We start from the raw sequence: 227241 nt of genomic DNA, 5'->3' as shown, positions 1-227241 counted from the left end.
ACGGCTCGCTCACGCGCGACACGATGGTTTGGACGGCTGGCCAAGACGGCTGGAAGAAAGCCGGCGATGTGGATGAGCTGGCGCAGCTCTTCACCGTCATGCCGCCCCCGCCTCCACCGCCTATGTAAATCACACAAAAAAGCCCCGGCGCATCCCAGCACCGGGGCTTTTTTCTGCGCCAAACACCGCTCGGCCTCTCCTGTTCAGGGCGTCCTATGCACACGAGAAACACCTTTGCGTTGTCCCTCATGTTGATCTGCCCAATCTCATACAGCGCCAAAACGCGCCCCCTTGCCCTTCGCCCCCATTCACCTTTTCGAAAATATCGCGGGGGTAAGCGGTCCCCTTAGGGGCCGCTAAGGGGGCAGCGCCCCCTTGCTACGCCGCCTTCCACGCCAATCGGCTGCGGTGGAGCACCGGCTCGGTATAACCACTGGGCTGGTCGCGCCCCTTCAACACCAGATCCAAGGCTGCCCCGTAGGCGATCCCGTTGAACCCCGGTGCCATCGGTTGATAGAGCGGATCGCCCGCGTTTTGCGCGTCCACCACCTCTGCCATGCGGCGGAACACCTCCACCACATCGGCCTCGGACACCACACCGTGGTGGAGCCAATTGGCGATGTGCTGCGCCGAAATCCGGCACGTTGCCCGGTCTTCCATCAAACCGACGCCGTTCAAATCCGGCACCTTGGAGCACCCAACCCCCTGATCGACCCAGCGCACGACGTAGCCTAGGATCCCTTGGGCGTTGTTCTCCACCTCTCGGATCACCTGGTCTCGGTTCCAGCGCCGGTAGGCGGCCAGCGGAATATCCAGAAGCGCCGTCACATAGGCCCGCTTGCCGCCCGCTTGCAGCTTCTCCTGCACCGCCGCCACATTTACCTTATGGTAATGCAACGCGTGCAAGGTCGCGGCGGTGGGCGATGGCACCCATGCGCAGTTCGCGCCCGCACGGGGATGCTCGATCTTCTGCTCCAGCAGGTCCGCCATATCATCGGGCTTGGCCCACATGCCTTTGCCGATCTGGGCCTTTCCGCGCAGTCCGCATTCCAGCCCGATATCGACGTTCTGGTTTTCATAGGCCGTGATCCAGCCCTTGCGCTTGATGAAGTCCTTACGCGAAAACGGTCCCGCCTCCATGGAAGTGTGGATTTCATCCCCCGTGCGATCCAGAAAGCCGGTATTGATGAACGCGACCCGGTGCTTGGCCGCGCGGATACATTCCTTCAGGTTCACCGAGGTTCGGCGCTCCTCATCCATAATGCCGAGCTTGACCGTATAGCGTTCCATCCCCAGAGCGGCCTCCACGCGGGTGAAAATCTCGTCCGCAAAGGCGACTTCTTCCGGCCCGTGCATCTTGGGCTTCACCACATAGACGCTTCCCGCGACCGAGTTTCCGCCCTCGCGGGCCAGATCATGCTTGGCGATCAGCATCGTCACCATCGCATCCATCAACCCTTCATAGACCTCTGCCCCGTCGCGGAGCAAAACAGCGGGGTTGGTCATCAGGTGGCCCACGTTGCGCACCAGCATCAGCGCGCGACCCTTCAGCACTTTCACCGCCCCGTCCGGGCCGGTGAATACACGGTCCTCAGCCAAAGCACGGGTAACGCTCTTGCCGCCCTTCTCGAAGGTCTCGGCCAGATCGCCTTTCATCAGGCCAAGCCAATTACCGTAGGCCAGAACCTTATCCTCGGCATCGACACAGGCGACACTGTCTTCGCAATCCATGATCGCGGAAACGGCGCTTTCGATCCGCACATCCGCCAGCCCCGCCTGATCGCGGGCGCCAATGTTATGGGCGCGGTCGAAGACCAGCTCCACATGCAAGCCATTGTTCACCAAAAGCACCGCATCAGGTGCCTTGGCGCGGCCGACGTAGCCCGCGAATTGTGCAGGGGTGGCCAGCGGCTTGTCATCCACCAGCAAAGCGCCCTTTTCCACGTGGTAGCGGCGGGCATCGGCGTGGGACGTGCCTTCGATCGGAAAGGCCTCATCCAGAAACACCCGGGCGCGCGCTACAACGCGGGCACCCCGACCTCGATCGTAGCCGCCCTTGGCAGGGAGCGATCCCATCGCGTCGGTGCCATAGAGCGCATCATAGAGGCTGCCCCACCGCGCATTGGCCGCGTTCAGAGCGAAACGCGCGTTGGTAATGGGCACCACCAACTGTGGGCCTGCGACCGTCGCGATTTCCGGGTCGATCTTCGTGGTATCAATCTCAAACGCGTCGCCCTCGGGCACCAAATAGCCGATATCCTTGAGGAATTCGTGATACGCATCGGGGTCATGGGCCTGATCGCGCCGGGCGATGTGCCATTGGTCAATCTTGCTTTGCAGCTCTTCTCGCCGTGCCAGTAGGGCCGTGTTCTTCGGGGCAAGGTCATGGGCAAGGTCCGAGAAGCCCTTCCAGAAATCATCGGACGTCACGCCACTACCGGGCAGCGCCTGATCCTCGATGAAATTCGCCAGTTCAGGGGCCACCTGTAGGCCATGTTTCTCGATCCGTTGTGTCACTGGAAATCCCTCCACCAAGTTCCCTAACGGTCTAAGCCATGGGTTAGGTTCCAGCAATAGATCAGCGCGACCAGAGGCGTCGCCCTTGATGGCGGCTGGCGGTATCGAATTGAAGCGTGCCATCCACCAAGGACACCGCAATCGCCCCGGTGTCGCGCAGCGTTCGGGGCGTCAGAAGCAAGCAACCTTCCGGCACGGGGGCGTCGGGGGTTGTCAGGTATCGCCGCGTCTCCCGCTCGGCCCGCTGCACCGCCGCGCCGGGGTCTTCGGGCGGCACGTTCACCACGATCAGATCGTGGGCCGCACAGGCCTGATCCACAAGCCTGGAGGCCGCGCGACCCGTCCCGTGCCAAAGGCTGAAGTCGCCAATCATCGCCAAAGCGCCGGGGTCCGTATCGGTCCAAGCCGGGCGGCTTGCAGCATCCGCTTGATTGGCCCGGTCGCCATCATTCTCCAGCCAGATGCCAGCCACGAAACCGTCGCCGCGCGGGCGGCTCAACGCGCGGCCCTGAGCCGAGAGGATACCCACAAGCCCCCCCGGCTCAGAGATCAACACATGCGGCCGCGTGCTGCCCTGCCACAGCACCAACCCTAGCGCGATGGGGGCCAGCGCCAGCCACCGGCCCCTGCCGTTCCATAGGCACAGGCCGATCCCGCCCACGGCGATCAGCAACAGCACAGCGGCGGGTGGATTAGCCACCATACGCACAGCCCCCGGCAAGCGGGCGACGTAATCTGCCACGCCCAAGATCCAGTCCAACGCGTATTCCATGATCCAGAAGGCAAACCCCGCCGCCCCGAAAGGCGCAAGGATCAGCGCAAGCACTGCCACCGGGATAACGACCGAGCCCATGACCGGCACCGTCAGCAGGTTCGCCCCCAACCCGTATACCGCCAAGCGGTTGAAATGCGCCGCCGCAAAGGGGGCCGTCGCGCCGCCCGCAATGATCGAAGAGGTCAACAACCCCCATGCGCCCTTCACCCACCCCGGCCAATTACGCATCCACTCCGCGCCTTGCAGCCCGGTGAAGGCGGCCACAAGGGCCGTGGTGGCGGCGAAAGACATCTGGAAGCCCGGCGACATCAGGGTTTCAGGTCGGTGAAGCAATACGATCATCGCCGCGATGGCGACGGAGCGCAAAGTGATGGCGCGGCGGTCCAGAAGCACGGCGGTGAACATCACGGCGATCTGGATGAAGGCCCGCTCCGTCGCGACATTGCCGCCGGACAGGGCAAGGTAGAACGCACCCGAAGCCAGTGCCGCCACCGCAGCCCATTTGCGGATCGGATAGCGCAGCGCTACGGGCGGGATCAGTGCCAGAAACACGCGCAGGGCGGCATAGACGAAACCCGACAACAGGCCCATGTGCAGGCCCGATATCGCCAACAAATGCGCGATATTGCTGTCGCGCATATCTTGGATGGAGGTCAACGACAGGCCCGAGCGGTCTCCGGTCAGCACCGCCGCGGCAAAGGCCCCCGCCTGTCCCGGTATCTGCGCTTGGATCGCCGCCGACATGCGCATCCGTAAGCTGAACAGCGGCGCCACCCCATCGGCGGGCGGCGACAACAACAACACCGGAGAGCGCGTGTAGCCAACCCCGCCGATGGATTGGAACCAAGCGTGCCGCTGAAAATCAAACCCTCCGGGTTCTGCCGCACCATTGGGGCCGGACAGATGGCCAGTGGTGAAAATGATGGCACCGGGCAGCGGCTCCATGAACCCCTGATCGCCGTGCAACGCGATACGCACCCGCCGGGGCGTATTGCGCACATCGTCCAGCCGCACGTGATCCAACGTCAGCCGCACCGCGTCGCTGGAGGATCGGTCAATCCCTACGATCCGCCCTTCAATCGCGCCGTAGTAGCGAAAATCTATCACCGGCCCCGCAACCCAATGAGCCCGTGCACCCGCAACGCAAAAACCCAAAGCCACCAGAACGGCGGTCATGGCCAAGGGCCCCCAAACTTCTCGACGACGCAGGCCCACGATGGCGCAGAGCACGCCACCACAGACCACAAGACCATAGGCCAAAGGCCCCGGCTCCACCCTCAGGGAAAAATAAAGCGCCACGCCAAGGCCCAGGGCAACAGCGGACCACGGCATCAACGAACCCCTCTGGCCCTGCTGGACCGCGTTCACCGCGCCTAAGATCAAATCATCCGCCTTCTCTTGCCCGGCCCTTGCCGGGATCAACCGCCCAAGATACCTAGCCTCAACGGTGCCAGAACATGGTTGCCAAAAGGTTAACGCGCGCGGCCCACCCGAGGGGCCGGAAAGGTTCTCTTCATGTCAGACGTTCAGCAAATCGTCACCCGTATCGCCCCCTCTCCCACCGGCTACATGCACATCGGCACCGCCCGCACGGCGTTGTTCAACTGGCTCTATGCCCGTGCGCGAGGCGGCAAGTTTGTGCTGCGTGTCGAAGACACTGACCGCGCCCGCTCCACCCCCGAGGCGACCCAAGCGATCCTTGATGGGTTGGCGTGGCTTGGCCTCGACTATGATGGCGAGGCGATCAGCCAGTTTGAACGCGCCGACCGTCACCGCGAAGTGGCCGAACAAATGCTGGCCGCGGGCCATGCCTACAAGTGTTTCTCGACCCAAGAAGAAATCGCGGCCTTCCGGGACGCCGCCAAGGCCGAGGGCCGCTCGACCCTGTTCCTTTCCCCTTGGCGCGACGCCACAGACCACCCCGACGCCCCCTATGTGATCCGCCTGAAAGCCCCGCGCGAAGGCACCACCGTGATCCGCGACGAAGTCCAAGGCGACGTGACAATCCAAAATGCGACGCTCGATGATATGATCTTGCTACGCTCGGACGGAACGCCCACCTACATGCATGCGGTCGTGGTGGACGATCACGACATGGGCATCACCCATGTGATCCGGGGTGATGACCACCTCAACAACGCCGCGCGGCAGGTGCAGATCTTCAAGGCGATGGATTGGCCCGAACCGGTTTGGGCCCATATTCCCCTGATCCACGGCGATGACGGCAAAAAATTATCCAAGCGCCATGGTGCCACGGGCGTAATGGAATACGCTGAAATGGGTATCCCCGCCGCCGCGATGCGCAATTACCTTGCGCGCCTTGGCTGGTCCCATGGCGATGATGAGTTGTTTACGGACGAACAGGCGCTGGAATGGTTCGATCTGGACGGCATCGGCAAATCGCCGTCACGTCTGGATATGAAAAAGCTGGCCAACGTCACCGGTTGGCACATCGCACGAACCGATGACGCGGATTTGGTGGCCCAGATCAACGATTTCTTAAAACTCACAGGCCAGTCTGAGCTTTCGCAGGCGCAGCATGATGGGCTGATCCGTGCGATGTATTGCCTCAAGGATCGGGCGAAATCTCTGCCTGATCTTCTCGATAAGGGGCGGTTTGTAATGGAGAATCGCCCATTTGAGTATGATGAAAAGGCCGTGAACGCCCTCGATCCGGTATCCCGTGGTATACTGCGGGAATTGACTGCGCAGTTGCAGAATGATAGCTGGACACGAGACACGCTAGAAGGCGTCCTGAACGCCGCCGCGCAATCCCACGGATTGAAATTCGGCAAACTGGCAGGCCCGCTCCGCGCGGCGCTTTCCGGGCGCACAGTATCGCCCAGTGTGTTTGATATGATGCTTGTCATCGGCCGGGACGAAACAATCGCCCGCCTTGACGAAGCCGCCTCCCTCTCCTGATCGCGGGGGGCTGCCTCTTTTGGGGATGCCGGACTTGCTCCGGTCGTCCCAACCGCCGTTTAGGAGGACTCTCTCCTAAGCCCCCAACTTCCCGCCGGCATCCCGCCGCGCGCGCCTTACGAAGGGACGACCATGGCCGACACCAGAACCGCCACTTTGACCATTGATGGACAGACCGTCGATCTGCCAATTCACACGCCAACGGCGGGCCCCGATGTCGTTGACATCGGCAAGCTCTATGGCAAAGCGGGCGTGTTCACACACGACCCGGGCTTCACCTCTACCTCGGCCTGCGAATCGTCGATCACCTTCATCGACGGCGACAAAGGTGAACTGCTGCACCGTGGCTACCCGATCGACCAACTGGCCGCTCAGTCCCACTACCTCGAAGTCTGCTTCCTGCTGCTCTACGGCTACCTGCCCTCCGAGGCCGAGCTGGAAAAGTTCGAGACGACCATCACCCACCACACGATGCTGCACGAGCAGATGGCCAACTTCTTCCGGGGCTTCCGCCGCGATGCGCACCCCATGGCCGTCATGGTTGGCGTCGTTGGCGCCATGTCCGCGTTCTACCACGACAGCACCGACATCAACGACGAACGCCAGCGTGAAATCGCTTCTCATCGTTTGATCGCCAAAATGCCGACGATCGCGGCTTGGGCCCATAAATACACGATCGGCCAACCCTTCGTGTATCCCCGCAACGACCTCAGCTATGCGGCGAACTTCCTGCGCATGTGCTTTGCGGTTCCGGCCGAAGAATATATCGTCGATCCCATCCTCGAACGCGCCATGGACCGTATCTTCACGCTCCACGCCGACCACGAACAAAACGCCTCCACCTCCACGGTGCGCCTGGCGTCGTCCTCCGGGGCAAACCCCTTCGCGTGCATCGCAGCTGGCATTGCCTGCCTCTGGGGCCCCGCTCACGGTGGTGCAAACCAAGCCTGCCTGGAAATGCTCAAGGAAATCGGCACCGTTGACCGCATTCCTGAATTCATTGCCCGCGCCAAGGACAAGAACGACAGCTACCGCCTGATGGGCTTCGGCCACCGCGTCTACAAAAACTTCGATCCCCGCGCCACGGTGATGAAGCAATCCGCGGATGAAGTTCTGGAACTGCTCGGCGTGGAGGATAACCCCCTCCTGCAAGTCGCCATGGAGCTGGAAAAGCAAGCCCTCGCAGATCCCTACTTCTCCGAGAAAAAGCTCTTCCCCAACGTGGATTTCTACTCCGGCATCATCCTCGAGGCGATGGGCTTCCCCACCTCGATGTTCACCCCGATCTTCGCCCTGTCGCGGACCGTGGGCTGGATTTCTCAGTGGAAAGAACAACTGGGCGACCCCGCCCTGAAGATCGGCCGCCCTCGCCAGCTCTACACCGGCGAAACGGCCCGCGATTACGTCGATATCAAAGACCGCTAATCACACCCCAAATTAAACAAAGGCCGCTCCCAACCGGGGCGGCCTTTTCCGTTCCTTCATCTCTCCAAGAAAGACCTCACCACGCCGGGTGCCACGCCTCCCCTTCATCTTGGCAAATACAACTCAATCCCGGCCCGTCAGCCCGCTCAGCCGCCCGCTTTTTCCGCTGCCAGCAGCCCAATACGCTCTACCATCGCCCGCACCCCGTTGGACCTCTGCGAGGACAGATGCTCGTCCAGCCCCAGCCGCGCCAGTTCGGCAGGTGCATCAACCTCCAAAACCTCTCGCACCGAAATTCCGCTGTATAGCGCGTGAAGCACCGCAATCAGCCCGCGCACGATAATCGCATCGCTGTCGCCCTGAAAATCGAACTTCTCCCCCTCGATCCGGGGCATGATCCACACCTGCGACGCACAGCCATCTACCTTGGTCGCCGGCACTTTTACCGCGTCATCCATCGCTGGCATTGCTTTGCCAAGCTCGATCACATGGCGATAGCGTTCTTCCCAATCGTCGAGGAATTCAAAGGTTTCGGCGATCTCTTCAAAGGCTTCGCTGGCCATTTCGCGGCTCCGGTAGGCTATTGTTCACCGCTCTGAGGTAGGGCGTTCCGGGCACGCCGTAAAGGGCCGCCGTCATCGCCCGGGTTTCCAACCCGCCTCGGATCGTTTACGCACAACCACAAGCTAATCTCAGAGGGTCCTTGCCATGTTGCGCGCCATCGTCGTTGTCTCTGCCATATTGTCCCTTACGGCCTGTGATAGCCGGATCAATCCGCTCAACTGGTTTGGCGGCGATCGCGAAGAACGCGTCACACTGGACCCCGATGCGGTGGGTGCAAATGCGATCATCGACGGGCGCAGCCTTGTGGCCGAGGTCACGCAGCTCTCGGTCGAGCAAACGACCTCGGGCGCCATTGTCCGCGCTCAGGGCATCATGCCTTCGCAAGGGCACTACGATGCTGAATTGGTGCTGGTTGAGGTGACGGACACGGTCATCGCTTATGAGTTCCGTACCGCGCCGCCCTTGGGTCAATCCATAGCGGGCCTGCAACAAATTGATGTAGCAGCTGAGCTCACCGTTGGTGAATTGGCGGGCATCCGCACGATCACTGTGATCTCGCAAAACAACCGCCGCTCGGTCGGGCGCCGCTAAGCCCTGCGTCGCGTCGCGGCACGTCAGGCCGCGACGATCTTGACCTTCTGGCCCTTGGCCGACAGCGCGATCTCTCCATTCAGAAGCCGCTGCGCATCGGCGCCAAAGACCTCTTGGCGCCACCCCGACGACCACGCCCCATCGGTATAGCCCGAGGCAATGTCGTCCAAATCGCTGGACGAGGCGATCAACTTCGTCGCCACACCAGCCTCTTCCGCCTTGGCTTTCAACAAGACCCGTAGCAAATCCGCCAATGCGGGGTTGAGGCTGGACCGATCCCGCCCCGCCGCGACCTTGGGCATATCGCTGTTGGGCACAGCCATGCCGCGTGCGACTGCGGCGACCAGCCCTTCGGCAATTGCGCCCTTGCGGGCATCGCGCAGTAGCAGCCGAGACTTGCTCAGGTCGGCAACCGACTTGGGCTTTGTGCCCGCCAGTTCCAGCAGCGCATCGTCCTTCAAGACCCGGTTACGCGGCACGTTCTTTTCTTGTGCATAGGTTTCGCGGAAGGCGGCAAGCTCTCGGGCGATTGCCACGGTGCGGCCGGAATTTGTACGCAGTTTCAGACGCTTCCACGCGTTTTCTGGATCGACCACGTAGTTATCCGCATTGGTCAGCTGCGCCAATTCCTCTTCCAGCCAATGGGTGCGCCCGGTCTTGGCCAGTTCTGCCGACAGATGCTCGTAAATCTGGCGCAGGTGGGTCACATCGCCCAACGCATAGGTCTTTTGCGCGTCGGACAAGGGCCGCCGGGACCAATCAGTAAAGCGAGAGGATTTATCGAGATCGGACTTCGCAATCCGCCGCACCAAGGTCTCGTATCCCACCTGATCGCCAAAGCCGCAGACCATCGCGGCGACCTGCGTGTCGAACAAGGGCGCGGGCACGAGGCCGCCTTCCACGAAGAAAATTTCCAAGTCCTGCCGCGCCGCGTGAAAAACCTTCACCACATCGGGGTTGCGGAACAAATCATAAAGCGGCTCAAGCGAGATCCCGTCGGCCAAAGGATCAATCAACACCGCGTCGCTATCGTCGGTTCCCGGAAGGGCCACCTGCACCAAGCAAAGCTGCGCGAAATATGTGCGCTCTCGCAAAAATTCAGTGTCTACAGTGACATAAGGCTGTGTTGCGGCGCGGGCGCAATAGTCGGCCAGGGCTTGGGTCGTCGTGATTGTATGCGGCACGTGAGGGTGTTCTTCATCCAGAAAAGGGGTCTCTTTGGTGTAGAGGAGTGGCGCACGGATGAAAAGGCGATGCGCTAAATTCGCACGGCAAGGCGTGGAATGCCTGTGATTTACCCCAGATGAATTGGCGTTCGCTCGCCGTTTGCAAAGCGCCGCAGTGCCGCGGGGTAGAGCTGATGCTCGAACGGCAGAATACGCGCGGCCAAGGTATCGGGCGTGTCATCCGGCGCGATATCCACGCGCGCTTGGCCCAGAATAGGGCCGTCATCAAGGGCGGCGGTGACCTCATGTACCGTGCATCCGGCCTGCGCATCGCCCGCCTCAATCGCGCGGGCATGGGTGTTGAGCCCCTTATAGAGCGGCAGCAAAGACGGGTGGATGTTCAGCATCTGCCCTTCCCACCCCGCCACAAAATCGGGCGTCAGAATGCGCATGAAACCCGCCAGGCAGATGATATCCGGCGCGTGGGCGTGCAATACGTCGTTCAACGCCTTCTCGAAGCTTTCGCGGTCCTTGCCAAACGGTTTGTGGTCCACGCAAGCCGTTGGAATCCCAAGCCCTTCCGCCTTCGCCAACCCGCCCGCACCGGGCACGTTGGACACCACAACACAGGGCCGCGCGGGGTGGTCGCCGGTCATGGATTGGACCAGCGACACCATGTTGGAGCCGCCGCCCGAAATCAGGATTGCGACCCGTTTGCTCAAAGAAGCGAACCCGAGTAGCGCACGCCCTCACCTGCCGTGACGGTGCCGATGCGGTGCACGCTTTCGCCTGCCTCTTGCAAGGTCCACGTCAGCCCATCCACCGCCTCGGCAGAGACGGCCAAGACCATGCCGAGGCCCGCGTTGAAGGTTTTCAGAAGCTCTGCCTCTTCCATCCCGCCTTCTTGCGCCAACCAGCCGAACACCGGCGGCAAGGGCCAAGCGCTCAAGTCGATATCAACGCCGAGACCTTTGGGAAGGACGCGGGGAATGTTCTCGGTCAGGCCACCGCCGGTGATATGGGCCAAAGCATGCACCCCGCCCGCGCGGATCGCGGCGAGCGCTGGTTTCACGTAAAGGCGCGTGGGGGCCAACAGCGCCTCCCCCAAGGGGGCGTCAGTGAAGGGCGCAGGTGCGTCCCATGCAAGGCCCGAGCGTTCCACAATGCGGCGTACCAGCGAATAGCCGTTGGAATGCACCCCGTCCGAGCTGAGGCCGAGCAGAACGTCGCCCTCCTCTACGCCGGCAGGCAGGGTTTGCCCCCGCTCCATCGCGCCCACGGAAAAGCCCGCAAGATCAAAGTCGCCGGGCGCATACATGCCGGGCATTTCAGCAGTTTCACCGCCGATCAACGCACAGCCCGAGGCCGAGCAGCCCGCCGCGATACCTTCCACAATGCGCGCGGCGTCATCGACGTCCAGCTTGCCCGTCGCGAAATAATCGAGGAAAAACAGCGGTTCCGCCCCTTGGCAGACCAAATCGTTCACGCACATCGCGACCAGATCAACACCGATCGTGTCGAAGTTTCCGGTATCAATGGCAATCTTCAGCTTGGTGCCGACACCGTCGGTGGCCGCGACCAGAACCGGGTCCGTGTAGCCCGCAGCCTTCAAGTCAAACAGAGCGCCAAAGCCGCCGAGACCAGCCATGACGCCGGGCCGTGTTGTGGCGGCGGCGGCGGGTTTGATCCGGTCAACCAGTGCATTCCCGGCATCGATATCAACGCCAGCTGCCGCATAGGTCAGCGCGTCCGTTTTCTTGTCGCTCATGTGATGGCCCCTTCTCGCAGACGCCGCTCAGTTATCAGCCTGTCGGCGCCCCGTCTATGGACATCCGCACCTTGGCAACCCTTGCACGGGCGCAACAATCCCACCGTTCTCGGTGGATTGTCCCTTCATCTGCCCAATTTTAGACAAAATAGCCTCATATCGGTTAAAAAAGACCACAAAAGACGAGGCACCCGGCATGAAACGTAACCCCTCCACAGAAGTATTTTTCATTGTCGATGGTGAAAGACTGGAGGCGCAGGCCACGTTGCTGGCCGCGACCCTGAAACGTCATCTGATGCCGCATCAACGCGCCGTGGCCTATGTGCGGGAAGACTACCGGGACAAGATGCAGGATTTCACCGTCAGCGTGTTGGACGCTAGCGATGTCGAAATCCGCCTGATCCCAGATACCAACGGCGGCCACGCCCCTTGGCTGGCCCCCTACCCCCAAGGCAACAAGATCCTCGCCGCAGCCACCCCGCGCGATTGCGACGTGTCAGTGTTCCTTGATACCGACACCGTGCTGACCGAGCCTGTGGAATTTGCCGATGAATTGGGCGACGGGCTGGTGGCGGCCTGTGTGTCTGATTACGCGTCCTCCACGGGAACGAAGGAAGATTGGGAAGACTATTACGCCGCGTTCAAGCTGCCCGTCCCCGAGGAGAGGGTGCAACTGAGCGGCGGGCGCAAGTTGATGTCGGTGCCCTACTTCAACGCTGGCGTTCTGGTGTTCCGCGAGCGAACCGATGACGGCGTGTCGCTGGAGTTCGGCCGTGATTGGCTTGGCGCTGCGATGCATTTTGAGCGTGAAGTCAAGCGCGACTATGCCCGCTCCAACATCGACCAATTCACCTTGCCTATCTTGGGCTACTTGCGCGGCCAGCCCGTCCAAATCATGGGCCAGCACATGAATTTCAACATCCAAGGCCACGGCAATGGTGAGGGGCAGGCCCAGAAAGTGGCCCATTATCACGCCATCGGTGCGCTGTGGAAACACAAGACCCATGGTCGCAGCGCCCTAGAGGCGATTGCCGAAGTCAAAGGGGAAGCCGCCCCAGAGCAGTTTCTAGAGGTCTATGGTATCCACGCTCGTCGCAAGAACATGAAGCATCATTTGCGGGCGATGGCCGCCGATCAAGCGGCGTAACAACCCGTTTCGGACGGTCCCGTACAGCGATTGCTTTGCAAGATTCACTCCCACACCCATTGCGGTGCCATTGGCCCTTCAAAGTGGCCAAAGGCTCTGCTAGTCCTGCGGCCATCGGGGGCCTGTAGCTCAATTGGTTAGAGCAGAGCGCTCATAACGCTTTGGTTGCGGGTTCAAGTCCTGCCGGGCCTACCAAACGCCCCGAATTTCTGTGGAAACGGCGCGCTGCAAAGCCGCGAGCCGAGCGAGCGTTAACGGTTCCGAATCCGCAAGGTCGTGAGGCAATAGCTGTTCCGATACGATCCCACCCAAATGTTATAGGTGCCGTCGCCCATAGCCGGCAGAGGAATCGCAGCATCAAGGCCCCGGCCGATTGCGCCATTGTCATCGTCAAAGGCGACTTGCCCGGTGGGCAGCTCGATCAGCAACGTGGGATCACAATCACTTTCGGCCACAACCTCAAAACCACGGGTAGAGGCGTTGGTGAGGTGGATCGTCAGGGTCGGAGCCACGTTCATATAGCCAACCATGTGGATAGCCTCGCAATCCCAAGCGTCAAATTGCGTCCCGGCGATCACCTCGGCGCTGACACCGCGATTCAAGGATGATCCGTCGATCTCTGCGACACTTCCGGTGGTGCCCAACGCGGGGCATTGTTGCGCCATCGCACTGACGCTGGACAAGAGTGTAACGGTGGCCGCCGTTGCGAGTATCTTCATCATCATATTGCCTGTTCCTATGTTTTGATCCGTCAAAGGTAGACCGCTAACACATTGGACCCAAACCCTAAGTTTTAGCTATGTGATTTAGGCACCACGCCCGCAACGCCTAGCGCGGCAGCGTCAGATCCACCCGCAACCCGCCCAAATAGGCGCTTTCCCCAAGCGCCAAAGACCCGCCGTGGCGGCGGGTGATGTCATGGGTAATGGCCAGCCCAAGCCCGACGCCGGACCCTTGGTTCTGGTTGCGTGCGGAATCGAGCCGAATGAACGGGCGCAACGCCTCCTCTCGCAACTCGGGGGGGATACCGGGGCCCGCATCCTCCACCGTGATGCGCAAGGTCCGCTCCATCACCGCGACAGATACCGCCGTGCGCCCACCGTAACGCAAAGCGTTAGAAACAAGGTTTGTCACAGCCCGCTGCACGGCGATGGGCCGAAGCAAAACAGCCTCCACCGCGTCGGGCATATCAAGGCTCACGTCTCCCCCTGCCCTTTGCGCGTTCTCCACGATCTTGCGCACCAGCGCGAGGGGATCGACCAGCTCTGGATCATCCAAAGCATCGCCGCGCACGAAATCAAGGAACGTCGCAACCAAGGTCTGCATCTCGTCCACGTCCTGGATCAACGCATCGCGGTCCGCGCCGTCGTCCATCATCCCCAGCGCCAGTCGCATCCGTGTCAGAGGCGTGCGCAGATCGTGCGATACGCCCGACAGCATCAAGGTGCGTTGTTCAAGGTAGCCCTCAATCCGGCCTCGCATATCCAGAAATGCCCGCCCGGCCGAGCGTACTTCTGTGGCCCCGGACGGGTAATACGGCGTGTTGCGCCCCTTGCCGAAATCTTCCGCCGCCCGTGCCAAGCGGCGGATCGGGCGCAATTGGTTGCGCAAAAACAGGTAGGCCACCAAGGTCATCAACACCCCCGTCGCGACCATGATCACCAGCAATTGGTGGGGTGCCGCAGCAGACGCACGACGCCGTGAGGTGCTGAGCCCGATGTCCGTGCCCGCCACCTCCACCACCGCAGAAACGAGCCGTTCATTGCTGCGCAGGTCCACCGCCATGACACCGGGCACCCGGTCCCGCAGCACCTCGATCACCACAACGCCCGAGAGATCGTAGAAATACCAATCGTCGGACATGACAGGGGGTGAGTTGGTAAACTCAATCTCCAAATCCAACGCCAGCGCCTCGGCGGCTTCGCGCCCCTCTTCCACCAGCGTGTCCAGCACGAGGTTAAAATCAAGGCTTAGCGCGTTGGTCAACTGTCGCGTCACATCCTCGAAATGGCGTTGCAGAAAGACCGAACTGACGACAAGTTGGATCGTGACCACAGGCACGATCAGGATCAGCGCCGCACGCCCGTAAAGGCTACGGGGCAAGAAGCGTTTGATCCAAGCCGAAGGTGTCATGGGATGTATCTAAGCGGGACAGGGCCGATCATGCAAAGCGAAACACTGGAGCCGGGCCTGCGCCGGGTGACGGCCAACAATCCGTCTCCGATGACCTACACCGGCACCCATACCTATATCGTTGGAGAGGGTGAGGTTGTCGTGATTGATCCCGGCCCTTCCGAGCCCGCGCATCTGGATGCCATCCTGGCCGCTTTGCGCCCCGGAGAACGTGTGGCAAGAATCCTCGTGACCCATTCCCATTTGGACCACTCCCCCCTCGCCCGCCCCTTGGCCGAGGCGAGTGGCGCGCGCATCTTCGCCGCCGGGCCTTCAGACTGGGGCAAAAGCCCGGTGATGGCCGCCTTGGGCGACGGTGTGGGCGGCGGTGAAGGGGTGGATGCGGATTTCACCCCCGACGAGCAAATATCCGAAGGCGACGTGATCGAGGGAATCACCGTGCTGGAAACCCCCGGCCACATGGCCAATCACCTTAGCTTCGCTTGGGGCGACGCGCTGTTCTCGGGCGATTTGGTCATGGGCTGGTCCACGTCGCTGGTGTCTCCGCCCGATGGCGACATGACCGCGTTCTTCTCCTCTGTCGCCCGACTGGCGGCTCGCACGGACCGCATCTACTACCCCGGCCACGGCGACCCGGTGACCGAGCCCCAAGCGCGCTGCACCGCCCTTATTGAACACCGCCGCACCCGTGAGGCGCAAATCCTTGAGACATTGCGCAGCATCGGTCCCGCGTGCGCCGAAAGCCTCGCCCGCCACATCTACACCGACGTGGCCCCCGCCCTGCTTCCAGCCGCCGCCCGCAACGTGCTGGCTCACCTCATCGACCTCCACACCCGCGCCCACATCACCACCCCCGGCCCAATCCGCGCCGACAGCCTTTTTCACCCTGATTGAAATTTTCCGGTTTCCCCCACTGGACGCCCCATAAGACCCTTGCTATATCGCCCTCAGTTCCGGCGTAGCTCAGCGGTAGAGCAGTTGACTGTTAATCAATTTGTCGTAGGTTCGATCCCTACCGCCGGAGCCAGTTTTTCACATTAAATCAATGCGTTACTGGCATATGAGCCTGTCGCATCGCAGGTGGTTAAATGTGATGGAAGCACTGCGGAAGCAGTAGCGCCGATGTTCCAGACGTGTTTCGCAAGCAACAGTTAAGAAAATCTCTCGCCTCTCGCCGTGTGCCAGAGCAGGCCGCACCTACCCTCGCTCCACTCGGCGCGTCTTACGCGCGGGATGTCGGCCCGCCTTCGCCCGGGTCGATTTGAGGCACCCCCGAGGGGACCATTCGCCATGGCCCCCTTCTCGATCCCCCTAGGCACTGCCCGATAGGGTGAGGGCACGCAGCGGCCCTAAGCTGCCGTTGATTTTGCTGTTTCTATGCTGCAGTCGCAGTCCGCATTCCGGTCATTCGCTGTAGTTTCGAAACCGGGAGATCATCGAACACGCTTGTGGCAGGCTGCAGAGACACTCCCTGCAACCTGTATTCTAGTGGTCGTTCCTCATTCGACCTCTTTGTCAGCCCGTTGGCTGGCGTAGGCGCTAAGCATCATTTCGGTGTACTCAACGGTGCTCTTAGTGTGCTCACCCAACCCTGGCCAAGCGAAGGGCAACTCCCGCAGACAAAGCTCTAGATCAACATTTATTCCGAGTTGAGCGGCAACTGCGAATGCTGAAACAGGTTCCTTATGTTCCGGCCAAAGGTCTTCATCAAAAGTAATGCATACATCGTTGTCGTCATGAACAAAGATATCGGCAAACAAAGCCCCCAACCGTTCGCTTACGTTCGAGGCATCCTCAACGAGAGCGCTTCGTATCAATAAAGTCACCTTTTCTGCATCGAGCTCCAGCTTCAGGCGTGTATCCAGAACATCTACGATTAGCTCAGGCCTCCCAAGTAGCTCGTTGTCAGCAATTGGCTCCGGTTTTCTATCTTGTCCTTCAAGCCACCAAGGACTGTTGAAGATATCAAGGGGAGAAGCATCGCAACGTGGGCAATGCCAAAGACTCTTGGCAATCTGTTCGCCGGTTATCGAAGCGTCACAATGCAAGCAGAACCACTTACTGGAATCATCGCCGTGTAGGGGATGACGGACCAGGCCGTCTTTGTCAGGCTTGGTGGAACGTCTTGGCCAATCTGATGCGATCCCCGCACGAACCTGTTCTGCACGCTTGACGGAGATGTTGAGCGCTTCTTGCTGAAATGCCGTTGCGTGGACTGGAGCCTCATGCTCAATCTGCTTTGCGATCTCTAGACGAGGTTCTCCATTTGGAGCTTCCGGCACATGAAGGCACCAACCTATCCCATGCATTTGTACGTCGCCCATTGAAGCTGAGATAGTGTATTCGTGCCCATCAATGGTACCGTATTGAACATCTGTCTCGAAGAGTGAGTTTGCAAAGAATGACCCAAATTCGGGTCCACCAGCTTCATCGCCCGGCAGCGCTTCGACGAGCAAGTTTTCAACGGCAGAGACATGCTCCTTTGTTGGGGTCCAACCGGCTCTATGTGCCTTAGTAACGTCGTTCCAGTGTGAAAAGCCTAGAACCTCGGCAACCGTATCACGGGCTTTGTGAAGAGGTACCTGTTTAGCTCGCGCGTAGCGTTTAGACAGTTCTTTCAGTTTCTTAAGGTAGTATGTCGGTTTCATGATCCATATCCGAACCGGATCCGAAAAGGTGCCCGCTGCTTATCGGACCCCGCCAGCGGCATGGTATCCAAAAAAAATAAGTCGCGTTGCTTTGCTTCGCATGGCGGGCACACCGGCCTACGCGTTAGGCCGACAACATGATTGCCCGTTCGACCCAAAAGGTCAAGCGGCCCAAACCGGACACTCGCCATGGTGCATTGTGCTGCGGTGCAGCTTTCACAAAACAGACTTTCATTTGCAACTCGCAGCACTCTGCTGCGAGCGCCTGCTCTATCGACAAGCCTAACTTCTGCACATTGCTCCAGAAAAACTCGTATTCCATTAATAAGTCGCTCGACCTCACTCTTAGGTTGCATATAGGCTGGAGAAAACTGGAGGTTGCGGTCGTTGCATATTCATTCCTACCGGCTTAAAAATTACAGACGATTAAGCGATGTCCGTGTCGATCTGGCATCCGATATTTCGATCTTTGTAGGTGCTAACAACAGCGGCAAAACATCAGCCACGCAGGCGATCATGACTTTCCTAACGGGGGAAAAAAATCGTTTCTCACTTTTCGACTTTAGCTCTCATACTTGGAGCGAACTGAACGCCCTCGAAGAGGCTGATGCAGCAGGCGATGTCAACGCGACGATACCGGCCATCGGCATGGACATCTGGTTTCAAGTTTCCGAGGCGGATCTCCATCTTGTAATTCCGCTTCTACCCAGTACCGCTTGGGCTGGAAGCATTGTCGGCATTCGAATTGAATTTGCTGCAAAAAGCCCTGCTGAATTGCTCCAAAGATACCGCCAGAAAAAAGAGGCTGCTCTAGCTCAAGCTGAGGCTCTTCCGGATGGTGGAGGTAATTATGTGCCGTGGCCGAAATCCCTAACTGACTATCTCGATAAAGAACTACAGACCGAATTCGAACTCCGTTACTCCGTCCTCGACCACGCTCAGTTTAACGACGATCTTGAGGCAGATGCGGGATATCAACCTGCGGCAATCGCTGGAGAACTCAACGGTGGAGCCGTCTTAAAGTCACTGGTTCGGGTTGACTGTTTGAATGCCCAGAGACATTTGGCCGACCCATCTGCTCGCTCTGAAGGTGGTGCGGGCCGTTCTGAGGATCTGTCTAGGCGACTAAGCCGTTTTTACCAACGAAACCTTGAGCAACGGGATGAAGATCATACAGCTTTGAGAGCATTGTTCGAGTCAGAGGTTGGTTTGAATGAGCACCTAACCGACGTGTTCGCCCCGACTCTCGACCGTATCGCAACCCTTGGCTATCCGGGGCTGCATAATCCAAGGCTTGAAATTAAGTCGGCATTGAATCCTGCATCGGTGATGAGCCAGGATGCACGCATCAACTACGTTTTGGGTGACGGCGAAGACGCTGCGCGCCTTCCCGATACCTACAATGGATTAGGCTTTAAGAACCTCATCTACATGGTCGTCGAAATCCTAGACCTGCAAGCAAAATGGGTTGACGAGGATGAGAGCCGCCCACCTTTACACTTGATTTTCATCGAGGAACCGGAAGCTCATCTGCATGCACAACTCCAACAGGTTTTCATTCGAAATGTTTTAAGTTTACTCGACCCGCCTGACGGCGAAGAAGGCGCTTTTGCCAGTCAGGTCGTTGTCACAACTCATTCACCTCACATACTCTACGAACGCGGTTTCACGCCTATTCGATATTTCAGGCGACACACAATCGATGGTGAACAGAACACCCAAGTATTGAACCTTTCGTCGTTTCAAGCTGGAGATGCTCCAAAAGACCGCGACTTCCTACAACGATACCTTAAACTGACTCATTGTGATCTGTTCTTTGCCGACGCAGCAGTCCTCGTTGAAGGCAACGTCGAACGCCTTTTAATACCGCTTATGATTGAGAAAGAGGCTGCGGCACTAAGGTCAGCTGCCCTTTGCATATTGGAAGTAGGGGGCGCTTTTGGTTACCGTTTCAAGGAATTGATCGAGTTTCTTGGTGTTTCAACACTTATAATCACAGATATCGATAGCGTCACAGGTTCGGACGATCCGCCGCCGATTGAAGATGAGAATGAAGATGAAGGTGTTGAGTTTGAAATTCCGACCGAAGGGGACGAACCTCCCAAAAAGCGGTATGGAAAGGCCTGCTTGCCCGCTGACAATCATGCGGAAACTTCAAACCAAACACTTATACAATGGCTACCAAAGAAGCGGCTTATCTCCGATCTTCTAACAACCGAACTCGACGACAAAGTAGCTGATCTAATCGGTTCGGAACCTGCGAAGGTACATGTTTCATATCAAATGGCGACGGACGTGACATGGGGAGGAAATACCGCTTCACTTTGCGGTCGAACCCTTGAGGAGTCATTTGGGCTGGAAAATGCAAGTTGGTGTCAGGAAAACGCCCAACGCAGTGTTGGATTGAAATTACGCACCGCACCCGCAGACGCGTCTGCACTCGCCAAAGGTCTCAACAAACGAGTTAGGAGCTCGAGCTTCGATAAGACCAAATTTGCCTTGCAAGTTCTTGCGGCAGACAAGGACGCTTGGGTCACCCCGACTTACATCCGCGACGGCCTTGTTTGGCTTGCCAACCAGATCGACCTTGAAGAAGTCGAGGAGGTCGAAGCTATCGTTGAGGCAGTGGGAGCCGTCGAATGAGTAGCAGTCGCGCAAACAAACCTGATACCCCGGCGGACTTAGAACTGCGCAGTTGCTTGACCGGCGCAGAGAAGCGCAACTTCACCATGGTTGCAGGAGCTGGTTCCGGCAAGACGACGTCATTAGTGAAAGCTCTAAATGCGACAATTGAGTCCCAAGGCACAACTTTAAAGCGCAAACGCCAGCGAATTGCTTGTATCACTTACACCGAGATCGCGGCTGGAGAGATTTGGGCGGATGTTGGAAATAACCCTGTCGTCCATGTTTCGACCATCCACAGTTTTCTTTGGTCAATTACTCGCTCTTTTCAATCCGACATAAAGATATGGGTGATCCGCAGGATTGGGGAGAAAATTGCCGATTTAGCTGCCGCTGCTGCTGGTTATGGACCGAGAGTTCAACAGAGAACGCGTGATAAGAACACGCGTGACATTTCGCGATACGAGGCCTCTCTCGCCGAAGTAGAGCTTATCAAGCGCTTCACCTATGGAACCGGAAGTGACTACCCAAACGGTTTCTTAGGCCACGACGACATCATCCGTATGGCGACTGATTTCTTACTTGAACGCCCACTTTTTCGAACAGTAGTCGCACAACAGTTTCCATTCATCTTTGTTGACGAAAGCCAAGACACTCAAGACGTCGTCGTAGCGGCTTTAAAAGCAGTTTCTGCCCAAGCGGGCGGCAGATTTTGTTTGGGATTTTTTGGCGACCCTATGCAACGCATCTTTCCTACCGGAATTGGTCCAATCGAACTTGAAGACGATTGGCTACCCATCGAGAAGGAAGAAAACTTCCGCTGTCCACAGGCTGTTCTTGCGGTGGCAAATGAAATTCGCAGTGGTGGAGATGGCTTGATTCAAACCGGTGGACGTATGCGTGACGTTGACGGGCTGAGTGTTCCAGTGGAAGGCACTGCGCGCATTTTTGTGCTTCCCGCCGATGATCGGCGCAACGAGCTGTTGGCAGCAGTTCGAAATTTGGTTGCCATAAAAAATGATGCCCCCGAATGGGCAGACGGACCCGATGCAGACTTCAAACTCCTTGTCATAGTCCACCGAATGGCGGCGACTAGGCTTGGCTTTGGGGACCTATATGCCGCAATGAACGATAGAGCACCAAGTTCTTTTCGTGACGGTTTTTTAGATGCTACTGCTTGGCCGATACGACCCTTTGATTCATTCGTCCTTCAAATCGTTGAAGCCATCGAAGCTGGCGACGAGTTTGGTGCTATGGCGCTCCTCCGGAAGCATTGCCCCCTCTTGGAGAAAGACGCGATCCCCAAGAATGGCGTAGCTGAACTACTTGCTACTCTAAGAAGCGGTGTGGCACAGCTTTGCACGATGTTAGCCGAAGGATCAGACGCTAGCGTGCGTGACGTCTTCACGCATCTACGCGACCTGCGCCTTTTCTCTCTTGATCCCCGAATTCTCAGATACCTTGATGACGTCCCAGTTCAGGGTGAAGTAGAAGTGAACGACACCGAAGATGAAGAAGAAACAACACGAGAGATTGCATCCATCGACGCCCTATTGAGGTGCTCTGCCCAACAGTTTCGCGGTTATCGAAATTATACTCAGCAACTCTCTCCGTTTTCGACCCACCAGGGGATCAAAGGTGCTGAGTTTGAGCGAGTATTGGTTGTCCTTGATGATGACGAAGGTACGCATGTTCAGTTTTCTTATGACAAGTTCTTCGGTGTAAAGGCACCTTCGCCCCGCGACCAAGCGAACATAAGAGATGGTAAAGAAACAGCCATTGAAAGAACGCGACGCCTTTTCTACGTGTGCTGCACTCGAGCGCTCACTGACTTGGTTGTTGTCTATTTCACTACAGACGCAGCTCTTGCAGAACGACAAGTTCGGGCAGCAGGGATTTTCCCCAATGAGAATGTACTAAATGAAATGGCGCTTATCGAATTTTTGTAGGTTGGCGTAACGCTAATATGACTGCTTTAGCTCATGTAGGCATAAGTCTCGCAAGTGCAGCGAATGACCGCTTTCCGCCATTCCTACTCTCCAACCAACGCTCCATATTTCTCCGCAGCTTCGCTCATCCGTTTCCCCAGATCACGCTTATGTTGCTCCAAGAAGTCTTCCACCCTCGACGGCAGTTCTTCTAGGAATTCGGGTACGTCGGCCACTTGAACGCCTTCAAGGTACGCCAAGGTCACGCTATGGGCAGCGATCGATCTAAGAAATTCAACCTGCTTCTGTTGAAGGTCGGCCGCGTGAACGAGCTCAGGTGCAACCTGCACGTCGTGTGCAAACAGCCCTGCTTCGACCACGGCGTTCGCGGTTTTCCAAAGGGGATGCAGCGGCCAACGTGAGCGGTTTGTATCCCCGATTGGAACATGCAGCGAGACATCGTGTGAAAGACGCGCCATCTCAGCTTCTAACTCTTCGTAGAACGAGACCCAGCCGCGAATGCTTGTTCGGTTGCGAAGGGCCGTCTTGCCAAGCCGTAGCTCGACACGCCAGATTTGGCTGGTCTCTCTTCGCGTCATATCGAGAGGTGATAGTTCGAGGCGAGTTGCGGCTTCCTGCCAGATCAGGGGCCATTCGTGTTTGTGCTCTTTCAGGACCTCTTCACGCTTGTCGTAAACAATCGCTTGGCGACCGGGCATCTTACCAATGGTCACGGAGGTGATGCGTCCTGAGTGGGATTGTGTAGCGCTGACCGCAAGATCCGTGTGTGTCTTGAGCATGGTCCGCGAATGCACAACGAAAGCGTTGGGGTCGAGCGAGAATGTTGGATCGAGGATATCAACGGCGAAATCTACTCGTCCGATGCTGATACCGTCAGGAGGAACGCGAAAGCCCAACTTCTCACACGTAGCCTCAAGATCGTGCCGAACTTTTTCCAAGCCGTACAGGGCCAGAGCGCGAGACCTAATCGAGACATGTACACCCCACGGGTCGGAGGCATTTGGTTTCTTGACCGCCCAAACCGCGCCCTCGGTCCCGGTATTAAAGGTGTAGGTGTAACCGCCCTTTCGCCCCGAGGAACTGATGTAGATTTTGACACCGTTGAAGATTGTGAAGGCTTCATGTTGACGTTCGGTGGCAAAGGTCTTGCCCGCTTCCAACTTTTCTACCAATTCAGGTGGGGCGTGAGCTTTGATCGCCAAATCGAGACCGTCGAAGCCAGAGTAGAGCACATGCATAGTGTTTTTCTTTCGATGTATTTCTAGGAGGGGGTGCTACAAAGACCCCCTTTAGGAACCTTCAAAGGCACGCTCGCCCACACACCGCGCCCGCCGCCTGACGGCGGCCATGCACGGTAGCGCGGTCGAGTTGAGCTTGGATTGCATTCGTCATTGGGACGTGTGCGCCTTCCGACGCGCATCAACCCAATTCAAGACGTCGCAAAGGCGATATCGCACAGAACGTCCGAGCTTGAAGTATTCGGGACCCTGCCCGGTCACGCGCCATTTCTGGATTGTGCGAACTGAGTGGCAGATCAAATCAGCCACAGCATGTTCATCGAGAAGACCTTGCTGGTCCAAATCAGTAGGTGAAACGGTGTTCCCATCCATGTAACGCTCCATTGCTCTTGCGATGGGACATTCCTAGTGGGTGCAATTTCGGAAATCGCTTGAATCCATAGACAGGATTATTTGGCCAAGTGGCCACTAAATATGTAAGTCTTTGTTTTTACGATCGTATTCTAGAAAGCTTCGCAACTTCTTGATGGTCTCTTCTTCCGTATGCCTGGTATCTAGAGGCCTAAAAGCTGCCCAGCAGAACCGCGCTGCGTCAGAGACCGCCTTACCCTCGATCACATCATACGTGAATTCTCGATCAAACGTTCCGCACCAAATTATCCGGATCTGGCGGACCCATTCGTTAAAAGCCGCGTCTCTCTTTGGGCCGCGCTGGCCAAACAAATGTCCGTCCATTTGTTCGACTACAAAAGCGCGTTCCGACAGTGCGTCCAGCATTGCAACGATCTCTAAAATACTGGCCCTGCTAGGACAATGCCTTGGGCCGATCTCGGCAGAGATCGTGACTTCACTGTATGCCTCGTCTTCAAGTCTCGCGCTATGCACCAGATAATCGTTTGGGGCATTATCAGGCTCTTGGGGCGCTTCACCAATATCGCGCCACACTTCATCTGGCATCGACCTCATCTTTTTGGTCGTGGCGCTTAGGCTCTTGCTCAGATCTTTAAGTGCTGCTCTCGTGTCACCAACATGGACTGGCTGACGTTCGCGACAGACAGACCATCTTCTTGCTGCACGCTCCAAATGCGTTGCGAACGGCTTCAACTGCTCCGATGGCACACCAAATTCGGCTGCAATTTCCTGAACTTGCTCATCCGTATAGAATGTTTTTTCGCTCGCCGCTTCTTCCGCACTGGCGGTCCTGTCTCGGTACTGTCCGATCATTGCACGACCCGCAGTTTAGTCATCGTAGACCGCCGTCCCAGTGCACCCGCCAGCTTACCCGCGACCGACCCTGCCGCCTGTTGCACGGCTTCATCCGCAAAGTGCGAGTATCTCAGCGTCGTCTGCAAATTCTTATGGCCCATGATTTCTTTAAGTAGGAACGGATCAATCCCACTCATAACCGCAACGCTGGCATAAGTGTGGCGCAGGTCGTGCATTCGAACGTCTTCTAGCCCTGCCAGTTTTCTGATGCGCAGCCACGGGCTGTTGAGGTTCACCAAATGCCCGTGATCCGTCACGCCGAGGATCACATAGGGGTTCCCAGCCCTACGCGGCAGCGATGTGATGATGTCATAGGCCTCGCGCGGCAGAGGGATGCGGCGACGCCCTGTCTTGCTGTCTGGCAGCTCGAGGTGCCGTGGTGTGACGTACTCCCACTTGAGGGACAGGATTTCGCCCAACCGGCAACCCGTAAGAACCAGCAGAGAAATAGCCGCCACCGCGTATTCCGTTTCTTGCCCCGTCGCCAATACATCTTCCAAGACCTGCCCCAACCGGGCTTGTTCGTCATCTGACAGATACCGCTTCTTTTCTTCCTCTCGGTACTTCTTGATCCGACGCGCCGGGTTTGAACCTTCGTTACGCAACCCCCAATCTTCCGCGAGGTTAAACATGCGCGAGAGCATCGCGACAGCCCGGTTCGCGGTATAAGGACGGTCGCGCAGGTCGTGATGGAAGGCGACCACATCGGCACGGGTCAGATCCCCAATCTTGCGGCTTCCCAAGCGGGGCCGAACGCAAGTTTCGATATAGGTGCTGTACCCGTTAAACGTCGAAGGCTTGCAGTGGAGAGACACATACTCGCTCAGAAACCGATCACATAACGAGGAAATCGTCGGCTCTCTAAGTCTGCGCTGGCGGTCCTCAGCTGGGTTTTCACCACGAGCTACATCACCCAACAGTTTACGTGCTTCAACCCGCGCTTGATCCACCGTTAAAGCACCGTGCTGGCCGATCGTCTTCCGCCGAGACCGCCCACCTGCCCTATACTGGACAAGATAAGACTTCCGCCCCGACGGCATCACGCGAACACCAAACCCTGAAAGCTCGCTGTCCCAAACAAAGTAATCTTTTTCCGAAATCGCAAGCTGATCGATAGATCGTTTCGTTAGCTTCACCATGCTCAAGACCTCCTCAAAACCGTCCATTTTCTGGAAGCACTGCGGCAGCACCAGAACCGAAAACATGGCGTAACTGGTGCAACAGCAGCGTAGAGAAGGTCAAAGAAAATCGTTTCGTTACATGCATTTACAGTAAACCTGCGCACTAGAGCGCAAACAGGAGAAATCGTTCCACCGCGGCTGTTAATCAATTTGTCGTAGGTTCGATCCCTACCGCCGGAGCCAGTTTTTCACATTAGACCAATGAGTTACTGGCGAACTGATTTTTGTCGGGTGGACCCGTTTGCGGGTCTGTGGGCCTTGTCTGCTTACTCGACACCGTCTGACAACCGTATTTGTGCCCGCGGAAATCCATGGGCCGATCGACTGTTTCTGCAAAAGCCTCGGCAGTCAGGGGGCGGACGAAAGCGGCGCTGAGGGGCGGCGGCTCAAGTGCCTATACCAGAACGCGCTGTGGCAGAGAGTGTACATCATGTAGGGTCACGATGGCGGGCTAACTCTACGGGGTATTGGGCGTGGTGCAGCGAAGATAAGATCATCTTTTGGTTAAGGCGGCATGCTTGCCGGCATCTCCGGGGCCCCGAAAGCGCGCGCGCCTAACGTGCCACCAATGCAGCCCCCGTCCGCAAGGACTGCGCCACGCCCGCCAATCGCGCCATGTGCCACGCCAGAACCAGATTGCTGGACAGCACCGGGACGTCCAATTCCGCCTCGGCCCCCGCGATGACGTCCAATGTGCGCAGGTTGGTGCACGACAGGAACACCGCGTCGCATGGGGCTTGGGCCGCCGTAGCCCTTGCCGCGTTGGCGATTGAGGGCGCGTCGATGCGCACAACGTTGGCCTCCTGCGCCTCGTTGAAGCTGGCGAAGGCCGAGATTGTGATCCCGGCCCCTTCCAACACGTCAACCAACCGGGCGGAGACCTCGGCCACATAGGGGCTGACAAGCGCGAGCCGCTTGATACCCAGGTGCTGACACGCCGCGATCAGGGCCGACACAGGCTCTGTCACCGTGGCCACATCGGCCCCAGCCCGCAGCAATTCCGCAATCCGCAAAGCTCCGATCTGGGCCGTGCCCGAGGTGCAGCCGAACCCAAGGGCGGCGAACCGGGCCCCGCGTGGCAACAATTCGGCGGCGGCAGTCAGATCCGCTTCCATCGCCGCGAGGCTTTGGCTTGAAACACGTGTGGCGGACGGGACGCGGGTGACCAACAGTTCCGTTTGCTCTGGCAAGAGGCGACGCAAATCATGCTCTAGGGTCTCGTCCGCTTGTAGCACGACGATGCCCAATTGCACCGGGCGATCGTCACAGAGATGATAGGCTAACACACTCATATGACGACCATTTCCGCCCCTTGAGGGCGCGTCAGATAGCGCGCGCCCTGGGCCTCGATCACGATGTTTTCTTCGTGCACCATGATTTTGCCGCCGGGCAAGGTGACGCCCGGTTCTAGGGTCAGGACCATGCCCTCCTCTAGCAAGGTGGTGTCGGCAGCGATGAGAGAGGGCCATTCCGTCAATTGCATCCCCAAGCCATGTCCCAGCCGCCCCGCGTCCGAGCCGCCAATTCCGGGGGCCACGATATCATTCATCGCGTGAAACACGTCGCACATCCGCGCGCCGGGTTTGGCGGCAGCGAAGCCGGCTTGCGTGGCCTCAATCAACTGCGCGTGGCCCTCTGCCACCGCGACCGAGGGCGGGCCGAGGCTGAAGTTACGGTCGAAATCGCAAAAGTAGCCATCCCAGATCAGGCCAGTGTCCAGCATCATCACATCACCTGCACGAAGCGGCGCATCATCAGCAGGAGAGATCACATCCCCGTAGCCCCCCGGTGCCGCGGCCCCCGCCAGATAAGGCACCCAATCGGCCCCTTCTTCCAGGCAGAGGCGCTGAAAATCGCGAAATACCTGCGACAGCGCCACGCCTACGCAGGCAATCTCGGGCACCCGGTCAAAGGCCCTTGTGCCAATGTTCACAGCATGGGTGATTTTGGCGATCTCTGCGGTCGATTTAACCTGCCGCAAACGGCGGGTGATGGTCGCGTCGCCCATGATCCGCCGCGCCCCAATGGATCGTTCCAAGCGGCGCAAATCGGCCATGGGCATACGCACATGGCTTTCCATCTGATCGGCAAGGCCAATGGTCCCATTTGCAGGCGTCAGCTCTTGCAATGTTGCGGCCAACTGGCCCACACCATCGTCGGCGTAATCGGGCGCTTGCCATGTGCGGATGTCTTGCACCCATGTCTGCCCCATCAAATGGGCGCCAATGCTGGGGATGACCGCCACAGGCTTGCCCTTGGCCGGAACGATCGCGAACCAAACTCGCGTCGGGCTTTCCCAAAATCGGGTAAGAAAGCCAGTGTAGTAGCGTATTTCCGGCTCGGTCGTCAGCAGTAGCGCGTCAATCCCGGCCTCGGCCATCAGGGATTGCGCGCGGGCGGTGCGGGCCTGATACTCAGCCTCTGGAAAGCCTCTGGGCGGCGGTGTCATTCCGGCCCCTCGCTGAGGATCACCAAGACGCGCGACGCGGTATCCAAACCAAAGCCCCCCTTGGCCGCCACCGCAAGGCCCGCGATTCCGGCCGCCCCCGAAGGGGTGGATGGCATTCCAGCCGCCTCGGCTATTGCGGCACCATCAGTGCCCTCCGCCTCAGAGATCACCATGAAATCAGAGGCATCCCGCGCCAACCCTTTGAGGGCGATCAACGACGGCTCCTTACAATCAAGTCGCCCCATGGCGCTGGCGGGGCCCTGCGTGACCTGTGCCGCCCCGGTTGCGACCGAGGCGAATAGGGCGGGTGCGGACTCGGGCTCTACCACCACGATGCGCGGGCCCTGCCCCCAGACCGTCCTTGCATAGGCCGCCACCGCGCCTGCCAATCCGCCGACGCCTGCTTGCAGGAAAATATGGGTGGGCGGCGCGGGCATCTGCGCGGCGGCCTCTTGAATCAGGACCAAATAGCCCTCCATCAACCGCCAGGGACGCTCCGTGTAGCCGGGCCACGAGCTGTCCGAGAGCAAAACCGCCCCTTCGGTTTCGGCGTCAGCCTTGGCCGCCGCCATGCTGTCTTCGTAAACCTTTCCGCGCCAGCGCACTTCGGCGCCCATCGCCTCGAGCCGGGCCGCGAAGGCTGTGGGCACTGTTGCAGCCAGATAGATCACTGCGCGGGCGCCGAATGCCTGCGCCCCCGCCGCGACAGACAACCCGTGGTTGCCTGCGCTGGCGGTAAAATACGCCTGCCCCCGCGCCTTGCCCTCTTGCGCATCGCAAGCAATCACATAGGCCGCGCCAAGGGCCTTGAAGCTGCCAAGCCCCATCCGCGCGCGTTCATCTTTGACATGGAGGGTGGCGATCCCAAAGCGCTCTGCCAGCGCAGGCAAGGACGTCAGGGGTGTTTGGGCGGCCTCGGGACAACGGGCCAGCAAGGCCGCCGGGGCCTGCGCATCGACCGATGGCGGCGGGATATCGGACAGGCCAGCCAACAAGGCGGCGGTTTGGGCGGGAGTGGGCATAAGATGGCGCATGACCAATGGGTAACACGGGCCATCTGTGTGCCAAGAAAAAACAGACAGAATCGAAAAGGGCGCCCCAGTGGAGCGCCCTCGGTCTAGGGAGAGACCTAAGAGTAGGGTCGATTGACCTTTGACTTATTCGGCGTCGAGACGCTCGAAGATTTCGGCGCCGTAGGCAGGTGTGCCGCCAACGACAGTTGCGCCATTCAGACCGGTCATGTCGCTAGGCGTGTCAGCGGAGCGGTTGAGGATCGCGAAGGTCTCGGCCAGAGGCGAAGTGCCTGTGGTGGAGACTTGAGTGAGGTTTGTGTCGCCGCTGTAGTTGATGACGTCGGAAGCGTGGTCAGCGGACTGGTTGAAGTGCGAGATTGCGAAGGCAGTCGAGGTGGACTGCGCAACAGCAGGAGCGGCAACAGTAGCAACAACAGCGGCGATAAGTGCGATATTTTTCATTGGGTTAGTCCTTTTCGTGTCTCGAGAGGTCGCGTTTATTCGCGGCCCCTTTGGTTAGGTTGTTTTAGGGAAGCGACCCGTTTTGTGTCGCTCCGATGACACTGATATGGACCCTCTCATTGGGTGTTTCCAGACACGAAATTACGAATTCGTTCGTATTTTGGTGCAAAAATGCACAGCATTTCTCCCCCCCCTGCACCAAGCGCACAGGGCCGTGATCTGGGCCAAAAAACCTGTAACAATCGGAAAAATTTTCGACGGAAACGCGGCCTCGTGCGTAGGCGGTTTCGGCCAGATCCGGCCACGGCACGGCGGTTTTGCAGCGCGAAATCTTCGCCACATTCTCGCCACACTTTTGTTCCGGTAATCGCCCGATTTCAAAAGCAGCATCGAGGAGGTCAACAATAAAAAAACGGAGCAGTCCTATGCCGACCCACAAACCAAAGCCCGCTAAAGGCCAATCCCCCGTGAAAGAGCACCCTACCCCGGTTCGGTTCTCGGATTGGGCCAGCATCTAAGCAGGACACGTCTTTTCGCTGGATGAAACTCTGATACAAATCGATCCTCAACCCGAGGACGATTATGACTGACGCGTTAGATGACGCCGCCCCCGTGACGGTAATCCGCAACATCGGCCCCGCCCAAGCCGAGGTTCTGGCCCGCGCCGGAATCCACACCGCCCGCGCCCTGCGCCACCTGGGTGCCCACGAGGCCTACCGCGCGATCCTGAAAACCGGCACCGCGCCCCACTTCATTATGTACTATGTTTTGCACATGGCGCTGCAACGCCGCCCTTGGAACGATTGCAAGGGCGCCGAGAAGGATGCCCTGCGGGTTCAATTCGACTCCCTCAAAGCGGGTGAGGCCGAGGCGGGCAATAACCCTGACCTAGAAAAGCTGCTAAACACGATCGGCACGGGGCTACGGCGCTAGGCACTTTATTCAATCAGAAACCGATTGTTTCCAATCATTCACCTTTATGCCCGGCCCAAGTTTCGCCACAATTGGCGAAACGGGGGATATTGATATGGTTGGTATTTTTGCACTTATGGCCCTTCTGGGCCTCGCGTTTGCCCTAAGCGGCGGCGATGACGACAGCTCGAGCGGGAGTGAACCACCCGTCGGCGGGCCGACACCGGAAATCGAAGGTACGAATGGCAATGACGTCATCTCGGGCACTGCACTGTCAGAGCTCATCTTTGGGCTTGATGGCGACGACGCCATTGATGCCGACGACGGCGACGATATCGTTGAAGGCGGCGCGGGCGAAGACAGCATTAACGCTGGCGCGGGGAACGATATGGTTAACGCGGGCGCGGACGATGATCGTGTCAACGCAGGCCCCGGCAATGACAGTGTCGAAGGCGGCACAGGCGATGACACCGTTCGGGGTGAAGGCGGTCGCGACCTGATCGGCGGTGGCGATGGTGACGATGTCCTGCGCGGCGGCCTGTGGAACGATACCCTTCTGGGTGAAGGCGGCATGGATAGCCTGTTCGGCGACGCCGGCGATGATGAGGTTTATGGCGGCGACGGCGCCGACAAAATTACTGGCGGCTATGGCAATGACGGCCTTTTCGGTGGCGCAGATAACGACACCCTGACCGGGGAGGACGGAAACGACTTCCTCTCGGGCGGTGCGGGCGATGACAACCTGCGTGGACAGTTCGATAACGACACGATCCTGGGCGGTCAGGGCAACGATCTTGCCTCGGGTGGCTCTGGCGATGATACCGTCGTGGGCGACTTGGGCGACGATACGGTTTACGGCGGCAACGGGGACGATTACCTCGATGGTGCCGCTGGCAACGATATCCTTGACGGCGGCGCAGGCAACGATCTTCTTGACGGTGGCGCAGGCAACGATCTTCTTGACGGCGGCGCAGGCAACGACACTGTGATCGACTTCATCGGCGAGAACACACTGTACGGCGGCGCGGGGCACGACCTTCTGGATGCCGTGGCCGAGCCTCTCTTCTCTGCGCCTGGTATTGCCAGCAGCCTATTCGGCGGTGACGGTGATGACCTTATCCGCGGCGATGACGGTGATGAGCTGACCGGCGGTGACGGCGCTGACCTTTTTGAGGTCTACACTAATGGTGACCTCGAAGCTGTCGAAGTCCTCGACCTCGATCTGTCGCTGGACGCCGTAAATATCTACGCCGATCTGCCTGCTGAGCTGATCGCGATGGGCGACCCCTACATTACCGTCGATGACGCCGCCGATGGCGATGGCAAGGCGCTGACCCTGCACACAGGTGACGGAGCCACCGAAGTTGTGGCGCTTCTGCGGGGCCTTTCGGGGGCGGTCAGCATCTCTGGCTCCTTGACGGTTCGTCCGACGTAATCTTCGGCGCCCGCTGTCGCTACCTCCACAGAAAAGGGCCGCACGATCACCGTGCGGCCCTTTCTATTAACAGCATTAGGACTTTGGCCTTAGCCGCTGGCCTTAGCCAACCAGTTCAAGACCGGAGAAGAAGAAAGCGATCTCTTCAGCAGCAGTCTCAGGCGCGTCAGAGCCGTGGACCGAGTTCTCACCGATGGACAGGGCGAATTCCTTACGGATCGTGCCTTCTGCCGCGTCGGCGGGGTTCGTGGCGCCCATGACTTCGCGGTTTTTCGCGATGGCATCTTCGCCTTCCAGAACCTGAACAACGATCGGCTCAGAGATCATGAATTCGCAAAGCTCGCCGAAGAAAGGACGCTCAGAATGCACACCGTAGAACTGCTGCGCTTGGGCCAGCGTCAGCTGGATGCGCTTGGTTGCGACGATGCGCAGGCCAGCTTCTTCGAACTTGGCGGCGATTTTGCCGGTCAAGTTGCGCTTGGTGGCGTCGGGTTTGATGATCGAGAATGTACGCTGGATGGCCATGGGGCTGCTCCGGTTTGACTTGGGTTAAGATTTCGCGGCGCAGCTACCATGGGCGCGCGGGTTTGGAAAGGCTTGTTGGTGCGGCACGGTTTACGCCCCTGCCCCCGCGATCTTCCCGTTACGCAAGACAGGCCCTAGCGGCGGCCCCAGACCTCTGCTAGGCCGCGCCCCATGTTACGCATGTCTGATATCGGTTATTCCGTCGCCGGCCGCACTCTGCTCGAGGGCGCCTCTGTCACCATTCCTGCGGGCCATAAGGTCGGTATCGTGGGCCGGAATGGCACGGGTAAAACCACGCTGTTTCGCATTATCCGGGGCGAGTTGGGCCTTGATACGGGCGACATCACCCTGCCCACCGGCACCAAGATCGGCGGCGTGGCGCAGGAAGTTCCCTCCTCTGACACCTCCCTGATCGACACGGTGCTCGAGGCCGATACCGAGCGCGCCGAGCTTCTGGCCGACACCAGCCAAGACCCCACCCGCATCGCCGAGGTGCAAGCCCGCCTTGCCGATATTGATGCTTGGGGCGCCGAGGCCCGTGCCGCCACCATCCTGCGCGGCCTAGGCTTCAGCCACGAAGACCAGCAACGCCCCTGCTCCGCCTATTCCGGCGGCTGGCGGATGCGTGTGGCGCTGGCGGGGGTTTTATTCTCTCAACCCGATGTGCTGTTGCTCGATGAACCGACCAACTATCTGGACCTTGAAGGCGCCCTTTGGCTAGAGGCCTATCTGGCCAAATACCCCCACACCGTGCTGATTATCTCTCACGATCGTGGCCTTCTGAACCGGGCCGTGGGCCATATCCTGCACCTCTCCGACAAAACGCTGACCTATTACACGGGCGGCTACGATACCTTCGCCAAGACCCGGGCCGAACGTCGCGCGGTGCAAGCGGCCGCCGCCAAGAAGCAAGACCTTCAGCGGGCCCACCTTCAATCCTTCGTGGACCGTTTCAAAGCCAAAGCCTCCAAAGCAAAACAGGCCCAATCCCGCGTGAAAATGCTGGAAAAGATGGAGACGATCCGCGCCCCCGAAGATGCCGCGCGCACCGTTTTCACCTTCCCCGAGCCCGAGGAACTCAGTCCCCCCATCGTCGCCATGGACAACGCCGCCGTGGGCTACGGCGACCGGGCAGTGCTCAAACGCCTGAACCTGCGTCTGGATCAAGACGACCGCATCGCCCTTCTGGGCCGCAACGGTCAGGGTAAATCCACCCTCTCCAAACTGCTCGCGGGCAAGTTGCAGACGATGGAGGGCCGGGTCACCTCCTCGTCAAAACTGCGCATCGGCTATTTTGCTCAGCATCAGGTGGACGAACTCCACCTTGACGAGACACCGCTCGACCACTTGCGCCGTGAACGCCCCGCCGACGCGCCCCCGAAACTCCGCGCCCGTCTTGCCGGCTTCGGCCTCGGCGCCGATCAGGCCGAAACGCTGGTGGCCAAACTCTCCGGCGGCCAAAAGGCCCGCCTCTCACTCCTTCTTGCCACGCTTGAGGCCCCTCACCTTCTGATCCTTGATGAGCCGACTAACCACCTCGACATCGAATCCCGTGAAGCTCTGGTCGAGGCACTGACCGCCTACACCGGTGCCGTCGTGCTCGTCTCTCACGATATGCACCTGCTCAGCCTCGTGGCCGACCGCCTCTGGCTGGTCAAAGACGGCCACGTCGCCCCCTATGCCCATGATCTGGAAACCTATCGCCAGTCCCTTCTGGGGACTGAGCCCAAGGCCCCGAAACCGGCCAAGCCCGCCAAGCCCAAGCAACTCACCCACGATCAAATCAAAGACCTCCGCGCCGAGGTCAAAAAGGCCGAAGCCCGCGTCGAGAAAATCGAAGAGATGCGCGAAAAACTGGCCAAGAAGCTGGCCGACCCTGCGCTCTACGAGGATGCCCGTGTGGGCGAACTCACCACTTGGCAAAAGAAATACGCCGAGGTCATGGAAGGTCTGGGCCGCGCCGAGGACCTCTGGGAAAAAGCCCAAGCCAAACTTGATGCGGCCAAATCGTAAGCGCCCCCTTCATCTTGGCAAATACACCTCCGGGGTAAGCGGCTTTTCCTTTGGGAAAGCCGTGCAGGGGCAGCGCCCCTCTCCCTTATAAAAACCATGCAGCTTCGCTGCACAATTTGCTTAAAGTACCCCCATGGATCTCAGCTTCTACATCCCCGCCTTCGTGACGCTCTTCGTCATCATCGACCCCATAGGCCTCGCGCCGCTGTTTGTGGCCCTGACCCAAGGCATGACCGAGCGCCAGCGCCGGTCCATCGCGATCCGCTCTTGCCTCGTGGCGGCGGGTCTCTTGACCCTCTTTGGCCTTGCGGGCGAAGCCGTGCTTGGCTTCCTCGGCATCTCCATGGCTGCTTTTCGCATGGCCGGTGGTATCCTTTTGTTCCTCACCGCCCTCGACATGTTGTTCGAGCGTCGCACCCAGCGCCGCCAAGGCACCGCCGATGCCGAGCCTGAGGGCGATGACCCCTCTGTCTTCCCCCTCGCCATCCCGCTGATCGCCGGCCCCGGATCCATCGCTACGATGATCCTGCTGACCGGCCAGAACGACACCACCGCCAATCTTATCGCGATCCATGCGGTGATGGCTCTGGTAATCGTCTTTGTCTTCATCCTCTTCCTTCTGGCGGCCCCGCTGGAACGCCTTTTGGGGCCCACGGGGATCAACGTGGTGACACGGCTCTTGGGGATGCTTCTGGCCGCGCTTTCCGTGCAATTCGTCATTGATGGCTTCCGCGATCTGCAAGTTTTCTGATCCGGCCCTATATCTCTCTAGATCGGAGCGCCCATGGACAGCCAAGACATCCCTCGCCTTATCTACCTGATCGCACTTCTGTGTGCGGTGGGCGGTTATTTTCTATGGGGGCAGCGGGATAAGATGGGGCAGATGATGAAATACCTCGCGGTTTGGGGCTTCATCTTCTTGGGGGCCCTCGTCGCGGTTGGCCTTTGGAGCGATATTTCCAGCTCTATCGCGCCGCGCCAATCGGTGATGCAGACCGGCGCGATTTCCGTGCCGCGCGCCTCGGATGGGCATTTCTACTTGGTGCTCGAGGTCAACGGCGTGCCCACGCGCTTTGTGGTCGACACCGGCGCCACCTCCATCGTGCTTAGCGAGCAAGACGCGGCCCGCGCCGGGGTTCCCATCGACAACCTGATTTTTTCCGGCCGCGCCAATACCGCCAATGGACGGGTGAATACGGCACCCACGCGCATCGCCACCCTCTCGCTTAGCGGGATCGTCGATGAAAACGTGCGGGCCGTAGTCAATGGGGGCGAAATGTCGGGCAGCCTTCTGGGCATGGCCTACCTCAATCGATTCTCGCGGCTGGAAATTGCCAATGGCACCCTTATTCTTGAGCGTTAATCCCGCTTACTTTCGGCTTTCATTTCCCATCGCCCCGATGCCTCGGACCAATATTTCGCCGCGCATCCCGCGGCGGTCAGGGCTTTCCATTGCTCTCTGGCGGTCTGCAACGCGCCCTCATCATGGCCATCAAACAGAACCATCACGCGGTCCATCTGCGTGACTTCCTCGGGCGCCACGGCTGCCCCTTCAACCGATACCAAACAGCTCGGATCATTGCCCGCGTCCCCCGTGGTCAGCAGCACCGGCTGCGCCGCATCGTGCGGGCCACCAGCGCGGCCGTGGGGCAAGAAGCTGTCGGGCGGTTGCATCCAAAGCGCTTCGTCCAACCGGTCCAACATCGCGTCCGAGCGCCCTCGGACCGCCACCCGCCATCCGGCTTGTAGCGACTTCCCCAGAAGCACCCGAAGCGCCACATCGGACGGCGACTGGGTGAGGTGATAGAAATACGCCTCACCCATGACTTACGCGCCATTCTTCATGTGATGAATTAGCTCTCATAGCCATCGCGCACCAAGCGATCGAGCGCCATCACGCCCCAGCCCGTCGCGCCCTTCGGGGCCAAGGCTGTCTCGGATTTCACGCTGGCCACGCCCGCGATGTCGAGGTGAATCCACGGCGTTTCATCCTTCACAAACCGCTGCAAGAACTGCGCCGCGGTGATCGAGCCTGCGGCCCGCCCGCCCACGTTCGCCATATCTGCAACGCGCGACTTCAACATCTTGTCGTAGGCATCGCCCAAAGGCATCCGCCATGCGCCCTCATTCTCGGCCCCTGCGGCCTTGAGGAAAGCGCCCGACAGCGCGTCAGAGTTAGAGAAGACGCCTGCATTCTCATGTCCCAGCCCGATGATGATCGCGCCTGTAAGCGTCGCCAGATCAATCATCCCCACCGGCTCAAACCGTTCTTGGGCGTACCACATGATATCGCACAGAACCAAACGCCCCTCGGCGTCGGTGTTGATAACCTCAACCGTGTCCCCCTTCATCGAGCGGATCACATCGCCGGGGCGCGTGGCGCGGCCATCGGGCATGTTCTCGACCAAGCCGACAACGCCCACGACGTTGGCTTTCGCCCCGCGCAGGGCCAGCGTTCGCATGACGCCGGAAACAACGCCCGCGCCGCCCATGTCCATGGTCATGTCTTCCATACCGCCCGCAGGCTTCAGGCTGATCCCGCCGGTATCGAACACAACGCCCTTCCCGATCAGCGCCAGCGGCTTCTCATCGCCGCCGCCGTTCCATTTCATCACCACGACCTTTGACGGGCTTTCCGAGCCTTCGCCGACCGACAGGAGCGTGCGCATTCCCAACTCGGCCAGTTCCGCCTCATCCAGCACCTCCACTTCCAGGCCGATGTCCTTCATCGCGGCCAAACGGTCGGCAAATTCCTGCGTTGTCAGGACGTTGGCGGGCTCATTGATCAGATCACGGGTGAAGAACACGCCCTCTGCAACGGCCATAGCGGTTGCGGCCTCGGGCTTCACCTCATCGGGCTTGGCGCAGTAGATCATTGCGCCCGCAACCTCAGGCTTTTCTTTGGTGAAGTGGTCGTCAAATCCGTAAGAGCGTAGCGCCAGTCCAAGGGCGATCTCCGCCGTGCGATTGAACGCGCCCGCACAAAGCACCAATGCGTCATTACCTTTAAACTTCGCCAACGATGCCCCCGCTTTGCGGGCCTCGGCTACGGTTGGGCGGCGGTCAAGCTTAACAACCAGAAGGGATTCTGCGACCAAGCCAGCCGGGAAACCCATGGTAAAGCCTTCACCTGCCTTCACTTTTTCCCAACGATCCGATTCCACCAAACGTGCTACGGCCTGTTTCGTCAGGCGGTTTACCCGGCGCCCGGCAGGGTCCAACTTGCCTTCGGGCGTAACAAGAATCGCCAGCTTGCCGGGCGCATCGGCCAAGGCATCAAGGTCAGTTTCAGCAAAATCAATGGAGATGAGGTCGGTCATCAAGGGCTCCTAATGGGCGAAAAGCGTGACATTCGCGCCAGACATTAGGGCGCTGTGCCGCCGATGGCCAGATCGCCCCTACGCAAGCCGGAAAAACTGCTCTAAAACATAGATGACGCGGTCGGGCTGCCACCCGGACACCGCATATGGGGGTACCCGGCTTGGGTCAATTCGACCGATATATCCTAAGACAGCTTGTGATGCTGTTCGGGTTCTTCAGCCTTGTGCTGGTGTCGGTCTATTGGGTCAATCAAGCCGCACGGCTGTTCGACACCCTGATTGCAGACGGCCAGAACATCAGCGTGTTTCTCGAGTTCTCGGCCCTGACCCTGCCGTGGATCGTGCAATTGATCCTGCCCGTGTCAGCCTTCGTGGCAACGCTTTACATCTTCAACCGCCTTATTAGCGATTCCGAGCTGGTCGTGTTGCAGACCGCTGGTCTGTCGGCGCTGCGCCTGTTGCGCCCGGTCTTTGTGTTTGGCTGCCTGATGGCCATTTTGGTGGCCCTGCTCAGCAATTTTCTGGCCCCCACTGCACGGGCGCAGTTCTTGCAGCGCCAAGCCGAGGTGCGCGACGATCTGACGGGCCGCTTCCTGCGCGCCGGAGAGTTCATTCACCCTGCCGCTGGTCTAACTGTCTACATTCGCGAAATCAGCGAGTTGGGCGAGTTTCGCGACCTGTTCCTGCAAGATACCTCCACCCCCGGGGTTGAGGTGACGTATACCGCCACCGACGCGCTTTTGGTGCGCTCGGACAGTGGGCCAAGGTTGGTGATGTTTGATGGGGTCGCCCAGACGCTGGACTTGGAAACCGGGCGCTTGGCGACGATTTCCTTCAACGATTTCACCTATTCCGTTGCCAGCCTGATGAACGACGGAGCCCTGCGGCGGGTGAATGTGCGGGAGCTTCCGACAGCATTTCTGCTTACGGCGGATGAGCGTTTGGCCACCCTTCTCGATATTCCCTTAGCCCATATGCTGTTTGAGGGGCATGACAGGCTGGCCCAATCCCTTTTCGTGATCTTCGTGCCGCTGATCGGGGCCGCGTCGCTGATGCTTGGCAGTTTCTCGCGCTTTGGGGTGTGGAAGCAAATCCTGATCGCGGTGGCGCTGGTTTTGCCGATGCAGATGGTGCGCAATGCCGGCGAATCCATCGTGCGCGCCGATGCGGACGCTTGGCCCATGGCCTATGCACAACCGGCGCTGGCGGCCAGTATCGCGGCGGCCATGGTGATCTTGGCAATGCGCAGGTCCACCCGGTGGTGGAGCATCCCGGCATGATCCTTCACCTTTATATCGCGCGGCGTTTCCTGGTTGCCTTTGGGATCGTGTTAGCGGTGTTCGTGGCCATTTTGCTGCCCATCGATATGGCCGACCAGTTGCGCCGCATTGGCGCCGATCAGGGTTTTTCCGCCGTGCTGCAATTGGCGTTGCTGAACCTGCCCCGCAGTCTGACCGGCCTGATGCCCTTGTTCGTGATGCTGGCCACGTTGGTGCTGTTCCTTGGTCTCGCGCGCACGTCGGAACTGGTGGTTGTCCGGGCGGCTGGACGCTCTGCCCTAAAGTCGGCGAGCGCGCCGGTCGTGGTTGCCCTGCTGATCGGGGCATTGTCCTTGCTGATCCTAAATCCGTTGGTTGCCACCACCGCCCGCCAATACGATCTGACGCTGGCGCGTCTGTCGGGGCTGGAAAGCCGCTCGGTCTCGGTGACCGGTGAGGGGTTGTGGCTGCGCCAGGGCGTCGAAAGCGAGCAGACAGTGATCCGCGCTTCGGCCACAAATTCGGACGGGACGCATCTGTTCGACGCCTCGTTCTTCACCTTCGATGTCGATGGCCTTTTGCTGGAACGACTGGACGCCCGCGAAGCCTTGCTGGAACGGGAGGCATGGACCCTAACGGACGTAAAGCGCTGGCCCCTTGCCGGATCTGCCAACGCCGAGGCCGATGCCGCTTATTTCGACACGCTGATCCTGCCCTCGACCCTTACGGCCGAGCAAATCCGCGATAGCTTCGGTGACCCGGAAACTGTACCGATATTCGAGCTTCCGGGCTTCATTCGCCAACTCAACGAGGCGGGCTTTGCAGCGTTGCAACACCGCACATGGTTCCAGATGCAGCTGTCCTCGCCGCTCTTGCTGGCCGCGATGGTGTTGATCGGCGCGGGCTTCACGATGCGCCATACCCGCTTTGGCAAAACCGGCGTGATGGTGCTGCTATCCATCCTGTTTGGCTTTGGCGTTGTGTTCATTCGCCGCTTCGCAGAAGTTCTTGGGGAAACCGGGCAAGTGGCCGCCCCTCTTGTCGCTTGGACACCGCCGATTGCTGCAATCCTCTTGGCGCTCGGCTTTTTATTGCATACGGAGGATGGGTGACCCGCCGCGTCGGACATATCGCTGCGGTCGTTTTGGCCGCTGTCGCCTGCCTCTCGTCTCCGGGGGCGGCGCAGGAATCGTCTGCGCCTGCCACGCTGATTGCTGACAACATCCGTTTTAACGGGTCCAGCACTGTCACGGCACGCGGCGCGGTAGAGGTGTTCTACGAAGGCACGCGGCTACGCGCCGAATCCATTACCTATGACGGCACCGCCGACAATTTGCGCGTGCAAGGCCCGCTGACGCTGGTAGACGCCGACGGCGGCACTGTCTTCGTCGCCGACTTCGCCGAATTGTCTGCGGATTTGCAAAACGGTGTGCTGCAATCGGCGCGGCTGGTTCTGGACCGCCAGTTGCAGGTCGCCGCCACCGAGATCACCCATTCAGAGGGCCGCTACACGCAGCTTTATCAAGCCGTCGCCTCGTCGTGTGAGGTCTGTTTCGACAACCCCACCCCGCTGTGGGAAATCCGCGCCCGCCGCATCATCCATGATGCCGAGGAACAGCAGCTTTATTTCGACAACGCGCAGTTCCGCGTTTTGGGCATACCGGTGTTCTTTCTGCCCCGCATGCGCCTACCCGACCCCACGCTGGAACGCGCGACAGGTTTCCTTGCCCCCTCCATCAGTGCCGATGATCTGACGGGTACGCAGATTCGGGTGCCCTATTTCATCGAATTGGGCGACCATGCCGACATCACGATTACACCTTGGATCGGCCTTGGCACCCAGACAGTGGAACTGCGCTACCGGCAAGCCTACCGCAACGGCGAGTTGGAAATTGACGGTGCCGTGTCTTGGGACGATCTGACAGACAACGACACCCGCGCCTATCTGTTCGGCGACGCAAGTTTCGAGCTTCCCCGCGACTACACCCTGGATGTACAAGTGCAGGCCGTCAGCGATCGGGGCTACCTGACAACTTATGGTTTCAACTCTCCCGACCTGTTGGAAAGCTACGCTCGCGTCAGCCGGGTGCAACGCGATGAGTATATCGAGGCCTCGGCCACCCTATACGAGTCTTTGCGCGAAGGCGTCGATAACGAGACCCTGCCGACCCGTGTCGCCCATGCCGAAATCACCCGCCGGATCGAGCCGCCCGTGATCGGCGGCACCTTGACCGCAGAATTGGAAGGCACCGGGTTCTATCGCTACTCCAGTGTCGATGGCGATGACGGGCGTGATGTGTTCCGCGTCACCGGCGCATTGGACTGGCAACGCTCGGAAACCTTTGGCGGGCTGTTGACCACGTTTCAGGGCGCTTTGCATGGGGGCGTTTACAACACCCTGCAAGACAGTGCCTTTGACACGACAGTGCAGCGTCTGACCCCCTATGCCGCCGTGGAATTGCGCTATCCGTTTCAAGCGATCAGCGAAACTGGCGTTAGCCATGTGATCGAGCCGATTGCGCAGGTTGTGTGGTCCGATTCCTATGGAAACGCCCCGCCCAATGAAGACAGCTTCATTGTGGAGTTTGACGAGGCGAACCTGTTCTCCCTCGACCGGCTGCCCGGCTCTGACCGGCGCGAAATCGGGGCGCGGGCCAACCTTGGCCTGACCTATAGCCGCGTCGCGCCGGGCGGGCTGACCCTTGGTCTGGGCGGCGGTGTCGTCCTGCGGTCCGAGGATGAAGGACAGTTCACCGACGGCTCGGGGCTGGATGGGATGCAATCCGACTACTTGCTGGCCGCCCATGTCAGCTTCAATGACACGTTCAGCTTCATCAACCGGTCCCTTTTCGACACGTCCTTCGACTTCACCTCCAGCGAGTTTGCCTTGTACTGGAGCGGGGACCGCCACGAGATCGTTTCGACTTATACGTTCCTGGAGGCCGACAGCGGCGAACAGCGCGATGATCCTCTGGCAGAACTGGCCTTCGACGGCGAGTATATGCTGAATAGCGGCTGGGACGCGGGGCTGGATTTCCGCTATGACTTCTTTGGCAATGAAGCCACCCGCGCAGCCGTGACTTTGGGCTATACGAATGAATGTCTGGATATGGAGTTTTCGGTCGCGCGCCGATATACGACTACCAGCGCCGTTGAACCGGCCACAACCTTTGGCCTGACGGTATCGTTGGCCGGGTTTGGGGCCGGGCGCGAAGGCCGCTCGGTGGCGCGTAGTTGCCGCGGCTAGGGCTCGAATTGGGTCCGGGATTGAATGACGCCCCGCAACAGCGTGGGCAGAGAAGAATGAACAGGGGTTCACTTATGAACGGCATGGTCTTGGCAGCACTTCGTTTGCGGCAGATGACACAGCAAGTGGCGGCATTGTTGGTGCTGTGCCTTGGGGTAGCGATTGCCGCCCCCGCTGCGGCGCAAAACCCCTTCTCTGTCGCGATTGAAGTCGATGATAGCGTCGTCACGAACTACGAGATTTCCCAACGGATGTTGTTCCTTCAGGCGCTGAATGCGCAAGGCGACCTGCGCCAACAGGCGATCGAGGCGCTGGTGAACGAGCGTTTGCAAGTGAACGCAGGGTTGGCCGTTGGGGCCGAAGCCTCTCCCGATGCGATTGAGGCGGGCTTGGGCGAATTTGCCGCCCGTGCCAACCTTGGGCCCGAGCAATTCCTGCGCCAGATGGGTCAGGCGGGCGTTGCCCCCGAAACCGTGCGTGACTTTGTGGCCAACGGCATCACATGGCGCAATGTCGTGCGCGCCCGCTTCGCGCCGCTGGTAGAAATCACCGACGAAGATGTAGAACGGGCGTTGGAACTGGGAACCGTTCTGGGCGGCGGTATCGAGATCGCGCTGGCCGAGATCATTATTCCTGTCACCCCGGAAAACCAATCGAATTTGCAGTCTGAACTGGGCCGCCTTGGCAGCCAGATCAACGGCGACGTTGAACAATTCTCGGAAGCCGCCCGCCGCTTCTCTGCCGCGCCCACCCGTGAGGCCGGAGGCGTCACCGGATGGCGCCCCCTGAACCAACTGCCCGAAGGCCTGCGAGAAATGTTCATGAACATGGGCTACGGTCAGGTCAGCCAGCCCGTGCCCTTGGGCGGAGGCCAGGCCTATGCTCTGTTCCAATTCCGTGGCCAGCGCGAGGTTACCTCTCCGCGTCTGCCGATCACCGCGATTGACTATGTCACCGTTGCGATCCCCGGCGGCCGCTCTGCCGAGGCGCTGGCCGAAGCCGCGCGCCTGAACAGCGCCGTCGATGTTTGCAACGACTTCAACGGCGTGATCCCCCATGCCTTTGAACGCCACAACGTGCCGCCAAGCCAAGTCCCCGACGATATCGCCCTTGCCCTGCGCACTTTGGACAACCACGAGATGACCACCGCTGTCACCCGCAACAACGGCACCGTGCTTCTGGCCGTGATGTTGTGTGACCGCGTTTCAGCCGAGCCGGAAGCGGGCGTCGATGGCATCCGAGAGCAGCTTTTCGGTCAGCAAATGCAACGCTTGTCGGCGAATTATCTGGAACAGCTGCGTGGCGAAGCCCGCATCAACTACGTCAACTAAATGACCCTCCAGCAGACGGCCCCTATCGCCCTGTCCGTGGGCGAGCCTGCGGGCGTTGGTCCGGAAATAGCTGCCCGTGCTTGGGCGGCCTTGGGCGCGGATCTGCCGTTTTTCGTGATCGGTGACCCGGCGCATTTGGCGGGCCATGGCGCGGCGGTAGTTGAAATCACGTCCCCGGCCGAGGCGCTTATGGCCAGCCGCAGCGGCTTGCCGGTTTTGCCTCATCCCTTCGCCGCCCCCGCCGTTCCGGGCCAACCGGACCCGGCCAATGCCCAAGGGGTCATTGATGTGATCGCACGGGGCGTGGATCTGGTAATGCGCGGCGAGGCCTCGGCGCTGACAACCGGGCCGATCCACAAGAAGGCCCTTAAAGACGGCGCGGGTTTCGCCTTCCCCGGCCATACCGAATACCTCGCCCACTTGGCGGGTGTGGACCGTGTCGTAATGATGCTCGCCTGCCGTGAGTTGCGCGTGGTGCCGGTGACGATCCACATTGCCATTGATGCGGTCCCCGCAGCCCTCAGCCCTGACCTGTTGCGCGACACGATCCGCATCACCGAAACTGCCCTGCGCCAAGATTTCGGCATAAGCGCCCCAAGGATCGCTGTGGCGGGCCTGAACCCCCATGCGGGCGAAGGGGGCGCGATGGGCCATGAGGAAATCGACATGATCGCCCCCGTACTGGACGCATTGCGCGCGGAAGGGATGACGATCACCGGGCCCGCTTCCGCCGACACGATGTTCCACGCCAGCGCCCGCGCCCGCTATGACGCGGCGGTGGCGATGTACCACGACCAGGCGCTGATCCCGATCAAGACCATCGACTTTGCCGGCGGCGTGAACGTGACCCTCGGGTTGCCGTTCATTCGCACCTCTCCCGATCATGGCACCGCCTTTGATATCGCCGGAAAAGGTGTGGCTGATGCGACCTCGTTAATTGCCGCGCTGAACATGGCCCGTGATATGGCCGAAGCGCGGGCTCTTGCACGGGCCGCGCCCCAATGACCCGGTGTTTCGCCCCTTGCCTTCGGGCGTGCTCGGGCCCCAATGGGCCCCTGCGCCCCGCAAGCGACGTGGCAAATTGCACAGCGCCTTTGGCGCCGCACAATCTGAGGGCGCGCTCCATCAGAAAGGACGCGCCATGAGCGGCATCGACGATCTACCCCCTCTGCGAGAGGTCATCGCCACCCATGAGTTGTCTGCCCGCAAGGCACTGGGGCAGAACTTCCTGCTGGACCTGAACCTGACCGCCAAGATTGCCCGTCTGGCCGGCGACCTTTCCGGCGCGGATATTCTAGAGGTCGGCCCCGGCCCCGGCGGTCTGACGCGGGGGCTTCTGGCGGAAGGGGCCCGCCGGGTCGTGGCCGTGGAAAAAGACCCCCGCTGCCTGCCCGTTCTGGCCGAGATCGAGGCCGCCTATCCCGGCAAGTTGAAGGTTCTGAACGCCGACGCGCTGGAGCTGGATTGGGAGACAGAGCTGCAAGCGCCGCGCAAGATCGTGGCCAACCTGCCCTATAACGTGGGCACCGAATTGCTGGTGCGCTGGCTGACCCCCGCCTCTTGGCCCCCCCCTTGGGAAAGCCTGACGCTGATGTTTCAGCGCGAAGTGGCGGAACGGATCGTCGCCAAACCCGGCTCCAAAACCTACGGGCGATTGGCGATCCTGTCTCAATGGCGCTCGGACCCTCGGATCGTGATGAGCCTCCCGCCTGAGGCCTTTTCCCCGCCGCCCAAGGTGCATTCCGCTGTGGTTCATTTCACCGCCCTCCCCGCCCCCCGCTTCGAAGCTGACGCCCGCGTGCTATCGCGCGTTGTCGCCACCGCCTTCGGGCAACGGCGCAAGATGCTGCGGGCGGCCCTGAAGGGCCTTGCCCCGGATATCGAAGATCGCCTGCTGGCCGCCGGGCTGAAGCCCACGGACCGGGCCGAGCAAGTGCCGCTGGAAGGGTTCTGCGCCCTGGCCCGAGCGATGGAAGACGTGATTACCCCACGCGGCTAAACGGACGCCCGCGCACCGGTGCGTTTCTCCCAATTAAAAAAGGGGCCCGCGAAGGCCCCTTTTTCGTATCGCTTATTCCGCTGCTTCTTGCGGAGGCTTACCGTCTCCGCCGTCGTTGCCCGCTGGGGCTTCCGGCGCGGGTGCTTCCGCCGCAGGCGCATCGCTTGGGGCGTCCTTAGGCGTATCCGCCTTGCGCCGCCGGGTCCGGGGCCGCTTGGGCTTCGGCGCGCTTTCAGGCGTTTCTACCAGACCGCTATCACCGTTGGCTGGATCGATGACGGCGTCAAAAGAGCCCTGTTGAGCTTCCACGACGGGCTGATCGGTCTTGCCCTGATCGTGCTGCTTTTGGTCCGCCTGTTGGCCGCCCTGCTGCTGGTGATCCTGGCCGCCACCACGGTTGCGGCGGTTGCCGCCCTTATGGTCGCCTTGATTGTTGTTACCCGGATTGCCGCCCTGCTGGTCGTTGCCGCCCTGCTGGTTGCCGCCGCCACCTTGGTTATTTTGCTGGTTGGCCTGATGTTGGGCCTGCTTGGCATCTTGCTCGCGCTGCGCTTGGGCCAACATGCGGGTGTAATGCTCCGCATGCTGCTGAAAGCTCTCAGCGGCCACGCGGTCGTTGGACAACTGCGCGTCACGGGTCAGCTGGTTATACTTATCGACAATCTGCTGCGGCGTGCCGCGCACTTTGCCTTCGGGGCCCGACGAGTCGAATACCCGATTAACAATATTCCCAACCGAGCCATTGCGGTTGCGGTTACCTTTGGACCGCGAGCGGTTCTTCGAAGATCTCATGTGTGTACTAATCCAGTGGTCCTGGTTGGCGGCCACATCGCAACTTTGGCGGGGCCCGGGAAGTCTCAGTCTGCGCGTGGTTGTGCCGGGTCCTGGCACTGCGCGATCTGGCGAGAAAAGCGCGGCGGGCTTGGAAAGCCTCGGTTCGCGCTTGAAAGTGATTACACATGTGCGCCGCGTTGAGTCTAGCACAAATTAGCGAATAACAGTGTTTTCCGCACGAAATCGCGCTGTTTACCGCCGAAAGCCCCGCACAACGCGGGATTTTCCGTTAAGGTCCGTTAACACCTTGATATCGGACAGGTCCGCGCCCGCGAAAAGAGCCGCCACAGCCGCCCCCTGATCATAGCCGATTTCAACCATCAACGCGCCGCCGGGGCGCAGGTGGGCGGGCGCTTGGGCGGCAATGATGCGGTAGGCATCCAACCCGTCACCGCCGGGGGTCAGGGCGATCTCCGGCTCCCACTGGGTGATCTCGGGCTGCAACGTGGCGTAGGTTTCCGCGTCTACATAGGGCGGGTTGGACACAATCAGGTCGAAGCTGCCCTCGATCGCGGTCAGCCAATCGCTTTGCACCAAAGTGACGCGGTCGGCGACGCCAAGGCTCTCGGCATTCTCAGCCGCCACCGCCAACGCCGCCGCCGATATGTCGCTGGCCACCGCTTCCGCCTCCGGCAGTTCCGCCAATAACGTCAGCGCCACGGTGCCAGGCCCGGTGCCCAAATCCAAGAAGCGGCGAGGAGAGGCCGCCAAAGCGGCATCGAGGAGCCGTTCGGTATCGGCACGCGGAGACAGCACATCGGGCGTGACTCGGAACAGGCGGTCGCGAAACGCCGCAAAGCCAAGGATCTGCGCCAAGGGCTGGCGGCTGCGTCGTGCGGCAATAATCGCGTCCAATTGCGCGGGATCGCCCTCAAACACATCGCCACCGCTGACGCTTTGCTGAACCCGGCTCAGTCCCGTCAGATGCGAGATAACAAGGCTCGCCTCCCGGCCCGCCTCATAGCTGCCAGCGAAATCCTTAACGGCGTTAACGTAAGCGATATGGAGATCGCGCAGGCGCGGCTTACTCACCCGTTCATCTCGGCCAGTTTCATCGCCTGATCCTCGGCCGTCAGGGCATCCACGATCTCGTCCAGATCGCCCTGCATCACCGCGTCCAGCTTATAAAGCGTCAGGTTAATCCGGTGGTCGGTCATCCGCCCTTGGGGGAAATTATAGGTCCTGATCCGTTCAGATCGGTCGCCCGAGCCAATCTGCGCCTTGCGGTCCGCGGCCATGGCATCATCGGCCTTCTGGCGTTCCAGATCATAGAGCCGCGTGCGCAGGGTTTGCATCGCGATTTCACGGTTGCGATGCTGCGACTTCTCGGAGCTGACCACTACGATCCCCGACGGCACATGGGTAATGCGCACGGCGGAATCGGTGGTGTTCACATGCTGCCCGCCTGCCCCGCTGGCACGCATCGTGTCGATGCGGATATCCGTGGCGGGGATGTCGATATCCACGTCCTCGGCCTCGGGCAGAACGGCGACAGTAGCGGCAGAGGTATGGATACGCCCGCCAGATTCTGTTTCCGGCACCCGTTGCACCCGGTGCACGCCGGATTCGAACTTCAGGCGCGCAAAGACGTTTTCGCCTTCCACCCGCGCCGTGCATTCCTTGATCCCGCCCAGATCGCTTTCCTGCAAATCAACCAGCTCAATCCGCCAGCCCCGCGCCTCGGCATAGCGCGTATACATGCGCAGCAGATCACCGGCGAAAAGCGCCGCTTCGTCGCCGCCGGTGCCGGGGCGGATCTCGATCATCGCGGGGCGCGCGTCGGCGGCATCCTTGGGCAAAAGCGCCAGTTGCAGGCTTTGCTCGGCTTCGGGGAGCGCGGCCTCCAGGCGCGGCAGTTCCTCCAGCGCCAGCGGCTTCATGTCGGGGTCTTCCAACATCGCTTGGGCTTCTTCCAGATCCGCCAAAAGCTGCTCGTAGGCGGCAATCTCGGTCACAACGGGCTTCAGCTCGGCATATTCCCGGCTGATCTTCGCAATTTCCGAGGCGTCCGGCCCACCATTCAACTGAGCCTCAAGAAACTCGAACCGATCCGTGATTTGGCGCAAACGGTCGCGCGGAAGGCTACTGGCCACCATTATGCGTCACCCAATTCGCCACGGGCCGCCGTCAGCCAGCGGTGGACGCGCACCGTGTTCACCCCAAGGTCGCTATACCCGTAGCGCGACCGAGAGAAGATGTGCATCCGCGTCGTGTCCCCTTCCGGCACCAACCGAATGGAGATGAAATCGGGGTATCCCATGACCCGCGAGCGCACGACATAGGTGACAAAGCCTTCGCCCAACGACCCGGCCAGAACCCTTGCGCCTTCGGCCTCGGCGATCTCTTGCAGGCGTCCGGCAACGGCCAATGCGGGCGCGTCAATCGACGTGGCCCCGCCACCCGCGATCAAAGAGTAGTTCGGCGTCGTGGGCGGCGTTACCGTTTCAGGGTCCACATGCCAACGGGCCACGTCGATGGGAGCGAGGCGAACGAAAACCGCAGCCGCAAGGATCAGGGCCACAAGGGCCGCGATGATATAAAGCAAAATACGCATGGGAAGGGAGATGCGCCGCATCGGCCCGCCCGTCAAGTCAGACACGACATTCGGGCGCATATTCGCCCTCGCGTAAACCGAGGCGTTATCGCCGCTGCGCCACCTTGCATCCCCCGCCCCGCTGCACTTTTATGCCCACGACCTCAGGAGGCCCCATGGCACGTAAAATCATCATCGACACTGACCCCGGCCAAGACGACGCAGTCGCCATCTTGTTGGCGCTGGCCTCTCCGGAGGTTGAGGTTCTGGGCCTTACCGCCGTGGCAGGCAACGTACCGCTGGAATTGACCGCCAAGAACACAAGGATCGTGTGCGAATTGGCGGGCCGCCCGGATGTGCCGGTGTTTGCCGGTTGTGATCGCCCGATGAAACAGCCCCTTGTGACGGCGGAACATGTCCACGGGAAAACCGGCCTCGACGGGCCTGTGATGCCCGATCCAACCATGGCGCTGCGCGATCGGCACGGGGTGGACTTCATCATCGACACCCTGCGGGCAGAACCGTCGGGCAGCGTCACGCTTTGCCCCTTGGGTCCGCTGACGAACATTGCCACGGCCTTTGAACGTGCCCCCGATATCGTTGAAAAGGTGCAGGAAATCGTACTGATGGGCGGCGCGTATTTTGAGGTGGGCAACATCACCCCCGCCGCCGAATTCAACATCTATGTGGACCCCGAAGCGGCGCAAGTTGTCTTTGCCTCCGGTCGTCCGATCACCGTGATGCCGCTGGACGTGACCCATAAGGCGCTGACCACCGCCCCGCGCGTGCGGGCGTTCCGGGACATGAAGACCAAGCCCGGCACCATGGTTGCGGAATGGACGGACTTCTTTGAGAGGTTCGACAAGGAGAAATACGGCAGCGCCGGTGCGCCGCTCCATGATCCCTGCGTGATCGCCTATCTGATCCGGCCCGAGCTGTTCTCGGGGCGGCTCGTCAACGTCGAGATCGAGGTCCAATCCCCCCTGACCCGAGGCATGACCGTCGCCGATTGGTGGGGCGTCACAGACCGAAAGAAAAACGCGATGTTCATGGGGGATATCGACGCCGATGGCTTCTTTGATTTGCTGATAGAGCGGATCGGCCGTTTGTAAGGGACGCACCGACAAAGCGGTAGGACCGTCGCGCCCATTGGACCCGAGCCCCAAAGCCCTTACATGGGGTGTCTCACCATGAAAGCCCGCCGCCATGACCGCCTTTCCCTTCGACAATTCCTATGCCGCCCTGCCGGATCGCTTCTTTACCCGTCAAGCCCCTACCCCGGTCGCTGATCCGGGGCTGATTGCCCTGAACCGCCCTCTGGCGGACCGTCTTGGCATAGACCTTGATGGCTCTGACGCCGACCTCGCACAGGTCTTTGCCGGGAACGTGGTGCCGAAGGGCGCAGAGCCCTTGGCACAAGTCTATGCGGGGCACCAATTTGGCGGTTGGTCCCCGCAATTGGGCGACGGGCGCGCGGTGCTGTTGGGAGAGGTCTTGGCCCCCAGTGGGGCGCGGTTTGATGTGCAGCTAAAGGGGGCTGGCCCCACCCCCTATTCGCGACGCGGCGATGGGCGCGCGTGGCTTGGCCCGGTGATCCGGGAATACATCGTGTCCGAGGCGATGGCCGCCCTTGGCATCCCCACCACCCGCGCCTTGGCCGCGGTGACAACCGGCGAAACGGTAGTGCGCGAAGGCCCGATGCCCGGCGGGGTGCTGACCCGCGTGGCGGCCTCTCATATCCGGGTGGGAACGTTCCAGTATTTTGCCGCCCGCCAGGACACAGAGGCGCTGCAAGCGCTGCTGGATCACACCATCGCCCGCCACTATCCCGATGCGGAAGGCCCCCTTGGGCTGCTGAACGCCGTGTTGCAGGCCCAAGCCGAATTGGTCGCGAGTTGGATGGGCGTAGGCTTTATTCACGGGGTGATGAACACCGACAACATGACGCTATCGGGCGAAACCATCGATTACGGCCCTTGCGCCTTCATGGATACCTATGAGGCGGGAAAGGTCTTTTCCTCGATCGACCAGTTCGGCCGCTACGCCTACGCACAACAGCCGCAAATCGCGGCGTGGAACCTGGCACAATTGGCCACGGCGTTGCTGCCCCTGATGCCTGACAGAGACGGCGCAATCGAGACGTTCACCGAGGCCGTCAACGGCTTCGCCGCCCGGTTCGATGCTGCATGGCACAACGTGTTGCGGGGGAAGCTGGGGTTAAGGGGCCAAGGCGATGACGATGCCGCCTTGGCCTTCGATCTGCTGCAACGGATGGAGCAAGGCGGGGCCGATTTCACCCAAACGTTCCGCGCCTTGTCCGGCCCGGAGCCTGAACGAGCCGCCGAGGCATGGGCTGCCCCCGCCCCTTTCGGGGCGTGGTTGGAAAACTGGAAGGCCCGGCTGGCGCAGGATGGCGTGTCAGAGGCCGAACGAATTACGCGGATGCAGGCAGTGAACCCCGCGTTGATCCCGCGCAATCACCGGGTGGAGGAGGCGATTGGTGCCGCTGTGGCCGGAGACTTTGGACCGTTCCAGCGGTTGCAGGGCGCATTGGCGGATCCGTTCACGGATCGCGCGGGGATTGTAGATTTGCAGGCCGCTCCTGCGCCCTCAGAGGCCGTGTTGCGCACTTTTTGCGGAACCTGAGCGCGGGGGTAAGGGAGGCGGTGTTGAGGGGCCAGCCCCTCAAACTCCCCGCGATATTTTTGAAAAGATGAAGGGGCGAAGTGAGGAGAGCCTAGCGCCGGCGCGGGGGGCGGTTGATGAGGATCAGGCCCAAGCAGACCAGAACAAGTGCTGCCATCAAGCCCAAGCCCACAGGCTCATCCAGCAGGAGCCAGCCAAGCGCCACACCGAAGACCGGGGACAGGAAAGAGAACGCCGCGACCGAGCCGGCCGGATAGATGGTCAGCAGCCAGAGCCAGAACAGGAAGCCCGCAGAGACAATAATGAGGATTTGCGCCCCGAGACCGATCCAGTGGATCAGTTCCGGTTCACGCAGGAACGGGCCGAAGAACACGGCAGCCAGCAGAAGCACGGGGGCGGAGATGGAGAGTTGCCAGAGCAATTGCATTTCTGGGCGGACCTCTTTGAGGGAGGTGGCCCGGGCGCAAAGGGCAATCGCGGCCCAGGTGATGGCCCCGAGCAGCGCAAGGAAGTCGCCAAGCAAGGAGGCCTCTCCCCCCGTTTCGCCGCGTAGGGTCAGGGCGATGACCACGCCCACAAAGGCGATGAAGAGGCCAGTGGATTTCATCGGCGTAAGGCGCTCGCCGGGGATTAGAAAGTGCGCGCCGAGCGCGAGCCACATGGGCATCGTATAGAAGATTACCGACGTGCGGGTGACGCTGGTGAGGTCAAGTGCCCAGAACAGGCAGATGAACTCTACCGCGAAGACCACGCCAATGAGCAGGCCCGCAGGTATCGTGCCGGGTTTGATCGCCACGGAGAGCCCACGATATTTCATCCAAGCGAAGATGACCAAGGCCCCCCCTAAGGAGCGAAGGCCCGCGAAGAACACCGGCTGGAGCCCCTCGTTCACCTGTTTGATCATCACCTGATTGAACGCGAGCAGCAGCGCAAAGCCGGTGAGGGAAATCGCGCCAAAGGCGTCAATCTGCGGTTTACGGTCCATGAAATACGCCCCCTTGCAACCTACACGGCAGTGCCGGGGGGCGAGGAGAGTGTCAAGAAAGGACGGGGGCTTTTTCTGGCTTCCGATGTGGGTGGCGCAGTTCAGGCTTTGCCGTTTGGGGCTGCTCTGCCATGGTGGCAGGCGTATTTTAGCAAAGGAATTCGATATGAGCCTATTGAGAACTTTAGCGACGGTTGCCGTTGGTGTAGCGGCCGCAAGGGGCGCGCGCAGCCTGGCAAACCGAGGCAGCCGCCGCGAGGAAGCGCGCGATCAGGGTGGTCTGCTCGATAGCCTAAGGGGGCACGATAACAGCGGCGGCGGACTTGGCGCATTATTGGGCGGAGGTGGTGCTGCAAGCGGCGGCGGGCTTGGCGAATTGTTGGAAGAATTCGGCGGCTCTGGCGCCTTGGGCGGATTGGGCGGCATGCTTGGTGGCGGGGCCGCGGGCGGCGCTTTGGGCGGGCTGCTCGGGGGCGGCAACCGAGGCGGAGCCGCGGGCTTTGGACGGCGGTTGAACCAGTCTCTGGCCAGCGGTGGAGAGCCGGAAGACGCCCCCACCGACGATGAAGAGGCCATGGCGGCGCTGATGATCCGGGCGATGATAATGGCGGCCAAATCCGACGGTCGCATTGACGGGGAAGAACGCGCGATGCTGACGGACCGTCTGGGCGATCTGAGCGCGCAGGAACGGCGCTTTGTAGAAGAAGAGTTGAACGCAAGGATCGACGTGCGGGATTTTGCCCGAGATGTGCCGGATCATCCGGGCTTGAAGGCGCAGATCTTCGCGGCGGCCATGTCGGCCATTGATGTCGATAGCCCCAGAGAGCGCGAGTTTGCAGAGGACCTCGCGGCGGCCTTGGGGTTGGAGGAAAAGGCCAGAGGCCATGTTCAGCGGCGCATGTCGGGCGGTTACGGTCAGCAGCCCGACGGTCCGTGGCAAAAGCAGGACATTGACCGGGCCTATTCGCAACCCATTCAGGCACCAAGCAGCGCCGGAGGACCGGTGCGCGGCACCAAGGGCATGCAAGGCAACGCTGGGATGGGCGATGGAACGGGACGGCCGTACCGAAAGTAGGCGCCAATCTGCCCGTGCGGGCTTTATCCGCACGGGCAAATCCCCTAGACCCCGCCCAGAAATGCCCCAATCCGTGACACGTGTTTCCGCGCGAGGACCTGCCATGACTGACACCATCGAGGATCGTTGCGCCGCCAAAGGCCTGCGTATGACCGAGCAGCGCCGCGTGATTGCGCGTGTGTTGCAACGCTCGGACGATCACCCGGATGTGGAGGAGCTCTATGGGCGTGCGGTGGCAGTGGACCCCAAGATCTCGATCGCGACGGTGTATCGGACGGTGAAACTGTTTGAGGAGGCAGGTATCCTCGACAAGTTGGAATTCGGCGATGGGCGCGCGCGTTATGAAGATGCGGAGCGGGATCATCATGACCACCTGATCGACATGAACTCGGGCGAAGTGATTGAGTTTCTGGACCCCGAGATTGAGGCGTTGCAGGAACGGATTGCACAAAAGCTGGGGTATCGGCTCAAGGGGCATCGGTTGGAACTTTACGGGGTTCCGATCAAGAAAGGCTGAATGGGATGAGTTGGGGTTCTTAAGCGTGAGAACCCGGGTATGCCCTTGTTTTTTTTTACCTTTGTGATTTTCGTTAACCATTAGGGGGCCGGCACCTCATCCGGGCCGGGTCCCGTCTTCGGCGTTGCGGCGGCTTGTGCTCCATGGGCGACGGCGGCGCCCGTGGCGGCGTTGGGATTGAGTTGTATTTGCCAAGGTGAAGGGGGCGCGTTTGCGCTGTCATCCGGGCGGGGGACGGCGTATGGCCGGGGGCAGGCAAAAGGGAGCGGGCATGGACAACCTCAAAGGTATGGGCTGGATGACTTTAGCGATGTTGGGATTCGCCTTGGCGGATACTTTCATCAAGCTGACCCTGGGCGCGTTACCTGTAGGCCAAGTCATTGCTGTCTTCGGCTTTGGCGGCGCGGTGATCTTTGGAGTTTGGGCCGTGTTGAAGGGGGACAAGTTCTTCGATTGGAGCCTGTTTACTAAGCCTTTCGTGTTTCGTTTGGTGTCCGAAGTCGTGGGGACGATGTGTTTCATCATCGCCCTAGCCTCCATCGAGTTGTCATTATTGTCGGCCATCATTCAGGCTAATCCATTGTTGGTGACCCTTGGCGCGGCGGTGTTCTTGGGCGCCAATGTCGGCTGGCGGCGGTGGGTGGCAATCCTGATCGGTTTGATCGGCGTATTGATTATCGTGCGCCCCGGTGTGGCCGGGTTTGACGCCAACAGCCTATGGGCCTTGGGGGCCGCGATTGGATTGACTGGGCGCGACCTGACCACGCGGGCGATCCCAAGGGATGTCTCGACCCTGTTATTGGCAGCCTGGGGATTTGTGGCGGCCGGCCTTTCGGGCGTGATTTTGTTGTCGGTGACCGGGGGCGCCGCCCTGCCCGATGGGCTGTTGACGTTGCAGCTAACGGGGGCGCTGATCTTCGCGCTGGTGGCCTATTACGCCGTGACTGCCGCCATGCGGATCGGCGATATCCCCACCGTTACGCCGTTTCGCTACACGCGGCTGGTCTTTGCCCTGATCCTTGCCTTCTTCGTCTTCCACGAGCGCCCGGATATGTGGACACTGATCGGGGCGGCTATTGTGATTGCGACCGGCCTCTACACCCTTTGGCGCGAAAGGCTTGTGGCGGCTTGAATGCGGCATGTTACCGCTAACAGAGCGCTTCGCCCTGACACAAACCTCTGCTATAGCGCCCGTAACGTCACTTAGGAGAGACCCATGAGCGTTATTATCGACATCCATGCCCGCGAGATCCTCGACAGCCGGGGCAACCCGACGGTGGAGGTTGATGTAACCTTGGAAGACGGCACCATGGGCCGCGCCGCGGTGCCCTCGGGCGCGTCCACTGGCGCTTATGAAGCCGTAGAGAAACGCGACGGCGACAAGAGCCGTTACAAAGGCAAGGGCGTTCTGGCCGCCGTTGAGGCCGTGAACGGAGAGATCGCCGACACGCTGGTAGGCTTTGACGCGACCGAGCAAGTCGCCATCGACCAAACAATGTGTGAGCTGGACGGCACCGACAACAAGGGTCGTTTGGGCGCCAACGCGATCCTTGGCGTATCGCTGGCCACCGCGAAGGCCGCCGCTGACTTCACCGCGCAGCCGTTGTATCGCTACGTGGGTGGCACCATGGCCCATGTTCTACCGGTGCCGATGATGAACATCATCAACGGCGGCGAGCATGCCGATAACCCCATCGACATCCAAGAATTCATGATTATGCCCGTGTCGGCCACATCCATCGCGGAAGCCGTGCGCATGGGTTCGGAAGTGTTCCACACCTTGAAGGGAGAGCTGTCCGCCGCAGGTCTATCCACGGGTATCGGTGATGAGGGCGGCTTTGCCCCCAACCTTTCCAGCACCCGTGACGCTTTGGACTTCGTCCTGAAATCCATCGAGAAGGCTGGCTACAAGCCTGGCGACGACATGGTTCTGGCGCTCGATTGTGCGGCGACGGAATACTACCGCGATGGCAAATATGAGCTGTCTGGCGAAGGCAAATCCCTCAGCAGCGAAGAAAACGTGAAGTATCTGGCGGCGCTGGTTGCTGATTATCCGATCTTCTCCATCGAAGACGGCATGGGCGAGGATGACTGGGACGGTTGGATCGCCCTGACCGAAGCCCTTGGCGACAAGGTGCAACTGGTCGGCGACGATCTTTTCGTGACCAACCCTGCCCGCCTGAGCGACGGGATCGACCGCAAGGCGGCGAACTCGTTGCTGGTGAAGGTGAACCAGATCGGCACGTTGACCGAAACACTGGCCGCCGTGAACATGGCGACGCGGGCGGGCTTCACCTCGGTCATGTCGCACCGCTCGGGCGAGACCGAGGACGCAACCATCGCAGACCTCGCCGTGGCAACGAACTGCGGGCAGATCAAAACCGGTTCTTTGGCACGGTCTGACCGGCTGGCGAAATACAATCAACTGATCCGTATTGAGGAACAGCTGGAAGAAACCGCCGTGTTTGCGGGCCGTACAATCCTGCGCGGATAATCATCTAAGTCAGGAGAAAACCTGACTAAAAACAGATGCTGACAGGTGTCACCATCCAAGGGTATGGTTTTTTTGCCCCACCCTTGGATAGGTGATCCTTCATGAAGCAGGCGACAATTTTCCAGCCTGAGATTGACCATTGTTCATCGGTCACGGACTTAGATCTACTTTGGCAGTCTCAGTTCGGCTCCCGTACTGAGGTATGGATTCGCTGTGTCTGCATTGCCCTCGCCGGGTTGTTGTTTTGGGCCTATGAAGGTGCCCTCATAGGGCCGATCTGGTCGGCGATCTATCTACTGGGGCTTTGGTCTCACTTCGTCCTTCTGCGCCCCAGAACCGATGGCAGCGCCCGGAACCGGTTCCTGTGTATCGCCAACTTTGGTTTCCTGTCGTGCCTCTATCTGGCGATGCCGGTCTACCTGATGATTGGTGGCCACCCTTTCCTGTCCTTCTGCGCCGCCTTGGCGGTCATCGCTTTTGCGGTGTTCACCCTGTTTCGATCCGAGCCGCCCGGCTACGTGGTTGCCTTTGAGGTGACCTTGATCTGGGGCTTGGTGGTGACAGCAGCCTATGCATTCATGCCCATCGGCGCGACCCCGCTCGAACACGGCCTGATCGCCGCCATGTGCATCGTGTTGGGCCTTTATTACACCATGGCCGTCGCCGCGACGCGAAAGGACCGGAAAGAACTGCGCCTTGCATTGCGGCGCAATCTTGAGGCCCAGAAGATGGAGGCGATTGGCCGCCTGTCCGGCGGGGTCGCCCATGATTTCAACAATATCCTCTCCGTCGTGCAGGGCAGTCTGGAACTGTATTATGAGGTGACGGATGAAGAGGAAAAGAACGCCCTCGTCGCCGATGCCAGCGCCGCAACCGCGCGCGCCTCGGGGCTGGTGGCGCAACTATTGGCCTTCGCCCGCCGCGCCCCTCTAGAGGCTCACCCCCACGACGCGCAAGCGCTCGTGAAAGGCCTGTGCACCTTGGCCGGACGCGTCTTACCCGCCAGTATCACGTTAGAGCATCAATTACCTGAAAAACAGGTGTTCGTGTTGGCCGATGCCACAAGGTTGCATGCGGCGCTGTTGAACCTGATCCTGAACGCCAGCGATGCGATGGAGGGGCACGGCAAAATCACCCTTGCCGTAGCACTAAAGGACGGCCCTGCCGACGCCGCGGGCACCCGGCCCGCAGAAAGCCCGCAGAACGCACATGTTTGCTTTCGGGTCGCAGACAATGGCCCTGGCATGACCCCCGAAGTTTCCCGACGCGCTGTCGAGCCATTTTTCACGACGAAATCAGTGGGTAAAGGGTCGGGTCTGGGCCTATCTATGACCATGGGATTTGCCGAACAATCGGGCGGCGCGATGCGGATCAAGACAAGCGCGGCGGGCACTACTGTGTTGCTGCATCTGCCCCTCTCCCTCTCAGCCGAAGTTTCCTCTGCGCCGCGCCGCTAGGCCAAGGCGGCCCCACCGGGACGCGAGCGCCGTCCGCCCCCCACGGGCGCAGCGACGCCAGTGGTTGAAGGGGCAGAGGTCGGCAAGCCCCGCGCCACGCGCACCGCGAGATAGGCGAAGGCCTGCGCCTCTAGCGCGTCACCGTCCAGCCCCACGTCTTCAACCGAAAGAACCTCTGTGCCGATGGCCTCGGCCAGCATCGCCATAAGCGTCTGGTTCAATCGGCCGCCGCCAGTGACCAGCACCTGTTTCGGACGCGTGGGCAGATGCGGCATCCCGCGCGCCACAGCCCCGGCTGATACGGCTGTTAGCGTCGCCACCGCATCCTTGTCGCTCAGATGCGCCACCGCGGCCCCCACCTGCGCAAAGGCATCGCGGTCCAAAGACTTGGGCGGAGCGACATCGAACCAAGGGTTTTGCAGAGCCGTTTCCAGCACGTTCATATCGATCTGCCCCTGCGCGGCCAACGCGCCACCGGCGTCAAAGCTGCCAAGGCCGCGCAGCGCCATCAGGTCATCAATCGGCGCATTTGCGGGTCCGGTATCAAATGCCACGCAGGCCCCCGGCATCTCGGGCGCGGCGACGGTGGGATCAACCCAAGTGATGTTGCCCACGCCGCCCAAATTGAGAAACGCCACCGGCCCCTTGGCCCCGATCCAGCGGGCGCAGGCCCAATGATAGAAGGGCGCAAGCGGCGCGCCCTGCCCGCCCATGCCCATGTCTGCGCTGCGAAAACCCCAGATCACCTCGACCCCAAGGGCCGTGGCAAGACGGGCCCCATCGCCCACCTGATGGGTGCGCCCGCCCTCAGGATCATGGGCAAGGGTTTGGCCGTGAAAGCCCAACATCTCAACCGGCGGAAAATCCACCATGGCGGCGATATGAGCAGCCTCGGTCACCCGCGCCGCCGCGTCAGCCCGCGCTTCGCCGGGCCATGCGCCCATGGCCGCGCGCAATACGGCGCGGTCGGCGTCAGAATAGGCCGCAGACCGGGCTTCTCCGATATCGGTTATCTCGATGCCATCGGTGCGCAGAATCGCCACATCTACTCCGTCAAAAGACGTGCCCGACATCGCCCCCGCTGCCCAAACAGGCGTGTATTGGGCACCATGATGCCCGGCCCTCTTTTCCTTACCCATCATTCCCGCTAGACCTCATCCGCGCCGCATCCCGGCCATGCGTTTACTCTGGACCTATCCCACCATGACCTACCAGCCCAAATCCGATTTCCTGCACACCATTATCGAGCGCGGCTTTCTCGCCGATTGCACCGATTTGCAGAGCCTTGACGAAGCGCTATTGGAAGGGCCGCTGACCGCCTATATCGGCTATGATGCCACGGCAAAATCGCTGCATGTGGGGCATTTGCTTAACGTGATGCTGCTGCGCTGGTGGCAGAAGACGGGCAACCGCCCGCTGACCTTGATGGGCGGCGGCACCACGAAAGTAGGCGACCCCAGCTTCCGCGCCGATGAGCGCCCTTTGCTAGGGCCAGAACAGATCGACGCCAATATCGAGGGCATGGGCCGCGTGTTCGCCCGCTACCTTGATTACGGCGATGGCAAAGCGATGATGCTCAACAACGCGGAATGGCTGGACGAGCTGAACTACCTCGACTTCCTGCGCGACATCGGGCGGCACTTCAGCGTCAACCGGATGCTCAGCTTTGAATCGGTGAAGTCGCGGCTGGATCGGGAGCAATCGCTCAGCTTCCTCGAATTCAACTACATGATCCTGCAAGCCTATGATTTTCTTGAGCTTAGCCGTCGCCATGACTGCCTGTTGCAGATGGGCGGCAGCGACCAATGGGGCAATATCGTTAACGGTATCGACCTGACGCGCCGGGTCATCGACAAAGAGATTTTCGGCCTGACGACGCCGCTTTTGACGACGTCAGACGGGCGCAAGATGGGCAAGTCCCAAGGCGGCGCGATCTGGCTGAACGGTGACATGTTGAGCCCCTACGAGTTCTGGCAATTCTGGCGCAACACGACCGATGCTGATGTGGGCCGTTTCCTGAAGCTCTACACCGAATTGCCGGTGGCTGAATGCGACCGTCTGGGCGCCCTTGAAGGGGCCGAGATTAACGCCGCGAAGGTGATCCTCGCCAATGAAGTCACGACCCTGCTGCATGGTGCCGAGGCCGCGCAGGCCGCTGAGGCGACCTCTAAGGAGGTGTTTGAGAAGGGCGGCACGGGCGACGATCTGCCAACGCTGACGCTGAGCGCAGCTGATCTGGGCGACGGTATTTCCATCGCACAGCTTATCACCCGCTCGGGCCTTGCGAAATCCGGCAAGGACGCCAAACGCCTGATCGCCGAAGGCGGCGCGCGGATGAATGACGCCGCCGTTACCGACGCGGGCCTGATGATCGCGGCCAGCGATTTGGCGGAACCGATCAAGCTGAGCGCGGGCAAAAAGCGCCACGCGTTGGTGGTCTTGGAGGGCTAAGGCCCATCTGAAATGATGCGGGGCGGGAAATTGGGCGGCGTTAACCAATAGTTTAGGGAATCATCGCAAATGTTCTCCCTATGTTCGACGCACAACCAGAGATCTCGCCTTTCGCCTCGCCCCCGATCAGGGGTGAATTTGTCCCCTTGCAGCAGAGCCCGATTTGGCTCGCGGCCACGCGGCTGTTGGGCAGCGACGCGGAGATGGCTGAACTGGGCAATTGCCGGGCGCTGATCCTGCGGCGACGGCTGCGGCTTGTGGGGGATATCGCCCTGTTATCGCGGGCAAATTTGCAAATTACTCAGGCCGAAGCGGTAAAGTTGCGCGACCGGGTGAAGGCCAAGCACCTGGTTGTGAATGCCGAAACCGCCCAGGACGCCCGCGCGCTTTCTGCCGCCGGGTTCCACCGCATTTTTGCCCCACGGGTGATTGCTAACCTGCCGCTTGATCCCTCGGCCGACGTGATGGCAGCGCGGCTGAACCAGAAGTGGCGAAACAGGTTGCGCCATGGGCAATCTCAAGGCCTCGTCATCCGCCGCCGCCCCATGCCGCCGGACAAGAACTTTTGGCTGTTCAAGGCAGAGGCGGTGCAATCCCTGCGCAAGTGGTATCAACCCCTCGCGCCGGAAATGGTCGCCGCAATGGCCGCGTGCAAACCCGGCGCGGCGCAGGTGTTTACGGCCTACCACATGGGCCGCCGCGTCGCCGCCATGCTGTTTTTGCGCCATTGCTCTGCTGCTACCTATCAAATTGGGTGGAGCAACGCCGATGGGCGAAAGATGTCCGCAGGCCCCGCGCTGATGTGGCGGGCAATGGTCGAATTGCAGGCCATGGGGACGGAACAAATTGATCTGGGCGCGGCTGACAAAAGCCTGGCCCCCGGCTTGGCGCACTTCAAACGCGGCACGGGGGCCGAGTTGCGCGAACTAGGCGGCACCTGGCTCGATACCGCTTGGACAAGGCGCAAACCCCGCGCCCTGCCCACGCCCGCCCTCATGGCACGCTAGGCGGCCAGCACCCCGCGCCCTACCCCGCCAACTTGCGCAGCAAACGCGCGCGCGCTGGCGGCACCGCGCTAATCTCCAGCCCCGTGAACACATGAAGCGTATCCATATGCCGATCAATCACCGCATGGTCGCTGACCCACCCCCCCATCAGAAGATAGGTGCGCAGAAGCGGTGGCATGGCGGCTTGCGCCGCGCGAAGGTCCGGCTTGCGCCGCAACCGAGAGGCAAACTTGAAGACCGAGGGCGCTTTCACCCGGGGCAGCCACCGCTTTGGGGCCAAGTGCCTGTCACGCAATAGGGCAAAGGCATCGTAATAATCCCGCGCCTGTGTGCCGTGGAAAGAGGAACAGCCAAACAACATCTCCACCCCCTGGGCATCGACATAGGCGGTCATAGCCCCCCAGGCGACGCGCAGGATGTCGGGATCAAGACGATCGGGGTCGATGCAAAACCGGCCCATCTCCACCATCGGGCCGGTGAAATTGGCCAAGGCGGAGAGCTCGTAGAATTGGGCCGAATAGCTGCGCTCGATCTCGGCGCCGCTGTCCAGATGCAGAAGCCGGAAGCAACACACCACTGCCCCGTCGCGAAGATCTTCGACCAGCATATGGGCGCAGGTGGCATCAAACGGATCAACAGTATCGGCCCGGAACGCCCGCTCGCGCAATGCCCGCGCGGCGGCATAATCGGCGTCACCGTCGGCCATACGCGCGACATAGCGCCCGTTGCGAAGTGTCTGCATCGGCTCGCTCCTGAACCCAACATCACGAGAGACTGCCAAAGGCGCGCCCGCGAACCGCCGTCATGCGGCGCTCGTTTCCACGATGATGTGCAGACCCGCGCCGCAGCGCAAGGGGGTTAACCGCCGATGTCGCCCAGATTGATTCTGCCGAAGTTCGACAAGATCGACCGCAGGAACGAGATATCGCGCACCGAGCTTTCGGTCACGCGGCGCGACAGCTGCACCAACTGGCCATCTTCCAGCCCGAAGCGCTCAATATTCGTGACCCGGCCTGCATCGCTAAAGGAAATCGCCACGATGTCACGCTCGATCACTTCGGGGGCGTTATAGGTGTAATTGCGCACACGGTATTGGGTGTAGAACCACGCCTCATCGCGCATCACGCCGCCGGTGCCGGGGGAACCAGCGATTTCGGCCACCTGCTCACGGGAGGTGCCAATGCCGATTTCCGACAGCACGTCGGGCGGCGGCACATAGCCGTGGTTGGTAAACGTGGCCGAACACGCGGCCAAACCGCCTGCAAGGGCCAAGCCGAAGCCAGCGCGTCTGATCGCGGGGCCGAAGGCGGAGAAGAAAGACTGACGCATCACGAATGGTCCTGCCTGAACATGCTCTGTGGCCCCATCGGGGGCTCTCGTTGGGCCCGGAATGCACACGGCAAACTGGACGGAGACACCGTACACGACTTGCGAACGCACACGAAGCTGAATATCGGCTTAACGCAGGGGCGCGCTTGGGGCAAGCAAAGCCCCCTCACCTTCTGTCCCCGCCCCAAGGAATTTGAAGCCGGAGGCCCTTATCATGTCCGAAGTTCTGGCCCTCGCGCGGTTGGGCCGCGCCAGCGACACCACATTTACGTTGGAACCCGACGCCGACGCGCGCAAGCGCATCGCGGACGATCTGTCCCTTCTTGGACTGCGGAAAGTGCGCCTGACAGGCACCGCAACGCCCGTTGGCAAAAACGACTGGCACCTGAAAGCCACCCTGGGCGCGACCGCCGTGCAGGAATGCGTCGTCACGCTGGCACCGGTCACCACCCGCATCGACACTGAAGTGGTGCGCAATTACGTCGCCGATATGCCGGTGCCCACCGAGGAAGATTTCGAGATCCCCGAAGACGACACGGTCGAACCTTTGCCGCAAAGAGTCGTCCTTGAAGACCTGTTAATCGAGGCTTTGGCCCTTGCTTTGCCTGATTATCCCCGTGCCGAGGGCGTCGAATTGGGGGAGGCACTTTTCGCCGCCCCCGGCGTGCAACCGATGACCGATCAGGACGCCAAGCCCCTTGCGGGCCTCGCCGCACTCCGCGATAAGCTGGAGAAGGGTGAAAACGACCCTGAAAAAGAAGACTAAATGCAGGTCACCCATTGCTCTGAGCGGCATTGGGGAATAGGGCTTGCATGGCTGCGGAATCAGAGTATGTTCCCGGCCTCATTCGCACCCCGGTTTTGATGTCGCCTGGGCCTTGCCGCGAACCATCGCGCAAGACTTAGATCCGGCACCGAAGATATCGGAACGCGAGCCGAATTTAGATAGAGACGCAAGGCCCACCATGGGCGGCGCGGTCCCAAACCCGAGGTTGTGACATGGCTGTCCCCAAGAGTAAGATCACGCGCTCCAAGCGCGGAATGCGTCGCGCACATGATGCGTTGGTAGCGGCAAACCCTAACGAATGCCCTTCCTGCGGCGAGCTGAAGCGCCCGCATCACGTTTGCCCATCGTGCGGCGTGTACAACGAGCGTGACGTTGTCGTTCAAGACGAAGTCGATCTCGACGAAGACGCGGCCTAACTGCCGCCTGACCTAAGGCGGGCCGGATTACATGAGCGATGGTGCAGCGTTAACGGAAGGTGCGGTGGGTCACACCGTTTTGTCCATTGACGCTATGGGGGGCGATCTAGGCCCTAGCGCTGTCGTTTCCGGCCTGTCTCAAGCTGCCGCTCAAAGCCCGCAGTTGCGCTTCATCGTGCACGGCGACGGGCCCGAGCTTGAGCGCCTGATCGCCAAAAAGCGCGGATTATCCGACATTTGCGAGATCCGGCACGCCAAAGGCGTGGTCACTATGGACGCCAAGCCGTCCCATGTGATGCGCAATGGCAAAGACACCTCCATGTGGTCAACGATCGAAGCCGTGCGCGCGGGCGAAGCCTCGGTCGCGGTGTCGTGTGGCAACACGGGCGCGTTGATGGCGATTTCAATGATCCGGCTGCGCAAGCTGGAAGGCGTGAACCGTCCCGCGATTGCCTGCCTCTGGCCCTCGCGCAACCCCTCTGGGTTCAATGTGATGCTGGATGTGGGCGCCGATATTCGCGCCGATGCCGAAGATTTGCTGCAATACGCGCTGATGGGCGCCAGCTATGCCCGCAACGGATTGGACCTTGTGCGCCCCCGGATCGGCTTGCTGAATGTGGGCACCGAAGAGCATAAGGGCCGGGCCGAATTGAAGGTCGCAGCCGAGCTGATTGACCGTGTCGCCCCGGCAGCGGATTTCGAATTTGTGGGTTTTGTGGAAGGGGGCGACCTGCCCTCGGACCGAGTTGATGTCATCGTAACCGACGGCTTTACCGGCAACGTCGCCCTGAAAACCGGCGAAGGCACCGCCCGCCTGATCCGAGAGCTTTTGACAGAAGCCTTCAAGAAAACGCCCTTTTCGCGCATCGCCGCGCTGTTGGCCTACACTTCCCTGCGCCGCTTGGTGAAGCGAATCGACCCCCGCCGGGTGAACGGCGGCGTATTTCTGGGCCTGAACGGCACCGTAGTGAAATCCCACGGCTCCGCCGACCCAACCGGCGTGGCAGCGGCGATTTTGCTGGCCGCGCAGCTTTCCGCTACCGGTTTCCACAAACGTCTGGCCGCGCGCATCGCCCAATCCGAGGCCGCCGCCACCCAAGCCATCCAACAAGAGGGGTCCTCCGAATGACAATCCGCGCGGTTCCCGTTGGCATTGGCCACTACCTGCCTGAACGCGTTGTTCCCAACGCCGAATTTGAGGCGATGGAAGGCTTGGAAACCACGGACGAGTGGATCAAATCCCGCTCGGGGATCGAGCGGCGTCATTTCGCGGCCGAAGGTGAAACGACCAGCCAGATGGCCGTCGCCGCAGCCCAAAACGCCCTGCGTCACGCGGGGTTGGAGGCCGATGACATCGACGCAATCGTCGTGGCCACCTCGACCCCTGACCTCACCTTTCCGTCCGTCGCCACCATGGTGCAGGCGGGTTTGGGCATGACGGGGGGATTCGCCTTCGATGTGCAGGCCGTCTGCGCCGGATTTGTCTATGCGCTGGCAAATGCCAATGCGCTGGTGGTCTCGGGCCAAGCCAAGCGCGTTTTGGTGATCGGCGCCGAAACCTTCAGCCGAATCATGGACTGGACGGACCGCACCACCTGCGTACTGTTCGGCGACGGCGCAGGCGCACTAATCTTGGAGGCACGCGAAGAAGCAGGCACTTCCGACGATCATGGCGTGCTCGCCACGGACTTGAACTCCGACGGTTCCTACCGCGATCTGCTCTACGTGGATGGCGGCGTGTCCAGTACCGGCACCACCGGCGTGCTGAAGATGCAGGGCAAGGAAGTTTTCCGCCATGCCGTTGAAAAGCTTACGAAAACCGCCGGATCAGCGTTGGAAAAAGCAGGCGTGAGCTTGGATGATGTGGATTGGGTTGTGCCCCATCAGGCCAACATTCGCATCATCTCGGGCACCATGAAGAAGTTCGGCCTGCCGATGGAGCAATGCATCGTCACGGTGCAAGACCACGGCAACACCTCGGCCGCGTCGATTCCCTTGGCGATGTCTGTGGGTGTCCATGACGGACGCATCAAGCCCGGCGATCTGCTGGTGACAGAGGCCATCGGCGGCGGCCTTGCTTGGGGTTCTGTCGTGCTTCGTTGGTAGGCGCCCAGGCGCCGGTGAAACGACGCCGTGCAACACACTGGATTGACTAAATAAACCGCATAATTCATCCTGCCCCTCAAACAGGGGGACAGAAGTATGTCGGCAAAGACTTTGACGCGCATGGACCTGAGCGAAGCGGTGTTTCGCGAAGTGGGTTTGTCGCGCAACGAAAGCGCACAATTGGTGGAACGTGTATTGGAGATGATGTCCGATGCGCTGGTGGATGGCGAACAGGTAAAGATCTCGTCGTTCGGGACTTTTTCGGTCCGCTCCAAAACGGCCCGCGTCGGCCGCAACCCAAAGACAGGTGAAGAAGTGCCGATCAGCCCGCGCCGCGTGCTGACATTCCGGCCTTCGCACCTGATGAAAGATCGCGTCGCCGCGGGCAACCGCAGCTAAAGCGACCCATGCCGCGCATTGCCTCGTCAGAGGGCAAGCAGGCAGCAGAGGCACAGAAATGCAGCGCCCCACCCACGGCGGGAAGGGGCGTTGGAGCAGAGGACATGAGACATGGCCAAATCCGCCCAAGCCTTCCGCACGATCCGCGAAGTCGCTGATTGGCTCGATGTGGCTGCCCACGTCCTGCGCTTTTGGGAATCGAAGTTTCCACAAATCAAACCTGTGAAACGTGCCGGGGGGCGGCGCTACTACCGCCCTGCCGATATGGAACTTGTGGGCGGCATCAAGGTGCTTCTCCACGACCGTGGCCTGACGATCCGGGGCGTTCAGAAAATGATCTCTGACGAAGGTCTGGCTGCCGTCACGGCGCTGTCGCCCTCCGTGGACACGTTCATTTCCGAGGGCGACTTGGTCGAGCAAAGCGCCAGCGACGCTTGGGCCGAAGATGCCACCGCCGAGGCCAATACCCCGGCGGAAACAGCCCCCGAAGCGCCCGCTTCCGAAGAGCTGGCCACAGCCGAGATCACAGCCCCCCCGCAAGACGAAGCGCCAGCACAAGACGAAGAACCAGCACAAGAAGGCGACGCTCAAGAAGACGGCGCGCAGGAAGCCCCCACACCAGACGAAGATGCGCCGGAAGTTATTGATTTTCCAAAACAAACACCTGCAAACAGCCCCGCACCATCGGATACCACAGGCTCACCCGCCTTCCCCGAACAGGATCGCCCGTCCCCGCCGCCCTCTGCCGCCATACCGCAATCAGACCCCACCGAAGGCCCCCTCGGCACCTTGGCAAGCCTGTCGCGCCTTTCCCCGGACCAAGTCGCCCGCTTCGCCCCGCAAATCGCCGCGTTGGCGCAACTGCGCGACCGCATGGCGCAGCCTGCCGACGCAAGTTAACAGGCAACTGCGAACAGCCCCTTGCGCCGCCCCCAGAAATCCTTAGAAGGACCGTCAGTCGGGCTATGGCGCAGCCTGGTAGCGCGTCCGTCTGGGGGACGGAAGGTCGCAGGTTCGAGTCCTGCTAGCCCGACCATTTAAACCGCTCTACCTCCCTGCCATCTCTTTGAATTGCTGTACGGCGCCCCTGCGCGTAGAAGCGTCGGCATTATGACTGATTCCCCCTCTTCCAGCGCCCAGGGCGTCCTCCCCGATCACGCGATCTCCGCGATGATCGCCAGCGGTGCCATCACCGCCTCCCCCGCAATCCCGGCCGAGCAGATCCAGCCTGCCAGCCTTGACCTGCGGCTCGGGACGAAAGCCTACCGCGTGCGCGCCTCCTTCCTGACCGGCGTAGGCAAAACCGTGGCCGCCCGCCTGCCCGAATTTACCATGCACGAAATGGACCTTCGCCCCGGCGCCGTGCTGGAAAAAGGCTGCGTCTATGTCGTGCCGTTGATGGAGGGGCTCTCCCTCCCCGCCGACATCACCGCCGTGTGTAACGCCAAATCCTCCACCGGACGCGTCGATTGCTTGACCCGTGTGATCGCCGACGGTGGTGTCGAGTTTGACCGTATTCCCGCCGGCTACACCGGCCCGCTCTATGCGGAAATCTGCCCCCGCTCCTTCTCCGTCAAGATCGAGCCCGGCCTGCGCCTCAACCAAATCCGCTTCCGCCGTGGCCAAGCCGTCCTTACCGACCCCGCCCTCCAGGCGCGCCACGCCCAAACGCCACTGGTCGATCAAACGCCCCTGATCGATGATGGTTTGGGCTTCTCCGTCGATCTCTCCCCCACCGACACAACCCTTGTCGGCTACCGGGCCAAACCCCACGCGGGCGTCATCGACCTCACCCAAATCGGCACCCATAAAACCGCCGACTTCTGGGAGGAAATCCACAGCGACAACGGCCAAATCATCCTCGACCCCGGCGCGTTCTACATCCTCGTGAGCCGTGAAGCCGTGACGATTCCCCCCGATTGCGCTGCCGAAATGGCGCCCTATCTGGCCATGGTCGGTGAATTTCGCGTCCACTACGCAGGCTTCTTCGACCCCGGCTTCGGTCACGGCATTCCCGCCCGCGGCGTCCTTGAAGTGCGCTGCCACGAAGCCCCCTTCGTCCTAGAACACGGCCAGACCGTGGGCCGCCTTGTCTACGAGACCATGGCAAGCGCCCCCGCCCAACTCTATGGCACCGACATCGCCTCCAACTACCAAGGCCAGGGCCTGAAACTCTCCAAACACTTCAAATCCTGAAGCGCGCTCCCCTGTTCATCTTGGCCAATACACCTCTGGGGAGTCTGCGCCCCCGGGGCGCAGACGGGGCAAAGCCCCCCTTTTCGCGCTTCAGCGCATAGAATAACTGCTCGCGCAGCCGCATTGTCTCCCCCTGCCAATGTCCATTTCCGACCCCTTCACGCCGCGAATTGACACGCGCGCGCCCCTCCCCCCGCGCCACGCTAGGCAGTGAAGGGAGCGTACAATGACCCAAGCCTACCGCCGCGAGGTCCGCAAAATCGACCCAACCAAGGGCGCCATGCTACCCGATGGCACCGCCAACGATCACGATCGGATCGAGATCGGCCCCACCGCCCTCGCCTACGCAGAGTGGGAAGCCGCCGGCCTCACCCTCCCCAACCTGCAAAACCTGCGCGAATATCGCCTGTCGCGCCTTGTCGCCCAGTTACACGAACGCGACCTCGCAGGCGTGCTGATGACCGATCCCCTCAACATCCGCTACGCGACTGACGCCACCAACATGCAGCTTTGGAACACCCATAACCCATTCCGCGCCTGCCTTGTCTGCGCCGACGGCCACATGGTGCTTTGGGAATACAAGAACGCGCCGTTTCTGGCCGATCACAACCCCTTGGTGCGCGAAGTTCGCTCGGGCGCGTCGATGTTCTACTTCTCTACCGGGGACCGGGGCGAACAGGTGGCAGAGACCTTCAGCGCCGAAGTGGCCGAGCTTCTGCAAACCCACGCTGGCGCAAATAACCGCCTCGCCGTTGATAAAATCATGCTCCACGGTGCAAAGGCGCTCGAGTCGCGCGGCCTCGTCCTGTCCGACGGGGAACTCGTCACCGAACACGCCCGCAAGATCAAATGCGCCGACGAAATCCTCGCCATGCGCTGCGCAGTTGATGCGTGCCAAAAGTCCCTGCAAGCGATGGAAAACGCCATCGCGCCGGGAAAATCCGAGGATGAGATTTGGGCGGTTCTTCATGCAGAGAACATCAAACGCGGCGGGGAATGGATTGAAACGCGCCTTTTCTCCAGCGGCCCGCGCACTAATCCCTGGTTTCAGGAATGCGGCCCCCGCACCTTACTTCCTAATGAAATCAGCGCTTTGGATACGGACCTGATTGGGTGCTACGGGCTTTGCGTGGACATTTCGCGCACGTGGTGGACCGGCCCCGGCAAGCCCCGCCCCGATATGATCGAGGCGATGCAGCACGCCCATGAACACATTATGGAGAACATGGAACGGCTTAAACCCGGCCGCTCGATCAATGATCTCGTCCATAACAGTCACAAGCTGGCCGACAAGTATTGGGCGCGGAAATACTCCTGCCAGATGCACGGCGTGGGCCTGTGTGATGAATGGCCCCATGTGGGCTACCCCGACCACCACCACGACGATGCGTTCGATTACGAGCTGGAACCCGGCATGATGCTTTGCGTGGAAGCGTTGGTGGGCGAAGATGACGGCGATTTCTGCATCAAGTTGGAAGATCAGGTGCTTATCACCGACGACGGGTTTGAGAACCTGACCACCTACCCCTTCGACGCGGCCCTGATGGGCCAAACCTAGGGCGGGCCGTTCCAACTGCGGGGATCACGCCATTAGCACACCATAGCACAGACCCGTGAGCGTTCTGACACATGGCTTGCGGCACAAGGGCCCAAACCCACATGTTCGTCATGACAGAAGGGACATGACGACAATGCAAACGGAACGCTTCACTTTTCCCGGCCACGCCGGTGATCTTCTTGCCGCACGGCTCGACCTGCCCGATGGCCCGCATCTGGCCACCGCGCTGCTGGCCCATTGCTTTACCTGTGGCAAAGACATCGCCGCCGCGCGTCGGATTGCAGCGCGTCTGGCAGAACAGGGCATTGCCGTTTTGCGCTTTGATTTCACCGGACTTGGCCATTCCAAGGGCGAGTTCGAGAACACGTCGTTCACATCAAACGCCGCCGATCTTGTGGCCGCAGCCAATGCCTTGGCAGACCGGGACATGGCCCCGGCACTTCTGATCGGTCATTCCCTTGGCGGAGCAGCGGTGTTGCGGGCGGCGCGCGATATCCCCTCGGCCCAAGCGGTTGTCACCATTGGTGCGCCGTTTGACCCCGGCCATGTCACCCACAACTTCGGCGATGCCTTAGACGAGATTGCCCGCGACGGCGTGGGCGAAGTGGACCTTGGCGGGCGGCCTGTACGCATCGGCAGCGGATTCGTGGAAGACGTGAAGGCCGCCAACCTAGAAGCTGATATCGCTTCTCTCGGGAAGGCGCTTTTGGTGCTCCATGCGCCGCGCGACACCATCGTAGGCGTTGAAAACGCCACACAAATCTTTGTCGCAGCCAAGCATCCCAAAAGCTTCGTGACCCTTGATGACGCCGATCATCTGGTCTCGGATCCATGTGATGCGGAATATGCAGCCGATGTCATCGCCTCTTGGGCCGGGCGATACCTGACCCTGCGCTACCCTGCCCCGCCCATCGGTGCGCCCGAAGGTGTGACGCGCACTTCCGAGGTCGATCCCGACGGCTTTTTGCAAGACGTGATGGCCGGGCCGAAACACCATGTTTTCGCGGACGAACCTGCAAGCTACGGCGGCACAGACAAAGGGTTAACGCCTTACCAGTTCCTTGCGGCGGGCCTTGGGGCCTGCACCTCGATGACGATCCGCATGTATGCGCGGCGCAAGAAATGGCCGCTGAATCATGTGGCCGTGGACGTGACCCACAACCGTGTTCACGCCCAAGATGCAGGCGTGGAAATCGGGCCACTGGACCAATTCACCCGCGCGATCACGCTGACCGGTTCGCTGGATGAGGCGCAGCGCAAGCGGTTGTTGGAAATCGCCGACAAATGCCCCGTGCACCGGTCCCTGGAGGCCGGAGCGACTATCAAGACGGAACTGTTGCCAGAGGTAGCAGCGGCGTCGATTTGATCTCTTCCATGCTCAGAAGTGCGGTGACGTTGTAGATCCGCACTTCCGAGATCAACGCCTGATAGAATTCGTCGTAGGCGCGGGCATTGGCGACGCGCACTTTCAGGATGTAGTCGATGTCGCCGGCAAGGCGATGCGCCTCCATCACCTCGGCCCTCTCACGTAGGGTCTTGAGGAACTTGTTTTGCCAATCCGCCTCATGCTCGGACGTGCGAATTAGCACGAAGAAACAAGCCTCTAGCCCCAGTGCCTCTGCATCCAGAAGCACTGTTTGCTGGCCAATGATCCCCGCCTCTTTCATCTTCCGAATCCGGGACCACACAGGCGTCTTGGAGGACCCCACATGTTTGGCAATTTCCTCGAGCGACCGGCTGGCATCTTCCTGCAAAGCGATGAGGATTTTCCGGTCGAGGGCATCAATCTGAACAGACATTCGGGTGTCCTTCGCATTTCCAAACAGGGGTTCTGATCTGGCATGGATACAGAACAAACATCCTTACCAGCAAGCGCATACTGCCATTTTTCGGGAAAATGTCCTATCTAGAGAGGGAATTCAGCCAATGAGGTTCCTGCAATGCGCCACTTTCCGATCTTCCTAGACCTGCGCGGCCGTCGTGTCGTTCTGGCGGGCGGTGGAGAGGCCGCGCTGGCCAAGCTGCGTCTGATCCTGAAATCTGAAGCCAACGTCACCGTTTTCGCCGCTGATCCCGCGCCAGAGATTGTCGCTTGGGATGCCGAACGCAAGCTGCGCCTTGTGAAACGCGCCTTCGCGCCGGGCGATGCGCTTTGCGCTTCGCTCGCCTATGCAGCGTCAGAGGATGACGCCGAGGATTCCCGTGTTGCAGATCTTGCCCGCGCCGATGGGGCCTTGGTTAATATCGTAGACAATCTGGAAGGCTCCGCCTTCATCACCCCCGCCATTGTGGATCGGGACCCGGTCACCATCGCGATCGGCACCGAAGGCGCCGCCCCGGTTCTGGCCCGCAAGATCAAAGCCGATCTCGAGGCCAGCCTGCCCGCGTCGTTGGGGCTTCTGGCGCGGATCGGCCAAGGCTTCCGCGCGGCGGCCAATGCGCTGCCCATGGGCCGGAAGCGCCGGGAGTTTTGGTCTGACTTCTACTTCAAGAAGGGGCCCGATGCCCTTGGGAAAGAAGGTAAAGCCGGGGCAGAGCTTGCTTTGGGCGACCTGCTGATCGACCACCTCCATGGCACGCAAACCAAAGGCCGCGTTGACCTTGTGGGCGCGGGCCCCGGTGACCCGGACCTGCTGACGCTGAAGGCGCGCAAGCTTCTCGATCAAGCGGATGTGGTGATTTACGACCGCCTCGTGTCGCGCGAAATTCTGGAACTCGCCCGCCGTGAAGCCCAAATGGTTAACGTTGGTAAGAAAGGCTTCGGCCCGTCCACCAAGCAAGAAGACATCGGCGCGGCTATGGTCAAGCACGCCCGTGACGGGGCCCATGTGGTGCGCCTGAAATCTGGCGATCCCGGTGTTTACGGTCGCCTGGACGAAGAAATCGACGCGCTGGACGCGGCGGGCGTGGAATGGGGCATCGTCCCCGGCATCACCGCCGCCAATGCCGCCGCCGCCCAAATCGGCCAAAGCCTGACCAAGCGCGGGCGCAACGGTGCGATGCGGTTCCTGACCGGCCACGACGTGAAAGGCTTTGCCGAGCAGGATTGGACCAGCCTTGCCAAGCCCGGCCAAGTAGCTGCCATCTATATGGGCACCAAGGGCGCACGGTTCCTGCAAGGCCGCCTGATGATGCATGGCATCGCCCCCGACACGCCCATCACCGCGATCGAGAACGTCTCGCGGGCCGATACCCGGCTGATCGCTTCAACCATTTCTCGGCTGCCCGCCGATCTTGATGCCGCGCGGCCCGACGGCCCCGTGATCTTGATGCTTGGCCTCGCGCCACGGGCCGCTGCCGCTCAACTCCCTGCTTTGCAAGAGGAATTCGCCTGATGGCCCGCACCTTTACCCCCAAAGTCGTCACCGCAAATGCGCTTCTGGAAGGCGATGTCGTCTATTTGACAGCCCAAGGTGACTGGACCCGTATCCACGCCGAGGCCGATCTCGTCGAAGATCAAGCCACCGCAGATATCCGCCTGTTGGAAGCGCAAGCCCAAGCGCATCTGGTCGTTGGCCCCTACCTTGCCGACGCCGTCGCGGGCGACAATGGCCCCGAGCCTGTCCATTTCCGAGAGGCATTCCGCACCCGCGGCCCCTCCAACTATGTCCACGGTAAGCAAGCGGACCTTGTGTCCAGCAGCCAGCAGAAAGCCTGAACCATGTACGCCTATTCCGATTTTGACCGCGATTTCCTTGCCGAGCGTAACGCCCAGTTCCGCGCCCAAGTGGAACGTCGCATCGACGGCTCCCTGACCGAAGACGAGTTCAAGCCCCTGCGCCTCATGAACGGCCTCTACCTGCAATTGCACGCCTATATGCTACGCGTCGCCATCCCCTATGGCACCCTGAACGGTGGCCAAATGCGGCAGTTGGCGATGATCGCGGACCGGTGGGACAAGGGCTACGGCCACTTCACCACGCGCCAGAACATCCAGTACAACTGGCCCGCCCTGAAGGACGTGCCCGATATGCTGGACGCCTTGGGTGAGGTCGGGATGCACGCGATCCAGACAAGCGGCAACACGATCCGCAACGTAACAGCGGACCATTTCGCAGGCGCCGCCGCCGAAGAGGTGGCCGACCCCCGCCCCGTGGCCGAATTGATCCGCCAGTGGTCCACCGACCACCCCGAATTCCAAGCTCTGCCGCGCAAATTCAAGGTAGCGGTGACGGGCTCGGACCAGGACCGCGCGGTCACGGCAGCCCACGACATCGGCCTGCGGCTGGTGGAGCGGGACGGCGTCATCGGCGCGACGGTCCTGGTCGGTGGTGGCCTGGGACGGACACCGATGATTGGTAAGGTTCTGGCAGATTTCGTCACCTTCGACGATCTGCTGCCCTACCTGGAGGCCACCGTCGCCGTCTATAACCTGTTGGGACGCCGCGATAATAAATACAAAGCGCGGATCAAGATCACGGTCCACGAAAACGGGATCAACGAAATCCGTCGCCTTGTGGACGCGGAGTTTATCTCTCGCAAAGCCGCCTTCAACGGGGCCGACATGGCGCTGTTGCAGAAGATCAATGCCGATTTCGCCGCCCCCGAGTTCACCGAGGGCGCAGGTGATTTTGCCGACCACTACGCCGACGATCCGGTGTTCCGCAGCTTCGTGGACACCAACGCCGCCGCACATCGGCACCCGGATTACACGATCCTGACGGTCTCTCTCAAAGCCCATGGGGCCACGCCCGGTGACGCAACCAGCGACCAGATGCGGGTTCTGGCGGGCCTTGCCGAGACCTTCGCCCATGATGAGCTGCGCATCAGCCACGAGCAGAACGTGATCCTGCCCCATATGCCCAAACGCCACCTGCGGGCGGTCTTTGATGCGCTGGCCGAAGTGGGCCTTGCGACGGCGAACATCGGGCTTGCGTCCGACATCATCGCCTGCCCCGGCATGGACTACTGCGCGCTGGCCACGGCCCGCTCCATCCCCGTGGCGCAGCAAATTGCGACCCGCTTCGAAGAGCTGAAGCTGGAACACGAAGTCGGCCCCCTGAAGATCAAGATCTCGGGCTGCATCAACGCATGCGGACACCACCATGTGGGTCACATCGGCATCCTTGGCCTCGACCGGGCGGGGGTGGAGAACTACCAGATCACCCTTGGCGGTGACGGTGGCCCCGATGCCGTGATCGGCGAGCGCGCCGGACCGGGCTTTGCCTATGACCAAGTGGTGGACGCCATCGAACGGCTGGTCCGCGCCTATCTGGCAAAGCGTGAAAGCGCCGATGAAACCTTCCTGGACACTTACAAGCGCCTTGGCGCTGCCCCGTTCAAAGCCGCTCTTTACCCAGAGGTACAAGCCAATGCCGCTTAAGGAACTTGCCGAACGCCGCACCCTGCTGCACCGCGAAAGCGATGCGCAAACCGTGCTGGCCCATGCCCTTGATGATCAAGCCATCGGCCCCGTCGCCATGGTCAGCAGCTTCGGCGCCGATAGCGTCGTGCTGCTGCATATGTTGAGCGAAATCGACAAATCGGCCCCCGTGCTGTTTGTCGATACGGAATTTCTGTTCCCCGCGACCTTGACGTATCAGCGCGACGTGGCTGAACAGTTGGGCCTAAGCGATATTCGCGTCATCAAGCCTTCCCGTGAGTCGCTGCTGGAGCGCGACGTGGACGGCATCTTGCACCATTTCGACACTGACGCCTGCTGTGCCCTGCGCAAGACAGAGCCCTTGAACAAGGCCTTGGAGGGGTTTGGCGGCTGGATCACCGGCCGCAAGCGTATCCATGGCGGGGCGCGTCAATCGCTGCCGCTGTTTGAAAAGAACGGCCGTCACATCAAGGTGAACCCCTTGGCGAATTGGACGCAACCGATGGTCGCGGACTACATCACGAAGCACGACCTGCCGCGCCACCCGATGGTGGCGCAGGGTTTCCCCTCGATCGGGTGCCAGCCTTGCACAACCGCTGCGAAAGAGGGGGAAGATCCCCGCGCAGGCCGGTGGCGCGGGCAGGCCAAGACCGAATGCGGCATTCATTTCATTGACGGCGTGATGCAACGACGCGCCTCCTGATAGCTTTTGGAAAGGGCCGGATATGGGCCAGACGATTGTAACCGACGCGGGCTTCGCCCCCGACGATTGGAACGGCCACGCGGTGGCCTTGGCCGAGGGCGTTCCCGCCAATGCGACAGCGGTGGATGTCGCGCCCTCGGATGATGTGGCGGCATTGGCGGATGCGTTAACGCGGTTAACCATGATCCGCGTGGGCTTCCCGTCTTCCCACGATGGGCGCGGCTTCACGCTGGCCAAACGCCTCCGGGCGATGGGCTACACGGGCCGTCTGCGGGCCGATGGCCATGTTCTGGCGGACCAATACGCCATGGCGCGCCGGTCCGGCTTTGACGAGGTCGCCATTGACGACGCCCTTGCCGCCCGCCAACCACAGGACCAATGGTTGGCCCGTGCCAACTGGCAGGCCCACGACTATCAGGCCCGCCTGCGCGGACGCGTCGCCTAAGCGGCCTTTCCCTGATCCAGATCAACGACTATTGCTAAGGAGCGGGTTCACAAAGTGCCCGAACAATGATGACCGAGCAAACACCCGTGACCAAAATCGACGCCGCGCCTGTTAAGGCGACCCCCACTCTTCCCGACGCCCAAACCGTTACCGAGGTTAAGCATTACACCGACCGCCTGTTCAGCTTCCGCTGCACCCGGCCCGCGTCGATGCGCTTCCGCTCGGGCGAATTTGTGATGATTGGACTTATGGGCGAGCCTCACCCCGAAACCGGCAAGCAAAAACCGCTGCTGCGCGCCTATTCCATCGCCTCCCCCAGCTGGGACGAGGAGTTGGAGTTCTACTCGATCAAAGTGCAAGATGGCCCGCTGACCTCTCGGCTTCAGCACATTCAGGTGGGCGAGCAGATCATCCTGCGCCCCAAGCCCGTCGGCACGCTGGTCCATGACGCGTTGCTTCCCGGCAAACGCCTGTGGTTCTTCGCCACCGGCACCGGCTTTGCGCCCTTCGCAAGTCTCCTGCGCGAACCGCAGACCTATGAAGACTACGACGAGATCATCATCACCCACACCTGCCGCGAAGTCGGAGAGCTGACTTACGGCCACGACTTGATCGAGGCGCTGAAATCCGACGAATTGCTGAACGAGGTGATTGGCGAAGGGTTCTGGAAGAAGATCAAATACTATCCTACCACGACCCGTGAGCAGAGCCCGAAGATGGGCCGGATCACCGACTTGATGCGCTCGGGCGAGGCGTTTAGCGACTTGAGCGTACCGCCGCTGAACCCCGACACCGACCGCGCGATGATCTGCGGCAACCTCGCCTTCAACCTGGAACTGAAAGAAATGTTCGAGGAATATGGCCTGGAGGAAGGCGCCAATTCCAAGCCCGCCCACTACGTGGTCGAGAAGGCTTTCCTGGATTAAAGCATCACATTAACGTCGCCTTCCAGCGACCTGCGCCAAAAGAAAAACCCCCGCTGGATCAGCGGGGGTTTCTTTGTCGTGGCAGCTGTTAGGCTGGCTTAGTTCAGGCCAAGCGCCGAACGGGCTGTCTCAAGCGCGGTGCCCAGAAGCTCTGGGTTGTCACGAGCCTGCTCCAGCGCCGTGGTCACAGCCAGACGAACCGGAGCGGAAAGCTCTGCGTTCTCAACTGCGGCCAGCGCGGCGTCGGCGTCGAAGCCTTCTGCGGTGAACAGATCAGCAAGACCGGCGGTCTCCACAGCGGCGTCAGTGGCAGCTTCGGTGGCTTCAGCAGCCGCCTCGGTTGCTTCTTCTGCGGCTTCGGTTGCTTCTTCCGCAGCACCTTCAGCAGCTTCAACGGCCTCTGCGGCAGCTTCTTCAGTTGCTTCAGCGGCAGCAGCGGCTTCGGCCTCAACGGCGGCAGCAGCCTCAGCAGCTTCGGCTTCCGCAGCAGCGGCAGCTTCGGCGGCTTCTGCTTCAGCGGCGGCAGCAGCTTCTTCCGCGGCAGCGGCAGCAGCGGCGGCTTCTGCTTCGGCAGCGGCGGCGGCTTCGGCAGCTTCAGCCTCGGCAGCAGCGGCGGCCTCTTCTGCGGCAGCAGCAGCTTCTTCGGCAGCGGCAGCGGCCTCTGCTTCAGCGGCAGCAGCGGCTTCGGCAGCAGCTTCGGTTGCCTCATCGGCGGCGCCGGTCACTTCTTCTACGGCACCTTCTGCGGCCTCAACAGCCCCTTCTACAGCGCCTTCGACGGCGTCGGCAGCACCCTCGGCCATGTCACCAGCGGCTTCCGCTGCATCACCCGCGGCTTCGCCCACGGCCTCTACAGCCTCTTCCACCGAAGGTACTTCGCCTTGGGTCAGAAAGTAGCCACCCACACCAAGGGCGGCGAGAATCACGATAATTATAAGAGCACGGCTCATGTCAGTTCCCCACTGGGTCAGTCAAAAATTACGCTTTTCGCTTACCTTGCGGGCCCGCGCCGCGCAATGGCGCAAATGTGATATCATTCCCCTTAACCCTGATTTGGGCCGTTATCTGCCTTGAAGAAATGGGGCGGAATGGATATCTTTAGCCATCGACATGAAGGCTACAAAAGGACAATCGCCATAGCCCGCAGACCCCATAACGCGCCGCCACAACGTGATACCGGCCCGCGCGTAAACGACCGCATCCGCTCTGACTCCGTTCGCCTGATCGGCGCTGAAGGTGAAAACCTTGGCGTTGTGACCCCGGCGCGCGCAATGGATTTGGCCGCCGACGCTGATCTGGATCTTGTAGAGATCTCTCCGAACGCTGATCCGCCTGTGTGTAAGATCATGGACTTCGGTAAATTCAAATACGAGACGCAGAAGCGCGAAGCCGAAGCCCGTAAGAAGCAAAAGACCATTGAGATTAAAGAAGTGAAGATGCGTCCGGGCACGGACGATCACGACTTTATGCGCAAGGTCAAAGACGCGGTTAAGTTTCTGGAGAACGGCGATAAGGTGAAAGTCACCCTGCGTTTCCGGGGCCGTGAAATGGCGCACCAGAACCTGGGCCGTGAAATGCTGGAGAAGGTCGTCGATAATATCGAAGGCATCGGCAAGATCGAATCCATGCCCCGCATGGAAGGCCGGCAGATGGTGATGATGATTAACCCGGTTAAGACTGGTTGATTCTGTCTTAAGCCTGAAAGCCCTACCCAAGGCGCGCCCCCAACCGGGCGCGCCTTTTGTGTCAGCCCCGCTCGCGCGCCGGATTGCCCATCACCCGCGCGCCCGCCGGCACATCGCGGGTCACCACGGACCCGGCCCCCACAATCGCGCCATCGCCAATGGACACGTCGGGCAACACAATCGCACCACCCCCGATCCAAACATCTTCGCCAATGGTCACCGGCAAGGCCCGCTCGATCCCGGCAGAGCGCTGCGCCACGTCGCGGTGATGGTCTGCGCAATAAAGATGCACCCCCGGCCCCAACATGCTCCGCGCCCCGATCCGGACCGGGGCCGTGTCCAAGACCACGCAACCCGCATTCAGGTACACCGCCTCGCCCAAGCTGATGTTATGGCCGTAGGCGCAATGAAACGGCGCCTCCAACAGGGCGTCATCTCCGACATTTGCAAATAAGTCCGCCAGCAAGGGCGCCATGGCACCCCGCTCCTGCGGTGGCATCGTGCTGTGCTCAAAACACGCGGCGCGCGCAATGTCTCGCAGCGCCTCAAGCTCGGGATCGAGACAGCAATACCACGCGCCCCGATCCCGCTTCTCTCTCTCGCTCAAGGCCAAGCCTTAGGCGGCGGCGGTCACCGCACGCCCCGTCAAAACCTTAACCAAATGCGCCCGGTACTCCGCCGTGCCGTGCAAGTCCGCGATCATATCGCCGCCGGGAACCGCCAAATCGTCCAAGGCAGATGCCGAGAAATCCACGCTCAACGCGGCTTCAGCTTCCGCCCACCGGAATACCCCGTCAGACGATGCCCCGGTCACGGCAACCCGAACCCCGTCAGCGAACTTCGCCACAAAGACCCCCACCAACGCAAAGCGCGAGGCCGGTTGCACAAACTTCTGATAGTTCGACACCTCAGGCACAGGGAACCGCACCTCGGTGATGATCTCTCCCTCGTCCAAGGCTGTCTCGAACATCCCCTGAAAGTAATCATCCGCCGCGATTTCGCGCGCGTTCGTCACAATCACAGCACCCGAGGCCAAGGCCGCCGCCGGATAGCAGGCCGACGGATCGTTATTCGCCAATGATCCGCCAATCGTCCCCCGGTTGCGTACCGCCGGGTCGCCAATGCGCCCCGCCAATGACGCCAACCCCGGATACGTCCCGTCCGCCGCAACCGCGCCGTGGGGCGTCGCGCCGCCAATACAAACCTGCCCGCCCTCATTGCGAATGCCGACCATCTCACTGATCCCATTCAGACTGACCAACGTTTCGGTCTGCGCCAACCTCGCCTTCATGGTGGGGAGCAGCGTCTGCCCCCCACCCAGCGCCTGCGCCTCCTCCTGCGCTAGCGCTGATACCGCCTCGGCAATCGTGCCGGGTTTTACGAACTCGAAATTATACATTCCGTCTCCTTTCGGAACGCGCCGCCGCGCTCCTTCATCTTGGCAAATACAACTCAATCCCGGCGTCGATACCAGATCAAACGCCCGTAAACATTATCCCTGCATCGCCGCCCAAACCCGTGCGGGCGTCAGCGGCATGTCAATATGGGTCACCCCCGTATGGCCGCCGCGCTGCAATGCATCCACAACCGCATTCACCACCGATGGCGGCGATCCAATCGCCCCCGCCTCGCCGCACCCCTTCACCCCCAAGGGGTTGTGCGTACACGGCGTCTGGCTGGAATGATCCACCTGGAACATCGGCATGTCGTCGGCCCTTGGCATCGTATAATCCATGTAGGACGCGCTCAGAAGCTGGCCGTTTTCGTCATAAGTCACATTTTCCAGCAACGCCTGCCCAATCCCCTGGGCAAGACCTCCGTGAACCTGACCCTCCACGATCATCGGGTTAACCACATTGCCAAAATCATCGGCCGCGGCGAAGGAACAGACCGTCACCTTGCCCGTGTCGGGGTCCACTTCCACCTCGCAGGCATAAGCGCCAGACGGATAGGTGAAGTTGTTAGGGTCGTAGAACGCGGTCTCTTCCAGGCCCGGTTCAATCTCTTCCAACGGATAATTGTGCGGCACATAAGCTGCCAAAGTCACATCACCCCAAGCCACCGACTTGTCCGTGCCCGCCACGCTGAACGCGCCGTCCTTCAGCTCGATATCGCCCTCGCCTGCTTCCAGCAAATGCGCGGCAATTTTCTTGGCCTTGGCGATGATCTTCTCCGTCGCCCGCACCATGGCCGAGCCGCCCACCGCCAGCGACCGAGACCCGTAAGTCCCCATCCCCATCGGCGTATTCGCTGTATCCCCGTGGACAATCTCAACCTGATCCTCCGGGATACCGATCATATCGGCCACAACCTGCGCAAAGGATGTCTCGTGCCCCTGCCCGTGGCTGTGAGAACCCGTCATCACGACCAAACCGCCGGTGGCATTCACCCGCACTGTCGCACTTTCATAGAGGCCCGCACGCGCGCCCAATTGGCCCACCAAGGCCGAGGGCGCAATGCCGCAAGCCTCGATATAGCAGTTCACCCCAAGGCCGCGCAGCTTGCCATTGGCCGCGCTTTCCGCCCGACGTGCCTCAAACCCGTCGCGGTCGATCATCTCCAGCAACTTCGTCATCGTGCCTTCGTAATCGCCCGTGTCATATTCCACCGCCACAGGGGTGGCATAGGGGAACTGAGTGATGAAATTCTGCCGCCGCAACGCGATCGGATCGACGCCCAATTCGCGCGCCGCTTTGTCGATCACCCGCTCCAACTGATACGTCGCCTCAGGGCGCCCGGCCCCGCGGTACGCATCCACCGGCACCGTGTTGGTGAAAACCGCTTTCACGTTCACATAGATGTTGGGCGTCTTGTAGTTCCCCGCCATCAAGGTGCCGTGTAGCCATGTGGGCACGCTCGGCGCAAACGTCGAAAGATACGCGCCCATATTGGCGTAAGTATCCGTGCGCACGGCGGTAAAGTTGTTGTCCGCATCCAATGCCAGTTGGATCTTGGTAACGTGATCGCGCCCATGGGCGTCGGTAATGAACGCCTCGGACCGCGACGAGGTCCACTTCACCGGACGACGACACGCCTTGGCCGCAAAAGTGCAAAACGCCTCCTCCGCGTAGTGGAAGATCTTGGAGCCAAAGCCCCCGCCCACATCCGGTGCCACCACTCGCAATTTATGCTCTGGAATGCCCAACACAAACGCGCCCATCAAAAGGCGGATCACATGGGGGTTCTGAGAGGTCGTATAAAGCGTGCTATCGTCCGTACCGGGGTTATAATCCCCCACCGCAACGCGCGGCTCCATCGGGTTGGGCGACAGGCGGTTGTTGACCAATTCTAGCGTTGTCACATGGGCCGCAGCTTCAAACGCCGCATCGACCTGAGGCTTATTCTCCTCAACAAAACCCCAATCATAGCAGAGGTTCGAGGTCAGATCGTCATGGACCTTCGTGGCGCCCTCTTTCACCGCCTCTTTCATATCCACGACCGCTGGCAGCTCTTCAATGTCCAGCTCAATCGCCTCTGCCGCATTGCGCGCCTGATCGGCGGTTTCCGCCACCACCGCTGCAATCGCATCGCCCACGTAGCGCACTTTGCCTTGCGCCAGCACCGGATGCGCCGGCTCTTGCATCGGTTCCCCGTGCTTGTCGGTGACCTGCCAGCCGCAAGGCACGCCGCCGACGCCCTCAAAATCCGCTCCGGTAAAGATTCGCACGACGCCGGGCATTGCTGCTGCCGCGGCCGTGTCCACGCCCTTCAATATCCCGTGGGCCACGTCCGAGCGCAAGAAATGCACATAGGCCTGCCCATGAAGGTTAAGATCGTCCGTATAGCGCCCCTGCCCGGTCAGAAACCGAATATCCTCGCGCCGCTTTGAACTTGCACCGATGCCGTGATCTTTGGGCATGTCAGCCCTCCCTGTTTCTCAACTCCCGCCGCTCACCACCATGGGGAGCTGGCCTTGGCTGACAGGGCCTCCCGCCCTGTCCTCTGTCTTACAATGCTTTCATCGCAGCCCTCCCAGACCGCGATCAGCGCCTTACTCTGCCGCTACCGCAGCCACGTCCTGACCAGACGCGGCCATGATCGCTTTAACGATGTTGTGGTATCCGGTGCATCGGCAGATATTGCCTTCAAGGTACTCGCGCACCTCTGCCTCAGAGGGTTTGGGGTTGTCCTTCAACAACGCCGCCGCCGACATCACCATGCCCGGCGTGCAGAAGCCGCATTGGAGCCCGTGATGATCTTGGAAAGCCTGCTGGATCACGCCAAGCGATCCATCGGCATTGGCCATGCTCTCGATGGTGTTGACCTCGGCGCCTTCGATATCCAACGCCAAAGTGGTGCAGCTTTTGACCGCTTCGCCATTCACATGGACCACACAGGCACCGCATTGGCTGGTGTCGCAGCCCACATGGGTTCCCGTTAACCGCTGGCCTTCCCGTAAGAACTCGCTCAGCAGCGTCCGCCCTTCAACGTCCCCGGAGACGGACTTGCCGTTCACCGTCATCGTTACCTGGGTCATGCATTCCTCCCTTGGTGATTTATGCCATCCAAGCACGAAATCCGGGAATTACAAACCCCAAGTTTTGTAAAAATACGCCTCGATCTCACCCGGGATCATGCTGCACGTGCAGCATTTTCTTCAAGCTTTCCAGTTGCCTGTGCAAACATCCCCCTAAATCCGAGGGGCCAACGCCCGCCTCACCCCTGTCGCAACACCTGCGTGACCTGCGCCATGATGGAAACCGCGATTTCCCCCGGCCCCCGTCCGCCGATCGCCAAGCCGACCGGCCCATGAATACGCCCGATCTCCGCCGCGCTGAACCCTTTGGCCTGCAACCTATCGACCCTCATGGCGTGGGTCCGCTTTGATCCCAAACACCCAAGGTAAAACACCCCCGACCGCAAGGCCCGCTCAATCGCCGGATCATCCAGCTTCGGATCATGGGTCAACGTCACCACACAAGTCCTCGCATCCAGCCCAAGACGATCCAGCGCCTCGTCGGGCCAATCCTCGGCAATCACCTCTCCAGGAAACCGCGCCTGCGCCCCAAACGCGGGCCGAGGGTCCACAATCACCGGATCATAGCCCGCCAACCGCGCCATCGGCACGAGCGCCTGCGCGATATGCACAGCCCCCACAACGATCATTCGCAACGGTGGGTTGTGGATGTGCACGAACACATCCCCCTCCATCCCCGATTGATCGGCCCGGAACCTTGCCTCGAACCCTTCCCTCACCAACTCCCGCGCACCCGTCTCCACGTTTACGCAATAGGCCACCGCTTCCCTTGAAGCCCGCGCCGCCACCAGATCCTCTAGCAAGCCCCCCATGGCGGCGACCGGTTCCACCCAAACCTTGATCCGCCCGCCGCAGGCCAGACCCGCCGCAAAAGCCTCATCATCGGAGACGCCAAACTCCAACATCCGCCCCGCACCCGCGCCGACCATCTCCATGGCCTCCACAACCACCGCGCCCTCAACGCAGCCGCCCGAAACGGACCCCTCCATTTCTCCCGCGCCCGACACCACTAGCTGCGCCCCCACGGACCTCGGCGCCGAGCCCCATGTCTCCACCACCGTCGCCAAAACCGCGCCGCGGCCTTCCCGGTGCCACTCCAGCGCCCGCTCAGGCATCTGCTCCAGATCATCCATGATATAAGCCCCCTTCCCCGCAGCCTATCGCCGCCGGCCCCGTGCGCAAGGCTGATTACGGGGGCGCCCAATTACCAAAACACCCCGGCGGGAGGCGCCGGGGTGCTAAGGTCGTGTCAATTGCCGCGCGACGGATCAGTTGGCCTGTGCCGTCTGCAACAGAGGTGTCACCCGTCGCACAACCACGCGGCGGTTTGCGCGCTCGTCCTCCAGCGTCGGCACGCGCAAATCAGTCTCTCCATAGCCTTGCAAGACCATGTTGGCGGCCGGCACGCCGAAGAACTCCGACAGCGCCAGTGCGACACTTTCCGCGCGGCGATCCGAGAGGGTGAGGTTGGAAACCGCAGAGCCCACCGCATCGGTGTGGCCTTCAATCAGGAACACCTCTTGCGGGTTTTCCTCGATCAATTCAGCCATCAGCGTACCAAGATCCAGCAAGGACTGCACCTGACTTTGCTGAACAGCGGCAGAGCCGGTGGCGAAGGTGATGTTGTCGATCTCGATTGCGGGCGCAAGGTAGCGCACCCGCTCGATCTCGCGCACCTGTGCCAGGGAGAAACTGCGCTCTACACTATTGGCCCGCTGCAACGCGGCCCGCAAGGCGGCCATATCGGTTTGCTGCGCCCCAGTCAGCGCCGTGCGTTCGGGTTCAGGCAAAGTGCTGACATCCACAGCCGCGAAGCTTTGGGTATCGTCGAAGAGCACGATTTCACGTCCATCGGTGCCGATGATCGACCGGCGCAGAACCCGCAAATCTGACGATTGGATCGTGACGATACGGCTTCCATCGGGCTGCAGCACCACGGTGCGGGAAGAGCCATCTTCAAACCGCTGTGTCGTTACTTCGGACCCGGGCTGGCGCAGGGTGGCGCCATCGTCGCGCAGCACCTGCAGGTTGCCGCTGGGGTCACGGACCACCACACGGTCTGGCGCACTGCTGACAATTTCGCGGTCGCCGTTGAGAAGCGCACCTACAACGAACCCACCGGCAGCGCCCAGAAGGGCTGCCTCAAGGTTGGTCAACCCGCCGGAGGACGCGCTGACGTTGCCGGTGGCCTGTGCTTCGGCGGTCGTCTCGAATTCCTCGTCAGAACGGCGGCTCGTTTCTTCCGTCACAACCTCAGTTACTTCTTCCACGGGCGTGCCCGCGTCCTCGTCGCTTCCGGCCATGGTTTCAGCAGCTTCACCACTGGCGGCCTGCGTTGCAGCGACAGAGGCCGCTTCCGGGGTCTCTGGGTTCGCCTCAGGGGCTTCAACCACCTCAGCGGGCGCAGTACCGCCGTCTGCGGCGGGGGTTGCGTCTGCTTCGGTTTCTGCTTCTACCTCGGGTTCTGCTTCTGCTGCCGCTTCGACCTCGATAGGCGCAGCGGCGTCAGCATCGTCGACCACCTCGGCGGCAGCGTCGTCCGCTCCCTCTTCAACGACAATCTCTGCTTCTGTCTCGGTTTCGACCTCAGCTTCGACGTCAGCTTCAACCGGCGCCGCCTCTTCGATGCCCCCCTCTGCGGGCGCATCAGCGGCTTCATCAGCATCTGCCGCGCCGATGGCGGGCACGTCTTCGACCGGTGCGACTTCAGCGGGTGTTTCTACCTCCGGTGCGACTTCAGCCGGGGTCTCCACCTCGGCGTTGACCTCTGCTGCCGGAGCGACCTCTTCTACAGGGGTTTCAACGACTTCATCGATGACGGGTTCCTGCACGACGTCCCCGTCGATTGCCCCCTCTGCCTGAAGAGCCGCGCAAACTTCTGCGACGGTATCAGCGGGGCATTCGACCGTAGCGGCGTCATCGTCCTGAGCGATGACGGGGAACGGAAGCACCAGCGACAGGCTGGCGACAAGGGCGGTGGTAGTTGCAAGTGAACGGCGCATGGAATCCTCCAAGGAATTGAACTTGGGAGGTTAACGCCGGCCAGAACCGGAGGTTCCATCGCCAAATCTTTCCTCGGCGCTTTGTTGCTGAGATCTTCGCTACAGCGACGCCATCAGTCGCGCCTTCTCTCCCGGATCATCGGGCCGCGCCACCGCCTCCGCCAGCCCCTGCAACGCCGCAATATTATGCCCCGCGCGGAAACTGCTCACATGGGGCAACATGGCCCTGATCCCTGCCGCTTTCGGCGCGAACCCGTCCCACCTTAGCAGCGGGTTCACCCAAATCACCCGGCGGGACGACAGCGACAACCGCTCCATCGCCGCTCCCAAACGCTCCGGCTCGTCCCGGTCCAACCCGTCGGTAATCAACAACACTACCGCCCCCTGCCCCAAGACCCGGCGCGACCAATCGCGATTGAAGTCTTCCAGACACGCCCCAATGCGCGTGCCGCCTTCCCAATCCTGCGCCTCTGCGCCCGCTGCCGCCAAGGCCGCATCCACATCCCTTGCGCCCATGTGGCGGGTGATGTTCGTCAGCCTTGTGCCAAAGGTGAACGCATGGACATCCGCCCACCCCGCCCCCTTCTGATTGGCCACCGCATGGAGGAAATGCAGCACCGCCCGGCTGTAGGACGCCATCGACCCCGAGATATCACAAAGCGCCACAAGCGACGGCCAGCGTTGCCGCCGATCTTTTCGGGCAAAGTCCATCACATCGCCGCCGTGACGCATCGCGCCGCGCATCGTGCGCCGCCAATCGGGTTGTGCGCCCCTGGACGAGGCCAATGTGCGCCGCGACAAAAGCGGCGGCACCGCAAGGGTCATCTGTGCAATGATCCGTTTCGCCTGCGCCATCTCGGCCACGGACATCTGCTCAAAGTCGAGGGTCTTCAGCCTCTCTTCCCGCGACATCGTCAGGGTCGCGTCCACCTCGATTTCCGAGGCCTCATCGCCGCCCGCAAGGTCCGGCGTGTCACGCTCTACCCCTTGCAACAAGGCCTCAGCGGCGCGTTTCTCGGCGGGTTTTGCTTGCCGCTCCTCTGCCGCGCCGCGCACAGCAGGCAGAAGCATCGACATCATGTGGTCCAAATACCGCGGGTCCCGCCAATACAGGCGAAACACCTGATCGAAGATCACCCGATGTTCGGGGCGCGCGGTGAAACAGGCCCGCAAGGTATAGTAAAATTCTGCCTTCTCACTGAAACCAACCGCCGCCACGGCAGCGATTGCGTCAGCCACCCGCCCCGGCCCCGCAGGCAACCCCGCCACGCGCAAAGCGCGGGCGAAATGCGTAATATTGCGGGTCAGTTGTGGCGTTTCAGGAAGCTCTAGCGGCGCATATTCCATTCGTCCCCGCGCCCCTCCAAGGGCTTAGAAGTGGTAAGTGACCCCGATCTGAACAGATTTGTTCTGGAAATCCGCTCGCGTTTGCTCTGGGTTAGGTGGCAGCAGGTAGATGGTATAATCATCTTCATAGATCCTGTGATTAACCTCGGCCCGAATGCCCCAATTGGCGTCAAGCATCCGTTCGTACCCGACGCCCAAGGTCAGTCCTGTCAGCGTCCCCTCTTGCCGCCGCCCGAACCGTCTTGAGCCCGGCGTTCCCCGTGCCCCCCTTGGACAGCGATAAAATACGGTTAAACCAATCCTTATTGATCTTTACGATCAATGAAAACAATTCATCAGGGTCCGCAACGCCGTAGCCCGCAACCTGTGTCCGAAATAGCTTGCGCGCGGCCTCCACCCCAGTCGGTGCCTTTAGCAAAAGCCGATCGATCGTCAGCACCCGCCCTTCGGCCCGTATCTGCGTATCCTGCGAGCCTGTGACTTGCCGCATTTCCGGCACCACCTTGATCTGCCAGCGCCCCGGTTCCCGGACCTCGACGCCCAAGGAATAGAGCCTGTCTGACGGGGCCACAAACCCCCATCGAAGATAGATCCCCCAAGGGTCACTCAGGTGGTACCGCACCAAGACTTCATCGCGGAAACGTCCCGCAATTTCGACCCCTCCATTTTGGGTGTTAAACCCAGCGGCAGAGGCCTCATGGTTCGTCAGTTCTACCAGCGGCATTAACTTGCGCTGCCCTTCGATCTCGATGGCCCGGGTGTCGAAGAACCATGCCAGCAGAGCGCTGTCATCAAAGGGCGGGAAGCGTTCCAATCCCTTGCGGTTGCCCTTCAAAGTCATGTCTTGCAGCGGCCCCGGCAGTTGGTGCAGCCCGGAAATCGCGCGGCGGGCATCGCGCGACAGCGGTTGCGAGAAACCTAGGCTCGCATAATAATCATCAAACAATGCCCTCGCTTCAGGTGTTACCTCAGCGTCTGCTTTTATCCTGAGTGTCGCGTCGCACAACTCAACCGCCTCGACAGGGATCAACAGCGGCGCGGGCAGCGCGATGGCGGCCGGGGCGGCGCGATCTTCCACGAACAGACCCCGCCCCCGGCTGCCTTGACCAAGACGCAAATTCTCGACCCGACCGCCCGCATCCCGCACCCGTTGTGCGATACGCGCCCAAGCGTTTCGGTCATCTCGCTCAGCCATGGCATCCTCCTGAAGGTCGGCGAAAAACGCTTTCCCTCCCTCTTTAGGGGCAGAAGCGCGGGCGCACTATTTGGGCAAAACTCCGCAGGTTTCGTGCCTATTCAGCGACGCGCCGAGCCGTTGAATACAGGGCCATCTGCCCTGCTCATAAGGCGCGCCGCGCCTCAGACCCAAGCACCCCATTCACCCCAAAGCATCGCCGCGCAGATCGTCAAGGATGCGCTGCGCTTCCGAGCCCTGCACCTTCGCGATGTCGTCTTGATACTTCAGGATCGCTCCCAACGTATCGGCGATCACCTCGGGGCTGAGTTCAATCACATCGAGCGCCAGCAAACACTTCGCCCAATCCAAAGTCTCCGCCACGCCGGGGCGCTTGAACAGATCTTCGGTTCTCAGGCGCTGTACAAAGGCCACGATCTCTCGGCTCAGGGTCGCGTCTGCCTCCGGCACGCGAGCGCGCAGGATATCCATCTCTCGGTCCAGATCGGGGTAATCCACCCAATGATACAAACAGCGCCGTTTCAGCGCGTCATGCACTTCGCGCGTGCGGTTCGAGGTCAGAATCACAATCGGTGGCTCCGGCGCCTTGACCACGCCGAGTTCCGGGATCGTGACCTGAAAATCCGACAGAGCCTCTAGCAAGAACGCCTCAAACGGGGCGTCGGTGCGGTCAATCTCGTCGATCAACAGGACTGGGGCCCCATCGGCATCACCACGCATGGCCTGCAACAGCGGCCGCTCGATCAGGTAGTCAGGGCCGAATAATTCCTGCGTTAACGCGGATTTGTCCGCCCCCCCGCCCGCCTCGGAGGAGCGAATGGCGATCATCTGCGCCGCGAAATTCCATTCATAGACGGCGCTGGCCGCGTCCAATCCCTCATAGCATTGCAGCCGGATCAGCCGCCGCCCCATGGCCGCCGATATCGCCTTGGCGATCTCGGTCTTGCCGGTGCCGGCCTCCCCCTCAAGGAAAAGGGGCCGCTTCAGCGTCAACGCCAGAAACACCACCGTCGCCAGCGCCCGCCCGCAAACATAGCCTTCCGCCGCCAAAGCGCCTTGCACATCCTCAATTGACTGAAACACTTTTGCCGCTCTCCCTGCTTTTGCAACACAATGCCCTGTGGCGGCCTCGGGTCAAGCCATCCCTACCCCGTCTTCGCTATCGCAAGGGTTAACGCCGCTCACGGTCGGTTAACCAAAAGTTCACCAAAACGCACCGAATTGCCCGCCTCCCATCGCATCCTTGCCACAGTCTTTCCCGATACCGATCTTCGTGGCAAAAGCGCTACGCAAGACCCCTTAACCCGTTGCCAGAGTTTGTACCCCAATGCCCGACACTCAAGCCCCCCTTTCCCCTCGCCAAACCTGGTTGAATCACATGGCCCGCATCGGCGAGGCCCACGGTTTCTTCACCCGAATTTCGACCCGTCACATGGCGCTGTTCGTAGATGAAGGTGAGACGCTCGTGCTCAGCTTTGACCGGGCAGATCGGACGTGGCACCAAGGCGATGCCGGGCTTCCCTTGGGGTTCGACTGCCTTCGCGCGCTGGAATTTTCACTGCTGTCGATCCTGTCCGTTGGCCGCACCTGGTTCCGCGATACGTCGGTCGAAGAGATGCTTCAAAACTTGGCCCAGGAAAGCTTTTTCTCCAGCTATAAGGAGGTGCTAATCCTCGCCAGCGGTCCCGATTGCGGCCACGCCGCCGCCCGTGCCGCCCGCTTTGTGCCCGGCGCAAAGGTTCTTCTCAGCCGTCCAGCCGCCGCAATCTCTGCCCAAGATGCGCCGTTTGAAACCCGCTTCACCGCCGACCGCCGCATAGATCCCGACACCCCTCCGCCACTGGGCCCCGAAGCCCTGCGCCACGCGGAATCCACCACGATCCTGTTTGATCCAACCAATGTACCAGAGGCCGCCCAAGCCGCGCTTTTCACGGCCCCTAACACGGCCCGCATAGCCCTTCCCCATACCGGGGCCGCCCTCGATCGGACTTTCGCTAAAGGCGAGGTCATCGTGCCACTGTCCCAGCACCTGCATATGGGCACGCTCACGCCGCAAAAGGCGCGCGAAATCCTGCGCCCGTCCCTGCGCCGTGACCCCGGCTATCTTGCCCGCCTCAGCGCAAACGCCGCCAGCTCCGGCCGCCCCGCCCGCGCCGCAACAGTCACGCGCAACAGCCGCCCCTAAGCGCCCCTAATTCCTCGTTCTTTAAATATCCCGGGGAGTGTGAGGGGCTGGCCCCTCACTCCCTCCCTCTCTCCAGACGCCTACGCCTGAAATTCAGCGTCCACCGGCACCTGCAACCCGGTCACCAAGCCGTTGGTCTGCATCGCCATGCCAATGACTGCCAGCATCTCTGCATACATCTGGTCCGACATCCCCTTTGCCTTCGCGCTGTCCGTATGGGAATGCACACAATACGAACATCCATTGGCCGTGCTCACCGCCACATAAAGCATCTCCTTCACCAAAGGGTCCAAGGCGCCCGGCGCCATGACATCCTTCAACCGCTCCCAGGTCGCCTTCAAAAGCGCCGGATCATGGGCCAGCGCCCGCCAGAAATTGTTGATGAAATCCGTGCCGCGAACGGCTCGTATATCGTTGAAGACGGCCAGCGCCTCGGCGCTGACCTCCTCGTCGCTCAAAAGCGCGACTGTTCCCATCTCAGCGCCCCCTCAAACCATCGCGAAGATGCGTGCTGGCCCGCCGGTGCCGCCCGCATGTTTGGGCGCACCAATGATGATCGTGGCCCCCGATGCTGGCACCTGATCCAACCCCGCAAGGCACTCAATCCCGAAACGCCCCTCGGGGAGCCAAGCGTAATGGGTCGCAAAATCAGAAGAAATCCCGTGATCCAGCGACAGCGTATCAACCGCAATAGACCGTGCCCCTGTTTCCAGAAGCATCTGTACCGCCTCCACGTGAAAGCCCGGATAATGCTGCGCGCTGCCGTCGAACCCTCGGAAGGCATCGCTGCCCATCTTGCCGGCCCAGCCTGAGTTCATCGCAACGCAAGCCCCATCGGGGATCTCTCCGTTGGCGGCAACCCACGCGGCAATATCGTCAGGGGTCACGCTTGTGTCCGCATCCCCTTCGGCCCGGGCGGCAATATCAATCACACACAGCGGGGCCACCAGATCGCCCACCGGGATTTCATCCACCGACGTCCCATCGGCGCTAAAGTGCAAAGGGGCATCAATATGGGTGCCCGTATGTTCGTTGACAGTCAGATTGAACAGGTTGAACCCATTGTCAGCAAAGTTGAACAATTGCTCGCGCGAAAACTGGCTGTCACCAAAGTATGTGGGAAAATCCTCGTGCAGCGTATGGGTCATGTCGAAAAACGCGCTGTGTCCGTCCGCCATGGCAGGCGTCGTCTGCCCCATCGTGGCGGCCGCTGCCCCTGCGGCTACCGCCGCGCCCCCCTTAAAGAATGAGCGCCGCGACAGCATCCGCTCCTTGACCGAGTTCATTACGCAAATATCACACATAACCTAGTCTCCTTTGGTTGGTTTCCCTGCAATCTCAGGTCTTTATCGTCTCAAGTATGTCTCCAGATCGCGGGCACGGCGCTCGGTCAGGCGGGCCAGACAGCCCAGCCTCAACATCGCCTCGCCCGAGCCTCCGCCCAGGGCGGCCGCCTCCATTTCACAAGTGGCATCGCGGTAGATGATCCACGCCCTTTGGGCCACGCGCAGACGTTCTTCTTCCTCGCCATGGCGCTCTGCGATAACTTGTTGGTAAGCGTTGTTGAGCAAGCTGTCCCAAAAGCCGTGCTGCTCTCCCAGACAATGATTGATGCCTTGCTGCGGCAAGCTATCAATGGCGTCGCAATCCCACTCCTGCGCCATCACAGGGTCGCTTAACGGCCCCATCACAAACGCCAGTACCGCGCCCAAACATCCGTATCTTTTGACGCTCATGTCACCCCATGTCAGTGGTTCTGCCGCCACCGTGGAACATCTCGGCGATTCCGTCCATGGTTCTTGGCAACAGCCTCTCCATCATCTTCTTGTCCCTCCCCATGCGCCGCCTTGCCCCTTTGCACCCGCTTGCCCCTTCGTGTAGCGGGTATGGCGATGACACAGACACTCACAATCCGCCGCCCCGACGACTGGCACCTTCATCTGCGCGACGGCGCCATGATGCGTGCTGTCCTTCCCGAAACCGCCCGTGATTTTGCGCGCGCCATCATCATGCCGAACCTTGTGCCTCCCGTGGTCACAGCCAGCGATGCCATAGCCTACCGCGATCGCATCCTGCAGGCCCTCCCCCCGGGCGCGGATTTCACCCCCCTGATGACCCTCTACCTGACAGAGCAAACCGACCCCGATGATGTCGAGGCCGCATTTGCCGATGGCCTGATCCACGCGGTCAAACTCTACCCCGCTGGCGCCACCACCAATTCCCAATCTGGCGTCAGCACCCTCAAAAACGTCTATCCGGTGCTGGAGCGTATGGCCAAAATTGGCCTGCCCCTGTGTATCCATGGTGAGGTCACAACCCCCGAGGTCGATATCTTCGACCGCGAAGAGGCGTTTTTGAACAATGTCCTCATCCCGCTTCGCGCCGACATCCCCGGCCTCAAGATTACCCTTGAACATATCACCACCGCCCAAGGCATCGACTATGTCTCTGAAGCCGATGGTGACATCGCCGGCACGATCACGACCCACCACCTGATGATTAACCGCAACCATATGCTCGTGGGCGGCATCCGCCCCCACTACTATTGCTTGCCCATCGTCAAACGCGCCTCTCATCAACAAGCGCTTCGGGCCGCAGCCACGTCCGGCAACCCGCGCTTTTTCCTTGGCACCGATTCCGCCCCTCATCTGGATGGCGCAAAAGAAACCGCCTGTGGCTGCGCCGGCGTCTTTTCTGCCACCAACACGATGTCCTGCCTCGCCCATGTCTTCGAGGAAGAAGGCGCCCTCGACAATCTCGAAGCCTTCGCCTCTCTCAACGGCCCCGCCCGCTACGGCCTGCCCCCGAACGAGACGACACTCACCCTCGAGAAGCGCGCCACCCCCTGCACCTATCCCGCCAAGTTTGACACCGAAGATGGCCCCCTCACCCTCTTCGATCCCGCCACGCCGCTCCATTGGCACGTGACCTAAGCGCCGCTCCTTCCTTCATCTTGGCAAATACAACTCAATTCATCCCTCGCCCCACCCCCTGTTGCTAGAGATTCCCATGATCCCCTCCTCCTATCCTTCCGACGCCACCATGGCCGCCATGACCGCGCGTATGCTGCTCGATATCCGCGCCGTGCATTTCAACACCAAAGACCTCTTCACCCATGCCTCCGGCAAACAGGCACCGACCTATATCGACTGCCGCAAACTGATCTCTCACCCCCGTATCCGCTCCACGGCGATGGATTTTCTCACCTGCAAAGTCATGCGTGATGCAGGGCTCGAAGCCTTCGACAATATCGCCGGTGGCGAGACCGCGGGCATCCCCTTCGCCGCCTTTGTGGCCGAGCGTATGGCCCTGCCCATGTCCTACGTGCGCAAAAAGCCCAAAGGCTACGGTCGCGCCGCCCAGATTGAAGGTGAAATGCCCGAGGGCGCCCGCGTCCTTCTGGTAGAAGATCTTACCACCGACGGCGGCTCGAAGCTGAAGTTCGTGGATGCCATCCGTGCCGCCGGGGCCACTTGCGCCCATACCGCCGTGGTCTTCTCTTATGGCAACCTCCCCGATACCGAGGCAAATCTGGCCGCCCATGGCCTGACGCTGCATTCGCTGACCACTTGGGCCGATGTGATTGCCGAAGCGCGGCGCGGCGGAGATTTCGACGACGCCACCCTGTCCGAGGTCGAGCGATTCCTCGACGATCCCGAAAGCTGGCGCACCGCCCGTGGCCTGACCTAGGGGCTCCCAAAGTTTATTAATATTTGGCGTGGCCTTTGGGCCACGTCCGCCGCGTCGCGACCACACATCTTGACGCATTAATACCAATCCTCACATGATATAGCGTATCTTTGGCAATCGGTGCCTTGGGCGAGTTACTCACAGACTTACCAAAGTTGACGAGCCCGCAGGCCATTAAGATATACGAGCCGAACAAAGATCACGGCGTCAGAATCGCGCCCGGCCTGCCAGCCGCGGATCTTTAAGCCAACCAGCAGCCGGGGGACCACATGAACGAAATTACTACATTGAATCCGTCTCTTCCCACCGGCGTTTCCCCCGATTCCGACGCGGTGGAAACCGCCCCCGTCCTCCCCCATAATATCGAGGCAGAGCAACAACTTCTGGGCGCAATCCTGACGTCAAACGACGTGCTCGATCGTGTCGATGATCTGGTCAAACCCGACCACTTTCACGACCCAGTTCACGCTGAAATCTTCACTATGGCCGCCGCGCGCATCGCCAAAGGTCTGCAAACCGACGCGACAACCCTGAAAACCTTCGCCTCGGATATTCCCGGCCTCAAGGAATTGGGCGGCGCTGAATATCTGGTGAAGCTGCAACTTTCCGCCATCGCTACCTCGGCCGCGCGCGACTATGCGCAACTGATCCACGACCTTGCTGTGCGCCGTGAACTGATCGAGCTTGGCAACCGCGTCACCGACCGCGCCCGCGCCATGCGCGATGACGTGGCCCCGGACGACCAGATCGTCGAGGCAGAAAGCGAGCTCTTTGCGCTTGCCTCTACCGGGTCCACGAACAAGGGCTTCCAAAGCTTCCTGCACGCCCTCCATGACGCGGTGCACATGGCGAACGAGGCTTACAACCGCCAAGGCGGCCTTGCGGGCGTTTCGACAGGGCTGACGGACCTCGACCGTATGCTTGGGGGCTTGCACCGCTCTGACCTTCTGATCCTTGCCGGACGTCCATCCATGGGGAAGACCTCGCTGGCAACGAACGTGGCGTTCAACGTCGCAAAGGCGTTCCGCGAAGGGGTTAAGGAAGATGGCAGCCAAGGCACCGTGGATGGCGGCGTGGTTGGTTTCTTCTCATTGGAGATGTCCTCCGCCCAGTTGGCGCAACGGATTTTGTCGGAGGCCGCAGAGGTGCCTTCGGAACTTATCCGCAAAGGTGACCTGAACGAGCAAGAATTCCAGCGCTACCTGAAAGCCGCAGGCGATCTGGAACGCTGCCCGCTATTCATTGACGACACCCCCGCCTTGCCCATCGCCCAGGTCGCGGCACGCGCCCGCCGCCTGAAACGGTCCCCCAAGGGGCTCGACCTGTTGATCATTGACTATTTGCAGCTTCTGAAAGGCTCCGGCAAATCCGACAACCGGGTGAACGAGGTCTCGGAAATCACCCAAGGCTTGAAGGCCATCGCAAAAGAATTGGACATCCCCGTCATCGCCCTGTCCCAGCTGTCGCGTCAGGTGGAAAGCCGCGAAGATAAACGCCCGCAGCTCTCGGACCTGCGTGAATCCGGCTCGATTGAACAGGATGCGGATGTGGTTATGTTCGTATATCGCGGCGAATACTACAAAGAGCGCGAAAAACCCGGTGAGGATAACCTGGAAGCCATGACCAAGTGGCAACAGGATATGGAGCATCTGCACGGCAAAGCCGAAGTCATCATCGGCAAGCAACGCCACGGCCCCGTCGGCTCGGTCGAACTGGCCTTCGAGGGGCGCTTTACCCGCTTCGGCAACCTTGCCCAAGACCGCCACGGATCGCCTGAAGGATACTGACGCGCTTGAAAACTCTTGCAAGAGTTTTCCCCAAGGTCTTCCAAGACCTTGCGCCAATTCCTTGCAAGGAATTGCCAAGGCTCTTGCAAGAGCCTTGACGCGCCCCGCGTTTGATCGCACCACCCCTACATGGCTGTTGGAACCCTTACGATTGATCTCGGCGCCTTGGTCGCCAATTACCGCGCCCTGTCGCGCCTTACCTCGGCCGAGGCTGCTGCCGTGGTCAAAGCCGATGGCTATGGCCTGGGCGCCGCTCCAGTTAGCACAGCTCTCGCCAAATCAGGCGTAAACCGTTTCTTCGTGGCCACCGCCGAAGAGGGCGCCACTCTCCGCCAAACCATTGGAAACGCGCCTGAAATTAACGTCTTCTCCGGTCACATGGCAGACGACACCGCTCTGATCCGTGACGCAATCCTAACGCCTATGCTGAACGCGCCCGAGCAGCTACAGCGCCACCTTGCCTTGCCCGACCACCCCTATGGCATCCAGTTGAACTCCGGCATGAATCGCCTTGGGTTCCAGCCTGAGGATTGGGCCGCCAACCGCGACCAAGCCCAAGACGCCACTCTGATCATGTCGCACCTGGCCTGCGCCGATGAGCCGGACCACCCCCAAAACGCCGCGCAACTGTCGCAGTTCCGCGCATTGACCGACGGCATCAAGACGCCGAAATCCTTGGCTGCAACCGGCGGCACGCTCCTCGGGGACGACTACCATTTCGACCTGATTCGCCCCGGCGTGGGTCTCTACGGTGGCCTACCTTTCGCGCAAGCCCAGCCCGTCGTCCGTCTCTCCCTGCCCGTCATCCAAATTCGAACCGTTCAACCGTCCGAGACTGTCGGCTACGCCGCCTCCTACACGGCCCAATCCCCCCGCCAAGTCGCGACCGTTTCAGCAGGTTACGCCGACGGCCTGATCCGCGCCATGTCCTCCACTGCCACGCTTTGGCACGGCGACACTCCCTGCCCGCTCATCGGTCGTGTCTCCATGGACCTGCTCACCGTCGATGTGACCGATTGTGCCCAGCCGCCCGAGGCGCTCGACATCCTCGGCCCCCATCAAACCGTTGATGACCTCGCCGCCGCCGCCGGCACCATCGGCTACGAAATCCTCACCTCGCTCGGCCCCCGCTACAAACGCGTGGTCCTCCCATGAGCCTCGCCACCGCCCCCTTCGGCGCCATCGGCCGCACCCTACTCACCCTTCTTTCCAGTATCGGCCAAGTCGCACTTTTCGCCTTGTCCGCCCTGCGCCACCTCGCCACTCCGCGCTATTACCTTCGTGAAACCGCCCAGCAGTTTCTCACCATCGGCTGGCTCAGCCTCCCCGTTGTCGGCCTCACGGCGCTGTTCACCGGTGGCGCCCTGGCCCTGCAAATCTACGCCGGCGGTGCCCGCTTCAATGCCGAGGCCGTCGTGCCCCAAATCGTCGCCATCGGCATTGCCCGAGAACTTGGTCCCGTCCTTGGCGGCCTCATGGTCGCAGGACGCGTGGCCTCTGCGATTGCAGCAGAAATCGCCACCATGAAGGTAACGGAGCAAATCGACGCCCTGCGCACCCTCTCCACCCATCCGATGAAATACCTCACCGCCCCGCGCCTGATCGCCGCCACCCTCACACTGCCGCTGCTCGTGGCTGTGGGCGATAGCATCGGCATCTTCGGTGGCTACCTCGTCTCCACCACGCGCCTAGGCTTTAACGAGGCCGCCTACCTCTCCAACACCTCCGACTTTCTGCAAACTTGGGATGTCACCTCCGGCCTTCTGAAAGGCGCGGCCTTCGGCTTCATTGTGGCGCTCATGGGCTGCTATCACGGCATGAACTCTGGCCGTGGCGCGCGCGGCGTGGGGCGCGCCACCACCTCTGCCGTCGTCTCCGCCTCCATCCTGATCCTCGCGGCCAACTACCTGCTGACCGAGGCGTTCTTCTCCGCATGACACAGGCCCTCTCCCCATCACGCCAACGTGGCTCCTTCATCTTGGCCATACACCTCCGGGGGTATGGGGGCTGGCCCCCATTTGCGCGCCACAGGCCCCCCTCATGACGCCAAAAATCTCCCTCACCGGCCTCAGCAAATCCTTCGGCCCCAAACACATCCTTCAAGACATCAGGCTGGATGTGGCCACGGGCGAAAGCCTCGTGGTGATTGGCGGCTCGGGCACGGGGAAGTCCGTGCTGCTCAAATGCATCCTCGGCCTCCTCACGCCCGATGCTGGAACGATCCGGATTGATGGCAAACCCACAGCCTCGACCCCCGCTTTCCTCGACCGCTTCGGGATGCTTTTCCAAGGGGCCGCACTATTTGATTCCATGCCGATCTGGCAGAATGTGGCCTTCCGGCTCCTGCAAGGTCGCACCTCCCGGCAAGAGGCCCGTGACATCGCGATCGAGAAACTGCGCCGCGTAGGCCTTACCCCCGAAACCGCGGATCTCTTCCCCTCCGAACTCTCAGGCGGGATGCAGAAACGCGCGGGCCTCGCGCGGGCCATAGCTGCCGACCCCGAAATCATCTTCTTCGATGAGCCGACAACCGGCCTCGACCCGATCATGTCCGGCGTCATCAATGACCTGATCCATGAAATCGTGTCCGAGATGGGTGCCACCACCATCACCATCACCCATGACATGAGCTCCGTTCGGGCCATCGCCACCAGCGTTGCCATGCTCCACGATGGCAAGATCCGCTGGCGCGGCCCGGTGGGTGACATGGACAGCGCCGATGATCCGTACCTGCGCCAATTCATCGGCGGGCACCCTAACGGCCCGATCGAGACCTTGCGCTAAAGCCTTCCCGTGCCTTTACCCTGAAACCAAGGCCAAGACCCGAACCATGCTTGACGATCCCCTTCCCACCGCCGCCGATTTTGGCATGTCCTTCTCGGACCCCGCTTTCGCGTTGATCCTTATCGGTGCGGCGCTGCTACGGCTGATCCCAGTGCTGATCGTCATCTCTGCGGTGATTAAGCTGCGCCGTTACCCTGCGCTACGCCCCCTTCACTTGCTGCTGCTAATCTCGACCCTCCTCGTGATCTTTCTGGGTGGGATCGAAGCCCTCGCTCCCGCTCTTATCCCCACGCCCTGGCGCGCATCGGGCGTTTGGTCCTTCGTCTGGATCTTCGCGGTGGCATGGATGGCGGTGGGCTGGACACGCTCCGCCTTCAAGACCGGCCTGCGGCCCCGTGGCTTGGACATCCCCACACTCGTCGCCGCCGCAGGCCTTGTCGCGGCCCTTTTCATCCCTATCGCAGTGACTTGGTGAATGCTCGTTATCCTCGCGCTCATTGCATATATCTTTGGGCAATATGCCAGCATTGGCGCATTGTTTTTGGCCGCGCTTTTTGCGGCTCTGTCCCGGCACCCCGTCGCGATTGTTCCTCTTTCGCTCGCAGGGCTTTGGGTTTTCGGAATTGTCGATTTCAGTAGTTATGCCGACGGGCCCATGCGCATCGACGCAGACCTGAACCTTGTGGGCATCGGCACAGGCGTGCCCGCTGTGCTGAGCAACGGAAGTGACGGCCCGGCTTGGTGGATTGCGGCGCTCTCTGCTCTGACCTTCGCGGCGTTTGTATTTTGGCCGAAGCTGCCTCACCTCCGCACAGCCGCCGTCATCGGCCTTATCAGCCTGATCATTACCTATTCCGGTTTTGCCGCCTTGGGCGTGATGTACTAGAAGCGCCGCCCTACGCCGCCACCAAGAAAGACGCCTACCGCCATGCCCAAAGCCCTGATCGCTGCCAATCTTCTTTTGCTAATCGCTTTTCCGGTCTCCTGGATGGCGCCGCTAATGCGGGCCGGGCTTCTGCCGCTGTTTGGCCTGTCGGAAATCTCAATCCTCTCGGGCCTTTCTGCCCTTTGGGGCGACGGGGAATACGCCCTGACCGCGCTTGTGGCCCTTCTGGCGCTGGTGGCGCCCATGGCGAAAACCATCTGCCTTACGCTGATCCACCTGTCCCGCGCCCCCGCCCGCCTGCTCCCCGCGTTGGAAATCGCAGGGAAACTGGCCATGGCCGACGTCTTCCTGATCGCGGTCTATGTAACACTGGCCAAGGGGCTTTCCGTGGGCCGCGTTGAAACCGCTTGGGGCCTGTGGCTGTTCACGGCCTGTGTCTTGGCGTCGCTGGCGATTTCGATGTTAACGGCCCGCGCGGCCAAGGCGCGTGGCTGAACGCGGGCTATTCCCCTCTTCGGCGTCCTCGTCTAAAGGCTGTGCATGGCAAAACCGGTCACACAATTCACCTGCTCCAACTGCGGCACAACCCATAAGAAATGGTCCGGCCGCTGTGATGATTGCGGCGAGTGGAACACCATCCGCGAAGAAACACCCCTTGGCACCGGGCCGGGCAAAGCGGCCCTTGGCTCGGCCAAGGGAAAGAAAATGATCCTGAAGGATCTGCGCACCAAGGAAACCCCGCCGCCGCGGCAATCGGCCGGCGTGGCCGAGTTGGACCGTGTCTTGGGCGGCGGCCTTGTGCCCGCCTCGGCCACGCTGGTGGGCGGCGATCCGGGTATCGGGAAATCCACCCTCTTGCTGCAAGCCGCTGCCGCCTTTGCGCGTCAGGGGCTGAAGGTTGTCTATGTCTCGGGCGAGGAAGCGACAGCGCAGGTCCGTATGCGCGCCGAACGCCTTGGCCTGTCGGAAAGCGCCGTGATGTTGGCCTCAGAAACCAACCTGCGCGATATTCTGACTACGCTGGAAGCCGAAGCTCCTGACCTTGCCATCATCGACTCGATCCAGACCATGTGGCTCGACACCGTGGACAGCGCCCCCGGCTCGGTTAGCCAGGTCCGCGCGTCCAGCCACGAGCTGACAACATTCGCCAAGCGGCGTGGCACATCGGTGATGCTGGTGGGCCATGTCACCAAAGAGGGTCAGATCGCAGGCCCCCGCGTGGTGGAACACATGGTCGACACGGTCCTGTATTTTGAAGGCGAGCGCGGACATCAGTTCCGCATTCTGCGCTCCGTCAAGAACCGCTTTGGCCCCGCCGACGAGATTGGCGTGTTCGAGATGACGGGCCGGGGCTTGGCCGAGGTCTCTAACCCGTCGGCCCTGTTCCTGAGCGACCGCGAACAACCCGCGCCCGGATCGGTGGTTTTTGCTGGCATTGAGGGCACGCGCCCGGTTCTGGTGGAGTTCCAGGCCCTTGTGGCGCCGTCCAACCTATCGCAACCGCGCCGCGCCGTTGTGGGGTGGGACGGCTCGCGCCTGTCGATGATCCTTGCGGTGCTGGAAGCGCGCGCGGGCATCTCGTTCCAGGGGCTCGACGTCTATCTAAACATCGCAGGCGGGATGCGCATATCTGAACCCGCCGCCGATCTTGCCGTTGCGGCCGCCCTTTTGTCGGCCCGTGAAGACAGCGCCCTGCCCCGCGAAACCGTGGTTTTTGGGGAACTTTCCCTATCAGGAGCGCTCCGTCCGGTGTCTCAGGCGGAAAATCGGTTGAAAGAAGCGGTGAAACTTGGTTTTTCGACAGCAATTGCACCGACAGGTTGTCGGATTGCTGATAATGCAGGCGTGAATGTCAAATCCTTTACGGATCTCCCCACTTTCGTGGGCGATATCTTTGGGGCAGGCTGACAGGCGCGACTTGCGCAAAAAAGACCCCCAAGGCGGGGGACGAGCGATAAGAGGGCGGACATGGACGGATTTACTATTTTTGACGGGGTCGTCGGTGGCGTGATCGTCATTTCGGCCATTCTGGCCTACGCCCGCGGGTTCATTCGCGAGGTGATGTCAATCGCAGGATGGGTTGCCGCCGCGGTTGTTGCCTTCATCTTCGCGCCCAATGCCCTGCCCCTGATCTCGGAAATTCCTGTGTTGGGCGATTTCATTGGCGAAAGCCGTGAGTTGGGGATTCTGGCCGCCTTTGCCATCGTGTTCGTCGTGGCCCTTGTAGTCGTGTCGATCTTCACGCCGCTGTTTTCGACCGTCGTGCAACGCTCGGCCCTTGGCGGGTTGGATGCGGGCCTTGGGTTCTTGTTTGGCGTGGCGCGTGGCGTGCTGTTGGTCGTTGTGGCCCTCATCGCCTATGATCGCATCGTGGGGGATGAGCCTATTCCCGCCATCTCGGAAAGCCGGTCAGCGGCGGTGTTTGCCAATATGCAATCGAAGATCGAGGCGCAGATCCCCACCGATGTACCGGGCTGGATTTTGGAGCGCTACGAGACTTTGATCGACGGTACCGACGAAGACGCCGCCCCTGCTGCCACTGAATAAGACGCGGGCTGCATAACGGCGGGGTTGCATCCCCGCCGCTTGAATACCCTAGCGCCGCCCGAAGGTGGCGATCATTCCGGCCAGCAGCAAGACAGCGGCACCGCCCGTGTACATCCAAAACCCGGCCCGGATGAAATTGCCCAAAAGGTCATAGACTTGGCCCAAATCCTGGAAATTGACCGAGAACGGCAGCCCGAAGTCTGCCCGCACGTCCTCGGCGCGCAGATAATAGTGAACGCACAACACCAGCGGAGAAGCGCCTGCAAGAAAGGCGAACAATCCCGCCCCCCGCCCCAGCAGCGATAGAAGTGCCGCAAGGCCTGCCAAGGCAAAGCCGCCCAGAAACACCCAAGCCTGCCACGGCCCCTCGGTGATAAGCCCTTGTAAACGGTCACCAATCAGAACCGAGGGAGAGATTTCCTGCCCCGCAAATGGCGGTTCTACCCACGTAACGAGGTAGCTGGCGGCCATGGCGGCCCCCGCGAGAAAGATGAAGAAACGCATGTGCCTGCTCCGCGTGCTTTTGCCTGTCATTGTGCGGCATCCTATCGCAATCGGGCAGTTCGGTCCATTGAAGGGCAGATCAATCATGATCGTTTGGTGACACCGGGGCCGCAGCGTCTTATGTGTCTCCCACGCACAGGACCAAGGATTCGCCCGATGGACGAGACAGCCTTCCCCCAGCATCCCTTCGATGCCCGCGATGATGACAAATTGCGCGAGGAATGTGGCGTGTTTGGCGTCATTGGTGTCGCCGACGCTGCCAACTTCGTGGCGCTCGGCCTACACGCCTTGCAGCATCGCGGCCAAGAAGCGGGCGGCATCGTCACCCATGACCCGGAAGCGGGCTTCAGCTCGGCCCGGCGTTTTGGCTACGTCCGCGATACCTTCACCTCGCAAAAGGTGATGGAGACACTGCCCGGTTCCATCGGGATCGGCCACGTGCGCTATTCCACCGCCGGGTCCAAGGGCGCCACGCAAATCCGCGATGTGCAGCCCTTCTTTGGCGAATTCGCCATGGGCGGCGCGGCGATTGCCCACAACGGCAACATCGTGAACGCCGATGAGCTGCGCAAGGAACTGATCGAGCGTGGCTCGATCTTCCAGTCTTCCTCGGACAGCGAATGCATTATTCATCTGATGGCACGCTCGTTGCAGAAGAACATCCCCGAGCGGATGAAAGACGCCCTGCGCCGCGTTGAAGGCGCGTTTTCCGTTGTGGCAATGACCCGCACCAAGCTGATCGGTTGTCGCGACGCCTTGGGCGTGCGCCCGCTGGTGATCGGCAAATTGGGCGACGGTTTTGTGCTGTCGTCCGAAACCTGCGCCCTCGACATCATCGGCGCGGAACTGATCCGCGAAGTTGAGCCCGGCGAAATGGTGGTCATCACCGAGGCGGGCATCGAATCGTCCAAGCCGTTCAACCAGAAACGTTCGCGGTTCTGTATCTTTGAACACGTCTATTTCTCGCGCCCCGATAGCATTATCGGCGGTCGCTCTGTCTATGAAACACGCCGTCAGATCGGTGTGGAGCTGGCGAAAGAAGCCCCCGTCGAGGCCGATCTCGTCTGCCCCGTGCCCGACAGCGGCACGCCAGCGGCGATTGGCTTCAGCCAGCAATCGGGCATCCCCTACGCGATGGGTATCATCCGCAACCAATACATGGGCCGCACGTTCATCGAGCCGTCTGAACAGATCCGCAACATGGGCGTACGCCTGAAGTTGAACGTGAACCGCGCGTTGATCCGCGGCAAACGGGTGATCCTGGTCGATGACAGCGTGGTGCGCGGCACGACCTCTCGCAAGATTAAGGAGATGATCCTTGATGCCGGTGCGGCCGAGGTACATTTCCGCATCGCCTCTCCGCCCACCGCATGGCCATGCTTCTACGGCGTCGATACGCCCCAGCGCGAAAAGCTGCTGGCCGCGACGATGTCGGAAGAAGAAATGCGCCAACATCTGGCCGTCGATAGCCTCAAGTTCATCTCGCTCGATGGGTTGTACCGCGCCGTGGGCGAGGCCGAAGGCCGCGATCCCGCCAAGCCCGCTTATTGCGACGCCTGCTTCTCGGGCGAATACCCCGTGGCCCCCACCGATCAGATCGCGAAAGGGTTTGAACTGGTGGAGGCGGCAGAATGATCCGTCTGTTCCGCCGGACAAAAGCCCCCAAAATGATCCCTGAGGCCGAATTGGCCCGGCGGCTGGTGGACCCCGATTACACCTGCGCGTGCTGCGGCAAGGTGCTTGGCGCAGCCAAGTGTTTGCGCCCCGAGGCCCCCTTTAGCTGGAAAAACCCACCCGAGCCTGCGGAAGACGATAGTTTTGAGGCTGGCGGGGTAGAGATTTTCACCCACAATTACGCCCGCCGCGACGGTGACAACTTGCTTCGTGCCTATCTTCCGGTTCCGGTGAAGGGTACCGAAGGCTCGGTTTTTCTGGGGGTCTGGTGCAGCCTAAAGGCTGGGAACCACGCCCGTTTCCGGGCCGCGCAGGCCCGTGGCGATGCCGATAAACTGGGCGATCTGCATTCTTGGCTATATACGCAATTACCTCGCCTGACCGGGCCGCTACTGACCGAAGGCGTCTTGGTCCCTTATTCCGAGGGGCGCAAACCGCTCTATTGGATCACCAATGAACGCCACCCCTTCTACGCCGCGCAGCAAGACGGGTTGAGCGCCTCGGAAATTCTCGAGGTCTATGAAAGCTTTGGCCACGACGACGTGGTAAGCTGCCTCAAGGCATGAGCGTGCCGCCGATCCGCCTGCGGCCCCATCACATCCTGTGTTCGCTTGGGTTTGAAGGCCACGGCTATTCCGACACCTTCACCGCGAATATGGAAGCCATCGTTGTGGGCCGGCTCCGCGCGGCGGCGGGCGATGCCACAATGGTCGAGATTACCGCCACCGCCGATGCCATCTGCGCCCCCTGCCCCCGCAAACGCGGCGAGGGATGCGAGGTGCAGTCCGAGATCGACGCCCTCGACAAGGCCCACGGCGCGGCTCTGGGGGTGTCTCCGGGTGATCGTCTGACGTGGGGCGAGGCGCAGGACCGTGTCCGCGCTCGCATCCTGCCCGATGATCTGGACACGATTTGTGCGGGCTGTCGCTGGCTGGACCTTGGCCTGTGCAAATCCGCCGTAGCGCGGTTGCAGGAATAGGCGACCGGCCAACCCAATCCCGTTTCGCAAATGAAAACGCCGCCCTCCCAGAAGGAGAGCGGCGCCAAATCTGTAAGCAAGTAGAAGGCTTAGCCCGCTTTACGCGCAGACAATGCCGCCCAACCGCCGGTGACGACCAAAGCCGCCAGAACCGCTTTTACCGCGTCGCCGATCAAGAAGGCCGATACGAAATGGGTCCAGTAGAAGCCCAAGCCTTGGCCCGCCCATCCGGCTTCCATGCCGAAGGTGCCTGCAACGGCCATCGGCCATGCCAGACCGGGAACGTAAAGCAGTGCAGAGATCACCAGCGCGGACGCTGCCGTGCCGAAGAAGCCTGTGGCGAGGCCGCGTTCAGCCGCCCAACCTGCGGCCCATGCCATCGCAACGAAACCGATCAAGAAACCAGCGGTCGGGCCTGCGAAGGCCAAGCCGTTCATGCCATTGGCGAATACGGGAAGACCCATCGCGCCTTCGGCCAGATAGGCCAGCAGCGTCGCCGCGCCAAGGCGCGAACCGAAAGTGAAGCCCACGGTCAAGATCGCCAGCGTTTGCAGCGTCATTGGAACCGGAATCATCGGCACCGAGATCTGCGCGGCCAGCGCGATGAAGATCGTGCCGCCGACGACCAGCAGCGCCTTGCGCAGAAGGCCCTCTTGTCCCAGCGTCGCGGAAAGAAGTGTTGCGTTGTGGCCCATCAGATCAGGCTCCCTTTTCTGTATCCCGTAAGAGTGAGGGTGCTTTGCCCCCTTGCCGTTAGGGTATACCCCTTGCGCTTGGGCGTGCAAGCGGGCAACACGCGCGCCATGACAGGAAATGACGCTCAAAAACCGCTCGCTGGCAAAATCGCTCTGGTCACGGGGGCTTCTCGGGGTCTTGGGGCCGCTTCGGCCCTATGGTTGGCCGAGCAAGGTGCCCATGTTGTTGCCGTTGCTCGCACCATTGGCGGGCTGGAAGACTTGGATGATCGGATCAAGGCCGTCGGCGGGCAAGCCACCCTTGCGCCGATGGATATCACCGATGAGGGGGCGATAGCCAACCTCTGCCGCTCCATCCACGACCGATGGGGCAAGGCCGATATCTGGGTCCACGCCGCCGTTCATGCCAGCGTGCTGACCCCGGCGCCCCACGTGCAGGTCAAAGACCTTGATAAGGTGATCGCCACCAACATTCGCGGCCTGTCGCGTCTGATCGCCAATATCGAGCCGCTGATCCTGCCTTCTGATGCCCCCAACGCCGTGTTCTTCGACGACACATGGGACGCGAAGTTTGCGGGCGCCTATGCCATGTCGAAGGCCGCGCAACGCGCCTTGGTGCAAAGCTGGCAGGCCGAGACAGCGAAAGCCCCTTTGTCGGTTCATCTGGTGACGCCCAAACCGATGCCCACGGCGATCCGGGCACGGTTCTACCCCGGCGAGGACCGCGCACCATTGGCCGATCCTGCGCAAGAGGCCGCACGCCTTCTGGCCCCGCTTTTCACTGCCTGAACGGAAAACGCCCGCCCCATTTCCGGGCCGGGCGTGAGTGTGCCAATACTGACTGCAAGGTTTACCCTTCGCCTGCGGTTTCCATCGCTTCTGCCATCGCTTCGGCCCGTGCGGCCAAATCGGCAAAGCCTGCGCTGATCTCTTCGGGGATCGCCACCGCCGCGCCGCTGCTGGCGCCCGCTTCTTGCAGTTCCGAGATCTTCCGCCCCCGGTCCGCCAAGCGTTCCTCGGCCGAGCGCAGCGCCCGGTCCTGGGTCGCGATCTTGTCCTGCATCTCTCGCAGGTCATCTTCCATGGCCGCCGTTTTATCGGCCAGCATCAAACCCGCCATCAGCAGCATCCGTTCAGGCGGCATCCGCCCGATCTGCCCCAGAACGACGGCGGCTTCCGTATCCAGCATTTTCGCGGCAGAGCGCAGGTAGTCTTCTTCGCCATCCTGACAGGCGACGCTGAACACCCGCGTCCCGATTTCAATTTCCACCTCAGGCATCTTGGCCTCCTTCGGCGCGGTCTAGCCCGGCCTGCATTTCTTGAACGATCCGGTCCAATTCCGCCGCATCGGTATCACGCAACTGGCGCAGGGTCTCGACCTCGGCCAGCAACCCCTGATCGAGGGTTGCGCTATCCACATCGGCCCCGCTTTGCAGCAAAGACACCTGAGCCGCCAAATCCTCGGCCCGTGTGCGCATCAGGCGCAATTGCCGCCGCAGTTCCAGAATGCGGTCGTCCACACTGGCCCCGGTAGCCTCTTGTAGCTCTTCCAGCGCGTCGGTGGCCGCGTCACATGCGGTGCGGGCCGCGTCGCGTTCTTCTCGGGCGCGTTCCGCCCGACGCCCCAATACGGCAAGGGCTTTCTCCATATCCTCAGGCTCGGCTCCGGCCTCACCGGTCGCCTCTGGCTGCACCGCTTGTGCTGCCTCTAAGGCCGCCTGCATTTCGGCCAGCGCCGCGACTTTTTCGGCCAACTCGGCGCTGCGTGCCTCCAATTCTGCGCTACGGGCGTCCAGTTCGGACTGCGCCGCCCCACGAGAGGCCTCTGCCGCTGCCAGTTTCTCTTCCATCGCCGCCAGCGTCGCCGCATCGGTGCCTGGCGTTTGGGCTGCGTGAGCGATGGCTGTTTCAGCCTCAGCCCGAGCCGCCTCGGCCTCGGCACGGGCCGAGGTGACATCGTTTTGGGCATCGGCCAGCGCGTCTTGGGTTTCGGCCAGACGTTCTTCCAACGCGCTTACGCGGTCGGTGGCCTCTGTGGCGCGGGCCTCTGCATCTTGGCGAGCGGCCTCAGACTCTGCGGCTTGGGACGCGGCCTCAGCCGCGGCTGCAACCGCTGCCTCTGCGGCGCCATCGTCGGTTGGCCCGTTCCTGCTTGCAGCAACCCCTGCCGCGATACGGTCCAAGGCCTGCGACAGGCGCAGTTCCAGCGTTTTTAGGTGTTCAATATCGGCGGTGTCGCTCATGACAGCCGGTGCCCCCTCGTCATCCCGCATAGGCGCGGTGTTTAGATTTCTATGCATCCGGTTCCGGCAGGCTTTGCGCCCGTTCCGTCGCAGATGTCGTGTATACTGCCTCTAACGTACCCCTATTTGGGGGTCAAACCGCATCACTTTGCAAGGTTTTCTGCACCTCAAAGGGCGTTTTAGGCCGGAAATGGCCCTTCAAAGACCCCGAAAGCCTCTTGTGCGGCTTGCACTTCATCGGGCCTTTGATATCACGCCTGCAACCAAAGCCATTGCTGCCACAAAGGATCCATCCATGGACATCAAAGCCCTTGCAAGCGCCAACCCCGAACATTGGGCCCGCGCTGCCTGCATCCGCACCCTGACGCTGGACGCCGTGGCTGCCGCCAATTCCGGCCACTCCGGCATGCCCATGGGCATGGCCGACGTGGCCACGGTGCTGTTTGACAAGCACCTCAGCTTTGATGCCGCCAACCCCGATTGGCCCAACCGCGACCGCTTCATTCTGTCGGCGGGCCACGGCTCTATGCTGATCTACTCGCTGCTGCACCTGACAGGCTACAAAGACATGACGCTGGAGCAGATCAAGAACTTCCGCCAGTTGGGCGCGATCACCGCAGGCCACCCCGAATACGGCCATGTGAAGGGCGTTGAAACCACAACTGGCCCCCTTGGCCAAGGTATCGCCAACGCTGTGGGTTTCGCCATGGCGGAAGAGCATCTGCGCGCCACCTGGGGCAAGAAGATCATCGACCATTACACCTATTGCATCGCTGGCGACGGCTGCTTGATGGAGGGCATCAGCCAGGAGGCGCTGGCGCTCGCCGGTCGCCAAGAGCTGTCCCGCCTGATCGTGTTGTGGGATGACAACGGCATCACCATCGACGGCAACGTGTCGATGTCTGACTGCACCGACCAGAAGGCACGCTTTGCGGCGTCGGGGTGGGACGTGTTCAGTTGCGATGGCCACGACCCCGCCGATATCGACCGCGCGCTGACCGAGGCCAAAGCCTCTCCCCGCCCCGCGATGATCGCGTGCAAAACCCACATCGCCATCGGCTCCAGCGCGCAAGACACCGCCAAAGGCCACGGCGCGCTGACTGATCCACAATTGGTTGCCGACACCAAGGCCGCCTACGGCTGGACCCATGCGCCCTTCGAGATCCCCGCCGACCTGAAACAATGGTGGGAGGCCGTAGGCCGCCGCGGCGAGGAGCAAAGCGCAGCGTGGGAGGAGCGGTTCAATGCCCTTTCCGCAGGAAAGCAGGCCGAGTTCACCCGTGCCTTCGCGGGCGAAATGCCCAAGAAGCTGTCGGCCACGATCAAAGCCTTCAAAAAGCAGCTCTCCGATGAGCAGCCCAAGGTCGCGACCCGCAAAGCCAGCCAAATGGCGCTTGAGGTTATCAACACCATCGTCCCCGAAACCCTTGGCGGTTCTGCCGATCTGACCGGATCGAACCTGACCAACACGGGCGGGCTTGGCATCTTCTCTCCCGAAGATCGCAAGGGCCGTCACGTCCACTACGGTATTCGTGAACACGCCATGGCAGCGGCGATGAACGGCATGGCGCTACATGGCGGCATCAAGCCCTACGGCGGCACGTTCTTTACCTTCACCGACTACGCCCGCCCCTCCATGCGCCTGTCCGCGCTGATGGGCATCGCGCCGGTCTATGTGATGACCCACGACAGCATCGGTGTCGGCGAAGATGGCCCGACGCACCAGCCCGTGGAACACCTTGCCATGTTGCGCGCCACGCCCAATATGAACGTCTTCCGCCCCGCCGACGCCGTGGAAACCGCCGAGGCTTGGGAACTGGCGCTGAGCACCAGCAAGACCCCGTCTACGCTGGCCCTGTCTCGCCAGGGTCTGCCGACGGTGCGGACCGAGCACAAGACCAAGAACCTCACCGCTCAGGGTGCCTACGTTCTGGCCGACGCCGAGGGCAAACGCCAAGCGATCCTCATGGCCACCGGCTCGGAAGTTGCCATCGCCATGGAGGCCCGTGACCTGCTGCAAGCCGAAGGCATCGGCACGCGCGTTGTGTCCATGCCCTGCTGGGAACTGTTCGAGCAGCAGGAAGAAAGCTACCGCAAGCGTGTTCTGCCTGGCGGCCCTGTCCGTGTAGCCGTTGAAGCCGCCGTTGACTTCGGTTGGGACCGCTGGCTGTTCGGAGAGCGTGGCAAACGCGACAAGGGCGGTTTCGTGGGCATGCCCGGCTTCGGCGCCTCCGCCCCTGCCGGGGACTTGTACGCCCACTTCGGCATCACTGCTGAAGGCGTCGCCGCCAAGGTGAAAGAGCTGCTGTAAGCTCTGTCTCAGGGCTTACCGGTCCAGCGACACACATCGCCCGCCTGCGCCTCCTGCGTTGGCGGGCTTTTTCTGAGATGCTTTGCAACGGCATCCAACGGTGCAACAGCGGTCCCCCCCGGCGGGGTCCAGACCACCGAGGGTTCCTCTTAAACGGGTCAGAAGCGATGCTGCGTCCTGACCACGGGGCATTGGTTAACAGGTGATGATGAAGATATGGTTAACGCCGCGCGAGAAAACCACGCGGCGTATCAGTCTTGGCGCTTTCTTGGCGCTTCGCCACACTGACAGAGACACCAACGCGGATCATCTTAGTGGCTCGCCTCGCCGGCCAAACCGACCGCCCGCATGATGGGACCAATCACGAAGGTCACAATGGGGATCAGGATCATCCCCAGGATCACGCCCAGGACGCCATCAATCGCCGCTGTCACGGTCCAGATAATCGCGCCGTTCTCGCCACCGACCGAATGAGCAATGCCCTCAATCCAATGCTCCGGCCCGTGCCAGCCCATCTCGGCCAAGGCGTGCACGATGATCGACCCGCCGACCCACAACATCGCCGCCGTGCCCACAAAGGTCAGCGCCTTCAGGAAACCGGGCATGCCGCGCACGATCAGCTCTCCGATCTTCTGGGTCGCGCCAAGACGCCCGTTGGACGCCATGTGCAGCCCCACATCATCGGCCTTCACGATCAGCGCTACAGCACCGTAGACCAGCACCGTGATCCCCACGGCCACAACCGCCAACGCCCCCGCCTGGAACCAGATGTTATCGGTCTCTAGTGCCGCCAAAGCGATGGTCATAATCTCGGCCGACAGGATGAAGTCGGTCTTGATCGCGCCCTTTACCTTCTGCTCTTCCAGATGCGCCGTATCCTCGCCCGATGCTTTCACGGCGGCAGCCTCGTCTACATCGTCGTGGCGGGAGGACAGCCAGTGGTAGATCTTCTCCGCCCCCTCAAAACACAAGTAAGCGCCGCCCAACATCAACAGCGGCGGGATCATCCACGGTGCGAAAGCCGATAGCAACAAAGCCACCGGCAGCAGGATCACCAGTTTGTTGAAGATCGAGGCACGCGCGATTTTCCACACGATCGGCAGCTCTCGCTTGGCCTCGAACCCGTGGACATACTTGGGCGTCACGGCGGCATCATCAATCACCGCGCCCGCCGCCTTTGCGCCGGCCTTGGCGGCCTGCCCGATCACATCATCCACCGAGGCCGCAGCCACCTTCGCAATCGCTGCCACGTCATCCAGAAGGGCCAGTAGTCCGCTCATGGTATATCCTTAAAATTCGCACTCGCTTTGTAACATACGTCACTGGCGCCCCACGTCCACCGCAGAACGCCCGACAATTGTTAGCGCAACCACCCGATGTTTGCGCCACCGTTTCCGCTAACATACGGAAATCGCGTCTCTTTCGGGTTCACAGACGGGGTTTTGCCCCCTAACCAGAACCCAAGCGATGATAGGAGCTGCACCATGACCATCACCCTCGGCATCAACGGTTTCGGCCGCATCGGACGCGCCACGCTGGCCTATATCGCCGAAAGCGCGCGCAACGACGTGCAGGTGGTCAAAATCAACGCAACGGGCCCGGTGGAAACCTCGGCCCACCTGCTGCGGTTCGACAGTGTCCATGGTCGCTTCCCCGGAGAGGTCCGGGTCGATGGCGACACGATGGATCTGGGGCGTGGCCCGATGCAGATGTTCTCCACCTACGATCCGGCCGAGCTGGATTGGGACGGCTGCGACGTGGTGCTGGAATGCACGGGCAAGTTCAACGATGGCCTGAAATCCAGCGTGCATCTAAAGCGTGGCGCAAAGAAAGTGCTGATCTCGGCACCCGCGAAAAACGTAGACCGCACCGTGGTTTACGGCGTTAACCACCGCGACATGCTGGCGGATGAGCGGATGATCTCCAACGGGTCGTGCACCACCAACTGCCTCGCGCCGCTGGTCAAAGTGCTCAATGAAGCCATCGGGATTGAGCGCGGGATCATGACCACGATCCACTCCTACACCGGCGATCAACCGACGCTGGACCGCCGCCACAATGACCTTTACCGCGCCCGCGCCGCCGCCATGGCGATGATCCCCACTTCCACCGGGGCCGCGAAAGCCTTGGCCGAGGTTCTGCCCGAGATGGAAGGCAAACTGGACGGCACCGCCCTGCGCGTGCCCACCCCCAATGTCTCTGCCGTAGACCTGACGTTTGAGGCCGCTCGCGATGTCACGGTTAACGACGTTAACGAAGTGATGGCCGAGGCCGCCAATGGCCACATGGGCGCGGTTCTGTCCTATGATCCCGCCCCCAAGGTCTCCATCGATTTCAACCACACGACGCCGTCTTCGATCTTTGCCCCGGACCAAACCAAGGTCGTCGGCGGACGGACCGTGCGCGTGTTGGCATGGTACGACAACGAATGGGGCTTCTCTGCCCGCATGGCCGACGTAGCCGGCGCCATGGGTCGACTGATGCATTAGATGCTGGCGCTACCGCCCTTCGGGCTACTTGAGCAGTTTCTTTCTATGCGCTACCGCCCTTCGGGCTACTTGAGCGCGGATTCCTTCTATGCGCTACCGCGCGTCGCGCTACTTGAGCGCGGGCCCGGGCCGCGTCCCAAAATGTCAGCTCAACTGACATAACCTTTTCCATTCTCTCTTTACCCAAACCAAGCCCTCCCCCACTCTGGCCCGTAACCAGACCGCAGGAGGGCACCCCATGACCGATACCTATATACTCAAAGCCGCCGACATCGCCGCGATGGAAGGGCTAGCCAAGGTCCACTTCCTGAACCCCGACGCCAAGCGCGTGAACAAATCCTTGGGCGATGCAACCGGCCTCACCGGTCTCGGCATCCATTTGATCGAGGTCGCCCCCGGCGACGAGACCACCGAATACCACGTCCATCATTTTGAGGATGAGGCGGTCTATATCCTGTCGGGCACCGGCACTGCGACGATCGGAGAGGAGGACCACCCCATCGCCCCGGGCGACTTCATCGGCTACCGCAAGATGGGCCTCGCCCACACCATCGTGAACTCTGGGACCGAGACGCTGCGCATCCTCGTGATCGGGCAACGCCTTGCCCACGACGTGGGCGATTATCCCCGCAAGGCGCAACGGATTTACCGAAACGAGGGCCTGCCTTGGGACCTTGTCCCCCATGACGCATTGGCGCACCCCCAGGCGGGGGCCAAGAAATAGCCTTCCGCCCGCGCCCGCCCCGTGGCAGGGTCCAAGCCCATGACCAATACGCTCGCCATCTGGATCATCATCGTTATCGCCGCCTTTCTGGCGGTGGATGCCGTTATGTTTGACTGGAGCCTGTCGCTCTTTCTGGGCCGCAAGTTCGCGGACCTGCTTTGGTGGATGGCCTTCTGGCGGTAGGACACTCCGCCCCTTCCCAAAGGGCAACGCACGCGCTAAGACGCGGATGTTATCGCTAACAAAGCTCTCGTATCGCGCGATGAGCCCCCCGTCGCCGCCCGCGCGGCACATACCATTAGGAGTCTTCCCATGGCCGTCAAAGTCGCCATCAACGGATTTGGTCGCATCGGACGTAACGTGCTGCGCGCCATCATTGAATCGGGTCGTACCGATATTGAAGTCGTGGCCATCAACGATCTGGGTCCGGTCGAGACCAACGCCCACCTGCTGCGCTACGACTCAGTCCACGGACGCTTCCCCGCCACAGTCACCACGACAGATACGACCATCGACGTGGGCCGCGGCCCGATGGAGGTGACCGCAATCCGCAACCCCGCCGACCTGCCTTGGGCACACGTGGATGTGGTTCTGGAATGTACCGGCATCTTCACCTCGAAAGAGGCTTGCCAAGCACATCTTGAGAACGGCTCGTCTCGGGTCCTGATATCTGCGCCCGGCAAAAACGCCGACAAGACGATCGTATTCGGCGTGAACGACGACCAGCTGACCGCGGACGATATCGTTGTGTCGAATGCCTCTTGCACGACAAACTGCCTGTCCCCGGTCGCCCATGTGCTGCATTCGGAAATCGGCATCGTCAAAGGCTTCATGACAACGATCCATTCCTACACCGGCGACCAGCCGACACTGGACACGATGCATTCCGACCTCTATCGCGCCCGCGCCGCGGCCTTGTCGATGATCCCGACCTCCACCGGTGCCGCCAAGGCTGTGGGCCTCGTTTTGCCGGAACTGGCGGGTAAACTTGACGGCGTGGCAATCCGCGTACCGACTCCAAATGTCTCCGTTGTTGATCTGACGTTTGAGGCCGCGCGCGAAACGACAGTTGAAGAAATCAACGCCGCCATCGCCAAAGCCGCCAATGGCCCGCTGAAAGGCATCTTGGGCGTCACAGACGAGAAACTGGTGTCGATGGATTTCAACCACGACCCCCATTCCTCGATCTTTGCGACGGATCAGACCAAAGTCATGGAAGGCACCATGTGCCGCATCCTGACGTGGTACGACAATGAATGGGGCTTTTCGAACCGCATGAGCGACACCGCCGTCGCGATGGGCAAGTTTCTCTGACCCCGCACAAATGTCCGACGCCACCGATTGCGGCGGCGTCGGATTCGATATTTGGAAAAAGATGAAGAGGGGCGAGAGTCTCACGCGCGCCGCCCCCCTTCATCTTTTCAAAAATATCGCCGCCGGAGGCATCTAAACTCTTTCGGTGCGCCCTCGCCTCATGCGAGACATAAATCGACTGGCACCGCAGGAGGATACCATGCGCTTTAACACCCTCGACGACATGGACCTGTCAGGCAAACTTGTGCTGACCCGCGTGGACATCAACGTGCCCGTGGAGGATGGGAAGGTGACGGACGCCACCCGCATCACGCGCATCGTGCCGACGATCAAAGATATCCTCGCCAAAGGCGGGCGCCCGGTGATGTTGGCGCACTTCGGTCGCCCCAAGGGCGAATACGTGCCCGAGATGAGCCTTCGGGTGACGGTCCCCGCGCTGGAAGAGGCCCTTGGACAGCCAGTGCACTTTGTCGAACGCCCCGATCGCGAGAGCCTCGACGCCCTGCCTGAGGGCACCGTGACCTTGATCGAAAACACACGGTTTGCGGCCATGGAAGAGGCCAACGACCCGAAGATGGCGGGCTTTCTGGCCTCTTTGGGCGATGTTTATTGCAATGACGCCTTCTCGGCGGCGCATCGGGCCCATGCCTCGACCGAGGGGGTGGCGCGATTGCTGCCCGCTTGTGCCGGGCGCTTGATGGCGGAAGAGCTGAATGCGCTGGACCGCGCGCTTGGCTCTCCTGCCCACCCGGTCACGGCGGTTGTAGGCGGAGCCAAGGTCTCGTCCAAATTGGATCTGCTCAGCAACCTGATCGAAAAGGTGGATCATCTGGTGATCGGCGGCGGCATGGCTAACACCTTCCTTGCGGCGCAGGGCCTGACCGTTGGCACATCGCTGTGTGAGCACGATCTGGCCGACACGGCGCGGGAGATCATGGACAAGGCCGCCGAGACAGGCTGCGTCATTCACCTTCCCATCGACATTGTCGTGGCCCGTGAATTCAAGGCCCACGCCCCTTCCGAGACACTCCCCGCCGATGCCTGCCCCGATGACGCGATGATCCTTGATGCGGGCCCGGCAACGGTTGATGCGTTCGACGCACTGTTGCAGGAAACCGAAACCTTGATCTGGAACGGCCCCCTTGGTGCCTTCGAGATGGAACCCTTTGACGCCGCCACCGTACGTGCCGCCAAACTTGCCGCCATCGCCACCACCGCCAAGGACCTGATCTCGGTCGCTGGGGGCGGCGACACGGTCGCGGCCCTGAACAAGGCGGGCGTGGCGGATGATTTCTCCTACATCTCCACCGCCGGCGGTGCGTTTTTGGAATGGATGGAGGGCAAGACCCTGCCCGGTGTTGCCGCATTGGAAGCCGCAAAAACCTAACCTTTGCCAATGGTAGCGCAACCATGATGGACGCCCCCGTTTCTGCCCCTTAGACCCCGGTTAACGGAACCGAAGGAGCATCCCATGGGCAACGTCGAGCAGATCGCACAAATGCAAAAGGGCGCGGGCTTTATCGCCGCGTTGGACCAATCTGGCGGCTCGACGCCCAAAGCGTTGAAGCAATACGGCGTCGATGAAACCGCCTATGGCTCGGACGCCGAGATGTTCGACTTGATCCATGCCATGCGTGCCCGCATCGCCACCGCCCCCGCCTTCACCGGCAAGAAGGTTATCGGCGCGATCTTGTTCGAGATGACGATGGACCGCGAGATCGACGGCACCCCCGCCGCCGAATACCTGTGGTCGCAACGCCAGGTGGTGCCCTTCCTGAAGATCGACAAGGGGTTGGAGGCCGCAGGCGACGGCGTGCAGATGCTCAAGCCTATGCCTGATCTGGACGCGACGCTGGAACGCGCTGCCGCAAAGGGCATCTTCGGCACCAAGGCGCGGTCGGTTATTGCCGAGCCGAACGCTCAAGGCATCGCCGCCAATGTGGCGCAGCAATTCAAGGTTGGTGCGCAGGTGTTGAACCACGGCATGGTGCCTATTCTGGAGCCTGAAGTCTCAATCACCGCGCCCGCTAAAGCCGAGGTTGAAGCCGTGTTGCGTGATGCGATCTTGGCCGAATTGGACGGGATGTCTGGCGACCAACAGATCATGTTGAAGCTGACCCTCCCTGAAGAGGCCGATTTCTACGCCCCGCTGATTGCCCACCCCAAAGTGATGCGCGTCGTGGCCCTTTCGGGCGGCTACACACGGGACGAAGCAAATGGCAGATTGTCCGCCAACCACGGCATGATCGCCAGCTTCAGCCGCGCCCTGACCGAGGGACTTTCGGCACAACAGGACCAAGCCGCCTTCAACGCCAAGCTGGACGACGCGATAGGCGCGATCCACGCGGCCTCGATCACCTAGGCCACGGCACTTTTTGCCCCACAACATGTGGGGGATTCACAAAGCCTTAAAATTATGCGAATCTGTCTAGGACGGGCCCGGTAGAGGCCCGCACTAAATGGCTTGTGCAAGCCAAGAGGCAGAACCATGTTGCGGACCCTTTCCCTGACCCGAGCCATCGTACCGGGCATCCTGTTCCTTGTGGGATTTTACTTCACCTTCACCGCGGTGCAGGGGAACAACGGCCTGTTTCAACGTATTCAGGTCGAGGCAGAGCGGGACCGTTTGACCGAAGAACTCGCCGCCTTGCAAATGCAGACCCAAAGGATGGAAATCCTGACCCGACGCCTCTCGGACGATTATCTGGACATTGACCTTCTGGATGAACGCGCCCGCAGCGTTTTGGGGTACGTGCGCCCGGACGAAGTGATCCTACCCTAGGCCGGTTTCGCCGCAGCGCGGGCCGACATTTTTCACCTGCACCGATTATTTCACCCGAAATCCGCCTCTAATTTCCTGTAATCAAAGGCATTCCCTGCGCACATGGCAGGTCTGTGCCCCTGCGTCAGCATTACCGGAAGACTCCCGGCGAAACCTCTGATAAGAATTGGTTCAACGTTAAACTATTCCCGGCTCGAAGAGGAGTGGCGCGCGATGGCTGCACGCAAGACGACCGAAAAGACAGGCTCTAAGGCCAATGTCTCCGCCGAGGATCTCAAAAAATACTACCGTGAGATGCTCTTGATCCGCCGCTTTGAAGAAAAAGCGGGCCAACTGTACGGCATGGGCCTGATTGGTGGCTTCTGTCACCTCTATATCGGTCAGGAAGCGGTTGTTGTCGGGTTGGAAGCCGCAGCCGAGGAAGGCGACAAGCGCGTCACCTCTTACCGCGATCACGGCCACATGCTGGCGTGTGGTATGGATGCCAAGGGCGTCATGGCCGAGCTGACAGGCCGCGAGGGGGGCTATTCCAAGGGCAAAGGCGGCTCCATGCATATGTTCTCCAAGGAGAAGCATTTCTACGGTGGCCACGGCATTGTGGCGGCTCAGGTGCCAATTGGCGCGGGCCTTGCCTTCGCCGATAAATATCTGGGTAATGACCGCGTAACCTTCACCTATTTTGGCGACGGTGCGGCCAACCAGGGCCAGGTCTACGAGGCCTACAACATGGCTGAGCTGTGGGAACTGCCCTGCATTTTTGTCATTGAAAACAACCAATACGCCATGGGCACCTCTACCCAACGCTCCACCAAGTCGCCTTCCTACTGGGAACGTGGCGTCGCCTACGGCATCCCCGGCGAAGAAGTGGACGGCATGGACGTTCTGGCCGTGAAGGCCGCTGGCGAAAAGGCCGTGGCCCACTGCCGTGCGGGCAAAGGCCCCTACATTTTGGAAATCAAAACCTACCGCTATCGCGGCCACTCCATGTCTGATCCGGCCAAATACCGGACCCGTGAAGAAGTGCAGGAAATGCGCGAAAAGCGCGACGCGATCGAACATGTGCGCCAGATGCTGCTGACCGGGGGCCATGCCTCAGAAGAGGATCTGAAAGCCATCGACAAAGAGATCAAGGAAATCGTCAACGAATCCGCCGAGTTCGCGAAAACCTCGCCCGAGCCCGCGCTGGAGGAGCTTTGGACCGACATTTACGCCGAAGAGGCACCGCAAGGGGAGGCTATGTAAATGGCTGTAGAAATTCTGATGCCCGCCCTCTCCCCCACGATGGAAGAAGGGACTTTGGCCAAATGGATGGTCAAGGAAGGCGACACAGTACAATCCGGCGATATCTTGGCCGAGATTGAAACCGACAAAGCCACGATGGAATTCGAGGCGGTCGATGAAGGCGTGATTGGCAAGATCCTGATCGAAGAAGGCACCGAAGGCGTGAAAGTGAACACCGCCATCGCCATCATCGGTGAGGAAGGCGAAGACATGTCTTCTGCTTCTGCCGCGCCAGCGCCAAGCGCCGAGGAAGCCGCGCCAGCGGCTGAGCAGGCGGCCCCCGTTGCAGCAGCCGCCCCCGCCGCGCCGAAGACAGACACCTCGCCCGACTGGCCTGAGGGCACGGCGATGAAAACGCAAACGGTGCGCGAAGCGCTCCGCGATGCGATGTCGGAAGAAATGCGCGCCGACGAAACCGTTTTCGTGATGGGTGAGGAAGTCGCCGAGTATAACGGTGCCTACAAGATCACCCAAGGCATGTTGGACGAATTTGGCGCCAAGCGCGTCATCGACACGCCAATCACCGAGCATGGTTTCGCCGGTATCGGTGTCGGTGCCTCTTTCGGCGGTCTCAAGCCGATTGTGGAGTTCATGACCTTCAACTTCGCCATGCAGGCGATTGACCATATCATCAACTCCGCCGCCAAGACGCTCTATATGTCCGGTGGCCAAATGGGCGCACCCATGGTGTTCCGCGGCGCCAACGGTGCCGCCGCCCGTGTGGGCGCGCAGCATTCGCACGATTACGCCGCATGGTACGCTCAGGTGCCCGGCCTCAAGGTTGTGATGCCCTACTCGGCCGCCGACGCCAAAGGCCTGCTGAAAACCGCCATTCGCGACCCCAACCCGGTGATTTTCCTCGAAAACGAGATCCTCTATGGCCGCTCGTTCGAGGTGCCGGACTTGGATGATTTCACCATCCCCTTCGGCAAAGCCAAGATTTGGCGCGAAGGTACGGACCTGACCATCGTGTCCTTCGGCATCGGCATGACCTACGCGCTGGAAGCGGCCGAGAAACTGGCCGAAGAAGGCATCTCTGCCGAAGTCATCGACCTGCGCACCCTGCGTCCGCTGGACTATGACACCTTGCTCGCCTCGGTGATGAAGACCAACCGCTGCGTCACCGTAGAGGAAGGCTTCCCCGTCGCCTCTATCGGCAACCACCTCAGCGCCTATTTGATGGAAAACGCCTTCGATTACCTCGATGCGCCTGTCATCAACTGCACCGGCAAAGACGTGCCCATGCCCTATGCGGCCAATCTGGAACGCCACGCGCTCATCACCACCGATGAAGTCGTGGCCGCGTGTAAACAGGTGACCTACCGCTGATGCAAATCCTTGGTAAAAATGCTTCTGCTGATGCCTACCGTGTCTCCGTCGATCTGGGCGGGGATGCGGTGGTTGCTCTGATCCCGGACGCCTTGCTGTCTCAGCAATATGGCACCGGCAACGCTGTCAGCCACGATCAGGCTTACGAATGGATCGCCACGCAGCAGCACGACCTGACAGACGCCGTCAAAGCCCTCAAGAAAGGCGCCGCCCCGCGTGCGCCCTTCACTCACATCACGCTCGAATAAGCGACACCCCCTCCAAGGGAGAAACCCATGCCTATTGAACTTCTCATGCCCGCCCTCTCCCCCACGATGGAGGAAGGCACCCTTGCCAAATGGCTCGTCAAAGAAGGTGACACCGTCCAATCTGGCGACCTTCTGGCCGAGATTGAGACCGACAAAGCCACGATGGAATTTGAAGCCGTCGATGAAGGCATTATCGGCAAGATCCTTGTCGCCGAAGGCACCGAGGGCGTGAAGGTCAACACCGCCATCGCCCTGATCGGCGAAGAGGGCGAAGATTTCTCTGCCGCGCCAACCGCGCCCGCCGCAGATTCCGGCGCCGTGGAAGCCTCGTCCGACGCCGAGCAGGCGGACGCCAAGCCTGCCGCGACAGCGGCCACCCCTGCCCCCGCAGCCCCTTCCTCGGCCAGCGGCGAGCGCATCTTCGCGTCCCCCCTCGCGCGGCGCATTGCTGCGGATAAGGGCATTGACCTTGCCTCGATCACCGGCTCTGGTCCCCATGGCCGCATCGTGAAGGCGGATGTGGAAGGCGCATCTGCCGCCCCCAAAGCCGCTTCTGCCCCGGCCGAAGCCCCCAAAGCCGCCGCCTCCGCTGCGGGTGGGTCCATGCCCACGGGGCCAAGCGCAGAGCAAGTCCTCAAGATGTACGAAGGCCGCGAGTTCGAAGAGGTCAAACTCAACGGCATGCGCAAGACCGTCGCCGCCCGCCTCACCGAGGCCAAGCAGACGATCCCGCACTTCTACCTGCGCCGCGATATCCAACTGGATGCGCTGCTCAAGTTCCGCTCTCAGCTCAACAAACAGCTGGAAGGCCGCGGCGTGAAACTGTCGGTCAACGACTTTGTCATCAAGGCCTGCGCCCTTGCCCTGCAACAGGTGCCCGACGCCAACGCCGTTTGGGCCGGCGACCGGATGATCAAGCTGAAGCCTTCCGACGTCGCGGTTGCGGTTGCTGTGGATGGCGGTCTGTTCACCCCGGTGTTGCAGGACAGCGATACGAAATCGCTTTCGGCGCTGTCTGCCGAGATGAAGGACCTTGCAGGCCGAGCCCGCGATGGCAAATTGCAGCCCCATGAATATGTGGGCGGATCTTTCGCGATCTCGAACCTCGGGATGATGGGGATCGAGAATTTTGACGCCGTCATCAATCCGCCCCATGGCGCGATCCTGGCGGTCGGTGCAGGCGTCAAGAAGCCCGTCGTCGGCGCGGATGGAGAGCTGACCGTTGCCACCGTCATGTCCACCACGCTTTCTGTCGATCACCGTGTGATTGATGGCGCCTTGGGGGCCGAGCTTCTGGCCGCGATCAAGGACAACCTTGAAAACCCAATGGTTATGCTGGCGTGAGATTACTCAAAGCCCTGGGCCTTATGGCCCTCGGCAGCCTTCTCACCATGGTGGTTTTGATTGCCACCCGGGCCGACCCTGTCGGCCCTTTCGTGTTCCCGGCTTATATGGGTGGTGGCGACCTAGGATTTGTCGCGCCCTATTGGCCTCCGGTCAGTGAATTGGACCGCTTCGCCATCGACTATTCCGCCGCTATGCGGTGCGAAATGATCAACATGTCCCTTCTATCGGTCGAGGTGACGCCGCCCCGCGGCCTCCTGCCCGGCTGGATCGAGATCACCTGTAGCGCCTAGACTACAGCTCTCGCCATTCTCCGGGCGCTAACTCTCTGATATCATGGGGCCCGATAGAGAACCGCACCAGCCGGATCACAGGGAAACCAACGCTCGCGCACATGCGGCGCACTTGGCGGTTTTTACCCTCCGTCAGGGTTAACCGCACCCATGTATCGGTAATGCTCTTGCGGATGCGCACCGGGGGGTCACGGTCCCAAATCCAATCGGGCGTGTCCACGGCCTCGGCCTCGCATGGCGCGGTCTTGCCGTCTTTCAGAACGACGCCCGTGCGCAGTTTGGCCAAGGCAGCGTCATCGGGCACCCCTTCCACCAGCGCAAAATAAACCTTGGGTGACTTGTACTTAGGTGAAGATATCCGCGCCTGTAGCCCGCCATCGTCCGTCAGCAGAAGCAGCCCTTCGCTATCGCGGTCCAACCGCCCGGCGGCATAAACACCCTTGGGCAATCCAAGCGCGTCCAGCGCGGGCCAGCCCCCTTCCGAGGTGAATTGCGACAGCATGTTCATCGGCTTGTTCACCGCGATAAGCATCAGCGCAGGCCCTCTGGCGTCCGTCTACGAACCTGCATTTCTTTGCCCATTTGCATTTCCTTGCGAAACCCGAACGCGCCGACCCAGAACACGCCGCCAAAAATCGCCCCCACGATCGGGCTTGCGACGGCCATCACCAAACCCACGAGGAATTCCCCATCCGCTAGCGTGCTAAGAAACGTCAAACCAAAGAAGACCCCCGCGCAAATGCCCATTGCGTGTCGATAGGTCACAAGCGTTTGTTTCTTAGCGAAAATTCCCCAAATGACGAAGACAACAGTCTGGAGCGGGATCAGCGCAAAAAGCCCAAAGAACGCCACAAGCCATATTGCCCCGGGCGCTTCACCGCCGTCAATCAGGGTCGGGATAGCGACGAGCAAAACGCCAAAGACATAGGCCACCAGCGTGCCGCGTAACACATAGAGCCACTGCATCTTAGACCTCCCCCGCGTCGTATTTCGCCAACCACCGCTTGGGCGCGTTATCTCGCCAACTGCGCTGCAACCGTGCCTCGGCCCAAGCGCGGTCAATCCGTCCTGCGGCGACCAAAATGAGCCCCGTTTTGGCATAGTGATCGTGCATCACGAATGTCTCGGGCTCAGCCGCCATCAACATCTCTCGCTCCTCGGCCGTGCCCTTGAAAATCGCTGCATCAACGTATGGTGACCACCAACACCACATCTTGCCGTGGGCTTTCAAGTTAGGGTTTCCCCAACTGACCGCGTCCTCCACCTTGGGTAGGTTGAGCGATATCGCGAAGGCGCGCAGCTCGGGCCAATTATGGATCGGGTCGGTCATTCTTGCGCCTTGCGTTTCGGTGGCCGCGCTTAATGCGCCTCGGCCCAGTTCGCGCCTTGGCCTGCGTCCACCGTGATGGGCACCGACAGATGCACGGCGGGATCAGCCGCACCTTCCATCACCTCTTTCGCCGTCGAAATCAGGGCATCCGTGGCGTCTTCGTCCACTTCAAACACCAATTCATCGTGGACTTGCAGCAGCATCGTGGCGGGAATGTCTTGGATTGCGTCCTCCATCCGCACCATGGCGCGCCGAATAATATCGGCGGCGGTGCCTTGGATCGGCGCGTTGATCGCGGCCCGGCCCGCGAAACCTGCACCGGGGCCCTTGGCGTTGATCTCGGGCGTGTGAATTTTGCGGCCGAACAGGGTCTCTACATAGAGGTGGTCCTTGGCGAATTTCTTCGTGTCGTCCATGTAGGTGCGGATGCCGGGGAAGCGTTCAAAATAGCGGTCGATGAAGCCCTGAGCCTCGGCCCGTGGGATGCGCAGATTACGCGCCAACCCGAAGCCCGAAATGCCGTAAATCACCCCAAAGTTAATCGCCTTGGCCTGCCGGCGCACGTCCGGCGTCATGTCTTCGAGGGGCACGTTGAACATCTCGGACGCCGTTGCCGCGTGAATATCCTGTCCTTCCTTGAAGGCTTGTTTCAGCGCGTCGATGCCCGCGATATGGGCCAGAATGCGCAGCTCAATCTGGGAATAATCAAGCGCCACCAAAACCTTACCGGGTTCTGCTACGAAAGCCTCGCGGATGCGGCGGCCTTCCTCGGACCGGATCGGAATATTCTGCAAATTCGGATCGGTGGAGGCCAAACGCCCCGTGTTCGCGCCCGCAATCGAATAGCTGGTGTGGACGCGGCCCGTATCGGGGTTGATGTGATCTTGCAGCGCGTCGGTATAGGTGGATTTCAGCTTCGACAGCTGCCGCCAATCCAACACCCGGCCCGGCAGGTCATGTTCCGTAGCCAGATCTTCTAGAATATCTGCGCCGGTGGAATACTTCCCGGTTTTACCCTTTTTACCGCCTTGCAACCCCATCTTATCAAACAGGATTTCACCCAATTGCGCGGGGGAGCCTACATTGAAGCTCTCGCCCGCAAGCTCATGGATTTCCGCCTCAAGACCCGCCATCTTCTGGGCGAAAGCATTGGACATGCGGCTGAGAACTTCACGGTCCACTTTGATGCCGGATCGCTCCATTCGAGCCAGAACGGGCACCAGCGGACGCTCTAACTTCTCGTACACTTTTGTGACGCCGGCCGTGTGCAGTTTCGGCTTGAACAGCTTGTGAAACCGCAACGTGATATCGGCGTCTTCTGCCGCATAGGGGGCGGCATCGGCGATGGGAACACGGTCAAAGGTGATTTGAGATTTTCCGCTTCCGATCAGGGACTTAATCGGTAAAGGCGTGTGTCCAAGGTAGCGTTCCGACAGGCTGTCCATACCGTGGTTATGCAAGCCGCCATGAAGCGCGTAAGACAGCAACATCGTGTCGTCGATGGGCGCGACGGTCACGCCGTAATTGGCCAGCACCTTCACGTCGTATTTGGCGTTCTGCGCGACTTTCAGGACGCTTTCGTCCTCTAGCATCGGCTTCAACACGGCCAGCGCGTCCTCAAAGGGGATTTGCCCTTCGGCCAGAGCGGTATCGGCAAACAGGTCGTCGCCGCCGCCCCGGTGCAACAATGGGATGTAGCAAGCTTTTCCCGGCTCGATGCAGAGCGAAACGCCGACCAATTCCGCCACCATTTCGTTAAGCGAGGTCGTTTCCGTATCAAACGCCACGGTGCCCCGGGCCGAGGCCCGGTCTACCCAGTCCTGCAAGGTCTTAACGTCATTAACCACCTCGTACCCCGCATGGTCGATGGGGGGCATTTCGGGGGCATCTTGGGCGGCGGGGGCCGCAGGCTCTGCAATGGCGGGCGCCTCCATGCCTGCCCGATCCGCAATGCGTTTGGTTAACGTGCGGAACTCCATCTCGGCAAGGAAACCCAGTAGCACTTCGGGATCTGGCTCACGCACTTCCAGCTCATCCAACGACTCGGGGATTTGCACCTGATCATCCAGCAGAACCAACTGCCGAGACAGGCGAATTTGCGCCTCGTTGTCGATCAGGGTTTGGCGGCGTTTGGGTTGCTTGATTTCCGCCGCCCGCTCCAATAGCGCATCCAAGTCCCCGTATTCATTGATCAAAAGGGCCGCCGTCTTGATCCCGATCCCCGGCGCGCCGGGCACGTTGTCCACGCTATCCCCGGCCAAGGCCTGCACATCCACCACACGCTCGGGCCCAACACCGAACTTGGCCTCCACCCCCTCTCGGTCGATGCGGGTGTTCTTCATGGCGTCGAACATCTCCACGCCGCCGCCGACCAATTGCATCATGTCCTTGTCCGAGGAAATGATCGTGCAACGCCCCCCGGCCTCGCGCGCTTGGCGGGCGTAGGTGGCGATAATGTCGTCGGCCTCAAACCCCTCCATCTCGATGCAGGCGAGGTTAAACGCCCGCGTCGCGTCCCGGGTCAGCGGCATCTGCGGGCGCAAATCCTCGGGCATCGCCTCGCGGTTGGCTTTGTACTGGTCGTAAAGGTCGTTGCGGAAGGTGTGGCTACCTTTGTCAAAGATAACAGCAGCATGGGTGGGGGCGTCGGGGCCTGTGTTGGCCTCGATCATGCGGTGCAGCATGTTGCAGAACCCGGCGACGGCCCCGATCGGCAGACCATCAGATTTTCGCGTCAGCGGTGGCAGCGCGTGGTAGGCGCGAAAGATGAAGGCCGAGCCATCCACCAGATGTAGATGATGCCCTTTTCCGAATGCCATGTGCGCCCCTCCTAATGGTTGGCTTCGTTCTACCGTGCCAATTGGGCGGGCGCGACTGGGATTTTTACCAATCTCAGGGAATCCCTTAACGGCGTTAACTTAATCCCGCCCGCCACAGGGACAGGCGCACGGCATAGGGGGTCGGCGTCCATGCACCCATGGGCACCCCGGCCCCGCGCAACACGCGCCCGACCCATGTGTTGCAAGTCCGCAGGATGTGAAACCGCCCCCGCGCCTCCACGAAACCAGATGTGGGGCGGTGGCCCGGTGCCTCCACCCCGATCGCGTCCGGCGTGGCCGTCGCGGTGATCTCGGCCAAAAGCGCCGTGTATTGATCGGCGGAAAGCGACAGGCGGGGCAATTGGTCGAAGGCGATGTTTGGCTGCACCACGTCTACCCGCAGGACCGAGGCATCGCCGGTGATCGCCCGCAGCGTCGCCCTCGCGCTCAGGTCTGCCCATTGCGGTGTCGTGGTGTAGAAGTCCCGCGCGCCCCAGCCGACGATGAAATAGCCCACGCCCGCGTCATCCACCCAAACCCCGCCAGCGCGCGCAAATTGCAGCGCCTCTCGGGTCTGCGCCGTGGCGGGTAGCAGAAAATCGACGTGGATCGGCCCGAACAACAGTGCAATTTCAACATCATCGCCTGCTGGAATATCGGCAGAGCGGCCGGGGATCAGCCCGCCCACCACCGCCCCAAAAAGATAGAGCGCGACAACGAAAAAGGCCGCCCCAAAAAGGCGGCCCAAACCCTTGCCGAAGCGGCGGATCACTCTGCGGCGTCCGCGAAATCCTTGTGGATGAACTTCTTGTCGCAATAACCGCACTCCACGAAGCCGCTGTCGGGGTCGATCATCAACCACACGCGCGGATGGCCCAAGGCGCCCTCTCCACCATCGCAGGCAACGCGGGTCGCGGTCACAATCTCGATCTCGGGGGCGTCAATGCTCATCATGGGGCTCCATTCACTGTGGCTGCTTTTGGATATGGCAGAGGTCTTGCGACCGGGCAAGGGTGGAGCACGCCGCACCGGCCCCGTGGCCGCGCGACCTGTCAACGCATCCGCGGCAGCGCGTGGGGCCGAGCGGCTCTGGCCCAACCTTTTGGGCCGGGGCTTGAGGCCGCGCGCGCCCCATATCAGGCCTTCGCCAACATCCGCCCCAAGGGACGCCCGCCCAAAACATGCATGTGGTAATGCGGCACCTCTTGCACCCCATCATCGCCCGCGTTGGAGATCGTGCGGAATCCCGCCCCACCGTTTCCGGGTGACACCTGCGCACAGACCTGTGCCGCAACCCGGTGAAAGTCTGCGATTTCCGCATCGGATGCTTCGGCGGCAAAGTGGTCAAAACACACATATGGTCCCTTGGGGATCACCAAGACATGTACGGGCGCTTGCGGGTACAGGTCGGCGAAGGCCAACGTATGCTCGCTTTCGGCCACGGTTTTGTTTGGAATCTCCCCGCGTAAGATCTTCGCGAAAATGTTCTGGTCGTCGTAAGAATAGGCCATCAAAGCCCCCTTTTAATCTGCAAACAGGTGTTGGGTCTGGGCTAACTCTCGACCAACGTCTTGGTCTATTCCGAAGAAGTCCGCCAGCACGGCGCCGTTTTCTTCGGCCGATTTACCCTCTTTCAAACGCCAGTGCTGTTTGAACTCCGCCTCTCGGATTTCCATCTGCTCGTCCAGAAACTCATGGCGCAGGGTGGGTAGCATCCGTTGCAAAACCTCGCCCGGCGTGTCGTCCGTTGCCAGCCCAACACGGTGCGCGTGGCCCACCAGATATTGGTCATCAAAGGTACATTGCAATTCGAGGATTCGCGCGTTCGCCCGATCGGACATGAAATCACGCATCAGGTCTAGGTTGGCCGGATCAAGGCAGATCACCAACTGTTCGGTGCCGTAGTAATCAAACAGCATCCGCACCAGCGCACGGCGGTGGCGGTTGCGCTTTTCCATTGTGCGTTCAATCCCGCCCAGATGCGGGACGCGGCAGCCCTCTTCATCAAAAAGATACTCGATCCCGCGCACATCCAACTTCTCGGACGAGGCTTTGAGAAGCCGCTTGGCGACGTGCCATTTCTTGCACACCAACATATAGAGGTCGCGGTCCGCCCCAAGGGTGCTTTCGCGTTCCCAAAACCTTGTGCCAAAGCGTTTGCCCACCCGGCCTCGCCCGGTCAGGAAGGCGTGTAGTTTCGGCCCCTCCTTCGAGGTGGCGAAATCCTTGCGGTCCGAATTCCACAAGGCGCCAAGGCGGTCCTTCAGCAAGGTGGCCTCGGCAGAAATCTTGCGGGCGAACAGATAATCCTGCGAAATCAACAGGTCATACTGATCGTTGTAGAAAGTAACCGGCATGCCGTAGTCGCTGAACATCTTGAACGTCAGGGTCCGGCTTTCAATCTCGCGCGACGGCACGAGGTGGCGCACGAGGGTTTGGAAGAATGTCTCATCCGGAATCCAGGTCGTCTTGAAGAAGCGGATCACATCGGGGCGTTCGCGGCAGAAATCCAAGATCGCCTCGATCGTGCTGCGCCGCAGGCACCACCATTGCGAACCGATCATCACCTGAATGTCGTCGGGGATCTTGCGCTCCAGCCGAAGTTTGCGCTGCAAATGGAACGAGGCATAGAACAGCTTCTTATGGTTCCGCTCGTTAAAGAAGTGGCGGTAGAACAGGCGCTCACCCTTGAAGCCCGTCTTGATCCAGTCCGAGTTGAAGAAATCGAAGCTTTCGACATAATCCATGTCGCGGTCATCAAGGAACTTATGGGCGTAGTCAGCCGACTTTACCGCCGCGCAATCCCCCGACAGCATGTAGAAATGCGACGCCTTGGGAAACGCCTCGACCGCCGCTTCAATCGCGTGCAGCGTCGCTTGGCACAGCGACCACTCCCCCCAACCGCATTTGATGCGCTTTTTGGCAAAGGTGACGCCCGCGTTGTCCTTCAGGGCCTCTTGAAGTGCTGAAAAATCCGCCGGTTTCGCGTTTGCGTCAAAATGAATCGACACATAATCGCCCGTCGCCGTCAAACGCTCAGCCTGACGGATGATGCTTGGCGCATCCTTGTGACACAGGAGAATAAAGGCGATTTTTGCCATTCTGGAAACGATTGCCCCGGACTTACGCGCATTGTTGCGCCTTGTTGTTAACGTATTAATACCTGAGAGAGATTGAAGCGACACCAATTCTTTGCAATTTATGTCTTAAGACCGGGTGAACACAGCACCGGGCATCACGTGAGGTACGAACATATGGGATTTCCGGGCACCTGGATGACGACAAGCGAAAGCATGGTGTATCGTGTGGTACCCAAATGCGCCTGCTCGACCATCGGTCAGATCATGTACTACGCCGACAATGGCGAATACTTTGATGGCGACATCCACGATGCCACCGGCGGCATGCATAAATGGGCGTTTGACGATAGCCAGCCCGTTATCACCAGCAACGTTCAGGCCCACAAAAGCTATGCCTTTACCTGTGTGCGCAATCCCTACACCCGCATCCTATCCAGCTTCTTCGATAAAATCTGCGGCATTCAACGCAATGGCCGCCGCTATCGCGGCAATATGGTGCCACTACTGATTCAGAAATACGGGATCGAAGTGGGCGGCGATGATGGCAAGGGGGAGTTCGACCAGATCGCCAGCTTCCGCCGGTTCTTGCTGTTTACCCGCGACACCATTCGTTGGCGCAAGCCGATGGACCCGGATATTCATTGGTCCGCGATGTCGGGCCATGTTTCCACGTTCATCGTGAACGGCGGGCGCTACGATAAGATTTTCTGGACCGAAAGCTTCAACGACGGCATGCAAAGCGTGCTGGATGCGACCGATAACGCCCATCCGATCAAGCTAAAGGATGTGCCGCGCTTCAACGAATCTGAGGGCCACGGCCCCAAGCGCCTGCACCCGGTTGAGGATTATTTCGACGATCTCTCGATGCATCTGGTCAAGGAAATCTATCACCGCGATTTCGATCTGTTCAAATATGACTTCGACAATCCCGGCAACAAGATGCCCATCGGTGAGATTGATCTGGACGAGGTTCACGCAAAACTGGGCGGATAATAAGACTGGGCTGGTAATATCGCCGCCCTCCCGCGCCCTCGCCCCGTGACCGTTGCCGCAATGCCGCATGGGCCGCGTACTCATCAGGCGGTTTTGCGCTGTTCATTGTACAAAGTGCCCATGCCCCGTATGGTTTCGCTATTCGTTCGACTCCCTTTCTCTCTCTTTTTGTGAGGCCCGATAATGTTCCGAGCCCCCCTTCTGGCAACCATCGCCACGCTCTCGCTGATCTCCACGCCGCTTGCGGCGCAAAACGCGGGCGATGACGCACAGCGCCAAGCCATTTTCCAGCAGATGCTGACCGACCCAAGCAACCGACAGCTGATGCGCGATTACGCGCGCCTGTCTGTCCAAGCCCGTGATTTTGAGGCCGCAGCCGCGACCTTGGAACGCCTTGTTGACCTAGAGCCCAACAACTCTGCGGCCCGTGTAGAGCTGGCGATTGCCTACTTTGCCTTGGGCTCCTACGCGGTGGCCGAGTATCACCTTGCCGCGGCCCAATCCTCGGGCACCTTGACGCCTGCGCAATTGACCCAAGTGGCCCGCTACCGGGAAGAAGCGCAGGACCGCGATGACCGCTCCGACTACCGGGGCCGCCTTGCTGTGGGCTACGCCTATGCCGACACCAGCGGCGAACAGGGCGCCTTCGTGACCGGCTCGGTGGATTGGCGTATCGACATGGGCGACTCCGATGTCACCCAATGGATCACCGAATTCGCCTTCTCCAGCTATGAGCCCGGCGACAGCTCGATCAACAGCCGCAGCTCCGGGCGCTTGCGCACCGGCCCGCAATGGCGCCTGAGCCGCGACGCCTACGGCCCGCGCCTGCAAGCCTATGCCGAGCTTGGCTGGTTCCAAAACGATTCCACCTTGTCGGGCGATTACACCTCTTGGGGGGTGGGCCTTTCCTACGCCAACCCGATTGACGAACGCTTCACCGTCTACGCCGACGCAACAACGGGCCGAGAGATCGCCCACGCGTCCACCGACTCCGATTACGACTTCTACGATTTCGATCTGGGCGTAACTTACCGCCCCTCTCGTGACACACGGTTCCGGCTATCGGGCACCGTGGGCGGGCGTCAGGAAGTGGATGACCCCACACCCGTAGAAATCACCGAAGCCTCTGTCCGACTGGCCGCGCAACACGCCTTTGACGTGGGTTGGGAACATCTGCCAAACCGCTGGATCGCGGGCGCATGGGCCGAAGCGGGCCAAGCAGAACGGATCGACGGCGGCACCACCACGGACATTGATGAAGAAAGCTACGGGGTCTGGCTACGGGCCTTCGTATTGGAAGACATCTATATTGAAACCACCGCAGCACAGGTCTTTGAGGATTCTGTGACCAGCGGTGTGACGACTTCACGCGAAGAATTAATTTACACATTCCAAGTCGGTTGGGAGTTTTAAGTATGCCCTTCAAGACCATCACAATGGCCGCCGTTGCGGCCCTGACATTCGCCGCGCCCTTGGCGGCGCAAAACATCGGCACTGTCGCCTCAAGCGAGCCGACGCTGCGCGGCACCCCACCCGGTGCAGGCACGCGGACGTTGGATTTGGGCGCGGGCGTTGTCCAGAACGAGACCATTGCCTCGTCCGGTTCAGGCCGGGGGCAGCTCCTGTTTATCGATCAAACAACGCTGTCGATGGCGCCAAACACGACAATCGTGTTGGATGAATTCGTTTTCAACCCCAATGGCTCCGGCCAGATGGGCTTGCAAATGACCCAAGGCGCGCTGCGCTTTATCGGCGGCGCGCTGTCGCAGGGACAGGAAGCAACGGTCACGACCCCCACGGCCACCATCGGCATTCGTGGGTCCAGCGCTTTGATCATTTACCAAAACGGCGAGACGATTACGGTGTTTCTGGCCGGTGAGCGGCTCTGCATCACGTCGACCGAAAGCGGACAACGGGCCTGCACCAGCCGTCGCGGCGGTGTGTTGACCGAAAATGGCTACCAAGGCCGTGTAAACCCCGCGTTCCTCGCGCAAGTGCTGGAACTGATCGACGGCGCGCCGGGTGGCGGTGGCGGCTCGACCCTTGGCTCGGGCGTGGATAACCCCAACCCGTCGGATCGTGGGCCCGTGTCCACCACCGGGGAAGAGTTCGATCCCGAGATTTTCGACGAGGATTTCCGCTTCGATGACCTGTTTGAAGGTCTGCCAGAGGGCCTTCCCGAAGCTCCCGAAGATGACTGCTTTTATTACCCGGGCAATGGGCGGACGCTACGAAAAGTCGAATACGACTGCTAAGAGGTCTAGGCACAAGGGACGAAACAACCCTTACCTCTTTGATTGCGCTACAAATTCCCCCTGCCAGCCCGCTGGCGGGGGGCTTTCTTTATAGGCCTCGATCCGATCCAGATAGGCCTTCGCCAGAAGCGCCGTGTTGCACGTCGGCACCTTGATCTTGGCCACCCGCATCATCGCCTCTTCTGCCCCTGCCCAATCCTGGGCGATAAAGGTGGCACGCGCCTCGGCCAAGGCCGTCGCAAAGGCCACAAGCCCCGGTGTCATGCGCGGCAATACCGTGGACACCTCTACCGCGTTGGCAAAGCCCTTCACCGCGATCAAATCCAACGTCACGGCCTGCAAATGCGGCGGGCATTCGGCGACTGTGTTCGGCCCCACGCAGTTGCGCGTGCCATAAATGCGGGTCAGCCCCTCTAGCCGCGCGGCAAGGGTCACGCTGTCGCCGATGCAGGTGTACGACAGCCTGTCGCGCGATCCCATCAACCCCACCGACGCGGGCCCGGTGTTCAGCCCGACCCCCAGATTAACCCTCGGCAATCCTTGCGAGGTCAGCAGAAAATTCGCCTGTTCCGCCGCTTCATTCACCGCATGAAGGGCACCAAGGGCGGCGCTAGCGTGGTCGGCCCGCTCAATCGGCGCGTTCCAAAACGCCATCACCGCGTCGCCCATGAATTTGTCGATCGTGGCCCCGTGATCTACCAAAGCCTCGGCCACGGCGCTGAGGAAAGTGTTAACGAGGGTAACGACGCGGTCCGGTGGCATCCCTTCGGTCACGGTAGAGAAGCCGCGCATATCCACGAACATCACCGTCAAGTCCCGCTCCGCCCCTTCAGGCGTCAGGGCCGCCGTTGGGTTCTTTTCGATCTCGGCAATCAGAGGCGGCGGCAGGAAGCGGGCAAAGCGTTCGCGGATCGACCGGCGGGCGCGTTCCTTCGCCAGATAGCCAAGGGTCGTGCCGGGAAGATAGACAAGCACCGCCGTCAGCACCGCCGTCACCGGATTGAACAATACCCCCCACATAGAGAACGCCATCACCCCACCCACCACAGAGCCGCCGCCAAAGAACAGCGCCGCACTAAGGCCAAGCAAGGGCCGCTCCAGCCGGATGAAGATGGTTAACAAGATACCCGACAGCGCGACGATCAAAATCTCTAGCCCGCGCATCCAATCGGCCCGCATCAAAAACGCGCCTGACACGATTTGCTCAATAATTTCAGCGTGTAGCGTGACGCCAGCGATCTGCCCATCCAAAGGTGTCGTGCGAATATCGAACAGGCCTTGCGCCGACGATCCCACCAAAACGATCCGCCCCGCCAACCGGTTTTGCAGCTCTGGGTTAATCCCTTCGGCCTCAAACAACGCGCCCACTGGCGTCACCCTCTCTGGCTGGTAGCCCGCGTAGTAAAGGCGAAAGCGCCCGTCTGCCTCCAACGGAAAAGACAGCGCGCCGACCTGCATCGCCGTGGCCGCAACGGTTCCGCCCGACATTTCGCCGGACGCTTCCGAGGTGCGCAAAACATGCCCCCCCGCCCCCTGCGCCACCCGCAATAGCTCGGCCGACAGCGACGGGATCAACACCCCGCCGAAGTCCGAGACCATGGGAACGCTGCGCGTAATTCCATCGGTGTTGCGCCCCAAAGAGATCGTGCCAATCCCGCTGGCCGCCGCCGTTAACTCTGGCAGATTGCTGATCGCGCCGGGATAAGTCGTTAACGTGCTCGGCGTGGCGCCGGTCACGGCAAATCCCGCCACGGCCTCGGGCATGGAGCCCTCTAACCCGCCCGCGACCGACAAAACCACCGCGCGGCCCCGCATCGCATCGGCAAAGCGCGTGTCATGGGGGGCAATGCCAAGGTCTGGCAAGATGGGCGCCGCGCCGTCGGTGAACCGGGCCCAGGAGTCGACGATCAATTCAGGAGAGGTCCGGTCCGGCTCGGGAAACAAAACATCGAACCCCACTGCCGCTGCACCATGGTCAAACAAGCGATCCGTCAGTTCCGCCAAATAGCTGCGCGGCCAAGGCCACTGACCATAAGCGTCCAAAGCGGCCTCATCAATGTCGATGATATGGACCGGCGCTGTCGGGTCGTAGGGCCGTGGCATCGTGCGTTGGTAGCCATCAAAGACCGCATCACGGGCGCGTTCAAAAATCGGCGGGGGGAAGGCCGTCAGCCCGACCATCACGGCCGTCACCACCAGCCCCAAGATGACTGTTATCCGTGACATTGCCGCCCCTCTTCGTGGTTTTCCATTGCCCCCCTTGCCCGCAAAGGGTCCCTTGCAGCACGGATCGTGGCGGATTTTCCGTGTCGTCGCAAACCCTTCCGGCATCGACGCGGGATTTGACAGGCCGGTGTGTCGCAGTCCACCCTGTTGGGCGACGCGGGCTTTCTCTTGCTGCAAGGACAAGACAGCCATGGAATTTTCGATCTGGTCGGCCTCCGGCCTGTTGGGGGTTGCCCTATACCTGTCGGCTTACGGCGGCCTGCAACTGGGCCTTCTGCGCGGCAGCTCTCTCACCTACACGGTGATGAATTTGCTTGCCGCCTCAGCCGTATTGATCAGCCTAAACGAGGCGTTCAATCTGTCTTCGGCTTTGATTCAGATCTTCTGGATCGTTCTTTCACTGGTCGGCTTGGCGCGGTTGGCGTGGCACCACAGCCAAGCCCGTTTCACGCCCGACGAACAGGCGTTTCTTGCCGCCCATTTCAGCACCCTTCCGCCCCATCTGGCCCGCAAATTCCTGCGATTGGGGCGCTGGCAAACCGTCAGCCCCGGCACCATTATGTCGCGGCAGGGCGCAGTTGTGCATGAGCTAATCTACATCGGATCAGGCCACGCCGATGTCCGTGCCCATGGCGCGACGGTCGCCACCCTTGGCCCCGGTGCATTGATCGGAGAGTTAACGATTCAACATGGTGGCGAGGCCACCGCCGATGTCGAAATAACGACCGAGGCCCACATTTTCACCCTGCCCCGCGCCGCCCTGATCCGAGAGTTAGAGGCAGACCATTCCTTCGCCCTCGCCGTTTCCGGTGCCTTGCAAATCGAGGCGCAGCGCAAGATCGATGCCGCCAACCGCGAGAGGGTCGTCGTAGAGCCCTAATCTAAGATGGGTTAACGTCGTTAACCTTCTCTGTCCCGACGTCCGGGACAATCGGCACTGACTCCGCCACCTTGCGCGCCAACTCTGCGCCGAATAGTGCGATCATTGCGTTCTTGAACCCGGGCGAGCGCGCCATTTGTCTGCGTAAATCCGTGCTATCCACGCGCAAAACCGTGCCGCCATCGGGCAAGGTCACATCAGCGCTGGAGACGTTACCTGTCAAAAATGCAATCTCACCCACGAAAGCCGGGCCTCGTGTGGGAAAGCTCTCTCCGCCCTTGGTGATGGTGATGGTGGGGGCAAAGACCAACATCAGGTCCGCGACCGGCACGCCCTCTTGGGTCAGCACGGCACCGGCATCGGCGAGTTCTGCCTTAACCATTTTTCTCAGGCGGCGGAACTGGCCCGGGGTGAGAGTCGGGAAATGGCTGAATGTCTGCCGATCATCCGCGGACATACGCCACGTTGTCCGCTCGGACACGATCGCGACGATCAGCACCACGTTAATGCTGAGCAGCGCAATGTTCGAGAAGACCGAAGGCAAGATCGGCTCGGCGCGGAAGAAGTAATACGCGGCGTCGCAGATGAAGCCGCAAACCACCAGAACCCGCAGCCACATTTCATCGCGAACGGCGAACCCGGCAAGTTTGAACACCAGCCCGACCAGCAAAATCGCAATGCTGCCCGTGCCCATGTTCAACTGTGCAATAAGGTCCGCCATGTGCCCGCCTTAACCTCAGATCAAACCTTGCTCGGCAAAAACCTCACGCAGGGGGCGTTTGGGGCGGGGGCCCACATGGGCGATAACTTCTGCTGCCGCCGCGACGCCCATTTTGCCTGCGACCTCAAGGGTTTGTCCGGTGGCGACCCCGTAAAGGAAACCCGCTGCAAACTGATCACCTGCGCCTGTGGCATCCACCGGCGTGACGCGCGTGACCGGCACTTCGACACGCTCGCCGTCGCGGATCAAGATCACCGGATCGCCCGAGCGGGTGCAAACCACTGTCTCACAATCGGCTGCAGCTTTGGCCAGCGCGGCGTCGATATCGTCCACCTGGTATAGCGATAGCCACTCTTCTTCATTGCCCAGGGTGAAGTCCATTTCCTCGGCGATCAAGCGCCGGAAATCGTCGCGGTGGCGATCCACGCAGAAGGGATCGGACAGTGAAATTCCCGCCTTGCCGCCGCCCTTGTGGCAGGCCTGCGCGGCGGCTGTGAAGGCGCGCTTTCCCTCGTCCTTATCGTAGAGGTAGCCCTCCAGAAACAGGTAGCGCGTGTCGCCCGCAACACCTGCATCCACATCGCCTTCGTCAAAATCAGCGCCCGCGCCCAGATAGGTATTCATCGAGCGTTCACCATCGGGCGAGACGAAAATCATCGACCGGGACGTGGGCGGCACATCGCCGTCTACGGGCAGGTTGGGAAAGTCGATTCCGTCCGACGACATGCCATCTGCGTAGAATTTGCCCAACGCGTCGGCTTTCACTTTTCCAAGGAACGCTGCTTTCAGGCCCAGTGTCCCAGCCCCCGCAACCGTGTTCGCCACCGATCCGCCGGGCGCTTGCACGCGGTCGGTCATCGCGCCGTACAGGATCTCGGCGCGTTCCCGTTCGATCAGCTGCATAATACCTTTCTGGATACCCATATTGTCCAGAAAGCTTTCATCCCCATGAGAGATCACGTCAACAATCGCGTTGCCGATGCCGACAAGGTCGTATTTCTGGGCCATGGGTTCTAGTCCTTTAGAATGGCGTCGAGTTCGATCTCGACCAACCAGTCGGGATCAACAAATGCGGAGACTGCCATCACCGTGGTGACGGGGCGAATGTCGGTGAACACCTCGGCGTGGGCGCGGGCCGCGTCCTTGAAGGTCTTGATATCCGTCAGAATTATGCGGGTACGGATGACGTCGGACGCACAGCCGCCTGCATCCGTTAACGCCGTTAACGCAATCTCCAGGCAGCGCTTGGTCTGGCCATAAACGTCGCCGATACAATCGGTGCCGCCGCCCGCTGCAATCGGGGCGGTGCCGCCGACGGCTACCATATTGCCGATGCGCACCGCCCGCGAAAACCCGATCTGAGGCTCCAGGTATGATCCAGAGGAAACATTCTGACGGCTCATCTTTTGGCCTTTCCGGGCAAGGGATCAGGTGTTTTGTCTTCAAAAACACAGAGGTCGCGGATCAGACAAGCGCCGCATTTGGGTTTGCGCGCCACGCAGATGTAGCGCCCATGGAGGATCAGCCAGTGGTGGGCGTGCAGTTGGAATTCGGCGGGGATGTTGTCCTCCACCGCGCGTTCCACCACGTCCACGTCTTTGCCCGGCGCAATCAGGGTCCGGTTGCCGACGCGGAAAATATGGGTATCCACCGCCTGTGCGGGCATCCCCCACCACATGTTCAGCACCACATTCGCGGTCTTGCGCCCCACCCCCGGCAGAGATTGCAGCGCCGTGCGCGACGAGGGCACCTCGCCCCCGTATTCATCCACCAGTATCTGGCTTAACTTGATGACATTCTTGGCTTTATTTCGGTAGAGGCCGATGGTTTTGATATGCTCTGTCACCGCCTCCAACCCAAGGTCGAGCATCTTTTGCGGCGTGTCGGCGATCTTGAACAGCTCGGCCGTGGCCCGGTTCACGCCCGCGTCCGTCGCCTGCGCCGACAGCGCCACGGCCACCACCAGCGTATAGACATTGACGTGGTGCAATTCGCCCTTGGGTTCGGCCTCGGCATCGCGGAACCGCGTGAAGATCTCGTGAATCGTATGATATGGAAGCGCTTTTGCCATAGCGTCCCTTTTGGCGCGACACGGGCGGGCGGGCAAGCCCCCCACCCTTCCCGCAAGAAGCGGGTCGCGAAACGGCGGCGCTCTGCGATAGGTTAATGCCGTTAACGGAGATTTGCGCCATGCCCCAAGACCAAGACCCATCCGGCAGCTACCACTTCAACGTCATGCGCCGAGCGTTGGACCTGATTGACGCTAACCCACACCAATCGCTTGATGATTTAGCGAAGGCCCTCGGCATGAGCCCGGCCCATTTCCAGCGCACCTTCAGCGGGTGGGTCGGCGTCAGCCCCAAGCGATACCAGCAGTATCTCACGCTGGATCACGCGCGCCGCCTGCTGGCGGACCGCTTTACTGTGCTCGACACGGTGGGGGAAACCGGGCTGACCAGCGGCGGGCGCTTGCACGACCTGTTCCTGAGGTGGGAAGCGATGAGCCCCGGCACCTATGCCAGCGGCGGCAAGGGCCTGACGATCCGTTGGGGGTGGTTTGACAGCCCCTTCGGCCCCGCCCTGGTGATGGCCACCGAAAAGGGCATCTGCGGCATCGGTTTCGCCGCAGAGACCGGGCCAGAAGCGGCGATGGAGGACCTCCGCTCGCGCTGGCCCAATGCCGATTATGTGGAAGACGCCGCCTCTCTCAGGCCCATGGCCGAGGCCGCATTCAATGGCACGGGCGACTTACATCTGTCGCTGATCGGCGCCCCGTTCCAGATCAAAGTGTGGGAAGCATTGCTGTCGATCCCCACGGGCCACGTCACAACCTATTCCGAGATTGCAGGTGCCATTGGCAAGCCCCGTGCCGTGCGCGCCGTGGGCACAGCGGTGGGGCGCAACCCGATCTCGTGGTTGATCCCATGCCACCGCGCGTTGCGCAAATCCGGCGGCTTGGGCGGCTATCATTGGGGCCTTCCGGTGAAACGCGCCATGCTGGCTTGGGAAGCCGCCACAACGGAAGACGGCGCGGCCTGAAAGATGCGGCGATGACGGGCCCCGCCCGGAGGAGCCGTCTGAAAAGTCGCCAAAATCGGCCAAGGCCCGCCCGTGGCTCCCCCAGCCCCACTTTCCCCCTGTGCCAACCGTCACAGCCTGATATAATGGCCGCAATGACTCCCGCGGGAAACGGGACAACAGGCAAAAGGCTTCACTCATGGCAAGACATATCAAACCCCTCATTCTGGCCACTGCCAGCGCATTGGCCCTAACGGCTTGCGTCGGCAACACCGTGGCACCAACCACGGCCAACGGCCAAAACCGCACCCGTGACGGTGCCGTCATCGGTGGCCTTTTGGGCGGCTTCATCGGCGCAACGGCCAGCGGCGAAAACCAGGGCCGCAACGCGGTGCTTGGCGCGGCAGCCGGTGCCGCCGCAGGCGGGCTGATCGGCAACGCGCTGGACCGTCAGGCACAAGACCTGCGCGGGGCGCTCTCCAACGACCGCATCCTGATCGAGAATACCGGGTCGGAGCTTGTCGTCACCATGCCAGAAGGCATCTTGTTCGACATCGATAGCGCCGCCATCCGCGCCGGTCTGCAATCGGACCTGCGGGCATTGGCCAACAACCTGAACCAATATCCCAACACCGATGTGCAGGTGGTGGGCCACACCGACAACACCGGGTCTGCGGGCTATAACCAAGACCTCTCTACCCGACGCGCCCAAGGCGTGGCTGGCGTCTTGCTCGAGGCGGGAGTCGCCCCATCGCGTGTGCAGTCTTCCGGTCGCGGCGAAAGTGAGCCGCTTGCCACCAACCTCACCCCTGAGGGGCGCCAGCAGAACCGTCGGGTCGAAGTCATTATTCGGCCCCGCTAAGCGCGGCCTCTCACGCACGCACAACGTCATCGGCCTGCCCTTTGGGCGGGCCGCTTTCGTATCGGGCCCCTTGATCGCGGGTAGACAGACCCCGGCTGTGGTCATATCCTTTGACCAATTCCGCCAAGGCTGAGGGAGGCAGAGGGCCCATGCCATTTCAACGTGTCGAAGCGGAAAAGCTCTCTCGCTCGGTCGTCAAGCAAATCGAACAGTTGATCCTGCGCGGCATTCTGCGCCCCGGGGAACGCTTGCCCTCGGAACGAGAGTTGAGCGAACGCCTTGGCGTGTCCCGCCCCAGCCTGCGCGAGGCCGTGTCCGAGTTGCAGGAAAAGGGTCTTCTGGCCACCCGCGCGGGCGCGGGGATCTATGTGGCCGATGTCCTTGGCTCCGCCTTTTCGCCCGCGTTGATTGCCCTTCTGTCGGCCCATGAAGAAGCGGTTTTTGACTACATTTCGTTTCGCCAGGACCTTGAAGGTATCGCCGCCGAACGCGCGGCGGTGCATGGCTCGGATACGGACCTGAAGGTGATCGGGGCAATCTTACAGAAGATGGAAGCAGCCCACCGCAAACGCAATCCCGCCGATGAGGCCGCCTTGGATGCGGAGTTCCATCTGGCGATCATCGAGGCCAGCCACAATGTCGTGCTGCTGCATATGATGCGCGCCAGTTTTGATCTGCTACGCCAAGGGGTGTTCTTCAACCGCCAGCAATTGTTCAAGAACCGCGCCACCCGCGATATCCTTCTGGATCAGCACCGCGCCATGAACAGCGCGATCCAAGAGCGCGATCCAGAGGCCGCGAAAGCTGCCGTCATCCACCATCTGGATTACGTGAAAGAGCAGATGACCGCGCTGAAAGCCTCGGAGAAGAACGAGGAAATCGCGCAGTTGCGATATGCCCAAGAGGTGGAGCGTTAGGCGGGGACGGTCCCGGGCCGAGGCCCGGTCTACGGGGGGGCGACACACCGCGCGGTGCCCCGAAGTATCCGCGTCGGGCGTAGACCGGGCCTCGGCCCGGGGGCCTCACCCGATCTAATCCACCGCACCGCCACCAAAGGCATTGCCGTTTTGCCAATCACAGGGCGCTTCCTGCATCTCTAGATGCAAACGATCGCCCGTATAGAGGTTCGCAAGGGCCACATCATCGTTCAGCGTGATCCCAAGACCGGGGCGGTCCGGGGCCGCGACAAAACCGTTCTCGACCCGGGGCCGCCCGGTAACGAGCGCATCGTGGAACGGCGTCTCGATCGCCTCCACCATCAAAAGGTTAGGACAGCTGACACCCAGATGAACATTCGCGGCCCATTCCACCGGACCAGCATAAAGATGCGGCGCAAGTTGCGCACCAACGGCGGCGGCGAGGGTGGCGATTTTCTTGCCCTCCCATATCCCACCTGCACGACCCAGGGCGGGCTGCAAGATCCGCGCCCCGTGGTGCAGTGCTTGGGCAAACTCCCCCGCCGTGGTGAGCCGTTCGCCGGTGGCCACGGGGATCGGGGTATGGGCGGCGATTTCTGCCAGTCCGATAAGGTTATCAGGCGGAATAGGTTCCTCAAACCAGAGCGGATCATGGGGCTCGATCGCCTTAGCCAGTCGGATTGCCCCCGAAGGAGAGAATTGCCCATGGGTGCCGAACAGCAGGTCGGCACGGGTGCCCACAACATCACGGATCGCAGCGCAAAAGCGGGCCGAGAGGTCAATATCGCTGAGCGCGGGCATATGGCCGCCCCGGATCGTATAGGGGCCGGCGGGGTCGAATTTGACCGCCGTGTAGCCCTCGTTTACGCGGGCCAACGCGCTTTCGGCGGCCATCTCGGGCGAAGTCCAGAAGGCCACGGGATCATGGTGAGGCTCGGGATAGAGGTAGGTATAGGCGCGGATCTGGGCGTTCATCTTGCCGCCCAGAAGCGCGTAGACGGGGCAGTCACGGGCTTTGCCTAGGATGTCCCAACAGGCGATTTCGAGGCCGGAGAACGCGCCGAACACGGTGGGATCGGGGCGTTGGGTAAAGCCAGAGGAATGGGCGCGGCGCGACATCAGCTCGATATTGGCAGGATCCTCGCCGCGCATGTGGCGAGAGAAGACATCTTCGATGACGGCCTGCATGGCTTTGGGGCCGACGCCTGCGGCGTAGACCTCTCCGAGGCCGGTGATGCCGGTATCGGTGGTGAGGCGGACGATCAGCCAATAGCGCCCCCCCCAGCCGGGGGGCGGAGGAGCTATGGCGAAAATTTCGAGTGTGTCGAGTTTCATGTCTGTTGCGTGATTGGGGGACTAGTCCCCCAAACCCCCTAGAGGTGTACGGCCAAGGTGAATGGAGGAGCGGCGCGCACGATCAGAAGGTGATGACGTTGCGGCGGGCTTGGCCTGTGTTGGTGTCGGAGATCGCCTCGTTTATCTGATCGAGGGACCAGCGGGCGGAGATGAGTTCATCGAGTTTCAGGCGGCCTTGGCTATAGAGGTCGACCATCCAGGGGATATCGCGTTTGAGGACCACTTCGCCGAGGAAGGAGCCACGGATGCCCTGGCCGGTGGCGGCGAAGATGACCGGCTCGTAGGGGGTGGTTTCGCCATTATGGGTCATGCCGACGGCATAGGCGGTGCCACGGGGGGCGAGCAGGCGCAGGGCGGACTCGTAGGCGGGAATGGCGCCCACGGAGACAAAGACGTGATCGGCCAGGGTACCGCCGAGCAGCTTGGAGAGGGCCTTCCAGGGCTTGTCGGTTTGGGCGGGAAGCGTATCGGTGGCGCCAAACTCCATGGCGTCTTCGAGCTTCTTTTCTTCGAGATCCATCGCTACGATCCGGGCAGCACCCGCAATACGCGCGCCCTGGATGGCGTTGAGGCCGACGCCCCCTGCCCCGATCACCACCACCTTATCGCCGGGTTTGACCTTGGCTGTGTTGATCGCCGCGCCGACCCCTGTGGGCACGCCACAGGCCAGAAGGCAGGCCACGTCCGAGGGGATATCATCGCCGATGGGCGCGGTCTGGCTGGCGTCCACCACGACGGCCTCGGCGAAGGCGCCGCAGTTCATGGCTTTCACCACGGGGGCGCCGTCAGGGGTTGTAATCACCTGAGCCTCGGGGGTGTTGCCGCCGCAATACATCGGTTGCGCCGAGGCGCAGGACGGGCATTGGCCGCAGGATTTGGCCAGGGTGACGATCACCCGGTCGCCCTCTTTCAGGGCGACGCCCGCGCCCACGGCGGTGACTTTGCCTGCCGCCTCATGGCCATAGATCGCGGGCAAATCGCCGCCCCATGCGCCTTCCATATAGGAGATATCGGAGTGGCAGATCGCCACCGCTTCCAGAGTGACTTCGACCTCTCCGGGGCCGGGGTCGCGCAGGGTGACGGTTTCTATGCTGAGCGGCGCGCCATGGCTGTGGCAGACGGCGGCGCGGATGGTCTTGGGCATGGGGCTCTCCGGTCCTGTGGTGCCTTACCATTGCGGGTGATACGCGCAATTGCGAGACAAAACGCGCCATTAGAGAGGTAAGTTGCGACTTGGCCGCAGCGTAATCGGCTTGCGGAAAGTGGCGGGATTGAGGGACAAGGTGCCATGGATGTTTTGAATTTCGATGATGTGTCCCTGCATGTGCAGGTGGATGGGCCCGAGGATGGGCCGACGGTGGTGTTTGGCAATTCGCTGGGGACGGACCTTCGGTTGTGGGACCCGGTGTTGCCATTGTTGCCCAAGGGCTTGCGACTGATCCGCTATGACAAGCGCGGCCACGGGCTATCAACCTGCCCGCCCGCCCCCTACGGCATGGGCACATTGGTGCGCGATGCCGAGAGGGTGATGGACGCCTTGCAGGTGCGCGATGCGGTGTTCGTCGGCCTCTCGATCGGGGGGCTGATCGCGCAGGGGCTGGCAGCGAAGCGCATGGACTTGGTGCGCGCTGTGGTTTTGTCCAATACCGCCGCCAAAATCGGCACCCGCGCCATGTGGGAGGACCGGATTGCCGCCATCAACGCGGGTGGTCTGGCCCCCATGGCCCCCGCGATCATGGAGCGCTGGTTCTCGCGCGCGTTCCGCGAAAGCCCTGCCGTGGCACCCTGGCAGCGGATGGTCGAGACCTGCCCCGTGGAAGGCTACACCGGCTGTTGCGCGGCCATCGCGGGCAGCGATTTCTACAGCACAACGGCGGCGCTGCGCCTGCCGGCGCTGGTCATTGCGGGCGACCAAGACGGGGCGACGCCGCCGGACTTGGTCCGTGAACTAGCCGAGCTGATCCCCGGGTCCAAGTTCGAACTGATGCGCGGCGCGGGACACCTTCCTTGCGTGGAAGACCCCCAGACCTACGCCAAACACCTCAGCACATTCCTTAGCGAAATCGGGCACTTGCCATGAGCACTTCTGTCTTCGACAGCATTCTTCACCGTGATCTTTTTGGCGACGCCGAGGTGGCGCGCCTGCTGTCTGACAGCGCCGAAGTGCGCGCCATGATGTTGGTGCTTGGCGCTTTGGCGAAGGTCCAAGGGGCGGCAGGGGTGATCCCCGAAGTCTCGGGCGTGTTCCTCCACCGAGCCACGATGGAGATCCAGATCGATCCGATGGGGCTTGCGGGGATGAATGGCGTGGTGGTGCCGGGTCTGATTGGCGCGATGCGCACCGCACTGGAGGCCCCGGAACACGCGCAGTTCCTCCACTGGGGGGCGACGTCGCAAGATATCCAGGACACCGCCCAAAGTCTGCGTTTGCGGCAAGTTCTGGTGCTGATGGAGACGCGCCTGCGCGATTTGTTAACGGTGTTAACCGAAATGGCCGACGCTCACGCCGAAACCCCACAGGCCGCGCGCACCTATGGGCAAGTAGCCGTCCCAAGTAGCTTTGGCGCGTTGGTGGCCACATGGGGCTATCCCGTCATTCGCCTGCTGGAGCGGTTGCCAGACCTGCGCCGCCACGCGCTTTGCGTATCCCTGTCCGGCGCGGCGGGCACGGCCAGCCAATTGGGCCCGGACCCTGCGGCCCTGCGCTCTGCCTTGGCCGAGGCCTTAGGCCTGAGCGATCCGCAGCAGTCTTGGCACGCCGACAGGGGGCGTATTATCGAAATAGCACAATGGCTTAGTGCCGTGAGCACCACGATGGGGAAGATCGGCGAAGATGTCTTGCGGCTCAGCCGATCCGACGTGGGGGAAGTGCAGCTAGGGGGCGCGGGGGCGTCCTCGACCATGCCGCAGAAACAGAACCCCGTGGCAGCCTCGGCGCTTGTGGCCCTGGCGCGGATGGCGCCTGCGCAGCTCTCGGCCCTGTCCGTCCCCCATGGAGAAGCCCGCGACGGGGCCGCTTGGTTCACCGAGTGGTTAACGCTGCCGCCGCTGATTTCCGCCGCCGCCCGCGCCAGCGCCTTGGCAGGCGATGTGGCCCGCAGCCTGTCGCCTAATGCCTCCGCCATGGCCGCGCGCCTGACCGATCCGCTGGGGCTGATCCGGGCCGAGGCGCTGTCCTTCGCGCTGACCGCAACCCTGCGCCGCCCCGACGCCCAAGCCGAGGTGAAACGGCTCACAAAAGAGGCGATTGAAACGGGCCGCCCCCTGCCCGATTTGGTGGCCGAGGCGCACCCCGACGCACCGATGCCGCCGCTGAGGTCTCCGGCAGATTTGGGCCAAGCCCCAAAGGACGCGCGCGCTTTCGCCGCCGCCGCCCGCAAGGTGCTATCGACGGATTAATCCGCGCCCGGTTCCGCCAGAATTTGCGCGAAAAGCGCCGGGTCCACATTGCCGCCCGACAGCGTCGCAATGACCGGACCGGGCGCGAGGGTATCGCCGTGAAACAGCGCCGCCGCCAAGGCGACCGCGCCGCCGGGTTCCACCACCAGCTTCAGGCGCACCGCCGCAAGGCGCATCGCCGCTTTGACCTGCGCGTCCGTCACCACGATCCCCGGCCCGCAAAGGCGCATCATCAACGGGAACGTCAGCGCCCCCGGCGCAGGCGTCAGTACGGCGTCGCACAATCCGACCTCCGGGCCCTCGTTGGACAGGATTTCACCAGCCACAAGCGACCGCGCGGCATCGTCAAAGCCCTCAGGCTCCACCGGGCGCACCGTTAATCCGGGCGCTTTCGCCTCCAGCGCCGTCGCGATGCCCGAGGTCAACCCGCCCCCGCCGCAGCAGGTCAGAACCGTGCCCTCTGTCACGCCTGCCTCTGCGGCCTGCTCCGCGATTTCCAACCCGCAAGTGCCCTGCCCCGCCATCACACTCGGGTCGTCGTAAGGCTTTACCAGGGTCAGGCCCCGTTCCTCGCTTATGGCGGCACCAATGGCGCCGCGATCCTCACCACCGGCGCGATCATAGAGCACCACCTCAGCGCCCATGGCGCGGGTGTTGGCGATCTTCAGCGCGGGCGCATTGTCCGGCATCAGGATCGTCGCAGGCACACCCAAAATCTGCGCCGCTCGCGCCACCCCTTGGGCATGGTTCCCCGATGAATAGGCGATCACGCCCCGCGCACGCTGGTCATCGGTTAACGCAGTTAACGCCGACCAACCGCCGCGAAACTTGAACGATCCCGTGTGTTGCAACACCTCGGCCTTCAGGTAGACCTCGCGCCCGGCGATCTCATCCAGGAAGGGCGACGATAGCAGGGGCGTGCGCCGCACGACCCCTTCCGCCCGCTTTGCCGAAGCCTCAATATCGCTGATCGTGATCATGCACTTTTCTCCAAAACACTGTCGATAACGGCCCGTGATCCCGGCTCGTCCAGAAACGGCACATGGCCCCGGTCACCCAATTCCACAAAGGCCATGTCTGGCCTGCGGCGGCGCATCTCGGTGGCTGTCTCCGCCGATAGAATGTCAGATTGCGCCCCCCGGATCAGGCCGAGGGGCACGCCGTCCAGCGCGTCAAACAAGGGCCAAAGATCTGGCGCTTCAAAACCGGGCGCAAAGGCAGGCGCGACCGCATCGCGCAACTTCGGATCATAGCGCAAGTGCAACGCGCCGCCCTCCTCTCGCCACACACGGCGCGCGAACGCGGCCCACGTGGCGGCAGGCACGTTGCGAAACGCACCCGCGTAGATGCCCGGCAAAGCCGCTGCCGCCTCCGCAAGCGATCTATAAGACGGCGGCTTGCCGATATAATCCATGATGTTGGCCAAACCCTCGGCCATGATCTCGGGGCCGATGTCGTTAAAAATAACGCCGCTCAGCCGTTCCCGCGCCATGACGGCCATCATCAACGCCACCAAACCGCCCCGCGACGTGCCCAGAACGCAAGCCTTCTCCAGCCTCAAATGATCGAGCAATGCGACCACATCCTGGGCCTCCTGCATCGGCGTGTAGGTGGCGAAATCCGCGTAGTCCGAGGCCCCGCGCCCGCGAAAATCCACCCGGATCACCCGCGCGCGGCCCCGGTAATGTTCCAACACCGGCTCAAAATCATCCATGTTGCGCGTCAGCCCCGGCAGACACAGCAAAGGCACCCCCTCGCCTTGGTCGTCATAGGCAATCCGCACCCTATCAGGCGCCGTCACAAAACCCATCAAGCGGCCCCCACAAGCGCCGCCACGCCGGTCAAATCCGCCGCCTCGCGCCCCGGCTTCCCGCTCAACCGATCCATCGGCTCCCCGGCGCGGTTCACCCATAGGGTATCAAACCCGTAAGCCGCCGCAAAAGACGCGTCCCACCCGTTGGAGGACACAAACAACACCTCCTCCGGCGCGCAACCAAAGCGCTTCCCCACAAGATCATAGACCCTCACATCCGGTTTGAAGACGCCCACATCCTCCACGCTCAAGACCGCGTCCAACATCTCTCCGATGACCGCGCTTTCCACCGCGCCCGACAGCATATCGGGCGATCCATTGGACAAAATGCCCGTCTGCAGTCCCGCGGCCTTCAAGCGCGCCAACATCTCAGGCACCTCAGGATAGGCGTCCAACTCCCAGTAAAGGCCCAACAAATCCTCTCGCAACTGCGCTTCATCCAAACCCGCCTTCGCCAAGGCCCAATCCAACCCGTCGCCCGTCACCTGCCAAAAATCGCAATGATCCCGCGCCACCGCGCGCAGCCACGAATACTGCAACTGCTTCAAGCGCCAATCATTGGCCACCTGCATCCACACCTCGGCGAACGCCTCTCTCCCCGGTTGCCCCGCCAAAGCGCGTGCCGCCGCTGCGACATCAAACAGCGTGCCATATGCATCGAAAATACATGTGGTGATCTTGGCCATGGAACCTCTCCCCAATAGTTCCTTCAAATCGTGACACGCAAAAAAGGGGGCCGCAACGCCCCCCTTCCTCGTTCTTCAAATATTCCCGGGGTTTGGGGCAGCGCCCCAAGGCGCAACGCCTGGGCCAATCGCGCCGTTAAAGGTTCTCGGGCTGTGCCATGCCAAGCACGTGGAAACCGCCGTCCACTGTCACGATTTCGCCCGTGGTGCAGGCACCGTAATCAGACGCCAGATACACCGCCGTGCCGCCCACGGCTTCCAACGTCGCATTCGCGCGCATCGGTGCATTCGCCTCCGTGGTCTTGAACGTCTTGCGGGCCCCGCCAATGGCCGCCCCTGCCAGCGTCTTCATCGGCCCCGGCGAAATCGCGTTCACCCGGATACCCTGCGGGCCCAAATCGTTCGCCAGATAGCGGACCGAAGACTCCAACGCCGCCTTCGCCACACCCATCACGTTATAGAACGGCGTCACGCGGTTGCTGCCCTGATAGGTTAACGTCAGTAACGTTCCGCCCTCGGGCATCAGTTCCGAGGCCCGCTTGGCCACGTCGATAAACGAATAACAGCTGATCGTGAGAGAGTTCTTGAAGTTCGCCCGCGTCGTGTTGATGAACCGGCCCGCCAGCTCATTCTTGTCGGAGTACGCAATCGCGTGGACGACGAAATCCAGCGACCCCCACTCGGACTTCAACGTGTCAAAACACGCGTCCATCGAGGCGTCGTCGTTTACGTCCACATCCACCGTTAACGTGCTGCCAAGGCTTTCTGCCAGCGGAGCCAAGCGCTTGCCGAAGGCCTCTCCCTGATAGGAGAACGCCAGTTCCGCGCCTTCCCCATGCAGCGCCTTGGCGATGCCCCACGCGATCGAGCGTTCATTGGCGACGCCCATCACAAGGCCCCGCTTGCCCTTCATCAAATCAGCCATGCTCTCTCTTCTCACTTCTCAAAACGGCTCAGCAACATCGAGCCATTCGTGCCGCCAAAACCAAACGAATTCGTCATAACTGTATCAAGACCCGCATCGGCCTTGAACGCCGTCGCAATCTCGGACGGGTCCAGCGCCGGGTCCAGCGTTTCGACGTTGATCGACGGGGTGATGAAATCTCCGTCAAGCATCAGCAAGCAGAACGTCGCCTCCAACGCCCCTGCGCCGCCTTGTGCGTGGCCTGTCATTGATTTTGTTGAGGAAATCACCGGCGTGTTACCCTGGCCAAAGACCCGGCGCACGGCTTCAACCTCACCCACATCGCCCACGGGGGTCGATGTGCCGTGGGCGTTGATATAGCCCACTTTGCGGCCTTCGGGCAGCGTTTGCATGGCCAGACGCATCGCCCGCTCGCCGCCTTCACCGCTTGGCGCGACCATATCGTGGCCGTCCGAGGTAGCGGCAAAACCGGTCACTTCCGCGTAGATTTTTGCGCCGCGGGCCACCGCGCGCTCCATCTCTTCCAGCACCAAGATCGCGCCGCCGCCGCCGATCACAAACCCGTCGCGGTCCGCGTCAAACGCCCGGCTCGCCCGTTCTGGCGTGTCGTTGTATTTCGAGGACATCGCGCCCATCGCATCGAACAGGCAGCTCAGCGTCCAGTCCAATTCTTCCGCGCCGCCCGCAAACATAACGTCCTGTTTGCCCATCATGATCTGCTCAGCCGCCGAGCCGATGCAATGCAGGCTGGTGGAGCAGGCGCTGGTGATCGAATAGTTAATGCCCTTAATCTTATAGGCCGTGGACAGGTTGGCCGAGATCGTGGATGACATGCACTTGGGCACCGCAAAGGGCCCGATCCGCTTGGGAGAGCCCTTTTCCAGAACCGTTTGATGGGCCGTAAACATCGCGCTGGTCGATGGCCCGCCCGAGCCCGCAATCAAGCCGGTCCGCTCATTAATCACGTCGGCTTCTTCCAGCCCCGCATCGGCAATCGCTTGCCCCATCGCGATATGGGCGTAAGCCGCCCCCGGCCCCATGAACCGCAGCGCGCGTTTGTCCACATGCTCGGCCACGTCGATTTTCAACGTACCAGCCACTTGGCTGCGGAACCCATGCTCCGCCATTTCAGGCGATGCTTCGATCCCGGACCGCCCCGCCTTAAGGCTTTCTGTTACCTCAGCGGCATTATTTCCGATGGGGGATACGATGCCCAATCCAGTCACGACGACGCGGCGCATGGCGTTCTCCTCTTGCTGCCTCTTACCTGTATCTAGGCGTTCGGCCCCTCATGGCGCAACCCGTTAGCGGCCAAAGGAAATGTTGCTATCGCGCCCAAGGCCCTTTCTCAGGCACCAGAAGATTACCGCGAAACTGATAATCAGCCACAATACGCCCCACATCATCGTGGTGCCGCCGATCTCTTCCGCCAGCATTCTTGCGTCCGACCGCAGCGAGGCGCGGCGCAGGGTGTCGTCGAATATGTCGTAGGGGACGTAGATCATGCTGCTCAGCCCGATGATCCGCAGGATCAAATCGCATATGGATGCAGACAAAAACCGCCCCGCCGCGATCAACGCAGCGCCCGTGGCACCACAGATGACAACCGCCGCAAGATCACGCACATAAAGCACCAAGACGACCAGCATCAGCGCGCCGAGCCCCATCAAAACTCTGCGATCCGCTCGACCTTTCAAGGCCGCCATCAGCAGTCCGACCCCGATCAGAAGCGACCCCAGATAGCCTGCCGTCAGCGTCAAAAAGCGTGAGCCGCCGCGCGTCCAGGCCTCTCCCCCCTGTTGGAAGTTCACCGAAATCGACTCGATCGAGCCGCCTGTCAGCACGGCCGCGACCCCGTGCGACAACTCGTGGAAAAACACCACAAGCAGCTTCAAAGGCATCACGACAGGCGTGGACCATAGGGCGAAAGCCGCAATGGTTAACGCGATTAACTGCCAATGGCCGCGCAAATAACTTGCCATGGGGATCCCTCCTGTTTGGGACGGGTTCTAGGCAGGCCGCCCCCCGCAGGCAAGGCCAGTGCCGATACGGTCAGGACCCTAAGGCGCGCGCTGCCGTTCTTGTGCCCCGAGGGCTGCGGGATGCCCCTTCCCCCAGACCCGCTGCACATCGCGCGCAATAAGCTTGCGCTGGATGCGGTCCAGTTCCCGCAACGCCTGATCCGGGCATCCCGTGGATCGCAGCGCCTTGGCAAAGGCCCGCTCCACTGATTTGGCGCGCCACGGCAAAACCGCCTGCGTCGTCCAGGCCCGCAACTTCGGGGGAAGTTTATCAAAGTCCCGCATCGGCGTGCCAGACCGCTTGCGGGCCCGAAGGCTCGTGGCCCCGCGATTGCTTCTCATGGGTGATCCATTGGCTAGGTTCAGTCGCAAACACAATATGTTATCACATAACATACGCAACACGAAAAAAATGCGCCCTTGAGCAATCCCCAAGGGCGCCGCGCCTTAGCTTTCGCTCAAGGCCACCTTCATGTCTTTCACCACGTAAATCACCTCACCATCGGCTTCGACCCGGCCATCGGCCACGCCCATCGTCAGGCGGCGGGTTTGGATCGCCTTGGTGAAATCCACGTAATAGGTCAGCATCTTACGGTCCGGCCGCACCATGCCCGTCAGCTTCACTTCGCCCACGCCCAACGCATAACCGCGACCCTGCCAGCCGCGCCAGCCAAGGTTGAAGCCCGTCAATTGCCACAGACCATCAAGGCCCAAGCACCCCGGCATGATCGGGTTTCCGGGGAAATGGCAGTCGAAAAACCAAGCGTCTGGCTTGATGTCAAACTCGGCCACGACATGACCTTTGCCATGCTCACCGCCATCGCCCGAGATATCGGTGATGCGGTCCATCATCAGCATTGGCGGCTCTGGCAGTTGGGCATTGCCCTCGCCAAACAGCTCTCCGCGCGCGCAGCGCAGAAGTTCATCGCGGTCAAAGCTCGTTGGATAATTGGACATAGGGGCCCCTGCTCTTCGTGTTTCTTGCCGCTTGCGGCTTACACAACACCTATCACTGCGCCTAATTCCGGCGCAAGTGCGCCCTATTTTGCATGATAATGCACAGGATGTATTGGCATTTGCAAAGCGCTCGCAATAGGCCATATATGTGGGGAACACCTAATAGAAAGCCACGGGCACCATGACCCCCGAAGCTCTTGAACGCTCTCAGACCTGGCTCGGCCAGGCCGAACTCCGCCCCACTCGCCAACGCCTTGCGCTGGCGTCCTTGCTGGTGGGCGATGGCCAAGATCGCCACGTTACGGCGGAAGGCCTGCACGAGGCAGTCCTTGGCACTGGCGACAAGGTGTCCTTGGCAACTGTCTACAACACGCTGCGCGCCTTCTGCGATGCGGGCTTGATGCAAGAAGTGACCGTGGACGGAAACCGCAGCTACTTTGATACCCGTGTGGATGACCACCCACACTTCTACCTAGAAGGCTGTGGCTCGCTCAAAGACGCGCCAGCGGCTGAATTGGAGATCAAAAGCCTTCCCGATGTTCCCGAAGGGTTCGAGGTTGCGAAAGTCGATGTCGTCATTCGCCTCCGTCGCAAAAACTGTTCCTGACATGGCGCCGTTGATCGACCCGGCAGCAGCCAAGGGTTACGTAGCATCGCCGCACCCCCAAAACGATCGCCGCGTCGCGGCCCTGCACGCCTATGACATCCTCGATACCGAGCGCGAGGCCGAATATGATTCCGTGGTCGAGCTGATCGCTCGGATTTGCGATGTGCCCTTTGCGGTCATCAACTTTATCGATCAAGACAGGCAGTGGTTTAAAGCCGAAGTGGGCCTTGGCACCCGAGAATTGGCGTTGGACGAATCCATTTGCGCCCATGCCCTGCTGTTGGACGACTTCATGGAAATCCCCGACACGCTGTCCGATGATCGGCTGTGCGGTAACCCGCTTTGTATGGACGAGCCGAACCTGCGGTTTTACGCCGGCGCTCTGCTGAAAACGGCTGATGGCCTGCCCCTTGGGACGCTCTGCGTGCTTGACCAAAAGCCCCGCACCTTGACCGATTTGCAGCGCGACACCCTGAAGGTCATGGCCGAACAGGTAATGCGTCAGTTGGAACTGCGCCTTGCCCTGCGCCGCGAAGAAATGTTGCGGCTAGAGGTGGACCACCGGGTGAAAAACTCGCTTCAATCCGTGTCTGCGATGGCCCGGATTCAGGCGCGGGTTATGACCGATGAAGGCGCGCGCCACGCCCTGACCCTGATGCAGCAGCGCATCGAGATCATCGCCGCCCTGCACACGGCGCTGTACAAAACCAACGCAGGCGAACGGATTGATATCGCGGAATATTTGACCTCGGTCGTGGAGCTGATTAGCGGCGCTCTTTCGCCGAACCTGACATTGACGCTCGACACGACGTGCAAGGATGCCACGATGACGTCTCAGGAAGCCGCGGCTTTGGGGCTGATCGTGGCAGAGCTGTCGGCCAACTCGCAAAAGCACGGCTTCGCCGATGGCCGCGCTGGTGAAATAACGCTGAAACTAACGCAGACGCCCGATGGTGAGCTGGTTCTGGCCTACGACGATAACGGCCAAGGCAGTGCCGCAGCCAGCACCGACGAGAATGCGGATAGTAGCGGCGGCATGGGCACGTCGATCATCGAAATGCTTGCAGATCAGTTGGGCGGCACCTTTTCTGCCGACATCAACGCGGACGGCTATCACAGCGTTCTGCGCTTCCGCGCCGCGGCGTGACTTCCCCTTTTTCGCTAGCCATCGACGCGAAAAACCCCTAAGCGCCCCCCAAAGCCCTACAGCAACACTTCTTTAGTTAAAGGCCATCGTAATGGACCTCCGTAATATCGCGATCATCGCGCACGTTGACCACGGCAAGACCACATTGGTGGACGAGCTACTGAAACAATCCGGCGCTTTCCGGGAAAATCAGGCCGTCGCCGAACGCGCCATGGACAGCAACGACCTTGAGCGCGAGCGCGGGATCACCATTTTCGCCAAGCCCACTTCGCTGGAATGGAAGGGCACGCGGATCAACATCGTTGATACCCCCGGCCACGCCGATTTCGGTGGCGAGGTAGAGCGTATCTTGTCGATGGTAGACGGCGTCGTGCTGCTGGTGGACGCGGCCGAAGGCCCGATGCCTCAGACCAAATTCGTGACCTCCAAGGCGCTTGCCCTTGGCCTGCGCCCGATCGTGGTTCTGAACAAAGTGGACAAACCCGACGCAGAGCCTGACCGCGCGCTGGACGAGGTGTTTGACCTCTTCTCCTCGCTGGACGCCGACGAAGACCAGCTGGACTTCCCGCATATGTACGCCTCGGGCCGCTCCGGTTGGGCCGATCACGAACTCGACGGGCCGCGCAAAGACCTGCACGCGCTGTTCAACCTGATCGTGAACCACGTCCCCACGCCCAAGCAGATCAACCATCAAGACGATGACTTCCGCATGTTGGCGACCACCCTTGGCGCGGACCCTTTCGTGGGCCGCCTGTTGACGGGTCGTGTGGAATCCGGCCGCCTCAAAGTTGGCCAAACGGTTCAGACCCTTTCGCGCCTTGGTGAGAAAATCGAACAGTTCCGCGTCACCCGCATCCAAGCCTTCCGGGGCCTTGCGCAACAAGACATCGACGAAGCGCTGGCAGGGGACATCGTGTCCCTCGCGGGGATGACGAAATCCACCGTTGCCGACACCATCTGCGCCCTGGCTGTGGATGAGCCGCTGGAAGCTCAACCCATTGATCCGCCTACCATTACCGTGACTTTCGGCATCAACGATTCGCCACTTGCGGGACGTGACGGGAAGAAGGTGCAATCGCGCGTTATCCGTGAGCGTCTGATGAAAGAGGCGGAATCAAACGTCGCCATCAAGATTTCGGACACGCCGGGCGGCGAAGCCTTTGAGGTCGCCGGACGTGGCGAACTTCAGATGGGCGTTCTGATCGAAAACATGCGCCGCGAAGGGTTCGAGCTGTCGATCTCTCGCCCGCAGGTGCTGTTCCGCGAAATCGACGGTGTGCGCCATGAGCCCATCGAAGAAGTCACCATCGACGTGGATGACGAATACTCCGGCGCGGTGATCGAAAAGCTGACGGGCGGACGCCGGGGCGAGCTGGCCGAGATGAAACAAGCGGGCGCGGGCAAAACCCGCATCATCGCCCATGTTCCGTCCCGTGGCCTGATCGGCTACCACGGCGAATTTCTGACCGACACGCGCGGCACCGGCGTTCTGAACCGTGTGTTCCACGAATGGGCACCGTACAAAGGCGCGATCCCCGGTCGCCGCCAAGGTGTTCTTATCTCTATGGAAAATGGCTCTTCGGTAGCGTTTGCCCTGTGGAACCTGGAAGATCGTGGCAAGATGTTCATCGGCGCTCAGGCTCCGGTCTATACCGGTATGATCATTGGCGAGCATTCCCGCGACAACGATCTGGAAGTGAACCCGTTGAAGGGCAAAAAGCTGACCAACGTGCGCGCCTCCGGCACCGACGAGGCGGTCAAACTGACCACGCCCGTCACCATGACGCTGGAGCAAGCCATCGCCTATATCGACGATGACGAATTGGTCGAAGTGACGCCAAACGCGGTTCGCCTGCGCAAGCGTCACCTTGACCCGCATGAGCGCAAGCGCGCCTCTCGCGCGGGCTAAGACGCTGGCATAGAACGCAAAAAGCCCCCGCATGGTGATCCATGCGGGGGCTTTCTTTTGTCATCTCAGAATCTAAAGCGCGCTAGCTGGCCCGCCAAACAGGTGATCCATCGTCATGGAGGGCTGATCGCACCCGGCCTCTCCCACGATCTTCGCAGGCACCCCTGCCACGGTCTTCATCGGCGGTACGGCGGACAACACCACCGAGCCCGCCGCGATGCGCGAGCAATGGCCGATCTCGATATTGCCAAGCACTTTCGCACCGGCCCCGATCAACACGCCATTGCCAATTTTTGGGTGGCGATCCTCTTCCTCTTTACCGGTGCCGCCCAAGGTGACGGAGTGCAGCATTGAGACATTGTCGCCCACCACCGCGGTTTCACCGATCACAATGGAATGCGCGTGGTCGATCATGATCCCTTGCCCCACGCGCGCCGCCGGATGGATATCCACGCCAAAGACTTCGCTCACCCGCATCTGGATGAAATAAGACAGGTCGCGACGCCCCTGACGCCACAGCCAATGGCCGACACGGTAGGCGGTGATCGCTTGGAAGCCCTTGAAAAACAACAAAGGTTGCAGGAACCGATGGCAGGCGGGATCGCGGTCGAAGACCGCCACAATATCCGCACGCGCCTGCGCCCCAAGGCTGGCGTCCGAGGCAAAAGCCTCATCCGCAATCTCGCGCAGCAGCTGCTCGGACATCTCAGAGGACGCGAGCTTTTGCGCCACGCGATACGCGAGGGCCTTCTCAAGAGAGGGATGGTGGAGGACGCAAGCATGGACCAACCCGCCGAGCAATGGCTCAGAGGCGATGGCGGTCGTGGCTTCCTCGGTGATCCTTGTCCAAACGGGATCAACTTCCGAGATATGGGTCCGGTCGTTGGGTTGAGTGCGCGCCATGGGCCGCCTCCTTTGCGATACGTTGAAACCAGAATAGGCGAGCGCACCGCAAAGGTCCATAAAACGATAACGTGTAGACTGTTAGGTGAAGTTACAGTTTTACACAGGATCGGGCAGCGACAATTCCGCGTAGTGGGCGATTAATCGGATCGTTCCGCCCGCGAAATTGCCCCCCTGGGCGGTAATTTCCAGCGCCGTGGGGGACCAATAGACCTGTGGCGCGCCGGGGCCGCTGACCCAAGAATTCAGGGCCGTGCCAAGGCCCGATCCATAGCGCTGCAAATCGCCCGAGACCCCGATATCCCATGTTGTCGCGGCCCCCGTGATGGCCGAAATGACCCGCCCCGTGATGCCGTAAGCAATTGACCTAGCAGGGAAAACAACGGGCGTTGTGACGCTTGCGCTGGCGGTTAGAGGCACGTCGAACTCTGCGCTCGTCAACCCGACCGAGGCGCCGCCCGGCGTCAACGTCTGCGCGCCCACGCGCCACGTGGCCCCGTCAAAAATCGCCAGCGATCCCGCGTCCAGCACCACCGCGCGCCAGCCCCGTTGCGCCGGCACGAAAATCCAGCCGCCGCCAGACGCGATGGCCACCGCCCCCTCCTGCCCGGCCCAGGCATTCACCGCGCCCGACGGCACGGCGTAGGTAAGCCCGTCAGACGCCGCCGGGGGCGTGGTTTCCGAGATCGATTGCAAGCGCAACTGCGCCAGTCCATCCAAGCGCATCAGCGCCTCGTTCACAGTGACATGCTTTTGCGCTTGAGCCGGTGCCAATAACGGCAGCGCCAGTTCTGGAGTGTCAGTCATTGATCTGAATCCTTGCAATTGGCCCCGCCCCGAACCGTTCGGAGACTTGAGCGACCTCGATGGAGTAGTCCGTGAGCGTGCCATCGCTGGCACGCATCGCGTCGGTGTAGGTGAAGGCGGGCGCGCTCAGCACCTCTTCCCGGCGGATCGTTTGAGCGTCCGATATCCGTAGAATGTACTGCTCGGACGCCTCGCCAAGGGGCACATCAGTGCCATCCCAACTATCCGCATCAATCCGTGACCGTCGGATCCAGGTGATGTCACGCGCCGTTCCGCTATGGCTGCTACGCAGGTGAGCGGGGCTATAAGGGCGCAGGCCAATACCTTGGAACGCAACGACTCTTTCCACGTAACTCGGATCATCCACGGACCTGCGCGACGGGCCGACGCGCCAATAGCGCTCTAACCCGCGGGCAGAACTGGCCAGATCGACCTGCCCCACCGCCCCGTCCAGAAGCACGAACAGACTGCCCTCTGGCCAAACGTCGGGGATCACCGCATCGGTGCCTTGCTGGCCCCGCAGGCGCATCGCGATCTCCCATGTATCGGGGCCCACAAGCGTTGCCTCGGCAAACTGCATGACCTCCCAAATGTCATCTTCGCCCGAGCCAATCGCCGCCGCGTTACCGCCCGCAAGAACGGCTGACAGTTCCGCCGAAGACAGGCCCCCGGTCTCCAGCCGTATTTGCACCGCGCCTGCCCGGTCCCAAATCCCCGGCTCTTGGCGATGCAGCGGTTGCAACAGCGTACCCACGACGGCGGGGCGTTCCACCAGCCGGTTCAGGGCAAACCCATCGGGGCCCGCCGCGGAATAGACCGCCGCCGATCCGGGCCAAGGGTCTGCGGCAACGGCCAAATGCGGTGCATGTTCAACCTCGTCCCCCGTCAACAGCGGCAGATCGAGGAACACCGGCGTGACCGGCAGCGGCGGCACGAAGGCGGCAAAACTGGCCGCTTCTTCCACCTCATCCGATGGGAAAGAGGTCGAGGGTTCGACCCGGACCGCCTCTAGCTGACGAAAGCCCCGATCTTCTACACGATCGACGCGCCACGTATGGCCGTCCTCAGTTGCGATCAAGGCCCCGGCCCCCAAGGCGCGCTCCGACGGGGGCAGCGCAAAGCGCAGCGTATCTTGGGCCACCCGCCCCTCGGCCAACCATCGCTCGGCCATGCCCTGCCCTTCAACAGAGGTCAGCGCCAGCGGAAGATCAACGTCGTTTACCTGATCGGCTCCGTCACCGGGATAGACCGCTTCTGCCACCTTTTCTTCATAGCTGCCCTCGGCCTCGGTATAGCCAATGCGCAAGCGTCCAACGGTTTCCGCTTCGGGCGCGCGGGCATGGGTGAATCCGCCCTCCCCATCGTCATCGCGCGCCGTCAGTGGGGCCTCGATCACTTTTTCTGGCTCTTGCGGGACTGGTAAAAACACCAGCTTTCCGTCGCGCTCAACCGCGTGGAAACCATAGGCGAGCATCAACGGCTGTAACCGCGCCCGCGCACTTTGCGTCTGCGCCGAGACATGGCCCCGCACCAATCCAAAAAGCTTCGAAACATCATAATCACGGATGCCCGCCTCTTCGCAGATTTCCGACACCACCAGGTCCAGCGGCTGCGCATCCAACCGTCCCGTTAACCAATGCCCCTTCGCCCAATTCTCCCCATCGCTCCACCGTTCTCTGTCGTTGGGAAAGGCAGGCCACACCCGTGCGTCCCAGGCCCAAGCGTGGGCCCGCCCCATATCAAGCATCGGCCCATCATATTGATCGGACAGAGGATTTCGCCCTTCTTCCGCCCAATAGCCCATGGTGGCGCGCAGGTACTGCGCTTGGATCAGATCATCGCGCCGACCATTGGAGTATTTGGGAATGCCGCTTTCCGCCGATTTCGGATCAAGGAAGCGGTTGGGCTGGTTCGTGCCCTTATCAATGGCCGCGCAGCCGAACTCCGTAAACCAGATCGGCTTGGATTTCGGCACCCATAGCGACTGCCCGGAAAGAGACTCTACGGAGACCTGCGACACCTGCTGAACCACGCCCGCAAGAGTGTTAATTGAGTGCCCGTTGAACCCGACCGAGATGCGCCATCCCTTGAGCCCCGACTGCATCGGGCCTGTGCCGATCAAATCCTCCGGCACCACGTCTATCTGATAGTCTACCCACCCATCCGCGACCTTCAGCCCGTCTATCGTCGCCAAGATACTGTAGCCGCCATACCCGCCGTCATCTCGGATGCCCAATGCGAACACCATAAAGCGATGCGACTGGCCACTGGCGAGGGGCGCCGTCAACCGCGTCCGCACCGTCAACCGGACCCGTTGACCCGGAATAAACGGGCGATAGCCACGTTCACTCATGATGCGATATGTGTCGCGAACCTCAAGCACCTTACCTTCGCCTGCCACGGTTTCGACCGTCGCCTCGGCATAGGCCGCCGTAAACCCGACTTGGCTATCAAGAGAGCTTTCTCCAAAGGGATAGCTTGCGGCCCAATAATCATCGTCGTTGCTGAACGCCCCATCGAACGGCAGTGTCGAGGTGAGGGGCGTCGTGGCCAGTTGATAACCGTCGCGGCGGTCCAAGTGCGGGTTGGTCCACCAATTGCGCAAATCCTTGAAACGGTAGATCCAATCCTGCCCAAAGGCGCCGTCTTCGATCACATCACGGCGCTGCGCCGCTTCGGCCTCGGGACCGGAGTAATACCAGTCGTACCCCTCCCCGCCCTCAATATTGGATTTCAGGTAATCGAGCGAATGGATCGGGCCCTTCTCGTAATCCAGATGCGCGTTTCCCTCGCGCCAATCGCTCATCGGCATGTAATTGTCGATAGCGACCATATCGATGTTTTCATCGGCCCAAAGCGCATCGAGGTGGTAGTAGACATCGCCTGATCCGTCTTGGGGATGATAACCGAAATACTCCGTCCAATCAGCCGCATAGGTGATCTTCGCCTCAGGCAGTAGCGCGCGCACTTCGGCGGCGAGCGCGATGTAGGCATCCACCGCAGGAAACCCCTCATCGTCGCGCATTTGCGTCAACCCGCGCATTTCAGAGCCGATGCAGAACGCCTCCACCCCGCCCGCCTGTGCACACAGCGCGGCGCAATGCAGAATGAAGCGGCTGTAGCTCCATTCCGCCGGACCAGAATAGCCGACGCCCGCATACCCGGTGCTAAAGTCCGTGGCTTTCGCGGTGCCAAAAAACGCCTCGATGGCCGTGCGATTTGCTGCGGTTTTATCGGTGGTGCCAGGCAAGCCAGCTGCTACATCTCCGGTTATCCGGCCCCTCCAAGGCAACGCGGGCTGTTCATCGGCGCCGTAAGGGTCGGGCAAACCGTTGCCTTCCAACACTTCCATCAGCAAGAACGGATAAAATGTGACCTCTTGGCCGCCCTCATGGATCGCCTCAATCGCCTCCAGGATCGAGGCATCGGCAGGCGTGCCGCCATAAATCGCGCGCCCATCAACCTGCGCAATCTCCTCGGCCATTTGCCGGATAATCCCGCCCGCGCGCCATGGCATTTCCAATCCGTCATAGTCGCCCTGCTCCACCTTCGGGCGCACCTCGCAATGGCCCGCTCGCAGGTCATCGCCGAACCACGAATAGATCAACGAGACCGACTCGAGATTGGGCAAAGAGCCCCGCAAATGTTCCAGGGATTGAGAAAAATCCGTCACCCCGCCTTCCGCACTCACATTGGTGGAGGACCCTCTGGCAAGGCCAAAGCGGCGGCTCACCGGGGTGGTGGCCAGCGCGTATTCTCCTGTGCCGGGCATCAGCGCGACGGCGCGGATCGCCTCTGCTGCACTGGGCACATGGGGGGCTTTGGGCTGAGCCGGTCGCACCACTTCAAAGGCGAATTGCGGCACGCGGTTACCATAGGGCGTCAGGTCGAGATCTTCGAAAACGATATAGGCGGTGCCGCGATAGGCGGGCACAGCGCCGTCCCCCTCGACCGCCTCAAGCAGCGGATCGGGCATCTGATCTTCGGTTCCCTTGTAAAGCCGCCAAGTGACAGCTTCGCGGTCAATTTCCACCCCGTCCGCCCAGATCCTGCCAATCCGCGCGATCTTCCCCTCACACAAAGCCACTGCAAGGCTGATGCTGTAGGAATAGGTCGTGGTCTGCGGCTGCGGTGGCGCGCCCTTGCCGCTGCCGCCGCTAGTGTTCGCATGCTCTTGGAACTGCGTGGCCCAGATCACGTGGCCACCCAACCGCATCCGCCCATAAAGCTGCACAATCGGCGCCCCTTCCCCCGCGCCGGTGATCCGAAGGCGATCAGTCTGTCCAACCTCGATCGGCTCCGAGCCGCTCCCCAAAAGTCGTTGGTCAATCACCCGACCAATGGTCGCGCCAACGGCACGGCCAAGCACGGCACCGGTCATGCCAAGAATGGGGGCTTGAATGAGCCCCCCAGCCGCCGCACCGGCGGCGGAAAGGAGAAGGGTAGCCATATCAGTTATTCCTTTCGGGGAAGGCGAAACGCGCCGCAACGCGCCGTGCCCAAGGGGGCGTCAAAGCGCCCTCGGTGACGCCGCGCCCGGAATAGGCATGTATGAATCGGGGCTCGGTATCGGCCTGCGTTTGCAAACCCACATGCTTCGCGACCGCACCATTGCGCATTCGGAAAATCAGAACGTCGCCAGCCGCGGCCTCTCTTAAAGGCTTTTTGATCAAATGCTTACGCGCCGATTGCAGTAACCGTTCCTCGTGTGAGGTTTCGGACCAGTCATTGGTGTAGGCTGGCACTGGCGCAGGCAAATCTCCGTAAAGCTCGCGCCACACCCCCAGCAAAAGGCCAAGGCAGTCACATCCCGCGCCTTTGCAGGCGGCCTGATGCACATATGGCGTTCCCAGCCAGGCCCTCGCCGCGCTGACCACGTCATTCATCGGAGCGATCCACCATTTCGCGACGAAAGCCGTGTCGGATGCGCGGCCTGCCAATCGTCACCCGGAATGTCAGGGAAGCCTTGGAAGTTAACGAGGTTAACGAACTTCAGCCGACAGGTTTCCATGCGCTTGTCGCACCCTGCCGTCAGCCGAACGCTATCACCCGGTGCAATCGGCAGGCGTAGACTGTCCCACAGCTCGACCTTGCGAACGCCCTCCTCCACGCGGTCCAACTTCACCGCGCCGGACAGGCCCGCTGCGGCCCCGGTCAGCACTTGCAAGCGCCCGCGCTCAAACCACCGCGGCTCAAACGCCACCAATCCGTCAAAGGTGAACATGCGCCCGTCGGTCATGCTCACCGTCGCCTCTGTCACGTAGCCCGCTGTTTCTAGGTCGAACCCGCATTTCCTGTCCCCCAATACGGCCTGACAATTGCGCTGAAAAACGCGGCCTGTCGGCACGTTCATCCGCTCCGCGAGGCCGCGCAGCTCGGCCGAAAAGGCGCCATTGGCCCGCGTGATCTCTCCAATGGTGCCGCGAAATTGCAGAACCCGGTTTTCGGGGGCAGCCCATTGCACCAGCCACGCCTCAACCTCGGCGCTATCAAAGCGCCCGGCGAAGATGTCATCTTCGGTGATGGCCCCGTCCGAAAGCGCTCCCACGGCCTCTGTGTTATCGACCGACAGCCCGGTGGTTTGGGTGAGCGCGGCGGCACTAAGCCCCGTGCCTGCACGAAAGGTTGTGCCGTCGAAAGACAGGTCACAATCGTGGTCTGTAAACCCGTACTGGGTGCCATCAACTCGGGTCACCCGCCAGCATCTCGACACGCCTGTTGCGCCGGTTTTCAGGTGAATATCAAGCTCTTGAACACTCATATTCTGATCTCCACAACGGGAACATTGGGCACTTCACCGGCCTGAAATGACGCAACAGACGTTTGGATTACATCCGTGTCGAATCGCACCGGGACGTCGAATTCAAAGCCCGCCGTGACCTCTACATTCTGGGGCGGCGCATCCACGAAAGTGATCTCTCCGCTGGTGTAATTGATGGTGAAATGCACGTCCGCGACCAGTTCATCCACCGACACGCCCGCCAGCACTGTCCCTTTCACCGGTTTCGTTAACGGCCGCGCATAAGAGTTAATGCCCGATTGGTAGGTCTTGCTCAGTTGGAACGTTCTAGTTTCTCCATCGCCGGTCCCAATACGCTGATCCCGGAACGTAGGATCGGCTGAAGGGAGGCAGGATTTAAAGTCAGACCAATCCTTCCACCGAAACCCATAAAGCTGGCCGCGACGGGCCTCGAAGAAGTCGATCATCAGCGCGATATCATCGAGTGAGCGCATTGAGACGCCCGCATCATAGCGCCTGCGTGAATGCGCCCACGGCGTGTTGCGTTCTTCGAACCCGTTGGTCAGCGCAACCACCTCTGTGCGACGCTCGGGCCCGCCGACGGAACCGAAGCTCAAATTTGCAGGAAAGCGAACCTCATGAAATCCCATGGCTTTTCTCCCCTATCGGTTGCGTTGACCACGTGCCAAAGCACGTTGCATCTGTGCGGCCACCTGGCTGGAAGACCGCTGGAAACCAGCCACATCGGGCGAGGTAATATTCATCGTGACATGCACTGGCCCACCGCCGCCGCCCGCCGCCGCGACCCCCAGCTTGCCGTCGGGTCCGCGTCGCAAGGGCATGATCGCCTCCGGCCCCGCTTCGCCCATCAGCCCCGTGCCGCCACGCATGGGGAAAGTCATCGGTCCGCTCACCACGCCGCCCCGTGCAAACGGCATGACCCGTCCCTGGCTGATCGCGCCGCCTTTCTCGAAAGGCAAAATCCCGCTGAGCAAATTGTTAACGCCGTCGCCCAAAACCGACCCGACGGCGTTTTGAACCGGGCGCATCGCGGTGTTGTAGGCTGCGTCGACCATGCTCGTGGCCACGTTTCGCAAGGCATCAGACAAGCGCATTCCGTCGAACACCACGCCGTCAAAAGCCCGCCGCAACCCGCCGCCAATGGCCCGGCTCATCGAGCTGACCTCGCGCCCGGTATAGAGCATGGCGCCCTGCATTTCCCGCAGTTCCCCTTGGAACGCCGCCGCCATCGACGTCGCCCCCGCAAGGCTCGTTTCCAGCTCTGCAATCTCGGTATCAAAGCGGCTGAGAGTGTCATCCATCTCTGTCATATCCGTCCTCATTTCTTGTGTCTGGGAACCTCGAAAGAAGCGCTTCAAACGCATCTCTTCGCAAAGGGGCCGCGCCGTTTTCGGGGCCAAGTAGGATCAAGAACTCTACCGGCGTCATCACCCAGAAATCCGCAGGCGACAGGCCAAGCCCCTGAAAAGCCACGCGCATTAGGGCAGGCCAATCGAAACCGACGGGGGGGCTGCTCATGAGGGCACCGGGCGAAAGGCCAGGATCAGAAGCCGCGCTGCAATCTTTGCCGCCTCTAGAATGCCGCCCTCAATCTCGGCCTCCAGCAGGTCTTCCATCTGGCCCCGCCAGCCGCCGCCGCGCAGGCCGGCGCAAACCAACGCAAGCACATCCGCAGACTTCAACCCGTCCCCCTCGAACCGGGCGACCATCTGGCTCAGAGATCCCGCCCCCAGCCATTCTTCCAGCTCCGCCAACGCCCCTAGCGTCAGCTTTGCGGTTTGCCGTTCCCCGTTTAAGGTTAACGCCACTTCGCCTGTCCAAGGGTTCGCCATGGCTCAGATCGCCGTAAAGGTTAACGCGCCCGCCGACGCCATGGAGATTTCGTAGGTCGCCTCGCCGTCGTGGGTGCCCGCGTATTCGATGGAGCTGATCTGAAACGCCCCCTCCACGATGCCGAAATCGGGGATCACGACCTGGAAATCGGGCATCCCGCCCTCAAAGAAAATGTCCCGCGCCCGTTCGTCCGTGGAGGCGTCCCGAAAGATGCCAGAGCCGCTGATCGAGGCTGATTTCACCCCCGCCCCACGCAGCAATTCCCGCCACCCGCCGGTGCTTTCCAGGCTGGTTACATCCACGCTTTCGCTGTTGAACGACAGACGCGAGGCACGCAGCCCTGCCATCGTCTCGAACACGCCGTTGCCGTCCATGTCTACCTTCACCAGAAGGTCTTTTCCGTTCTGTGCCGTCATGGGATTTCTCCATCATTGTCAATTTGTTAGCTGGAAACGCCTAGGCGTCACTGGAATCGATCATGGCGCGGAACCAGACTTCGATTTCGCGGCCATCCCCTACCCGCCGGGCGCGGGCGCGAAGAAAGTTCAGACCCGTCAAACTGCCCCGCGCAAGGGTCAGATCAGCCCCTATCAGGGCGTCGGACACGGCGGCGGCGATGGTCTTGGCGGCGTGAAAACCCGCCGCGTCGCAGACCACGGTGACGGGGAAATCATGCACGGCCCCGTCCCCCACCACGTCCGAGGCATCGCGCACCCGCTCCGGCCCAAGGCTGACGTAGACCGACGGCACAGGCCCCGGCGGCAACGCGTCGTAGATCGCGTCGTCGGTCAGCATCGAAACCGCTGAATCCATGGTTAACGCAGTAAAGACCGCCTCTTGCAGGGCGGCTGTGGCGGCATAGCTCATGCGCCCACCTCCTCTTTGGCAAAGCACACCAGATAGCGCCCGGCGGCATCGGCTTCCGTCACCGCGTCGATGCGGTACACTCGGGCACCGTCTCGAAACCGCATCGCCGCCGTAGGCCGCGACGGGGCCCCTTGCGGAGCTGCCCTTATCGTGACCTTTAAATTCAGCTCCGATGCCTCCGTCTCACGGCCAGCCCCACGGGGCAAAACCTCCCCCCAGATGCAGCCAAGAGCTTGCCAAACCTCAGAAAAGCCGCCCGCGCCATCACTGGAGCGTACCGGGGCCTCGAGGGTCAGTTTTCGGTTCAGATGCGGCTCTTTCATATCGCGCCCCCCCGCAATCGGATCTGGCGGTAGGGTTCGATCAAAGCCATCACATGGCCCGGAATTGGCGGCGAAATCGCCCCGCCCGAGCTGTAGAACTCACTTGCCAACGCCAACAATGCGCGTTGCAGATCGGCAGGAATGTCCTCCCAATCCGGCCCGTAACCCGCTGTTACCGTGACTTCCACTGTGCCGCCCCCGGGCGGTGCCGGCAGGGCCCCGGTAACAGTCTCGATACTCGGGCGATGCGCATCCGCACGCAGCACGTAGCGGTCTTCATTCACGATGGTCTCAGCGCCGTTTCGCGCGATTAGCTTCACGCTATCGACGCTGGAGACCGGCGCAATCGGCAACCCATGGCTGGCCGGATTGTGCCAAACCACCAGCGTCAAAGCGAACTGCCGCTGCATCAAAACCTTGCCAATCCGCGCCTCAATCGCGGCCATGGCGGACCGCAGACACCCCTCCAACAGCGTGTCCTGACTGCCATCGTCGGAAAATCCCGAGGACAAGCGCAGGTGGCTCGACAGCGTATCCACCGGCAATGAGGCACTGGGAACAGAGGTCAATTCGACCATCATCATGTTGAAATCTCCGGGAAATTTGTTTCGGTGAAATGTGGGGCGTGGCACCGACCTCCGCGCTGCTCATGCGGAGAGACGCGCAGCTGGACCCGCAAAGGCCCGCACACACGCCCCGCCCGCCCCATGGCTACACTCGGCCACCGGGCGGGATGGACGAATTGCATTCAGCTCGTGCCGAATTTCATCAACTTGATCGCAGCAAAGTCGGTCACGTCGCCGCCCACGCGCTTGGTGGCATAGAAAAGGACGTGCGGTTTGGCCGAGAACGGGTCACGCAGAACCCGCAGATCCGGACGCTCAGCAATGGTGTAGCCCGCGCCGAAATCACCAAAAGCAATCGCCATCGCGTCAACGGCAATGTCTGGCATATCCTCGGCGATCAGCACCGGGTAGCCCATCAGGCGGGCGGGCTCCCCGGCGGCTAGACCGTCAGACCACAGGAAGCGGCCATCGGCGTCCTTCATTTTGCGTACTGCACCCGCAGTCTTTGAATTCATGATGAAATTCGCGTTCGCGCGGTAACGTGCGCCCAAGGCATAGACCAAGTCCACGATGGCATCGGCCGGGTTGGCAGCATCAAAGTCACCCGCCGTTCCCGTGGCCACATACCCCAGGTTGCCCCAGGTCCAGCTGCCGTTGTCCTCTGTCGGGTGGGTCAACAGGCCGGTCGGTTTGCCCGAGCCGTCGCCGTTGATGAACGACGCCGCTTCAGCGCGGGCGAACTTGTCGGCGATGCGCCCCGCGAGCCAGCCTTCGATGTCGAATGCCGCATCATCCAACAGCCGCTGAGATGCCTTGGGCAGCGCCGAAAGCTCGTGCAACGCAATGGAAATCCGCTCAATCGTCGGGGTATCCGTTTCCGTCGTAGCGCTGACCTCATCGGCCCACCCCGCGCCGGTATCCGTGCTGTCGATCAACACGTCGAAAGAGGTCGCCTCGACCGTCACCACATTGGCCACCGACCGCAGCGAGGAAGAGGACCGAAGCACCGATTGGATCATTTCTGAGGTTTGCGGATCGACCAGATAGCCGCCCTCGGCATTGACGGCGGTATTCATCGCCTTGCCTTCCAGCTCTAGCCCCCGAAGCGCATCATCATCGCCGCAACGAAGGTAGGATTTCAGCGCCAGCTTATGGGGCGCTGTTGTGTCGATGTCCGCGGAAAGAGCGGGACGTTGATAGGTGTTGGTCTTTGTGTTCAGCATGGCAATACGGTCTTCCTGCTTTTGAAATTTTGCATTCATGTCGTCTTGAAATTGGTTGAATTCATTCAAGAACCCGCCGATCGCGGTCTTGACTTCAGCCATAGGAGCGCTGCCCGCGCTCCGCTCAGCGGTCTCGGTCATGGGATGTCCCTTGTGGTTGAGTGTGCCCCCAGATTGCGGGGCCGAGATCAGCGGGCCTTGCGGGCCGCCAGGGATTGGCGTGCGGTGTCGAACACCCGCGCCAGCTCTAGAAGCGTGTCCGATTTGCCCTCGTGGGCATCCAAACGCGCCTCTGGGAGCATGGGGAATGTGACAAGCGACACCTCCCACAGCTCCACTTCCGAAAGGCACCGCAGGCCCCTTTCGTTCTTGTGGGATTTCACCGTGCGGTAGCCGATGGAAAGCCCGTCAATCGCGCCGGCTTTGGTCAGCGCAGCGACCTCTCGGGCGCGGGCTACGGACTTCAAGAGCCGCCCCTTAACGAACAATCCGCGGTCGTCCTCGCGGATTTCGTCCCAGATCCCGATGGGTTCATTCGGGTCATGCTGCCACAACATTTTGACCCGGCGGCCGTTGCCCAAGGATTTGGCGTAAGCGCCTTTTTCCACGACATCTCCGCCCTGGTCCTTGGCGCCGAACAGCGAGGCATACCCCTCAATGACAAAGCCGTCATCCAAGGTCAGGTCGCTGTCGAACTTCTGGAATTTCATCTCCAGGTCACTTTCAGAAAGTGATTTCATATCAAACTCCTATCCGCCGACGTTCAAGTTAAGTAGCTGACTTATCCCCTGCGCGAGGATCACCGAGACGACGCCAAAGACGGCCAGCCAAAGGCGCTTTTCCAGCCGTTGCAGCGCCAGCTCGATCGCCTCAAGCCGGAACGCCAAAGCGGCCCACCGTTCCTGTTGCACCCGCTCGTTTGCCTCGATCTGCGCGTTGGCCGCGTCAAACGGCGCATAGAGGTAGCGAGAGCCGCCAGAACCCCGCGTATCAGTCATGTCTCGGGCTGCTCCGGCAGCCCCAGCATCCGGCGTTTTTCTGCATCTGTCAGGAAACCTGCCTCCGACACGCGTCGCCATTGCGCCTCACGTTCGGCGGCAAGTGCGGGCACCCCGTCGAGGTCCGGTCTGACCTCCACCACGTCGCCGGACAGGCCCGACAACCAATGAGAGAGAGAGGCCCAAACCCGCTCTGCCAGCGGTAAAACCGTCAAGCGATAGAACGCCCGGTTGGCCTCGGCGTAGTTGGCGTAGGTCGCGTCGCCGGGGATGCCAAGCAGCATTGGCGGCACCCCGAACGCCAGCGCAATATCTCGGGCGGCGGCGTCTTTGGTCTTCTGGAATTCCATATCCGAGGGGCTGAACCCCATCGGCTTCCAGTCCAACCCCCCCTCCAACAACATCGGACGGCCCGCGTTTCTTGCCCCTTGGTGGTGGCTTTCCAGCTCCATCTGAAGGCGATCGAACTGATCCTGGCTCATCGTGCCCGCCCCCTCCAAGCCGTTGTAAACAATAGCACCAGATGGACGAGCGGCGTTATCCAACAGCGCTTTCGACCACCGCGCGGCCGAGTTGTGCACGTCAATCGCCGTGGCCGCCGCTTGGATCGGCGCAAGGCCGTGGTGGTCATCTTGAGGGTGAAAATTGCGGATATGACAGATCAAGTCCGCCGGATAGCGGTGGCTGCGCGCGCCAACCGTGTAGTCGTAGGCCTTGGGCCATCCGTCGGCACCGGGGATCAAACTCATCCGGTCCGAGCGTAGGACGTGCAACTCCCCCGGCATGCCGACCTCGGGCATCAGCGCTTCGACGTAGGCGTTGCCCGACAACATCAGCTGCGCGAAAGCGGCCTCCAGCAGGTCCGCGCGGGTTTGGCCCGCGTTAGGCCGCGCCAAAAGCGACAGAACCGGGTGCGCATCATAGCGGCGCTCAGCATCGCGGCAGACCACCGGAAGCGCCGCTGCCGCCTCGGCGATCACCTTCACGGCCCGGAAGCCCACAGGGTTGCCCAGGAAGCCGTTCTTGGTGAGAGAGCCCACATCGCGCGGGCTCCAAACCACCCGGCCGGACGAGCCCCAGACCGCCAGTTTCGCGCTGGCAGAGGCTTTGGCCTCCGGCGCAGAGACGGTGGGTTTTTTTAGGAAATCCAATACCATATAAGCCACTCCTCAAGTCATACATGAAGAACGAGCCCGCCCGCGCGTGCCCGCTCCATAGCCACCAAGCGTGGCCCGTTTAGGGTGTTGTCAAAGGTTGCGAATGGCCGGCTTCAGCCGGGTCTTTGCGGGCACCAACATGCCTTCTGTCAGGGCCCAAACCAGCGCGTCCACCCGGTCCGGAGAGCCTTGGCCCTCAAACCCCGTCAGCGCCATTTTGCACATCTCATCTTCCAGTTCCGCGTGAGTGCCCACATGGGCCACGCGCCCCTGCTCATAAAGTGCTGCGACCGGTTCCGCCCGCGCCACCTTCCCGACCGAGGCGCGAACTTCGCGGAAATTGATCGTGGGGTCCACCGACCGGACCACGTCCGTTACCAACTGCCCGCCTTGGTTTACCTCGCCCACCATCCGGCTCGCACCGAAGCGGTGGTACGCCGCAACGGCCACGTTGGCCCATTGGTTCGGCGACACCCCCTGGACCGAGCAATCCTCCAGCACCACGGCACGCCATTGCGCCGGGTCTCCGCTCTCGATGATGCCCACCGCGACGATCCCGCAAGCGTCCGATCCCGCGTGGCCCGTTACCGGCGGGTCTACCGCCACGATCACCCGTGTCACGTCTGGTGCCCCAGCCAAACGGTTGGCGTCGATCTGGGGCCGGGTCCACAGCGCGCCCTCCACATCCTCCAGCAGCACGCCGTCCAGTTCCTGCCGACCTAACCTCGTGTCGCCGTAGCGCAATCGCACCTCAGTCAGGAACGAGTCCGCCAGATAGGCCGCGTTGGCCTCTGTGGGGGCGTGGGTGTGGGCCACGCCATCGCGCTTCAGCAATTCCTTAAGGACGTTAACATTTCGCGGCGTGGTCGTGACGATCTGCTGAGGGTGCTTCCCCAACCGCAACCCGAACTGCAACATATCCCATGTTTCCTGCGCCTTAGGCCATTTCGCCAATTCATCCGCCCAAGCCAGATCAAACTGCGGCCCCCGTAAAGCCTCGGGGTCATGGGCCGAATAAACCCGTGCCTCTGCGCCGTTAGGCCAGACCAGCTTGCGCTCTCCAGCAACCCAACGCGGCACCCGGTCCGGCGGAGAGCAGGCGATCAGCCCGCTCTCTCCCTTCACCATCACCGCCAAGGCCTGATCGTAGGTTTCCCCCACCAAGGCCACGCGCTTGGCCTGCCCCGGCGCCTCTGGCGTGGCCCCTTCCACCATCGAGCGGACCCACTCGGCCCCTGCCCGCGTCTTGCCCGCGCCCCGGCCACCCAACACCACCCAGGTGGTCCAATCGCCCTCAGGGGGCAATTGGTGCGGCAAGGCCCAGAACTCGAACAACCACGGCAAGGCGGCCAGCGCGTTCTCATTCAGGCTGCTCAGAAACGCCGCCTCCGTGTCCCGATCCGCGCAGGCAAGCCAAGCGGAGCCCGATTTCAGCCCGGGCTTCATCAAGGTCGAGCGCGCCAGCGCCCCCCGCTCCGAAACGTTTGCAACCTGCTTCACGTGCCTTCTCCCGCATTTCCATAGTGTGCAGAAACGCGCCATTCATCTGGCGCACCGCTTTCGTTACATCCCCTTCCCCGGCTTCGGGCGCTTGCTCCAGCGTGGTGCAGCTGTCTTGCAAAGCCCGCACGGCGCGGTCGAACGCCTCCTGCGCTTGCAGCGCCAGCGTTTCGTCCCGCGTGTCTTCCGAAGGGTCGATTTCCTGATTACGTGTCATGTTAGATATCCTCGTGTCCGTGAAAGCTCTCGGTCACGAGCAGGATGTCGCCTCGCAAAAGCGATCTTTCGTCCGCCGGGGCGTGCCACCCCGTCTCACCCGGACAAAAAGAAACGGCCCCCAAGGAATTACCCCTGAATGGCCGTTGAACCCACATCTTCCAGCGTGCTTAAATAGGTGCCATGGGCCGTTCGGTGGGTCAACAAGTATTGCGTTTTCAAAGGGTTAATGCCCGCACCGTGCGCTAACAATTGATTAACCAAGCGCTGCTCGGCCCCATGAAATCAAGCGTTTTCTCCCGCTGCCATCCGCTCAGGGCACCGTACGCCGCCCCTCAAAAACTTGCACAGGTTCGCCACCCTTCCCGCGTCTGAGCACGTGAAAGGTTAACAAAACCGCTGAAAGTAGGAGAATCCGGTAGGGAGAGGGTCGATTCCACCCTCTCCCTACCAATGTCGGATTAGTTTCCGTTACGCTCCGCCTCAATCGCGCGCCAGCGGGCGACGTTGGCGTTATGCTCGTCCAGCGTAACGGCAAAGGCGTGGCCACCGGTGCCATCGGCCACGAAGAAGATGAAATCCGTGCTGTCGGGGTTCACCGCCGCTTCAATCGCCGCCTGTCCGGGGTTGGCAATCGGCGTTGGGGGCAGACCGTTAATCACGTATGTGTTCCACGGTGTCTCTTCGCGCAGCTCAGACTGGCGCAAGCCCCGCCCCAGAATACCGCGCCCATTGGTGACGCCGTAGATCACCGTAGGGTCCGTTTGCAGGCGCATCCCTTGGTTCAGACGGTTGGTGAACACGCTGGCCACCCGGCCCCGCTCGTCGGGTACGCTGGTCTCTTTCTCGATGATCGAGGCCAAAATCAGTGCCTCTTCGGGTGTGCTAATCGGAATACCCTCGGCCCGGTTCGCCCAAGCCTCTGCCAAGATCCGCTCTTGGTTGGCCTGCATTTCCGCCAGCAGTTCCAGACGGTTATCGCCCCGGCTCACCTCAATCGTGGTGGGTGCCAGCATCCCCTCGGCGGGGATATCAACGATTTCCCCGTCAAGGAAATCCGCCGCCATCAAGCCTTGCACCACCTGCCAGCTTGTCAAACCTTCTGGAATAACAAGGCGGTAGAGCATTGGCGTGCCCTCATCCACCAGCGTGGCATATTCCACGGGAACGCCATCTTCATAAGCAAAACGCGCGATCTCCTCGACCTCACCCGTCGACGGGTTGCGCTCGCTCAGGCGCATTTGCCCCGTACCCGAGTTGCGCAGAACGTAAGTGGCCCGGTAGCGGAACGACGAAGGCCCGCCGGCTGTGACGATCTCCAACACCTGCGCCATGTTCGCGCCGGCGGGGATTTCGTAGTTACCAAAACGCAGGTCGCCCGCCCGGTCCGCCGCACGCACGCCGACGCGGAACACCGTTGCAGATCGGATCGCGCCCGCGGCTTCCAACCGTTCCGAGACACGCGAAAGCGTATCGCCCTGCTCCACCTCGAAGAACGCGGCTTGCGCCAACGGCCCTTCACCGGTCCATTGCCGCTGTCCCCAGCCCAAAGCCGCAGCCGCAGCGATCAGGGCCACGATCAGGAATGAAATGCCGTTGGCGGCAATGTGCTTCCACATGGTCGGTTACACCCGGCCCATGATCAGGCAAGCGTTGGTGCCGCCAAACCCGAAAGAGTTCGACTGCACGATGTTGATCTCGCCTTCCTGCTTCTCGTTGGCGCACAGGTTGATCTCTGTCTGCGCCGCTGGATTGTCGAGGTTCATCGTGGGCGGTGCCACGTTGTCGCGGATCGCGAGGATGCCGAAGATCGCCTCAATCGCGCCCGCAGCCCCCAAAAGGTGCCCCGTCATGGATTTGGTCGAAGACATCCGCAGGTTCTTCGCGTGATCGCCCATCAGCCGCTCTACCGCGCCCAATTCGATTGTATCGGCCATGGTCGAGGTGCCATGGGCGTTCACGTAATCCACCGCCGAAGGTTCCAGCTTGGCGCGTTTCAGCGCCGCGCGCATCGCCCGCTCTGCGCCCTCGTGGTCAGGGGGCGGGGCGGTGATATGGTGGGCATCGCCGCTCAGGCCATAGCCGAGAATTTCCGCGTAGATTTTCGCGCCGCGCGCTTTGGCGTGCTCGTATTCCTCCAGCACAACCATGCCCGCACCTTCGCCCATGACGAAGCCATCGCTGTCGGAATCCCAAGGGCGCGAGGCTTTCTCGGGCTCATCAGCGCGCTTGGTGGACAGCGCCTTGCAGGCGTTGAACCCGGCGATGCCGATCTTGCAGATCGGGCTTTCCGCGCCGCCCGCAACCATCACATCAGCGTCGTCAAAGGCAATCAGACGGGCCGCGTCGCCAATGGCGTGGGCGCCCGTGGAACAGGCCGTCACCACCGAGTGGTTCGGCCCCTTGAAGCCGTAGCGGATCGAAACTTGGCCCGAGATCAGGTTAATCAACGCGCCAGGCACGAAGAACGGCGATACCCGGCGGGGACCACGCTCGTTCAACACAATCGATGTATCCGCGATCGACGAAAGCCCGCCAATGCCCGCACCCATCAGGCAGCCGGTGCGCTCCAGGCTTTCCTTGTCGGTGGGTTTCCAGCCAGCGTCTTCCACGGCCTGAACGGCGGCAGCCATGCCATAAAGGATGAAATCGTCAACCTTGCGCTGCTCTTTCGGCTCCATCCACTCGTCAGGGTTGAACGTGCCGTTGGTGCCATCGCCGCGCGGAACTTCGCACGCGTAAGTCGTGCCGTAGCCTTCAGGATCAAACCGTGTGATCGGACCCGCGCCCGATTGCCCCGCCAAAAGACGGCTCCACGTTTCCTCTACGCCCGATGCCAAAGGCGTTACCAGCCCCAGACCCGTTACAACCACTCGCCGCATGCCCAAACCCCTATGTTTGTCTTTGCCTGTTCAATTACCGGAAACGCCCCCCAAGGCGCAATCCCTTCGGGCCAGCCTCGGCGGAAACACCCCCAGATAGCCCCTGTGGGACGGCGGGAGGGGCGATGTGAACGTTTTTGCATCGCAAAATCGTTGACCAGCGTCTCCCCCGTCCAACATAAAACGGCGCTCGGATCGCTCCGAACGCCGTAAAATCACATGCGCTGTCGCGCAAGAAACACTGCGCTATTAGGCAGTTGCTTCGCTGATGAACTTCGTCGCGTCGCCGAACGTCTGGATCGTTTCGGCCGCGTCGTCAGGGATCTCGATCCCGAATTCTTCTTCAAAGGCCATGACCAGCTCGACTGTGTCGAGCGAATCTGCGCCCAGATCGTCGATGAAGGACGCGCCCTCAACAACTTTATCTTCGTCCACGCTCAGGTGCTCAACAACGATCTTTTTCACGCGGCTTGCGATGTCGCTCATGTTACGTTCCTCATCTTGTGTCAGGGCAAATGCACGGTTCTGTGCGCCCCTGTTTCAGTGCTGCCGTTGCGGCCTCTCAGGATGCCCGCACCACCCAGATTAGGTGGGAAAGGCCAACCGGGGGAACAAGTCCTCCGGTGAAATCTGCGCCGCCTATAGCATATGTTGCGGCCATGGCAATGCCTTGAGCGTGCCTTTCTAACGTAAGGTCAAGCGCCTTAGCATTCCATCTAAATCATCGCCATGCCGCCATTTACGTGCATCGTGGTGCCCGTCAAATAGCCCGCTTCCGCGCTCGCAAGGAACAAGGCCGAGGCCGCGATCTCGTCGGCAGAGCCCATGCGACCTGCTGGAATCTGCACCAAAATCTTCTCTTTCTGGTCGTCGGTCAGCTTGTCGGTCATCGCCGTTTCGATGAAACCCGGCGCGATGCAGTTCACGGTGATTCCACGGCTCGCGACCTCATAGGCCAGCGATTTCGACATGCCCACCATGCCCGCCTTAGAGGCCGCGTAATTGGCTTGTCCCGGATTGCCCGTGGTCCCCACAACGCTCGAGACGTTGATGATCCGGCCCCAACGCGCCTTCATCATGCCGCGCAAAGCGCCCCGACACAGGCGCATGGTCGAGGTCAGGTTGACCTCCAGCACGCTGGCCCATTCGTCGTCTGACATGCGCATGAACAGGTTGTCCTTCGTGATGCCCGCGTTGTTAACCAGCACGTCCAGGCTGCCCATCGCGGCAATCGCCTCTTTCGGCAGAGCGTCCACCGCCTCGGCATCGCTCAGGTTGCAGGGCAACACATGGGCGCGGTCGCCCAGTTCAGCGGCCAGCGCCTCCAGCGGCTCAACCCGTGTGCCCGACAGGCCCACCGTGGCGCCCGCTGCGTGCAACTGCCGTGCAATCGCGGCACCGATGCCGCCCGATGCGCCGGTGACCAGCGCGTTTTTTCCTGTCAGGTCAAACATTTCCACCCCTTCTCACTTCTTATTCTACGGCAACTTGACCGCGTTCATTCCACCGTCGCCAACGTGCCCGCTTGCGCTTCACGCTCTCCCAGCACCCAACGCGCAACATCCACGATGTCAAACGCCAGCGAGATCACGATGATCGCCAATGTCACAGACATCAAGCGCCGAGGCCATTGCGGCATGTCTGTCCGACGTATTTGCCGCCATAGATACACCGCCAAAGGTAGCCACAAGATGACATGGGGCAGCCCGAGCAGTTTTACGTACCCCATTTGCCCATACATCCAAGACACGCCCAGCGCCGCAAGCACGGACACCACCAAGGTGACAATCCCTGCCATGCGGCTCTGTTTCCAGATCAGAAAGGACAGGGGCAGGATAAACGCACCCAAAAGCAGTATGTTAAGCCATATCTGCACCCACATCGGTTGCAGAGCCATGGCCTCGTTAAAGGTCATTGGGCCAGCGCCTCTAGCGCTTTGGTCACATCGTCCGGCGTGCCGACGGCATGGGGCGTGACAGCGCGGTCAATGCGTTTGACCATCCCCGACAGGGCCTTGCCCGCGCCGATCTCATACACTTCCGTGACGCCCTCGGCCGCCATCCACGCCACGCTTTCGCGCCAACGGACCCGGCCCGTGACCTGCACGACAAGGTTCTCTCGGATCACAGCGGGAGCGCTTTCGGCCCGCGCCAATACGTTGCTCACCAGTGGCACGGCAGGGGCTTGCATATCCACCTCGCCCAGCGCTTGCGCCATGGCGTCGGCGGCCGGTTGCATCAACGCACAATGGAACGGCGCGGACACCGGCAACAGCAATGCGCGTTTTGCGCCCTTGGCTTTGGCAATCTCGCAAGCCCGCTCCACCGCGGCTTTCGCGCCGGAAATCACGACTTGCGCCGGATCGTTGTCGTTGGCCGCTTCGCACACCTCGCCTTGGGCCGCTTCCGCTGCCACTTCTTCTACCGCTGCAAGGTCAAGGCCCAGAACCGCCGCCATGGCCCCCTTGCCCGCCGGAACGGCCGCTTGCATCGCCTCGCCGCGCAGGCGCAACAGACGCGCGGTATCCGCAAGGCTGAAGGTGCCCGCCGCACAAAGGGCCGAGTATTCGCCCAGCGAGTGCCCGGCGACAAAGGACGCCGCGGTTACATCAACGCCTTCCGCCTTCAACGCCGCCATCGCCGCCAGCGATGTGGCCATCAACGCAGGCTGCGCGTTGCGCGTCAGGGTCAGGGACTCGATCTCGCCTTCCCAGATCAGCGACGACAGGCTTTCGCCCAAGGCGTCATCCACCTCTGCGAAGACGGCCTTCGAGGCCGGATAAGCGTCCGCGAGGGCGCGGCCCATGCCGATGGTTTGCGCCCCTTGGCCGGGAAAAATGAAAGCTCGGGTCATATGCGGTCCCCTTGGGTCAGTCGCGGAACAAAATGGTGACCTTTCAGCTACCCCAAGCCCGCGCTTATCGCAATGTTACACAAAACGGCACGCGCACGAAAACAGGCGGCCCGCTGTCGCGCACCGCCTGTTTCCTGATGTCTGTTGACGTCGATGCGTCGTTAATTCCGAGCGCGAATTTCCAGCTCTGCGTTGCATGTACCGCCGGAATAGACCCCCAACCATACATCCACACGCCCGTTCAGCGCATCGGTATCATAGAGCCTCAGCTTCGAATAAAGACCGCTGCCGCCGTCATCATCGAAGTAGTAGTTGCCCTGCGCATCGCGCACCAAAAGTGTGGTATCGCACGACGCATCCCGAACCCGGAACTCAAGCGAGCCGTAGTTGTCCATATCCGTCAGCGTCAGCGTGAACGTCGGGTTCGCGTCAAAATGCGCCCAATTGTTTGGCATACCGCTACAAGACCGCAGGTTGGTATAGCCAGAATAACGCACTTGATAAGTGTTATTCCGCGTCAGGTCCGACCCATCCGACGCAATTGGAATACCGTAGTAAGCCGTCGATGGACACCCGGCCGCAGGCGCGCTTGCCGAAGGCGGGTCGGGATCTGGATCAGGCACAGGATCAGGGTCGGGAATTGGATCAGGGTCCGGGTCAGGATCTGGTGTTGGATCGGGATCAGGGTCGGGATCGGGCGTGGGATCGGGATCAGGGTCGGGGTCCGTCCCGCCGCCTGTACCGGTGCCTGTACCTGTTCCTGTGCCAGTCCCTGTTCCTGTCCCTGTGCCGGACCCTGTGCCGCTTCCAGTTCCCGGATCACACGAGTATCCGCCAGTGCATTCTTCGCCCGCTTCGCCATCGGGCTGAACCGCCAATTGGCTGTCCCAAGCAGTCTCAAACAAACCGTCCTGCAACTCGCCCTGAATCTGGCCACTTTCGCTCGTCAGCGCCTCTCCGGTTTGGTTCGACACGGCAAGACCCAGCCCCACCAACAACGCCATAACCACGACCCAATCGACCGTCGCAGCGCCGTTTTCGTCCCTTACATAACATTGGTACGCCACGGGGGCCTCCATTCACTTGGCTCTTGGGGCATCCGCCCTTGTCTATTCTGGGCAAATTGGCCCATCCGTGCGCATTAGTCCGAATTCGGACGGCACAATCCGAGGCTTGTCTGCCAAGACATCATGGTGGAAATGGGGCAGAAACGCGCAAACCCTATGATCACTGGCCCAAAAGCCCTGACGCGGGCGACGAAAGGCTAGACATCCAAGCCGCACGGGCGTACACGCGCCCATCCTTGCTAAGATATTTGTTTGGCGTGATCCCTCGTGGCTGGGGGGCAAGGATTGAAATGCCCGGCCTTTGAAACGCGCCCGAAACGATGAACTGGAGTTCCCATGGCTCTCTACGAGCACGTGATGATTGCGCGTCAGGACCTGTCCAACACGCAAGCCGAAGCGCTGAACGAGCACTTTGGCACCGTCCTCGCCGACAACGGCGGCAAGGTCATCGACACCGAATATTGGGGTGTCAAAACAATGGCCTACAAGATCAACAAGAACCGCAAGGGTCACTATTCCTTCCTGCGCACCGACGCCCCGTCGGAAGCGATCCAGGAAATGGAACGCCTGATGCGCCTGCATGACGACGTGATGCGCGTTCTGACCATCAAGGTTGACGCCCACGAGGACGGCCCTTCCGTCCAGATGCAAAAGCGCGATGAGCGTGAACCCCGCCGCGAGCGTCGTTGATTCGACCGCCTTCAGTTTGAAAGGACATCAAAATGGCCGCTAAACCATTCTTCCGCCGCCGCAAGACCGACCCGTTTGAGGGCGAGAACGCGCCGAAGATCGACTATAAAGACACACGTCTTCTGCAACGCTACATCTCTGAGCGTGGCAAGATCGTGCCTTCCCGTATCACCGCTGTAGGTGCCAAGAACCAGCGTGCGCTTGCAAAAGCAATCAAACGCGCCCGGTTCCTCGCCCTGCTGCCCTACGCCGTTAAATAAGGAGCGCACATCATGGACGTTATCCTTCTGGAACGTGTGGCGAAGCTGGGACAAATGGGCGAAGTAGTCTCTGTCAAAGAGGGCTACGCGCGCAACTTCCTTCTGCCGCAAAAAAAGGCGCTCCGCGCCAACGAAGCCAACCTGAAAGGCTTTGAAGCCCAGAAAGCGCAACTTGAAGCGCGCAACCTGGAAACCAAAGCCGAAGCTGAGAAGCTGGGTGAGAAACTTGCTGGTCAGCAGTTCATCATCATCCGCTCTGCTTCCGATTCCGGTGCGCTTTACGGCTCCGTCACCATCCGTGACGCTGCCGAAGCTGCTACAGCCGAAGGCTTCACCGTTGATCGTAAGCAGGTCGCTTTGACCGCACCGATCAAGGATCTGGGCATTCACACGGTCAACGTCAATCTGCACCCCGAAGTGCAGGTCGAAATCGAGTTGAACGTGGCCCGCTCCGCGGAAGAAGCCGAGCTTCAGGCATCGGGCAAATCCATTCAGGATCTGGCCGCTGAAGAAGAAGCACAGGCAGAGTTCGAGATTGCAGAGCTGTTCGACGACATCGGTGCCGCAGGCATGGACGATGACGACGACGCCCCTGCACCGGCGGCAGAAGAAGCCTCTGACGAGGACTAATTCCGCCGATCTTGGCACTTCACGAAAAAGTAGGCCGTCTCCGCAGGGAGGCGGCCTATTTGTTTAGGCAACAGCGTTTTCCAAAGGTCCATCATGCTTCGCATTCTGTCCGCCCCTCCTCTCCTCGCTACGCTCCTCGCAGGCGCCTCCATGGCGCAAGAGGCCCCGGTAGACGACGGCACCGGTAATTTCGACGCCTCTGTCGCGGCGTTTACCGGCCAGACCGAAGCGCCCGAGATCACCTCCGGCATCACCTTCGACGAAGAGGTAATCAGCGGCACCCTCGCCCATCCCTGGGGGCTGGCGATCCTGCCTGACAGCGCGGGCTATATCGTGACCGAGCGCGGCGGCACCCTGCGCCACATCACCCGCGACGGCACCATGGGCCCTGAAATCAGCGGCGTGCCGGACGTGCGCGCGATCCGACAGGGCGGTTTACTGGACGTGGCGCTGGCGGCGGATTTTACCGATAGCCGCGCCATATTCCTCACCTATTCCGCCCGTGAGGGCCTTGCCGCCTCGGCCACGGCGCTTGCCCTCGCAACCCTGTCGGAGGATCACACAGCATTGACCGACGTGCAGGAACTCTGGCGGCAAACGCCCGCTTCGGCGATCCCCGCGCATTTTGGGAGCCGCGTGCTTGTGGACGACGAAGGCTTTGTATTCGTCACCACCGGCGACCGTTTTACACCGGAAAACAGGGAATTAGCCCAAGATCCCGCGTCCGCCACCTATGGCGTCACCATCATGCTGCAACCCGACCACGACCCCGCCACGCTGGACTTCGTCGACGGCGCTCTACCCGGCGTTCTCACCTACGGTCACCGCAATATCCAAGGGCTCGCCATCCAGCCCGATAGCCAACTGGTGTGGACGCTGGAACATGGGCCCGCGGGCGGGGACGAGCTGAACGTGATCGAACCGGGCGGCAACTACGGTTGGCCCGTCGTGAGCTACGGGGTGAACTACAACGGATCCGACGTGGGTGACGGCGAACAGGCCCACGCCCCCGACTTCATCGAGCCGCGCTACTATTGGGACCCCTCCATCGCGCCCTCGGACCTGATCTTCTATGAAGGCGAGATGTTTCCTGACTGGCAGGGCGACATCCTTCTGGGGGCTCTGGCGGGGCAATCCTTGGTGCGGCTGGACATCGACGGCACCTCGATCATCGCAGAGGAGCGCTTCCGCACAGGCCAAGGCCGGGTGCGCGACGTTGATGTCGATGCCGAGGGCGCGATCCTGATCGTGATAGATGACGACCCGGGCGCCCTGATCCGCCTGACCCCCGCCCCTGAATAACGGGACGGCGGGTGGAGCGTGGTATGCGGTTTTGCCGGGGCAAAAGCGCGGACCCGCGTCACCGCCTCCCCGACCGAACGCAAACGGCCCGCCGAAACTGGCGGGCCGTTCTTTAACACTATCAGTGAGTTAGATCAGAATGTTTCCATCTGTAGCGTCGCGCCACACAGGTTGGTGCCGTAGGTGCCGACCCAGATGTCGTAAACGCCGGAACGTGGGTTCGACAGGTTCACCAGCGGGTTCAGGTTGCCCCAGCCATCGTCGTTGAAGTACCAGTTGCCGGACGCATCGTTCACCAGAAGAACTGTATCGCAGGAGCCGCTTACGCGGATCTCGAGGCGGCGATACTGCTCCAGACCGTCGATCTGGAACTCGAAGTCAGGGCGAGAGATCACGTGGCCAGAGTGGTTCCAACCGCAGTTACGCAGGGACTGGTCTCCGCCCGCCGTGACCGAGTAATGGTTTGGCGTCCAAAGGTCCTGACCGGTTGTGTAGCCTGTCTGCACACCTTGGTTCTGCCACGCGGGGCAAGCGGCGGCGACGCCAGCGGTGGCGACAAGAGCGAAGGCGGCGGCGAGAAGCTTTTTCATAGTGTTACTCCGAAATTTCTTTTTCTTAGAAGGGGTTTAGGTCGTTTGGTGTTTCAGTTTGTTGCTAGGCGTTTCGTGTCATTTGCCTATGAACGGACTATCGCTTTCACCGAGGAAATTTGAAAGGCTGGAATTCCTTACCTGTCTTTAACCTGTCGCCCGTGCGCCCCAACTCCCTGATCCATAACGGAAAAAGGGCGCGGTCACCTAAGACCACGCCCCTATTCTTGTCAAAGAAGCCTCTGGATTAGAAGTTCCAGGTCTCCAACTCGATCTCACCCTGACACGAGATGGATTCGCCGTAGGAGCCAACCCAGATATCGACCCGGCCATTCAGCGCGGCCGTGTTGGCCAGGTTCAACTCAGGCTGGAAGCTGCCGCCCGAGTCGTCGTCGAAGTGCCAGTTGCCCAAGGCATCATGAACCAAAAGCGTCGCGTCGCAATCGCTTTCAACTTCGATCTCCAGGCGACCATAGGTCTCCATCCCCGAGAGGTAGAGGGTGTAATCGGGGTTAGCATACGCCACGCCCGTGCTGCTTGGAATTTCCGCGCAGGTGGACAAAGCCGTCGCGCCGCCGACGCTGATCGGGAAACGATCTGGGCCGTAAAGCTCGGACCCGGTGGTGGTGATAACCGTGCCTTCAATCGCTGTCGTTGGGCACCCGGCTGTTGGCGTAGGTGTGGGGACAGGTGTTGGCGTGGGTGTGGGCGTTGGCACTGGCACCGGTGCAGGCGTTGGTGCAGGCACAGGAACCGGCACAGGCTGCGGTACGGGCTGTGGGACCGGCTGAGGCACCGGAACGGGCACAGGCTGCGGCGTTGGCGCTACGGCTACAGGGATCGCCTGAAGCGTGAAGGTGCTGGGGCAAACCCGGTCACCATAGGTGCCGACCCAAACGTCAATCCGGCCATTCAGGGCCGCTGGATCAGAAATGTCCAACTGTGGCTGCAATTGGCCTTGGCCGTCATCGTTGTAGAACCACTGGGTGTTGGCGCCGTTCACCAGAAGCGTGGAATCACATTCCGCGTTCGCCAGAAGGCGCAGGCTGTGGCCGTCCATGCCCGACAGGGACACCGAGAACTGAGGCACCTGGCTGGCGTAGCCGCCACCTTCTACACCGGGGCAATCGCGAACACTCGTGCCGCCGGTGGCTTGGGCCACATAGGACAGCGGCTGAAGGATCTGGCTCGCGTCAAAGGAAAGCGCGGGACCGGGAACTTCCCATGTGGGGCAGGCGCTGGCCGGAACCGGTACAGGCTGCGGGACGGGTTGTGGGACGGGCTGAGGCACAGGCACGGGAACCGCGCCGCCACCCAAGGCCTGAACCGCCAGCGTCGCGGGGCAACCGCCGCCAGCAAAGGTGCCGATCCAGATATCGACGCGGCCGTTACCGGCGCCCGCAGGAAGGGTCAGGCCGGGCTGCAAGCCGTTGCGGTCATCGTTGAAGTACCACTGGCCGTTGGCATCGTTCACCAAAAGCGCCGGGTCACAGCTAGAGGTCGCCGTCACGTCCAACTCGCGTCCCGCCATGCTGGTCAGGTTCAACGTCAGATCAGGGGCCGAACGGAACTGCCCATAGCCCAAGGACCCCAGACCACATTGGTCCAGCGTGAAGTTACCGCCTGCCGTCACCGAGAACCCTTGGGGGTTGCCGATCTGAGAGGCATCGTAGCTTAGCGATCCGGTCGAAAGTTGATAGTTGGGGCAAGCCATTGCGGCACCGCCCATTGCAAACATTGCAATCGCGCTCGCAGTCATAAGACGCATGGTGTTGATTTCCTTCCTGTTTGGGGACTGGCGAGGGGTGCCTCGTCCGCCTTAGTTCGTCGTAATGAGATCAATCATATTGTTAAAAACGTTCCCGCAGAACTGCGGAAACCCTGACCTTCCGTGTGCCAACAACACGTTAGCCGGGCGAACGAAATGACCAAAGCTTTTTTTATCCAATGGGTCAAAAGGCAAAACCGCCCCCTGATCTGCAAGGGGCGGTTGCCTATATTTTAGGGGTGTTTAGATGCCGAACAAACGCTGCCACAGGCTCAGGCGCGGGGCCTCGGCGCTGGGGCCGGACTGAATCACGGCCGTGTTTGTGCCGTTCACAACGAAGGTGTTGCTGCCCGCGGGCGCGGCCTCGGCGGCGTCGGCCATCATGGCAACAAGGCCCGTGCCCGCCTCGGGTTCTGCAACCGGGGCCACACGCAAGGCTGCAACCTCGGGCGCTGCGTCTGGCGTCACGATCCGCGCGATTGAGCGGCGCGGTACAGGCGCGATGGAGGTCCGGGGCGCAAGGCTACGTGTCTCAGGGGTCAGGGCCGCGATCTGGTTGGCCAGCGCCGGGTTCATAGCGGCGCCAACGGTACGCCCGTCAAACAAGGCAGACATATCGCGGGGCATGTTCGCCATCGCGGGGGCGTTACCCATGTTCAGACGCGCCGCGAAATTGCCGGGGTTCAGGATGCTGTTGATGTCTTGCGCCGCAACCGGGGCGGCGAGGGTAGCGGCCATAACGGCCAGAAGGGGAAATGTGCGTTTCATAATTTTTCTACTCGAATGATGTGGAAGGAAAGGAGCGCCCTGCCCCGGCAAAATCACCGGGGCAAAACGATGGAGAGGTTAGAACGACCGCCACGGAAAGCCATGACGCGGCAGCATGTGGCGGGGCATCACGGACCGGGGCACCACAGCGCCCGGCGTATTCAGGCGGTGATAGAAGCCCGAGAGGTCATGAGCACCGGGCACAACGGGCCGGGGCAGCGTCACCTGCGGAACCGTGGCGCGCGGCAGCGTCGGGAACACATGCCCAAACTGATGCGGCCGGGGCGCGATGATGTGAGGCACTCCGTGAGGGGTCGTGTTCCAACCGAAAAGGCGATGGGGAAAGGGCGCAACAGGGCGTGGCGCGGGCAGCGCCTCAAAATGCTCCTCCAGGGCAGCGACATAGTCTTCGCGGTCCTCGACCAACTGCGCCAGACGCTTTTCAGCATCTGCGATGTGGCGCGGGGTCCACTCTGGCACAATGCCACCTTCTGCGGTGGCGTGCTCTGCGCCACAATCCATCCCAAGGGTCTCACACATCTGGGACAGGCGGTGGAAGGCGGGCATGGACAGGATATCGGCCCGGTCAAGCGCATCGCCCAGAAGCGGGGGATGGGGGCCGTGGTTGATGATTGCGGGTTCGAATGAGGGCGTGCCATGGATGACGATCACGTCGGCATGGGCGGCAGCGGAAGCCACCGTCAGGCCAATCGCCACGGCGATGGGGAATTTAAACATTGGATTAAGCCTTTGAGTTAAAAATGGAGGCGGAAAGAAGGGACGAAGTAAGAAAGCGGTGTTGAAAATAGTGTCGTAAAAAATGCCGGGGATCGGCTGTGGGATGACTATGGCTATAGGTCAGCCTGATACTCAAAAGCGGGGCCGCGTTATCCGATAACAAGGCGCTCTAACCCCAGTAAAACATGGGCGAGGCGCAACAAAAAAGGCGCCCCCCTGAGGGACGCCCAAATCTTGCAACCAGCCCCTGAGGGCGGCAATTATTCTTCGTCGAGCGCGTCTACAGCGGCCTTGAGATCATCCTTGGAGACCTCTTTCTCGGTCACTTGGGCCATCTCACCGATGAAATCGACAACTTTGTCTTCGAACAGAGGCGCACGGACCTGCTGTTGCGCGGCCTGATTCTGCTGAATGAACTCGAAGAACGCACGCTCTTGACCGGGGTACTGGCGGGCTTGGTTCATGATCGCTTGGGTCATCTCGGCGTCGGAAACGGTGACGTCGTTCTTCTGACCCAGCTCGGCCAGCAACAGACCCAGCTTCACGCGACGCGCGGCAAGGGACTTGTGCTCGTCGGTGGTTTCGATCTCGGGGTGGTCGTGGCCTTCCACCTCGGGGTTTTCTTCGTGCCACAGCTGATGCGCGATCTGGCCCGCTTCGGCATCCACCAACGAGGGCGGCAGCTCGAAGGACACAACCTCGTCCAACTGGTCCAGAAGCGAACGCTTCATCACCGCGCGGGCAGCGCCGGTGTATTCGGAAGCCAGACGCTCGGTGATCTGACCCTTCAGGGCGTCCAGATCTTCGGCGCCGAATTTCTTCGCCAGCTCGTCATCCACTTCAGCGGCGACAGGCTTCTTCACCTCTTTGATGGTGCAGGCGAAAACGGCGGCTTTACCGGCCAGATGCTCGGCCTGATATTCCTCGGGGAAGGTCACTTCCACGTCTTTGCTCTCGCCGGCTTTCACGCCAACCAGCTGTTCTTCAAAGCCGGGGATGAACTGGCCGGAACCGAGCTTCAGGGGGAAATCTTCGGCGGAACCGCCTTCAAAGGCTTCGCCGTCCACGGTGCCGACAAAGTCGAACACAACCTGATCGCCGTCGGCTGCTTTGCCCTTCTTGGTGGCGAAGCTTTCAGCGTTCTCGGCCAAGTTGGCCAGCGCTTCGGTCACTTCTTCCTCGGACGGGGTCACAACCAGCTTTTCCAGCTTGATCGCTTTGTAATCCACGTCAGGGATTTCAGGCAGCTTTTCGTAGGACATGGAAACAACGATATCGTCGCCTTCCTTCCAGTCTTCGTTGGTCATTTTGACTTCGGGCTGCATCGCGGGGCGATCGCCGGACTCGTCAAGGTGGCCCTGCATGGCCTCATCGACGGATTCCTGCATCGCTTCGCCCATGATCCGGGGGCCGAACTGCTTTTTCAGCAGCGCCATCGGGACTTTACCCTTGCGGAAGCCCTTCATCTCGACCTCGGGGCGCGCTTCTTCCAGCTTGGTGTTCACGCGGGTTTCCAGATCAGACGCGGGAACGGTGATCGTGTATTCGCGCTTCAGGCCCTCGGCCAGGGTCTCAGTGATTTGCATGGGGCATCCTCTTTGCAGCTCTCGCGCGCGCTTGTGTACGCGCGGGCATAATCGTCTTGAAAATCGCGCTCCTTCTATGGGCGGAGGGGCCGATACGCAAGGGGGACGACGTATCGCGCCGGGACGCACGCGCACATTTGCGTAAGGTTAACCTGACGTTTACAAATTGAGCGGGGATTCGCCACAATCCGCACACGGGTCCGCGCGGGCCCTGCCCCACCCGTAACCCGCCCGAAGGCCTGCTTTTTCATGTCTGACGATCCTGCCAAAACCCGGATCTTGCCCGACGCCCCCGCCGGAGAGCTTCCCGTGGGCGCAGAGTTGAGCCAGGGCATGTATCGGATCACGGGCCGCATCGCAGCGGGCGGTTTCGGCATTACCTATGAGGCGCGCGACAACCTCGACCGGAAAGTCGCCATCAAGGAATGCTTCCCCGCGGGCCTTGCCCTGCGCGCGGGCGATTTCACGGTATCGGCCGCCAGCGCCTCCACCGCCGAGCCGTTCGAGACCGCCCGCACGCTTTTCCTGCGCGAGGCCAGAACCCTCGCCACCCTGCGTCACCCCAATATCGTCCACGTCCAAACGCTGTTTGAGGAAAACGGCACCGCCTATATGGCGATGGATTACGTAGAGGGGCGCGATTTGCAGCATGTCATCACGCACGAGCCCGAGCTGCTGACCCCCGCCTATATCATGGAGCTGACCCGCGCCCTTCTGGCCGCGTTGGACTACCTTCACCGCGATGCGCCCGAGCGCGGCAAAGAACGGCTGCTGCACCGCGATATCAAACCCGCCAACATCCGCATTGATCCCCTCGACACGCCCGTGATCATTGATTTCGGCGCGGCGCGGCAGGAAACCAAGGCGCAAAGCCGGGCCGCTGGAACGTTCCGGGTGGTGTCCGACGGCTATTCGCCCAATGAGTTCTACGTGCCCGGAACCGATCAGGGCCCGGCCTCGGACCTCTATTCACTGGCCGCAAGCTTGTACCATTGCATCGCAGGCGTGGCCCCGGCGGCGGCGGATATGCGGGCGCAAAAGGTCTCGAACGGGGAAGAGGACCCCTACCTGCCCCTCGCGGGGCGTTTCCCGGCCCATGATCCGCGCCTGTTGTCTTTGCTGGATCGCGCCCTGTCGCGGCCCCTGCGCGACCGTCCCGCCGATGCGCAGGCATGGTTCGCCGCCATTCCCGATGCGACCACGCGGATCATAGCACCCGTGGCGGCACCGCCCGCCCCGGATGCTCCTGCCACCCAGGGCAACACTTGGAAGGGCGCCGCAATCGCGGGCGCCTCGGCCCTCGCGCTGGTGGGGGTGGGGGTCTATGCGCTGAGCGAGCCGCCCGCCACCGACGCGGAATTGCGCGCGCAACTGGCCGCAACCCAAAGCGCCATGACCGAGTTGGAAAGCGAATTGGCCGAGATGTCGGACACCGCCGATGCCCTGCAAGCCAATGTGGACGCCGCCACGGACGCCCGCGACCTTGCCACCAACCGCGCCGATGAACTGTCGCGCACCGTCAGCGACCTGCGCGCACAGCTTCGTGCTGCGGGCGAAGGGGAAGGCGAGCAAACCCGCGTGCTTCGCAGCCAGTTGAACCAAGCGATTGCCGATCAAGGCGCGGCGATTGATGCACAGCGCACACTAGAAGCCCAGATCATGGATCTTGAGGCGCAGATCGAAACCCTCGGCACTCAAGCCACGGATGCCAGCGCACTGACCGCCGCGCTCGCTGCGCAAGAGGCCGCCGACCGTGCCGCCACCCGTGCACAGGCCGATTTGCAGCGCATGGCCGAAGACCTCGCCACCGCCGAGGCAGAGGCCGATCGCCTGACCATGGCTCTGCGCGAGGCGGAGGCCACGATTGACCTGATGGCTGCCAACGCGACCGTCCCCAACCCCGGCCCTGCCACGACCCCAGCTACCACCTGCCCCGCCCCCGGCATATCCGGCGAGGAATTGCGCTTCACCGGCACCGATATCTACAGCCCCCAAACCCTGCATACGCAGGCCGGCGGCACGATTGACCTTGGCGCCTGCGCGGACCTGCCGTTCAACGCCGTAGGTTTGGTGCATGAGACCCCAAATTATACGCTATTCCTGTCCGAGATGGCCCAATTCCGCCGGGTAGAAATGCAGGTCGTGTCGGTTTGTGACACGACGCTGCTGGTGGCCGGGAATGACCGGGTTTGGCAGTTCGACAACGACAGCAACGGGGGCATTCTACCGATGCTGAACCTGACGGGCGCTGAGGCCATCGACGGGCGTGTCGATATCTGGATCGGCACCACCGATGGGTCCACCTGCACCGCTGATCTAGAGGTGGAAACTTGGCTTAACTAAGCCGCTTCAAAGGCTTGCGGGATCGTATTCAGTCTCGACCCATTCCCGCAGACCGATCGGGGCCTTCGCAACACGCGCTTCATAAGCCTCAAGCACGCGGTCCAGAACCCCGGTTTTGGAGGCGCGGATATGCAGGTGCTTGAACCCAAGCGCACGCTTGGCCTCGTCCACGGGTTTCCCCTCCACATGGATCGCCCACATCGCCGCCGCAAGGCCGGTGCGATCCGCCCCTGATTTGCAATGGATCAAGGCGGGCAGTTGGATCGTATCGAAGGTATCCAACAGCCGCAGCAAAGCATCGGCGCTTGGTGCTTGGCGGGCCGCAAGGGGCACGTTTCGCAGGGTCAGGCCAAGGGCGTCGCAGGCTTCTGCCTCAAACAAGTGTACCGCGTTGTTTGCAGGGCGCAGGCTGATGACCTCAACAATCCCGCGCGCTTTCCACCGGGCCAACGTTCCCGCGTGGGGATGATTGGAACGATACAAGCCCTCAGCAATCTGGCCTTCGTTCGTCCAGCGTCTTCGCAAAATGCCGTGGTCCACCATGTTGGCGAAAAATTGGCCCTGCCACCGCCCAAGGGCGCTATCAATTTTCTGGTCGTAGCGGCGGGTCACAACATCCCACGCGCCAAGCGCTTTTTGCGAAATACTCAACGACATGCCCCCCACTTGTTGCAGGGCAGCCAAGATTGCAAGCCCTGTGCGCCATCGAGGCGAAACACCCGTTTACACCGCCCTGCCCGCCGCGCGACAATGGGGCAATGCCAAACGCGCCCTCCACCCCGCGCGGCCCCGATGCCGTCACCAAACTTCTGCCCGCCGGAGAGCTTCCGTCCGGGTGGAAACTGCTGGAGGGCCAGTATGAAATCGTGCGCCTAATCGCCTCGGGCGGGTTCGGGATCACCTATCTGGCGCGTGATACCTTGGGCCGCGATGTGGCGGTAAAGGAATGCTTCCCCCTAGGGCTGGCCCAACGCGCCGCCACCAGCCACGCCGTCAGCGCGACCTCGGCGGGCACGTCCGAGCATTTTGAGACCGCACGGGGCCAATTCCTGAGGGAAGCCCGCATGTTGGCGGGCCTAAACCACCCGAATGTGGTCCACGTCCAAACCCTGTTCGAAGAAAACGGCACCGCCTATATGGCGATGGATTTCATCCACGGGCGCGACCTGCACGAAGAGATTGAGGGCGACGCCCTGCCGCCATCGCGCGTGCTGGATCTGGCCCGCGATCTACTGGGCGCGTTGGAGTATGTTCACGCCCAAGGGGTGCTACACCGCGATATCAAACCGCAAAACATCCGCATTGATCGGTTCGGGATGCCGATGCTGATCGACTTTGGCGCGGCGCGCGCTGAAACTCAGGCCCGGTCTCGCATGGCGGGGACGTTTCGCGTTGTTACCGATGGCTACTCGCCCCACGAATTCTATGTCTCGGGCGCCAAGCAAGGCCCCCATTCGGACCTTTACGCATTGGCAGCCACGCTGCACCACGTCATTACCGGAGCCGCGCCGATTGCCGCCGATGAACGCGCCAGCGCCATGGCGACGGGGCAAGCTGATCCCTATGTCCCTATCGCCGACGCCCATCCCGAATTTGACCCGCGCCTGCTGCACCTGATCGACCGCGCCCTGCGCATGGTCCCCGATGAACGCCCTGCGGATGCTCGTGCATGGTTAACAGCGTTAACCGATCCCTCAACGGCCCCCTCCTCTGCCCCGCCCGCCGCCGCCCCCGCCCGACTTTTGGCAGGTGTCGCGATTGGGGCGCTTTTGGTGGGTCTGGCTGGGGCGGCGATTTGGGCGCTGCAACCGCCATGGCTGTCTCCGGAAATGCCGGAAATGCAGGCGCAGATGGGGCAGTTGGAATCCGAGCTTTCGGGGGCCAACGCCGCCCGCTCCGCCGCCGAGGCCCGATTGCAGAACCTGGAGGCCACCTTGACCGAGGCAGAGGCAGAGCTGACCCGCCTGGAAGCCGCCGGCGGCGACATGAGCGCCACCTTGGCCGAGCTAGACGCGGCCCGCACAGCCCGAGATGCCGCGACCGCGCAAATCACTGAACTGGAAGGGGAATTGGCCGCCCTCACCGCGCTTGCGGCAGATTTGGACGCGGCGCGATCCGCCGCAGAGGCCGCCGCAGAACGGGCTGATGCTGCCGAGGCTTTGACGGCAGAAACCCAAGCCCGATTGGTTAACGCTGAGGCTGCGGGCCGCGCCCTCTCCGCCGAAATCACCGAGTTGGAAGCCGACAGCATCGCCGCCCGCGCCCGCGTCGCGACCTTGGAAGCAAGCCTGGCAGATGCCACAAGCCGCCTGGTGGAGGCCCGCACAACCCAGGCGCTTTTGGCCCGCGCCGAGGAAGATTTGGCCGCCGCGCAAACGGCCCTGAACGCCGCCACGATCCGCGCCGCCACGCTCGACGCGCAGCTACAACAGGCCGAGGCCCGAGGCGCCGAACTGGACGCCGCGCAAACGGAATTGCGGGCGCTGGAAGCATCGCTTGAAAGCTCCGAAGCGGCGCGAGAACGACTGAACGCGCAAATCGCCACCTTGGAAAACGCGCCCCTGCCCAATTTGGCCGAGATCGCCGATTTGCGCGACCGTGTCAGCGTGTTGGAAAGTGAAAACAATAGCTTACGCGGCCAGATTTCCGCGTTGGAAAGCACAGAGACAGAGCTTCGAGAGGCGCTGGAGATCGCGGAAAATGCCTTGGCGGCGGCCCTGCAAGCCTCGGTTGAGGCGCGGGGCGATTGGGTGCAGCAAGCCACCTTGCGCGCCCCCAACGGCACCTTCGCTTTGCTGCCGCGCTTCTCTTGGGACAACCGCCGCATCGCCGCCGTGGACAGCACCGGCGGCATCGCGCTTTATGATCGGCAAAGCGGCGAATATGAGGCCCACCTTGCCCGCGGCATCCCCGACACTGTGGTGCGTTTGGGATTTTCGGCTGGGGGGTCGTACCTGATTGCGACCACGCCGGACGGCACGCCGAACCGCCTGTTTGATGTGCGAACCCGCCGGGAAATCCTGCGATTTGAGCCGGTCACTGTCACCACCGCCAATCGCGCGATCAGTACCGACGAGCAGTTCTTCGTTTTCACCCGCGCCGCCGGGAGCGGACAGGTTAACGTCGTTAACACTTCGCTCGGCTCCTTGAGTGACCCCAATGCCACGCCCGTGGAACGGATCATCACCTCGGTCCCCGAAGGCACGCCAGTTCGCATCGCCTTCTCAGAAACAAGTAACGAAATCAATATTCTAACCCCCTCGGGCGTCAGGGTCTTTGCGCCCGATGGGCGGCTACTGCAAACTGCGGCTAACAGCATCGGCGCGGTCGCCGCGTTGTCGCCCATTGGGGGCGACCAAGGGTATTTGGTGCTTCACGGCAGCGGCGAAGTAATGATCTACAACAGCCTGATCGAACAGGAGGTCGTCGCCACCGTCGCTGCGCGGGCCGCCTATTCCACCTATCGGTTATCGGGCGATCGGCTCAACTTCCTCCGCGCCAATGAGGAAACCTGGGAGGTGATCGACCTTCTGACAGGCGGCCTGCGCGGCAGCGGCCCGATCGAGGAAACCGCACGGGGCGCGGCGCTGTCTATCTCGGCCGATGGCACGATGATTTTTATCGGCGCGACCCAGGGGCACACGGCGCGGTTGCTGGACGTGGCCACGGGCCTTGAAATCCGGGATTTCGGCACCGCCGCGCAGGGGTATTTCAGCTTCGACAACAGCTATCTCGCCACAGGCCGCGCCGATGGGGGCGAGGCCGAAATTTGGCGCATGGGGGTAGAGGAAACTGCCCCGGACCTGCGAGATTGCGCGGTGATTGACCGGGCGATGGATGGCATTCCGATCCTGCCTAACTCTCTGGAACGGCAGCGTATTTTTGACGTAGAAGCTGGCGGTGACGTGGCGCTTTTGCCCTGTGCGGACGCGCAGGATGCCTCTCTCGCGGCGGCGTTGGAGAGGGTGCAACTGGACCTCTCGGTCAGCCAAGCGCCCGATGTGGCGATCAACATTTTGGGCACCGCGCGCGACTACACGTTGCGCGTCACAGCCGAAGGGATTTGCAACCCCGTTGTCGTCGCCCGGTTCGGCGAAAGCTGGCATTTCGGCACGCAGGGCACCCCCCTTGCCCTACCCGATTCAGGCAACGCGACCCGAGCGTTGGACGTATGGCTGGCGACGCCGGAAGGCGTGACCTGCGACGCGCGGATCACCCTTGCCGGGGGCGAAGATGGTTAACTAACCAAGCAGAAGGTAGAGGCTCGATCCGATGATCCAGAGCGATGCCAATGTCTTCAGCCACAGCGACCCCAACACCTGTGCAATGCCCTTAGCCAAGGCTCCGCCGATGATCGCGCCGGGGACGGCGATCAAGACGATTTCGGACCTCACAAGGCCCGCCAAATACCCCTCCCACACGCCGCAGATCACGCAGACGACACTGACCCAGACTGCCACGGCGATGGCAACCCTCGTTGGGAAACGGCGCAATATCAGATAGATAGCAAGGAACTCTCCGATCCCGACGGAAAACAGAGCCGTCACGAAACCACCGATTACGCCCAAGGCCAGCAGCACCCAAAGCTCTTTCGGGGATACCCAAATCTTGCGGTCCTTGGCGGCGTTTCGGCGCTGCATCCAAGCAAAAATCAGCAAGGTGATCCCGAGCAAGAGGGAGAAGACCTTGAACCACCCCAATAGCGCCGCGCCGTCCAGCTCTAGATAGAATTGGGTTAACAACAGCGCCGGAATGCCCGTCGCCAAGGGTGTGAAGGTTAACGCCATTAACGTTTGCGCCGAGACCCTTTCGTCCCAGGCCAACACGTCCTTCACGAAAATCCCGTGCGCCCATGTCAACGCCCCCACAGACATGCCAAAGCATTGAATCGCAAAGGAAACCGCAACGGCTTCCTCGGGTTTCAAAGTCGCGATCTGCAACAAGGCAGGCGGCAGGGAGATGCCGCCCTCCTGCAAAGCGGTGAAGACCGGCACGAAAACCACGCCGCCCCCCGTGCCTGTCGCGTTGGCAATGATCGCGCCCGCGACGCCCACAGGGAAGAAAAACCAAAGCCCCAGAACCGTGCTGAGCGCCAAGGCGCTGTCCCAAAACAGCCACCCATAAGCCGCCAAAAGCACCGCAAGATGGATCGGAATCCATGCCTTCACAACAGGCGCCATGGCAGAGGACCGGGTCACAGCTTCCCCCCCAACTGCCCGCCCTTGAAGCGCCAGCGAATGAAGAGGACCTGCATTGGTCCCAGTAGGGCTAAAAAGGACGGCACGAAGACCAACGTGAAGTGCCATGCCGGAGTGCTGATGGATTGAAACGCTGCCTCGGGCAGGAACGGCAAAAGCCCGGCGCGGGCGACGAAGTAGACGATGGCGAATTCCACCCACGAAAAGAAGGCTTGAAACGCGAAGGGCCAATCGCGGTCCCACCGCAGGGTTTGGGCAAATATGTAAACCGGATCGAGCAGCAGCCCGCAGCCCGTCACGGCGCACAAAAACCATAAGTAGATCTGGATCGCGGGCCAGTTCCACGTCCAGCCAACTTGCGCCATCCCGAACAATAGAGTGACGGGTAACGCGATGAAAAGGAAAAGAAAAAGTCGCGTTTGCAGACGGCCCGAGAGGGTGGGAATCATAGCGACACCTTTGGATTGGGGCAGGTCATGGGCGGCGTCCGATCATCCATTTACTCCACCCGGCAAACGACCGAAATGGGCCAAGATTGCGCACCTTATGCTGCCGCTCTGCCACCAGATGATCGACTGACCGCAGCGCAGAATATTGCAGGCCCAGAAAGCTATCGACGGCCAGATACGGCCCCCCCGTGGTGATCGTGCCCGCCGCATAAACGCGACCCGTGCCATTGCGCAGCCCCTCAATCTCGAAGTTGGGGGAGCAGGCAAGACCTGTGGCATGCCCCTGCTCGGGCGTGTCATCGCGCAAATGGTAGGCATGGTTGCGCGGAAGGTCGTAGACATCCAGCAAATCCGCCAGCAGAGGCGATCGGCGGATGTCGGCAATTAACCCTGTACAATCAATAAGGTAGTCGGCGTTGATCTGCTCTGCATTGCCGTCCACTGTGGCAATCTCAACCCGCACGCCAGAAGGTTGTGCGCCCTGCGGCGGCAAAGGATGCAGGGTGCGAATCGTGCCGAAAACGGGCCTGTACCAGCCTTCTTCGGTGCCCCGTTCCACCAGCGTTAACCAATCGGACCGCTCTGCCGTGGTGGTTCCCCCTAGCTGGTTCAGCAGCACGCCGCGGGTCGGCGCGTCGGCCTCTTGATAGAGCACCCGCAGATCACCACCCCAACACGATTTGGGCCAGTTAAACGGCTGAATTTGCACGTTATTCCTCGCCAGCCTGCGGGCATTTCGGAAGCTGGCCCCGTCGCCTGCGCCGATGGGGCTGCGCATCGAGTGGATGATGCGCAGGTTAGGATTTTTCGCTCGCGCCTCGTGCAGCCTTTGCAGAATACGCGACGCCACAATCCCCCGCCCGCGCACCACGACTTGCACCGGACCGCCGCGTTTTTCAGCCTCGGCATAGATCTGGTCGTGGGGCTCGTAAGCGTTGGCAACTTGTGCCCGAGACTCGGGATGATTTGTGATAAAGGTCTGGAAATCATCAACAAAACGGGTCGCGGGGTAGCCCGTGGCGAGGTGGATGACATCGGCCACCATATAGCGATTGCGCGCCTCACCAAGGGCCTCTCCGCCCCAGAGCTTGTAGGCCACAGCATAGCGCCCGTCGGTGGTCTTTCGCAGGCCCAAAACCTGCGCCTTAACCAACATTTCCGGCCAACCGATGCGGGTGGCCTCCCGATCGAGGCTGTCAAAAACGTCGCCGGCCCGCGGGGTATAGGATTGTGCCAGAGTGGGTTCTGCCAACACCTGCAACACGCCCAGATATCCGGTGCCTTTACCCACTTCACGCAGCGCATAGCCGGGAAAGCCCCAGATATTGTCGGGACGACTAAGCGAGTTTGAACGCAGCCGCTCGTGGTCCGGTATCTGGCTGTTTTTGCAGTACCTTTTATAAGTCTGATAACAGGTCGTCTCAGTCCCGATCACTTTGATATCCGCCGCCGCCACCCCGTAGCAGCGCAGGTGGTCGACCCAAACGAAGCTGCCCAGACCGCCGCCGACGGCACAAAAACGCACCTCCTCCACCGGGTTGCCCGAGGCGCGGAGAGCCTCAACATTCACCACCTCACTCGGGCCAAATTCCGCATCGGGAAAGCGGCGGCGCGACGGGGGCGGCGTGGCCTCGTCGGAGATGACCAAGCGGCTCACAAGGCTCGCGTCGACGGCCTCGGATCCGATGTGAGTGACCCGCGCGGCGTCCTCGGACGGGCCCAAAAGCTCTAGCAACCAGCCCGGGATCGACACCTGATCGCCGACCGACAGCGCCACGTCATCGGCCCGCGTGCCGTTCACATAGGTGCCGTTGGTGGAGCCTTCGTCGCGCACGCGAACCTCTTGCGGGCTGAGCACCAAGGACATGTGCCGCCGCGACACGGCCTCCCCCGCCAAGGGGACATCTGCATCGTCGTTTTTGCCGATCAGGAAGCTGCCTGCGTCTTCACACAATAAAATGCGCGACGGGCCCATTGCATTGCCGTCAATGCCGATCTGGCGGACCCGAAAGCGGACAGGAAACACAATCATCCCAACACCTTAGGAGTGAACCCAATAAGAGGTGCCATCCCCCAAACGTTGCCCGCAATAGCGGCAATTTTCGCCCGGAAGGTAGGGGTTCAGCTGGCGGCAAGCGGTGTTGGTGCAGCTCAGCCCCTTGCCGTCTTCCGCCGACATGATCCGCAGCATTTGTCCGCGGATTTCGACCGTATCAAGGTGGTCCATCGGCACGGATTCGTCCGCATTCAAGGCGCGGCGATTGTGGGTGACTTCGCCCGTCACGCCGCATATCGCCTCGATCCCGCCCGCCCCATCGGGGCCAACCATGACAAGGCAAGTGGTGCCTTCTGCACGGGCCGCTTCCAACGCCGCGCGGGCCGCGCCGGGGCGGCGGCGCATCAGCACTTCCGCGCCATTGGCCACCAGGGAAATCGAGACACCGTCAAGGTCCAACGCCTTCAACCGCCCGGTCGATGCGCTGTCGTAAACCAAATGCAGCGGCTGCCCGATCGTGTCCACCTGCGCGATCTTTGGCGCGCAAATCGTGACCCTCAGCACTACAGTCTCAAACACGCGCATTGCACCGGGTGCCATGCGCACCGTACCGCCCCGGCCAAGCGCCACCGGGGCCGTACCCGCCTGCCCGATCTGCGCCACCCCGTTCGAGGAAATATCCGTCACCACCAGCACCCCGTCCGGTCCCTTGGCGATGGTCATGTGTTGACGTGAAAGGGTGCCGAATCCCTCCCCAAAATGGAGGGTTTGCCCGTCCCCCGCGCTGAGGCGTCCAGTATTTTCAGCTCCGAAACGACCCATTTCGACCGGCAAGCGTAGCGTGTGTTGACTTAGGAGCACCGCATTCGTGGCGGTAGAAGAGATTGATATTTCAACGGTATCGTCCATCTCAGCGCCCCCGTTCCTGCGGCGCGACCCCGCGCAGCCCGCGTTGCGACTGCAAAACAGGCGCGGGGGTTGCTTCGGGGGACGGCGCGTTGATCCCTTCGCGCAAGGGCACCACAGAGGAGGGCCCGCTGAAAGGGATTGTGGCGGCAGTGGCCGTGCCAGTGGCGAATTTATCGGGGACGGAGGGGGGCGAGATCGCCTCGGAAATCTCGGCGGTTGGCAGGGGCAATGGGGTCGCGCCGCGGTCCAGGGCGGTGGGCGCGGCGATGGCCCCCAAGGCCCCGGATGCGTCTGCGGGGGCATCGCCCATTGGCACCGCCGCAATGCGCGCGCCGGAGGCTCCGGGCGCAGAAGGCGCAGCGACTGGTGCGGGCGTCGGGGCCGGAACCGAGGGTGCGGCAGTCGGGACCGGGGGGGCTGCAACTTCGGGCGCGACGGCAGCGATCTCTATTGCGGGCTCATACGTGGGCGCGATGGCAAGTTCCGGCCCGTTCACTATGGGCACGCCAAACATCACCATCCCCAAGCCCGCCGCAGCCGCCCCCCCAAGCACACCCGCTGGTAGCACCCATCGCCGTCCGCCGGCGGGGCGTGGCACGTCTGTCGGGGTCTGCGCTCGGGGTGACGCCCCGGCGGCGGGCGTCCCGACAGCCCGTTCAGACAGATCGCCCGACGCTGCTACCGTCGCCGCTGCCGTCGCCGTGGGCACCCCTACCCGCGCTGCATCTCCCGAGGTCAATTGCAGCACCAACAGTGCCGTGTTGTCTTGCATCGGATCAGCGCGGCCTTTCAGGGCTTCGATCAGCGCCGCCGCGATATCCGCGCTGCTGCCCCCCTGCCCCACGATCCGTGAAATCTCTGCGTTATCAAGGTACTGCAAACCGTCCGAGGCTTGGATCAGCACATCACCGGGGTCCAGGACCGTTGCCGTTTTCGGCACGTCCGTCGCCTTCAGGCTCCGCCCCATCAGCACCGAGGTCAGCGCATTGCGATCGGGGTGGTTGGCGGCCTCTTCGCGGGTGATCTCTCCGCTTTTTGCCATCTGGTCGATGACCGGCGCCATGGAGTGATCTTCGTTCAACTGCCGCAGCGCCCCCTCCCGCCAAAGGTACAACGGACTATCCCCGACCGAGGCCCAATAGAGCCGGTCCTCAAAGATCACCGTCGCCAGAAACGTCGCGCCCATGCCCTGCAACCGCCGATCATCGGCGGCGCGGTCGCGCAGGACATCATTGGCCGTGGTGATGGCGGAGGTGAGTTCCGAATGCAGGGTCTTCTCCAACCCCTCCCCATCGTGGATCAGGAATTTCAAATGGCTCGCTGCGTCGATCACCACCAAGCGCGATGCCAAATCGCCTGCCGCATGGCCGCCCATGCCATCGGCCAAAATCGCAAAGCCCCGGTCCACGCCGCCGTGGAAATCCGCCAGCAGCGTATCCTCCTGATACGGGCGCGCACCTTGCCAAAGAGCGGTGGCAACATCGTAGCCAATCGCGCTCATGTATCGGCCCAATCGAAGTCGGTGCCGCAAAGGGCGATGAACCGCAGCGTGGTGGCCCCGATACGGATGGTGTCGCCGTGGGTCAAATCATGGGTCGCCAGAACCGGCGTAGCGTTGAGCCGCACAAGGTTGGTCTTCCCGGCATGAGTGATGAAAAAGCGCCGCGCTTCATCGTCATAGGTGACATAGGCGTGAGCGTCGCGGCTGATGCTGGTGTCGCCGAAATCCAGCTGCACATGGGCGTCATCGCCGCGCCCAATGGCGTTCATGCCCATGGTCAAAACGCAGGCCGCGCCCTTACCCGGCCCGGAAACGACCACCAACCAGCCCACGGGGGGATGTTCGACCGCACCCCCCTGCGCTTGCGGTGCGTCACGCCCCGCGGCGAACCCCAAAATCCGGGTCTTGGGCCGCGCATGGCCCGAGGCATCGCGCCCGCCAGAAGCAGCCTCGGCTGCACGGGGCGCGTCCTGTGGGCCGCCCACCTGTCGCGTCGCTCCGCCCATGGCCACAGGCGGTACAGGCGGCAAGGCGTTGCCGTGGTCCGGCGCATCGCCGAAATCATCGTCTGTCAGGATGGGTTTCTTGACCATCGGCGTCCTCTGGGTGTGGTGTTCGAATTGGTAACACACTCCGCCGGAAGTTGAAGGAGTTTGCGCAAAAGGGCGAGTGGTGGAAACCCTTAGTGCCGCGCCCTTCCCCGTCACGCGGGTGTGAGCGTTAATCGTTATCCGACAGCCCCGCCCCTGCCCCTTGCGCGCGACGTTGGTCGGTTTCGGGGGCATAGGTGCGGGCTGCAAAGCCCTGCAACGCCGCAAGGGTTTCAGCGGATATCTGAGTGCGGGAGAGGACCGGAAGACAAGCCGTTTTGCGGTACACCACTTGGATGACCTGAGGGCCATAGGTGGCGTTTACAGGCATGATATCAACGCCATAGGGCGACAAGTGGGCCAGAAAAGGTCGGAGCAATTGGGGCGCGTAGACGGGCCCAACCAGCCCCTCTGGCACAAGGCCACTGTCGGACAGGTAGCCGCCCGACGCCAGCGGACACAACGCGCCCTCATCCACATGCGTCGCGTCCGGCAAAGCGCCCACAAGCGCCGCTGTGCTCATGCCATCCGTGGCGCGTAGCAGGGCCACCAACGCCTCTGCCCCCGCCAAGCCGCGCGCGCACAGCCACCTGACTGCATGGCCCGCGTCCTCTGCCGTGCCAACCGCGCGGCCTGCGCCTCGGGTTGCCTTTGCGCATAAGGATTGCAGCTCCCCCAATGATAAATCCTGGGTCATAGCGCGTTGCCTTTAAGGGGCGGATAGCTCCAATCATCCGCGTCAGTGTGGGGCAATTCATCGGGGAACGGTGCGTTTTGAAACATGGTGATGCGCAGCCAACGGTCCGAGCGGGGATCAAATCGCGTGGCCCCAAAGAAGCTGAGCTTCGCGCGAAGAAGATCAATCGGCGCCATATCCGCGTGGGTCATGTTATCGCGGATTTCTGCGTAGGGATGGGTGGCTGCCAGTTGCAGGCGGCGCACGGTGTGGCGGTGCTCGGGATGGTGCAGCAAAAACGGTGCGATGGGCCCTGTGTGCTCGGAAAGATCGGCATAAAGACGGGCTGCATCATGGGCCGGGCACAAGGCATTTGCGTAGGCTTCAAGCGCCTCTTCCGTCCGCTCCCCCAGGCGCGGTTCCAACTTCTCTTCCGAGGTGTACCAAATCCGGGCAATGGCCTCGGGCGTGGTCCAATCGGTTCGGAGGGCGGCGGGGTGAATCCGCTCAATCGACGCGGCAAGGGTGGCGATATCCATTTGCCCCTCTAGGGGCTGGGGCGTCTCGTCGGCAGCCATGGTGTTGGCCGCGTGGTCGATCAGAGGGCCATAGGGCTCGAGCAGGAGAGAGGCCAATTGCTCCTGCCCCTCAAGGCCCAAATGCGCCTCTGCCCAGTGCCAGAGCGCATCCCAAGGGCGGGGTTGCGTAAAGTCGAAGGCGGCGAGATGAGCGATCAGCGCCGCCATATCAGCGCGAAGTTGCGTCAGTTTCGCCTGCTGGATCGGATGGGCCGAGTGCCATTCGCGGGCGTTCAACGCGGCACGTTCCGTGAAGTCGCGAAAGGTCGCCACCTCGTGGTTTGAGGCACGCGACAGCCCGCGCACCTCGGCCAGCGCCCATTCGCGGGCGGCAAACCATTGGTGGATCAACTTGGGGTGGTTCACCAGAAACGGGGCCATCCCGAGGCCAGTGGAATTGCCGATCCCGAAGCGGCGCTTCAGGTCTGGGTCCAGCTTTGCCGCCGCCTCGTTCTGCGCCCGCGCCATGTGCTCCACCAAGTCCATCACAAAGGTGCGGATCAGGTAGACAGTCAACATTTCGGCCTGAAACGGGGCGTTCAATTCGGCCCGATCGGCGATCACGGCGCGGTCCGCGGCCCCGAATTTGGCCGAGCCATAGACGGCGGTGGTGCGCATTAGGTAGCCCACGTCGTCAATCAACATAGCGTCAGGTTGCTGGCCCTGCGCCAAGGCATCCACCACATGGTCCCACAGCCGGACAGAGCGGTTGGCCCGGCTCAACGTCAGCACCTTTTCCGTCACGCGGCCCGCTTCCTGCCTTGGCACATTGGCGCGTAAGTCGCTGATTTCACTTGCCGTTGGCACGCCGTCGAACAGCACAAACGTCGCATCCCAAGCGGTGGCAATCACCCGGTCACTGCGTTGATCGGCGGGCAGATTGTGGGCGAAGGCGACCAGCGAGTAAGCCCGTTCACGGGTGCGGGCAGTGTAGACAGCATGGCCCTCGCCCGTTTTATCCACGTCCCATTCGGGGCGGAAGAACTGCCAGCCCTCGGCCTTCATCCGACGCAAGAGCACCCGCATGAACGACAACCGCGATTGATGCATGGAGCCCATGCGCGCCAGCCGCATCACCACTTGCGGGTCACGCAGGGGGATGGGCTTGCGGGGTTGCGCGGTCATTGCGGGACGAAGTTCTTATCAAAGAACGCCAGCCAATTCCCCCCCATGAGCGCCGCGACCGAGGCCCCATCAAACCCCACAGCCCGCAAGCCATCTTCAATGTTCGGGAAGTCCGCGTTGGACCGGAACCATGCAGGCTGCGGTGGGAAACCCGCGTTGTCCTTGGAGCCTTCACCATAGTCGATCTGCTTGGTCCAACGTCCCACGCGCATCCACTCTACCACACTGTCGGGCTGGTCTTGGCACAGGTCGCTGCCGATGCCGAAATGCGCGATCCCGTAGCGAGAGACCATGTCCATCATCGCGCCACAAAAGCTATCCAACTTGCAATCGCTACCGCCCTTAAGATGATGAGGATAAAGGGAAAACCCCATCATCCCGCCGCCGGCCACGACGGCCTCGATCACCGGTGGTTTCTTGTTGCGGCGGGCCGGGTGCCAGTCGTAGGGGTTGGCATGGGTGATCGCGATGGGGCGCGTGGAATGCTCTGCCGCCTCGATGGTTGATCGGTCGGCGGAATGGCTCATGTCCACCACCAGCCCGACGCGGTTCATCTCGGCAATGACTTCACGGCCCATGCGGGTCAACCCGGGGTCTTCGGCCTCGTAACAGCCGGTCGCCAGAAGGGATTGGTTATTGTAGGTCAGTTGCATGAAACGCAGCCCAAGGGTGTGCAGGATCTGCACGAGCCCAATGTCATCCTCGATCGGGCTGGGGTTCTGCGCCCCGAAGATAATCGCCGTGCGCCCCGATGCCTTGGCCGCCACCACATCTGCGGCCGTATGGGCGGGCACGATCAGGTCGCTGTGATCCTCAAAATAGCGGTTCCAGCGTTCTATTTGCAGGACGGTTTCGCGAAACACCTCGTGGTAGGCGATGGTGACGTGGACCGCATCAAGCCCGCCTTTGCGCATCTCCTCAAAGATGCGGCGTGACCAGTTGCAATATTGTAGTCCGTCAATTCTCATGGGGCGAGTTGATCCATCCTGCGGGCGTGCGTCAAGCGTCATGGGACTCCGGGCAAGGCGCAAGTCCCTGCCCGGCGTCGCGCGCGATCAACTGTTGAAATACATCGCGTATTTCGCCCGCACCGCTTGGTCGACCTCGGGCGAGATTTGAGGCCGCGCCTCGGCCAAGATCTTCTCTTTCCGGGCAATGGCCGAAGCCATCAGATCGGGTTTCTGGTTCTCCTCCCACTCCTTCGGGCTCATGCGGTTGCCAAGAGTGGGATAGACGAAATCGCTTTGCATCAGGGCCAGCGTCCTATCGGTGCCAAGATAATGCCCGGTCCCGCCCAAGCAGACCTCGGCCATCTGGTCGAGCGCCAGCGTGTCTTCGGTCACCTCAATCCCGCGGACGCAGCGCATGGCTTGGCCGATCAGATCATCGGACAGGATCAGGCTTTCCAGACAGAACCCCAGAAGCGAGGCGTGCATTCCCGCCGCCTCATAAACCATGTTCAGCCCTGACAAGCCCGCCATCACGTTCGAGCACATCTGCTCCCACCCCGCTTGCATATCGGGCATTTTGCTGTCCGATGCCCCGCCCGCCGCGCCGCCTGGCAGGCCGTAGAACTGATGCATCTGGGCGCAGGCCGAGGAAAGCAACGCCTGCTCGCCCGATCCAAGGCACATGGCCCCGGTGCGCAGGTCCAAGCCGAACGGCCATGTCCCAAACACCGCCGGGAACCCCGGCGACAGGGCGTTCACATAGACCAAGCCGGCCAGACATTCCGCCGTTGCCTGGGTCACCGCACCCGCGATGGTGGACGGAGCCGTGGCCCCCGCCATGCCCGCGCTAAGAAGCAGCACCGGCATCCCCGCGCGGATGCACAGTTCCATCGTTTCGCAGCTTTCCGTGGCGAATTTCATCGGCGGCACCACGAAGCAATTGGAGTTGGAGATAAAGGGCCGCGCGCGCCAAGCGTCCTCTCCTCCCGCAAGTTGGTGGATCAGCTCCATACAAGGGCCCACATGGGACGGATCGCTAAAGGACATGCCGATATGTTTGGTCGTGCCGGACACGCTGGCAAAGATGGAGTTCAGGTCCATCTCAAGATTATCCACCACATCTCGGCACACCATGGGCCGCTGAAAGAAGTTAACGTTATCGAGGGATTGCGTGATTTGCGCGGCGTTATAGAGGTCTTGCGCCGTGCATTCGCGGTAAGTGTTGCTGGCGGGTTCAACAATATGAACCGCCGCGCCTGCGGTGCCGTAGTGGACCTTGGGGCCGGATAGATGCAGGTCATGGGCCGCGTCACGCCCCATCAAGGTGATCCCCCGCGCGGCCTTTCCAAGGGCGTCTTCCACCACTTGGCGCGGGAAGCGGAGGCGGCCATCTTCGCCCAAAACCGCGCCGACCGAGACCATCAGATCAACCCCCGATTGCGGCGCGTCGGCAAGGCCAATGGTTTCCAGCGCTTGCAAAGCGGCCTCGTGGATCTGGGCAACCTGCGCGTCGGACAACACCTTCAGGGTGCCTCCTTCCATCCCCGGTCGGATCGGGCGCAACGCATCTGGCAGGGCGGCGGCCCTTGCGGCCACACGGGCGGCGCGGCCGCCGCCTCTACGGCCCTTGCGGTCCAAAATCTCGGTCATCTGCGCAGCCCTCCTGTAGCATTGCGTCAATCTCGTCCCCTGAAGCGCTCCCCTTCAGGACCGTGAAATCCCCGGCCATCACGCCGCCCATCGCGTCGCGGATCGCAGCATGGGTCACCCTTGCGATCTGACTGCCAAGCGAGATGCGCCGCACCCCCATCGCCGTCAGCTCGGCCAAGGACAGGTCCTGCAACGGTCCCACCGACAGCGCGTTCACTGGCGCCGTAACCGCCCCCAAAACCTGCGCCAATTCCGCCCTTCCCGGCGGGACTGGCAGATAAAGGCAATCGGCGCCCGCAGCCTCGAAGGCTTGCAAACGGCGGATGCCCTCGCCCAAATCATAAAGCCCGTTCATCACCCCATCGGCCCGCGCGGTCAGCACGAAGGGCCGCCCCAAAGCGCGTACGGCTGCCACGGCGGCCCGGATGCGTTCCACGGTGAGGTCAAAATCATAGGCGTGCAGGCCATTCTCAAAGCCCATATCCTCGATCCCGCAGCCCGAAAGCCCGACCTCTGCGGCCATGCGGATCGTCTCGGCCACGGTGTCAGGATCATCGCCAAAGCCGTTCTCAAAATCGCCCGACACAGGCAGGTTTGTGGCACTGATGATGTCTTGGGCGTGGGCCAAAGCCTCATCCCGCGTGACGCCGCCCATATCCGCCCGCCCCAAGGTAAACGCATGACCCGCCGATGTTGTGGCCAAAGCCACCGCGCCCGATGCCGCCATCATCCGGGCAGAGCCGCGATCCCAAGGGTTGGGCATCACGAAACAGCCCTGCTTGTGCAGGTCGGCGAACAACTCATGGCGGTCAGACATCTTCATGCGAGCCTCCTAAGGGACAGTTTTACAATGATTTTATGGGGGATCAGGACCACGGCCAGATAGAGCCGCCCGGTCCAGTGGTTAAACCAAATCCGAGTGGTCAAATGGGCGGTGTCGCCGTCCCGGATGGTTTGCAGGGTAAAGGTCAAATGCTGGTCTATCAGGCCAAGCTCGTAGGCCTCGGACGTCTCGGACACGATGGGCAACCGCATCATGCCGTGCCCAATGGTGGGCGTCGTCAGGCCGAATTTGCCGACGATCCAGTTGCGCAGTTTCATCGCCCCGTGAACCCAAGGCGGCATCTGGCCAAGCGCGATCTCATAGGCCGCACGGGCCGTTGGTATCTCTGCCCGCAGCGGGGCAGAGTGGGTGTCGGACCAATCGGGTGGGCGCAGGGGACGCTTGAGGCCGGTCACGGTAAGGCACCGACGCGGCGGGTAATTTCCGCGATATGGGCGGGGCCAACCTCGCAACAACCGCCGACGATTGTGGCCCCTTGGGCGATCCATTCCATGACGTGATCGGCGTAGGTGTCCGGCCCCATATCCTGGCGCGAGGTCAGCGCCTCCACCGTCGGCGCGTCTTCCAGGAACCCGGCGCTGATCTCGGTGAACCCGTTGGCATAGGCCCCAAAGGGCACGCCCGCGCTCGCCAGCACTTTCAACGCGGCAGGCATCGCTTCGGGAACCGAGCAATTGGCCAGCAACGCGGCCGCGCCATCGCTGACCGCAACCGCATCGGCCAAGGGCTCGCCCGAGCGCAGGCGGCTGCCGTCCTTGTCATCCACCGTGAAGGCAAGCCACACCGGTACACCGTGCCCTCGCGCGGCTTCCAACACCGACCTTGCATGGGCGACCGAGGCCACGGATTCGCAAATCAACAGATCGCATAGGGGCGCTTGCAGGGCCGCAATCTCGGCGAAAAGCGCGACGGCCTTGCTGTGTTCTGGTTGCAAATCAGGGCGGTAGGACCCGCCCAACGGCCCAATCGCCCCGGCAACCAAGCCGCTGCCATGGGCATCGCGGGCGGCCCGCGCTTGATCCAGAGCCAAGGTATGGAGCGCCTCAAACTCATCTTCCACTCCGGCATTCACCAACCGGTCACGGTGGACTGCATAGGTGTTGGCCGTCGCAATCTGCGCCCCTGCCGCAAAGAAATCACCATGGACATCGCGCACCAGTTCTGGCTGCGCCCGCATCACATCCGTGGACCAAAGCGGTGTTGGCGGAGCCTTTGATCTTGCGATCAATTCCTGCCCCATGCCGCCGTCCAAAATCGTGATATCCATGGCTAACCCCTCCCGTCAGAAAACTGCGAGGAGCGTTAGCGAGGAGAGGCCGCCGACACCAGCCCTCATGCGCGGATACGCGCGTTGTCGGCGTCCCATATGGGGCTGTCTCCGGTCACAATCGCCTTGCAAATATCGCCGTAGATATTGACGTTCAGCTCTGTCCCCGGCGTGGCCAGATCGGCGCGCACCATCGCCAGCGCGACCGAGTGCCCGACCCTGTACCCCCATGCCCCGCTGGTGGTCTCGCCCACCACTTCGCCATCATGGGTGATGGTAGACATATAAGGCGCGTCAGCCTCGCCCGCGTCGACCTTCAAGATCACGAAACGTTTCTTCACGCCCGCTTGCTTTTCGGCCAGCAGCGCTGCTTTGCCGGGGAAACCCTGCGGCTTATCGAACCTGATGAACCGCTCCATCCCGCCTTCCAGAAGCGTATAATCGGTGGAAAGATCACCCTTCCACGCGCGATACCCCTTTTCGATCCGCAGTGCGTTAAGCGCGAACATCCCAAACGGCTTTGCCCCGCCCTCTAGAACCGCATCGTAAAGCGCGGGGATATCGGCATTGGCGGCGTGGATTTCCCAGCCCAATTCGCCCGCAAACGACACCCTTGCCAAGGCGCAGTTGATGCCCGCCACCTTGGCCGGTTGATGGGAAAGCCAGCCAAGGGACAAATCCGCCTCCGTGCCAATCTTTTCGAACAGGTCTCGCGCTTTGGGACCCGTCACGATTAGCGTGGAATACTCGGTGGTGTGGTCCGTCAGGCTGACGCCATCGGGCAGGCCGGCACGCCAGAGCACCTCAAAATCGTGCCATTGCGCGGGCGCGGCGGTGATCAGCGTGAAGAAATCCTCCCCTTGGCGCATCACCGACATCTCCGTCAGGATACGGCCGCGCGTGTCGGGGAAATAGGCCAGGTTCATGCGCCCGATCTTGGGCAATGCGCCCGCGATGCGCCCCCGCAGCCATTCTGCGGCCCCTTCTCCGCTTAGGTTGAACCGAGAGAACCCCGGTAAATCCAGCACACCCACGCCGTCACGTACCGCTTCGCATTCTTCGCGCACCCGCGGCTCCCACGGGCCATTGCGGCCCCATGTTTCCGTGGCCTCAGTCGATATGTCATCCCCCGGTTTGGCAAACCAATTCGCCCGCTCCCACCCGGCATAGGCGCCCATCTGGCCGCCCAACTCGCGCACCTTTGCGTCCACCGCAGACAGCTTCTTGTCGCGCCCCGCAGGCCAGGCCTTCCACGGGAAATGCATCCCGTATTCGTGGCCGTAGGTCTCTAACGCCTTGTCGAGGCAATAGGAATGATCGGCAAAATCAGTGTAGCGGCGCGGGTCACAGGCCCACATATCCCATTCCGTTTCGCCGTTTATGATCCATTCAGACAGGACCTTGCCCGCCCCGCCGCCTTGTACGATGCCGAAGGTGAAGGAATGGGCCTCAAACGCGTTCTCCACGCCAGGCATGGGGCCAATCATCGGCAAGCCATCGGGCGCATAGGGGATGGGCCCGTTGATGTTGCGCCCCACGCCCCCCTCGCCCAGCAGCGGCACACGCGCCATCGCGTCCTCGATATACCATTCCAGCCGATCCAGATCGTCGGGGTAGAGCTGGAAACTGAAGTCTTCGGGCATCGGGTCTTCGGGGGTCACCCATGCCGCCTGACAGTTGCGTTCATAGGGGCCAAGGTTCAGCCCGTGCTTGTCTTGCCGCAGATAATAGCTGCTATCCACATCTCGGATCAGCGGCAGCTTCTTTCCGTTGGCCTCCGTCCATTCTTTTACGGCGGGGATCTCTTCGGTCAGGAAATACTGGTGCGACATCACCACCATCGGCACGGTACGCCCGCCGTAGGGCTTGAACCATTCTCCCACGCGCTGCGCGTAATAGCCTGCGGCGTTCACCACATATTCGCAGCGGATCTCGCCCTTCTCTGTCTCTACGATCCATTCACCATTCTCGCGCCGCACGCCCGTGGCAGGGGTAAACCGATGGATCTGCGCCCCCAAATCGCGCGCGCCTTTGGCCATCGCTTGAGTCAATTGCGCCGGGTCAATGTCGCCATCATAAGGATCATAGAGAATGCCGCTCAGGTCGTGGGTTTCCAGAAACGGATACATCTCCTTCGCTTCATCATTGGACAACATCGCCATGTCGATGCCCTGATATTCCGCCATCCCCAAAACACGCTGAAACTCCTGTGCGCGCTCTTTGGTGTGCCCCAACCGCAATGAGCCGGTGACATGGTAATTCATCGGATAGTCGACCTTCTCGGCCAAGTCCCGGTACATCTCCAACGAGTAGCGCTGCATGTTCAGCACCGCCCAAGAGGTTGAGAAATTTGGGCAATTTCCTGCCGCATGCCAGGTCGAGCCCGCCGTCAGCTCATTCTTCTCCAGCAAAACGCAATCGCTCCACCCTCCCATCGCCAGATGGTAAAGGGCCGAGGTTCCAATGACCCCGCCGCCGATAATCACAACACGCGCCGTGCTGGGTAGTTCTGCCATTTCAAGCCTCCCGATGCGCCTAAGAACCAAAGCGCCAATTTCCTGTTTCACACCAGTATTGCGCCATAGCCTTTTAACTTCAATTCGCCCGTCACATCTGTTTTAATCGATAAAAGCGATTAGTTTCCACCTCCTTCATCTTGGCAAATACACCTCCGGGGGAAGCGTCATATCCCTTGGAAAAGACGCGGGGGCAGCGCCCCCACCCAAACCGCCCCGCCCCAAACCGCCCCAAGGAACGCCCCCGATGCAAATCGACCAAATCGAAACCTTCCTGGACCTGCTCGACACGCGGTCCTTCAACCGTACCGCCGACAGGCTCGGCGTCACCCAATCCACGATCTCGGGCCGGGTCAAAGCTTTGGAAAAGGCCCTGGGCGAACGCCTGTTCGAACGCTCCCGCTCCGGCACCCAACCCACCACCGCCGCCCTACGCTTTGAAATCCACGCCCGCGTCCTCCGCCGCGCCTGGGCCGACGGTCAGGCCGATGTGAAACCCACCGGTGCTGCCGTCATGCTTCGCATCGGCATCCAACACGACCTGATCGACAACCACGTCGCCGATTGGCTCGCCGCCCTGCGCCAAGCCCTGCCCGATTGCGGCTTCTACGTGGATGGCGACTATTCGACACAAATGTGCCGCGACCTTGAAAACGGCGCCCTTGATCTCGGCATCGTCTTCACCCCGCGCCCCTCCCCGGACCTCTATTTCGAAAGCATGGGCGACGTGACCTACCACATGGTCTCCACTTCCCAACGGCCACTCAAAGACATATCTGCCACCGACTACATCCTGCCCGCCTACGCCCCCGCTTTCACACAGACCCACGCCGCCCTCCTTCCCGGCCTCAGCCTCGGCAGCGTCTCCAGCGGCCAAGCCGCCGCCGTCCGAGGTCTCTTCATCGCCCTGGGCGGCACCACCTACCTGCCATCTGAGATGGCCCAAACCCTGATCACTGAGGGCACCGCCCACCGCGTCACCGATGCGCCCGCCATCACACAACCGGTCTTCACCGCCATGCACCTGCGCAACCGCCACCGCGCAGGCTATCGGCGCATGGCCAAAACACTCCGCGGCCGCATCGCCCCCCAATAACGATCAACCTTACCAATCTCGCGCGCCGCTCCCCCTTTCATCTTGGCAAATACAACTCTCCAACCTCTCCCGGGCCACGCCGCTCTCCGCACCGCCACCTATCGCCTCTTTACGACCACCTCATACCCGGGCTCTTCCGGCTCCTCATCCACCAGAACCTGTGGAAACCCCTCGGCCCGCACATCCAACCCGGTTGCCGCCTCCAACAACTCAATCATCCGGTCACTCTGCGCCGCATGTCCCAATACCCTCTGCCCCTCGCTCAACATCTCAATCACCTTAGGCGACAGCTCCAAGGGCACGTTGTTTCTCTCGGCAATGGCCTGGAACAACCCCACATCCTTCTGGATCAAATCCAGCGTGAAATTCACATCTCTCGACCCGCTCAGGATCAATTGGCTCTCAGTTTCGTGCACGAACGAATTGCCCGACGACACGGCAATCGCCTCATAAGCCACCGCCAAATCAACCCCCGCCGCTTTCATCACCGCAAGACTCTCGCACAGCGCCAATAGGTGGGTCGTCGCCAGGTAGTTCGTCATCACCTTCAGGGTCGAGGCCGCCCCAAGCGGCCCCGTATGCAGCAGCCGCCGCCCCATCTTGCTCAGCAGCGGCAAGACCCGGTCAAACACCGCCCTCTCCCCGCTCATATAGATCGAGATATTGCCCGTATCCGCCCGGTGGCACCCGCCCGAGACCGGGCATTCCGCAACCGCGCCGCCTGCCGCCTCTACCAAGGGCGCCAACCGCAAGATCTCTGCGGCGTCGGTGGTGGACATCTCCATCCAGATCTTGCCCGCTCGCACTTCCGGCAGCATCGCTTCCACCACGATGGCCGAGGCCGCGGGGGACGGCAGACAGGTAATCACCACATCGCAATCGCGCATCATCGCCGCCGGATCGCCGCCAGCGCGGGCCCCGCGCGCCACAAAACCCGCCACCGCCTCTGCATCCAGATCGTGCACCGACAGCGCCACACCGTTTCGCAGCAAGGATCCCGCCAGCTTGCCGCCAACAGATCCCAATCCAATAAACCCTACCTGCATCCCAATCTCCTGCCTGGTCGCTTAGACCTTGCGCCCAACACCCGCCCTGTCATGCCCGAAAGCGACCTCTTTACACCTCGCCCCAGCAGTCTCCTGTCGTTGTTCGAACATTTGACACCCCAACGTCGCGCCAGGATTTGCCCATTTACAAATAAATGAACATCGTTCATTAATGCTGGGGAAATGTAGTTAAAGGTGTTCACCATGAGCCGTTTGGGAAAGATTTCACGCCGGGGACTGCTGCTCGGCGCGGGCGCGGCCACAGGCTACGGGCTCGGCAATGCCTGGGCGCCCGGCCTGTCCCAAATCGACGGCGTCCCCCGCATCGGCGGCACTCCTCCTTCCCCTCTCATGCTCAACGACGCGTCCGAGCTGTCGGCCACCCCGATCCATATCCACACCCGCCCCGCCGCCCACGGCGATGCGCTGATCGAGGCCTTCCGGGCCGAGCTTTCCGCCGCCCGGTCCAACGACCGCCCCCTCTGCGTCAGCGCCGCGCGCCACTCAATGGGCGGGCAATCCATCCCCCGCGATGGCCATGCCATCACCGTCGATGACGCCTGGATCGAACCCGACACAGCCAATCAAACCTACCGCGTGAACGGCGGCGCGCGCTGGCGCGATGTCATCGCCGCCCTTGATCCACTGGGCTTCTCCCCCGCCGTGATGCAGTCCAATCACGACTTTGGCGTCGCCGCGACATTCTCGGTCAATGCCCATGGCTGGCCCGTCCCCTACGGCCCCATGGGCGCGACCGTGCGCGAAATCCGCATGGTTCTGCCCAGCGGAGACCTCGTCACCGCCTCTCGCAGCCAAAACGCGGATCTCTTCAACCTCGCCGTGGGCGGCTACGGCCTCGCAGGCCTGATCGTGGATATGGAGGTCGATATGGTCCCCAACCAACGCCTCGCGCCCGCGTATACCCCCATGCCCGCCGCAGAATTCCCGGCAGCCTTCCGCGCCGCCGTGGATGATCCGACCATGCCCATGGCCTACGGGCGCCTGAACGTGACCCGTGAAACCCTGTTTGATGAGGCGCTCTTGGTCACCTACTCACCGACGCAGAACCAAACCGATATCCCCCCCGCCACGGAATCGGGCTGGATGTCCTACGCCGCCTCCTACCTCTACCGGGGCCAAGTGGGCCGTGAAGGCATGAAGGACTGGCGCTGGTGGATGGAATCTTCCCTCGCGCCGCGCCTTGCTGGCCCCTCCACCCGAAATTCCCTGATGAATGAGCCTGTCATCACCCTCGATGACCGCGACCCAACCCGTGTCGATATCCTGCACGAATACTTCGTGCCCTTCGACGCCTTCGATGGCTTCCTAGAGGCCTGCCGCGACGTGATCCCCGATGCCTTCGTGGAGTTCCTAAACGTCACCCTGCGCTTCGTGGATAGCGATACCGACAGCCTCCTGCCCCACTCTCCCACCCCTCGCATCGCCGCTGTGATGTCCTTCACCCAAGAACTCACCCCCCGCGCCGAGGCCGACCACGCCCGCATGACCCGCGCCCTGATCGAGCGGATCATCGCCATCGGCGGCACGTACTACTTGCCCTACCGGCCCCATGCCACCCAGGACCAATTCCTGCGCGCCTACCCCCGTGCGCCGGAATTCGCCGCTGCAAAGCGTCGGCTCGACCCCAACCTTACCCTTCGCAACAATCTATGGGACAGCTACCTCTCGGCCCTCTAAACTCCCCTAATTCCTCGTTCTTCAAATATCCCGGGGAGCGCGAGGGGCTGGCCCCTCGCTCCCGCCCCAACCAAACTGCCCATCCACAAGAAAGGGACCGCACCATGAGCATCATTCGCCGCCTCTGCCTCGTCTACGCCGTCATCCTCCTGGGGGCGGCTGCCATCAACTACATCCCCGGCCTTACCGATGACGCGGGACTTGCCTTCGGCATCTTCGCCCTCGATCCCTTCGATGACGCGCTCCACCTCGTCTCCGCCATCTGGGCTTTCCTTGCCGGCCTCATCAACAACCGCTCCGCCCGCACCTTCCTGATCCTCTTCGGCGCCGCCTATCTGGGCGATGGCATCTTCGGCATCTTCACCGGCTGGGGCTATCTGGACTTCGGCATCTTCACCAATGACGCCCTCGGCATGGACTGGTCTTTCCAGCGCATTATGGCAAATGCCCCCCACATCGGCTTGGGCTTCGTCGCCCTCGTCTCCGGCATCGCGGCCCGCCGCGCATGAGGGCGCTGGGGCGGTTCATCAAACGTGCCTTGCTGGTGGTGCTGATCCTCGTGATCGGGCTGGCAAGCCCGGTGATCTACGTGGAAACCATGTGCCGAGGCGAAGCTACCCCCGCCCCCTCCGCGCCCCTCTCCGGTGAAACGCGCCCTGAAATCCGCACCCTGCTGACCTACCCCGAATGGCACATCGTGCACGCCTATGACGACTACGCCGAGGTCATTCGCGAAGGCGACCCCCATGATTTCAGCTACTTACGTGCCATATTTGGCTACTGGAGCTCGCTCTGCACCCTCACGACCGAAGCCGCTTCCCTGGGTGAGATCGACGGGGGAACCCGCCAACTCGTCCACGTCATCGGCGTGTCCTTCACATTCGAGATGTTGATGAAGGCCGCCTACGAGGAAACCATCGGCCGCGCCGTGACCCTTATCCGCGGCCCCCGACATGCGCGCCTCGACCATCTCTCAGCCCAGCAAGCTGCCGCCTACGCCGCCTTCCTGCAACAAGTCCCTTGGTATCGCTACGATTTCCGTGGCGACGCCGCCGCGCTGAACCAAGTCGCCACCGATGCCTTCCGGGACCGGGAACGCGCCTTCTCCCTCGGGCTCGAACACCTCGCCCGAGCCGCCTACGCCGATGTGATTGCCCAAGCCGTTGCGGCCACGGGCTTCGATGATCTGACCCTGCAAATGGTGGTCTCCGGCCTTTCGGAGGAAGCCCTTACCGCTACCGATGGCGTCCGCGTCATCCGCGAAACCGCCGCCGGGCTCGAGGTCGAAACACCCCGCTACCGAGAGCTCACCGGCATCCTCGCCGATTGGGCCACCCAAGGTGCCACCTTCCTCGATATGGCAGGCAACGATCAAATCATGTTCACCGCCACCTCCGACGCGGCCACCCAGGACGGCGCCCTCGCCAACCTCCCGCGCCAAGGCTACGGCGACACGCGCCACCTGTTTCTGGTACCGGTCCAAGACCTTGCCGCCACGCTGCGCACCCTGGACGCCCGGGGTATCCGGCTCGAGCATATCCATGACTATTAAGCGCCTTCTCCTCGGCATCCCCTTGCTGCTGACCGGCTGGATCGCCACCCTTGCCACCGTCATGGCCCTCGGCGGCGCAGCCCCCGCCGCCTTCGTACCCTTCCCGTCCGACACATTTATCGCGACCCTGCCCCAAGACATCGCCATCACCGGCCGATCCCCAATCTCCCTCACCCTGCGCAGCGAGGCCCCGAACCTGCCCTCCCGCCTCTACCAATCCGGCGCTTGGCTGGTCCTGCCTGCGGGGCTGGAGGCCTGCATCCCAAACTTCCTGCGCGCCTCGTGACCATGCCCCCGCCCATTCCCTCAGAAGTCGCCGCCGCCCTCTCGCTCTTGCCGCCGCGCACCGCCACCCTTCGCGCGTTAATCTTCGCCGCCGCCGAGGCGACACACACACTCCCCCTCACCGAATGCCTCAAATGGGGTCAACCCGCCTACCTGCCCGCCAAAAAAGCCGGCACGACCCTGCGCCTTGGCGCGACCGACGGCCTCCCAACCCTCTTCGTGCCCTGCTCCACCACGCTTCTCGATAGCTACCGCGCCACCTTCCCGACAGAATTCACCTACCTCGGCTCCCGTGCCGTCGTCCTCCCCGCCTCCGCCCCGTTTCCAGAGGCGGCTTTTCAACACATCGCCGCCATGGCCCTCACCTACCATCGCGACAAACGCCGCTGATCCGCGCCGCTCCCCCCTTCATCTTGGCCAATACACCTCCGGGGGGAGCGTGCGTTTTTCCTTCAGGAAAAACCGCGTGGGGGGCTGGCCCCCCGATGCGGAACCCCTCCAACACATGCCCACAAAAAAGGGGCGCGCCAGATGCCCGGCGCGCCCCCCTCATTTATTGCCGTCCCGCTTAGCGGTGCAGATCGAAGCGATCGTTTTCCATCACTTTGACCCATGCTGCCACGAAGTCGGAAACCATCTTGGCCTCCGCATCGGCGCTGGCATAGACCTCTGCAAAGGACCGCAATTGACTGTTGGAGCCGAACACGAGGTCCACCACTGTCGCAGTCCACTTGACCTCTCCGCTGGCGCGGTCGCGGCCTTCCAGCACGCCATTGTCGGCCTTGCTCCATACGGTGCCCATATCCAGCACATTCTTGAAGAAGGCGTTGTTCAACGTGCCGGGCGTCTGCGTCAGCACCCCTTCGCCTCGGTCTTCAAAGGTCGCGCCCATGGCCCGCATACCGCCGACCAAAACGGTCATTTCCGGAGCGGTCAGCCCCAGCAACGCCGCCTTGTCCACCAGCATTTCTGCTGGTTCGCGCAGGGCCTTGTCTGAGTGGTAGTTGCGGAACCCGTCGGACGTGGGTGCGAGCACGTCATAGCTTTCCACATCGGTCTGCTCTTGCGTTGCGTCCCCACGACCGGGGGTGAAAGGCACCTCGATCGTGTGGCCTGCTGCGGCGGCTGCCGCCTCGACGCCGACACAACCCGCCAACACGATCACATCCGCAACCGAGACCTGCGCCCCGCCCTTGGCATTGAACGCCTCGGCAATGCTTTCTAGCATCGGCAACACCTTCTCCAACTCTGCCGGATTGTTTGCCGCCCAACCGCGCGCAGGCTGCAAGCGGATGCGAGCCCCGTTGGCACCGCCGCGCTTGTCACTGTCGCGGTAGCTAGCGGCCGATGCCCAAGCCACGCGCACCAGTTCCTGCACCGACAAGCCTGCTTCAAGAATAGCGCCCTTCAGCACGGCCACATCTGCGGCACTGACCTGCACACCCTGCGGCATCGGCACCGGATCTTGCCACAGCAGCTCCTCCGACGGAACGTCGTCGCCAAGGTAGCGCTGGATCGGGCCCATATCGCGGTGAGTAAGCTTGTACCAGGCGCGGGCAAAGGCGTCGGCGAACTTCTCGGGGTTGGCATGGAAATCACGGCTGATTTTCTCGTAGGCCGGATCCGTGCGCAGCGCGATATCGGCCGTGGTCATCATGATCGGCACCGTGCCGTTGCCATCAACCTGAGGCGCTTGATCGTTCTCGAAGTCCACCGGACGCCACTGGTTTGCGCCAGCGGGGGATTTCGTCAATTCCCACTCGTGACCGAACAGAACATCGAAATACGTCATATCCCACTGAGTTGGCGTCGGCGTCCATGGACCTTCCACGCCCGAGGTCGTCGTGTGAACGCCCTTGCCGGATTCGAACCCGTTTTTCCAACCAAGACCCATCTCAGCCACATCAGCGCCCTCGGGCTCTGCGCCGACCAGTTCCGGATCGCCCGCGCCGTGCGCCTTGCCGAAGGTATGACCACCCGCCACCAGCGCGACGGTCTCTTCGTCGTTCATCGCCATACGCGCGAAGGTGTCACGGATGTCAAAGGCCGAGGCCAACGGATCAGGGTTTCCGTCCGGACCTTCCGGGTTCACGTAGATCAGACCCATCTGCACGGCTGCCAGGGGATTTTCCAGCGTGCGTTTTTCGCCGTAGCGGGTGTTTTCCATGTCCGACGTGGCCAGCCACTCGGTCTCTGCACCCCAATAGATGTCCTCTTCCGGCTCCCACACATCGGCGCGGCCGCCCGCGAAGCCAAAGGTCTTCAGCCCCATGTCGTCCAACGCCACGTTACCCGCCAGGATCATCAGATCGGCCCAGGACAGGCTGCGGCCATACTTCTCTTTGATCGGCCACAGGAGGCGGCGTGCTTTATCGAGGTTGCCGTTATCGGGCCAAGAGTTCAGCGGCGCGAAACGCTGCGTCCCGGTGCTGGCCCCGCCGCGACCATCATAGGTGCGGTAGGTGCCGGCCGAGTGCCACGCCATACGGATCATCAACGGGCCATAGTGGCCATAATCCGCAGGCCACCAATCTTGGCTATCCTTCAGGCAGGTCGCGATATCGGCCTTCACTGCCGCCATGTCCAGCTTCTGGAATTCTTCCGCGTAGTCAAAGCCCGCATCCATCGGGTCGAGCTTTTCGGAGTTCGCCGACAGGGGTTTCAGGTTCAACTGATTTGGCCACCACTGCTGGTTGGCTGACGTGCCCATGGGGCGGCCACTGCCGCCGTGCATGACTGGGCAACCCTCAGAATGTGCATTTCCGTCCATATTATTAACTCCCATGCTAGCAAAAGCTGACGGCGACATCACCCAATGTGAGTCGCGATTGCGCAAAACCTAACACCCCATGTCGATTAGCTACAGTTGTAAATTCTGATATGCCTGATAAGTTCATCTTATGAGAAACCTAACCCTTAAGCAGTTAAGATATGTGGACGCGCTGGCCCAACATGGCCACTTCGGCCATGCGGCTGCAGCCTGCAACGTGACCCAGCCTGCGCTGTCGATGCAAATCAAGGAACTGGAGGACAGCTTCGGCCTGCCCCTGTTTGAGCGCACCCCGCGTAACGTGCGGGTCACCGGGTTTGGCGAAACCGTGCTGGCCCGCGCGAAAGAGATTTTGCGCGCCGTTGACGCCTTGGATGATCTCGCGCGCGCAGCGCACGGTGGCCTGACGGGCCGTCTGCGCTTAGGGGTGATCCCCACCGTCGCGCCCTACCTTTTGCCTCGCGTGATCGGCGCCCTTGGCCTGCACTACCCGCAAGTTGACCTGCATATCCGCGAAACTTTAACGCCGCGCCTGCTGGAAGACCTGACCGCCGGGCGCTTGGACACCGCCATTTTGGCGCTGCCAATCTCCGAACCCACCCTGACCGAAGTGCCCCTGCATGACGAAGATTTCGTTCTCGTGCGCCCCCAAGCCGATGCCGACAAGCCGGTTCCTGACGGGGACGCTTTGGCGCAAATGCGGCTTCTGTTGCTGGAAGAGGGCCACTGCTTTCGGGACCAGGCCCTGTCTTTTTGCAACATTCGCAACAACTTACCCGCCGAGGGTCTGGACGGATCCAGCCTTTCCACCTTGGTGCAGATGGTCGGCGCGGGGATCGGCGTGACGTTGATCCCCGACATGGCGGTCGAGGTCGAAACACGCTCTGCCGCGGTGTCCGTCGCCCGTTTCGATCAGGTCACGCCCAAGCGCACAATTGGCATGGCGTGGCGTAAATCCAGCCCCTTGGCCGAGCATTTGACGGGCTTGGCCGATGTCGTTCGAGAGGCGATAACAGCGCCACCGATGGCGACCGAAAGCTAACGGGCGCGGCCCAGTTTGCTGGCGTTCAAAAGGGGCGAGGCGCGGAAGGCATCGCGCATCTTGTCCATCCCGTAATCGGGTTCGAACCGGCGCAGGGTTTCGACCATCGCTTCGGCATCCGCCACCCGCCCGACCTTCATATAGAGCATCCCCATCAACCGTTTTGGCGCCAGAAATTGCGGCGCGTCGCGGCCCAGAACCTCTCCGATTTTGATCGCTTCGGTGTAGCGCCCGGCGCAGGCGGCCGAGCGCATCGCCACATAACGGATCGAGGATTTGGCGTTGCGGCTTACCGAAAGCCCATTGGCGCGGCGGGTCAGGCGATAGCCTTCTTCAAAATTCCCGAGGTGGGTGTGGACCATCCCCAGATAAGAGATCCCGAAAGGGTTGGCAGGGTTCAAACTATGGCTGCGCTGCGCCAGTTCCAACGCCTCTTCATTGGACAAAAGCCACATGGAATGGATGAAAGCGGCCAAGGACAGGACGATTGAGTTTTCAGGGTCCTGCTCCTCCGCGAGCATGATGAACCGCTCCATCTCCTCTCGGATCGCTTGCGTATTCGCGCCGCCCCCCTCCCCCAACAGAAAGGTGCGCAAATAGGCCCGCCACGCCAGAAACACAGGCTGCGGGTCTATTTCATAGGCTTTCGCGATCAGCGTATCGGCGTTATCGATCGTGGTGGCGGCATAATTCGTGACCGAATGCATCGCCCGCATACACATCGCCGTGGCAATCTTGTCGGCAGGCAGGTCAGCCCCATAGCTGGCGATTTCCTCTAGCGAATGCACCACCGCCTGATTGACTAAATCGATCATATCCACGTTGTCGGACAGGCGTGTCAGATTGGTAAAAACTGTCCCATCAACCGAGCGGGTCAGGTTTACTGAAACGCCGCGCATCCCGCCCGTGTCCATGCTATTGACCTGCACCCGGAAGGCGCGGCTGGCATCGGCTTGAGACAGGCCCACCATGCCGTCTTCATCCAGCAGTTGAACGCGGCCTTGGTCATCAATGCTTTTACAAATCAGGTCTTGCAGCACGGTGTTATAGGTCTGCGACGCGGTGGCGGCGTCGGGTTTCCCCCGGATCACGATGGGGCGCTTCAGCGCAGGCATTTGCGCCCCCTTCCGCCCGCCAAGCCGTTTTCCAAAGTGGGTGCGGCGGTCCTTTAGCCAGAGCAGAAACGCAGGGTCGGCAATGGATAACCCGTCCAGAAACAGCGGTGCCTCAACCGGCTGTTCGGCCAATTGCGTCAGATGCCCGTCGTCGGCGGCATCTACCCAAACCTGATCAGGATCAAGGCGCAATTGCCCTTTCTCAACCAAGAGAATGCTACTGCTGCCCCCCAAATCGCGGCGCAGAGAGTGGAGGCATTGGCGCATCGACAGGCCCGATTGCGCCTTGGTCCGGTCGCTCCACAAATGCTCCTGCAACCACGCTCGGGGCCGAGCCATATCGCGCCCAGTGGCCAAAGCCGCCACGATGGCGCGGGCTCTTTTTGCTTTGATTTCAATGGTCGCACCCGTCGGCGACCGCAGTTTGAACGGGCCGATCAGAGTCAAGCTGTGGGCAGGTTCCGACATGTCGAGTCCGAAGTATACAAGATGTACGCCCCACTGGCGGGCGTCATAATCGTTAAAAAAGCGTTATAGTCACGGGGTTTCTAGCACGAAAATTAACCTCCCGTTGACAAAATCGCACCTGAAAGGCCGGTTTCCTTTACGCAAGGTAAATTGCCGGGTGGGGCATCATGACGACAAGCAGTTTTTCTTCCGTGCAGCATGGCCAACACGGTCAGCACGGGCAACATGGCCAACACGGTCAGCATGGCCAGCACGGGCAACACGGCCAGCATGGGCAATTCTCGTCTGCCTCCGGTGCGCCTGCTTCGGCGGCGGCAGCGCTTATCATGGGTCACGCCAGTAGTGCCGGTCCTTGGACGTGGACCCAAGACGCGCCGCGTCCTGACCCTTTGCCGTTCAACGATCCCGCAAACCTGCACACATGGTCCGCCGATGTGCGTGTGATGATCATCGTGCAGGAAATCGCGGCCACCCTTGCGGTGCGCCCCATCAGCGGCACACCCGATGCGGTCAGCGTGAGCTTGCACGACGGAACGCAAATCGCGCGCCTAGACCGCCCCGGCAACGACACCTTCGCCAAGCAGTTGAATTACTTAGAATACTACGCCGACCAACGGGTCGAGCGGACGCCAGAGATCCTGCAACAACTAACTGATCTGATTACCCCGTTCGGCGCCGTCCTACCCCTGCATCCAGGGCGGCATCGTTGGACGTATGAGCTGATCCAGACCGCGCTAGAGGCCGTGTCGCTGATTGAAATGCAGTGTAAGCATCTGCTCGCGTGCCGTCGCCCGAACGAATTCTCGGCGCAGGTCCATCCGATGATCCAGACACCGGGCCACGGCAGTTTGCCCTCTGGCCATGCGACCGAAGCGTTCCTCGCCGCCACGATCCTGCGTGACCTCTCCCTTTGTGCGCAGCATCGGCCCCACCTCGCGGAGCAGCAATTGCTTCGCCAAGCCGCGCGGATTGCCCAGAACCGCACGGCGGCGGGGGTCCACTTCCCCGTGGATAGTGCGGCGGGGGCCACCCTTGGCGTGTCCCTTGGCGGCTATATCCTGGAGATGGCTGGAAGCGCGGGCCATGCAAACGGGTGGCACTGTGAAGGCGACGCCTATGGTGGCGCAGATTTCACCTATGAAAGTGTCGCAGGTATCTTCGGGCCGGACCCCTTGAGCGTCGCAGATCCCAGCACCAACACATCAGTGACTTATGCGACGCCGCTGCCCTATGCGCTGCAATCTCACCCCGCCACCCTGACTTTGACCCAGCTTTACACTCTGGCCAAGGCCGAATGGTCCACCTCAGTCGAAACACAAAGGTAGCGCGATGACTTGGGGGTGGGGATCAGCGACGCGGATGGACGGAGGCGGCAAAGCGGCCACCGTGCAAACGCCTGCCAGCGACTGGTGGCTGCGCGGCCTGGTCGGTAGCCTGCCCCGCAATATCGCCACCCCCGTCGACCAAGAGGTCTTCACCGCCCACCCTGACGAGACCGCCCCGGTGACCCAACGGGCCTTCTGCATCAACTTAAGGACGGACCGCGGCGATGTTCCGCCCCTCGATGCGCCCTCGGGCACCGTCATCATGGGCATCATTGATGACGGCTTGGCCTTCGCCCACGCTCGGTTTCTGAAGCCCGGCCCCTCGGGTCGTTACCAGACGCGCATGGCCGCGTTCTGGAACCAGGATGCCACCTGCGGCAACACGCGGCCCACGGCGGGCTACACCCTGCCCTTCGGCCACGATTGGACCGAGGACGAGATCAATACCAGCCTGTTCAGCTATCCTGAAGGCTCGCTCTACCCCGATCAGGACATCGCCTATCGCAATGCGGAAATGGCGCGGTCTGTGGCCGGAATTGCCGCCCATGGCACCCATGTGATGGACCTTGCAACGGGCTATGATTGCGATGACGCCGCCGCCAATGATCTGGGCGAAGTGCCCTCTGATCTGGCAACACGCCGTCCGATCGTTGCAGTGCAACTGGCCCGCCACGCGACCCGCAATTCATCGGGCGCCTTCATGGCGTCTTATGTGACCCACGCCATAGATTACATTCTGGACCGCGCGTTGCGATTGCAGCCTAAGGGGGGCGATCGCCTGCCCTTGGTGCTCAACTTCTCGTACGGGATCTATGCCAGTGCGCTTAGCGGTCGCGCGGCAATGGAGGAATGGATCGACGGCGCGGTAAAGGCCATGTGGCGCGATCACGGCATTCCCGTTTGGGTCGTCCTGCCAGCAGGCAACAGCCATCTGGACCGCACCCATGGCCAGAAAATCGTCGGCAATGAGCGGCCCGAGCAAGACGTCGCTGCGCCGCTGATCCTGCGCCACAAGCCCGAAAACAAAGCACCCACCGTGGTCGAATTCTGGTGGCCGGAACGCACCATCAGTCTTGCGTCCTACGGGTTGGAGAGGGTGAAGGAAATTAAGGACGGGCTGAATGCCAACCAGCGCAGGCAGGTGGTTGAGCAGTTGTCCGCCCTCCCTTCCCCTCTCCGGCTGGAAATAAAACCGCCCCAAGGCGGGGCGTGGATCACGGTGCCGGACGAGGACGTGCCGTTCTTTCACGGCCAACCCTTGAGCGATGGCACCCGCACCCTTGCGATGGTGTACCACGAAGCGATCTTGAGCTTTGGGCGCAAGGAAATGGACCGCGATGCCCTCGGCCTGTCGGCACAACACAAGCTGACGTTGATTATGGCCCCTTCGGTGTTCGAGCAGGCCTTGGGCGGAGATGAATTCGCCCAAACCGAGGCCACCTTGCCCGCCGGTGACTGGCAGGTGCGCCTGTGGAACACGGCGGCGGAGGCGCCGGAAAGCGTGACCATCCGCTGCCAGCGCAATGACACCCCCTTCGGGTTCCGCCCCTTTGGCCGCCAATCGCGGCTGGAAGATGCAAGCTACCGGGTCGTCACCCCCGACGGGCGGCCGGAAGAGGCTGATACCCAAGGCGCATGGGTGCTGCGGCGGGGGACGACGAATGCCATCGGATCGGGCGCCCATACGATACGGGTCGGATCGGCGCGGGCCGCCAATGTGGCGCGGCGCGAGGTGGAAAGTTTGCAGGCAACGGCGGCCTCGACCTTCAGCAGCGCAGGCGATGAGGACAACGACCGGGACGGCGTGGATATCGCCGCGATTTCGGAAATGAACCACGCGGTGCCGGGGGTTTTGGGGGCGGGAACACGCTCGGGCGCGGCGGTGCGCCTGTCGGGCACCTCGGCGGCAGCGCCACAGGTGGCGCGGTGGATCGCGCTGGAACTGGCAAAACCCGGAATCCCGCCCCTGCGTGGCGCTTTGATTGCTGAAGCAGAGAATTCAACCGCAGCATATTTTGAAGACAGTTACAGACCCGAGCGCACAGGCGCGCGGATCTTATTCGGACCGGGTGCCCGTTAATTCCAGTGGGGCATCTTGAAAGGCGCGCATACTCTTCCAGCGCGTCTCATCCGCCCGGCAGCCATCCCCTTGGTTGCCGGGCAATTTTTTTAGCGGTCGGCGCGTTTGGGGCAAGCGTTGAGCTTGGGGGGCTAGCCCCCCAAACCCCCCAGGATATTTTTAGAACAAGGAAGCAGGGACGACGCGTTTTTGATAAGGAACGGGAGCGCGACGTTGCGGCACTGCCTGCGACGCGCGAGTACCCTATACTTCTGCGGTGCAAGGCGTTAGGTGCGGCCCCTTGCGAACGCCTTTCGGAGGCGCGACGTGTTGATGAAAGTGGATTAGACGTGAAACAGGCCCTTCAAAAAGCCCTCGACGCCAAGGGGTATGATACCCTCACCCCGGTGCAACAGGCGGTCTCGGACCCGGAATTGACCGGCAAGGATATGCTGGTCTCGGCGCAAACCGGGTCGGGCAAGACCTTGGGCTTTGGCCTGGCGATTGCGCCGGGCCTGTTTGGCGAGGCGGAAGAATTTGGCACCGCGGGCGCGCCATTGGCCTTGGTGATCGCGCCGACACGCGAGCTGGCAATGCAGGTGAAGCGCGAGTTGAGCTGGCTGTTTGCCCATGCGGGGGCGGTATTGGCCTCGACCGTGGGAGGCATGGACATGCGCGACGAACGCCGCGCCTTGGCCCGCGGCGCCCATATCGTCGTTGCCACGCCGGGACGCCTGAAAGACCACATCATGCGCGGGTCCATTGACCTGTCGGGTTTGAAAGCCGTGGTGTTGGACGAAGCCGACGAGATGTTGGATCTGGGTTTCCGGGAGGACCTGGAGTTCATTCTGGAGGAATCGCCCTCAGACCGACAGACGCTGCTATTTTCGGCCACGGTGCCTGCCGCAATTGCGAAGCTGGCGCAGAACTACCAGAAAAACGCCGAGCGCATTGCCACGACGACGGGCGAAAAGCAGCATTCGGACATCGAATATCGGGCTATGACCGTGTCGGCGCGCGACAGCGAAAACGCGATCATCAATGTCTTGCGCTACTACGAGGCGCCCAATGCCATCGTCTTCTGCAACACCCGCGCCACGGTGAACCGGATGACGACACGGCTGT

Annotated in this window: 220 protein-coding genes and 3 tRNA genes (2 of these 223 running past the window's edge); 104 read left to right on the top strand and 119 right to left on the bottom strand. The window is 61.4% G+C overall.

All coding sequences use genetic code 11. The features are described from left to right. Positions 1-128, top strand: partial view of an SPFH domain-containing protein gene (locus K3728_08065; protein UWQ97158.1) — the 3' portion only. Its footprint begins 988 nt before the window's first position; only the last 128 of its 1116 coding nucleotides appear in the window; its start codon lies off the left edge, out of view; it ends in the stop codon at positions 126-128. Between the two features lie 250 nt (positions 129-378). Here the strand turns inward: K3728_08065 and K3728_08060 are convergent, their stop codons facing one another. Both K3728_08060 and K3728_08055 read right to left on the bottom strand, forming a co-directional pair. Then, positions 379-2517: a malate synthase G gene (locus K3728_08060; GenBank protein UWQ97157.1), complete on the bottom strand. Its 2139-nt coding sequence runs from the start codon at positions 2515-2517 to the stop codon at positions 379-381. A 61-nt stretch (positions 2518-2578) separates the two neighbouring features. Continuing rightward, positions 2579-4675, bottom strand: a complete 2097-nt coding sequence (locus K3728_08055) for a ComEC family competence protein (protein ID UWQ97156.1) — start codon at positions 4673-4675, stop codon at positions 2579-2581. A 132-nt stretch (positions 4676-4807) separates the two neighbouring features. Here K3728_08055 and gltX point away from each other — a divergent pair, with 132 nt between their 5' ends. Together gltX and gltA are read left to right on the top strand one after the other, a co-directional pair. After that, positions 4808-6214, top strand: a complete 1407-nt coding sequence (gene gltX, locus K3728_08050) for a glutamate--tRNA ligase (protein ID UWQ97155.1) — start codon at positions 4808-4810, stop codon at positions 6212-6214. Between the two features lie 132 nt (positions 6215-6346). Continuing rightward, the gene (gene gltA, locus K3728_08045; protein UWQ97154.1) at positions 6347-7639 is read left to right on the top strand and encodes a citrate (Si)-synthase; all 1293 of its coding nucleotides are present in this window, start codon (positions 6347-6349) and stop codon (positions 7637-7639) included. A gap of 146 nt (positions 7640-7785) precedes the next feature. Here the strand turns inward: gltA and K3728_08040 are convergent, their stop codons facing one another. Further along, a complete protein-coding gene (locus K3728_08040) occupies positions 7786-8202 on the bottom strand; it encodes a SufE family protein (protein ID UWQ97153.1) in 417 nt (138 codons plus the stop codon). A gap of 145 nt (positions 8203-8347) precedes the next feature. Between K3728_08040 and K3728_08035 the strand changes: the two genes are divergently transcribed. After that, positions 8348-8794 (top strand): hypothetical protein, encoded by a 447-nt coding sequence (locus K3728_08035; protein ID UWQ97152.1) that lies wholly within the window; start codon positions 8348-8350, stop codon positions 8792-8794. 23 nt (positions 8795-8817) lie between these two features. On the opposite strand, the gene rnd is transcribed toward K3728_08035, so the two are convergent. From rnd to purM, 3 genes are all read right to left on the bottom strand, one after another. Next, positions 8818-9978, bottom strand: coding sequence for a ribonuclease D (gene rnd, locus K3728_08030; protein ID UWQ97151.1), 1161 nt, complete (start codon positions 9976-9978; stop codon positions 8818-8820). A gap of 110 nt (positions 9979-10088) precedes the next feature. Further along, a complete protein-coding gene (gene purN / locus K3728_08025) occupies positions 10089-10682 on the bottom strand; it encodes a phosphoribosylglycinamide formyltransferase (GenBank protein UWQ97150.1) in 594 nt (197 codons plus the stop codon). Continuing rightward, positions 10679-11728, bottom strand: a complete 1050-nt coding sequence (purM, locus tag K3728_08020) for a phosphoribosylformylglycinamidine cyclo-ligase (GenBank protein UWQ97149.1) — start codon at positions 11726-11728, stop codon at positions 10679-10681. Before purM ends, purN begins: the two co-directional genes overlap by 4 nt. Positions 11729-11924: 196 nt before the next feature. Here purM and K3728_08015 point away from each other — a divergent pair, with 196 nt between their 5' ends. Next, a complete protein-coding gene (locus tag K3728_08015) occupies positions 11925-12875 on the top strand; it encodes a hypothetical protein (protein ID UWQ97148.1) in 951 nt (316 codons plus the stop codon). Between the two features lie 118 nt (positions 12876-12993). Continuing rightward, a tRNA-Ile gene (locus tag K3728_08010) sits at positions 12994-13070 on the top strand. Between the two features lie 56 nt (positions 13071-13126). Here K3728_08010 and K3728_08005 read toward each other — a convergent pair. Together K3728_08005 and K3728_08000 are read right to left on the bottom strand one after the other, a co-directional pair. Further along, the gene (locus tag K3728_08005) at positions 13127-13600 is read right to left on the bottom strand and encodes a hypothetical protein (GenBank protein ID UWQ97147.1); all 474 of its coding nucleotides are present in this window, start codon (positions 13598-13600) and stop codon (positions 13127-13129) included. A 103-nt stretch (positions 13601-13703) separates the two neighbouring features. Continuing rightward, positions 13704-15008, bottom strand: coding sequence for a HAMP domain-containing protein (locus K3728_08000; protein UWQ97146.1), 1305 nt, complete (start codon positions 15006-15008; stop codon positions 13704-13706). Between the two features lie 30 nt (positions 15009-15038). On the opposite strand from K3728_08000, the gene K3728_07995 reads away from it, so the two are divergent. Together K3728_07995 and K3728_07990 are read left to right on the top strand one after the other, a co-directional pair. Then, positions 15039-15902 carry an MBL fold metallo-hydrolase gene (locus tag K3728_07995; protein ID UWQ97145.1) on the top strand — a complete coding sequence of 288 codons (864 nt, stop codon included), beginning with the start codon at positions 15039-15041 and terminating at the stop codon, positions 15900-15902. Positions 15903-15960: 58 nt separating this feature from the next. Continuing rightward, positions 15961-16035: transfer RNA gene (locus K3728_07990), tRNA-Asn, on the top strand. Between the two features lie 472 nt (positions 16036-16507). Here the strand turns inward: K3728_07990 and K3728_07985 are convergent. Both K3728_07985 and K3728_07980 read right to left on the bottom strand, forming a co-directional pair. Then, a complete protein-coding gene (locus K3728_07985; GenBank protein ID UWQ97144.1) occupies positions 16508-17656 on the bottom strand; it encodes a hypothetical protein in 1149 nt (382 codons plus the stop codon). A 124-nt stretch (positions 17657-17780) separates the two neighbouring features. Further along, positions 17781-17978 (bottom strand): hypothetical protein, encoded by a 198-nt coding sequence (locus K3728_07980; protein ID UWQ97143.1) that lies wholly within the window; start codon positions 17976-17978, stop codon positions 17781-17783. 65 nt (positions 17979-18043) lie between these two features. Here K3728_07980 and K3728_07975 point away from each other — a divergent pair, with 65 nt between their 5' ends. Beyond that, a complete protein-coding gene (locus K3728_07975; protein ID UWQ97142.1) occupies positions 18044-20299 on the top strand; it encodes an ATP-dependent endonuclease in 2256 nt (751 codons plus the stop codon). Beyond that, positions 20296-22227, top strand: a complete 1932-nt coding sequence (locus tag K3728_07970) for an AAA family ATPase (protein ID UWQ97141.1) — start codon at positions 20296-20298, stop codon at positions 22225-22227. The genes K3728_07975 and K3728_07970 overlap by 4 nt, the downstream gene beginning before the upstream one ends. An 83-nt stretch (positions 22228-22310) precedes the next feature. On the opposite strand, the gene K3728_07965 is transcribed toward K3728_07970, so the two are convergent. From K3728_07965 to K3728_07935, 7 genes are all read right to left on the bottom strand, one after another. Next, on the bottom strand, positions 22311-23465 hold the full coding sequence (locus K3728_07965) for a hypothetical protein (protein UWQ97140.1): 1155 nt from the start codon (positions 23463-23465) through the stop codon (positions 22311-22313). Between the two features lie 468 nt (positions 23466-23933). After that, positions 23934-24689 (bottom strand): hypothetical protein, encoded by a 756-nt coding sequence (locus tag K3728_07960; GenBank protein ID UWQ97139.1) that lies wholly within the window; start codon positions 24687-24689, stop codon positions 23934-23936. After that, on the bottom strand, positions 24686-25870 hold the full coding sequence (locus K3728_07955; GenBank protein UWQ97486.1) for an integrase arm-type DNA-binding domain-containing protein: 1185 nt from the start codon (positions 25868-25870) through the stop codon (positions 24686-24688). Before K3728_07955 ends, K3728_07960 begins: the two co-directional genes overlap by 4 nt. Before the next feature lie 596 nt (positions 25871-26466). Next, the gene (locus tag K3728_07950) at positions 26467-27204 is read right to left on the bottom strand and encodes an Asp/Glu racemase (GenBank protein ID UWQ97138.1); all 738 of its coding nucleotides are present in this window, start codon (positions 27202-27204) and stop codon (positions 26467-26469) included. Further along, positions 27201-28361: a Xaa-Pro peptidase family protein gene (locus tag K3728_07945; GenBank protein UWQ97137.1), complete on the bottom strand. Its 1161-nt coding sequence runs from the start codon at positions 28359-28361 to the stop codon at positions 27201-27203. Before K3728_07945 ends, K3728_07950 begins: the two co-directional genes overlap by 4 nt. Further along, positions 28358-29395, bottom strand: a complete 1038-nt coding sequence (locus tag K3728_07940) for a pyridoxal-phosphate dependent enzyme (protein ID UWQ97136.1) — start codon at positions 29393-29395, stop codon at positions 28358-28360. The genes K3728_07945 and K3728_07940 overlap by 4 nt, the downstream gene beginning before the upstream one ends. Before the next feature lie 123 nt (positions 29396-29518). Further along, positions 29519-29836, bottom strand: coding sequence for a hypothetical protein (locus K3728_07935; protein UWQ97135.1), 318 nt, complete (start codon positions 29834-29836; stop codon positions 29519-29521). Between the two features lie 582 nt (positions 29837-30418). On the opposite strand from K3728_07935, the gene K3728_07930 reads away from it, so the two are divergent. Continuing rightward, complete coding sequence (locus K3728_07930; GenBank protein UWQ97134.1) at positions 30419-30769, top strand: TfoX/Sxy family protein; 351 nt, start codon at positions 30419-30421, stop codon at positions 30767-30769. A gap of 94 nt (positions 30770-30863) precedes the next feature. After that, positions 30864-32183 carry a hypothetical protein gene (locus K3728_07925; protein ID UWQ97133.1) on the top strand — a complete coding sequence of 440 codons (1320 nt, stop codon included), beginning with the start codon at positions 30864-30866 and terminating at the stop codon, positions 32181-32183. Between the two features lie 102 nt (positions 32184-32285). Here the strand turns inward: K3728_07925 and ndk are convergent, their stop codons facing one another. Further along, positions 32286-32708, bottom strand: coding sequence for a nucleoside-diphosphate kinase (gene ndk / locus K3728_07920; GenBank protein UWQ97132.1), 423 nt, complete (start codon positions 32706-32708; stop codon positions 32286-32288). Between the two features lie 171 nt (positions 32709-32879). Here ndk and K3728_07915 point away from each other — a divergent pair, with 171 nt between their 5' ends. The 3 genes from K3728_07915 to K3728_07905 all read left to right on the top strand — a co-directional run bounded on the left by K3728_07915 (position 32880) and on the right by K3728_07905 (position 36084). Then, positions 32880-34721 (top strand): ATP-binding cassette domain-containing protein, encoded by a 1842-nt coding sequence (locus K3728_07915; protein ID UWQ97131.1) that lies wholly within the window; start codon positions 32880-32882, stop codon positions 34719-34721. A 133-nt stretch (positions 34722-34854) separates the two neighbouring features. Then, complete coding sequence (locus K3728_07910; protein UWQ97130.1) at positions 34855-35472, top strand: MarC family protein; 618 nt, start codon at positions 34855-34857, stop codon at positions 35470-35472. Between the two features lie 33 nt (positions 35473-35505). Next, positions 35506-36084: a TIGR02281 family clan AA aspartic protease gene (locus tag K3728_07905; GenBank protein UWQ97129.1), complete on the top strand. Its 579-nt coding sequence runs from the start codon at positions 35506-35508 to the stop codon at positions 36082-36084. Here the strand turns inward: K3728_07905 and K3728_07900 are convergent. Together K3728_07900 and K3728_07895 are read right to left on the bottom strand one after the other, a co-directional pair. Next, positions 36081-36545, bottom strand: a complete 465-nt coding sequence (locus K3728_07900; protein ID UWQ97128.1) for a DNA polymerase III subunit chi — start codon at positions 36543-36545, stop codon at positions 36081-36083. The genes K3728_07905 and K3728_07900 overlap by 4 nt on opposite strands. A 29-nt stretch (positions 36546-36574) precedes the next feature. Next, complete coding sequence (locus K3728_07895) at positions 36575-38041, bottom strand: leucyl aminopeptidase (GenBank protein UWQ97127.1); 1467 nt, start codon at positions 38039-38041, stop codon at positions 36575-36577. 161 nt (positions 38042-38202) lie between these two features. Here K3728_07895 and lptF point away from each other — a divergent pair, with 161 nt between their 5' ends. The 6 genes from lptF to rsmA all read left to right on the top strand — a co-directional run bounded on the left by lptF (position 38203) and on the right by rsmA (position 45877). Beyond that, on the top strand, positions 38203-39321 hold the full coding sequence (lptF, locus tag K3728_07890) for an LPS export ABC transporter permease LptF (GenBank protein ID UWQ97485.1): 1119 nt from the start codon (positions 38203-38205) through the stop codon (positions 39319-39321). Next, positions 39318-40412: an LPS export ABC transporter permease LptG gene (gene lptG / locus K3728_07885; protein ID UWQ97126.1), complete on the top strand. Its 1095-nt coding sequence runs from the start codon at positions 39318-39320 to the stop codon at positions 40410-40412. The genes lptF and lptG overlap by 4 nt, the downstream gene beginning before the upstream one ends. Further along, entirely contained in the window at positions 40409-42547 is a 2139-nt protein-coding gene (gene lptD, locus K3728_07880) for an LPS assembly protein LptD (protein UWQ97125.1), read from the top strand. Before lptG ends, lptD begins: the two co-directional genes overlap by 4 nt. Before the next feature lie 56 nt (positions 42548-42603). Further along, positions 42604-43878 (top strand): peptidylprolyl isomerase, encoded by a 1275-nt coding sequence (locus K3728_07875; GenBank protein ID UWQ97124.1) that lies wholly within the window; start codon positions 42604-42606, stop codon positions 43876-43878. Next, positions 43879-44883, top strand: a complete 1005-nt coding sequence (pdxA, locus tag K3728_07870) for a 4-hydroxythreonine-4-phosphate dehydrogenase PdxA (GenBank protein UWQ97123.1) — start codon at positions 43879-43881, stop codon at positions 44881-44883. A gap of 136 nt (positions 44884-45019) precedes the next feature. Then, positions 45020-45877: a 16S rRNA (adenine(1518)-N(6)/adenine(1519)-N(6))-dimethyltransferase RsmA gene (gene rsmA / locus K3728_07865; GenBank protein UWQ97122.1), complete on the top strand. Its 858-nt coding sequence runs from the start codon at positions 45020-45022 to the stop codon at positions 45875-45877. Between the two features lie 72 nt (positions 45878-45949). Here rsmA and K3728_07860 read toward each other — a convergent pair whose 3' ends face one another. The 4 genes from K3728_07860 to K3728_07845 form a co-directional block, all read right to left on the bottom strand. Continuing rightward, positions 45950-46669, bottom strand: a complete 720-nt coding sequence (locus K3728_07860; GenBank protein UWQ97121.1) for a DUF4167 domain-containing protein — start codon at positions 46667-46669, stop codon at positions 45950-45952. 234 nt (positions 46670-46903) lie between these two features. Then, positions 46904-47728, bottom strand: coding sequence for a peptide chain release factor N(5)-glutamine methyltransferase (gene prmC / locus K3728_07855; GenBank protein ID UWQ97484.1), 825 nt, complete (start codon positions 47726-47728; stop codon positions 46904-46906). Between the two features lie 11 nt (positions 47729-47739). Next, positions 47740-48807, bottom strand: coding sequence for a peptide chain release factor 1 (gene prfA / locus K3728_07850; GenBank protein UWQ97120.1), 1068 nt, complete (start codon positions 48805-48807; stop codon positions 47740-47742). Next, entirely contained in the window at positions 48807-49265 is a 459-nt protein-coding gene (locus K3728_07845) for a DUF1499 domain-containing protein (protein ID UWQ97119.1), read from the bottom strand. Before K3728_07845 ends, prfA begins: the two co-directional genes overlap by 1 nt. Before the next feature lie 155 nt (positions 49266-49420). Here K3728_07845 and K3728_07840 point away from each other — a divergent pair, with 155 nt between their 5' ends. Both K3728_07840 and K3728_07835 read left to right on the top strand, forming a co-directional pair. After that, entirely contained in the window at positions 49421-50356 is a 936-nt protein-coding gene (locus tag K3728_07840; GenBank protein ID UWQ97118.1) for a nucleoside hydrolase, read from the top strand. 94 nt (positions 50357-50450) lie between these two features. Beyond that, positions 50451-51890 carry a YdiU family protein gene (locus K3728_07835; protein ID UWQ97117.1) on the top strand — a complete coding sequence of 480 codons (1440 nt, stop codon included), beginning with the start codon at positions 50451-50453 and terminating at the stop codon, positions 51888-51890. A gap of 91 nt (positions 51891-51981) precedes the next feature. On the opposite strand, the gene K3728_07830 is transcribed toward K3728_07835, so the two are convergent. Next, a complete protein-coding gene (locus K3728_07830) occupies positions 51982-52875 on the bottom strand; it encodes a DMT family transporter (GenBank protein ID UWQ97116.1) in 894 nt (297 codons plus the stop codon). A gap of 166 nt (positions 52876-53041) precedes the next feature. Here K3728_07830 and K3728_07825 point away from each other — a divergent pair, with 166 nt between their 5' ends. The 5 genes from K3728_07825 to K3728_07805 all read left to right on the top strand — a co-directional run bounded on the left by K3728_07825 (position 53042) and on the right by K3728_07805 (position 58418). Next, positions 53042-53950, top strand: coding sequence for a tellurite resistance TerB family protein (locus tag K3728_07825; protein UWQ97115.1), 909 nt, complete (start codon positions 53042-53044; stop codon positions 53948-53950). Between the two features lie 103 nt (positions 53951-54053). After that, complete coding sequence (locus tag K3728_07820; GenBank protein ID UWQ97114.1) at positions 54054-54467, top strand: transcriptional repressor; 414 nt, start codon at positions 54054-54056, stop codon at positions 54465-54467. A 271-nt stretch (positions 54468-54738) separates the two neighbouring features. Continuing rightward, positions 54739-55599 (top strand): DMT family transporter, encoded by an 861-nt coding sequence (locus K3728_07815; GenBank protein UWQ97113.1) that lies wholly within the window; start codon positions 54739-54741, stop codon positions 55597-55599. A gap of 84 nt (positions 55600-55683) precedes the next feature. Continuing rightward, the gene (gene eno / locus K3728_07810) at positions 55684-56961 is read left to right on the top strand and encodes a phosphopyruvate hydratase (GenBank protein UWQ97112.1); all 1278 of its coding nucleotides are present in this window, start codon (positions 55684-55686) and stop codon (positions 56959-56961) included. A 101-nt stretch (positions 56962-57062) separates the two neighbouring features. After that, positions 57063-58418, top strand: a complete 1356-nt coding sequence (locus K3728_07805; GenBank protein UWQ97111.1) for a hypothetical protein — start codon at positions 57063-57065, stop codon at positions 58416-58418. Here K3728_07805 and K3728_07800 read toward each other — a convergent pair. After that, a complete protein-coding gene (locus K3728_07800; protein ID UWQ97110.1) occupies positions 58415-59560 on the bottom strand; it encodes an anhydro-N-acetylmuramic acid kinase in 1146 nt (381 codons plus the stop codon). The two genes, K3728_07805 and K3728_07800, sit on opposite strands and share 4 nt — an antisense overlap. 61 nt (positions 59561-59621) lie before the next feature. On the opposite strand from K3728_07800, the gene tyrS reads away from it, so the two are divergent. Together tyrS and K3728_07790 are read left to right on the top strand one after the other, a co-directional pair. Beyond that, positions 59622-60869: a tyrosine--tRNA ligase gene (gene tyrS / locus K3728_07795; GenBank protein UWQ97483.1), complete on the top strand. Its 1248-nt coding sequence runs from the start codon at positions 59622-59624 to the stop codon at positions 60867-60869. 80 nt (positions 60870-60949) lie between these two features. Beyond that, positions 60950-61876: a GNAT family N-acetyltransferase gene (locus tag K3728_07790; GenBank protein UWQ97109.1), complete on the top strand. Its 927-nt coding sequence runs from the start codon at positions 60950-60952 to the stop codon at positions 61874-61876. Between the two features lie 19 nt (positions 61877-61895). Here the strand turns inward: K3728_07790 and K3728_07785 are convergent, their stop codons facing one another. Both K3728_07785 and K3728_07780 read right to left on the bottom strand, forming a co-directional pair. Next, complete coding sequence (locus tag K3728_07785) at positions 61896-62618, bottom strand: GNAT family N-acetyltransferase (protein UWQ97108.1); 723 nt, start codon at positions 62616-62618, stop codon at positions 61896-61898. 116 nt (positions 62619-62734) lie between these two features. After that, positions 62735-63208, bottom strand: coding sequence for an outer membrane protein assembly factor BamE (locus K3728_07780; protein UWQ97107.1), 474 nt, complete (start codon positions 63206-63208; stop codon positions 62735-62737). 211 nt (positions 63209-63419) lie between these two features. Here K3728_07780 and K3728_07775 point away from each other — a divergent pair, with 211 nt between their 5' ends. The 10 genes from K3728_07775 to K3728_07730 all read left to right on the top strand — a co-directional run bounded on the left by K3728_07775 (position 63420) and on the right by K3728_07730 (position 72033). Next, complete coding sequence (locus K3728_07775) at positions 63420-63971, top strand: DUF177 domain-containing protein (protein UWQ97106.1); 552 nt, start codon at positions 63420-63422, stop codon at positions 63969-63971. Between the two features lie 233 nt (positions 63972-64204). Further along, complete coding sequence (gene rpmF / locus K3728_07770; protein ID UWQ97105.1) at positions 64205-64408, top strand: 50S ribosomal protein L32; 204 nt, start codon at positions 64205-64207, stop codon at positions 64406-64408. Between the two features lie 31 nt (positions 64409-64439). Further along, a complete protein-coding gene (plsX, locus tag K3728_07765; protein ID UWQ97104.1) occupies positions 64440-65537 on the top strand; it encodes a phosphate acyltransferase PlsX in 1098 nt (365 codons plus the stop codon). Next, complete coding sequence (locus K3728_07760; protein ID UWQ97103.1) at positions 65534-66514, top strand: ketoacyl-ACP synthase III; 981 nt, start codon at positions 65534-65536, stop codon at positions 66512-66514. The genes plsX and K3728_07760 overlap by 4 nt, the downstream gene beginning before the upstream one ends. A gap of 96 nt (positions 66515-66610) precedes the next feature. Continuing rightward, a complete protein-coding gene (gene ihfA, locus K3728_07755) occupies positions 66611-66913 on the top strand; it encodes an integration host factor subunit alpha (GenBank protein UWQ97102.1) in 303 nt (100 codons plus the stop codon). 111 nt (positions 66914-67024) lie between these two features. Next, on the top strand, positions 67025-67813 hold the full coding sequence (locus K3728_07750) for a MerR family transcriptional regulator (GenBank protein ID UWQ97101.1): 789 nt from the start codon (positions 67025-67027) through the stop codon (positions 67811-67813). Between the two features lie 59 nt (positions 67814-67872). Then, a tRNA-Pro gene (locus K3728_07745) sits at positions 67873-67949 on the top strand. A gap of 74 nt (positions 67950-68023) precedes the next feature. Beyond that, the gene (locus K3728_07740) at positions 68024-69109 is read left to right on the top strand and encodes a 2'-deoxycytidine 5'-triphosphate deaminase (protein ID UWQ97100.1); all 1086 of its coding nucleotides are present in this window, start codon (positions 68024-68026) and stop codon (positions 69107-69109) included. A 226-nt stretch (positions 69110-69335) separates the two neighbouring features. Next, positions 69336-70667, top strand: coding sequence for a Xaa-Pro peptidase family protein (locus K3728_07735; protein UWQ97099.1), 1332 nt, complete (start codon positions 69336-69338; stop codon positions 70665-70667). A gap of 133 nt (positions 70668-70800) precedes the next feature. Beyond that, entirely contained in the window at positions 70801-72033 is a 1233-nt protein-coding gene (locus tag K3728_07730; protein ID UWQ97482.1) for a bifunctional alpha/beta hydrolase/OsmC family protein, read from the top strand. Here K3728_07730 and K3728_07725 read toward each other — a convergent pair. Continuing rightward, on the bottom strand, positions 71990-72466 hold the full coding sequence (locus tag K3728_07725; GenBank protein UWQ97098.1) for an Lrp/AsnC family transcriptional regulator: 477 nt from the start codon (positions 72464-72466) through the stop codon (positions 71990-71992). The two genes, K3728_07730 and K3728_07725, sit on opposite strands and share 44 nt — an antisense overlap. Before the next feature lie 141 nt (positions 72467-72607). Between K3728_07725 and cysG the strand changes: the two genes are divergently transcribed. The 6 genes from cysG (at position 72608) to K3728_07695 (ending at position 78064) form a co-directional block, all read left to right on the top strand. After that, positions 72608-74002 carry a siroheme synthase CysG gene (cysG, locus tag K3728_07720; GenBank protein UWQ97097.1) on the top strand — a complete coding sequence of 465 codons (1395 nt, stop codon included), beginning with the start codon at positions 72608-72610 and terminating at the stop codon, positions 74000-74002. Continuing rightward, complete coding sequence (locus tag K3728_07715) at positions 74002-74325, top strand: DUF2849 domain-containing protein (protein UWQ97096.1); 324 nt, start codon at positions 74002-74004, stop codon at positions 74323-74325. The genes cysG and K3728_07715 overlap by 1 nt, the downstream gene beginning before the upstream one ends. Before the next feature lie 3 nt (positions 74326-74328). Further along, the gene (locus tag K3728_07710; GenBank protein ID UWQ97095.1) at positions 74329-75990 is read left to right on the top strand and encodes a nitrite/sulfite reductase; all 1662 of its coding nucleotides are present in this window, start codon (positions 74329-74331) and stop codon (positions 75988-75990) included. Next, positions 75980-76693 (top strand): phosphoadenylyl-sulfate reductase, encoded by a 714-nt coding sequence (locus K3728_07705; GenBank protein ID UWQ97094.1) that lies wholly within the window; start codon positions 75980-75982, stop codon positions 76691-76693. The genes K3728_07710 and K3728_07705 overlap by 11 nt, the downstream gene beginning before the upstream one ends. A gap of 22 nt (positions 76694-76715) precedes the next feature. Continuing rightward, entirely contained in the window at positions 76716-77138 is a 423-nt protein-coding gene (locus K3728_07700) for a DUF934 domain-containing protein (protein ID UWQ97093.1), read from the top strand. Positions 77139-77203: 65 nt separating this feature from the next. Continuing rightward, entirely contained in the window at positions 77204-78064 is an 861-nt protein-coding gene (locus tag K3728_07695) for a ferredoxin--NADP reductase (GenBank protein ID UWQ97092.1), read from the top strand. Between the two features lie 98 nt (positions 78065-78162). Here the strand turns inward: K3728_07695 and K3728_07690 are convergent, their stop codons facing one another. Then, entirely contained in the window at positions 78163-79014 is an 852-nt protein-coding gene (locus tag K3728_07690) for a translation initiation factor 3 (GenBank protein UWQ97091.1), read from the bottom strand. Between the two features lie 186 nt (positions 79015-79200). Between K3728_07690 and infC the strand changes: the two genes are divergently transcribed. Next, entirely contained in the window at positions 79201-79749 is a 549-nt protein-coding gene (gene infC / locus K3728_07685; protein ID UWQ97481.1) for a translation initiation factor IF-3, read from the top strand. Between the two features lie 61 nt (positions 79750-79810). Here the strand turns inward: infC and K3728_07680 are convergent, their stop codons facing one another. The 10 genes from K3728_07680 to K3728_07635 form a co-directional block, all read right to left on the bottom strand. Then, positions 79811-80362 (bottom strand): sugar O-acetyltransferase, encoded by a 552-nt coding sequence (locus K3728_07680; protein UWQ97090.1) that lies wholly within the window; start codon positions 80360-80362, stop codon positions 79811-79813. A 3-nt stretch (positions 80363-80365) separates the two neighbouring features. Next, a complete protein-coding gene (locus tag K3728_07675) occupies positions 80366-81148 on the bottom strand; it encodes a xanthine dehydrogenase family protein subunit M (GenBank protein ID UWQ97089.1) in 783 nt (260 codons plus the stop codon). 93 nt (positions 81149-81241) lie between these two features. Then, entirely contained in the window at positions 81242-83608 is a 2367-nt protein-coding gene (locus tag K3728_07670) for a xanthine dehydrogenase family protein molybdopterin-binding subunit (GenBank protein ID UWQ97088.1), read from the bottom strand. A 132-nt stretch (positions 83609-83740) separates the two neighbouring features. Then, positions 83741-84226, bottom strand: coding sequence for a (2Fe-2S)-binding protein (locus K3728_07665; protein UWQ97087.1), 486 nt, complete (start codon positions 84224-84226; stop codon positions 83741-83743). 179 nt (positions 84227-84405) lie between these two features. Then, positions 84406-85359 carry an XdhC family protein gene (locus tag K3728_07660; GenBank protein ID UWQ97086.1) on the bottom strand — a complete coding sequence of 318 codons (954 nt, stop codon included), beginning with the start codon at positions 85357-85359 and terminating at the stop codon, positions 84406-84408. 135 nt (positions 85360-85494) lie between these two features. Further along, entirely contained in the window at positions 85495-87228 is a 1734-nt protein-coding gene (locus tag K3728_07655) for an OmpA family protein (GenBank protein ID UWQ97085.1), read from the bottom strand. 99 nt (positions 87229-87327) lie between these two features. Beyond that, positions 87328-88575, bottom strand: a complete 1248-nt coding sequence (locus K3728_07650) for a VWA domain-containing protein (GenBank protein UWQ97084.1) — start codon at positions 88573-88575, stop codon at positions 87328-87330. Positions 88576-88599: 24 nt separating this feature from the next. Continuing rightward, positions 88600-88773 (bottom strand): porin family protein, encoded by a 174-nt coding sequence (locus K3728_07645; GenBank protein ID UWQ97083.1) that lies wholly within the window; start codon positions 88771-88773, stop codon positions 88600-88602. Further along, positions 88745-89770, bottom strand: coding sequence for a hypothetical protein (locus tag K3728_07640; GenBank protein ID UWQ97082.1), 1026 nt, complete (start codon positions 89768-89770; stop codon positions 88745-88747). Before K3728_07640 ends, K3728_07645 begins: the two co-directional genes overlap by 29 nt. A gap of 183 nt (positions 89771-89953) precedes the next feature. Continuing rightward, positions 89954-90853, bottom strand: coding sequence for a MoxR family ATPase (locus K3728_07635; GenBank protein ID UWQ97081.1), 900 nt, complete (start codon positions 90851-90853; stop codon positions 89954-89956). Positions 90854-91148: 295 nt separating this feature from the next. Here K3728_07635 and K3728_07630 point away from each other — a divergent pair, with 295 nt between their 5' ends. After that, positions 91149-91955, top strand: coding sequence for a hypothetical protein (locus K3728_07630; protein UWQ97080.1), 807 nt, complete (start codon positions 91149-91151; stop codon positions 91953-91955). A gap of 80 nt (positions 91956-92035) precedes the next feature. Here the strand turns inward: K3728_07630 and K3728_07625 are convergent, their stop codons facing one another. The 3 genes from K3728_07625 to K3728_07615 are packed head-to-tail and all read right to left on the bottom strand — an operon-like array spanning position 92036 to position 93691. Continuing rightward, the gene (locus K3728_07625) at positions 92036-92431 is read right to left on the bottom strand and encodes a carboxymuconolactone decarboxylase family protein (GenBank protein ID UWQ97079.1); all 396 of its coding nucleotides are present in this window, start codon (positions 92429-92431) and stop codon (positions 92036-92038) included. A gap of 12 nt (positions 92432-92443) precedes the next feature. Beyond that, positions 92444-93259, bottom strand: a complete 816-nt coding sequence (locus K3728_07620; protein ID UWQ97078.1) for a cyclase family protein — start codon at positions 93257-93259, stop codon at positions 92444-92446. Between the two features lie 42 nt (positions 93260-93301). Further along, positions 93302-93691 carry a lysozyme inhibitor LprI family protein gene (locus K3728_07615; GenBank protein ID UWQ97077.1) on the bottom strand — a complete coding sequence of 130 codons (390 nt, stop codon included), beginning with the start codon at positions 93689-93691 and terminating at the stop codon, positions 93302-93304. Positions 93692-93847: 156 nt separating this feature from the next. On the opposite strand from K3728_07615, the gene pyrC reads away from it, so the two are divergent. From pyrC to K3728_07560, 11 genes are all read left to right on the top strand, one after another. Then, positions 93848-94888 (top strand): dihydroorotase, encoded by a 1041-nt coding sequence (pyrC, locus tag K3728_07610; GenBank protein ID UWQ97076.1) that lies wholly within the window; start codon positions 93848-93850, stop codon positions 94886-94888. Positions 94889-94964: 76 nt separating this feature from the next. Continuing rightward, the gene (locus K3728_07605; protein ID UWQ97075.1) at positions 94965-95645 is read left to right on the top strand and encodes an orotate phosphoribosyltransferase; all 681 of its coding nucleotides are present in this window, start codon (positions 94965-94967) and stop codon (positions 95643-95645) included. A 269-nt stretch (positions 95646-95914) separates the two neighbouring features. Further along, positions 95915-97432: a replicative DNA helicase gene (locus K3728_07600; protein UWQ97074.1), complete on the top strand. Its 1518-nt coding sequence runs from the start codon at positions 95915-95917 to the stop codon at positions 97430-97432. A 129-nt stretch (positions 97433-97561) separates the two neighbouring features. Continuing rightward, positions 97562-98587, top strand: a complete 1026-nt coding sequence (alr, locus tag K3728_07595) for an alanine racemase (protein ID UWQ97073.1) — start codon at positions 97562-97564, stop codon at positions 98585-98587. Continuing rightward, complete coding sequence (locus tag K3728_07590) at positions 98584-99369, top strand: ABC transporter permease (GenBank protein UWQ97072.1); 786 nt, start codon at positions 98584-98586, stop codon at positions 99367-99369. The genes alr and K3728_07590 overlap by 4 nt, the downstream gene beginning before the upstream one ends. Before the next feature lie 103 nt (positions 99370-99472). After that, the gene (locus K3728_07585) at positions 99473-100216 is read left to right on the top strand and encodes an ATP-binding cassette domain-containing protein (protein UWQ97071.1); all 744 of its coding nucleotides are present in this window, start codon (positions 99473-99475) and stop codon (positions 100214-100216) included. A gap of 46 nt (positions 100217-100262) precedes the next feature. Further along, positions 100263-100691: a hypothetical protein gene (locus K3728_07580; GenBank protein UWQ97070.1), complete on the top strand. Its 429-nt coding sequence runs from the start codon at positions 100263-100265 to the stop codon at positions 100689-100691. After that, positions 100692-101102: a hypothetical protein gene (locus K3728_07575; protein UWQ97069.1), complete on the top strand. Its 411-nt coding sequence runs from the start codon at positions 100692-100694 to the stop codon at positions 101100-101102. 42 nt (positions 101103-101144) lie between these two features. Beyond that, positions 101145-101597 (top strand): paraquat-inducible protein A, encoded by a 453-nt coding sequence (locus K3728_07570; protein ID UWQ97068.1) that lies wholly within the window; start codon positions 101145-101147, stop codon positions 101595-101597. 45 nt (positions 101598-101642) lie between these two features. Next, positions 101643-103010, top strand: coding sequence for a DNA repair protein RadA (gene radA, locus K3728_07565; GenBank protein ID UWQ97067.1), 1368 nt, complete (start codon positions 101643-101645; stop codon positions 103008-103010). Between the two features lie 60 nt (positions 103011-103070). Beyond that, positions 103071-103649, top strand: a complete 579-nt coding sequence (locus K3728_07560) for a CvpA family protein (GenBank protein ID UWQ97066.1) — start codon at positions 103071-103073, stop codon at positions 103647-103649. A 48-nt stretch (positions 103650-103697) separates the two neighbouring features. Here the strand turns inward: K3728_07560 and K3728_07555 are convergent, their stop codons facing one another. Beyond that, a complete protein-coding gene (locus tag K3728_07555) occupies positions 103698-104153 on the bottom strand; it encodes a hypothetical protein (protein UWQ97065.1) in 456 nt (151 codons plus the stop codon). 156 nt (positions 104154-104309) lie between these two features. Here K3728_07555 and purF point away from each other — a divergent pair, with 156 nt between their 5' ends. The 3 genes from purF to K3728_07540 are packed head-to-tail and all read left to right on the top strand — an operon-like array spanning position 104310 to position 106806. After that, complete coding sequence (gene purF, locus K3728_07550; GenBank protein ID UWQ97064.1) at positions 104310-105788, top strand: amidophosphoribosyltransferase; 1479 nt, start codon at positions 104310-104312, stop codon at positions 105786-105788. Beyond that, positions 105785-106393: a DUF2199 domain-containing protein gene (locus tag K3728_07545; GenBank protein UWQ97063.1), complete on the top strand. Its 609-nt coding sequence runs from the start codon at positions 105785-105787 to the stop codon at positions 106391-106393. The genes purF and K3728_07545 overlap by 4 nt, the downstream gene beginning before the upstream one ends. After that, a complete protein-coding gene (locus tag K3728_07540) occupies positions 106390-106806 on the top strand; it encodes a DUF1284 domain-containing protein (protein ID UWQ97062.1) in 417 nt (138 codons plus the stop codon). The genes K3728_07545 and K3728_07540 overlap by 4 nt, the downstream gene beginning before the upstream one ends. Before the next feature lie 89 nt (positions 106807-106895). Here K3728_07540 and K3728_07535 read toward each other — a convergent pair whose 3' ends face one another. Continuing rightward, positions 106896-107501, bottom strand: coding sequence for a biotin transporter BioY (locus K3728_07535; protein UWQ97061.1), 606 nt, complete (start codon positions 107499-107501; stop codon positions 106896-106898). A 108-nt stretch (positions 107502-107609) separates the two neighbouring features. Between K3728_07535 and K3728_07530 the strand changes: the two genes are divergently transcribed. After that, positions 107610-108290: an SDR family oxidoreductase gene (locus K3728_07530; protein ID UWQ97060.1), complete on the top strand. Its 681-nt coding sequence runs from the start codon at positions 107610-107612 to the stop codon at positions 108288-108290. 61 nt (positions 108291-108351) lie between these two features. Here the strand turns inward: K3728_07530 and K3728_07525 are convergent, their stop codons facing one another. Continuing rightward, positions 108352-108780, bottom strand: a complete 429-nt coding sequence (locus K3728_07525) for a cell division protein ZapA (protein UWQ97059.1) — start codon at positions 108778-108780, stop codon at positions 108352-108354. Beyond that, entirely contained in the window at positions 108773-109801 is a 1029-nt protein-coding gene (locus tag K3728_07520) for a hypothetical protein (GenBank protein UWQ97058.1), read from the bottom strand. The genes K3728_07525 and K3728_07520 overlap by 8 nt, the downstream gene beginning before the upstream one ends. A 238-nt stretch (positions 109802-110039) precedes the next feature. Between K3728_07520 and tkt the strand changes: the two genes are divergently transcribed. Then, positions 110040-112055: a transketolase gene (gene tkt / locus K3728_07515; GenBank protein ID UWQ97057.1), complete on the top strand. Its 2016-nt coding sequence runs from the start codon at positions 110040-110042 to the stop codon at positions 112053-112055. 311 nt (positions 112056-112366) lie between these two features. Here tkt and K3728_07510 read toward each other — a convergent pair whose 3' ends face one another. Continuing rightward, positions 112367-113335 carry a DUF808 domain-containing protein gene (locus tag K3728_07510; GenBank protein UWQ97056.1) on the bottom strand — a complete coding sequence of 323 codons (969 nt, stop codon included), beginning with the start codon at positions 113333-113335 and terminating at the stop codon, positions 112367-112369. Positions 113336-113539: 204 nt separating this feature from the next. Between K3728_07510 and gap (K3728_07505) the strand changes: the two genes are divergently transcribed. From gap (K3728_07505) to K3728_07450, 12 genes are all read left to right on the top strand, one after another. Beyond that, positions 113540-114544 (top strand): type I glyceraldehyde-3-phosphate dehydrogenase, encoded by a 1005-nt coding sequence (gene gap, locus K3728_07505; GenBank protein UWQ97055.1) that lies wholly within the window; start codon positions 113540-113542, stop codon positions 114542-114544. Positions 114545-114782: 238 nt separating this feature from the next. Next, complete coding sequence (locus K3728_07500; GenBank protein UWQ97054.1) at positions 114783-115268, top strand: cupin domain-containing protein; 486 nt, start codon at positions 114783-114785, stop codon at positions 115266-115268. A 39-nt stretch (positions 115269-115307) separates the two neighbouring features. Beyond that, positions 115308-115451: a hypothetical protein gene (locus tag K3728_07495; protein ID UWQ97053.1), complete on the top strand. Its 144-nt coding sequence runs from the start codon at positions 115308-115310 to the stop codon at positions 115449-115451. 129 nt (positions 115452-115580) lie between these two features. Then, a complete protein-coding gene (gap, locus tag K3728_07490) occupies positions 115581-116582 on the top strand; it encodes a type I glyceraldehyde-3-phosphate dehydrogenase (GenBank protein ID UWQ97052.1) in 1002 nt (333 codons plus the stop codon). A gap of 199 nt (positions 116583-116781) precedes the next feature. Further along, the gene (locus K3728_07485; GenBank protein ID UWQ97051.1) at positions 116782-117969 is read left to right on the top strand and encodes a phosphoglycerate kinase; all 1188 of its coding nucleotides are present in this window, start codon (positions 116782-116784) and stop codon (positions 117967-117969) included. 84 nt (positions 117970-118053) lie between these two features. Next, a complete protein-coding gene (locus K3728_07480; GenBank protein UWQ97050.1) occupies positions 118054-118944 on the top strand; it encodes a fructose bisphosphate aldolase in 891 nt (296 codons plus the stop codon). A 126-nt stretch (positions 118945-119070) separates the two neighbouring features. After that, positions 119071-119364, top strand: coding sequence for a septum formation initiator family protein (locus K3728_07475; GenBank protein UWQ97049.1), 294 nt, complete (start codon positions 119071-119073; stop codon positions 119362-119364). A gap of 213 nt (positions 119365-119577) precedes the next feature. Continuing rightward, positions 119578-120606, top strand: a complete 1029-nt coding sequence (pdhA, locus tag K3728_07470; protein UWQ97048.1) for a pyruvate dehydrogenase (acetyl-transferring) E1 component subunit alpha — start codon at positions 119578-119580, stop codon at positions 120604-120606. Further along, positions 120607-121974, top strand: coding sequence for a pyruvate dehydrogenase complex E1 component subunit beta (locus K3728_07465; protein ID UWQ97047.1), 1368 nt, complete (start codon positions 120607-120609; stop codon positions 121972-121974). Beyond that, complete coding sequence (locus K3728_07460; protein ID UWQ97046.1) at positions 121974-122222, top strand: hypothetical protein; 249 nt, start codon at positions 121974-121976, stop codon at positions 122220-122222. Before K3728_07465 ends, K3728_07460 begins: the two co-directional genes overlap by 1 nt. A gap of 27 nt (positions 122223-122249) precedes the next feature. Continuing rightward, the gene (locus tag K3728_07455; protein UWQ97045.1) at positions 122250-123566 is read left to right on the top strand and encodes a pyruvate dehydrogenase complex dihydrolipoamide acetyltransferase; all 1317 of its coding nucleotides are present in this window, start codon (positions 122250-122252) and stop codon (positions 123564-123566) included. Further along, positions 123563-123859 (top strand): hypothetical protein, encoded by a 297-nt coding sequence (locus K3728_07450; GenBank protein UWQ97044.1) that lies wholly within the window; start codon positions 123563-123565, stop codon positions 123857-123859. The genes K3728_07455 and K3728_07450 overlap by 4 nt, the downstream gene beginning before the upstream one ends. 1 nt (position 123860) lies before the next feature. Here K3728_07450 and K3728_07445 read toward each other — a convergent pair whose 3' ends face one another. From K3728_07445 to K3728_07410, 8 genes are all read right to left on the bottom strand, one after another. Next, positions 123861-124391, bottom strand: a complete 531-nt coding sequence (locus K3728_07445; GenBank protein UWQ97043.1) for a pseudouridine synthase — start codon at positions 124389-124391, stop codon at positions 123861-123863. Next, positions 124391-124825, bottom strand: a complete 435-nt coding sequence (locus K3728_07440; GenBank protein ID UWQ97042.1) for a hypothetical protein — start codon at positions 124823-124825, stop codon at positions 124391-124393. The genes K3728_07445 and K3728_07440 overlap by 1 nt, the downstream gene beginning before the upstream one ends. A gap of 1 nt (position 124826) precedes the next feature. Then, positions 124827-125189 (bottom strand): MmcQ/YjbR family DNA-binding protein, encoded by a 363-nt coding sequence (locus K3728_07435; GenBank protein ID UWQ97041.1) that lies wholly within the window; start codon positions 125187-125189, stop codon positions 124827-124829. Positions 125190-125218: 29 nt separating this feature from the next. Beyond that, complete coding sequence (polA, locus tag K3728_07430; GenBank protein ID UWQ97040.1) at positions 125219-128008, bottom strand: DNA polymerase I; 2790 nt, start codon at positions 128006-128008, stop codon at positions 125219-125221. Between the two features lie 94 nt (positions 128009-128102). Beyond that, the gene (locus K3728_07425; GenBank protein UWQ97039.1) at positions 128103-128780 is read right to left on the bottom strand and encodes a DUF2459 domain-containing protein; all 678 of its coding nucleotides are present in this window, start codon (positions 128778-128780) and stop codon (positions 128103-128105) included. Beyond that, a complete protein-coding gene (locus tag K3728_07420) occupies positions 128777-128959 on the bottom strand; it encodes a zinc-finger domain-containing protein (GenBank protein UWQ97480.1) in 183 nt (60 codons plus the stop codon). The genes K3728_07425 and K3728_07420 overlap by 4 nt, the downstream gene beginning before the upstream one ends. Positions 128960-129144: 185 nt before the next feature. Then, positions 129145-129519 carry an HIT domain-containing protein gene (locus K3728_07415; GenBank protein UWQ97038.1) on the bottom strand — a complete coding sequence of 125 codons (375 nt, stop codon included), beginning with the start codon at positions 129517-129519 and terminating at the stop codon, positions 129145-129147. A 12-nt stretch (positions 129520-129531) separates the two neighbouring features. Next, positions 129532-131109 (bottom strand): beta-1,6-N-acetylglucosaminyltransferase, encoded by a 1578-nt coding sequence (locus K3728_07410; protein UWQ97037.1) that lies wholly within the window; start codon positions 131107-131109, stop codon positions 129532-129534. 153 nt (positions 131110-131262) lie between these two features. Between K3728_07410 and K3728_07405 the strand changes: the two genes are divergently transcribed. The 3 genes from K3728_07405 to K3728_07395 all read left to right on the top strand — a co-directional run bounded on the left by K3728_07405 (position 131263) and on the right by K3728_07395 (position 134336). Then, positions 131263-132081 carry a sulfotransferase family protein gene (locus K3728_07405; GenBank protein UWQ97036.1) on the top strand — a complete coding sequence of 273 codons (819 nt, stop codon included), beginning with the start codon at positions 131263-131265 and terminating at the stop codon, positions 132079-132081. A 183-nt stretch (positions 132082-132264) separates the two neighbouring features. After that, positions 132265-133494, top strand: coding sequence for a tetratricopeptide repeat protein (locus K3728_07400; protein UWQ97035.1), 1230 nt, complete (start codon positions 132265-132267; stop codon positions 133492-133494). 2 nt (positions 133495-133496) lie between these two features. After that, the gene (locus K3728_07395; protein UWQ97034.1) at positions 133497-134336 is read left to right on the top strand and encodes a FecR family protein; all 840 of its coding nucleotides are present in this window, start codon (positions 133497-133499) and stop codon (positions 134334-134336) included. 30 nt (positions 134337-134366) lie between these two features. Here the strand turns inward: K3728_07395 and K3728_07390 are convergent, their stop codons facing one another. Continuing rightward, the gene (locus K3728_07390; protein ID UWQ97033.1) at positions 134367-136562 is read right to left on the bottom strand and encodes an adenylate/guanylate cyclase domain-containing protein; all 2196 of its coding nucleotides are present in this window, start codon (positions 136560-136562) and stop codon (positions 134367-134369) included. Positions 136563-136752: 190 nt separating this feature from the next. On the opposite strand from K3728_07390, the gene K3728_07385 reads away from it, so the two are divergent. Then, entirely contained in the window at positions 136753-137442 is a 690-nt protein-coding gene (locus K3728_07385) for a cyclic nucleotide-binding domain-containing protein (protein ID UWQ97032.1), read from the top strand. A gap of 1 nt (position 137443) precedes the next feature. Here the strand turns inward: K3728_07385 and K3728_07380 are convergent, their stop codons facing one another. The 4 genes from K3728_07380 to nth are packed head-to-tail and all read right to left on the bottom strand — an operon-like array spanning position 137444 to position 140234. Then, positions 137444-138163, bottom strand: coding sequence for a hypothetical protein (locus K3728_07380; protein UWQ97031.1), 720 nt, complete (start codon positions 138161-138163; stop codon positions 137444-137446). A gap of 15 nt (positions 138164-138178) precedes the next feature. Further along, positions 138179-139171 carry an adenosine kinase gene (locus K3728_07375; protein ID UWQ97030.1) on the bottom strand — a complete coding sequence of 331 codons (993 nt, stop codon included), beginning with the start codon at positions 139169-139171 and terminating at the stop codon, positions 138179-138181. Between the two features lie 5 nt (positions 139172-139176). Then, positions 139177-139566 (bottom strand): RidA family protein, encoded by a 390-nt coding sequence (locus K3728_07370; GenBank protein UWQ97029.1) that lies wholly within the window; start codon positions 139564-139566, stop codon positions 139177-139179. Beyond that, entirely contained in the window at positions 139563-140234 is a 672-nt protein-coding gene (gene nth, locus K3728_07365) for an endonuclease III (GenBank protein ID UWQ97028.1), read from the bottom strand. The genes K3728_07370 and nth overlap by 4 nt, the downstream gene beginning before the upstream one ends. A gap of 119 nt (positions 140235-140353) precedes the next feature. Here nth and K3728_07360 point away from each other — a divergent pair, with 119 nt between their 5' ends. The 3 genes from K3728_07360 to K3728_07350 all read left to right on the top strand — a co-directional run bounded on the left by K3728_07360 (position 140354) and on the right by K3728_07350 (position 142960). Further along, a complete protein-coding gene (locus K3728_07360) occupies positions 140354-141202 on the top strand; it encodes a bifunctional helix-turn-helix domain-containing protein/methylated-DNA--[protein]-cysteine S-methyltransferase (protein ID UWQ97027.1) in 849 nt (282 codons plus the stop codon). A 178-nt stretch (positions 141203-141380) separates the two neighbouring features. Next, entirely contained in the window at positions 141381-142043 is a 663-nt protein-coding gene (locus K3728_07355) for an OmpA family protein (protein UWQ97026.1), read from the top strand. Between the two features lie 149 nt (positions 142044-142192). Then, complete coding sequence (locus tag K3728_07350; protein UWQ97025.1) at positions 142193-142960, top strand: FCD domain-containing protein; 768 nt, start codon at positions 142193-142195, stop codon at positions 142958-142960. A 114-nt stretch (positions 142961-143074) separates the two neighbouring features. Here K3728_07350 and K3728_07345 read toward each other — a convergent pair whose 3' ends face one another. Further along, positions 143075-144295 carry a mandelate racemase/muconate lactonizing enzyme family protein gene (locus tag K3728_07345; protein UWQ97024.1) on the bottom strand — a complete coding sequence of 407 codons (1221 nt, stop codon included), beginning with the start codon at positions 144293-144295 and terminating at the stop codon, positions 143075-143077. Between the two features lie 82 nt (positions 144296-144377). Then, positions 144378-145460, bottom strand: a complete 1083-nt coding sequence (locus tag K3728_07340) for a Zn-dependent alcohol dehydrogenase (protein ID UWQ97023.1) — start codon at positions 145458-145460, stop codon at positions 144378-144380. 144 nt (positions 145461-145604) lie between these two features. Here K3728_07340 and pcaD point away from each other — a divergent pair, with 144 nt between their 5' ends. Continuing rightward, entirely contained in the window at positions 145605-146396 is a 792-nt protein-coding gene (pcaD, locus tag K3728_07335; protein ID UWQ97022.1) for a 3-oxoadipate enol-lactonase, read from the top strand. Further along, positions 146393-147715, top strand: a complete 1323-nt coding sequence (locus tag K3728_07330; GenBank protein UWQ97021.1) for an adenylosuccinate lyase family protein — start codon at positions 146393-146395, stop codon at positions 147713-147715. Before pcaD ends, K3728_07330 begins: the two co-directional genes overlap by 4 nt. Here the strand turns inward: K3728_07330 and K3728_07325 are convergent. From K3728_07325 to fabA, 8 genes are all read right to left on the bottom strand, one after another. Beyond that, complete coding sequence (locus K3728_07325; protein UWQ97020.1) at positions 147712-148695, bottom strand: threonine/serine dehydratase; 984 nt, start codon at positions 148693-148695, stop codon at positions 147712-147714. The two genes, K3728_07330 and K3728_07325, sit on opposite strands and share 4 nt — an antisense overlap. Further along, on the bottom strand, positions 148692-149525 hold the full coding sequence (locus K3728_07320; GenBank protein ID UWQ97019.1) for an alpha/beta hydrolase: 834 nt from the start codon (positions 149523-149525) through the stop codon (positions 148692-148694). Before K3728_07320 ends, K3728_07325 begins: the two co-directional genes overlap by 4 nt. Next, positions 149525-150214 carry a haloacid dehalogenase type II gene (locus K3728_07315; GenBank protein ID UWQ97018.1) on the bottom strand — a complete coding sequence of 230 codons (690 nt, stop codon included), beginning with the start codon at positions 150212-150214 and terminating at the stop codon, positions 149525-149527. The genes K3728_07320 and K3728_07315 overlap by 1 nt, the downstream gene beginning before the upstream one ends. 136 nt (positions 150215-150350) lie before the next feature. Continuing rightward, positions 150351-151139 carry an SDR family oxidoreductase gene (locus K3728_07310; GenBank protein ID UWQ97017.1) on the bottom strand — a complete coding sequence of 263 codons (789 nt, stop codon included), beginning with the start codon at positions 151137-151139 and terminating at the stop codon, positions 150351-150353. An 11-nt stretch (positions 151140-151150) separates the two neighbouring features. Continuing rightward, on the bottom strand, positions 151151-152380 hold the full coding sequence (locus K3728_07305; GenBank protein ID UWQ97016.1) for a beta-ketoacyl-ACP synthase II: 1230 nt from the start codon (positions 152378-152380) through the stop codon (positions 151151-151153). Positions 152381-152443: 63 nt separating this feature from the next. Beyond that, positions 152444-153121 carry a M50 family metallopeptidase gene (locus K3728_07300; protein ID UWQ97015.1) on the bottom strand — a complete coding sequence of 226 codons (678 nt, stop codon included), beginning with the start codon at positions 153119-153121 and terminating at the stop codon, positions 152444-152446. A 78-nt stretch (positions 153122-153199) separates the two neighbouring features. Beyond that, on the bottom strand, positions 153200-153502 hold the full coding sequence (locus K3728_07295; protein ID UWQ97014.1) for a hypothetical protein: 303 nt from the start codon (positions 153500-153502) through the stop codon (positions 153200-153202). 105 nt (positions 153503-153607) lie between these two features. Further along, positions 153608-154117, bottom strand: coding sequence for a bifunctional 3-hydroxydecanoyl-ACP dehydratase/trans-2-decenoyl-ACP isomerase (gene fabA, locus K3728_07290; protein UWQ97013.1), 510 nt, complete (start codon positions 154115-154117; stop codon positions 153608-153610). Positions 154118-154298: 181 nt separating this feature from the next. Here fabA and K3728_07285 point away from each other — a divergent pair, with 181 nt between their 5' ends. From K3728_07285 to typA, 3 genes are all read left to right on the top strand, one after another. Further along, positions 154299-154724 carry a transcriptional repressor gene (locus K3728_07285; protein UWQ97012.1) on the top strand — a complete coding sequence of 142 codons (426 nt, stop codon included), beginning with the start codon at positions 154299-154301 and terminating at the stop codon, positions 154722-154724. Beyond that, positions 154687-155871, top strand: coding sequence for an ATP-binding protein (locus K3728_07280; GenBank protein UWQ97011.1), 1185 nt, complete (start codon positions 154687-154689; stop codon positions 155869-155871). Before K3728_07285 ends, K3728_07280 begins: the two co-directional genes overlap by 38 nt. A 91-nt stretch (positions 155872-155962) precedes the next feature. Beyond that, complete coding sequence (gene typA / locus K3728_07275; protein UWQ97010.1) at positions 155963-157780, top strand: translational GTPase TypA; 1818 nt, start codon at positions 155963-155965, stop codon at positions 157778-157780. 72 nt (positions 157781-157852) lie between these two features. On the opposite strand, the gene cysE is transcribed toward typA, so the two are convergent. The 25 genes from cysE to K3728_07150 form a co-directional block, all read right to left on the bottom strand. Then, positions 157853-158683: a serine O-acetyltransferase gene (gene cysE / locus K3728_07270; GenBank protein ID UWQ97009.1), complete on the bottom strand. Its 831-nt coding sequence runs from the start codon at positions 158681-158683 to the stop codon at positions 157853-157855. Between the two features lie 99 nt (positions 158684-158782). After that, a complete protein-coding gene (locus K3728_07265) occupies positions 158783-159490 on the bottom strand; it encodes a DUF2793 domain-containing protein (protein ID UWQ97008.1) in 708 nt (235 codons plus the stop codon). Then, positions 159483-163940 (bottom strand): glycoside hydrolase TIM-barrel-like domain-containing protein, encoded by a 4458-nt coding sequence (locus K3728_07260; protein UWQ97007.1) that lies wholly within the window; start codon positions 163938-163940, stop codon positions 159483-159485. Before K3728_07260 ends, K3728_07265 begins: the two co-directional genes overlap by 8 nt. A gap of 1 nt (position 163941) precedes the next feature. Continuing rightward, complete coding sequence (locus K3728_07255; protein ID UWQ97006.1) at positions 163942-164376, bottom strand: C40 family peptidase; 435 nt, start codon at positions 164374-164376, stop codon at positions 163942-163944. Continuing rightward, positions 164373-165251: a DUF2163 domain-containing protein gene (locus K3728_07250; GenBank protein ID UWQ97005.1), complete on the bottom strand. Its 879-nt coding sequence runs from the start codon at positions 165249-165251 to the stop codon at positions 164373-164375. The genes K3728_07255 and K3728_07250 overlap by 4 nt, the downstream gene beginning before the upstream one ends. After that, positions 165248-165880, bottom strand: coding sequence for a DUF2460 domain-containing protein (locus K3728_07245; protein UWQ97004.1), 633 nt, complete (start codon positions 165878-165880; stop codon positions 165248-165250). Before K3728_07245 ends, K3728_07250 begins: the two co-directional genes overlap by 4 nt. Before the next feature lie 12 nt (positions 165881-165892). Further along, positions 165893-166552 (bottom strand): phage tail tape measure protein, encoded by a 660-nt coding sequence (locus tag K3728_07240; protein ID UWQ97479.1) that lies wholly within the window; start codon positions 166550-166552, stop codon positions 165893-165895. Beyond that, positions 166545-166769 carry a phage tail assembly chaperone gene (locus K3728_07235; GenBank protein ID UWQ97003.1) on the bottom strand — a complete coding sequence of 75 codons (225 nt, stop codon included), beginning with the start codon at positions 166767-166769 and terminating at the stop codon, positions 166545-166547. Before K3728_07235 ends, K3728_07240 begins: the two co-directional genes overlap by 8 nt. Then, complete coding sequence (locus tag K3728_07230; GenBank protein UWQ97002.1) at positions 166766-167083, bottom strand: gene transfer agent family protein; 318 nt, start codon at positions 167081-167083, stop codon at positions 166766-166768. Before K3728_07230 ends, K3728_07235 begins: the two co-directional genes overlap by 4 nt. Before the next feature lie 3 nt (positions 167084-167086). Continuing rightward, positions 167087-167500, bottom strand: coding sequence for a phage major tail protein, TP901-1 family (locus K3728_07225; GenBank protein UWQ97001.1), 414 nt, complete (start codon positions 167498-167500; stop codon positions 167087-167089). A gap of 40 nt (positions 167501-167540) precedes the next feature. Next, positions 167541-167951: a DUF3168 domain-containing protein gene (locus K3728_07220; protein UWQ97000.1), complete on the bottom strand. Its 411-nt coding sequence runs from the start codon at positions 167949-167951 to the stop codon at positions 167541-167543. Beyond that, on the bottom strand, positions 167948-168274 hold the full coding sequence (locus K3728_07215; protein UWQ96999.1) for a head-tail adaptor protein: 327 nt from the start codon (positions 168272-168274) through the stop codon (positions 167948-167950). The genes K3728_07220 and K3728_07215 overlap by 4 nt, the downstream gene beginning before the upstream one ends. Continuing rightward, a complete protein-coding gene (locus K3728_07210) occupies positions 168271-168858 on the bottom strand; it encodes a hypothetical protein (protein ID UWQ96998.1) in 588 nt (195 codons plus the stop codon). The genes K3728_07215 and K3728_07210 overlap by 4 nt, the downstream gene beginning before the upstream one ends. A 164-nt stretch (positions 168859-169022) precedes the next feature. Continuing rightward, entirely contained in the window at positions 169023-170204 is a 1182-nt protein-coding gene (locus tag K3728_07205; GenBank protein UWQ96997.1) for a phage major capsid protein, read from the bottom strand. Positions 170205-170251: 47 nt separating this feature from the next. Next, entirely contained in the window at positions 170252-170803 is a 552-nt protein-coding gene (locus tag K3728_07200) for an HK97 family phage prohead protease (protein ID UWQ96996.1), read from the bottom strand. A gap of 9 nt (positions 170804-170812) precedes the next feature. Next, the gene (locus tag K3728_07195; protein UWQ96995.1) at positions 170813-171061 is read right to left on the bottom strand and encodes a hypothetical protein; all 249 of its coding nucleotides are present in this window, start codon (positions 171059-171061) and stop codon (positions 170813-170815) included. Continuing rightward, a complete protein-coding gene (locus K3728_07190) occupies positions 171058-172218 on the bottom strand; it encodes a phage portal protein (protein UWQ96994.1) in 1161 nt (386 codons plus the stop codon). The genes K3728_07195 and K3728_07190 overlap by 4 nt, the downstream gene beginning before the upstream one ends. Before the next feature lie 90 nt (positions 172219-172308). Continuing rightward, positions 172309-173760 carry a terminase family protein gene (locus K3728_07185; GenBank protein UWQ96993.1) on the bottom strand — a complete coding sequence of 484 codons (1452 nt, stop codon included), beginning with the start codon at positions 173758-173760 and terminating at the stop codon, positions 172309-172311. A 635-nt stretch (positions 173761-174395) separates the two neighbouring features. Next, on the bottom strand, positions 174396-175553 hold the full coding sequence (mltG, locus tag K3728_07180; protein UWQ96992.1) for an endolytic transglycosylase MltG: 1158 nt from the start codon (positions 175551-175553) through the stop codon (positions 174396-174398). A 6-nt stretch (positions 175554-175559) separates the two neighbouring features. Continuing rightward, positions 175560-176816, bottom strand: a complete 1257-nt coding sequence (gene fabF, locus K3728_07175) for a beta-ketoacyl-ACP synthase II (protein UWQ96991.1) — start codon at positions 176814-176816, stop codon at positions 175560-175562. A 249-nt stretch (positions 176817-177065) separates the two neighbouring features. Next, complete coding sequence (locus K3728_07170; protein ID UWQ96990.1) at positions 177066-177302, bottom strand: acyl carrier protein; 237 nt, start codon at positions 177300-177302, stop codon at positions 177066-177068. Between the two features lie 230 nt (positions 177303-177532). Then, positions 177533-178270, bottom strand: a complete 738-nt coding sequence (fabG, locus tag K3728_07165) for a 3-oxoacyl-[acyl-carrier-protein] reductase (protein ID UWQ96989.1) — start codon at positions 178268-178270, stop codon at positions 177533-177535. A 44-nt stretch (positions 178271-178314) separates the two neighbouring features. Further along, entirely contained in the window at positions 178315-178731 is a 417-nt protein-coding gene (locus K3728_07160; protein UWQ96988.1) for a hypothetical protein, read from the bottom strand. Then, positions 178728-179669: an ACP S-malonyltransferase gene (gene fabD, locus K3728_07155; protein UWQ96987.1), complete on the bottom strand. Its 942-nt coding sequence runs from the start codon at positions 179667-179669 to the stop codon at positions 178728-178730. Before fabD ends, K3728_07160 begins: the two co-directional genes overlap by 4 nt. Before the next feature lie 161 nt (positions 179670-179830). Beyond that, positions 179831-180748, bottom strand: a complete 918-nt coding sequence (locus tag K3728_07150) for a hypothetical protein (protein UWQ96986.1) — start codon at positions 180746-180748, stop codon at positions 179831-179833. Between the two features lie 324 nt (positions 180749-181072). Between K3728_07150 and rpsF the strand changes: the two genes are divergently transcribed. The 4 genes from rpsF to K3728_07130 all read left to right on the top strand — a co-directional run bounded on the left by rpsF (position 181073) and on the right by K3728_07130 (position 183618). Further along, the gene (gene rpsF, locus K3728_07145; protein ID UWQ96985.1) at positions 181073-181426 is read left to right on the top strand and encodes a 30S ribosomal protein S6; all 354 of its coding nucleotides are present in this window, start codon (positions 181073-181075) and stop codon (positions 181424-181426) included. A gap of 32 nt (positions 181427-181458) precedes the next feature. Then, a complete protein-coding gene (gene rpsR, locus K3728_07140; protein ID UWQ96984.1) occupies positions 181459-181686 on the top strand; it encodes a 30S ribosomal protein S18 in 228 nt (75 codons plus the stop codon). 12 nt (positions 181687-181698) lie between these two features. After that, on the top strand, positions 181699-182316 hold the full coding sequence (gene rplI / locus K3728_07135) for a 50S ribosomal protein L9 (protein UWQ96983.1): 618 nt from the start codon (positions 181699-181701) through the stop codon (positions 182314-182316). 93 nt (positions 182317-182409) lie between these two features. Then, positions 182410-183618 (top strand): PQQ-dependent sugar dehydrogenase, encoded by a 1209-nt coding sequence (locus tag K3728_07130; protein UWQ96982.1) that lies wholly within the window; start codon positions 182410-182412, stop codon positions 183616-183618. A gap of 134 nt (positions 183619-183752) precedes the next feature. Here K3728_07130 and K3728_07125 read toward each other — a convergent pair whose 3' ends face one another. The 5 genes from K3728_07125 to tig form a co-directional block, all read right to left on the bottom strand. Continuing rightward, complete coding sequence (locus K3728_07125) at positions 183753-184208, bottom strand: hypothetical protein (GenBank protein ID UWQ96981.1); 456 nt, start codon at positions 184206-184208, stop codon at positions 183753-183755. A gap of 247 nt (positions 184209-184455) precedes the next feature. Continuing rightward, the gene (locus K3728_07120) at positions 184456-185976 is read right to left on the bottom strand and encodes a hypothetical protein (GenBank protein ID UWQ96980.1); all 1521 of its coding nucleotides are present in this window, start codon (positions 185974-185976) and stop codon (positions 184456-184458) included. Between the two features lie 243 nt (positions 185977-186219). After that, positions 186220-186744 carry a hypothetical protein gene (locus K3728_07115; protein UWQ96979.1) on the bottom strand — a complete coding sequence of 175 codons (525 nt, stop codon included), beginning with the start codon at positions 186742-186744 and terminating at the stop codon, positions 186220-186222. Positions 186745-186822: 78 nt separating this feature from the next. After that, positions 186823-187482 (bottom strand): hypothetical protein, encoded by a 660-nt coding sequence (locus K3728_07110; GenBank protein ID UWQ96978.1) that lies wholly within the window; start codon positions 187480-187482, stop codon positions 186823-186825. 260 nt (positions 187483-187742) lie between these two features. Continuing rightward, entirely contained in the window at positions 187743-189068 is a 1326-nt protein-coding gene (gene tig, locus K3728_07105; protein ID UWQ96977.1) for a trigger factor, read from the bottom strand. A gap of 249 nt (positions 189069-189317) precedes the next feature. On the opposite strand from tig, the gene K3728_07100 reads away from it, so the two are divergent. Next, on the top strand, positions 189318-191411 hold the full coding sequence (locus tag K3728_07100) for a protein kinase (protein ID UWQ96976.1): 2094 nt from the start codon (positions 189318-189320) through the stop codon (positions 191409-191411). 6 nt (positions 191412-191417) lie between these two features. Here K3728_07100 and K3728_07095 read toward each other — a convergent pair whose 3' ends face one another. Next, on the bottom strand, positions 191418-192068 hold the full coding sequence (locus K3728_07095) for a tyrosine-protein phosphatase (protein UWQ96975.1): 651 nt from the start codon (positions 192066-192068) through the stop codon (positions 191418-191420). 101 nt (positions 192069-192169) lie between these two features. Between K3728_07095 and K3728_07090 the strand changes: the two genes are divergently transcribed. After that, complete coding sequence (locus K3728_07090) at positions 192170-195652, top strand: protein kinase (GenBank protein ID UWQ96974.1); 3483 nt, start codon at positions 192170-192172, stop codon at positions 195650-195652. On the opposite strand, the gene K3728_07085 is transcribed toward K3728_07090, so the two are convergent. The 14 genes from K3728_07085 to K3728_07020 form a co-directional block, all read right to left on the bottom strand. Then, positions 195653-196609 (bottom strand): sulfite exporter TauE/SafE family protein, encoded by a 957-nt coding sequence (locus K3728_07085; GenBank protein UWQ96973.1) that lies wholly within the window; start codon positions 196607-196609, stop codon positions 195653-195655. It lies immediately after the preceding gene. Continuing rightward, positions 196606-197058 carry a hypothetical protein gene (locus K3728_07080; GenBank protein ID UWQ96972.1) on the bottom strand — a complete coding sequence of 151 codons (453 nt, stop codon included), beginning with the start codon at positions 197056-197058 and terminating at the stop codon, positions 196606-196608. The genes K3728_07085 and K3728_07080 overlap by 4 nt, the downstream gene beginning before the upstream one ends. 25 nt (positions 197059-197083) lie before the next feature. Beyond that, positions 197084-199090, bottom strand: a complete 2007-nt coding sequence (locus K3728_07075; protein UWQ96971.1) for an FHA domain-containing protein — start codon at positions 199088-199090, stop codon at positions 197084-197086. A 9-nt stretch (positions 199091-199099) separates the two neighbouring features. Then, a complete protein-coding gene (locus K3728_07070) occupies positions 199100-199777 on the bottom strand; it encodes a hypothetical protein (GenBank protein ID UWQ96970.1) in 678 nt (225 codons plus the stop codon). A gap of 187 nt (positions 199778-199964) precedes the next feature. Continuing rightward, positions 199965-201464 (bottom strand): protein phosphatase 2C domain-containing protein, encoded by a 1500-nt coding sequence (locus tag K3728_07065; GenBank protein ID UWQ96969.1) that lies wholly within the window; start codon positions 201462-201464, stop codon positions 199965-199967. Next, positions 201461-202057 (bottom strand): FHA domain-containing protein, encoded by a 597-nt coding sequence (locus K3728_07060; GenBank protein UWQ96968.1) that lies wholly within the window; start codon positions 202055-202057, stop codon positions 201461-201463. Before K3728_07060 ends, K3728_07065 begins: the two co-directional genes overlap by 4 nt. 127 nt (positions 202058-202184) lie before the next feature. After that, on the bottom strand, positions 202185-202751 hold the full coding sequence (locus tag K3728_07055; protein UWQ96967.1) for a DUF3726 domain-containing protein: 567 nt from the start codon (positions 202749-202751) through the stop codon (positions 202185-202187). Beyond that, positions 202748-204433 (bottom strand): hypothetical protein, encoded by a 1686-nt coding sequence (locus tag K3728_07050; GenBank protein UWQ96966.1) that lies wholly within the window; start codon positions 204431-204433, stop codon positions 202748-202750. The genes K3728_07055 and K3728_07050 overlap by 4 nt, the downstream gene beginning before the upstream one ends. Then, a complete protein-coding gene (locus K3728_07045) occupies positions 204430-205401 on the bottom strand; it encodes a dipeptidase (protein ID UWQ96965.1) in 972 nt (323 codons plus the stop codon). The genes K3728_07050 and K3728_07045 overlap by 4 nt, the downstream gene beginning before the upstream one ends. A gap of 87 nt (positions 205402-205488) precedes the next feature. Then, positions 205489-207033 carry a trimethylamine methyltransferase family protein gene (locus tag K3728_07040; GenBank protein ID UWQ96964.1) on the bottom strand — a complete coding sequence of 515 codons (1545 nt, stop codon included), beginning with the start codon at positions 207031-207033 and terminating at the stop codon, positions 205489-205491. Further along, a complete protein-coding gene (locus K3728_07035; protein UWQ96963.1) occupies positions 207002-207856 on the bottom strand; it encodes an isocitrate lyase/phosphoenolpyruvate mutase family protein in 855 nt (284 codons plus the stop codon). The genes K3728_07040 and K3728_07035 overlap by 32 nt, the downstream gene beginning before the upstream one ends. Next, positions 207853-208272, bottom strand: coding sequence for a DUF2867 domain-containing protein (locus tag K3728_07030; protein ID UWQ96962.1), 420 nt, complete (start codon positions 208270-208272; stop codon positions 207853-207855). The genes K3728_07035 and K3728_07030 overlap by 4 nt, the downstream gene beginning before the upstream one ends. Continuing rightward, positions 208269-209144, bottom strand: coding sequence for a homocysteine S-methyltransferase family protein (locus tag K3728_07025; GenBank protein ID UWQ96961.1), 876 nt, complete (start codon positions 209142-209144; stop codon positions 208269-208271). Before K3728_07025 ends, K3728_07030 begins: the two co-directional genes overlap by 4 nt. 65 nt (positions 209145-209209) lie before the next feature. Beyond that, the gene (locus tag K3728_07020) at positions 209210-211660 is read right to left on the bottom strand and encodes an FAD-dependent oxidoreductase (GenBank protein UWQ96960.1); all 2451 of its coding nucleotides are present in this window, start codon (positions 211658-211660) and stop codon (positions 209210-209212) included. Positions 211661-211907: 247 nt separating this feature from the next. Between K3728_07020 and K3728_07015 the strand changes: the two genes are divergently transcribed. Next, the gene (locus K3728_07015) at positions 211908-212756 is read left to right on the top strand and encodes a LysR family transcriptional regulator (GenBank protein UWQ96959.1); all 849 of its coding nucleotides are present in this window, start codon (positions 211908-211910) and stop codon (positions 212754-212756) included. 98 nt (positions 212757-212854) lie between these two features. Here K3728_07015 and K3728_07010 read toward each other — a convergent pair whose 3' ends face one another. Then, complete coding sequence (locus K3728_07010) at positions 212855-213802, bottom strand: NAD(P)-dependent oxidoreductase (GenBank protein ID UWQ96958.1); 948 nt, start codon at positions 213800-213802, stop codon at positions 212855-212857. Between the two features lie 204 nt (positions 213803-214006). Between K3728_07010 and K3728_07005 the strand changes: the two genes are divergently transcribed. The 5 genes from K3728_07005 (at position 214007) to K3728_06985 (ending at position 217727) form a co-directional block, all read left to right on the top strand. Further along, positions 214007-215500 (top strand): FAD-binding oxidoreductase, encoded by a 1494-nt coding sequence (locus K3728_07005; protein UWQ96957.1) that lies wholly within the window; start codon positions 214007-214009, stop codon positions 215498-215500. A 104-nt stretch (positions 215501-215604) separates the two neighbouring features. After that, positions 215605-216009, top strand: a complete 405-nt coding sequence (locus K3728_07000) for a hypothetical protein (GenBank protein ID UWQ96956.1) — start codon at positions 215605-215607, stop codon at positions 216007-216009. Then, on the top strand, positions 216006-217052 hold the full coding sequence (locus K3728_06995; protein ID UWQ96955.1) for a hypothetical protein: 1047 nt from the start codon (positions 216006-216008) through the stop codon (positions 217050-217052). Before K3728_07000 ends, K3728_06995 begins: the two co-directional genes overlap by 4 nt. After that, complete coding sequence (locus K3728_06990) at positions 217042-217338, top strand: hypothetical protein (protein UWQ96954.1); 297 nt, start codon at positions 217042-217044, stop codon at positions 217336-217338. The genes K3728_06995 and K3728_06990 overlap by 11 nt, the downstream gene beginning before the upstream one ends. A 2-nt stretch (positions 217339-217340) precedes the next feature. Then, positions 217341-217727 carry a DUF1801 domain-containing protein gene (locus tag K3728_06985; GenBank protein ID UWQ96953.1) on the top strand — a complete coding sequence of 129 codons (387 nt, stop codon included), beginning with the start codon at positions 217341-217343 and terminating at the stop codon, positions 217725-217727. 178 nt (positions 217728-217905) lie between these two features. On the opposite strand, the gene katG is transcribed toward K3728_06985, so the two are convergent. Then, the gene (gene katG, locus K3728_06980) at positions 217906-220107 is read right to left on the bottom strand and encodes a catalase/peroxidase HPI (GenBank protein UWQ96952.1); all 2202 of its coding nucleotides are present in this window, start codon (positions 220105-220107) and stop codon (positions 217906-217908) included. A gap of 130 nt (positions 220108-220237) precedes the next feature. Here katG and K3728_06975 point away from each other — a divergent pair, with 130 nt between their 5' ends. Next, the gene (locus K3728_06975; protein UWQ96951.1) at positions 220238-221149 is read left to right on the top strand and encodes a hydrogen peroxide-inducible genes activator; all 912 of its coding nucleotides are present in this window, start codon (positions 220238-220240) and stop codon (positions 221147-221149) included. On the opposite strand, the gene K3728_06970 is transcribed toward K3728_06975, so the two are convergent. Further along, entirely contained in the window at positions 221146-222732 is a 1587-nt protein-coding gene (locus tag K3728_06970) for a hypothetical protein (protein ID UWQ96950.1), read from the bottom strand. The genes K3728_06975 and K3728_06970 overlap by 4 nt on opposite strands. A gap of 167 nt (positions 222733-222899) precedes the next feature. Here K3728_06970 and K3728_06965 point away from each other — a divergent pair, with 167 nt between their 5' ends. The 3 genes from K3728_06965 to K3728_06955 form a co-directional block, all read left to right on the top strand. Continuing rightward, positions 222900-224057, top strand: a complete 1158-nt coding sequence (locus tag K3728_06965; GenBank protein ID UWQ96949.1) for a phosphatase PAP2 family protein — start codon at positions 222900-222902, stop codon at positions 224055-224057. Between the two features lie 4 nt (positions 224058-224061). Next, entirely contained in the window at positions 224062-226137 is a 2076-nt protein-coding gene (locus tag K3728_06960) for a S8 family serine peptidase (protein UWQ96948.1), read from the top strand. Positions 226138-226466: 329 nt separating this feature from the next. Continuing rightward, positions 226467-227241, top strand: the beginning of a protein-coding gene (locus tag K3728_06955) for a DEAD/DEAH box helicase (GenBank protein UWQ96947.1). The gene runs 1328 nt beyond the window's last position; 775 of the gene's 2103 nt are visible here — the first part of the coding sequence; it begins with the start codon at positions 226467-226469; its stop codon lies beyond the right edge, outside the window.

Source organism: Rhodobacteraceae bacterium M385, assembly GCA_025141835.1.
GTDB lineage: Bacteria > Pseudomonadota > Alphaproteobacteria > Rhodobacterales > Rhodobacteraceae > Gymnodinialimonas.
This window is presented reverse-complemented; position numbering and strand designations above follow the sequence as displayed.

What these genes read in the sequence shown, in the direction of transcription:
- gltX (UWQ97155.1), top strand. Translation starts at nt 4,808, where the DNA reads ATGTCAGACGTTCAGCAAATCGTCACCCGTATCGCCCCCTCTCCCACC.
- gltA (UWQ97154.1), top strand. Translation starts at nt 6,347, where the DNA reads ATGGCCGACACCAGAACCGCCACTTTGACCATTGATGGACAGACCGTC.
- K3728_08040 (UWQ97153.1), bottom strand. Translation starts at nt 8,202, where the DNA reads ATGGCCAGCGAAGCCTTTGAAGAGATCGCCGAAACCTTTGAATTCCTC.
- K3728_08035 (UWQ97152.1), top strand. Translation starts at nt 8,348, where the DNA reads ATGTTGCGCGCCATCGTCGTTGTCTCTGCCATATTGTCCCTTACGGCC.
- purM (UWQ97149.1), bottom strand. Translation starts at nt 11,728, where the DNA reads ATGAGCGACAAGAAAACGGACGCGCTGACCTATGCGGCAGCTGGCGTT.
- K3728_08015 (UWQ97148.1), top strand. Translation starts at nt 11,925, where the DNA reads ATGAAACGTAACCCCTCCACAGAAGTATTTTTCATTGTCGATGGTGAA.
- K3728_08005 (UWQ97147.1), bottom strand. Translation starts at nt 13,600, where the DNA reads ATGATGATGAAGATACTCGCAACGGCGGCCACCGTTACACTCTTGTCC.
- K3728_08000 (UWQ97146.1), bottom strand. Translation starts at nt 15,008, where the DNA reads ATGACACCTTCGGCTTGGATCAAACGCTTCTTGCCCCGTAGCCTTTAC.
- K3728_07995 (UWQ97145.1), top strand. Translation starts at nt 15,039, where the DNA reads ATGCAAAGCGAAACACTGGAGCCGGGCCTGCGCCGGGTGACGGCCAAC.
- K3728_07985 (UWQ97144.1), bottom strand. Translation starts at nt 17,656, where the DNA reads ATGAAACCGACATACTACCTTAAGAAACTGAAAGAACTGTCTAAACGC.
- K3728_07980 (UWQ97143.1), bottom strand. Translation starts at nt 17,978, where the DNA reads ATGGAATACGAGTTTTTCTGGAGCAATGTGCAGAAGTTAGGCTTGTCG.
- K3728_07970 (UWQ97141.1), top strand. Translation starts at nt 20,296, where the DNA reads ATGAGTAGCAGTCGCGCAAACAAACCTGATACCCCGGCGGACTTAGAA.
- K3728_07965 (UWQ97140.1), bottom strand. Translation starts at nt 23,465, where the DNA reads ATGCATGTGCTCTACTCTGGCTTCGACGGTCTCGATTTGGCGATCAAA.
- K3728_07960 (UWQ97139.1), bottom strand. Translation starts at nt 24,689, where the DNA reads ATGATCGGACAGTACCGAGACAGGACCGCCAGTGCGGAAGAAGCGGCG.
- K3728_07955 (UWQ97486.1), bottom strand. Translation starts at nt 25,870, where the DNA reads ATGGTGAAGCTAACGAAACGATCTATCGATCAGCTTGCGATTTCGGAA.
- K3728_07950 (UWQ97138.1), bottom strand. Translation starts at nt 27,204, where the DNA reads ATGAGTGTGTTAGCCTATCATCTCTGTGACGATCGCCCGGTGCAATTG.
- K3728_07945 (UWQ97137.1), bottom strand. Translation starts at nt 28,361, where the DNA reads ATGACACCGCCGCCCAGAGGCTTTCCAGAGGCTGAGTATCAGGCCCGC.
- K3728_07940 (UWQ97136.1), bottom strand. Translation starts at nt 29,395, where the DNA reads ATGCGCCATCTTATGCCCACTCCCGCCCAAACCGCCGCCTTGTTGGCT.
- K3728_07935 (UWQ97135.1), bottom strand. Translation starts at nt 29,836, where the DNA reads ATGAAAAATATCGCACTTATCGCCGCTGTTGTTGCTACTGTTGCCGCT.
- K3728_07930 (UWQ97134.1), top strand. Translation starts at nt 30,419, where the DNA reads ATGACTGACGCGTTAGATGACGCCGCCCCCGTGACGGTAATCCGCAAC.
- K3728_07925 (UWQ97133.1), top strand. Translation starts at nt 30,864, where the DNA reads ATGGTTGGTATTTTTGCACTTATGGCCCTTCTGGGCCTCGCGTTTGCC.
- ndk (UWQ97132.1), bottom strand. Translation starts at nt 32,708, where the DNA reads ATGGCCATCCAGCGTACATTCTCGATCATCAAACCCGACGCCACCAAG.
- K3728_07915 (UWQ97131.1), top strand. Translation starts at nt 32,880, where the DNA reads ATGTTACGCATGTCTGATATCGGTTATTCCGTCGCCGGCCGCACTCTG.
- K3728_07910 (UWQ97130.1), top strand. Translation starts at nt 34,855, where the DNA reads ATGGATCTCAGCTTCTACATCCCCGCCTTCGTGACGCTCTTCGTCATC.
- K3728_07905 (UWQ97129.1), top strand. Translation starts at nt 35,506, where the DNA reads ATGGACAGCCAAGACATCCCTCGCCTTATCTACCTGATCGCACTTCTG.
- K3728_07900 (UWQ97128.1), bottom strand. Translation starts at nt 36,545, where the DNA reads ATGGGTGAGGCGTATTTCTATCACCTCACCCAGTCGCCGTCCGATGTG.
- K3728_07895 (UWQ97127.1), bottom strand. Translation starts at nt 38,041, where the DNA reads ATGACCGACCTCATCTCCATTGATTTTGCTGAAACTGACCTTGATGCC.
- lptG (UWQ97126.1), top strand. Translation starts at nt 39,318, where the DNA reads ATGATCCTTCACCTTTATATCGCGCGGCGTTTCCTGGTTGCCTTTGGG.
- K3728_07875 (UWQ97124.1), top strand. Translation starts at nt 42,604, where the DNA reads ATGAACAGGGGTTCACTTATGAACGGCATGGTCTTGGCAGCACTTCGT.
- pdxA (UWQ97123.1), top strand. Translation starts at nt 43,879, where the DNA reads ATGACCCTCCAGCAGACGGCCCCTATCGCCCTGTCCGTGGGCGAGCCT.
- rsmA (UWQ97122.1), top strand. Translation starts at nt 45,020, where the DNA reads ATGAGCGGCATCGACGATCTACCCCCTCTGCGAGAGGTCATCGCCACC.
- K3728_07860 (UWQ97121.1), bottom strand. Translation starts at nt 46,669, where the DNA reads ATGAGATCTTCGAAGAACCGCTCGCGGTCCAAAGGTAACCGCAACCGC.
- prfA (UWQ97120.1), bottom strand. Translation starts at nt 48,807, where the DNA reads ATGGTGGCCAGTAGCCTTCCGCGCGACCGTTTGCGCCAAATCACGGAT.
- K3728_07845 (UWQ97119.1), bottom strand. Translation starts at nt 49,265, where the DNA reads ATGCGTATTTTGCTTTATATCATCGCGGCCCTTGTGGCCCTGATCCTT.
- K3728_07840 (UWQ97118.1), top strand. Translation starts at nt 49,421, where the DNA reads ATGGCACGTAAAATCATCATCGACACTGACCCCGGCCAAGACGACGCA.
- K3728_07835 (UWQ97117.1), top strand. Translation starts at nt 50,451, where the DNA reads ATGACCGCCTTTCCCTTCGACAATTCCTATGCCGCCCTGCCGGATCGC.
- K3728_07830 (UWQ97116.1), bottom strand. Translation starts at nt 52,875, where the DNA reads ATGGACCGTAAACCGCAGATTGACGCCTTTGGCGCGATTTCCCTCACC.
- K3728_07825 (UWQ97115.1), top strand. Translation starts at nt 53,042, where the DNA reads ATGAGCCTATTGAGAACTTTAGCGACGGTTGCCGTTGGTGTAGCGGCC.
- K3728_07820 (UWQ97114.1), top strand. Translation starts at nt 54,054, where the DNA reads ATGACTGACACCATCGAGGATCGTTGCGCCGCCAAAGGCCTGCGTATG.
- K3728_07815 (UWQ97113.1), top strand. Translation starts at nt 54,739, where the DNA reads ATGGACAACCTCAAAGGTATGGGCTGGATGACTTTAGCGATGTTGGGA.
- eno (UWQ97112.1), top strand. Translation starts at nt 55,684, where the DNA reads ATGAGCGTTATTATCGACATCCATGCCCGCGAGATCCTCGACAGCCGG.
- K3728_07805 (UWQ97111.1), top strand. Translation starts at nt 57,063, where the DNA reads ATGAAGCAGGCGACAATTTTCCAGCCTGAGATTGACCATTGTTCATCG.
- K3728_07800 (UWQ97110.1), bottom strand. Translation starts at nt 59,560, where the DNA reads ATGATGGGTAAGGAAAAGAGGGCCGGGCATCATGGTGCCCAATACACG.
- tyrS (UWQ97483.1), top strand. Translation starts at nt 59,622, where the DNA reads ATGACCTACCAGCCCAAATCCGATTTCCTGCACACCATTATCGAGCGC.
- K3728_07790 (UWQ97109.1), top strand. Translation starts at nt 60,950, where the DNA reads ATGTTCGACGCACAACCAGAGATCTCGCCTTTCGCCTCGCCCCCGATC.
- K3728_07785 (UWQ97108.1), bottom strand. Translation starts at nt 62,618, where the DNA reads ATGCAGACACTTCGCAACGGGCGCTATGTCGCGCGTATGGCCGACGGT.
- K3728_07775 (UWQ97106.1), top strand. Translation starts at nt 63,420, where the DNA reads ATGTCCGAAGTTCTGGCCCTCGCGCGGTTGGGCCGCGCCAGCGACACC.
- rpmF (UWQ97105.1), top strand. Translation starts at nt 64,205, where the DNA reads ATGGCTGTCCCCAAGAGTAAGATCACGCGCTCCAAGCGCGGAATGCGT.
- plsX (UWQ97104.1), top strand. Translation starts at nt 64,440, where the DNA reads ATGAGCGATGGTGCAGCGTTAACGGAAGGTGCGGTGGGTCACACCGTT.
- K3728_07760 (UWQ97103.1), top strand. Translation starts at nt 65,534, where the DNA reads ATGACAATCCGCGCGGTTCCCGTTGGCATTGGCCACTACCTGCCTGAA.
- ihfA (UWQ97102.1), top strand. Translation starts at nt 66,611, where the DNA reads ATGTCGGCAAAGACTTTGACGCGCATGGACCTGAGCGAAGCGGTGTTT.
- K3728_07750 (UWQ97101.1), top strand. Translation starts at nt 67,025, where the DNA reads ATGGCCAAATCCGCCCAAGCCTTCCGCACGATCCGCGAAGTCGCTGAT.
- K3728_07740 (UWQ97100.1), top strand. Translation starts at nt 68,024, where the DNA reads ATGACTGATTCCCCCTCTTCCAGCGCCCAGGGCGTCCTCCCCGATCAC.
- K3728_07735 (UWQ97099.1), top strand. Translation starts at nt 69,336, where the DNA reads ATGACCCAAGCCTACCGCCGCGAGGTCCGCAAAATCGACCCAACCAAG.
- K3728_07730 (UWQ97482.1), top strand. Translation starts at nt 70,801, where the DNA reads ATGCAAACGGAACGCTTCACTTTTCCCGGCCACGCCGGTGATCTTCTT.
- K3728_07725 (UWQ97098.1), bottom strand. Translation starts at nt 72,466, where the DNA reads ATGTCTGTTCAGATTGATGCCCTCGACCGGAAAATCCTCATCGCTTTG.
- cysG (UWQ97097.1), top strand. Translation starts at nt 72,608, where the DNA reads ATGCGCCACTTTCCGATCTTCCTAGACCTGCGCGGCCGTCGTGTCGTT.
- K3728_07715 (UWQ97096.1), top strand. Translation starts at nt 74,002, where the DNA reads ATGGCCCGCACCTTTACCCCCAAAGTCGTCACCGCAAATGCGCTTCTG.
- K3728_07710 (UWQ97095.1), top strand. Translation starts at nt 74,329, where the DNA reads ATGTACGCCTATTCCGATTTTGACCGCGATTTCCTTGCCGAGCGTAAC.
- K3728_07705 (UWQ97094.1), top strand. Translation starts at nt 75,980, where the DNA reads ATGCCGCTTAAGGAACTTGCCGAACGCCGCACCCTGCTGCACCGCGAA.
- K3728_07700 (UWQ97093.1), top strand. Translation starts at nt 76,716, where the DNA reads ATGGGCCAGACGATTGTAACCGACGCGGGCTTCGCCCCCGACGATTGG.
- K3728_07695 (UWQ97092.1), top strand. Translation starts at nt 77,204, where the DNA reads ATGATGACCGAGCAAACACCCGTGACCAAAATCGACGCCGCGCCTGTT.
- K3728_07690 (UWQ97091.1), bottom strand. Translation starts at nt 79,014, where the DNA reads ATGAGCCGTGCTCTTATAATTATCGTGATTCTCGCCGCCCTTGGTGTG.
- K3728_07675 (UWQ97089.1), bottom strand. Translation starts at nt 81,148, where the DNA reads ATGTATAATTTCGAGTTCGTAAAACCCGGCACGATTGCCGAGGCGGTA.
- K3728_07670 (UWQ97088.1), bottom strand. Translation starts at nt 83,608, where the DNA reads ATGCCCAAAGATCACGGCATCGGTGCAAGTTCAAAGCGGCGCGAGGAT.
- K3728_07665 (UWQ97087.1), bottom strand. Translation starts at nt 84,226, where the DNA reads ATGACCCAGGTAACGATGACGGTGAACGGCAAGTCCGTCTCCGGGGAC.
- K3728_07660 (UWQ97086.1), bottom strand. Translation starts at nt 85,359, where the DNA reads ATGGATGATCTGGAGCAGATGCCTGAGCGGGCGCTGGAGTGGCACCGG.
- K3728_07655 (UWQ97085.1), bottom strand. Translation starts at nt 87,228, where the DNA reads ATGCGCCGTTCACTTGCAACTACCACCGCCCTTGTCGCCAGCCTGTCG.
- K3728_07650 (UWQ97084.1), bottom strand. Translation starts at nt 88,575, where the DNA reads ATGGAATATGCGCCGCTAGAGCTTCCTGAAACGCCACAACTGACCCGC.
- K3728_07640 (UWQ97082.1), bottom strand. Translation starts at nt 89,770, where the DNA reads ATGGCTGAGCGAGATGACCGAAACGCTTGGGCGCGTATCGCACAACGG.
- K3728_07630 (UWQ97080.1), top strand. Translation starts at nt 91,149, where the DNA reads ATGGCCCGCATCGGCGAGGCCCACGGTTTCTTCACCCGAATTTCGACC.
- K3728_07625 (UWQ97079.1), bottom strand. Translation starts at nt 92,431, where the DNA reads ATGGGAACAGTCGCGCTTTTGAGCGACGAGGAGGTCAGCGCCGAGGCG.
- K3728_07620 (UWQ97078.1), bottom strand. Translation starts at nt 93,259, where the DNA reads ATGTGTGATATTTGCGTAATGAACTCGGTCAAGGAGCGGATGCTGTCG.
- K3728_07615 (UWQ97077.1), bottom strand. Translation starts at nt 93,691, where the DNA reads ATGAGCGTCAAAAGATACGGATGTTTGGGCGCGGTACTGGCGTTTGTG.
- pyrC (UWQ97076.1), top strand. Translation starts at nt 93,848, where the DNA reads ATGACACAGACACTCACAATCCGCCGCCCCGACGACTGGCACCTTCAT.
- K3728_07605 (UWQ97075.1), top strand. Translation starts at nt 94,965, where the DNA reads ATGATCCCCTCCTCCTATCCTTCCGACGCCACCATGGCCGCCATGACC.
- K3728_07600 (UWQ97074.1), top strand. Translation starts at nt 95,915, where the DNA reads ATGAACGAAATTACTACATTGAATCCGTCTCTTCCCACCGGCGTTTCC.
- alr (UWQ97073.1), top strand. Translation starts at nt 97,562, where the DNA reads ATGGCTGTTGGAACCCTTACGATTGATCTCGGCGCCTTGGTCGCCAAT.
- K3728_07590 (UWQ97072.1), top strand. Translation starts at nt 98,584, where the DNA reads ATGAGCCTCGCCACCGCCCCCTTCGGCGCCATCGGCCGCACCCTACTC.
- K3728_07585 (UWQ97071.1), top strand. Translation starts at nt 99,473, where the DNA reads ATGACGCCAAAAATCTCCCTCACCGGCCTCAGCAAATCCTTCGGCCCC.
- K3728_07580 (UWQ97070.1), top strand. Translation starts at nt 100,263, where the DNA reads ATGCTTGACGATCCCCTTCCCACCGCCGCCGATTTTGGCATGTCCTTC.
- K3728_07575 (UWQ97069.1), top strand. Translation starts at nt 100,692, where the DNA reads ATGCTCGTTATCCTCGCGCTCATTGCATATATCTTTGGGCAATATGCC.
- K3728_07570 (UWQ97068.1), top strand. Translation starts at nt 101,145, where the DNA reads ATGCCCAAAGCCCTGATCGCTGCCAATCTTCTTTTGCTAATCGCTTTT.
- radA (UWQ97067.1), top strand. Translation starts at nt 101,643, where the DNA reads ATGGCAAAACCGGTCACACAATTCACCTGCTCCAACTGCGGCACAACC.
- K3728_07560 (UWQ97066.1), top strand. Translation starts at nt 103,071, where the DNA reads ATGGACGGATTTACTATTTTTGACGGGGTCGTCGGTGGCGTGATCGTC.
- K3728_07555 (UWQ97065.1), bottom strand. Translation starts at nt 104,153, where the DNA reads ATGCGTTTCTTCATCTTTCTCGCGGGGGCCGCCATGGCCGCCAGCTAC.
- purF (UWQ97064.1), top strand. Translation starts at nt 104,310, where the DNA reads ATGGACGAGACAGCCTTCCCCCAGCATCCCTTCGATGCCCGCGATGAT.
- K3728_07545 (UWQ97063.1), top strand. Translation starts at nt 105,785, where the DNA reads ATGATCCGTCTGTTCCGCCGGACAAAAGCCCCCAAAATGATCCCTGAG.
- K3728_07540 (UWQ97062.1), top strand. Translation starts at nt 106,390, where the DNA reads ATGAGCGTGCCGCCGATCCGCCTGCGGCCCCATCACATCCTGTGTTCG.
- K3728_07535 (UWQ97061.1), bottom strand. Translation starts at nt 107,501, where the DNA reads ATGGGCCACAACGCAACACTTCTTTCCGCGACGCTGGGACAAGAGGGC.
- K3728_07530 (UWQ97060.1), top strand. Translation starts at nt 107,610, where the DNA reads ATGACAGGAAATGACGCTCAAAAACCGCTCGCTGGCAAAATCGCTCTG.
- K3728_07525 (UWQ97059.1), bottom strand. Translation starts at nt 108,780, where the DNA reads ATGCCTGAGGTGGAAATTGAAATCGGGACGCGGGTGTTCAGCGTCGCC.
- K3728_07520 (UWQ97058.1), bottom strand. Translation starts at nt 109,801, where the DNA reads ATGCATAGAAATCTAAACACCGCGCCTATGCGGGATGACGAGGGGGCA.
- tkt (UWQ97057.1), top strand. Translation starts at nt 110,040, where the DNA reads ATGGACATCAAAGCCCTTGCAAGCGCCAACCCCGAACATTGGGCCCGC.
- K3728_07510 (UWQ97056.1), bottom strand. Translation starts at nt 113,335, where the DNA reads ATGAGCGGACTACTGGCCCTTCTGGATGACGTGGCAGCGATTGCGAAG.
- gap (UWQ97055.1), top strand. Translation starts at nt 113,540, where the DNA reads ATGACCATCACCCTCGGCATCAACGGTTTCGGCCGCATCGGACGCGCC.
- K3728_07500 (UWQ97054.1), top strand. Translation starts at nt 114,783, where the DNA reads ATGACCGATACCTATATACTCAAAGCCGCCGACATCGCCGCGATGGAA.
- K3728_07495 (UWQ97053.1), top strand. Translation starts at nt 115,308, where the DNA reads ATGACCAATACGCTCGCCATCTGGATCATCATCGTTATCGCCGCCTTT.
- gap (UWQ97052.1), top strand. Translation starts at nt 115,581, where the DNA reads ATGGCCGTCAAAGTCGCCATCAACGGATTTGGTCGCATCGGACGTAAC.
- K3728_07485 (UWQ97051.1), top strand. Translation starts at nt 116,782, where the DNA reads ATGCGCTTTAACACCCTCGACGACATGGACCTGTCAGGCAAACTTGTG.
- K3728_07480 (UWQ97050.1), top strand. Translation starts at nt 118,054, where the DNA reads ATGGGCAACGTCGAGCAGATCGCACAAATGCAAAAGGGCGCGGGCTTT.
- K3728_07475 (UWQ97049.1), top strand. Translation starts at nt 119,071, where the DNA reads ATGTTGCGGACCCTTTCCCTGACCCGAGCCATCGTACCGGGCATCCTG.
- pdhA (UWQ97048.1), top strand. Translation starts at nt 119,578, where the DNA reads ATGGCTGCACGCAAGACGACCGAAAAGACAGGCTCTAAGGCCAATGTC.
- K3728_07465 (UWQ97047.1), top strand. Translation starts at nt 120,607, where the DNA reads ATGGCTGTAGAAATTCTGATGCCCGCCCTCTCCCCCACGATGGAAGAA.
- K3728_07460 (UWQ97046.1), top strand. Translation starts at nt 121,974, where the DNA reads ATGCAAATCCTTGGTAAAAATGCTTCTGCTGATGCCTACCGTGTCTCC.
- K3728_07455 (UWQ97045.1), top strand. Translation starts at nt 122,250, where the DNA reads ATGCCTATTGAACTTCTCATGCCCGCCCTCTCCCCCACGATGGAGGAA.
- K3728_07445 (UWQ97043.1), bottom strand. Translation starts at nt 124,391, where the DNA reads ATGCTTATCGCGGTGAACAAGCCGATGAACATGCTGTCGCAATTCACC.
- K3728_07440 (UWQ97042.1), bottom strand. Translation starts at nt 124,825, where the DNA reads ATGCAGTGGCTCTATGTGTTACGCGGCACGCTGGTGGCCTATGTCTTT.
- K3728_07435 (UWQ97041.1), bottom strand. Translation starts at nt 125,189, where the DNA reads ATGACCGACCCGATCCATAATTGGCCCGAGCTGCGCGCCTTCGCGATA.
- polA (UWQ97040.1), bottom strand. Translation starts at nt 128,008, where the DNA reads ATGGCATTCGGAAAAGGGCATCATCTACATCTGGTGGATGGCTCGGCC.
- K3728_07420 (UWQ97480.1), bottom strand. Translation starts at nt 128,959, where the DNA reads ATGAGCATTGACGCCCCCGAGATCGAGATTGTGACCGCGACCCGCGTT.
- K3728_07415 (UWQ97038.1), bottom strand. Translation starts at nt 129,519, where the DNA reads ATGGCCTATTCTTACGACGACCAGAACATTTTCGCGAAGATCTTACGC.
- K3728_07410 (UWQ97037.1), bottom strand. Translation starts at nt 131,109, where the DNA reads ATGGCAAAAATCGCCTTTATTCTCCTGTGTCACAAGGATGCGCCAAGC.
- K3728_07405 (UWQ97036.1), top strand. Translation starts at nt 131,263, where the DNA reads ATGGGATTTCCGGGCACCTGGATGACGACAAGCGAAAGCATGGTGTAT.
- K3728_07400 (UWQ97035.1), top strand. Translation starts at nt 132,265, where the DNA reads ATGTTCCGAGCCCCCCTTCTGGCAACCATCGCCACGCTCTCGCTGATC.
- K3728_07395 (UWQ97034.1), top strand. Translation starts at nt 133,497, where the DNA reads ATGCCCTTCAAGACCATCACAATGGCCGCCGTTGCGGCCCTGACATTC.
- K3728_07390 (UWQ97033.1), bottom strand. Translation starts at nt 136,562, where the DNA reads ATGTCACGGATAACAGTCATCTTGGGGCTGGTGGTGACGGCCGTGATG.
- K3728_07385 (UWQ97032.1), top strand. Translation starts at nt 136,753, where the DNA reads ATGGAATTTTCGATCTGGTCGGCCTCCGGCCTGTTGGGGGTTGCCCTA.
- K3728_07380 (UWQ97031.1), bottom strand. Translation starts at nt 138,163, where the DNA reads ATGGCGGACCTTATTGCACAGTTGAACATGGGCACGGGCAGCATTGCG.
- K3728_07375 (UWQ97030.1), bottom strand. Translation starts at nt 139,171, where the DNA reads ATGGCCCAGAAATACGACCTTGTCGGCATCGGCAACGCGATTGTTGAC.
- K3728_07370 (UWQ97029.1), bottom strand. Translation starts at nt 139,566, where the DNA reads ATGAGCCGTCAGAATGTTTCCTCTGGATCATACCTGGAGCCTCAGATC.
- nth (UWQ97028.1), bottom strand. Translation starts at nt 140,234, where the DNA reads ATGGCAAAAGCGCTTCCATATCATACGATTCACGAGATCTTCACGCGG.
- K3728_07360 (UWQ97027.1), top strand. Translation starts at nt 140,354, where the DNA reads ATGCCCCAAGACCAAGACCCATCCGGCAGCTACCACTTCAACGTCATG.
- K3728_07355 (UWQ97026.1), top strand. Translation starts at nt 141,381, where the DNA reads ATGGCAAGACATATCAAACCCCTCATTCTGGCCACTGCCAGCGCATTG.
- K3728_07350 (UWQ97025.1), top strand. Translation starts at nt 142,193, where the DNA reads ATGCCATTTCAACGTGTCGAAGCGGAAAAGCTCTCTCGCTCGGTCGTC.
- K3728_07345 (UWQ97024.1), bottom strand. Translation starts at nt 144,295, where the DNA reads ATGAAACTCGACACACTCGAAATTTTCGCCATAGCTCCTCCGCCCCCC.
- K3728_07340 (UWQ97023.1), bottom strand. Translation starts at nt 145,460, where the DNA reads ATGCCCAAGACCATCCGCGCCGCCGTCTGCCACAGCCATGGCGCGCCG.
- pcaD (UWQ97022.1), top strand. Translation starts at nt 145,605, where the DNA reads ATGGATGTTTTGAATTTCGATGATGTGTCCCTGCATGTGCAGGTGGAT.
- K3728_07330 (UWQ97021.1), top strand. Translation starts at nt 146,393, where the DNA reads ATGAGCACTTCTGTCTTCGACAGCATTCTTCACCGTGATCTTTTTGGC.
- K3728_07325 (UWQ97020.1), bottom strand. Translation starts at nt 148,695, where the DNA reads ATGATCACGATCAGCGATATTGAGGCTTCGGCAAAGCGGGCGGAAGGG.
- K3728_07320 (UWQ97019.1), bottom strand. Translation starts at nt 149,525, where the DNA reads ATGGGTTTTGTGACGGCGCCTGATAGGGTGCGGATTGCCTATGACGAC.
- K3728_07315 (UWQ97018.1), bottom strand. Translation starts at nt 150,214, where the DNA reads ATGGCCAAGATCACCACATGTATTTTCGATGCATATGGCACGCTGTTT.
- K3728_07310 (UWQ97017.1), bottom strand. Translation starts at nt 151,139, where the DNA reads ATGGCTGATTTGATGAAGGGCAAGCGGGGCCTTGTGATGGGCGTCGCC.
- K3728_07305 (UWQ97016.1), bottom strand. Translation starts at nt 152,380, where the DNA reads ATGCGCCGCGTCGTCGTGACTGGATTGGGCATCGTATCCCCCATCGGA.
- K3728_07300 (UWQ97015.1), bottom strand. Translation starts at nt 153,121, where the DNA reads ATGGCAAGTTATTTGCGCGGCCATTGGCAGTTAATCGCGTTAACCATT.
- K3728_07295 (UWQ97014.1), bottom strand. Translation starts at nt 153,502, where the DNA reads ATGAGAAGCAATCGCGGGGCCACGAGCCTTCGGGCCCGCAAGCGGTCT.
- fabA (UWQ97013.1), bottom strand. Translation starts at nt 154,117, where the DNA reads ATGTCCAATTATCCAACGAGCTTTGACCGCGATGAACTTCTGCGCTGC.
- K3728_07285 (UWQ97012.1), top strand. Translation starts at nt 154,299, where the DNA reads ATGACCCCCGAAGCTCTTGAACGCTCTCAGACCTGGCTCGGCCAGGCC.
- K3728_07280 (UWQ97011.1), top strand. Translation starts at nt 154,687, where the DNA reads ATGTCGTCATTCGCCTCCGTCGCAAAAACTGTTCCTGACATGGCGCCG.
- typA (UWQ97010.1), top strand. Translation starts at nt 155,963, where the DNA reads ATGGACCTCCGTAATATCGCGATCATCGCGCACGTTGACCACGGCAAG.
- cysE (UWQ97009.1), bottom strand. Translation starts at nt 158,683, where the DNA reads ATGGCGCGCACTCAACCCAACGACCGGACCCATATCTCGGAAGTTGAT.
- K3728_07265 (UWQ97008.1), bottom strand. Translation starts at nt 159,490, where the DNA reads ATGACTGACACTCCAGAACTGGCGCTGCCGTTATTGGCACCGGCTCAA.
- K3728_07260 (UWQ97007.1), bottom strand. Translation starts at nt 163,940, where the DNA reads ATGGCTACCCTTCTCCTTTCCGCCGCCGGTGCGGCGGCTGGGGGGCTC.
- K3728_07255 (UWQ97006.1), bottom strand. Translation starts at nt 164,376, where the DNA reads ATGAATGACGTGGTCAGCGCGGCGAGGGCCTGGCTGGGAACGCCATAT.
- K3728_07250 (UWQ97005.1), bottom strand. Translation starts at nt 165,251, where the DNA reads ATGAGTGTTCAAGAGCTTGATATTCACCTGAAAACCGGCGCAACAGGC.
- K3728_07245 (UWQ97004.1), bottom strand. Translation starts at nt 165,880, where the DNA reads ATGGGATTTCATGAGGTTCGCTTTCCTGCAAATTTGAGCTTCGGTTCC.
- K3728_07240 (UWQ97479.1), bottom strand. Translation starts at nt 166,552, where the DNA reads ATGGATGACACTCTCAGCCGCTTTGATACCGAGATTGCAGAGCTGGAA.
- K3728_07235 (UWQ97003.1), bottom strand. Translation starts at nt 166,769, where the DNA reads ATGAGCAGCCCCCCCGTCGGTTTCGATTGGCCTGCCCTAATGCGCGTG.
- K3728_07230 (UWQ97002.1), bottom strand. Translation starts at nt 167,083, where the DNA reads ATGGCGAACCCTTGGACAGGCGAAGTGGCGTTAACCTTAAACGGGGAA.
- K3728_07225 (UWQ97001.1), bottom strand. Translation starts at nt 167,500, where the DNA reads ATGACGGCACAGAACGGAAAAGACCTTCTGGTGAAGGTAGACATGGAC.
- K3728_07220 (UWQ97000.1), bottom strand. Translation starts at nt 167,951, where the DNA reads ATGAGCTATGCCGCCACAGCCGCCCTGCAAGAGGCGGTCTTTACTGCG.
- K3728_07215 (UWQ96999.1), bottom strand. Translation starts at nt 168,274, where the DNA reads ATGAAAGAGCCGCATCTGAACCGAAAACTGACCCTCGAGGCCCCGGTA.
- K3728_07210 (UWQ96998.1), bottom strand. Translation starts at nt 168,858, where the DNA reads ATGATGATGGTCGAATTGACCTCTGTTCCCAGTGCCTCATTGCCGGTG.
- K3728_07205 (UWQ96997.1), bottom strand. Translation starts at nt 170,204, where the DNA reads ATGACCGAGACCGCTGAGCGGAGCGCGGGCAGCGCTCCTATGGCTGAA.
- K3728_07200 (UWQ96996.1), bottom strand. Translation starts at nt 170,803, where the DNA reads ATGAAATCACTTTCTGAAAGTGACCTGGAGATGAAATTCCAGAAGTTC.
- K3728_07195 (UWQ96995.1), bottom strand. Translation starts at nt 171,061, where the DNA reads ATGACTGATACGCGGGGTTCTGGCGGCTCTCGCTACCTCTATGCGCCG.
- K3728_07190 (UWQ96994.1), bottom strand. Translation starts at nt 172,218, where the DNA reads ATGGTATTGGATTTCCTAAAAAAACCCACCGTCTCTGCGCCGGAGGCC.
- K3728_07185 (UWQ96993.1), bottom strand. Translation starts at nt 173,760, where the DNA reads ATGGCGCGTTTCTGCACACTATGGAAATGCGGGAGAAGGCACGTGAAG.
- mltG (UWQ96992.1), bottom strand. Translation starts at nt 175,553, where the DNA reads ATGTGGAAGCACATTGCCGCCAACGGCATTTCATTCCTGATCGTGGCC.
- fabF (UWQ96991.1), bottom strand. Translation starts at nt 176,816, where the DNA reads ATGCGGCGAGTGGTTGTAACGGGTCTGGGGCTGGTAACGCCTTTGGCA.
- K3728_07170 (UWQ96990.1), bottom strand. Translation starts at nt 177,302, where the DNA reads ATGAGCGACATCGCAAGCCGCGTGAAAAAGATCGTTGTTGAGCACCTG.
- fabG (UWQ96989.1), bottom strand. Translation starts at nt 178,270, where the DNA reads ATGTTTGACCTGACAGGAAAAAACGCGCTGGTCACCGGCGCATCGGGC.
- K3728_07160 (UWQ96988.1), bottom strand. Translation starts at nt 178,731, where the DNA reads ATGACCTTTAACGAGGCCATGGCTCTGCAACCGATGTGGGTGCAGATA.
- fabD (UWQ96987.1), bottom strand. Translation starts at nt 179,669, where the DNA reads ATGACCCGAGCTTTCATTTTTCCCGGCCAAGGGGCGCAAACCATCGGC.
- K3728_07150 (UWQ96986.1), bottom strand. Translation starts at nt 180,748, where the DNA reads ATGGAGGCCCCCGTGGCGTACCAATGTTATGTAAGGGACGAAAACGGC.
- rpsF (UWQ96985.1), top strand. Translation starts at nt 181,073, where the DNA reads ATGGCTCTCTACGAGCACGTGATGATTGCGCGTCAGGACCTGTCCAAC.
- rpsR (UWQ96984.1), top strand. Translation starts at nt 181,459, where the DNA reads ATGGCCGCTAAACCATTCTTCCGCCGCCGCAAGACCGACCCGTTTGAG.
- rplI (UWQ96983.1), top strand. Translation starts at nt 181,699, where the DNA reads ATGGACGTTATCCTTCTGGAACGTGTGGCGAAGCTGGGACAAATGGGC.
- K3728_07130 (UWQ96982.1), top strand. Translation starts at nt 182,410, where the DNA reads ATGCTTCGCATTCTGTCCGCCCCTCCTCTCCTCGCTACGCTCCTCGCA.
- K3728_07125 (UWQ96981.1), bottom strand. Translation starts at nt 184,208, where the DNA reads ATGAAAAAGCTTCTCGCCGCCGCCTTCGCTCTTGTCGCCACCGCTGGC.
- K3728_07120 (UWQ96980.1), bottom strand. Translation starts at nt 185,976, where the DNA reads ATGCGTCTTATGACTGCGAGCGCGATTGCAATGTTTGCAATGGGCGGT.
- K3728_07115 (UWQ96979.1), bottom strand. Translation starts at nt 186,744, where the DNA reads ATGAAACGCACATTTCCCCTTCTGGCCGTTATGGCCGCTACCCTCGCC.
- K3728_07110 (UWQ96978.1), bottom strand. Translation starts at nt 187,482, where the DNA reads ATGTTTAAATTCCCCATCGCCGTGGCGATTGGCCTGACGGTGGCTTCC.
- tig (UWQ96977.1), bottom strand. Translation starts at nt 189,068, where the DNA reads ATGCAAATCACTGAGACCCTGGCCGAGGGCCTGAAGCGCGAATACACG.
- K3728_07100 (UWQ96976.1), top strand. Translation starts at nt 189,318, where the DNA reads ATGTCTGACGATCCTGCCAAAACCCGGATCTTGCCCGACGCCCCCGCC.
- K3728_07095 (UWQ96975.1), bottom strand. Translation starts at nt 192,068, where the DNA reads ATGTCGTTGAGTATTTCGCAAAAAGCGCTTGGCGCGTGGGATGTTGTG.
- K3728_07090 (UWQ96974.1), top strand. Translation starts at nt 192,170, where the DNA reads ATGCCAAACGCGCCCTCCACCCCGCGCGGCCCCGATGCCGTCACCAAA.
- K3728_07080 (UWQ96972.1), bottom strand. Translation starts at nt 197,058, where the DNA reads ATGATTCCCACCCTCTCGGGCCGTCTGCAAACGCGACTTTTTCTTTTC.
- K3728_07075 (UWQ96971.1), bottom strand. Translation starts at nt 199,090, where the DNA reads ATGATTGTGTTTCCTGTCCGCTTTCGGGTCCGCCAGATCGGCATTGAC.
- K3728_07070 (UWQ96970.1), bottom strand. Translation starts at nt 199,777, where the DNA reads ATGACCATCGCCAAGGGACCGGACGGGGTGCTGGTGGTGACGGATATT.
- K3728_07065 (UWQ96969.1), bottom strand. Translation starts at nt 201,464, where the DNA reads ATGAGCGCGATTGGCTACGATGTTGCCACCGCTCTTTGGCAAGGTGCG.
- K3728_07060 (UWQ96968.1), bottom strand. Translation starts at nt 202,057, where the DNA reads ATGGTCAAGAAACCCATCCTGACAGACGATGATTTCGGCGATGCGCCG.
- K3728_07055 (UWQ96967.1), bottom strand. Translation starts at nt 202,751, where the DNA reads ATGACCCAGGATTTATCATTGGGGGAGCTGCAATCCTTATGCGCAAAG.
- K3728_07050 (UWQ96966.1), bottom strand. Translation starts at nt 204,433, where the DNA reads ATGACCGCGCAACCCCGCAAGCCCATCCCCCTGCGTGACCCGCAAGTG.
- K3728_07045 (UWQ96965.1), bottom strand. Translation starts at nt 205,401, where the DNA reads ATGAGAATTGACGGACTACAATATTGCAACTGGTCACGCCGCATCTTT.
- K3728_07040 (UWQ96964.1), bottom strand. Translation starts at nt 207,033, where the DNA reads ATGACCGAGATTTTGGACCGCAAGGGCCGTAGAGGCGGCGGCCGCGCC.
- K3728_07035 (UWQ96963.1), bottom strand. Translation starts at nt 207,856, where the DNA reads ATGAAGATGTCTGACCGCCATGAGTTGTTCGCCGACCTGCACAAGCAG.
- K3728_07025 (UWQ96961.1), bottom strand. Translation starts at nt 209,144, where the DNA reads ATGGATATCACGATTTTGGACGGCGGCATGGGGCAGGAATTGATCGCA.
- K3728_07020 (UWQ96960.1), bottom strand. Translation starts at nt 211,660, where the DNA reads ATGGCAGAACTACCCAGCACGGCGCGTGTTGTGATTATCGGCGGCGGG.
- K3728_07015 (UWQ96959.1), top strand. Translation starts at nt 211,908, where the DNA reads ATGCAAATCGACCAAATCGAAACCTTCCTGGACCTGCTCGACACGCGG.
- K3728_07010 (UWQ96958.1), bottom strand. Translation starts at nt 213,802, where the DNA reads ATGCAGGTAGGGTTTATTGGATTGGGATCTGTTGGCGGCAAGCTGGCG.
- K3728_07005 (UWQ96957.1), top strand. Translation starts at nt 214,007, where the DNA reads ATGAGCCGTTTGGGAAAGATTTCACGCCGGGGACTGCTGCTCGGCGCG.
- K3728_07000 (UWQ96956.1), top strand. Translation starts at nt 215,605, where the DNA reads ATGAGCATCATTCGCCGCCTCTGCCTCGTCTACGCCGTCATCCTCCTG.
- K3728_06995 (UWQ96955.1), top strand. Translation starts at nt 216,006, where the DNA reads ATGAGGGCGCTGGGGCGGTTCATCAAACGTGCCTTGCTGGTGGTGCTG.
- K3728_06990 (UWQ96954.1), top strand. Translation starts at nt 217,042, where the DNA reads ATGACTATTAAGCGCCTTCTCCTCGGCATCCCCTTGCTGCTGACCGGC.
- K3728_06985 (UWQ96953.1), top strand. Translation starts at nt 217,341, where the DNA reads ATGCCCCCGCCCATTCCCTCAGAAGTCGCCGCCGCCCTCTCGCTCTTG.
- katG (UWQ96952.1), bottom strand. Translation starts at nt 220,107, where the DNA reads ATGGACGGAAATGCACATTCTGAGGGTTGCCCAGTCATGCACGGCGGC.
- K3728_06975 (UWQ96951.1), top strand. Translation starts at nt 220,238, where the DNA reads ATGAGAAACCTAACCCTTAAGCAGTTAAGATATGTGGACGCGCTGGCC.
- K3728_06970 (UWQ96950.1), bottom strand. Translation starts at nt 222,732, where the DNA reads ATGTCGGAACCTGCCCACAGCTTGACTCTGATCGGCCCGTTCAAACTG.
- K3728_06965 (UWQ96949.1), top strand. Translation starts at nt 222,900, where the DNA reads ATGACGACAAGCAGTTTTTCTTCCGTGCAGCATGGCCAACACGGTCAG.
- K3728_06960 (UWQ96948.1), top strand. Translation starts at nt 224,062, where the DNA reads ATGACTTGGGGGTGGGGATCAGCGACGCGGATGGACGGAGGCGGCAAA.